Annotated in this window: 213 protein-coding genes and 5 tRNA genes (2 of these 218 only partly in view); 73 read left to right on the top strand and 145 right to left on the bottom strand. The window is 45.0% G+C overall.

What is annotated here, in order from left to right; all coding sequences use genetic code 11:
* The 8 genes from map to P5V12_RS01330 form a co-directional block, all read left to right on the top strand.
* On the top strand, positions 1–190 hold the end of the coding sequence (gene map, locus P5V12_RS01365; protein ID WP_316955442.1) for a type I methionyl aminopeptidase. 581 nt of this gene lie to the left of the window's left edge; 190 of the gene's 771 nt are visible here — the last part of the coding sequence; the start codon falls outside the window, past its left edge; the stop codon is at positions 188–190.
* A gap of 2 nt (positions 191–192) precedes the next feature.
* On the top strand, positions 193–2919 hold the full coding sequence (locus P5V12_RS01360; protein ID WP_316955441.1) for a [protein-PII] uridylyltransferase: 2727 nt from the start codon (positions 193–195) through the stop codon (positions 2917–2919).
* A gap of 10 nt (positions 2920–2929) precedes the next feature.
* A complete protein-coding gene (gene dapC, locus P5V12_RS01355) occupies positions 2930–4129 on the top strand; it encodes a succinyldiaminopimelate transaminase (protein WP_316955440.1) in 1200 nt (399 codons plus the stop codon).
* A gap of 7 nt (positions 4130–4136) precedes the next feature.
* Positions 4137–4805, top strand: a complete 669-nt coding sequence (nth, locus tag P5V12_RS01350) for an endonuclease III (RefSeq protein WP_316955439.1) — start codon at positions 4137–4139, stop codon at positions 4803–4805.
* A 76-nt stretch (positions 4806–4881) separates the two neighbouring features.
* Positions 4882–5223: an arsenate reductase gene (locus tag P5V12_RS01345; protein ID WP_316955438.1), complete on the top strand. Its 342-nt coding sequence runs from the start codon at positions 4882–4884 to the stop codon at positions 5221–5223.
* Between the two features lie 23 nt (positions 5224–5246).
* Positions 5247–6281: a 2,3,4,5-tetrahydropyridine-2,6-dicarboxylate N-succinyltransferase gene (dapD, locus tag P5V12_RS01340; protein ID WP_316955437.1), complete on the top strand. Its 1035-nt coding sequence runs from the start codon at positions 5247–5249 to the stop codon at positions 6279–6281.
* Entirely contained in the window at positions 6281–7417 is a 1137-nt protein-coding gene (gene dapE, locus P5V12_RS01335; protein WP_316955436.1) for a succinyl-diaminopimelate desuccinylase, read from the top strand. Before dapD ends, dapE begins: the two co-directional genes overlap by 1 nt.
* A 26-nt stretch (positions 7418–7443) precedes the next feature.
* Complete coding sequence (locus P5V12_RS01330) at positions 7444–7722, top strand: hypothetical protein (RefSeq protein ID WP_316955435.1); 279 nt, start codon at positions 7444–7446, stop codon at positions 7720–7722.
* Positions 7723–7752: 30 nt separating this feature from the next.
* Here P5V12_RS01330 and P5V12_RS01325 read toward each other — a convergent pair whose 3' ends face one another.
* The 7 genes from P5V12_RS01325 to dapA form a co-directional block, all read right to left on the bottom strand.
* Positions 7753–8559 (bottom strand): class I SAM-dependent methyltransferase, encoded by an 807-nt coding sequence (locus P5V12_RS01325; protein ID WP_316955434.1) that lies wholly within the window; start codon positions 8557–8559, stop codon positions 7753–7755.
* A 211-nt stretch (positions 8560–8770) separates the two neighbouring features.
* The gene (locus P5V12_RS01320) at positions 8771–9421 is read right to left on the bottom strand and encodes an OmpA family protein (RefSeq protein ID WP_316955433.1); all 651 of its coding nucleotides are present in this window, start codon (positions 9419–9421) and stop codon (positions 8771–8773) included.
* Between the two features lie 169 nt (positions 9422–9590).
* Entirely contained in the window at positions 9591–9860 is a 270-nt protein-coding gene (locus tag P5V12_RS01315) for a PilZ domain-containing protein (protein ID WP_316955432.1), read from the bottom strand.
* 487 nt (positions 9861–10347) lie between these two features.
* Positions 10348–11064, bottom strand: a complete 717-nt coding sequence (gene purC / locus P5V12_RS01310) for a phosphoribosylaminoimidazolesuccinocarboxamide synthase (RefSeq protein ID WP_316955431.1) — start codon at positions 11062–11064, stop codon at positions 10348–10350.
* A 75-nt stretch (positions 11065–11139) separates the two neighbouring features.
* Positions 11140–11901 (bottom strand): MBL fold metallo-hydrolase, encoded by a 762-nt coding sequence (locus tag P5V12_RS01305; RefSeq protein ID WP_316955430.1) that lies wholly within the window; start codon positions 11899–11901, stop codon positions 11140–11142.
* A gap of 16 nt (positions 11902–11917) precedes the next feature.
* Positions 11918–13087, bottom strand: coding sequence for an outer membrane protein assembly factor BamC (bamC, locus tag P5V12_RS01300; protein ID WP_316955429.1), 1170 nt, complete (start codon positions 13085–13087; stop codon positions 11918–11920).
* Positions 13088–13121: 34 nt separating this feature from the next.
* A complete protein-coding gene (gene dapA / locus P5V12_RS01295) occupies positions 13122–13973 on the bottom strand; it encodes a 4-hydroxy-tetrahydrodipicolinate synthase (RefSeq protein ID WP_316957397.1) in 852 nt (283 codons plus the stop codon).
* Positions 13974–14216: 243 nt separating this feature from the next.
* Here dapA and P5V12_RS01290 point away from each other — a divergent pair, with 243 nt between their 5' ends.
* Entirely contained in the window at positions 14217–15143 is a 927-nt protein-coding gene (locus P5V12_RS01290) for a lipid A biosynthesis acyltransferase (RefSeq protein WP_316955428.1), read from the top strand.
* On the opposite strand, the gene P5V12_RS01285 is transcribed toward P5V12_RS01290, so the two are convergent.
* Positions 15140–16183, bottom strand: a complete 1044-nt coding sequence (locus P5V12_RS01285; RefSeq protein ID WP_316955427.1) for an NADP(H)-dependent aldo-keto reductase — start codon at positions 16181–16183, stop codon at positions 15140–15142. The two genes, P5V12_RS01290 and P5V12_RS01285, sit on opposite strands and share 4 nt — an antisense overlap.
* A 62-nt stretch (positions 16184–16245) precedes the next feature.
* The gene (gene fabV / locus P5V12_RS01280) at positions 16246–17436 is read right to left on the bottom strand and encodes an enoyl-ACP reductase FabV (RefSeq protein WP_316955426.1); all 1191 of its coding nucleotides are present in this window, start codon (positions 17434–17436) and stop codon (positions 16246–16248) included.
* 171 nt (positions 17437–17607) lie between these two features.
* On the opposite strand from fabV, the gene P5V12_RS01275 reads away from it, so the two are divergent.
* The 4 genes from P5V12_RS01275 to P5V12_RS01260 are packed head-to-tail and all read left to right on the top strand — an operon-like array spanning position 17608 to position 21040.
* Positions 17608–18183, top strand: coding sequence for a tRNA-(ms[2]io[6]A)-hydroxylase (locus P5V12_RS01275; protein ID WP_316955425.1), 576 nt, complete (start codon positions 17608–17610; stop codon positions 18181–18183).
* Between the two features lie 14 nt (positions 18184–18197).
* On the top strand, positions 18198–19430 hold the full coding sequence (locus P5V12_RS01270; RefSeq protein WP_316955424.1) for a hypothetical protein: 1233 nt from the start codon (positions 18198–18200) through the stop codon (positions 19428–19430).
* Positions 19427–20191 carry a sulfite exporter TauE/SafE family protein gene (locus P5V12_RS01265; RefSeq protein ID WP_316955423.1) on the top strand — a complete coding sequence of 255 codons (765 nt, stop codon included), beginning with the start codon at positions 19427–19429 and terminating at the stop codon, positions 20189–20191. Before P5V12_RS01270 ends, P5V12_RS01265 begins: the two co-directional genes overlap by 4 nt.
* 12 nt (positions 20192–20203) lie before the next feature.
* Positions 20204–21040, top strand: coding sequence for a CPBP family intramembrane glutamic endopeptidase (locus P5V12_RS01260; RefSeq protein ID WP_316955422.1), 837 nt, complete (start codon positions 20204–20206; stop codon positions 21038–21040).
* 8 nt (positions 21041–21048) lie between these two features.
* Here P5V12_RS01260 and P5V12_RS01255 read toward each other — a convergent pair whose 3' ends face one another.
* The 3 genes from P5V12_RS01255 to P5V12_RS01245 all read right to left on the bottom strand — a co-directional run bounded on the left by P5V12_RS01255 (position 21049) and on the right by P5V12_RS01245 (position 25411).
* Entirely contained in the window at positions 21049–23211 is a 2163-nt protein-coding gene (locus tag P5V12_RS01255) for an EAL domain-containing protein (protein WP_316955421.1), read from the bottom strand.
* A gap of 428 nt (positions 23212–23639) precedes the next feature.
* Entirely contained in the window at positions 23640–24590 is a 951-nt protein-coding gene (locus P5V12_RS01250) for a DUF5666 domain-containing protein (RefSeq protein WP_316955420.1), read from the bottom strand.
* Positions 24587–25411: a DUF6502 family protein gene (locus P5V12_RS01245; RefSeq protein WP_316955419.1), complete on the bottom strand. Its 825-nt coding sequence runs from the start codon at positions 25409–25411 to the stop codon at positions 24587–24589. Before P5V12_RS01245 ends, P5V12_RS01250 begins: the two co-directional genes overlap by 4 nt.
* A gap of 183 nt (positions 25412–25594) precedes the next feature.
* Here P5V12_RS01245 and P5V12_RS01240 point away from each other — a divergent pair, with 183 nt between their 5' ends.
* Positions 25595–26110 (top strand): hypothetical protein, encoded by a 516-nt coding sequence (locus P5V12_RS01240; RefSeq protein WP_316955418.1) that lies wholly within the window; start codon positions 25595–25597, stop codon positions 26108–26110.
* A gap of 76 nt (positions 26111–26186) precedes the next feature.
* Positions 26187–27026 (top strand): hypothetical protein, encoded by an 840-nt coding sequence (locus tag P5V12_RS01235; protein WP_316955417.1) that lies wholly within the window; start codon positions 26187–26189, stop codon positions 27024–27026.
* A 45-nt stretch (positions 27027–27071) separates the two neighbouring features.
* Here the strand turns inward: P5V12_RS01235 and P5V12_RS01230 are convergent, their stop codons facing one another.
* The gene (locus tag P5V12_RS01230) at positions 27072–28487 is read right to left on the bottom strand and encodes a M12 family metallopeptidase (RefSeq protein ID WP_316955416.1); all 1416 of its coding nucleotides are present in this window, start codon (positions 28485–28487) and stop codon (positions 27072–27074) included.
* Positions 28488–28573: 86 nt separating this feature from the next.
* Complete coding sequence (locus tag P5V12_RS01225) at positions 28574–29950, bottom strand: trypsin-like serine protease (RefSeq protein ID WP_316955415.1); 1377 nt, start codon at positions 29948–29950, stop codon at positions 28574–28576.
* A 616-nt stretch (positions 29951–30566) separates the two neighbouring features.
* Between P5V12_RS01225 and P5V12_RS01220 the strand changes: the two genes are divergently transcribed.
* A complete protein-coding gene (locus tag P5V12_RS01220; RefSeq protein ID WP_316955414.1) occupies positions 30567–31229 on the top strand; it encodes a hypothetical protein in 663 nt (220 codons plus the stop codon).
* Between the two features lie 56 nt (positions 31230–31285).
* Here P5V12_RS01220 and P5V12_RS01215 read toward each other — a convergent pair whose 3' ends face one another.
* From P5V12_RS01215 to P5V12_RS01205, 3 genes are read right to left on the bottom strand one after another with little or no spacing between them, the layout of a single operon-like run.
* Positions 31286–33244: an alpha/beta hydrolase family protein gene (locus P5V12_RS01215; RefSeq protein WP_316955413.1), complete on the bottom strand. Its 1959-nt coding sequence runs from the start codon at positions 33242–33244 to the stop codon at positions 31286–31288.
* Positions 33245–33256: 12 nt separating this feature from the next.
* A complete protein-coding gene (locus P5V12_RS01210) occupies positions 33257–34150 on the bottom strand; it encodes an ROK family protein (protein ID WP_316955412.1) in 894 nt (297 codons plus the stop codon).
* Positions 34151–34204: 54 nt separating this feature from the next.
* Positions 34205–35359, bottom strand: a complete 1155-nt coding sequence (locus tag P5V12_RS01205) for a hypothetical protein (protein WP_316955411.1) — start codon at positions 35357–35359, stop codon at positions 34205–34207.
* Positions 35360–35505: 146 nt separating this feature from the next.
* On the opposite strand from P5V12_RS01205, the gene imuA reads away from it, so the two are divergent.
* The 3 genes from imuA to P5V12_RS01190 are packed head-to-tail and all read left to right on the top strand — an operon-like array spanning position 35506 to position 40980.
* The gene (imuA, locus tag P5V12_RS01200; RefSeq protein ID WP_316955410.1) at positions 35506–36315 is read left to right on the top strand and encodes a translesion DNA synthesis-associated protein ImuA; all 810 of its coding nucleotides are present in this window, start codon (positions 35506–35508) and stop codon (positions 36313–36315) included.
* Positions 36308–37831 carry a DNA polymerase Y family protein gene (locus P5V12_RS01195; RefSeq protein WP_316955409.1) on the top strand — a complete coding sequence of 508 codons (1524 nt, stop codon included), beginning with the start codon at positions 36308–36310 and terminating at the stop codon, positions 37829–37831. Before imuA ends, P5V12_RS01195 begins: the two co-directional genes overlap by 8 nt.
* Positions 37832–37845: 14 nt before the next feature.
* Positions 37846–40980, top strand: a complete 3135-nt coding sequence (locus tag P5V12_RS01190; protein WP_316955408.1) for an error-prone DNA polymerase — start codon at positions 37846–37848, stop codon at positions 40978–40980.
* 20 nt (positions 40981–41000) lie between these two features.
* Here the strand turns inward: P5V12_RS01190 and P5V12_RS01185 are convergent, their stop codons facing one another.
* Positions 41001–41186 (bottom strand): hypothetical protein, encoded by a 186-nt coding sequence (locus P5V12_RS01185; RefSeq protein ID WP_316955407.1) that lies wholly within the window; start codon positions 41184–41186, stop codon positions 41001–41003.
* Between the two features lie 188 nt (positions 41187–41374).
* Between P5V12_RS01185 and P5V12_RS01180 the strand changes: the two genes are divergently transcribed.
* The 4 genes from P5V12_RS01180 to P5V12_RS01165 all read left to right on the top strand — a co-directional run bounded on the left by P5V12_RS01180 (position 41375) and on the right by P5V12_RS01165 (position 45687).
* Complete coding sequence (locus tag P5V12_RS01180; protein ID WP_316955406.1) at positions 41375–42061, top strand: ABC transporter ATP-binding protein; 687 nt, start codon at positions 41375–41377, stop codon at positions 42059–42061.
* A gap of 95 nt (positions 42062–42156) precedes the next feature.
* Complete coding sequence (locus P5V12_RS01175; protein ID WP_316955405.1) at positions 42157–43317, top strand: ABC transporter permease; 1161 nt, start codon at positions 42157–42159, stop codon at positions 43315–43317.
* A gap of 2 nt (positions 43318–43319) precedes the next feature.
* Complete coding sequence (locus tag P5V12_RS01170) at positions 43320–44576, top strand: ABC transporter permease (RefSeq protein ID WP_316955404.1); 1257 nt, start codon at positions 43320–43322, stop codon at positions 44574–44576.
* A 34-nt stretch (positions 44577–44610) separates the two neighbouring features.
* Entirely contained in the window at positions 44611–45687 is a 1077-nt protein-coding gene (locus P5V12_RS01165) for an efflux RND transporter periplasmic adaptor subunit (RefSeq protein ID WP_316955403.1), read from the top strand.
* A 134-nt stretch (positions 45688–45821) separates the two neighbouring features.
* Here P5V12_RS01165 and glk read toward each other — a convergent pair whose 3' ends face one another.
* Complete coding sequence (gene glk / locus P5V12_RS01160; RefSeq protein ID WP_316955402.1) at positions 45822–46799, bottom strand: glucokinase; 978 nt, start codon at positions 46797–46799, stop codon at positions 45822–45824.
* Between the two features lie 183 nt (positions 46800–46982).
* On the opposite strand from glk, the gene pdsR reads away from it, so the two are divergent.
* A complete protein-coding gene (gene pdsR, locus P5V12_RS01155; RefSeq protein ID WP_316955401.1) occupies positions 46983–47684 on the top strand; it encodes a proteobacterial dedicated sortase system response regulator in 702 nt (233 codons plus the stop codon).
* Between the two features lie 9 nt (positions 47685–47693).
* The gene (gene pdsS, locus P5V12_RS01150; RefSeq protein ID WP_316955400.1) at positions 47694–49742 is read left to right on the top strand and encodes a proteobacterial dedicated sortase system histidine kinase; all 2049 of its coding nucleotides are present in this window, start codon (positions 47694–47696) and stop codon (positions 49740–49742) included.
* Positions 49743–49908: 166 nt separating this feature from the next.
* Here pdsS and P5V12_RS01145 read toward each other — a convergent pair whose 3' ends face one another.
* Positions 49909–52758, bottom strand: a complete 2850-nt coding sequence (locus P5V12_RS01145; protein WP_316955399.1) for a TonB-dependent receptor — start codon at positions 52756–52758, stop codon at positions 49909–49911.
* Positions 52759–53048: 290 nt separating this feature from the next.
* Between P5V12_RS01145 and P5V12_RS01140 the strand changes: the two genes are divergently transcribed.
* From P5V12_RS01140 to P5V12_RS01120, 5 genes are all read left to right on the top strand, one after another.
* Positions 53049–54440, top strand: a complete 1392-nt coding sequence (locus P5V12_RS01140; protein WP_316955398.1) for an FGGY family carbohydrate kinase — start codon at positions 53049–53051, stop codon at positions 54438–54440.
* Positions 54437–55162, top strand: coding sequence for a glycerophosphodiester phosphodiesterase family protein (locus P5V12_RS01135; protein WP_316955397.1), 726 nt, complete (start codon positions 54437–54439; stop codon positions 55160–55162). The genes P5V12_RS01140 and P5V12_RS01135 overlap by 4 nt, the downstream gene beginning before the upstream one ends.
* Before the next feature lie 6 nt (positions 55163–55168).
* Positions 55169–56308: an FAD-dependent oxidoreductase gene (locus P5V12_RS01130; protein WP_316955396.1), complete on the top strand. Its 1140-nt coding sequence runs from the start codon at positions 55169–55171 to the stop codon at positions 56306–56308.
* Positions 56309–56389: 81 nt separating this feature from the next.
* Positions 56390–57346: an alpha/beta hydrolase gene (locus P5V12_RS01125; RefSeq protein WP_316955395.1), complete on the top strand. Its 957-nt coding sequence runs from the start codon at positions 56390–56392 to the stop codon at positions 57344–57346.
* Between the two features lie 154 nt (positions 57347–57500).
* Positions 57501–60020, top strand: a complete 2520-nt coding sequence (locus P5V12_RS01120) for a FapA family protein (RefSeq protein WP_316955394.1) — start codon at positions 57501–57503, stop codon at positions 60018–60020.
* 33 nt (positions 60021–60053) lie between these two features.
* Here P5V12_RS01120 and P5V12_RS01115 read toward each other — a convergent pair whose 3' ends face one another.
* Entirely contained in the window at positions 60054–60377 is a 324-nt protein-coding gene (locus tag P5V12_RS01115) for a hypothetical protein (protein WP_316955393.1), read from the bottom strand.
* Between the two features lie 353 nt (positions 60378–60730).
* Between P5V12_RS01115 and P5V12_RS01110 the strand changes: the two genes are divergently transcribed.
* From P5V12_RS01110 to P5V12_RS01100, 3 genes are all read left to right on the top strand, one after another.
* The gene (locus P5V12_RS01110) at positions 60731–61198 is read left to right on the top strand and encodes a carboxypeptidase-like regulatory domain-containing protein (RefSeq protein ID WP_316955392.1); all 468 of its coding nucleotides are present in this window, start codon (positions 60731–60733) and stop codon (positions 61196–61198) included.
* 28 nt (positions 61199–61226) lie between these two features.
* Positions 61227–62414, top strand: a complete 1188-nt coding sequence (locus P5V12_RS01105) for a lipase family protein (protein ID WP_316955391.1) — start codon at positions 61227–61229, stop codon at positions 62412–62414.
* Between the two features lie 193 nt (positions 62415–62607).
* Entirely contained in the window at positions 62608–63420 is an 813-nt protein-coding gene (locus tag P5V12_RS01100) for a flagellin (protein ID WP_316955390.1), read from the top strand.
* A gap of 28 nt (positions 63421–63448) precedes the next feature.
* Here P5V12_RS01100 and P5V12_RS01095 read toward each other — a convergent pair whose 3' ends face one another.
* From P5V12_RS01095 to P5V12_RS01080, 4 genes are all read right to left on the bottom strand, one after another.
* A complete protein-coding gene (locus tag P5V12_RS01095; RefSeq protein WP_316955389.1) occupies positions 63449–64057 on the bottom strand; it encodes a hypothetical protein in 609 nt (202 codons plus the stop codon).
* A gap of 24 nt (positions 64058–64081) precedes the next feature.
* The gene (locus tag P5V12_RS01090) at positions 64082–64291 is read right to left on the bottom strand and encodes a hypothetical protein (protein ID WP_316955388.1); all 210 of its coding nucleotides are present in this window, start codon (positions 64289–64291) and stop codon (positions 64082–64084) included.
* Between the two features lie 108 nt (positions 64292–64399).
* A complete protein-coding gene (locus P5V12_RS01085; protein ID WP_316955387.1) occupies positions 64400–64870 on the bottom strand; it encodes a hypothetical protein in 471 nt (156 codons plus the stop codon).
* A 417-nt stretch (positions 64871–65287) separates the two neighbouring features.
* Positions 65288–68266 carry a methyl-accepting chemotaxis protein gene (locus P5V12_RS01080; RefSeq protein WP_316955386.1) on the bottom strand — a complete coding sequence of 993 codons (2979 nt, stop codon included), beginning with the start codon at positions 68264–68266 and terminating at the stop codon, positions 65288–65290.
* Positions 68267–68971: 705 nt separating this feature from the next.
* On the opposite strand from P5V12_RS01080, the gene P5V12_RS01075 reads away from it, so the two are divergent.
* On the top strand, positions 68972–70669 hold the full coding sequence (locus tag P5V12_RS01075; protein WP_410483317.1) for a glycosyl hydrolase family 18 protein: 1698 nt from the start codon (positions 68972–68974) through the stop codon (positions 70667–70669).
* An 86-nt stretch (positions 70670–70755) separates the two neighbouring features.
* Here P5V12_RS01075 and rapA read toward each other — a convergent pair whose 3' ends face one another.
* The 3 genes from rapA to P5V12_RS01060 all read right to left on the bottom strand — a co-directional run bounded on the left by rapA (position 70756) and on the right by P5V12_RS01060 (position 78118).
* Positions 70756–73701 (bottom strand): RNA polymerase-associated protein RapA, encoded by a 2946-nt coding sequence (rapA, locus tag P5V12_RS01070; RefSeq protein WP_316955385.1) that lies wholly within the window; start codon positions 73699–73701, stop codon positions 70756–70758.
* 459 nt (positions 73702–74160) lie between these two features.
* Positions 74161–75573 (bottom strand): phosphoglucomutase/phosphomannomutase family protein, encoded by a 1413-nt coding sequence (locus P5V12_RS01065; RefSeq protein WP_316955384.1) that lies wholly within the window; start codon positions 75571–75573, stop codon positions 74161–74163.
* Between the two features lie 145 nt (positions 75574–75718).
* Positions 75719–78118 (bottom strand): GH36-type glycosyl hydrolase domain-containing protein, encoded by a 2400-nt coding sequence (locus P5V12_RS01060; RefSeq protein WP_316955383.1) that lies wholly within the window; start codon positions 78116–78118, stop codon positions 75719–75721.
* A 319-nt stretch (positions 78119–78437) separates the two neighbouring features.
* Between P5V12_RS01060 and rpsT the strand changes: the two genes are divergently transcribed.
* On the top strand, positions 78438–78704 hold the full coding sequence (gene rpsT, locus P5V12_RS01055) for a 30S ribosomal protein S20 (protein WP_316955382.1): 267 nt from the start codon (positions 78438–78440) through the stop codon (positions 78702–78704).
* 72 nt (positions 78705–78776) lie between these two features.
* Here rpsT and P5V12_RS01050 read toward each other — a convergent pair whose 3' ends face one another.
* The 5 genes from P5V12_RS01050 to rplU form a co-directional block, all read right to left on the bottom strand.
* The gene (locus P5V12_RS01050; protein WP_316955381.1) at positions 78777–79835 is read right to left on the bottom strand and encodes a histidinol-phosphate transaminase; all 1059 of its coding nucleotides are present in this window, start codon (positions 79833–79835) and stop codon (positions 78777–78779) included.
* Between the two features lie 48 nt (positions 79836–79883).
* Complete coding sequence (gene proB / locus P5V12_RS01045) at positions 79884–81005, bottom strand: glutamate 5-kinase (RefSeq protein ID WP_316955380.1); 1122 nt, start codon at positions 81003–81005, stop codon at positions 79884–79886.
* A 60-nt stretch (positions 81006–81065) separates the two neighbouring features.
* A complete protein-coding gene (cgtA, locus tag P5V12_RS01040) occupies positions 81066–82253 on the bottom strand; it encodes an Obg family GTPase CgtA (RefSeq protein WP_316955379.1) in 1188 nt (395 codons plus the stop codon).
* 243 nt (positions 82254–82496) lie between these two features.
* Positions 82497–82754, bottom strand: coding sequence for a 50S ribosomal protein L27 (gene rpmA / locus P5V12_RS01035; protein WP_316955378.1), 258 nt, complete (start codon positions 82752–82754; stop codon positions 82497–82499).
* Between the two features lie 14 nt (positions 82755–82768).
* Positions 82769–83080, bottom strand: a complete 312-nt coding sequence (gene rplU / locus P5V12_RS01030; protein ID WP_316955377.1) for a 50S ribosomal protein L21 — start codon at positions 83078–83080, stop codon at positions 82769–82771.
* A 272-nt stretch (positions 83081–83352) separates the two neighbouring features.
* On the opposite strand from rplU, the gene P5V12_RS01025 reads away from it, so the two are divergent.
* The 6 genes from P5V12_RS01025 (at position 83353) to P5V12_RS01000 (ending at position 88669) form a co-directional block, all read left to right on the top strand.
* The gene (locus tag P5V12_RS01025) at positions 83353–84315 is read left to right on the top strand and encodes a polyprenyl synthetase family protein (RefSeq protein ID WP_316955376.1); all 963 of its coding nucleotides are present in this window, start codon (positions 83353–83355) and stop codon (positions 84313–84315) included.
* A 72-nt stretch (positions 84316–84387) separates the two neighbouring features.
* Positions 84388–86031, top strand: coding sequence for a glucose-6-phosphate isomerase (pgi, locus tag P5V12_RS01020; RefSeq protein WP_316955375.1), 1644 nt, complete (start codon positions 84388–84390; stop codon positions 86029–86031).
* Positions 86032–86254: 223 nt separating this feature from the next.
* Positions 86255–86521, top strand: a complete 267-nt coding sequence (locus tag P5V12_RS01015) for a DUF2282 domain-containing protein (RefSeq protein ID WP_316955374.1) — start codon at positions 86255–86257, stop codon at positions 86519–86521.
* A gap of 47 nt (positions 86522–86568) precedes the next feature.
* The gene (locus P5V12_RS01010) at positions 86569–87420 is read left to right on the top strand and encodes a DUF692 domain-containing protein (RefSeq protein ID WP_316955373.1); all 852 of its coding nucleotides are present in this window, start codon (positions 86569–86571) and stop codon (positions 87418–87420) included.
* Positions 87417–88205, top strand: coding sequence for a DNA-binding domain-containing protein (locus P5V12_RS01005; RefSeq protein WP_316955372.1), 789 nt, complete (start codon positions 87417–87419; stop codon positions 88203–88205). Before P5V12_RS01010 ends, P5V12_RS01005 begins: the two co-directional genes overlap by 4 nt.
* The gene (locus P5V12_RS01000; RefSeq protein ID WP_316955371.1) at positions 88202–88669 is read left to right on the top strand and encodes a DoxX family protein; all 468 of its coding nucleotides are present in this window, start codon (positions 88202–88204) and stop codon (positions 88667–88669) included. Before P5V12_RS01005 ends, P5V12_RS01000 begins: the two co-directional genes overlap by 4 nt.
* Before the next feature lie 45 nt (positions 88670–88714).
* Here the strand turns inward: P5V12_RS01000 and P5V12_RS00995 are convergent, their stop codons facing one another.
* The 4 genes from P5V12_RS00995 to galU all read right to left on the bottom strand — a co-directional run bounded on the left by P5V12_RS00995 (position 88715) and on the right by galU (position 92040).
* Complete coding sequence (locus P5V12_RS00995) at positions 88715–89149, bottom strand: DUF2846 domain-containing protein (protein WP_316955370.1); 435 nt, start codon at positions 89147–89149, stop codon at positions 88715–88717.
* 149 nt (positions 89150–89298) lie between these two features.
* Positions 89299–89766, bottom strand: a complete 468-nt coding sequence (locus P5V12_RS00990; protein WP_316955369.1) for a cupin domain-containing protein — start codon at positions 89764–89766, stop codon at positions 89299–89301.
* A 71-nt stretch (positions 89767–89837) separates the two neighbouring features.
* Positions 89838–91202 carry a phosphomannomutase gene (locus P5V12_RS00985; RefSeq protein ID WP_316955368.1) on the bottom strand — a complete coding sequence of 455 codons (1365 nt, stop codon included), beginning with the start codon at positions 91200–91202 and terminating at the stop codon, positions 89838–89840.
* 10 nt (positions 91203–91212) lie between these two features.
* The gene (gene galU / locus P5V12_RS00980) at positions 91213–92040 is read right to left on the bottom strand and encodes a UTP--glucose-1-phosphate uridylyltransferase GalU (RefSeq protein ID WP_316955367.1); all 828 of its coding nucleotides are present in this window, start codon (positions 92038–92040) and stop codon (positions 91213–91215) included.
* A 223-nt stretch (positions 92041–92263) separates the two neighbouring features.
* Between galU and fabA the strand changes: the two genes are divergently transcribed.
* Both fabA and fabB read left to right on the top strand, forming a co-directional pair.
* The gene (gene fabA / locus P5V12_RS00975; protein ID WP_316955366.1) at positions 92264–92788 is read left to right on the top strand and encodes a 3-hydroxyacyl-[acyl-carrier-protein] dehydratase FabA; all 525 of its coding nucleotides are present in this window, start codon (positions 92264–92266) and stop codon (positions 92786–92788) included.
* A 123-nt stretch (positions 92789–92911) separates the two neighbouring features.
* Positions 92912–94129, top strand: coding sequence for a beta-ketoacyl-ACP synthase I (gene fabB / locus P5V12_RS00970; protein WP_316955365.1), 1218 nt, complete (start codon positions 92912–92914; stop codon positions 94127–94129).
* A 72-nt stretch (positions 94130–94201) separates the two neighbouring features.
* Here fabB and P5V12_RS00965 read toward each other — a convergent pair whose 3' ends face one another.
* Genes P5V12_RS00965 through P5V12_RS00955 form a run of 3 tightly spaced genes read right to left on the bottom strand, consistent with a single transcriptional unit; the run spans position 94202 to position 97071 of the window.
* Positions 94202–95068 (bottom strand): sugar nucleotide-binding protein, encoded by an 867-nt coding sequence (locus P5V12_RS00965; protein ID WP_316955364.1) that lies wholly within the window; start codon positions 95066–95068, stop codon positions 94202–94204.
* Positions 95069–95112: 44 nt separating this feature from the next.
* Entirely contained in the window at positions 95113–95670 is a 558-nt protein-coding gene (gene ssb / locus P5V12_RS00960) for a single-stranded DNA-binding protein (RefSeq protein WP_316957395.1), read from the bottom strand.
* Positions 95671–95724: 54 nt separating this feature from the next.
* On the bottom strand, positions 95725–97071 hold the full coding sequence (locus tag P5V12_RS00955) for an MFS transporter (RefSeq protein ID WP_410483316.1): 1347 nt from the start codon (positions 97069–97071) through the stop codon (positions 95725–95727).
* Between the two features lie 374 nt (positions 97072–97445).
* Between P5V12_RS00955 and P5V12_RS00950 the strand changes: the two genes are divergently transcribed.
* From P5V12_RS00950 to P5V12_RS00940, 3 genes are all read left to right on the top strand, one after another.
* Positions 97446–98108: a LuxR C-terminal-related transcriptional regulator gene (locus tag P5V12_RS00950; RefSeq protein ID WP_316955363.1), complete on the top strand. Its 663-nt coding sequence runs from the start codon at positions 97446–97448 to the stop codon at positions 98106–98108.
* Positions 98109–98301: 193 nt separating this feature from the next.
* Entirely contained in the window at positions 98302–101133 is a 2832-nt protein-coding gene (gene uvrA / locus P5V12_RS00945; RefSeq protein WP_316955362.1) for an excinuclease ABC subunit UvrA, read from the top strand.
* A gap of 10 nt (positions 101134–101143) precedes the next feature.
* Entirely contained in the window at positions 101144–101833 is a 690-nt protein-coding gene (locus P5V12_RS00940) for a hypothetical protein (protein WP_316955361.1), read from the top strand.
* 15 nt (positions 101834–101848) lie between these two features.
* Here P5V12_RS00940 and P5V12_RS00935 read toward each other — a convergent pair whose 3' ends face one another.
* Positions 101849–102241, bottom strand: coding sequence for a DUF1801 domain-containing protein (locus P5V12_RS00935; protein WP_316955360.1), 393 nt, complete (start codon positions 102239–102241; stop codon positions 101849–101851).
* 311 nt (positions 102242–102552) lie between these two features.
* Between P5V12_RS00935 and P5V12_RS00930 the strand changes: the two genes are divergently transcribed.
* Both P5V12_RS00930 and hemG read left to right on the top strand, forming a co-directional pair.
* Positions 102553–102846: a hypothetical protein gene (locus tag P5V12_RS00930; protein WP_316955359.1), complete on the top strand. Its 294-nt coding sequence runs from the start codon at positions 102553–102555 to the stop codon at positions 102844–102846.
* 109 nt (positions 102847–102955) lie between these two features.
* Positions 102956–103483, top strand: a complete 528-nt coding sequence (gene hemG / locus P5V12_RS00925; RefSeq protein ID WP_316955358.1) for a menaquinone-dependent protoporphyrinogen IX dehydrogenase — start codon at positions 102956–102958, stop codon at positions 103481–103483.
* A 22-nt stretch (positions 103484–103505) separates the two neighbouring features.
* Here the strand turns inward: hemG and P5V12_RS00920 are convergent, their stop codons facing one another.
* The 34 genes from P5V12_RS00920 to rpsJ form a co-directional block, all read right to left on the bottom strand.
* Complete coding sequence (locus P5V12_RS00920; RefSeq protein WP_316955357.1) at positions 103506–105062, bottom strand: glycogen/starch synthase; 1557 nt, start codon at positions 105060–105062, stop codon at positions 103506–103508.
* A 98-nt stretch (positions 105063–105160) separates the two neighbouring features.
* Positions 105161–106432 (bottom strand): glucose-1-phosphate adenylyltransferase, encoded by a 1272-nt coding sequence (glgC, locus tag P5V12_RS00915; protein ID WP_316955356.1) that lies wholly within the window; start codon positions 106430–106432, stop codon positions 105161–105163.
* A 43-nt stretch (positions 106433–106475) separates the two neighbouring features.
* Positions 106476–108932 carry a glycogen/starch/alpha-glucan phosphorylase gene (locus P5V12_RS00910; protein WP_316955355.1) on the bottom strand — a complete coding sequence of 819 codons (2457 nt, stop codon included), beginning with the start codon at positions 108930–108932 and terminating at the stop codon, positions 106476–106478.
* Between the two features lie 31 nt (positions 108933–108963).
* Positions 108964–111102, bottom strand: a complete 2139-nt coding sequence (glgX, locus tag P5V12_RS00905) for a glycogen debranching protein GlgX (protein ID WP_316955354.1) — start codon at positions 111100–111102, stop codon at positions 108964–108966.
* A 17-nt stretch (positions 111103–111119) separates the two neighbouring features.
* The gene (gene glgB / locus P5V12_RS00900; protein WP_316955353.1) at positions 111120–113315 is read right to left on the bottom strand and encodes a 1,4-alpha-glucan branching protein GlgB; all 2196 of its coding nucleotides are present in this window, start codon (positions 113313–113315) and stop codon (positions 111120–111122) included.
* Between the two features lie 38 nt (positions 113316–113353).
* Positions 113354–115456: a 4-alpha-glucanotransferase gene (gene malQ, locus P5V12_RS00895; protein WP_316955352.1), complete on the bottom strand. Its 2103-nt coding sequence runs from the start codon at positions 115454–115456 to the stop codon at positions 113354–113356.
* A 296-nt stretch (positions 115457–115752) separates the two neighbouring features.
* Positions 115753–116154 (bottom strand): 50S ribosomal protein L17, encoded by a 402-nt coding sequence (rplQ, locus tag P5V12_RS00890; RefSeq protein WP_316955351.1) that lies wholly within the window; start codon positions 116152–116154, stop codon positions 115753–115755.
* A gap of 74 nt (positions 116155–116228) precedes the next feature.
* The gene (locus tag P5V12_RS00885; protein WP_316955350.1) at positions 116229–117218 is read right to left on the bottom strand and encodes a DNA-directed RNA polymerase subunit alpha; all 990 of its coding nucleotides are present in this window, start codon (positions 117216–117218) and stop codon (positions 116229–116231) included.
* Between the two features lie 29 nt (positions 117219–117247).
* Positions 117248–117868, bottom strand: a complete 621-nt coding sequence (gene rpsD / locus P5V12_RS00880; RefSeq protein WP_316955349.1) for a 30S ribosomal protein S4 — start codon at positions 117866–117868, stop codon at positions 117248–117250.
* Between the two features lie 12 nt (positions 117869–117880).
* Positions 117881–118276, bottom strand: coding sequence for a 30S ribosomal protein S11 (gene rpsK / locus P5V12_RS00875; protein ID WP_316955348.1), 396 nt, complete (start codon positions 118274–118276; stop codon positions 117881–117883).
* 41 nt (positions 118277–118317) lie between these two features.
* On the bottom strand, positions 118318–118674 hold the full coding sequence (gene rpsM, locus P5V12_RS00870) for a 30S ribosomal protein S13 (RefSeq protein WP_316955347.1): 357 nt from the start codon (positions 118672–118674) through the stop codon (positions 118318–118320).
* Between the two features lie 207 nt (positions 118675–118881).
* Positions 118882–118998, bottom strand: a complete 117-nt coding sequence (gene rpmJ, locus P5V12_RS00865; protein ID WP_316955346.1) for a 50S ribosomal protein L36 — start codon at positions 118996–118998, stop codon at positions 118882–118884.
* A gap of 33 nt (positions 118999–119031) precedes the next feature.
* On the bottom strand, positions 119032–120363 hold the full coding sequence (secY, locus tag P5V12_RS00860) for a preprotein translocase subunit SecY (RefSeq protein ID WP_316955345.1): 1332 nt from the start codon (positions 120361–120363) through the stop codon (positions 119032–119034).
* A gap of 30 nt (positions 120364–120393) precedes the next feature.
* Positions 120394–120834 (bottom strand): 50S ribosomal protein L15, encoded by a 441-nt coding sequence (gene rplO / locus P5V12_RS00855; protein WP_316955344.1) that lies wholly within the window; start codon positions 120832–120834, stop codon positions 120394–120396.
* Between the two features lies 1 nt (position 120835).
* Positions 120836–121021: a 50S ribosomal protein L30 gene (rpmD, locus tag P5V12_RS00850; RefSeq protein ID WP_316955343.1), complete on the bottom strand. Its 186-nt coding sequence runs from the start codon at positions 121019–121021 to the stop codon at positions 120836–120838.
* Positions 121022–121063: 42 nt separating this feature from the next.
* Positions 121064–121579: a 30S ribosomal protein S5 gene (gene rpsE, locus P5V12_RS00845; protein WP_316955342.1), complete on the bottom strand. Its 516-nt coding sequence runs from the start codon at positions 121577–121579 to the stop codon at positions 121064–121066.
* A 10-nt stretch (positions 121580–121589) separates the two neighbouring features.
* Positions 121590–121940, bottom strand: a complete 351-nt coding sequence (gene rplR / locus P5V12_RS00840; protein WP_316955341.1) for a 50S ribosomal protein L18 — start codon at positions 121938–121940, stop codon at positions 121590–121592.
* 53 nt (positions 121941–121993) lie between these two features.
* Positions 121994–122527: a 50S ribosomal protein L6 gene (rplF, locus tag P5V12_RS00835; protein ID WP_316955340.1), complete on the bottom strand. Its 534-nt coding sequence runs from the start codon at positions 122525–122527 to the stop codon at positions 121994–121996.
* Positions 122528–122571: 44 nt separating this feature from the next.
* Positions 122572–122970, bottom strand: a complete 399-nt coding sequence (gene rpsH / locus P5V12_RS00830; RefSeq protein WP_316955339.1) for a 30S ribosomal protein S8 — start codon at positions 122968–122970, stop codon at positions 122572–122574.
* Between the two features lie 24 nt (positions 122971–122994).
* On the bottom strand, positions 122995–123300 hold the full coding sequence (gene rpsN, locus P5V12_RS00825; protein WP_316955338.1) for a 30S ribosomal protein S14: 306 nt from the start codon (positions 123298–123300) through the stop codon (positions 122995–122997).
* A 14-nt stretch (positions 123301–123314) separates the two neighbouring features.
* Complete coding sequence (gene rplE / locus P5V12_RS00820) at positions 123315–123854, bottom strand: 50S ribosomal protein L5 (RefSeq protein WP_316955337.1); 540 nt, start codon at positions 123852–123854, stop codon at positions 123315–123317.
* Positions 123855–123872: 18 nt separating this feature from the next.
* The gene (gene rplX, locus P5V12_RS00815; protein ID WP_316955336.1) at positions 123873–124190 is read right to left on the bottom strand and encodes a 50S ribosomal protein L24; all 318 of its coding nucleotides are present in this window, start codon (positions 124188–124190) and stop codon (positions 123873–123875) included.
* Between the two features lie 28 nt (positions 124191–124218).
* Positions 124219–124587 (bottom strand): 50S ribosomal protein L14, encoded by a 369-nt coding sequence (gene rplN, locus P5V12_RS00810; protein ID WP_316955335.1) that lies wholly within the window; start codon positions 124585–124587, stop codon positions 124219–124221.
* A 13-nt stretch (positions 124588–124600) separates the two neighbouring features.
* Positions 124601–124867 (bottom strand): 30S ribosomal protein S17, encoded by a 267-nt coding sequence (rpsQ, locus tag P5V12_RS00805; RefSeq protein ID WP_316955334.1) that lies wholly within the window; start codon positions 124865–124867, stop codon positions 124601–124603.
* 9 nt (positions 124868–124876) lie between these two features.
* Positions 124877–125077 carry a 50S ribosomal protein L29 gene (gene rpmC, locus P5V12_RS00800; protein WP_316955333.1) on the bottom strand — a complete coding sequence of 67 codons (201 nt, stop codon included), beginning with the start codon at positions 125075–125077 and terminating at the stop codon, positions 124877–124879.
* Complete coding sequence (gene rplP, locus P5V12_RS00795; RefSeq protein ID WP_316955332.1) at positions 125077–125490, bottom strand: 50S ribosomal protein L16; 414 nt, start codon at positions 125488–125490, stop codon at positions 125077–125079. The genes rpmC and rplP overlap by 1 nt, the downstream gene beginning before the upstream one ends.
* Before the next feature lie 38 nt (positions 125491–125528).
* Positions 125529–126209: a 30S ribosomal protein S3 gene (gene rpsC / locus P5V12_RS00790; protein WP_316955331.1), complete on the bottom strand. Its 681-nt coding sequence runs from the start codon at positions 126207–126209 to the stop codon at positions 125529–125531.
* A gap of 12 nt (positions 126210–126221) precedes the next feature.
* Positions 126222–126554 carry a 50S ribosomal protein L22 gene (gene rplV / locus P5V12_RS00785; protein ID WP_316955330.1) on the bottom strand — a complete coding sequence of 111 codons (333 nt, stop codon included), beginning with the start codon at positions 126552–126554 and terminating at the stop codon, positions 126222–126224.
* 20 nt (positions 126555–126574) lie between these two features.
* Positions 126575–126850: a 30S ribosomal protein S19 gene (gene rpsS, locus P5V12_RS00780; RefSeq protein WP_316955329.1), complete on the bottom strand. Its 276-nt coding sequence runs from the start codon at positions 126848–126850 to the stop codon at positions 126575–126577.
* A gap of 52 nt (positions 126851–126902) precedes the next feature.
* Positions 126903–127730 carry a 50S ribosomal protein L2 gene (gene rplB / locus P5V12_RS00775; RefSeq protein ID WP_316955328.1) on the bottom strand — a complete coding sequence of 276 codons (828 nt, stop codon included), beginning with the start codon at positions 127728–127730 and terminating at the stop codon, positions 126903–126905.
* A 13-nt stretch (positions 127731–127743) separates the two neighbouring features.
* Entirely contained in the window at positions 127744–128040 is a 297-nt protein-coding gene (rplW, locus tag P5V12_RS00770) for a 50S ribosomal protein L23 (RefSeq protein WP_316955327.1), read from the bottom strand.
* Positions 128037–128651, bottom strand: a complete 615-nt coding sequence (rplD, locus tag P5V12_RS00765; RefSeq protein ID WP_316955326.1) for a 50S ribosomal protein L4 — start codon at positions 128649–128651, stop codon at positions 128037–128039. The genes rplW and rplD overlap by 4 nt, the downstream gene beginning before the upstream one ends.
* A gap of 20 nt (positions 128652–128671) precedes the next feature.
* Positions 128672–129316 carry a 50S ribosomal protein L3 gene (rplC, locus tag P5V12_RS00760; RefSeq protein WP_316955325.1) on the bottom strand — a complete coding sequence of 215 codons (645 nt, stop codon included), beginning with the start codon at positions 129314–129316 and terminating at the stop codon, positions 128672–128674.
* A gap of 106 nt (positions 129317–129422) precedes the next feature.
* Positions 129423–129734 (bottom strand): 30S ribosomal protein S10, encoded by a 312-nt coding sequence (gene rpsJ, locus P5V12_RS00755; RefSeq protein ID WP_085158858.1) that lies wholly within the window; start codon positions 129732–129734, stop codon positions 129423–129425.
* Between the two features lie 384 nt (positions 129735–130118).
* Between rpsJ and fusA (P5V12_RS00750) the strand changes: the two genes are divergently transcribed.
* Positions 130119–132209 (top strand): elongation factor G, encoded by a 2091-nt coding sequence (gene fusA, locus P5V12_RS00750; protein ID WP_316955324.1) that lies wholly within the window; start codon positions 130119–130121, stop codon positions 132207–132209.
* Between the two features lie 644 nt (positions 132210–132853).
* Here fusA (P5V12_RS00750) and tuf (P5V12_RS00745) read toward each other — a convergent pair.
* From tuf (P5V12_RS00745) to P5V12_RS00625, 25 genes are all read right to left on the bottom strand, one after another.
* Positions 132854–134077, bottom strand: coding sequence for an elongation factor Tu (tuf, locus tag P5V12_RS00745; protein ID WP_316955323.1), 1224 nt, complete (start codon positions 134075–134077; stop codon positions 132854–132856).
* 90 nt (positions 134078–134167) lie between these two features.
* Positions 134168–136279, bottom strand: coding sequence for an elongation factor G (gene fusA / locus P5V12_RS00740; protein WP_316955322.1), 2112 nt, complete (start codon positions 136277–136279; stop codon positions 134168–134170).
* Positions 136280–136434: 155 nt separating this feature from the next.
* Complete coding sequence (gene rpsG / locus P5V12_RS00735) at positions 136435–136905, bottom strand: 30S ribosomal protein S7 (RefSeq protein WP_316955321.1); 471 nt, start codon at positions 136903–136905, stop codon at positions 136435–136437.
* 110 nt (positions 136906–137015) lie between these two features.
* Positions 137016–137387: a 30S ribosomal protein S12 gene (rpsL, locus tag P5V12_RS00730; protein WP_316955320.1), complete on the bottom strand. Its 372-nt coding sequence runs from the start codon at positions 137385–137387 to the stop codon at positions 137016–137018.
* A gap of 144 nt (positions 137388–137531) precedes the next feature.
* Positions 137532–141755: a DNA-directed RNA polymerase subunit beta' gene (rpoC, locus tag P5V12_RS00725; protein ID WP_316955319.1), complete on the bottom strand. Its 4224-nt coding sequence runs from the start codon at positions 141753–141755 to the stop codon at positions 137532–137534.
* A 97-nt stretch (positions 141756–141852) separates the two neighbouring features.
* Positions 141853–145935 (bottom strand): DNA-directed RNA polymerase subunit beta, encoded by a 4083-nt coding sequence (rpoB, locus tag P5V12_RS00720; protein ID WP_316955318.1) that lies wholly within the window; start codon positions 145933–145935, stop codon positions 141853–141855.
* A gap of 334 nt (positions 145936–146269) precedes the next feature.
* On the bottom strand, positions 146270–146644 hold the full coding sequence (gene rplL, locus P5V12_RS00715) for a 50S ribosomal protein L7/L12 (RefSeq protein WP_316955317.1): 375 nt from the start codon (positions 146642–146644) through the stop codon (positions 146270–146272).
* Between the two features lie 87 nt (positions 146645–146731).
* Entirely contained in the window at positions 146732–147226 is a 495-nt protein-coding gene (gene rplJ, locus P5V12_RS00710) for a 50S ribosomal protein L10 (protein WP_316955316.1), read from the bottom strand.
* A gap of 269 nt (positions 147227–147495) precedes the next feature.
* Entirely contained in the window at positions 147496–148191 is a 696-nt protein-coding gene (gene rplA / locus P5V12_RS00705) for a 50S ribosomal protein L1 (protein WP_316955315.1), read from the bottom strand.
* Between the two features lies 1 nt (position 148192).
* Positions 148193–148624, bottom strand: a complete 432-nt coding sequence (gene rplK / locus P5V12_RS00700) for a 50S ribosomal protein L11 (protein ID WP_316955314.1) — start codon at positions 148622–148624, stop codon at positions 148193–148195.
* 192 nt (positions 148625–148816) lie between these two features.
* On the bottom strand, positions 148817–149350 hold the full coding sequence (nusG, locus tag P5V12_RS00695) for a transcription termination/antitermination protein NusG (protein WP_316955313.1): 534 nt from the start codon (positions 149348–149350) through the stop codon (positions 148817–148819).
* A 13-nt stretch (positions 149351–149363) separates the two neighbouring features.
* Positions 149364–149735 carry a preprotein translocase subunit SecE gene (secE, locus tag P5V12_RS00690; protein WP_316955312.1) on the bottom strand — a complete coding sequence of 124 codons (372 nt, stop codon included), beginning with the start codon at positions 149733–149735 and terminating at the stop codon, positions 149364–149366.
* 58 nt (positions 149736–149793) lie between these two features.
* Positions 149794–149869: transfer RNA gene (locus P5V12_RS00685), tRNA-Trp, on the bottom strand.
* A gap of 90 nt (positions 149870–149959) precedes the next feature.
* Entirely contained in the window at positions 149960–151183 is a 1224-nt protein-coding gene (gene tuf, locus P5V12_RS00680) for an elongation factor Tu (RefSeq protein WP_316955311.1), read from the bottom strand.
* Positions 151184–151279: 96 nt separating this feature from the next.
* A tRNA-Thr gene (locus P5V12_RS00675) sits at positions 151280–151355 on the bottom strand.
* Positions 151356–151436: 81 nt separating this feature from the next.
* Positions 151437–151510, bottom strand: a tRNA-Gly gene (locus P5V12_RS00670).
* Between the two features lie 56 nt (positions 151511–151566).
* Positions 151567–151650: transfer RNA gene (locus P5V12_RS00665), tRNA-Tyr, on the bottom strand.
* A 37-nt stretch (positions 151651–151687) separates the two neighbouring features.
* Positions 151688–151763, bottom strand: a tRNA-Thr gene (locus tag P5V12_RS00660).
* Positions 151764–151819: 56 nt separating this feature from the next.
* Positions 151820–152551, bottom strand: a complete 732-nt coding sequence (locus P5V12_RS00655; RefSeq protein WP_316955310.1) for an SPOR domain-containing protein — start codon at positions 152549–152551, stop codon at positions 151820–151822.
* Between the two features lies 1 nt (position 152552).
* The gene (locus tag P5V12_RS00650; RefSeq protein ID WP_316955309.1) at positions 152553–153347 is read right to left on the bottom strand and encodes a type III pantothenate kinase; all 795 of its coding nucleotides are present in this window, start codon (positions 153345–153347) and stop codon (positions 152553–152555) included.
* On the bottom strand, positions 153347–154363 hold the full coding sequence (gene birA, locus P5V12_RS00645; protein ID WP_316955308.1) for a bifunctional biotin--[acetyl-CoA-carboxylase] ligase/biotin operon repressor BirA: 1017 nt from the start codon (positions 154361–154363) through the stop codon (positions 153347–153349). The genes P5V12_RS00650 and birA overlap by 1 nt, the downstream gene beginning before the upstream one ends.
* Entirely contained in the window at positions 154360–155514 is a 1155-nt protein-coding gene (gene alr / locus P5V12_RS00640; RefSeq protein WP_316955307.1) for an alanine racemase, read from the bottom strand. Before alr ends, birA begins: the two co-directional genes overlap by 4 nt.
* 167 nt (positions 155515–155681) lie before the next feature.
* Positions 155682–156428 carry a YebC/PmpR family DNA-binding transcriptional regulator gene (locus P5V12_RS00635; protein WP_316955306.1) on the bottom strand — a complete coding sequence of 249 codons (747 nt, stop codon included), beginning with the start codon at positions 156426–156428 and terminating at the stop codon, positions 155682–155684.
* A gap of 50 nt (positions 156429–156478) precedes the next feature.
* On the bottom strand, positions 156479–158272 hold the full coding sequence (gene aspS, locus P5V12_RS00630) for an aspartate--tRNA ligase (protein WP_316955305.1): 1794 nt from the start codon (positions 158270–158272) through the stop codon (positions 156479–156481).
* A 21-nt stretch (positions 158273–158293) separates the two neighbouring features.
* Positions 158294–158596, bottom strand: coding sequence for a zinc ribbon domain-containing protein (locus tag P5V12_RS00625; protein ID WP_316955304.1), 303 nt, complete (start codon positions 158594–158596; stop codon positions 158294–158296).
* 382 nt (positions 158597–158978) lie between these two features.
* On the opposite strand from P5V12_RS00625, the gene P5V12_RS00620 reads away from it, so the two are divergent.
* The gene (locus P5V12_RS00620; RefSeq protein WP_316957393.1) at positions 158979–159389 is read left to right on the top strand and encodes an HU family DNA-binding protein; all 411 of its coding nucleotides are present in this window, start codon (positions 158979–158981) and stop codon (positions 159387–159389) included.
* A 54-nt stretch (positions 159390–159443) separates the two neighbouring features.
* Here P5V12_RS00620 and P5V12_RS00615 read toward each other — a convergent pair whose 3' ends face one another.
* Together P5V12_RS00615 and P5V12_RS00610 are read right to left on the bottom strand one after the other, a co-directional pair.
* On the bottom strand, positions 159444–160346 hold the full coding sequence (locus P5V12_RS00615) for a hypothetical protein (protein WP_316955303.1): 903 nt from the start codon (positions 160344–160346) through the stop codon (positions 159444–159446).
* Between the two features lie 6 nt (positions 160347–160352).
* The gene (locus P5V12_RS00610) at positions 160353–160820 is read right to left on the bottom strand and encodes an HIT domain-containing protein (protein WP_316955302.1); all 468 of its coding nucleotides are present in this window, start codon (positions 160818–160820) and stop codon (positions 160353–160355) included.
* A 133-nt stretch (positions 160821–160953) separates the two neighbouring features.
* Between P5V12_RS00610 and P5V12_RS00605 the strand changes: the two genes are divergently transcribed.
* From P5V12_RS00605 to P5V12_RS00585, 5 genes are all read left to right on the top strand, one after another.
* Positions 160954–162678, top strand: a complete 1725-nt coding sequence (locus P5V12_RS00605; protein ID WP_316955301.1) for a proline--tRNA ligase — start codon at positions 160954–160956, stop codon at positions 162676–162678.
* Between the two features lie 24 nt (positions 162679–162702).
* The gene (locus tag P5V12_RS00600) at positions 162703–163158 is read left to right on the top strand and encodes a GNAT family N-acetyltransferase (protein WP_316955300.1); all 456 of its coding nucleotides are present in this window, start codon (positions 162703–162705) and stop codon (positions 163156–163158) included.
* Positions 163159–163202: 44 nt separating this feature from the next.
* Positions 163203–163940, top strand: coding sequence for an SIMPL domain-containing protein (locus P5V12_RS00595; protein WP_316955299.1), 738 nt, complete (start codon positions 163203–163205; stop codon positions 163938–163940).
* Positions 163941–164044: 104 nt separating this feature from the next.
* Positions 164045–164749 (top strand): helix-turn-helix transcriptional regulator, encoded by a 705-nt coding sequence (locus P5V12_RS00590; RefSeq protein ID WP_316955298.1) that lies wholly within the window; start codon positions 164045–164047, stop codon positions 164747–164749.
* Positions 164718–165329, top strand: coding sequence for a lytic transglycosylase domain-containing protein (locus tag P5V12_RS00585; RefSeq protein WP_316955297.1), 612 nt, complete (start codon positions 164718–164720; stop codon positions 165327–165329). The genes P5V12_RS00590 and P5V12_RS00585 overlap by 32 nt, the downstream gene beginning before the upstream one ends.
* 42 nt (positions 165330–165371) lie before the next feature.
* Here the strand turns inward: P5V12_RS00585 and P5V12_RS00580 are convergent, their stop codons facing one another.
* The 3 genes from P5V12_RS00580 to P5V12_RS00570 all read right to left on the bottom strand — a co-directional run bounded on the left by P5V12_RS00580 (position 165372) and on the right by P5V12_RS00570 (position 167524).
* Positions 165372–166160, bottom strand: coding sequence for a hypothetical protein (locus P5V12_RS00580; protein WP_316955296.1), 789 nt, complete (start codon positions 166158–166160; stop codon positions 165372–165374).
* Between the two features lie 516 nt (positions 166161–166676).
* Entirely contained in the window at positions 166677–167153 is a 477-nt protein-coding gene (locus tag P5V12_RS00575) for a hypothetical protein (protein ID WP_316955295.1), read from the bottom strand.
* A 14-nt stretch (positions 167154–167167) separates the two neighbouring features.
* Positions 167168–167524: a hypothetical protein gene (locus tag P5V12_RS00570; RefSeq protein WP_316955294.1), complete on the bottom strand. Its 357-nt coding sequence runs from the start codon at positions 167522–167524 to the stop codon at positions 167168–167170.
* A 919-nt stretch (positions 167525–168443) separates the two neighbouring features.
* On the opposite strand from P5V12_RS00570, the gene P5V12_RS00565 reads away from it, so the two are divergent.
* Positions 168444–170318, top strand: coding sequence for a DUF1570 domain-containing protein (locus P5V12_RS00565; RefSeq protein WP_316955293.1), 1875 nt, complete (start codon positions 168444–168446; stop codon positions 170316–170318).
* 79 nt (positions 170319–170397) lie between these two features.
* On the opposite strand, the gene P5V12_RS00560 is transcribed toward P5V12_RS00565, so the two are convergent.
* The 4 genes from P5V12_RS00560 to P5V12_RS00545 all read right to left on the bottom strand — a co-directional run bounded on the left by P5V12_RS00560 (position 170398) and on the right by P5V12_RS00545 (position 175095).
* Positions 170398–171870, bottom strand: coding sequence for a response regulator (locus tag P5V12_RS00560; protein ID WP_316955292.1), 1473 nt, complete (start codon positions 171868–171870; stop codon positions 170398–170400).
* 155 nt (positions 171871–172025) lie between these two features.
* The gene (locus P5V12_RS00555; RefSeq protein ID WP_316955291.1) at positions 172026–173303 is read right to left on the bottom strand and encodes a valine--pyruvate transaminase; all 1278 of its coding nucleotides are present in this window, start codon (positions 173301–173303) and stop codon (positions 172026–172028) included.
* A gap of 76 nt (positions 173304–173379) precedes the next feature.
* A complete protein-coding gene (locus tag P5V12_RS00550; protein WP_316955290.1) occupies positions 173380–173745 on the bottom strand; it encodes a response regulator in 366 nt (121 codons plus the stop codon).
* 111 nt (positions 173746–173856) lie between these two features.
* A complete protein-coding gene (locus tag P5V12_RS00545) occupies positions 173857–175095 on the bottom strand; it encodes a YihY family inner membrane protein (RefSeq protein WP_316955289.1) in 1239 nt (412 codons plus the stop codon).
* A gap of 122 nt (positions 175096–175217) precedes the next feature.
* Between P5V12_RS00545 and arsC the strand changes: the two genes are divergently transcribed.
* Genes arsC through sppA form a run of 4 tightly spaced genes read left to right on the top strand, consistent with a single transcriptional unit; the run spans position 175218 to position 178471 of the window.
* A complete protein-coding gene (gene arsC, locus P5V12_RS00540) occupies positions 175218–175571 on the top strand; it encodes an arsenate reductase (glutaredoxin) (protein WP_316955288.1) in 354 nt (117 codons plus the stop codon).
* A gap of 12 nt (positions 175572–175583) precedes the next feature.
* The gene (gene wrbA / locus P5V12_RS00535) at positions 175584–176186 is read left to right on the top strand and encodes an NAD(P)H:quinone oxidoreductase (RefSeq protein WP_316955287.1); all 603 of its coding nucleotides are present in this window, start codon (positions 175584–175586) and stop codon (positions 176184–176186) included.
* Positions 176179–176583 carry a DUF2069 domain-containing protein gene (locus tag P5V12_RS00530; protein WP_316955286.1) on the top strand — a complete coding sequence of 135 codons (405 nt, stop codon included), beginning with the start codon at positions 176179–176181 and terminating at the stop codon, positions 176581–176583. The genes wrbA and P5V12_RS00530 overlap by 8 nt, the downstream gene beginning before the upstream one ends.
* A gap of 31 nt (positions 176584–176614) precedes the next feature.
* Positions 176615–178471 carry a signal peptide peptidase SppA gene (gene sppA, locus P5V12_RS00525; RefSeq protein ID WP_316955285.1) on the top strand — a complete coding sequence of 619 codons (1857 nt, stop codon included), beginning with the start codon at positions 176615–176617 and terminating at the stop codon, positions 178469–178471.
* A gap of 126 nt (positions 178472–178597) precedes the next feature.
* Here sppA and P5V12_RS00520 read toward each other — a convergent pair whose 3' ends face one another.
* The 3 genes from P5V12_RS00520 to P5V12_RS00510 all read right to left on the bottom strand — a co-directional run bounded on the left by P5V12_RS00520 (position 178598) and on the right by P5V12_RS00510 (position 181622).
* The gene (locus P5V12_RS00520; protein ID WP_316955284.1) at positions 178598–179575 is read right to left on the bottom strand and encodes a hypothetical protein; all 978 of its coding nucleotides are present in this window, start codon (positions 179573–179575) and stop codon (positions 178598–178600) included.
* Positions 179576–179756: 181 nt separating this feature from the next.
* Positions 179757–180470 carry a DnaA regulatory inactivator Hda gene (gene hda, locus P5V12_RS00515; RefSeq protein ID WP_316955283.1) on the bottom strand — a complete coding sequence of 238 codons (714 nt, stop codon included), beginning with the start codon at positions 180468–180470 and terminating at the stop codon, positions 179757–179759.
* Between the two features lie 27 nt (positions 180471–180497).
* Positions 180498–181622 carry a DUF2066 domain-containing protein gene (locus P5V12_RS00510; RefSeq protein ID WP_316955282.1) on the bottom strand — a complete coding sequence of 375 codons (1125 nt, stop codon included), beginning with the start codon at positions 181620–181622 and terminating at the stop codon, positions 180498–180500.
* A gap of 188 nt (positions 181623–181810) precedes the next feature.
* Here P5V12_RS00510 and purM point away from each other — a divergent pair, with 188 nt between their 5' ends.
* The 3 genes from purM to P5V12_RS00495 all read left to right on the top strand — a co-directional run bounded on the left by purM (position 181811) and on the right by P5V12_RS00495 (position 185584).
* On the top strand, positions 181811–182869 hold the full coding sequence (gene purM / locus P5V12_RS00505) for a phosphoribosylformylglycinamidine cyclo-ligase (protein ID WP_316955281.1): 1059 nt from the start codon (positions 181811–181813) through the stop codon (positions 182867–182869).
* A gap of 23 nt (positions 182870–182892) precedes the next feature.
* Positions 182893–183525, top strand: a complete 633-nt coding sequence (purN, locus tag P5V12_RS00500; protein WP_316955280.1) for a phosphoribosylglycinamide formyltransferase — start codon at positions 182893–182895, stop codon at positions 183523–183525.
* 211 nt (positions 183526–183736) lie between these two features.
* On the top strand, positions 183737–185584 hold the full coding sequence (locus P5V12_RS00495) for a putative nucleotidyltransferase substrate binding domain-containing protein (RefSeq protein WP_316955279.1): 1848 nt from the start codon (positions 183737–183739) through the stop codon (positions 185582–185584).
* 17 nt (positions 185585–185601) lie between these two features.
* Here the strand turns inward: P5V12_RS00495 and P5V12_RS00490 are convergent, their stop codons facing one another.
* From P5V12_RS00490 to P5V12_RS00425, 14 genes are all read right to left on the bottom strand, one after another.
* On the bottom strand, positions 185602–185982 hold the full coding sequence (locus P5V12_RS00490) for a hypothetical protein (protein WP_316955278.1): 381 nt from the start codon (positions 185980–185982) through the stop codon (positions 185602–185604).
* A gap of 57 nt (positions 185983–186039) precedes the next feature.
* Entirely contained in the window at positions 186040–186381 is a 342-nt protein-coding gene (locus P5V12_RS00485) for a 4a-hydroxytetrahydrobiopterin dehydratase (protein WP_316955277.1), read from the bottom strand.
* A gap of 25 nt (positions 186382–186406) precedes the next feature.
* Positions 186407–187516: an HD-GYP domain-containing protein gene (locus P5V12_RS00480; RefSeq protein WP_316955276.1), complete on the bottom strand. Its 1110-nt coding sequence runs from the start codon at positions 187514–187516 to the stop codon at positions 186407–186409.
* 448 nt (positions 187517–187964) lie between these two features.
* A complete protein-coding gene (locus tag P5V12_RS00475) occupies positions 187965–189482 on the bottom strand; it encodes a fumarate hydratase (RefSeq protein ID WP_316955275.1) in 1518 nt (505 codons plus the stop codon).
* A 104-nt stretch (positions 189483–189586) separates the two neighbouring features.
* Positions 189587–190327: a hypothetical protein gene (locus P5V12_RS00470; RefSeq protein WP_316955274.1), complete on the bottom strand. Its 741-nt coding sequence runs from the start codon at positions 190325–190327 to the stop codon at positions 189587–189589.
* Positions 190328–190475: 148 nt separating this feature from the next.
* Complete coding sequence (locus P5V12_RS00465) at positions 190476–191756, bottom strand: TRAP transporter large permease subunit (protein WP_316955273.1); 1281 nt, start codon at positions 191754–191756, stop codon at positions 190476–190478.
* Between the two features lie 2 nt (positions 191757–191758).
* Complete coding sequence (locus tag P5V12_RS00460; RefSeq protein ID WP_316955272.1) at positions 191759–192250, bottom strand: TRAP transporter small permease; 492 nt, start codon at positions 192248–192250, stop codon at positions 191759–191761.
* Between the two features lie 18 nt (positions 192251–192268).
* Positions 192269–193270, bottom strand: coding sequence for a TRAP transporter substrate-binding protein DctP (gene dctP / locus P5V12_RS00455; protein ID WP_316955271.1), 1002 nt, complete (start codon positions 193268–193270; stop codon positions 192269–192271).
* A 34-nt stretch (positions 193271–193304) separates the two neighbouring features.
* The gene (locus tag P5V12_RS00450) at positions 193305–194147 is read right to left on the bottom strand and encodes a TRAP transporter TatT component family protein (protein WP_316955270.1); all 843 of its coding nucleotides are present in this window, start codon (positions 194145–194147) and stop codon (positions 193305–193307) included.
* 151 nt (positions 194148–194298) lie between these two features.
* Entirely contained in the window at positions 194299–194880 is a 582-nt protein-coding gene (sodB, locus tag P5V12_RS00445; protein WP_316955269.1) for a superoxide dismutase [Fe], read from the bottom strand.
* A gap of 147 nt (positions 194881–195027) precedes the next feature.
* Positions 195028–196665: a chaperonin GroEL gene (gene groL / locus P5V12_RS00440; protein ID WP_316955268.1), complete on the bottom strand. Its 1638-nt coding sequence runs from the start codon at positions 196663–196665 to the stop codon at positions 195028–195030.
* A gap of 72 nt (positions 196666–196737) precedes the next feature.
* Positions 196738–197028 (bottom strand): co-chaperone GroES, encoded by a 291-nt coding sequence (groES, locus tag P5V12_RS00435; protein ID WP_316955267.1) that lies wholly within the window; start codon positions 197026–197028, stop codon positions 196738–196740.
* A 230-nt stretch (positions 197029–197258) separates the two neighbouring features.
* Positions 197259–197711 (bottom strand): FxsA family protein, encoded by a 453-nt coding sequence (locus P5V12_RS00430; RefSeq protein ID WP_316955266.1) that lies wholly within the window; start codon positions 197709–197711, stop codon positions 197259–197261.
* A 21-nt stretch (positions 197712–197732) separates the two neighbouring features.
* The gene (locus tag P5V12_RS00425) at positions 197733–198800 is read right to left on the bottom strand and encodes a DUF481 domain-containing protein (protein WP_316955265.1); all 1068 of its coding nucleotides are present in this window, start codon (positions 198798–198800) and stop codon (positions 197733–197735) included.
* A gap of 175 nt (positions 198801–198975) precedes the next feature.
* Between P5V12_RS00425 and P5V12_RS00420 the strand changes: the two genes are divergently transcribed.
* Entirely contained in the window at positions 198976–200547 is a 1572-nt protein-coding gene (locus P5V12_RS00420; RefSeq protein WP_316955264.1) for an MFS transporter permease, read from the top strand.
* Here the strand turns inward: P5V12_RS00420 and P5V12_RS00415 are convergent.
* The 4 genes from P5V12_RS00415 to P5V12_RS00400 all read right to left on the bottom strand — a co-directional run bounded on the left by P5V12_RS00415 (position 200544) and on the right by P5V12_RS00400 (position 205534).
* Positions 200544–201287, bottom strand: coding sequence for a ParA family protein (locus tag P5V12_RS00415; protein ID WP_316955263.1), 744 nt, complete (start codon positions 201285–201287; stop codon positions 200544–200546). The genes P5V12_RS00420 and P5V12_RS00415 overlap by 4 nt on opposite strands.
* A 353-nt stretch (positions 201288–201640) precedes the next feature.
* Positions 201641–202486: a regulatory signaling modulator protein AmpE gene (locus tag P5V12_RS00410; protein ID WP_316955262.1), complete on the bottom strand. Its 846-nt coding sequence runs from the start codon at positions 202484–202486 to the stop codon at positions 201641–201643.
* Between the two features lie 10 nt (positions 202487–202496).
* Positions 202497–203045 carry a 1,6-anhydro-N-acetylmuramyl-L-alanine amidase AmpD gene (ampD, locus tag P5V12_RS00405; RefSeq protein WP_316955261.1) on the bottom strand — a complete coding sequence of 183 codons (549 nt, stop codon included), beginning with the start codon at positions 203043–203045 and terminating at the stop codon, positions 202497–202499.
* Positions 203046–203119: 74 nt separating this feature from the next.
* Complete coding sequence (locus P5V12_RS00400) at positions 203120–205534, bottom strand: DUF1631 domain-containing protein (RefSeq protein WP_316955260.1); 2415 nt, start codon at positions 205532–205534, stop codon at positions 203120–203122.
* Between the two features lie 245 nt (positions 205535–205779).
* Between P5V12_RS00400 and P5V12_RS00395 the strand changes: the two genes are divergently transcribed.
* From P5V12_RS00395 to yacG, 9 genes are all read left to right on the top strand, one after another.
* Positions 205780–206304: a TIGR02281 family clan AA aspartic protease gene (locus P5V12_RS00395; protein WP_316955259.1), complete on the top strand. Its 525-nt coding sequence runs from the start codon at positions 205780–205782 to the stop codon at positions 206302–206304.
* A 16-nt stretch (positions 206305–206320) separates the two neighbouring features.
* Positions 206321–207172, top strand: a complete 852-nt coding sequence (nadC, locus tag P5V12_RS00390) for a carboxylating nicotinate-nucleotide diphosphorylase (protein WP_316955258.1) — start codon at positions 206321–206323, stop codon at positions 207170–207172.
* A 163-nt stretch (positions 207173–207335) separates the two neighbouring features.
* Positions 207336–207896, top strand: coding sequence for a pilin (locus tag P5V12_RS00385; protein ID WP_316955257.1), 561 nt, complete (start codon positions 207336–207338; stop codon positions 207894–207896).
* 99 nt (positions 207897–207995) lie between these two features.
* A complete protein-coding gene (locus P5V12_RS00380) occupies positions 207996–208727 on the top strand; it encodes a hypothetical protein (RefSeq protein WP_316955256.1) in 732 nt (243 codons plus the stop codon).
* A gap of 120 nt (positions 208728–208847) precedes the next feature.
* Entirely contained in the window at positions 208848–210563 is a 1716-nt protein-coding gene (gene pilB, locus P5V12_RS00375) for a type IV-A pilus assembly ATPase PilB (RefSeq protein ID WP_316955255.1), read from the top strand.
* Between the two features lie 5 nt (positions 210564–210568).
* Positions 210569–211780 (top strand): type II secretion system F family protein, encoded by a 1212-nt coding sequence (locus P5V12_RS00370; RefSeq protein WP_316955254.1) that lies wholly within the window; start codon positions 210569–210571, stop codon positions 211778–211780.
* A 5-nt stretch (positions 211781–211785) separates the two neighbouring features.
* Positions 211786–212652: an A24 family peptidase gene (locus P5V12_RS00365; RefSeq protein ID WP_316955253.1), complete on the top strand. Its 867-nt coding sequence runs from the start codon at positions 211786–211788 to the stop codon at positions 212650–212652.
* Positions 212653–212654: 2 nt separating this feature from the next.
* Complete coding sequence (gene coaE / locus P5V12_RS00360; protein ID WP_316955252.1) at positions 212655–213272, top strand: dephospho-CoA kinase; 618 nt, start codon at positions 212655–212657, stop codon at positions 213270–213272.
* A gap of 43 nt (positions 213273–213315) precedes the next feature.
* The gene (yacG, locus tag P5V12_RS00355) at positions 213316–213471 is read left to right on the top strand and encodes a DNA gyrase inhibitor YacG (RefSeq protein ID WP_410483315.1); all 156 of its coding nucleotides are present in this window, start codon (positions 213316–213318) and stop codon (positions 213469–213471) included.
* A gap of 13 nt (positions 213472–213484) precedes the next feature.
* On the opposite strand, the gene mutT is transcribed toward yacG, so the two are convergent.
* The 15 genes from mutT to P5V12_RS00280 all read right to left on the bottom strand — a co-directional run.
* Complete coding sequence (gene mutT, locus P5V12_RS00350) at positions 213485–213880, bottom strand: 8-oxo-dGTP diphosphatase MutT (RefSeq protein WP_316955250.1); 396 nt, start codon at positions 213878–213880, stop codon at positions 213485–213487.
* Between the two features lie 3 nt (positions 213881–213883).
* Positions 213884–215104 carry a bifunctional glutamate N-acetyltransferase/amino-acid acetyltransferase ArgJ gene (gene argJ / locus P5V12_RS00345; RefSeq protein WP_316955249.1) on the bottom strand — a complete coding sequence of 407 codons (1221 nt, stop codon included), beginning with the start codon at positions 215102–215104 and terminating at the stop codon, positions 213884–213886.
* Positions 215105–215119: 15 nt separating this feature from the next.
* Positions 215120–217825, bottom strand: a complete 2706-nt coding sequence (gene secA, locus P5V12_RS00340) for a preprotein translocase subunit SecA (protein WP_316955248.1) — start codon at positions 217823–217825, stop codon at positions 215120–215122.
* A gap of 94 nt (positions 217826–217919) precedes the next feature.
* A complete protein-coding gene (locus P5V12_RS00335; RefSeq protein WP_316955247.1) occupies positions 217920–218855 on the bottom strand; it encodes a M23 family metallopeptidase in 936 nt (311 codons plus the stop codon).
* A gap of 286 nt (positions 218856–219141) precedes the next feature.
* Positions 219142–220053, bottom strand: a complete 912-nt coding sequence (gene lpxC / locus P5V12_RS00330) for a UDP-3-O-acyl-N-acetylglucosamine deacetylase (protein WP_316955246.1) — start codon at positions 220051–220053, stop codon at positions 219142–219144.
* A 230-nt stretch (positions 220054–220283) separates the two neighbouring features.
* Positions 220284–221447, bottom strand: a complete 1164-nt coding sequence (gene ftsZ / locus P5V12_RS00325; RefSeq protein ID WP_316955245.1) for a cell division protein FtsZ — start codon at positions 221445–221447, stop codon at positions 220284–220286.
* A 94-nt stretch (positions 221448–221541) separates the two neighbouring features.
* Complete coding sequence (gene ftsA, locus P5V12_RS00320; RefSeq protein WP_316955244.1) at positions 221542–222765, bottom strand: cell division protein FtsA; 1224 nt, start codon at positions 222763–222765, stop codon at positions 221542–221544.
* Positions 222766–222822: 57 nt separating this feature from the next.
* A complete protein-coding gene (locus P5V12_RS00315; protein WP_316955243.1) occupies positions 222823–223560 on the bottom strand; it encodes a cell division protein FtsQ/DivIB in 738 nt (245 codons plus the stop codon).
* 88 nt (positions 223561–223648) lie between these two features.
* Positions 223649–224590: a D-alanine--D-alanine ligase gene (locus P5V12_RS00310; RefSeq protein ID WP_316955242.1), complete on the bottom strand. Its 942-nt coding sequence runs from the start codon at positions 224588–224590 to the stop codon at positions 223649–223651.
* A 13-nt stretch (positions 224591–224603) separates the two neighbouring features.
* Positions 224604–226025: a UDP-N-acetylmuramate--L-alanine ligase gene (murC, locus tag P5V12_RS00305; protein WP_316955241.1), complete on the bottom strand. Its 1422-nt coding sequence runs from the start codon at positions 226023–226025 to the stop codon at positions 224604–224606.
* The gene (gene murG / locus P5V12_RS00300; RefSeq protein ID WP_316955240.1) at positions 226018–227091 is read right to left on the bottom strand and encodes an undecaprenyldiphospho-muramoylpentapeptide beta-N-acetylglucosaminyltransferase; all 1074 of its coding nucleotides are present in this window, start codon (positions 227089–227091) and stop codon (positions 226018–226020) included. Before murG ends, murC begins: the two co-directional genes overlap by 8 nt.
* Entirely contained in the window at positions 227081–228220 is a 1140-nt protein-coding gene (gene ftsW, locus P5V12_RS00295; protein WP_316955239.1) for a putative lipid II flippase FtsW, read from the bottom strand. The genes murG and ftsW overlap by 11 nt, the downstream gene beginning before the upstream one ends.
* Positions 228214–229566 carry a UDP-N-acetylmuramoyl-L-alanine--D-glutamate ligase gene (gene murD / locus P5V12_RS00290; RefSeq protein WP_316955238.1) on the bottom strand — a complete coding sequence of 451 codons (1353 nt, stop codon included), beginning with the start codon at positions 229564–229566 and terminating at the stop codon, positions 228214–228216. The genes ftsW and murD overlap by 7 nt, the downstream gene beginning before the upstream one ends.
* Before the next feature lie 3 nt (positions 229567–229569).
* Positions 229570–230652, bottom strand: a complete 1083-nt coding sequence (gene mraY / locus P5V12_RS00285) for a phospho-N-acetylmuramoyl-pentapeptide-transferase (RefSeq protein ID WP_316955237.1) — start codon at positions 230650–230652, stop codon at positions 229570–229572.
* Positions 230653–230686, bottom strand: partial view of a UDP-N-acetylmuramoyl-tripeptide--D-alanyl-D-alanine ligase gene (locus P5V12_RS00280; RefSeq protein ID WP_316955236.1) — the 3' end only. The gene runs 1328 nt beyond the window's last position; the window shows 34 of its 1362 coding nt (coding positions 1329–1362); its start codon lies beyond the right edge, outside the window; its stop codon occupies positions 230653–230655. It lies immediately after the preceding gene.

Below are 230686 nucleotides of genomic sequence, written 5' to 3'. Positions count from 1 at the left end.
ATTAAAGGAAGGCATGACCTTCACTATTGAACCCATGATCAATGCCGGCAAATATCAGACAAAACTTAAAAACGATGGCTGGACAGTAGAGACACGAGACGGACGCCTCTCCGCTCAATGGGAGCACACGCTCGCAGTAACCGCCAATGGTGTTGAAGTATTGACGGCTCGTAGCGAGGAATCTTTTTAATTATGTCCCTATACGCATCACTGCCGAAGGACGAAATCGCCAAACAACTTCCGGACTACGCACCACAACCTCTGTTTTTTAATCAATCGCAATTTCGCGAAGACCTTTGCCAAAAACCAGTTGTGGGCGTATTCAAAAATGCCATTTCTGGAGTTGACCTGCATTTACGGGATCGTTTTTTTGAAGGCAACAGTGTTCGCCAACTGGTAGCAGAGCGTGCACTATTTACGGACTTGATCCTGCATTACGCCTGGCACCAATTTAATTGGAAGGACGATATTGCACTAATTGCCGTTGGCGGCTATGGCCGTGGTGAGTTACACCCAAAATCCGACCTCGACATTCTTATTTTGCTCGACGATACAGCAGGCGAAAAATACAACGAGAACCTGGAAAAATTCGTTGCATTTCTGTGGGATATCGGCCTTGAAGTTGGCAGCTCCGTTCGCACCATGAGTGAATGCCTGGCTATCGCCAAAGAAGACATTACCGTTGCCACCAATGTACTCGAATGTCGACGACTTGCAGGCAACGACAAACTCCGTGACGAACTTCAAATTCGGACTGACCCCTACCACATGTGGCCAATTTCCGAGTTTTACCAAGCAAAATGGGCCGAACAAAAAGAACGTCATAGAAAAAATAACGATACCGAATACAACCTTGAACCCAATATAAAAAATGCACCGGGTGGGTTGCGCGACCTACAAATGATTACTTGGGTTGCAAAACGTTACTATGCAGTTCAAACGCTTAAGCAACTTGTTGGTAAAGATTTTTTTACTGATCACGAATTCGCGATTTTGCGCAATAGCGAAGAATATTTATGGAAAGTTCGCTTCGGGCTTCACATTATTACCAACCGAGCAGAAGAACGTCTACTGTTTGAATATCAACGAGAACTGGCAAAAATATTTGGCTATGAAGACAATGAAAAAGGCCTCGCGGTTGAGCAGTTCATGCACGATTACTACCGCACAGTCTCGGCACTTGCAGAATTAAATGATGTATTACTGCAATACCTCGATGAATCCATTCACGAAAGGCACAAACGAGAAAAATATCGTAAAATCAACAACCGTTTCCAACTCCGGGATAACTATATCGAAGTAACCCGAAATACCGTATTCGATGAAACCCCAAGCGCATTACTGGAAATATTTTTAATCATGGGTCGCAACCCATCTATTTTTGGTGTGCGTGGCTCAACCATACGTTTAATCCGGGAACGCCGCTGGTTAATTGACGAGAACTTCAGAAAAGACCCGGAAAACAACCGGCTATTTATGGAATTATTTTCTCTGGGTTACGGGCTGGTGAGTCAGCTAACCAGAATGAAACGTTACGGAATACTCAGTCGATACCTACCCGAGTTCGGAAAAATTGTCGGGCAAATGCAGCACGATTTATTTCATCGCTATACAGTAGACGCCCATACTATTTTAGTGATACGTAATATGCGTAGATTTACTTATCCAGAAGAAGAAAAACTTTTTCCTGTTGCTGCGCATATTATGAAACGCCTGCCAAAACCGGAACTATTGTATATCGCGGGTTTATTTCACGATATTGGCAAAGGCAGAGGCGGAGACCACTCGGTTATCGGTGCACAAGAAGTTATTCTATTTTGCGAACAACACGGTCTATCCAACAGAGAGACCCGTTTGATTTCCTGGCTGGTGGAAAAGCACCTCTTAATGTCATACGTATCTCAAAAGCAAGACATTACCGACCCGGAAGTCATTCATAATTTTGCATTGCAAATGGGCGACCAGATGCATTTGGATTATTTATATGCATTAACCGTGGCCGATATGTGTGGCACCAACCCGGAAATATGGAACACCTGGCGCGCAAGCTTAATGCGCCAGCTATACCTGGAAACCAAGCGCGCATTGAGGCGCGGACTGGAAAACACCATCGACAAACAGGAAGTCATATCAGAGACCCAACAGCTTGCTCTGCTCAAACTTCAGGACAAAGGCATCAACGAACAGGAAGCACGCAGTTTGTGGGATGTCATGAGCGACGAGTATTTTATTCGGGAAAACCATATCGATATAGCTTGGCACACCGAAGCCATGGCCACACACAACAGCCCAGACCCACTGATTATTATTAAACAAACATCCAGCCTTGCCTTTAAAGGAGCAACGCAAATATTTATTCGCTGGAAAAACTCACAACACGTTTTTTCGGCCGCCACCAACAATTTGGCGAATCAGGGGTTAATCATCCAGGATGCAAAAATATATTCATCCAACGACGGATACACGCTCGATACATTTTATGTATTAGATGAAAACTATGAACCACTCCCTAACGACCCAACAACCTATAGCAAAATTGCAAAATCGTTAAAAGATGAGCTAATGCTCATAGGTGATTACAGCAATACCATTCGCCGAAGAACACCACGGGAGCTGAAGCAATTTTCTATACCAACCAGTACACGTATTAGTAATGACATAGGCAATAATTACACCGTACTGGAAGTCATCACTCCAGACCGTCCGGGATTACTCGCCAGCATAGCCCGTATTTTTATGGAGTTTAATATTGAAGTACAAAACGCTAAGATATCCACCCTAGGAGAAAGAACGGAAGACATATTCTTCATCACTACCGCAGAAGGCACACCACTTAGCGACCCTGACCTATGTATTGCATTGCAGGAAAAAATTTGCGCTCGACTCGACAGACAAGTTAAAAAAGAGCTACACACCTGAACATAATAATATGAACCCAAATCTTGCACTCTTACAACCCTACCCCTTTGAAAAACTCAACCAACTTAAGGGGCAGGTATCACCACCGGAACAACTGAACCATATCGCATTATCAATCGGCGAACCCAAGCATGAGCCACCGCAATTTGTGCTTGATGAAATGCAATTGCATTTAGGGAAAGTCGCCAATTACGCGGCAACAAAAGGCTTACCCGAACTAAGGCAGGCAATCGCGCTCTGGGCAGAAAAAAGATTTAATTTATCCGCACAATCGCTCGACCCCGAAAAGCATATACTGCCAGTAAACGGCTCTCGGGAAGCACTTTTTGCGTTCACTCAGGCTGTCGTCGATGCAACACAACCTGCAAAAGTGGTCATGCCCAACCCGTTTTATCAAATCTATGAAGGGGCAGCGTTACTTGCTGGAGCAGAGCCCGTTTTTGCCAACTGCACAGGTAGCTCAAATTATCTGGCGGATCTGGACAGTATTAGCGAAGCGATCTGGCAAAAAACTCAGATGATATTTATCTGCACCCCTGGCAACCCCACCGGTGCAGTGATTCCGATGGAGCAACTTAAACAGCTCATCAACCTTTCGGAAAAATATGACTTTATCATCGCCAGCGATGAATGCTATTCCGAACTGTATTTCGACGAACAAACCCCGCCACCAGGGTTGTTGCAAGCCTGCCAGGAACTCGGCAATACATCCTTTGAACGCTGTGTGGTATTTCATAGCTTATCAAAACGTTCAAACCTGCCGGGATTGCGCTCCGGTTTTGTTGCTGGCGACGCAGAAATTATGCAAAAGTTTTTGCTCTATAGAACCTACCACGGCTGTGCTATGCCCTTGCACACCCAACTGGCAAGCATCACCGCGTGGGACGATGAAGAACATGTAATAAAAAACAGAGAAGCGTACCGGCAGAAGTTTGATGCTGTCTTGTCGATTCTAGATGGTCACCTGAGCGTCGAAAAACCGGAAGCGAGTTTTTACCTTTGGCCAGAAACGCCCATTGCCGATACCGATTTTGCTCAACAGCTTTTTGCACAACAAAACGTGACCGTACTTCCTGGTAGCTATCTGGCCAGAGACACCGCACAAGGCAACCCTGGGCAAAATCGCGTTCGCATGGCATTAGTTGCCTCTATACAAGAATGCATCGACGCCGCAAATCGCATTAAAACATTTATGAGCACCCTGGGCTAAGCCAAGCATGACAGCAAAAAACCTGCTTAAACATGAGCGTGTGGCATTTATCCACCAGGAACTCAAGCGGTTGTACCCTAAGCCACCAATTCCTCTGGATCATAAAGACTCCTACACGTTATTGGTGGCGGTATTGTTATCGGCACAATGCACAGACGAGCGTGTCAACCAAGTCACTCCGGGACTGTGGAAATTGGCGGACAACCCGTTTGATATGGCCAAACAGACGGTAGAGGATATAAAAGCAATCATACACCCCTGTGGCTTGTCCCCCCAAAAGTCCAAAGCCATCTACACGCTTTCCAACATCTTGGTGGACAAATACAACGGCGAAGTTCCCGCAGACATGAATGCCTTAGAGGCTCTGCCCGGCGTCGGCCATAAAACGGCCAGCGTGGTCATGGCACAGGCATTTGGCGAGCCCTCATTTCCTGTAGACACCCATATCCATCGACTGGCACAACGCTGGGGGCTGACCTCAGGCAAAAATGTGAGCCAAACGGAGAAAGACCTTAAAAGGCTATTCCCCAAGGAGTCCTGGAACGACCTGCACTTACAGATCATCTACTACGGACGGGAGTACTGTTCCGCGCGAGGCTGCGACGGCACTGTCTGCCCCATTTGCAGAACCTGCTACCCTCAGAGAAAAAAACCAAAAGCCGTAAAAAAAGCCTAGATAGGCCAACTCTGAATGAAGGCAGAATCAGAATTTGATATGATCTGCCTCCGATTTCGAACAACTCTTCACCGATATGACCAAAATTTACGGCATTAAGAATTGCGACACTGTGCGCAAAGCCCTCAAGTGGCTAACCACAAACAATATTGATCATAGCTATCATGACTTTAGAGAAGATGGCCTGACTCAACAGCAGGTTGCGGCCTGGATGACAGAAATGGGGCCAGACAAGCTGGTAAACAAACGCAGCACCAGCTGGAAACAAATTTCCGAAAGCCAACAGCAGGCTTTATTAAACGGCGAAGGTATCGATACCTTGATCGAGATTCCAACCTTGATCAAACGTCCGGTATTGGAAACCCGAGGCAAGATATACCTTGGTTTTAAACCCGCCGAATACGAATCCATTTTTTAATTAAACTCTTTATAGGAATTCACATGACAAAGCTATACAGCTTAGGTTTTGGTATCGGTACCCAAAATAGCAAAAACGAATGGCTGGAAATTTTCTACCCGCAGCCACTACTAAACCCAAGCGAAGCGATTGCTAAAGCCGTGGCTTCTGCACTGGATTACACCTCAGGTAATCAGGCCATTAGCCTGAATGTATCTCAACTTTCCACTATCGCAGACAACCTTGCCCAAGCAGGGGAAGGTCAACTTGCGGAACTAGTAAGCACACTGAAGAGCAGTGAACGCCCTCTGGTAGCAGTGCTGCTTGAAAACGACGAAGCCCCCACTTCGGTGCCTGAGGCTTATTTAAAGCTTCACCTTCTGTCGCACCGTTTGGTTAAGCCTCACGAAACCAACTTGAACGGTGCTTTTGGTGTACTGCCAAACGTTGCCTGGACCAACGAAGGCGCTATCGACATTGAAGAGTTACCAGAACGTCAATTACAGGCTCGCCTGCTTGGCAAAACGCTAACCGTAGAATGTGTCGATAAATTCCCGAAAATGACCAACTACGTTGTACCGAAAGGTGTTCGTATTGCTCATACCGCTCGCGTTCGCCTGGGCGCACATATCGGCGAAGGCACCACGGTTATGCACGAAGGCTTCGTCAACTTTAACGCTGGCACCCTGGGCACGAGTATGATTGAAGGTCGTATATCCGCTGGCGTTGTGGTTGGCGAAGGTTCGGACCTTGGCGGCGGCTGCTCCACCATGGGAACACTGTCCGGTGGCGGCAACATCGTAATTTCTGTCGGCAAGGAAAGCCTGATCGGTGCTAATGCCGGTATTGGTATCCCATTGGGAGACCGCTGTATCGTCGAGTCTGGCCTGTACATAACCGCCGGCACCAAAGTCGCATTACTAGACGATAAAAACCAATTGGTTGAACATATCAAAGCAAGAGACCTTGCAGGCAAAGCAGACCTGTTATTCCGTCGCAATTCATTGACTGGTGCAGTTGAGTGCAAAACCAACAAGTCCGCTATCGCACTGAATGAAGAATTGCACGCGAACAACTAATGACAACTCAATCACCTACTCTCGCACTTACCTGCGATCTTATCCGCCGCGCCTCGGTTACACCCGAGGACGCGGGTTGTCAGGAACAAATGATCAGCCGCCTCGAGGCAATCGGTTTCAAAATCGAACGCTTACGCTTTGAGGACGTCGATAACTTTTGGGCTGTTCGCGGGGAGTCAGGCCCCATCTTCGCCTTTGCCGGTCACACAGATGTTGTGCCTTCGGGAAAACCGGAGCATTGGCAAACACCACCATTTGAGCCCACTGTAATTGACGGCATGCTGTATGGCCGAGGTGCTGCAGACATGAAAGGCAGCCTTGCCTGCATGGTGGTAGCCTGTGAACAGTTTATCGCTCAACACCCTAACCATTCTGGCCGCATCGCTTTCTTAATCACCAGTGATGAAGAAGGTATTGCCGCAAACGGCACGGTTAAGGTAGTGGAATGGCTGGAAAAACAAGGCGAAAAAATTACATGGTGCCTAGTCGGTGAACCCTCAAGCACAAGTAAAGTGGGCGATACCATTAAAAATGGACGTCGAGGCTCACTGGGTGCAGAACTAACAGTAATAGGCAAGCAAGGCCATGTTGCCTATCCACACCTGGCAGAAAATCCGGTACACACCATCGCCCCAGCACTTGCCGAATTAGCAGCAACGGTATGGGATAACGGCAATGATTTTTTTCCTGCGACCAGTTTTCAGGTATCCAACTTTAATAGCGGTACGGGTGCGACCAATGTCATTCCCGGTGAAGCGAATATCGTGTTTAATTTTCGCTTTTCCACAGAAGTCACTGCAGATGAATTAAAAACTCGCGTAGAAAATATATTGGATAAGCACAATATAAAACGCGAGCTGGGCTGGCACTTATCAGGCCAACCGTTTTTAACGGCAAAAGGCGAATTGGTTGACGCTGCGGTAAACGCCATAAAATCTGAAGCGGGAATTAACACTGAGTTGTCGACTGCAGGAGGCACGTCCGATGGTCGTTTTATCGCGCCGACAGGTGCTCAGGTACTTGAACTTGGCCCCGTCAACGCAACGATTCATCAGGTAAACGAATCCGTAAGTGTTGCCGACCTGGAACAACTTACCTGTATTTATCAAAAAATACTGGAAAACCTGCTAACCTGAGAATAAACCGATTAAAGAAAATGAGTATGGAGCGAATAAACTGGCAAGCAATAAAATCAGCGCTCCATATTCACTACTCTGCCCCACTCAAAACAGTATTTATTCAATTCCGTAACGGCGCGATTTATTTTGCTGTCGGCCTCATGACCATATTTATGGCCAATACCCATATGCAACCATCATTAACACAAGAGGTGGTTATGCTGCTTGCTTTGGCATTAATGATTTTTGGTTTTATTTACGCCATGCTCGCCCAAATGCGACTAATTATTGGACGCTTCTATCAGTTTATACGCCGCAAATAAAAAGCAAATATCAACCCGATGTGGTCACCGCTATTTAAATGCTTTTAGCGCATACACATCGAAACGGGAAGACTTGCCAACAAACTGGAAACTGGGTTCCTGATTATTAAGATAGGGAGCAATTTTTGGCCGCTTGACCACCACTCGATACTCAGCAAGATGTAACGCCAGCGGCAACAATCCATCGGCATCTTCATCTTTACCAACAATATCGTGAAAAACCTGCATCTCTTTTTTTACCAGAGCAGACTTGCTTCTCTCAGGGAACATCGGGTCCAAATACACTACCTCAATGCAATCTTCTTCGGAAGAATCCATATTGAGGCTATCAATCTCCGTTAATTCCATCCGCCTTAGAATACTCATTAACTCAGATTCTTCCTCACGGATTTCGGCGTGCTGTTTCGCCCTCAGCAAGCCATCCTGCAATAATAGATGCACAATGGGCGAACGCTCACATAACTGAACGTGGCAACCTAACGAAGCCAGGACAAAGGCATCTTTACCCATACCCGCGGTCATATCCATTACACTGGGTTTAACGCCTTTGTTTAAACCAACCGCTTTGGCAATATCCTGCCCTTTACCACCGCCAAACTTGCGCCTATGCCCCATACTTCCCGCAATAAAGTCCACACGGATTTGAGTTTTGGATTTACCGTCATTGCGCTGTAAATAAATACCATCAAGAGAAAAGCATATTTCATAAGGTGCAGAGGAAGGCTTGCCTAAGGGAGTAACAACATATCCATATTGCTCGGCAAAATGTTTTGCCCGCTCAATTAAAGCTTTATGCAAACAGGTTACGGAAATTAGCGTTGTAAGGGTCTGGTTCATTGGCGCAAAAACACAAAACTGAATAAGTGGCGCACTGGATTATGTCCGCCTCAACGTAGAAGAGCAACACTGTATCAGACCACGAATTATTGATGACGTTATCTGAATAAAAACAACCCCCGTTTTCCGTTGTTAATTGAGAAAACAGGGGTCCGTTTTTTTAACTTCGATCATCGACCATATTATGGACGAACTTTATTTTTAAGAGCGATTACTCTAAAGGCTCAAGCTTCAACTCAACTCGACGGTTTGCCTGACGACCAGCTTCTGACGCATTTGACGCTACAGGGTAACGCTTGCCATAACCAATGGCCTGTACACGACCTGATGCGACACCACGTTGAGTTAAGTATTGCTTCACACTGCTCGCACGCTGCTCACTTAGAGTCTGGTTAAATTCGGCTGAGCCAGTTGAGTCAGTATGACCAGACACATTGATGACAGTTTTCTTAAACTCGGCCAAGACTTCTGCAACAGAATCCAGAACAGGATAAAAACTGGTGCGAATGTAATATCGGCCAGTATCAAATGTAATATTACCTGGCATCACCAAGTAAATGTTATTACCTTCCCGGCGAACCTGAACACCCGTGCCCTGTAATCTCTCACGTAATTTGGCTTCTTGTTTATCCATATAGAAACCAACCCCACCACCGATTGCTGCACCGGCTACTGCACCCGTTAAAATGCCCTTGTCGCGATCCTTATCACTTGATGTTGCGGCTCCAATAACTGCACCGGCAATGGCACCGGCAGCGGCACCTTTTGCCGTATTACTGGTTTTTTGCTCTCCGGTGTATGGGTCTGTAGATACACAAGCAATCAAGCTTATAGAGCAAAGAACAACCAAGAGTTTTTTCATGCAATCCTCCAAATCAGAGCAATAAAATTGAAACGCTGTATAGACAAACCAGCAAGAAATTTGTGTTGTATAGTAAAACGAAACATAACGCGGAGGTAGTCCGCCAGTTATCGCCTAAGTGTATACGAAGAAATGTTTACAGAAACTGAACGAAGTATAAAAATCGAATTTATCTACCGACAAACATAAGTCCAACAGTGTTTTTGGTGGAATGCATCACCTTCATTGCAACAGGCTCTTCATTCACGGGGCCAGCAATTTTCTTAAACTGCACATCCACCAGAGTGCCCACTGGCGGTGACGGATGATTATCAATCGACACCTGCGCTCCACCATCAGAGATATCCCGAGTAAACCCAATAATGGTGCCAAATGCCGGATGGCGTATTTCGACACGAATAGAGGTTGGGGTACGTTCAAATTTACGGCGCTCTTGCACGCTCGACTCTCCTATTATTGTTGTTGCACAGAAAGCGCGAATTCTTCACACCTTCTCCATTTTTATGACTAATCTCTATGAAGGATAGACCGTGAGCCCGAAATCCACCAGTTTCGGAATATGACAATAGATATGCCCTGTTTTTTGAAAAACAGTTCAAGAACAGGCTCAAAAAACGCTTTTCAGTTATCCACATTTTCTGTGGATAACTCTGTGATAAACGACTTAAGTTTTTGCTCTAACCTGCATGAATACTGGCGAGGCCTTTTTCTGACGGCAATTTAGCCAAAGAAAAAAATATCAATAAAATCAATGGGTTAAAAAAATCAACATCTATAATGACTTTTTTGTAAAATTTTTTTGAACGGCTGAAAAAGAGGCAGGGGGCTATGTGGAAAACCGAGAGTAACCACCTTCAAATCTGGGACGATAATGAAAGTGGATACTCACAAACAGTCATAAGAATGACTTCAATATGTCATATTTATTAAGCGTCAAAATCCAACCCTAGGCGACGCCCTACTGATTCGTAGGATTCAACGACATCACCGAGATCCTGACGGAAGCGATCCTTGTCCAATTTCTCGCGAGTTTCAACATCCCACAAACGACAACCATCCGGACTAAACTCATCACCCAATACAAGCTCGCCTTTATACATACCAAATTCGAGCTTGTAATCTACAAGTAGCATCCCACCATCACGGAAAAGTGTTTTCAAGACGTCGTTTACTTTAAAGGTAAGGTCTTTCATTGCTGCGACCTGCTCTTCTGTGGCCCAACCAAATGAGCGAATATGAGATTCATTCACCATTGGGTCACCCAAATCGTCGTTTTTCAAAAAGAATTCAAAAGTAGGTGGCGTCAGGTCCGTTCCTTCTTCGACACCAAGACGACGACAGATAGACCCTGCTGCCACATTTCGTACAACACACTCCAACGGCAGCATATCTAGTTTTTTTACTAAAGATTCTTGGTCAGACAACAATTGTTCGTGATGCGTAGGAATGCCTGCTTGCTCAAGTTTATCCATAATGAAGGCATTAAACTTATTATTCACCATACCTTTACGGTCAAGTTGAGCCAGTTTTTTTCCGTCAAATGCAGACGTATCATTTCTATAAAGCATCACTAATTTATCAGGGTCATCTGTTGTATAAACAGATTTGGCTTTACCTGCGTAGAGTTCTTCACGTTTTTCCATTGCAAGCTACCTTATCGTCATCAATGGTTTTTAATTTACCCTTACGGGGTTGAATTGAATTGCTAACCGGAGCCTTCAGTCTTCCAGCACAACCCATGCAATACCTTCATCTTGGTTTGCGTAATATACCTGCTCTATTTGATCCGTAACTTCTTTTAGAGCAAGCTTCGCGCACTCAATACTGTTGTTCTTTTGACTAATGTGTCCAATAACAACCGTCTGTAGTTCCGGGCACAATAACTGACCAAGTAAGTTAGCGGTTTGGATATTATTCAAGTGCCCCCAATGACTGGCCACCCTCGCTTTGAGCGAAGGAGGATAGGGGCCGCGAGCTAACATATCCAGATCATGATTTGCCTCGACCAGCAAACCATGACACCCACTAAAGGCTTCTACAACATGAGGGGTAACGCTGCCCAGGTCGGTAATCACACCACATTTTTTTTCACCACAGCAAAATGTGTACTGGACTGGCTCCCGCGCATCATGCGGAACAGCCACCGGGGTAATTGATAAATCACCAACGGTAAACGCTTCACCATCACGAATTTTATGCAGCGAGGGAATACGCCCCATATCGCGGCTCAACCAGGTCCCTTCGGTCATGAAAACAGGAAGCTTATATTTTCGAGCAAATGGCCCAACACCTTTTGCGTGATCGGAATGCTCGTGGGTTACCAGTAGCGCGTGGACTTCCAGTGGGTTTACTCCCATCCTGGCCAGACGCTGTTCGGTATCTTTCAAACCAAAACCACAGTCAACAATTACTGTGGTTTTGGCTGAGGCGATTAGTGTGGCATTACCGGAGCTACCGCTACCTAGTGACGCAAGCTTCAAATTTAACTCTTAGAATTTAGATCAAGTTTCTTCGAATCACACGTAGTTGTGCCTTAGCCTGAGCTCTAGGCAGAGGTTGCCCTCTGTGATCTCGAATTTTTACCAGAATTTGTCCATCCTGCAGGGAGGTTATCACCAGATACCCCTGTGCTTTTTTCAAAGGACTGCCATAACCAACTGAAGGAATATGGGCGAAAGCACTTTTTACCTCATTGGTATCTGCCAAATGTTGCGTAATCTCTTTCAGAGTATAGCGAGGCTTTTTCGGTAGTTTTTCATCAGGCCACATCCAACCCCAGAAACCTTCATCTTCAACCGGAGGTAAATAGCCAACATAGTACAAACCTGTCTCTGCATCCTCGCCCCAAAGCGCATAACCTTCTTTTGTCAGGGAATGCGCAACTGTCGCCCGGGCTCGAACCAGAGGCAGACTCAAAGACAAAACAGGCTCAGAACCCTCTACCCGGAAGCCGGCCTTCTCCACACCACCAACATTTTGCCCCATAAGCGATGCGGTGTTGTCGTTAATACTTTCCGCCAAAGCTCCCGCCAATTCGTTAAGTAAAATACTTTCCCGCTCAGGATTATCAGACGCTTCTGGCCAATCGATTGCTTCCGCTTGAAGTTTTTCTTTAACTCGCTGTACCTGAACGACGCGGATTTCGGTCGTTTGTGGATGAATACCTTTTTCGATCAGAACTTTAAATTTTGAATAGTTATCCGGATCATCTTTAAATTTCAACCAGGCCGTTTCAATTAAGCCGCTACGAGCATTGCTTCGCTCGGTTTCCACACCGAACTGTGACAAAAAGCTTTGCGCTCTGGGCCAGACTCGGCTGGTTGGTGCATCAAGGAAGATCCAACGCTTTCCAGCGAGTTTTTGAATTTTAACCCCAATTGATTCTTTATCGCTGGCAATCGCCTCGGGTTGTGGCACTTCGTATTCCAGCAGTTGTACTGGATCACCAAATTCATCGACCGCCTTTACAGCAGGAATATAGTACTCAGACTCAAGTGTGCGGGATGACATGCCTTCCGGCACTTCAACGGGCTTGATATCCCCCGTTCTTAAATAGTCCTTACTACGACCTCTAAAAATGCCATCGTCACCGAAGAAAACCGAACAACCAGCTAACTGAAAAATAGAACTGAGTATTAAAACTCGAAAAACAAATTGAAAATTCATAGATATGGATACTTCGCCTGTTTGAACGTGCCGACTATGCCGGCACGACCTCGATGGATGCAGCTTTCAACGCATCACGCAATGCCTGGTGATACTGCTCAGCCAACGGCGTCAACGGCAGACGAATGGCGTGACCAATCAACCCCATTTCGGCTAACGCCCACTTCACTGGAATTGGGTTTGCTTCCAGGAATAGGTTCTTATGAACCGGAAGAAGCTGCTGATTAATTATTTGCGCTTCTTCGACCTTACCCTGTTGGATCAGTTCACAGATTTTAGCCACAGCAGCCGGAGCAACGTTTGCAGTGACAGAAATGACCCCGTGGCCACCAGCCTGCATGAAATCAAGCGCGGTTTCATCGTCACCGGAAATCAAAACAAACTGATCATCCACCTGCGACTTTATAGCCTGCACTCTGGAAATATCACCCGTTGCTTCTTTAATTCCGACAATATTGTCAATTTTCGCCAGTCTGATCACCGTGTCAGCACTCATATCAACCGCAGTTCTACCCGGCACGTTATAGAGTAACTGCGCGATATCCACCCGCTCGGCGATATATTTATGATGCAGATATAAACCTTCCTGAGACGGCTTGTTGTAGTAAGGGGTAACCAACAAACAGGCATCAGCACCAACGCCCTTTGCCTTTTCAGTTAGCTCCAGAGCCTCGCTGGTTGAATTCGCTCCGGTACCGGCAATAACAGGCACTCGACCTTCTACTTGCTCGACTACCTTCTTCACCACAGCAATATGTTCGTCCACATTGAGGGTTGCAGATTCACCGGTTGTGCCAACAGCAACAATCCCGTGGGTACCTTGTGCAATGTGCCACTCGACCAGTTTGTGCAAAGCGTCCCAATCAACAGAGAGGTCTTCACACATCGGGGTAACAAGCGCAACTAAGCTGCCATGAAGTTTTCTAGTGTCCAAAATTTATCCTGCCAAGCAAAATGTTCAATATATGGGCTTGAAAAGCCAAGGGCGTAATGTTACTGATCTGCCGTTATTGTCTCAAGCGCTAGTTTTGCTTTCCGTTAGATATTACAGTCCTATTTGATCGAATTTAATCCGTACAGCCCTACAAGTTTCCATTAAAATGTCGCGATTCAACGATCAAGGTGCCCAATGGCTTATCAACGCAACTCAGACATTTCCACAGAAAGCTACCGAGATTACCTGTCGCCGAAGTGGTGGCCAACCTGGATGGGGATAGGCGTGATCTTATTCATCGGCTATCTGCCAGCCGCAATACAGATTGCTCTAGGGGACTTTCTCGGCCTGTTAAGCCTGATACAGGGCAAACGCCGGCGCATTGCTGCGAGAAATATCGAACTCACCCACCCACACCTGACCTCCTGGCAAAGGCATAAGCTGTTACTGCGTTCTTTTATCTCAATGGGAAGAGCAATAACCGAAACGGCCCGAGCCTGGACTCCCAGAAAGGCTGACCCAAGCAGGTTGCGCGTTGACGGCCTGGAGTACGTCCAGCAGGCTCACAAAGACGGATATGGGGTCATCCTGATGGGGGCACACTTCTGCCTGATCGATATTTGCGGCACACTACTCCATCAATTAGTCGGTTATTCAGTGGTGCAGCGAAAAAACAATAACCCGCTACTGAATCTGTTTATCACCAAAGCCCGGCTGCGTTATTCCGACCTACTTATTGCCCGCATGGATATCAAAGGCATGCTGAAATCGCTAAAAGCGCCCGAAAGTGTCATGTGGTATGCCCCCGATCAGGACTACGGCGGTAAAGGCAGTGTATTTGTCCCATTTTGCGGCATTCCCACCGCAACCATCACCGCCACATCAAAACTCGCCAAAAGTGGAAACGCCAAGGTAATTCCCATCGACTATGAACGGGACGGTTACAACCGCTACAAGGTGACGATTTTCCCAGCTCTGGATATCCCAGGAGAATCACTGGAAAAAGATGCAGAACAAATCAATCAGTGGATCGAATCAAGAATAAAGGTGCATCCACAGGATTACCTATGGGTGCACCGACGTTTTAAGAGCAGACCAGAAGGAAGCCCTTCCCTGTATTAAGGAGCAGGGTTTGGGTAACGCTGGTGGATCTCGGAAATCCCCGTGAGCACCTCTTCGGACAACCGGATTTCAAAGCTCTCTATGTTTTCCTTTAACTGAGCCAGGCTTGTTGCGCCAATAATGTTAGACGTAACAAATGGTTGTTGATTGATAAAAGCCAAAGCCATTTGCACAGGTGTCAGGCCGTGCTCTTTTGCCAAATCAACATAGGCTTGAACTGCCTCATCAGAATTGACTTTGTCGTAACGCTGAAAGCGCTCATACAATGTCAGTCGTGCACCTTTGGGTTTTTGCCCATTCAGGTATTTACCTGAGAGCTTACCGAATGCCAGTGGAGAATAGGCTAACAGACCAACCTTCTCACGAATGGCCATTTCGGCACTGCCAACTTCAAACGTTCGGTTTAGTAAACTATAGGGGTTTTGAATACTCACGATGCGCGCCTGCTGTTTTGCATTGGCTAAACGCAAATACTCCATCATTCCCCAAGGGGTTTCATTAGACAGTCCAATGTAGCGAACTTTTCCTTGCTCAACCAATTGGTTAAGCGCATCAAGCGTCTCTTCGATAGCAATACCATCGTCATCACCATGCTCATATCCAAGCCGCCCAAAGAAGTTGGCTCCCCTTTCCGGCCAATGAACCTGATACAGATCGATGTAATCAGTTTGCAATCGTTTTAGTGATCCTTCTACTGCCTTGAAGATATGTTCCTTCGATAAGCGAGCGCCGTTGCGAATATGATCCACACCGGAATTATTATTGCTGCGCCCGGTTACCTTGGTTGCAATAACAAGCTCATCCCGACAGCCACGTTCGGCCAACCAATTCCCCATTATTTCTTCTGTCTTACCGTAGGTTTCCGGCCGCGGTGGAACAGGGTACATTTCTGCGACATCAAAGAAATTGATGCCATAGTCCTTCGCCATATCCATTTGAGCAAACCCTTCGTCTTGGGTATTTTGCTCTCCCCAGGTCATACTCCCCAAACAAATAAGACTGACATCTATATCTGTATTACCGAGTTTTCGAAAATGCATAGCGCCTCCAAAGACATAAAAAAACGGCCGGTATTACCGGCCGTTTTTAATCATCGTGCTAGCTATTCTAGGAAATCGACGGTGACCACAGGGTCAACTTCTTTCTCGTAATCAATACCATCGAGACCAAAACCAAATAACTTCATAAACTCAGCGTTGTAGCTTTTGTAATCGGTTAGTTCAAACAGATTTTCCGCTGTCACTTGTGGCCAAAGCACATCGACTTTTGCCTGGGTTTCGGGACGAAGTTCTTTTTCGTCCATACGGAAACGGTTGACATCATCCAATCGAGGCGAGTTCGTGTACAAGCCTTCCGTGAACAAACGATATAACTGCTCTATACACCCTTCGTGGGTATTCTCTTCTTTCATAATTTTGTAAAGAATTGAAATATAGAGCGGCATAATTGGAATTGCCGAACTGGATTGTGTTACCAACGCTTTCAACACAGCAACATTTGCCTGGCCATTTACTGAAGACAATGTCTCATTAATGGCTTTTGCTGCGCGGTCCAGATCCTCTTTCGCTTTACCGATAGTCGCGTGACCGTATATAGGCCAAGTGATCTTTTCGCCGATATACGTGTAAGCAGCTGTTTTGCAATTATCCGCTAAAACACCAGCCTCACTTAACGCATTGATCCAAAGCTCCCAGTCTTCACCACCCATTACTTTAATGGTGTTAGCAATTTCTTCCTCTGATGCTTTTTCAATAGTGACATCAGAAACTTCCATTGTATCGGTATTCAAACTTTTTTCGGTGTAGTCTTTACCGATTGGTTTTAATACCGAGGAATACAAGGTACCCGTTTCCGGATCTTGTCGACGAGGAGAAGCAAGACTGTATACAACCAAGTCCACTTTGCCCAAATCCGCTTTAATGGTATCAATAACTTTTTGCTTCATTTCATTTGAAAAGGCGTCGCCATTGATGCTTTTTGCATACAAACCTGCAGCTTTTGCCTCTTCGTGAAAAGCTGCAGAGTTGTACCAGCCGGCTGAACCTGTACGGCGCTCGGTAGCAGGTTTCTCAAAAAACACACCGAGTGTTTTTGCGCCACAACCAAATGCCGATGTTATTCTGGACGCCAAGCCGTAACCAGTAGAGGCACCGATAACCAAAACATTTTTCGGGCCATCTTCGATGGCGGGTTGCTGTTTGATGTATTCTATTTGCTCACGAACGTTCGCTGCACATCCTTCCGGATGGGCGTTGGTGCAGATGAAACCACGAACTTTTGGAGTAATAATCATATTATTTATCCTGTTTCTGTGTCTCTAGTGGCTTCACAGCACACTAAATTAGGCATCTCTTTTTTTGGAGCTTTCTTGTCCAAAACGCGGCATTATATACCAAGCTTTCGAACAGATATAATGGGAAACTTTTTCTGTTATGTGTAACTCGGCAAATTTAAGAGAAGTACAATGAAATTTTCACTAGGTTTTGATAGCCCCCAAGCATGGCTGGACGCCGTCATGGAGGACTTTGATGCTTTTTTAATCGATCACGCGGCGGCAGAAAAAAAAGCATCCGGCATGGCCATCTCCATGCTCTCTCATTACCCCGACAAACCCGATATTGTTCAAGCAATGATAGACCTGTCCATTGAGGAAATGGTTCATTTTCGCGATGTTATAAAGATATTAACCGAGCGAGGCCTACAACTTGGTGCTGACTCCAAGGACACCTATGTGAATGAATTGCGTAAGCTGATGCGACGCGGCACAGACGTTTATATGATGGACAGATTACTGATTGGCGGAATTATTGAAGCCAGGGGCTGCGAGCGTTTCGGACTGATCGCTAACGCATTGCCAGAAGGCTCACTCAAAAAGTTTTACCGGGCGATTACTGAATCTGAGGCGCGGCATGAAAATCTGTTTATCAACCTGGCCAAAAACTATTTTGCTGAAGCAGACATTCTGGAACGCCTAAATCAATTACTGGACAGCGAAGCAAAGATCGTTGCCTCACTACCAATCACAGCCGCGTTACACTAGACCATTTTCTATTCGTGAGTAACATTGTTCAAAAATACCTGAAACTGTACGCGGAACCCGAAGTACAACTACTAGATGGCTTTCCTCAGGATTTACCGTACCAAAATGTAGTGGTTGTTCCATGCTACCAAGAGTCCGCAGATTTTGTATGGAATTTAACGCAATCACTTACCCCGCACATTCCTGCAAGCACAAAAATACTGGTGATTGTTATTATCAATCAACCGGAAACGGACGATGATGAAACCCCGCAACACACACTGCAGTGTTTTTTTGAACAACGAGGTACACGCCGTTTTAACCGAAATAACCTGAGTTTATATTCCAGTATCAGCGGACTCTCTCCATTTGATTTTTTACTGGTCGATAGATTTCATGGACAAAGAAAGCTACCCGCAAAACAAGGCGTCGGGCTAGCGAGGAAAATCGGTTGCGACATCGCGGTAAAAATGGGAATAGAGAAACACATAACCTCCCACTGGATATACTCTACTGATGGGGATGTTACTCTTCCAGCCAATTATTTCGCTCAACCGCTTTCAAACAATACCGAAAACACCAGTGCACTCGTGTTTAACTTTCATCATCAAGGCAAGAATCAAAGCATTGATCAGGCAACTCAGCTATACGAACAAGCCATAAAATATTTTCGTGATCAATTACAGCAGGCAGGCTCACCCTACGGGTATAACACCTTAGGAAGTACGCTGGCAGTATCCAGGGAACACTACTGCATGGTAAGAGGCTTTCCCAAAAGATCGGCAGCGGAAGATTTTTATTTATTAAATAAGCTGGCAAAGGTCGGGCAAATAAAATCCGTCGACGATATCACCATACTCATACAGAGCCGCCTATCCAACCGGGTTCCATTTGGCACCGGGCCAGCCGTACAAACCATTCAACAGAAAATACAAAACAACATTGATTACACATACTACGCTCCGATGTGTTTTACTCATTTACGAGAACTGCTTTGCATCGTGTCAGAGCTGGAGCCAGACGAATTTTGCCAGGAGTACCAGCACACCCTGTTTACCCCAAAAACGCTGGCAGCATTGAAATCCTTGGGGCTAGAAAAATTTATCCAACATACCGCCACTCAAATAAGCGATAAGCAGAATTTTATAAAAGCTTTCCACGACTGGTTTGATGGATTCAAAACATTGAAATTTATACGCTATTTACAGGAACGCGACTATCCTCCTGTACCGATCCACGAATGCTTAACCTATAACAAACGGCCATGATAGATCCTTTTGAACAAATACTTTTACTGATAGTGGCACTGGTCTCCAATATTCTGTCTGCTATGGCGGGAGGCGGCGCGGGTTTACTGCAATTTCCAGCGCTGATATTTCTGGGGCTTCCCTTTTCTATGGCTCTGGCAACCCACAAAATTGCGACCGTAGCCCTTGGGGTCGGGGCAACAGCAAAACACATCCAAAATAAAAATACACAGTTAGCATTTGCAGCTTTCATGTTAGCAACAGGGTTACCAGGCGTGTATTTGGGTGCAAATGTAATATTAAGTATTCCGGAGAACCTGGCCAAAATAAGCTTGGGGATTCTCACCATTTCCCTCGGGGTATACTCTTACCTTAAAAAAGACCTTGGACAACAACAAAGTCATAAAAACAGAACATCAATGGGGTATCTTCTTGGTGGTCTGGGGTTATTTATACTGGGCTTCCTAAATGGATCGCTCACTTCAGGCACAGGCTTGTTTGTCACGCTGTGGTTAATCTGCTGGTTTGGCTTTGATTACAAACACGCAACAGCATACACCTTGATATTAGTTGGCTTATTCTGGAACGGAACTGGCGCACTGACACTTGCGTTATTGACCCCGGTAAAATGGGAATGGCTCCCCATGTTAATCCTTGGATCACTTGTAGGTGGATATTTTGGTGCTCACCTTGCCGTCAAATACGGCAATCCATTTATTAAGCGGATTTTCGAGGTTATTACTGTCCTTGTCGGGTTATCCTTGATACTTCACACGATTTAGATTTTTAGATTCATGCTTAAATTCTTACACCCAAACAATATATTCCTCGCTTTAGACAAGATTGACTCAGAAGCACCGTCATATACCTTAGATAAAAAGGCTGCGCTAAGACGAGTATTCTGGACCCTGGCTTGTGTGGCAGTCTGCCTACTGCTTATTCACTATCTAAAATTCTACTCCTCAATGATCGCTTTTTTAAACCAGCTATCCATATGGCAGGGCGAGCATCCACACTACTGGAAAAACCAATTCCAACAATCTGGCTGGCTGCTTTTAGCCAGCTACGTGTGGTGGACGTTCTGGCATGTTGTTGGTTATGTAATTCTTCCGTATTTGGTTATTAAGCTTGTATTAAAAGAAAAGTTCCTCGATATGGGATGGAAGCTAAACGACACTCGACAGCATTGGAAAGGCTATTTAATGCTTGTCACCCCCATATTTTTCTTTATCTTTTTAGTCAGTTTTCGCGATGATTTTCTTAACCACTACCCTTTTTACAAACTCACCCATAGAAGCTGGTTCGATTTTATTGCCTGGGAAGTTTTGTACCTAACTCAATTTATCTGTTTGGAATTTTTCTTTCGCGGATTCTTTATTAATTCTCTGCGCCCGGCTATTGGTGCCAACGCCGTTTGGGTCATGTGTGTACCTTATTTAATGATCCATTTTCCCAAGCTTTGGCCAGAAGCCACTGGCGCCATTCTTTTTGGTTTATTCCTAGGAATACTGGCGCTTCAGTCTCGGTCAATCTGGGGAGGGTTTTGTGTACACGCTGGTATCGCGGTAGGAATGGATATCGCATCTATGCTCAGACAGAATAAGTGGCCAACAGTCTTTTGGCCGTTTTAGCGTACGTTTTATTTTATAATTCGATGAACGTTTGACAATGCTGCTTTGCTCGCTCCAGCATGAGTGAGCGAATTCTTAGTGGCATACCCGGCTTCTTTTTCCAAATAATTTTCAAGCTGGGTCATGTTGAGCGGTTTGCCAAACAGATAGCCTTGTGCATATTCGCAACCGCGAGCACAAAGAAAGTCAGCCTGTCTCCTGGTTTCAACACCTTCGGCAACCACAACTAACCCCAGGCTTTTAGCCAGCTGTATAATGGCATCAATGATAGCTTCATTATTGCTATCGTAACCTATATCTTTAACAAAAGACTGGTCTATTTTGAGCACGTCAAAAGGCAGTGTTTTCAAGTAACTGAGTGACGAATATCCTGTCCCAAAATCATCAATAGAGACCCCCACTCCAGAGTCCCTGAATTTTTTTAATGTGGTAGTAGAAATAGAAACATCGTGCATTACGGCAGTTTCGGTTACTTCCACATGGATACTTCCCCGGGGCAGCTTGTATTTATCGATAGAGAAGGCAATTTTGTCAAACAGAGTTGGATCATTGAGCTGGGATGCTGAAACATTCAAGGAAACAGAAAAATCGTTACTTAATACATATTTATCTCGCAATAGAGAAAAGCGTGAACAAACCTCATCGATGCACCAAAGGTCGATTTCATTAATCAAACCCACCTCTTCCGCCAACGGTATAAAAAGGCTGGGATTAACAAATCCTCGATCTCTATCGTACCAACGAATTAATGCCTCCAAGCCGAACAGGGTGTTATCTTTCAAATTAATTTGAGGTTGAAAAAACACATCAAAAAGCTGATCGGCTAAAGCTTCCTTCATTTTATGGATCAGCTTCCGCCTTTGGGCAATGGCTTTTTGCATCTCTTTGGAGTAAAACTCGTAGCAACCTTTCCCCCTTCTTTTAGCCTTATACATCGCAGCATCGGCATTTTTTAATATTTCCTCCGCACTGGCACTATCCTGTGTATTTAGAGCAATACCAATACTGCATTCGACCTCAACAACCTCACCATTCGAGCTGGTAAAGTATTTAATACCCGAAATAATTTTCTCTGCAACTACCGCGGGAGAAAACCCATTGGTTATATTTGAAATCACCAGAGCAAACTCGTCACCACCTATTCGGGAGAAAAGATCATCCTCCCGAATAACATTTTTAACCGATTTACAGACGTACTGCAGCGCCTCATCGCCAACCATGTGTCCATAGCTGTCATTAATGTATTTAAAATTATCCAGATCGATAACCAGAATCGCAAAATTAAATCCATGGCGATTAGATGAAGCGAGCAACTTTTCCATATTGCTCATAAAAAGTGATCTATTTGCAACTCCGGTGAGATGATCATAGTTAGCCATTCGAGCCAACTCGCTTTTTATCATTAAGCGTTCGGTATCATCATGAAAGAATAAAATACCTACCGCCTGTCCATCGTAGAGGATGGTTGATTGAGTATATTGAACAGGAAAACGACTCTCTTTTCTTCGCCAAAAATAGGCTTCATCTTTTTGATGACACTGACCATCTTTAAACACACAAGCAAAATCCGATTTTTGCCATTCATGCAATTCCAGATCAGGAAAAATGTATTCTGATATATGCCGACCAACGATAGTATCAACGCTTTCAGTAAGCAACGTACTCGCAGCTTTGTTAGCAAAAATCACTCGAAAATCGTGGTTAAAAACAACCACACCCTCTCCAACCTGTTCAAGAACTTCTTCTAACCCCCAATCCTTATTGAGGTAATTTTTCTTCTTTGAGCCAGATAAATGACTATTGAGAATATTATTCACCTTCAAGGTTAATTCTTCTTCATTAATCGGCTTGGATAGAAAATCAATTGCACCGCTGGAATAAGCTAGTCGGACATTTTCCTTACTTTTTTTGTTACCACTCACAAACAGGACGGGGAGAGATTGATGTTTTTCGGAGGACCGTATTTTTGTAACACACTCTGGACCATTTATGCCGGGCATATAATAGTCCACAATGGCAGCGGAGTATTCATTGGACTCGCACAGGGCTATAGCCTCCTCTCCTGAAGAAGCCATATCGACAATAACTCCCAAGTCATCAAAAATCATCTTGTAAAGTTCAAGATACTCTTTTGAATCATCGACTACCAAAAGTTTTGCACTAGCTTCCATAGCATAATCTTTATTCAAAATCTGTCATAAATACACTATTGAACAAACTACCGTTTTGATCAAGTAACTGTTCATAACAAGGAGTCATAAAAAGCAGACAAGAAAATCCATTTTCCGTGAATTTTTTTCTGTAAAAATCAACTTACGCAAATCAAAATATTTCACTGTAAAAAATAATTGACAGGATTATCATAAGGAAATAAAGGAAAAACAACTGAGAAAACCATTCAAAGGAATAGGCATATATCGAAAATCAAGGACACGTAAAAAAAAATGATCAAAAACCTTTTTACTCGCAGGGGCATAACGCACGAGGATTATCAGACATTTATGCTCACCCCAGCCGACAAATAAAACAAAAAATAGATGTTGACAACAACACAAAAAACAGCAACCCAAGAAATCCCTTTCAGCTTTAGAGGACTAAATCAACGTTTTCCGTGACGTGATCCAGTGGGGTTTTGTCCTCGAACACCACCGGATCGAACTGGCTGGCGATATTGGCGGCCAACGTTTTTACTCCGCTCACCTTTTGGCATGTCACGAGCATCAAGCCATTTTATTGATCCTTTGACCGGCTGATATTCCCAGATCAAAATCGTGTCTTCTGTATATGCATTCAACCCCTTCGGCATGCTTGCCAATTGTCGGTCATCCAGATAAACCGACGGAGCTCCTTGAATAAGCCAGTTTTTCGCTTGCTCATACGGTAACCGTTGTCGCTCTCGAACAATAACTGACGATAACTTTTGATTTTCAACATTCGCCTGGATAACCATCTGCTCGCTGGCACGATGAACTTGATTTAAAACCTGCTCGTTTACATCAAAAACACTCAAGCTGTCTAAAACCGATTGTTTATTTCCTCTCAACAAGATCCGGTTCGAACTATCAGCAATACGAGTTGCATGAATACGTGATGTTGATAATTCAAACCCCGATACCGCAACAAACTCGCCCACAGCGATGTTATTTATATCCATGCTTTTTGGTGCAATAACCGATTTGCCCAGCACAACTAGTTCTCGACTTTCCGCATTAAAAGCTGAAACCGGGCCAATTAACTCATGACGAATATTAATGGCTTCGGCATGAGTATATGCCTGCTCGCCCGCCAGCACCTCAACCACATCGCCAATATTAAACGCGTAATCTTCTACAGTAGAGCCATTTACTTGTATTAATGAATGTTCGGTTAACTCAATTTCTTTACCGTTGACAAATATCGATCCAAAGCCTGTAATCTGGCCAATAATACCTGTCCCGCCAATGCCATAATCGTCATCTTCCTGGATTACATATAATTGAGCCCCGTTAGGTGAGCATGCACAAAATAGGATAACCAAAAGAGAATAAAAGAGGGGCTTTAGACTTTTCATGACTGGTCGTCCTGTTCAAACCAATAACACCCTAAACGAAAACGGTGCTTCGCATTAGGGTTATTCTGGTCTCGCTCACGCAATACCAATGCTTTTTTATTTATATCAGTAAGTATACTTTCAGCCTGAAGCCGCCCCATCTCCCTTAATTCATTTACCGACTCTTCAGTCAGCTTTCCGTAGTACACACTTCGCTCCAACCAGGGCCCGCCCTGTTGCGCTATGTTATGCGCTGCAGCACCAATATGGTCATGAACGTTATGACCGAAGTAATTACATAGTTTCTCCATATCTTCCGCAGGCACAAACGCCGAGGTATTCAGCACCACCTTATCGTCCATAACCGAAACCATATTTTGCCTCAACAATTCGTCCAGCATTGCCCGGGGGCGAACATCTTTACTGACACTGGCAACCAGCCAATCAAAGCCGGGAGACTCCGAATCGCCATTTCTCTCCAAGGGTCGAGGCAGTCCGCTTTTGTCCAGAAATTTGGCGTTACCCATCCACTGTGCAACTATGGCTCCCCCCAAAGACAGGCCGGCCGGCACATCAACCAACACTTCATTCTCCTGCTCCCTCAACCGTTTTATATCCTTGCGATGCACTCCAGTAAGAATATAAATACGACTGTCTGTTGGCTCCTCACCGTCTTGGGTAATCATGCTTCGAGCAACATCAACATACACCTCTTTAAGCAAATCTCTCAGGCGCGGGAAGGTCAGCTGATACTGAATCATGAGCCTGACAAAAGGGCGCAACAGCAGCTTTGCCGCATTGAGCAACGCATCCTGTGCTTGTTGATGGGGAGACATTTTCATCACAACTTATCCGATAAACGGCACTAACTATAACCCCTTGATTTACAAGGATAAACCGCAATTCAGCGGCTTTTACTTCCTCTCTTACCCAAAGCATAGCTTGACGTGGGAAAAAATACCACATAAATTTATATTGCGAGGGAAAATTTCCCACGCGAACTCACCTACAGGAGGAGAGACACCATGAAACTCTTGATGATACCCACCCTATCAATTAGTGCCTTACTGCTTGCCCCCACCGCGACTTACGCCACGGATACTCAAGCAACCACGTATTCTGCCCCCGTAGAAAGGGTTATGATGCTTGCACAAAATCAGGATCAGGACAGACTGCAAACTCGCGATCGAATCCATGACCCTGCAAGCACACCGGCCCAGGATCAGGATAGATTGCAAACCCGCGACCGGATCCACGACCCTGCAGCCACAACGGTTCAGGACCAGGATCGAGACCGACTTCGCCAACAGGATAAAACCCAAACGCAAGACCGTCAGCAAACACAAGATCGCATTCAGGATCAACAACGTTTACAGCAGGATAATGACCCGCAGGCAAACCAGTCTCAAAATCAACAACGCCAGCAAGGCAAAATGCAAAACCAGACGCAAAGAAAACAAAACCAACAGGTGCGCAGTAAAAATGCAGGGGCGAAATCAAACGGCTCTATGACAGGGAACCGCGCGGGCAGAAACCACTAGATGTGTTACCGCATATGCACATGGAAGTGCCGTACAAGCGTAAAATAAATACATAGAAACAAAAGAGGTTTGAGTTATGCGTTATCCATTTTCTGCCTGTTTACTCAGCATCCCCTTGCTTATTCTCCTGGCACAAAGCAGTCAGGCAAATCAATGGTTATTCGATGCAAACTATGATTTTGAAACAGGGGAGTATGGCTATGAATACGATACAGAAATAACCACCACGTCAATCCAGCTAGGCTACCAGACAACCCATTGGCAATATGCTATTCAAATCCCTTACCTGACAGTAACCGGTGTTGATACCGTCATTCCCAACACCAGCGGTCAGCTTTCCGGCAGAAGACGCGGCGCAAATGGCAACGGAAATAATAGCGATACAGGAACCGGCACAGACACTCAAACCGACACCACGACAGAAACCATTAGCGCACGTAAAGGTATTGGGGATATCCAGACATCAATTTCCCGTGCTTTCTTTACGCAAAAATTTAATGGAACCGCGGAACTTACGGCAACAGCAATTTGGGCAACCGCAGATGAAACAAAGTATTTGGGCAAAGGCGAAAACGATTACATTATTGATGCATACTTATCCACCAAACTTAACCGCTGGCAACCCTGGATGAGTGTGGGCTATCAGTTTACCGGTGAACCCGATAACGAAAAACTCAATGATATATGGTTATTTTCTGCGGGAACACAGATAGATATTTCCCCAAGGTTCGCTTTTGGTTTTCATTATGCCTATGAACAAGCGATCACTGAGGGTGAAGATAATTACGCAACCGCAAATATTAATTTATCTCACCAACTAACCAAGAAAATTAATTTAGGCTTAAGAATGGAAAAAGGGTTAACCGATAGCAGCCCAGACTATGGTTACCAGATTTTTAGCCGTTTTTGGTTTTAAAAAAAAGCCCGATCAATATCGGGCTTTTATGTTTTAAGCTGTTAATTAAAGACAGCTACCGTTATTTGTCCACACTTGCCACTGACCAGAATTCTGCTCTGGGTTTGCGCCTTGGTTCCACCAGTTAGCCGTGTATTTAACACCATTAAGCTGAACACTGTTACCACCAGTGTACACTGCGCTATTGTCCCATACACTCAAACCTGTACAAGCTGCACCACCAGAACTTGACGAAGACGAAGAGCTGGAAGATGAACTGCTCGAACTGGAAGAACTTGAGCTAGAGCTAGAACTGGAACTTGATGAAGACGAGCTGGAAGAAGAACTGCTAGACGTACCACAGGCTCCAGACAGATCCCAGGCGGACTGCCAATACAAACCTTTACCTGGCTCATACGCCCACGCAGAACTGGAAGAACACCAACCACCCACTTTACATCGGTATTCGCTGCCAAGGTTTTGTACATAGCTACCCGTAGAGTAATTGGTACCCGCTACATACTGTGGCGAATTACAGCTACCACCAGAAGAACTCGACGAAGATGAAGAAGAACTTGAGCTGGAAGATGAAGAGTTAGATGAGCTGGATGAACTACTGGAAGAACCTGAACCAGAGCCATATTTAGCCTGCACAGCAGCAACATCTTTTGCGGTCAAGTTATTACGCTGCCCCAAACTACTGGAAGGCACATTTGGATCCAAAGACTCAATGGTTGGCAAGCCATTCTTACTAAATGCACGATAGCTGTAGTGCATGATAGAACGAACATCATAACTACCCACGGTTACCGTCGATGGTCCACGTTTCTGGAAGTTAGACTCCTTACCCGCTTCGATATTTTCAAAATTAATTTTCACATAACTGTCGCGGTCATCACGAGATTGCTCATGATAAAAACCAATTGCATGAAGTAACTCGTGAGCAACAATACCGGCGTAACCACAACCAGATCCAATTGATACATCCTGTTTGCCACCAACGCGACCAACATAAGAGTAACAACCACTGCCTTTGATAATACTGATGTAATCCGTTTGATTCGTGCGAGGCACAAAACTCACACCGGTATTGGCAGAAACCATTTGCATACCCTGCATAATGACATTGGTATCACCTTGCGATGCACTGGTAATGACATATGGCACAACACCGTTAATCCACGTGGTACGACCACCCCATGAAGCCCGCTCACCGGCATCTTTCACTTCAAGGTCGACCACACCATGCTCTTGTGCATGATTGTGTTCAGCAACAACAATATCACCCTCAATTACCGCGTACTGGTCAAGAGTATGATATTCAAAATCCGACGCATCGGGCTGATAAAAAGTACGCTCCACACCGCCTAGTTTGGACGCGTTAATATCCAACTCAGAAGGCGTTTCTGCCAGCGAAGAAATAGAAAAAGGTAAAGCTAGTAAAGCCGTTAAAGGTAGAACTGTCGATTTAAAGTATCGCATTTTTGCTCCTGTTTTTTATTTTTGTACATCAGTGAGGTAGAAAAAAAGCGGTGCCTATACACCGCTTTTATAAAAGAGACTAAAACTTACAAACAGCTTCCGTTATTCGTCCACACTTGCCATTGACCAGAGTTTTGTTCTGGGTTGCTTCCTTGAGTCCACCAGTTTGCTGTGTATTTCACACCGTTATATTGCACGGTATTACCACCAACATACGTCGCCGAAGCACTCCAGGTAGTTAGACCTGTACAAGCAGCACCACCAGAGGAAGAACTACTCGAAGACGATGAACTGCTGCTTGAAGAGCTAGAAGAAGAACTTGAAGACGAGCTGCTTGAAGAGCTGGAGCTACTACTGCTGGACGAAGAACTGCTGGATGTACCGCAAGCTCCTTCCAGATTCCAGGCCGAAGTCCAATATAGGCCTTTACCTGGCTCGTATGCCCATGCCGCATCAGAAGAACACCATCCACCTACACGACAGCTGTATTCACTGCCAAGGTTCTGTACACGCTGACCGGTTGAATAATTCGTTCCCGCAACATACTGTGGCGAAGCACATACACCGCCGCCAGACGAACTGGAGGAAGAACTTGAAGAGCTGGAAGAACTACTGGAAGAAGAGCTCGATGAACTGGATGAACTGCTTCCGGTATCAACGTACTGATTAATCCAATCAACAAAGTATTGTGTTCTGGCATATACACCGTAGTAATTTGGCTGCGCACAACCCGAGCCCCAACTTACAATACCGACGCTATAAGTTCTGCCGTTGTAGTCCGCCACCAAAGGGCCACCGCTGTCGCCCTGACATGAATCTTTGCCCCCTTGAACCAGACCAGCGCAAAGCATAGTGTTATCAATACTGCCAGGGTAGGATTGGCTACATACACTGTTCGATACCACAGGCACATCAACCTCATACAGGTTATCAGGACCAGAACCGCCTTGTGTTAAATATCCCCAACCAGAAACAGTCACCACATCACCTGGTGCTGCCACAGCGTTCATGACAGTCAAGTTTGGCATGCTTAAACGTTCAAGGCTTAAATCAGGTGTTCCGCTGAGTTTTAGCAAAGCAATATCGTGACCAGAGCTGGCGCTGCGGTAATTAGGGTGAATAATGGTTTGAACTGTAGAAAAGCGTTGTCCGCCACTATTCTTCAGATGCGTCCCGGTTAACACGCTTGGCGCGGAACCACTATCAACACAGTGTGCAGCGGTTAGCACCCAATTGTCTGCAATTAAGGCACCGCCACAAAAGTGTCGAGTTCCACTTTGCAAAGACACTTGATAGCTTCTTTCTGCAAAAGTAGAAGGCGAACCGCCGACGATTTTGGGTGTGATTTCGCCAATACCCAAAACACGCTGAGGAACACCCAGGTTCGAATCTTGTGCATAACCCGACATTGCCAAGGTAGCGAGAATAGGTGCTACCAAAGTCTTTAACTTGCCGTTTTTCATTAATCTTCTCCGTTATTCTTTTAATTTTGTTATAAAAATATACCCGCCATATTGCTAAACAGCTCAGACAACGCTGTACTGCCACAACACATAGGACTACCGGCACGTATGAGACGAATGGGCACCAAACTTCCTCACTAGAAGCGGCTTATTCTGTGACAGATTGCTCAATTGAGACTTTCTGTGCCAACAACCGAAATTTAACGAATGAACAGTCTTTTAGGTAATGGTGCGCGTATTCACCGGGCCAGTGGAACATCAAACCAAAAACAGACGTTTAAATTATTATTAAAATATTTTTTCTTTGCAGCTTAGCTCTATTTTTTTAATTTAAAAAAATATTTTACTCAAAGCATGAATTTCGTCTCCATTTGCTATTCGGCATCAAACACATTTCACATTTAGAACAAAAAAAATATTACGCCAAAAAAATTACATCCATCGAAAATTTTTATTACCAAAAGGCCTTTAAAAAATAGGACTTTAATCCATATCAAATTTTATTTTTTCATTTTTGATTTAATTCTCAACCGTAACGTTACGTATACAAAAGTGCACTTATTAACGCGGCGATTTTTTTTCGCACCAACATCATTTAAATCATGGAGTGTGCACAATGAAAAAAACGAATTTACTAACAATATTTACGCTGTTCTTTTTTATCTCATTCACTCAGGCATCGGAGATACAAAACACTCATACATTAAGCCGTAGCGCCAAAAACATTGAAGTGACGTTTTCATACAGCAATCAGGAAAATCAATGCTACGCAAATTTACACAACGGAGACTGGACCCAGGAGTGGATAGCACCAGCAGTTATTACTCAAGATACAATTGGAATTTACAGCGCGAAAACGACTACACCGGATTACGCGCTAAATATAAATAAAGTTTTGATCATTCAATGCGGCGAAACAGTACAAAAACATAAAATACCTCAACCACCAACAATTAATTTAAACACCCTACTAACAAGTAAACACACATTATTATTCGATGCAGAGGCATTTATTGAGAACCATGAAGAAAATGGAAAATGCTGGACAAACAACAATCCGGCTTCATTCGACTTATTGAATCTACAAGAATCAACAGAAGTATATTTTTATAGCAACTATTTTCATCTAACCCAAAGCATTACAGAACCGGTATACAGCATACGCGCAGCCATTTTCTGTCAAAACAGCGGAGGAATTACAACACGAGGTCAAGTGTGGGGAGTTGCACCAGGCGAAAACACCTGGCGCTTATTTGAAGATATAACAAGCTACCAATAACCGTCTTCTATACGCTTAACGCGTCTTAATGGCCGAAATTGATTTTCGGCCTTTTTTTACAGATTATCTCGCAGAAATACTTCCAAGCTTTCCAACACAACTTTTCGGGAAGCCGCTTTATTTAGGTAATGACCGTCATCCTTAATCTTTACATAGGACACGTTTTTATCTCCGCGTTTCAGAGCAGAATGCATTTCTTTTGATTGATCGACATTAACCACTTCATCATCTTCCGCATGAATCAACAACACAGGGATACTTGCTTTATCAGCTAAATTTGCGGGTGAAATCAACTTCAAATCATTTTTTGATACTTTTCCGTTGGAGATTAAATCTTGCCAATATGAGAGAGCCCAATGATACTTTCCATAATCCGCTTTAACTTCATTTAGCATTTTAGGAATGTCACTCAGTCCGTTAATAGAGGCTGCACACTGATAAACGTCTGGTGTTATTGTTGCTCCAGCAAGAGCAGCGTAACCGCCGTAACTTGCGCCAACGATACAGACTCGGGATTTATCGATATACCCTTTACCTGCGAGATAATTAACTGCATCGGTTAAATCATCCTGCATTTTTTTACCCCATTCGCCCTCTCCCGCAACTTCGTGACTTATCCCAAACCCCAGAGAACCTCTAAATTGTGGTTGAATCACCAGATATCCACGGCTGGCAATAAACTGAGCAAGCCAATCAAAACCAATTGCATCATAAGCACGCGGACCACCATGGGGCAGCATAACAGCAGGCAATTTATTCAGCTTTCCATTGGCGCTGGCAGGAATCGTCAGCAATGTGGGAATCGTTAATCCATCCCTGGCCTTGAAAGAAAACTTAGTCACAAATTGGATTTTATCCCCAGGAATTTGTGGTCGCCCGCTCGCCAGATGGGTTGGCGCGGATTTACCCGCAGAATAGACAAAATAGTCTCCCGATGATTGAGGCCCTTCAAGTTTCACAACAATGTGTTTCCAATCAGGAGACCAGCTTTCGATATTCACACGATAACCAGGATTATCCCCAATAATCTTGTCCACTCTGGCCTGTAAGGCTTGATCATAAAAACGATAACTTGGATAAAATCCAGAATAAACAATGCCATATACGATCCGATTGGTGTCCACCAAAAGTCTTTCAATATCTGCATCGTCCCTGGCAAAAACCTTCTCACCGATCTTGCCGGTTTGTAACGACATTTCAAAGTAAGATTTACGTTCTCCTTCCCCCTGAGCCTGCCACACAATCAGAGATTTTCCATCGGGTGTAACACCAGCAGCATTCACTCTTCTTCTTGGCGATTCGTATTCCAGAATGGCTCGCCATTGGCTACCTTCCCGAATCAGTATTTCATGCTTATTGGTGTAATTATTGTAGTCTTCTCGTGCAAGTATATTTCCCTGACCATCAATAAAGTAATCAATCGAACTATCCCTTCCCCGCGAGTGAACTTTAGGTGCCTTATCCTTGGTAAGGTTGATTTTTAAAAGTGAATATTTTGGTGTTTTATCCAAATCGTTGTCTTTAACATATGCCGGCATGTACACATATTTGCCATCATCAGAAACACCAACAACCTCTCCCAACCCGGTTTGTACTGCTATCACCTTGCCTGGCACCAATAACTGACGCACTTTCCCACTTTTTATATCAAATAGATAAGCCGTACTAATATTATGCTCACCAATATAGCCACCAACCCTTCGGCGCTCGGTGCCAACCAGCACAATATTCTTCTCATTTAAAAAATAAGCGGTATCAGCGTTAACCGATGACACATCTAACCCAGCAATAAGTTTATTTTCAGCGAGGGAAACAACAATGTAAGTATCTTTTCCTTCTGCTGTTTTTCGATAAGCAAGCAAGTTACCACTTGGCGATATCGAAACCATTCGAACTTCGGGTAATTTTGCATAAGCATCCACCGGCAAGGATGCAAAAGAAGATGATAAAAAAGAAGACACCCCAAGAAAAACAAATAACGTACTTATCTTTAGTCCTACTGTCCTTAAATTCATTTAAACCCCACTTCACTTAGTATCAACATTATTCTTTAATTTATATTCCGCTAACTTTAGCGCTCCATAGATGCCTGCCTGTTCTTTTAACCCCGGCAACACAATATATTGATCAATCCCCAAAGATAACCGATCGTGTTTAATGTATCCCCCCATATAGGTTAAAAAAGCTTTTCTTACCTGTTCAATAATACCCGGCCGCAGGCTTATACTTCCCCCGAGAACAATCATTTCAGGTGAATAACAAAAGGTATAGTTAATCAACGCCTTAGCGATATAGTCACTTTCTATTTGCCAGGCAATATGGTCGTCCTCCAGATTTTCACCTCGATCATGCCAATGCGCTTCAATAGCTGGCCCAGAGGCCAAGCCTTCAAAACACCGGTCACCGTGAAAAGGACAGCTACCAGAGAAAGTGTCTTGCTCGTGCTTAACAAGAAAAACATGTCCCATTTCAGTATGAACAAGGCCGTGAACAAGCTGGCCATTGACCATGGCTCCGCCACCAATTCCCGTGCCTATGGTGATATAAATAAAATTTTCCACTCCTTGCGCCGCACCAGACGCAAACTCACCAACCGCAGCGGCATTTACGTCGGTATCAAACGCAATCGGCACCTGATATCGCTGTCGAAAAGGACCAACAAAGTCTGTATTGCTCCACCCCGCTTTTGGCGTATCGGTAATATAACCATATGAAGTTGATTCTGAATTTAAATCAACCGGACCAAACGAACCAATACCAATGGCCCTCAAGTCTTTACTGTAGTTATCAAAAAAACCGAAGCATTTGGACAAGGTTTCGCCCGGCGTCGTGGTCGGGAAACAGACAATCGTCAGGTCATTCAAACATGTGCCTACAGCACAAACAAATTTGGTTCCACCGGCTTCGATAGCACCGTACATTCATTCCCCCTAAAGCTAATCACATTAATAATACGAATGTCCGATCTCGAATATTTACTTCTGATATTCAAAGACATATCTCCCTGTACTCAGTCTATCAACACCTTCCAAATGTAGAGGACTTCTCTTCACAACTTCATTTCCTGGATATATAAAAAAATCATCTCCAGACCAAAGCACAGAGTACTTTTGATTCAATTCAAAATAACATAGATTCATATTGGACACCTCATCAGAAAATGCCTTTTCCAATGCATAACTCTTTCCACATTTTGCTTGTTTTCTTATAGTATCCTCGCCAAATACATCTGCAACAACATATGTCACCAAGTCAAAACCTTCCATAATATATTCTTCAACAATATCCTGAGTCCATTCACCCCGATATACTGGCTCATCTAGATAAGCATAGGCAGAACTATTCACCCATTGTTTTTTTTGTCGATGCTCTCGACGAAGTTCAGCTTTTTCTGAGAAGCTGGCATCACGCATACTATGCTTAAACCTTTCCTCTATTCTGGCAAAATCTCTTTCGGTATATTTTTTTGTTCTCTGAACTCGATCAAGTAAACTCCTTGGCGATTGATACTGTATATGAAACATCTCCACTCTAGACGCTCTTCTTTCTCCCTGACCTCTTCGAACAGACTCTTTAGGAATAACGTTAACAGCTGCAACAACATTAATCACATCCAGGTCATTACTAAACATATAATCAAGGTTAATAATAACTCTTTGTAGTTTATCTTTTCGTTGATAATATTTTCGACTATTAATATTTTCCTTTTTATCAATATTTTCAATCCCCTTAATCTCAACGTGTTTTACTTCACGCATTCTCGATTCAAGCGATTCAAAAACCTTTTGCTTAAACTTATCATCTAGCAAAAAATTAAATTCGCTATATGACTTGTAGTAGTCGTACATTACCAAAGGAGCCAAAGGTATACCGATAAGCGCGAGAGAGGTCATACCAACAGGATTCGGAAGTATTATTCGATGCTGTCGAGCAACTCTATCTTCAATAAGAATGGTTGTTAACTCTACATAGGCCTTCCCATTAGAAGATTTCTTCAAGTATTGCTGCTGAACACAACCGGACAGACATAAAATCAGAGCAAGAAAAGTCAATAGCTTAAGAAACATCACATCATCCTTAATAGATTGTTTTTTATACGAAAGACGCAAGATATAGATAATTCTATTCACGCCACTTCAGCGCCAGCGTGGAAACCACCAAAGCCGAAAATTCTATCCCAATGTACCAAAATACCATTTTAGTATAAACATCTACTTGAAATTCCCCTCAACCCAATATACTGTATATAAAAACAGTATAGATTTATTGATGTTGTATGACCTCCCCTCCCTCGTCCTGCCCCCCAAACAGACCTCCAGGCAAAAACCTGGAGGATCTGTTACTCCGCAAAGACATATGGCGGGGTTACAATCAAAAAACCGAGCCTCAGGCTGCGCTCAGCAGTGGCCATGAAGAACTCGATAATGTACTGATTCATGGCGGCTGGCCGGAAGGGTGTTTGATCGAACTCTGCTCCGAAAACGGTTTATGTTCCGCCGAATGGCAATTGCTGACGCCAGCGATCACAACATTACTGGCGCAGGAAAACGGATATATCCTATTACTCAATCCTCCGGCATTGCCTTTTGCCAACAGGCTATTACAACAAGGTATCGATATTAATCGGGTACTCATTGTTACCCCCCAGAACAAACAGGAATTTATTTTTTGTTTTACTGAACTGGCCGCGACAAAAGATTGCCAGCTTTTATTATCCTGGGCACCTAAACAATCATTATCGTATAGCGAACTACGTAAATGTCAGCTCGCTACGGCACGTGCCAATCAATTATTTTTCCTCATTCGGCAGCGACACACTATTAGCCAAAGCTCCCCAGCCAGTTTACGAATCAAAATTCAATTATTGGAGACTCAGATACAATTAAATATTTTGAAACAAAAAGGACAATTACGACAAAAACAAACTAAAATCGCCTTGCCTGATTATTGGCATAAATACTCGGCACACAACCAATTTCAGTCGGTTGATCAAAGCCACTCACCATTTAAAAATGCAATTAAAACAGGTATTCCAACATCAAACGTCTTTCATTTTCCATTAGAACCCCGACAAACTCATGGATAAAGTCAGAACGATCAGAAACAAAATCTGGCTGGCTTTACGTTTTCAGGCTTTACCACTAGAAGCCTTAGCGGTTCACGAAACAGATATCGCCACGGTAGTGGAAAATAAACGAGTGATCTATGCCTCAAATTCAGCGCAGGATTGTGGTGTCAGGCTTAATATACGACAGGGTACTGCCCAGGCGTTAACAGGAGCATTAAGTTATGAACGGGATGCTCAAGCAGAAAAAAGACTGATCGATAACCTGATGGAAAAGCTATATCAGTTCACACCTTATATAGAGCATTATCAAATTCACAATACCATAGATGTCGGAATCATTCTTGAGCTCTCTGGCAGCGTATCACTGTTTGGCGGACTCCTCCCGATAATTAAGCAAATAAAAACCCTATTACTGGATATGGCACTCTCCACCTGTTTCGGGCTGGCTCACACTAAACTTGGAGCCTGGCTGCTAACCTATGATCCCGATTCAACAAGGATTACACAGGAAAATCAGGACATTCAAAGTTTTATCCAGCAACTTGCTCAATTGCCAACAAGCGTATTACGAGAGTACCCCGACACAGTCAATGCATTACAGAAAATTGGTTTTAAATACCTGAACGACATACTGCAACAGGTTGAGCAACAAGGCCTGGCTTGCTTACGTGATCGTTTCGGACATCACTTCAGTCAGTATATTGCTGAGATATTTGGTATCGACAGTCAGATAAAACAAACGGCCTTGTTCGAGACACCGGTTCAGATTTACCATCCCGAAGAATATTTCATAGAGGATATTCAATTCGATTACCCTGTGAGTAATCATAACCAGCTCGAACAACCTATGTTGTTTTTGCTGGAAAGACTCAGTGATTACCTGCAAAAAAGGCAGCATCAGTGCCAGGAAATAACATGGTGCCTGTCTGACATTTATCATAACCAACAGCAAATTACTGTCCGATTCGATCAGAACCACAGTCAATTAAACGTTTTATATGAATTAAGTCGAATAAAACTGGAATCGGTTGCGCTTAATTTTGAAGTAGACACACTGGAATTAATTTGCCAGAAAACACAACCCCAAAAAGGAGATAGTCAGTTACTGGAATTTAAACAGGGGAATGTTTCTCTAACTCATCAGTTTGAAATCACCTTAGCCAAACTAAAAGCCAGAATCGGGGAGGAAAACATACGGCAAGTTCAGCATATCGATTCCCATGTACCGGAACAAAGCAGCATATTGGTTGAATACAGCCAGGTAAAAAAAAACCTCCCTATTCACCCTCAAATTACTGGCGACAAACCCGATTGGTTGTTTGGTTCCCCGTACAAGATCAGCCATCGACATCAAACTCTTTATTGGCAAGGAGAGATTGAGCTGTTACAAGGCCCAGAGAGAATTCAAGGACAATGGTGGGACACACCTATTGCACGGGATTATTTTATTGCCAAAAGATCAGACAATGTACGGCTATGGATATTTAAAGACCTTCACAGCCAAAACTGGTTTGTTCATGGTTTCTTCAGTTGATGGAATAACTTTTTATGCCTTTTGCTCAACTGTTCTGCCTAACCAATTATTCCTTTTTACGAGGCGCCTCCCACGCATCAGAGCTGGTCGAGCGCGCATATGACTTAGGCTATTCTGCTCTGGCCATCACCGATGAATGCTCCCTGGCCGGCGCGGTAAAAGCCTATATTACTGCGAAAGAGTTGGATTTTCCGATTATTATCGGCAGTGAGTTTTATTTATCCAACCATTGCCATATTGTTGTTCTCGCACCGAATAAAACTGCCTATGCAGAACTATCGGGCTTTATCACGCTAGCCAGGCGTCGATCAGAAAAAGGAAAATACGAGGCACACCTGCCAGACCTCCGATTTCGATTACAAAACTGCCTGATTATATGGTTACCCCAAAATCAGATAGACCATACAGGCAAGCTCAACAACGATCAGATTGCCAAATATGCCAAAGAGTTGTCCCTGGGTTTTAAGCATCGATTATGGATCGGTATTCGCCATCAACTGCAGCCTGCCGAATTAAAACACTATGATTATTGGCAGAAATTGGGCAAACAATACAATATTCCTCTTGTGGCATGCCCGGAAATATTAATGCATGATAAAAATCGAAAGCCCCTACAAGACACCTTAACTGCAATCAAAAATAACACCAGCGTTGAACAGCTGGGTCAAACATTATCACTCAATGCAGAGAGCTATTTAAAAAGCCAGGAAGAGTTACTCACGCTCTACCCACTTGAATTACTGGAAGAAACTCAACGCATCGCCGACCTGTGCAGTTTTTCAATGGATGAGTTGCGTTATCACTACCCGGAGGAATTAGTTCCCGAGCATATTACTCCCATCCAACACTTAACCAACCTGGTCAATCAAGGAAAGCAACAGCGCTGGCCAGAAGGTGTACCAGAAAAAATTCAGGCGATTATTGATAAAGAATTACAGCTGATACTGGAAATGCAGTATGAGTATTACTTTCTTACAGTACACGATATTGTCCAGTTCGCCCGAAAGGAAAATATTCTCTGTCAGGGGCGAGGCTCGGCGGCAAATTCAGTTATTTGTTATTGCCTGGATATCACCGAAATACGCCCTGGGCAAATCAATGTGTTATTCGAACGCTTCATTTCGAAAGAAAGAAATGAACCACCCGATATTGACGTGGATTTTGAACACTCGCGCAGAGAAGAAGTCGTTCAGTATATTTACCGGAAATATACCCGAGAGCGTGCCGCGTTAGCGGCTTCCGTAGTGACATACCGGCCCCGCAGTGCTATTCGCGATGTGGGCAAAGCCCTCGGGTTGGACCCTGGGTTAATTGATCACATTGCCAAATCACTTGCCTGGTGGGACAGAAAAGGTGATTTAAAAAAGCGTATTGCAGCAGCGGGATTAAACCCACAACAAAAACTCATGCTGCAGTTTTTCAGCCTGGTTCAGCAGATACAAGGGTTTCCTCGTCATTTATCACAGCACGTCGGTGGTTTTGTTATCACACAGAAAAAAATCTCTGACCTGGTGCCTATGGAAAATGCCAGCATGCCAGAGCGAACCATTATTCAGTGGGACAAAGAAGACCTCGAAGCGGTTGGCTTAATGAAAGTCGATATACTAGCCTTGGGAATGCTGACTGCATTACGCAAAGGTCTGCATTATGTTCACCAGTATGCTCCTCACATAACCGGGCTTAAGGACATCCCCCAGGAAGATAAAGCCACTTACAATATGTTAAGTGCAGGTGACAGTATCGGCGTTTTTCAAGTGGAGTCCCGCGCACAAATGTCGATGTTGCCAAGGCTCAGACCACAATGTTTTTATGATTTGGTTATCGAAATTGCCATTGTTCGCCCCGGACCAATTCAGGGAGACATGGTTCATCCATATTTACGTCGTCGAAATAAAGAAGAGCCCGTCACCTACCATAATGAAGAATTAGAAGACGTTTTATCTTCCACATTGGGTGTCCCTATATTTCAGGAGCAGGCTATTCGTCTGGCAATGGTGGCCGCAGGTTTTTCCGGCGGTGAAGCAGACCAACTTCGTCGGGCCATGGCAAGCTGGGGGAAAAACGGCAACCTGCTTAAATTTGAAGAAAAATTTATTCATGGCATGTTAAAAAAAGGTTACCCGCAGGAATTTGCCGACCGTTTATTTAATCAAATTAAAGGCTTTGGCGGTTATGGGTTTCCCGAATCCCATTCGGCCAGTTTTGCCTTACTTTGCTATGCCTCCTCATGGTTAAAGTGCCATCACCCCGCCGCCTTTTATTGTGCGCTACTCAATAGTCAGCCGATGGGTTTTTACTCGCCATCACAATTAATTCAGGATGCACGACGACACCATGTACAGGTTCTTCCTGTTGAAATAAATCAAAGTGATTATGAAAACAAACTTGAACAGCGCCCAGATACAGAGGGAACACAGGCGCAAGACTGGGCCATTCGACTCGGCTTTGAACGAATTAAAACCTTCAATCAACCAGCCGCATATCGTATTGTGGATAACCGACGCTCGCCCTATCAATCACTGGAAGAATTAGCACATAGGGCCAAACTTAATCATAGCGAAATGCAAATACTCGCATCCGCGGATGCCTTATGTCATTTGTCCGGCAACCGACATCAATCCCGCTGGCGTTCGGCAAATATAAAACCTTACACGCCCTTACTGCATGATGCCGAAGTAAATAATACTGATGAATTATTTACCATGCCGCCCAATCTCCAGGAAAATGTAATTAACGATTACGATATGTTAGGCGTGAGCTTGCGGCCACACCCAATGGCACTCTTAAGGCAGACATACCCGTTTACCCGCTGCCTGAAGCAACAGGATTTGTCTCAATTAGGCAATGGCCGTTTCGCCCGGGTCGCAGGTTTAGTCACCGGAAGACAACGTCCGGGAACGGCGAAGGGCACTGTATTTTTAACTCTGGAGGATGAAACAGGGAACATAAATATTGTGGTATGGAAGAACACACAAGATAAATACAGAAGAGAATTACTGACCAGTCAACTGCTGGTAGTGAAAGGCAGACTGGAAACTCGGGACAATGTCATCCACATCATTGCGGGACAGCTTGAAGATTATTCAGATCGTCTGCAAACTCTGGATAATCAAACCGAGTTTCGTCTTAAATCGCGAGATTTTCATTAATAATCGAAAACGCAAACCGATTAACGTAGCTCAACTTTCTCTTTGCCACATCGACAACATCGATAAATGGTTACCAGACGCCCCTGTTTCACATCAAACTGCTTTTCCCTGTTTACCTCCCATTTGTGAAACCCACTTCGACATAAGGTTTTACCTTTATGAGGGTCTTTTTTCTTGGGGCGTTTAAACTCAACCACTTCACCCATTCTTTACTCCAACACCGGCATACTCAAAACGCAAATTTGAAGGCTGTTTGCGCATGCAATAATATCACACCCCAAACGCCTCCCAAGACCCGAGATCGTACACATTTTGCGTCAAAAATACCCGAACAAGGACACATTCTCGGTGTACAATCAACGGATACGAATGAATAGATAACGAATACATCAGGATGATCAGTCTTAACGATATACACAAAAGTTATGGTAGTGGCGATCAAGAGCTGCATGTACTGAAGGGAATCAATCTGGAAATTGGCGAGGGTGAACTGGTTGCCATTATGGGTTCCTCCGGCTCAGGTAAATCAACACTACTTAATATACTGGGTTTACTCGACACCCATGATCGAGGCAACTACCGCTTAGCCGGTACGCTGATCTCCAACCTGAAAGAAAAACAAGCCGCCAAGCTCCGAAACCAATATCTTGGTTTTGTTTTCCAGTCCTTCAACTTGCTGCCCTTTAAAAACGCAATTGAAAATGTGGCTTTGCCGCTGTATTACCAAAATGTCAGCCGAAAAGAACGCAACAAACGAGCCTGCGAATACCTGGAAAAAGTTGGCCTCGGCGACCGAATGCAGCATATGCCCGGAGAATTGTCCGGTGGACAAAAACAACGCGTAGCCATCGCTCGCGCACTCATCACCAACCCCATGGTCATTCTTGCGGACGAACCGACAGGGGCGCTCGACAGCACCACCACCACAGAAGTAATGGATCTCTTTAAAGAGGTTCACGCTTCAGGCAAAACTATCATCATTATTACCCATGAACAGGAAATCGCGGAACAAACCCAAAGAAGGATCGAATTGAAAGACGGTTTAATCATTCACGATGAAACGGCGCTGACAAGCGGATGATTAACGTCGATTTCATACAAGAAATATATTTTACTGTTAGGCAAAATAAGCTGCGCACATTCCTGACAGCGTTCGGCGTTTTCTGGGGTATTCTCATGCTCATCCTTCTATTGGGGTCCGGTGCAGGACTGCAGCATGGTGTTGAAAAAAGCTACGGTGCGGATGCACGAAATGCAGTTACGGTTATTGCCAGACGAATTGGACAACCATACAAAGGCACGCCTCAAGGTAAAAAAGTCCAGTTTTATGAAAGTGATATTGCGGCGATAAAGGCAAACATTCCCGGTGTGGAATTTATTTCCGGTGAAAACTACACCGGCTCACGCTGGAACCGGGAAGTGTATATAACCCACAAAAATCGCTCTGTACGTTTCGGTGTGTATGGCGTAACAGAAGAATACTTTGAAATAAAACGCTATCAGGATTACGTCGCAGGTCGAAGGCTAAACCGTATAGATAATGATGAAGCGAGAAAAGTGGTGGTCATTGGAACCGCCATTGCCGATGCGCTTTTTCAAACTAGAGAACAGGCGATTGGCGAATACATTGTGATCAATGGTGTTTCTCTCAAAGTGGTTGGCGTCTTCTTCGATAAAGGCTGGAATGGCCGAATGTCCGAAAGATTGTATATCCCCTTTGGAACATTCCAGAACACCTTTGGCGAACACGGTATTATCGATCTGATTGCCGTCACACCGGAAGAAGGCATTGACCCATTCCGATTTGAAGAACAAATTGTCAGCTTATTAAAACGCCGCCATACAATTTCTCCGAACGATGAAAAAGCCATATTCGTTTGGAGTAACGCCCGGCAGGCTTATCAATTTAATCAACTGTTCACGGCGATATCCGCTTTTGTCTGGTTTGTCGGAATAGGAACCTTGATGGCAGGCATTGTTGGTATCAGCAATATCATGATCATTACTGTTAAGGACAGAACACGGGAGATAGGAATTCGCAAGGCCCTTGGCGCAACCCCGGCATCCATCACCTTAATGATCCTCAGTGAATCCGTCATTATTACCACCATTGCCGGTTACCTCGGCCTTGTGCTCGGCGTGTTTTTTTTAGAAAGTGCCAATCAGGCCATCGTTTCCAGCGGCGCACAACTTCCCTACTTTGAACGACCGGAAGTGGATTTCTCCACTGCCATTACCGCACTGGTATTACTCGTTAGCGCGGGAGCCCTGGCTGGCTTGGCACCGGCATTACGGGCAGCACAAATTCTGCCCATTGAAGCCATGAGGGAAGAATAATTATGCAAGTATTCGACCTGGATCTCTGGCAGGAAATTGTCGATACATTAAAGCGGCATAAATTACGTACAGCCTTAACCGCTTTCGGTGTTTTCTGGGGTATATTTATGCTGGTCACTTTAATGGGGGCTGGCAAAGGGCTAAAAAATGGTGCGGTCTCAAACTGGGGCAACCAACTAAATACTATTACGTTCTGGAAAGGCCGAGCGACCACCATTCCCTATATGGGGCTGGATACCGGCAGAGACATTATGCTTAAGCACTCTGACGTAGAATTTTTAGTAAAAAAAATTCCGGAAATTAAATATGTCGCTCCCTATATTGGGGCGGACAATATTTACGTCAGCTACAAAGGCAGAGCAGATTCCTATTCCATCAGCGGCTACCCACCGATAATCAGTAAAATTCAGGGCTTTGAACTGTTACAGGGGCGCTTCCTGAATGCTCTTGATGAAAAAGAAAAACGAAAAGTGGGTATTATTGGCCGTAAAGTTCGCGACACATTATTCCCAAATGGCGAAGACCCGATTGGAAAAGCGATAACCTACCGGGGAATGCAACTGACAGTTGTAGGGGTTTTTCAACCCTCAGCCAAAAACGAATGGCAACAGAGGGATTCATCAAAAATATTTGCGCCCTACGCAACATTAAAACAAGCATTAAATATTGCAGATAGAATCTATTCCCTGACGGTTGTACCTGTCGAAGGCGTTCACGCTTCTGTATTGGAAAAAAAGATCAAAAAAGCATTACTGGAAAAAAACCGGGTTCACCCCGACGACTGGAACACCATTGGTAGTTACAATTCGCAAAAGGATTTGGATCAAGTCAATGCGCTATTTGGTGGTATTCAGGCATTCAGTTGGGTCGTGGCTATAGGCACCATCATCGCAGGTGCCGTTGGTGTCGGCAATATTATGCTCATCGCGGTAAAAGAACGTACAAAAGAAATCGGTTTGCGCAAAGCGATTGGTGCCACACCGATGTCAATCGTCAGTATGATTGTTCAAGAATCCCTACTAATTACCTTTATATCGGGGTACTTCGGGTTATTTCTTGGCGTGATCCTTGTGGAGACTATTGCTAACGTGATGATGGCACAAGGTTCAAACAGCACCACTTTTGCTAACCCGGAGATTGATTTTGTCACAGCACTTACCGCTCTGGGCGTATTACTTTTAGCGGGCATGTTCGCAGCATGGCTTCCGGCACAGAAGGCAGCAAAAATAGACCCGGCAATTGCATTACAAGACCAATAAACGTATTTGATAAAGTATCGGAATTTAAACACCCATGAAAAAAGTCATTCTCAGTTTACTAGGAATAATATGTGTAATACTGTTCATTGGTACGATTGTATTTCTGTACAACAAATCCCAAGAACCGCCGGTGATATATCAAACAGCCTCGCCATTTGAAACCGACATAATCAAAAAGACCATTGCGACAGGCAGCATCACGCCACGAAAAGAAGTCGAAATCAAATCACAAGTATCCGGCATTGTGGAAAAAATCTATGTCGAAGCGGGCAATCCCATTGGCAATGGTGAAGTTATTGCCAAGATACGAATTATTCCTGATATCGAACGCCTGAATAATGCGGAGTCCTTACTGGAAACTGCACGCATTAATTTTGAAGATTCACAGAGAGAGAAAAAACGGCAAGAGCAACTCTTTGGAGAAAAGATCATTTCTGAAGTTGAATACAATAAATATTTGCTGGACTACAAACTCAAACAGGAAGCCCTGACATCTGCGGAAAGTAATCTGGCAATTGTGCGCGAAGGTGCATCAAAAAAATCCGGCAAAACATCCAACCTGGTCAGCGCAACACTGGATGGTTTGATTCTGGATATTCCGGTAAAAGAAGGCACATTCATTACAGAAACCAACAACTTTAACGCTGGCACCACCATTGCTTTTATCGCCAACATGCAGGATATGATTTTTGAAGGTCGGGTGGACGAATCGGAAGTTGGTAAGCTGCATGAAGGAATGCAATTATTACTCAATATTGGTGCAATCGAATCAGAACCGTTTACCGCCGAACTGGAGTATATATCACCAAAAGGCTACGACGACCAGGGCACCATTAAATTTCAAATACGTGCATCGGTGAATTTACAGGAAGGCACATTTATTCGAGCAGGTTTCAGTGCCAATGCCGATATCGTTCTTGATAAACGGGAAAACGTTCTGGCCCTGAATGAAGGACTACTCCAGTTTGATAATGGTCAGCCCTATGTGGAAGTTCAAGTTGGTGAGCAGAAGTTCGAACGCAGAGATATAAAATTGGGCATTTCTGATGGCATAAATATTGAAGTGCTTGATGGTATTACACTGCAGGATAAAATCAAAAAGCCAATGTAAAAAGAGGCCCCGTTAATTTCAACGTAAGAAGCCACCGACTATGCCGGTGGCTTTTTTTTGAGAACGCGATAAAGCGTGCTGAGTATACAACCATACATTGAGCTGAAATCTAGTTTTTTAAAAAAAGATAACTCCTAACTCTGCGTCACTTGTTTTAACCAGCCTGCAGCCCCCACAAAGGCCGTTTGCGGATGACCGATAATCTGCACAGGAATATCCGTCAAATAATCACTCATATTGCCTTTATCAGAAAAGCATTTAACAAAATCACTGGCCTGAACAAAATCCACAAAACGTGGAAGTATTCCTCCAGCAAGGTAAATTCCACCGCTGGCACCGTATGTTAACGCCAAGTTACCGGCAAAATTTCCCAGCCAACTGCAAAACATGGCGAAGGTTTCGTTACATAGCGGGTCTGCAGATTCATCATCCGCAACTGCACTGGACGTTATCTGTGCAGGAGAAATAGGATCAACAGCTACGCCTTTCACTTCCGCCAAGGCCCGATATAAATTCACCAACCCGGGGCCACATAAAAAAGTTTCCGCAGAAACATGACCATATAACGCCATACCCGCTTTAAGAACGTCACACTCCAGAGGCGTTGTTGGAGCAATATTCACATGCCCCCCTTCACAGGGAACCGGTTGCCATAACGCGCCTTGCTTCACTAAACCGGCCACCCCTAACCCGGTTCCCGGCCCCAAAGCCGCTTTCACACCATCAGGACAGGAAACACCCGGTTTGAGCGAAATTAAATCTTCATCAGTAAAACTTGGGCAGGCCATGGCAACGGCAAAAAAATCGTTGATTACCTCAAAAACTTTAAAGCCAAACCGACGACTGAAATCTTGCTTACTAAATCCCCAGTCCAAATTGGTGAATTCAATATAATCTCCCGAAACTGGACCGGCCACAGCAAAACATGCGTGATGAATATCAATCCCTTTTAGTGATTGTAAATAATGCTCAACAACATCTGCGAATGAAGAATAATTGTTGGTACTAAGTGTCTGGGCAGACTCAAAAACAAACCCGTGTTTATTTACGCCTGTAACCAGAGCAAAACGGGCATTCGTTCCGCCAATATCCGCAACTAAAGCAGGAAACACACTCACCCCCTCAAAGATGATAAATAACTGATTTAAAGATACCACAGATTCACCACTTCGGTAGTCGGGCGGAATCACTGGAAATTCATGAATAAGAGAATTACTCTATAGAACCTGTTCACGCTGTCCGAGTCAAACCAGAATGATCAGGCCAAAGCCTCATTAACAACACAAGGTACCCCTATGTCCCGCCAGATTGCTATTGTTGAAGACGAAGAAGCAATTGCACAAAACTACTGCGATGCCCTTCGCAGGCAAGGTTATAAGGTCAATCACTACCGCTCCCGGCCAGAAGCCAGTGAAGCATTTGCGACCAAACTACCGGATCTGGCAATTATTGACGTAGGTTTAGGGGATGAAATTGAGGGTGGATTTGAACTTTGCCGCGAACTGCGCACCCAAGCCCCGGAGCTTCCAATCATATTTTTGACAGCCCGGGACAGTGAATTCGATGTAGTTTCCGGTTTACGACTTGGCGCAGATGACTACCTGACAAAAGACATCAGTCAGCCCCATATGCTGGCAAGAATTACTGCTCTGTTTCGTCGTATTGATGCACTGCAATCACCGTCCACCAAAGAAACCGAGATCTCGCGGGGCAATTTAACCCTGAATATGGATCGGATGAATGCGCGCTGGAAGGAAAATCTAGTCGACCTTACCGTCACAGAACTCTGGATTGTGCATTCCCTGGCACAACATCCCGGCCATGTAAAAAATCGTCAACAACTCATGGACGCCGCCAATGTCGTGCTGGACGATAATACGATTACTTCTCATATAAAACGCATTCGCAAAAAGTTTAAAGAATTGGATGACAGTTTCGACTGTATTCAAACCGCATATGGCATGGGGTACCGATGGGTACTTGATCAGGAAAAATAATTTTCCCCTATGCGCCTGAAAAAGCAGTTGTTATTGGTCAGCCTGGTTACCCTGTCACTTCCCTGGGTAGGCTGCCAATATATTCAGGAAATGGACTCCGCACTGCGCAAAGGCCAAACCGATGCCCTGGTTGCCACCGCCAAAGCCGTGAGCGCCCGTATTGGTAATGACCCGCAACTGATTCAAACCATTGATGCCTATGCCACACCTGGCAGCACCCCCGTAGTCGCACACGCTCTTAATATAAAGCCAATTAAAGATGGTTATGCGGACGAGTGGATAACTGCCAACTACGATTTCCAACCGTTGCAAGAGGATATGGAAATCGTTGCCGGTATTTATCGTAATGAACTCTACTTATTTCTGCGGGTGACCACAGAAAACATTCACTACTACACACCCGCTTTATCTCGTCCAACCCTGGCAGACACGATTCAATTAAATCTGAATTCAAATACCGGGGACCAGCGTGATATTGCACTCTATGCCAGTGGAGAAGGACAGATTCATGCAGCGAGACAACTCTCTGCCAGCAATTTTGCTATAGAACACCAAATAAAAGGTTACTGGCTGGAATGGCAAAACGGTTTTCAAGTGGAATTGTCACTCCCATTATCCTGGGCACAGCAAGCGTTTACGATTCAATACAAACCAAGCCCCAAAAAATCAGCCAATGAGCAAGTTCAAACAGCTTTAGTACCTGCGACGCTAACGCCGTTAATTTATTTTTCTGACCCACTAGCCAAACAGCTGATGATTTTTCAGCGGCAAGGTGTGCGCCTGACACTGACAACACCGGAAAGCTGGATAATTGCTGCCGATGGGGATTTACAGGATCAGGCGACAGAAACTCTATCCAAACAGCATGGATTACTGCGCTGGATCTATAAATTAGCCTTAACCAGCGGCCACTATCCTGAACTCCCCCTGGTTAACAAAACAGGGAAAATAGACACCACAGAGTTCCAGCAAACCGTGCAGGGAGAACATAGCATTGGTTGGTACACCAAAGGCAATAAAGAAAGTGTCCGTGTTTCCTATCCAATCTATGCTGTTAACGAAACACCCAAACGCATCGTTGGAACATTGATAGCCGACCAAGGTTCGGACTCACTCACATCCATGACCAATTCGGCATTTAACCGATTACTGTTTTATTCGGTGATCGCTTCGTTGAGTGTGATTACAATTTTAATTTTCTATGCAAGCTGGCTGTCCTTTCGCATACAAAAACTCAGTGCCGCAGCCACCACAGCAATTTCTGACAGCGGCAAAATCAATGAAAATTTCCCGGTTTATTCCACTCAGGATGAAATTGGCGATTTATCCCGAGGATACGCCCAATTACTTGCCCGCTTGCAGGAATACACCAATTATTTACGAACCTTATCCAGTAAACTCTCGCACGAACTGCGGACACCTTTAGCGATAGTTCGTTCGTCGCTGGACAACCTGGAATACGAAAACATTCCCGACCAAGCCAGAACCTATGCAGAGCGGGCAAAAGAAGGCACCACCCGACTATCCAATATTCTCAATGCGATGAGCGCCGCCAGTCGGGTAGAACAGGCCATTGGTGCGGCTGAACAGGAAAATATTCCCTGCGACCAATTGCTGCAAAATTTAACCGAAGCGTACCGCGATGTGTATCAACACGTTATTTTCAGTTTAAATGTTCGCTCAGAACCGGAGAAACTTGTCGTCTGGGGTTCCGGGGAGTTGCTGGTACAAATGCTGGATAAACTGGTTGATAACGCTGCCGATTTTTGCCCGGAAAAAGGCAAGATTGAATTAGGATTGTATCGCCACAATAACGACGTGGTATTTACCGTTCACAACGAAGGTCCGCCGTTACCTAGCCACATGCATGGTCAGCTGTTTGATTCCATGGTTTCCGTGCGAGACAAAGATATTCCAGACAACGAAGGCCATCACCTGGGGTTGGGTTTATATATCGTAAGACTGATTTCCGATTTTCACCGGGGAGAAGTACAAGGCTATAACGTGCCGGATCATAGTGGCGTTATATTTGAGGTACGTATTCCGGCCAAAAGTTAATCATTAACCTTTTCGAAAAAAATAAGTTAAGAAGCAAAAATGTAATACCAAAGGAAAAAGAGGCCGACACATAATCGTGTGTCGACCCCTATCCACGAAGGATAGGACAAGGGGATTCTAAAAAAAGTTCGATCACATCCGTGTGATCAGGTGAGTTGGGATAAAACTAGAACTTCACGTTTGCACCAATCACAAAACGGCTCCCGTTTTTATACACTTTGGAGAAACGTTCTTCAGATTGATGGTATTTGTTGACCTCTTCATCAAGCAGGTTAACCGCTTCAAAGACCAGTTCAACATGCTCACCAAGGTTCACACTCACGCTGGCATCAAGTTGACCAAAATCATCGGTAAAAACTTCTGAGTTAAACGAACTAATGCCATCGTAATACTCAGAACGATAATTATAAGAAAGACGAGTACTGACAAAACTGTTCTCGTAGTAACCGGTCAGGTTATACATAAAGTTGGAATGACCGATAACCAAGCCAACACCAGAATCCGCCGCTGCGTCTCGTTCTTCGTTGTGATCAACATCAGAGATGGTCGCATTGGCTAACACACCAAAGTCACCAAATGATTGCTGATAACCAATTTCCAAACCTTCCGTTACATAGCCTTTACCATTCACTGGCGCGTTAAAGTCAATCATTACGTACTCGCTGGTTTCAGTATCGTAACGTTGCTCGGAAATAGTACCGTTGGTAGGCGCGCCGGTTATATCCTTATAGAAATAGGTCGCGGTCAAAGCGGAAGTGTCAGTAAAATACCATTCGTAAGAAATATCGAAGTTATTCGAATACGTTGGGTTGAGTTTCGGGTTACCTTTCGCACCGCCCAAAGTATTCACATTAAATGATTCTTGCGAAGCAATGGTAATGTAATCCGGACGGGACATAGTACGCGAAGCAGACAAACGGAAAATGGTGTCATCCGTCAAATCAAAACTGACGTTAACATTTGGCAATATCGAAGTATAAGTGTGATCCGTTGTCACTTGATGTGCAGTTACACGCTCGGCATTTGGATCGGTAGGGAAAGCGAAATCGACAAGCAAGTCGTATTCGCCTTGTAAAGCCAAAGTTGCAGCAAGCGGATCACCTTCGTGTACCCAACCGGTTGAGGCCACATCCGTTTTAACGTAACGCAAGCCCATGTCACCGCGGAAGCCTTCACCTTCAAATTCTGCCTTCAGGAAAAACGCATTGATTTTTTCGTTTACATCCCAGTTGCCAGACAGACGCTTATATGGGCGCACTCCGTAATCGTTCATCACACTGTTGCTAAACATAACCGAATCCATCCGATCGCCTTCCAGCAATGGATAATTATCAATCGTGTTAGTGCCCGTTACGCCATCAAGAAAATTACCTGGCGTGTAATTGCCATTGTGCAAATAACTATAGGTATTAATGAAACCACCGCCAGCTTGTTCCGCGCCAACCGCACCGTACATCCAACGTTCTTCACCAGGCAAAACATCAGTAAAATAGGAACCGCCCGCCGCGTGCTGATCGTCAGTCCACCAGTGGAAGCGGTAATCGTTTTGCGTTTGACCTTTGTCGTGATCGCGGTGATTAAAGCCCATTTTCAAACTGTTAATCGCGCCGAATTCCACATCGAATTCAATATCAGAACCAAAGTAGGTTTCTTCATCGGTCATCAGACGATCGGTTTTTTGCATCCACTCCAAATTACGATTCAAGATATCCTGATTAGTTTGAGCTCGGCCATCCGGCATAATCATGGTTGCCTGGAATGTTTCGCCACGACCATCAAAATCAACACGACTCAAATTTTGATTATATTGAAGGTAATTATCTTTACTGGTGCCACCACTGGCTTCCGTAGTACCCAGTTTGGCATTAATGCGATAGCTATCGCTTTCATAGGTTAAATCAAAATCCAACGCTTCCGTTTCTGTACCGGATTCACGATTAATCACCGCCATTTCTGAAACAAGGTTACAGCTGTTGCTGCCTTCATCACTTAAATTCGCATCGGAGCATGGGAGCATAGTACCCGCAACAACACTGTCACCTTCATATACAGCGGTATCGTGATCCAAAGCACCGTTACGGGTTAGCCAGACAACCAGGTTATGGTTAATGTTGTCAGCCTTTAACTCTGAATTAAGATAATTCAACGTCATATCCAATTTATCGTTTGGACGAAGCTGTAAGCTTAATAAGCCGGTCTCTCTTTCCCTTTCCTGATAAAAATACGCGTTACCCACGCTGCGCGGACGCCAGTAATCTTTACCGTTGATTTCTTCCGTTGTAAAACCTAAGGCTTCAATACCGTCACGAGTTAAGGTTCTATCCTGCTTGGTAAACGAAACCAATACGCCAAACACATCGTTCGGTGTTTTATAGGAATACATAGCTGAAAGCTGTGGATCCCATTCCTCAGACTTATCTGAATACTGACCTTGTGCCTGAATTGAAATAGTATTCGGGTCCAAATCCAGAGGCTTACGTGTACGTAAATATACGGTACCACCTAGTGAACCTTCTTGCACATCGGCTTGTGGACTTTTGTACACTTCCAAAGATGACACCACATTGGAAGGTAATAATGTGTAGTTAAATGCACGGGATGGATTATCCAAAACAAACCAGTCTGCTGAAGCAACTGCTGAACCATTTAGCAAGGTTCGGTTTTGAGATGGATCCGTACCCCTTACGGAAATTTTTTCACCTTCACCGAAGTCACGAGTAATAGAAACACCCGTCACCCGAGAAAGTGATTCGGCCACGTTTTTATCGGGGAATTTTCCGATATCTTCTGAAGTAACCGCATCAACAATTGAACTTGCATTACGTTTGGTATCCAGACTCTGTTGCAAAGAACCTCGAATACCTAAAACAAGAACCTCTTCTTCCAGCCCGCTTAAATCATTTGTATTTTCCTGAGCCACTGCACCAATACTCGCCATTGTCAGCGCGCTCAGAGACCCCGCTATCAACGTCATCCGATTAGCTGCGATAATCGCTTTTTTTAATCTGTTAGACACGTCGCCGTCCTCTTTAAATAGTTTTAAATAATTATATTTCGAGCATTTATTACAAATGCCTCATGTTTTACTACGCAAAGAAAAGGCGACTAACGACACATTTTTTAAAAAAATTAGAATTTTAAAAAAGTTAAATTAAGTGGCGTTTTGACATATACGAATTACTCTTTAACCTCCCGACAAATTTTTGTTTATTTTGCAAAAAACGAATTTTAACCAATCCTAATATAAGAAAAAGCACACCACACAGGAATATGTACATTCCATTCTCCTGACACTACACTTTATTTATGAAATCAAAAATACTCGCTATCGATATCGGCACCCACTCCGTTCGTTCGGCCATACTCTGCACCTCGGGCAAAGTACTAAACCTTGCCGGTCAATCAATAAAAGTGAACAACCTCGACAATGAAAGAATCGAACAGAATGGGGAGGAGATTCTAAACGCAGTAAACCATACCCTTTCAGCTGTTTTGACCGAGCCAATCCATACCCCCCAGATTGACCATGCAGCCATAGCAATACAACGCTCAACAGTGATTGCCTGGCACCCAGAAAATGGTAAAACGCTTTCACCAGCAATCAGTTGGCAGGACACACGCGGCCGCCAACAAGTAAACAGCCTTAAACACTGCGAAACAGAAATACATCGCCTATCCGGGCTGGTTTTATCCCCGCACTATGGCGCCAGTAAAATTCATTGGTTAAGGCAGCAACTTGCCGATCAGAAAAAGCTGTGTATTGGCCCTCTGATTAGCTACCTGCTTTTTCATCTACTGGAAAATGCTCCCTATCTATGCGATGAAAGTAATGCATCCCGAACCCAACTCTGGGATATACAGCAACGGCGTTGGAGTAAAACATTATGCGAATACTTTTCACTGTCGACCGAGGCGTTACCTTCGGTGTTGCCCACACATAGTCACTATGGTCAACTAAAAAACGGAAACATTCCTCTCAAGCTTGTGTGCGGTGATCAAAACGCTGCTTTTCTTGGGCTGACGAACTCTCGCCGCCCAATTGTTATTAACGCCGGCACTGGCGCATTTGTTCTCAGCAACCAACCCGCACCGCCAGGCACTGGCATACTCACCACCATCGCCCAGAGCACAAATGAATCCGTTGATTATTTAAGTGAAGCCTGCATTAATGGTTGCGCAGCGGCCATTACCTATTTTTGTCAACAATATGATCTGACACAGGATGAATTTTTTAACCACATTCCCTCTACACCCGACAATAAAAAACAGCTACCTATTTTTATAAACTGTGTTGGCGGGCTGGCATCACCCTGGTGGAAGGGCGCACACAAGAGCTTTTTTATTGATTCCGATTCAGACTCCATCCAGGAAAGATGTATCGCGGTTATTGAAAGCATCGCCTTTCTTATTAGTAAGAATATTCAATTTATTGAAACCGGTAACAAAGAGGGCAATTGGGATATTATTATCGGCGGCGGTGTCAGCCAGTCAAATTATCTCTGCCAAACAATTGCCAACCTGACTCAAAAAAAAGTTTATCGAACCGATGCAGTGGAGGCGACACTCATTGGTTTGGCCAAAGCCAGCGACAACGAAGATTTGCCACCAACCGCAAAGACTTTCTTCCGGCCATACACTAATATTGAATTACAATCCCGATATCACCAAGCAATCACAGTATACGAGACACTGACATGACACTATTGATTGTCGGACATAGAGGCTGGCCAGAGTATTACCCGGAAAATTCCTTACAAGGTATTCAACAAGCGATCGACTCAGGTATTGAAGCCGTCGAAATAGATGTGCAATTTTCTATTGATGCCATTCCAGTCGTTATTCACGACCCGAACCTGAAACGTACAGCAGAACAAGATGTGGGCGTGGCAACACTTACGTCAGAACAGTTGAAACTTTATAGTGCACATGAACCTGACCGCTTCCAACAAAAGTTTTATCCTACGCCGATTATCAGCCTGGAGTTTTTGCTCTCTAACCTTAAAGTAAATTCATCGTTTACACTTTTTATTGAAATTAAACAGGAGATTTTTGAACGCTTTACCTATTCAAAAGTCGTCGAAACTTTACGCCCACTACTGGAAAAAGTGCACTTTAATGCGACGCTCATCTCCTATGACGAAGTATTTCTCACTTACTGTAAGCAGCATTTAAACACCTTACCTTTGGGCTGGGTGTTAACACGCTATGATGATTCATCTCGAGATATAGCCGGACGGCTTATTCCCGACTGGCTGATTTGCAATGCAAATAAATGCATCCATTTACCCGCCCCACTCTGGTCAGGCAGCTGGCGCTGGATGATCTATGATATTACAGACCAGGCATTGGCCGGTCGCTGCCTGGAAAAAGGAACCAGTGCATTAGAATCCTGGGATTTCCAAACCCTAACAAACCAATAGCCACCTATGCCGAACAACTCGTCACATCAAGTTTACGACCTGGTCATCATTGGTGCCGGCATTCACGGCGCAGGAGTGGCGTTAGAAGCAAGTAAACAGGGCAAGACGGTTTTAGTGTTAGAGCAATATGGCAGCGCCGGAAATGGGACATCCAGCAAAAGCTCTAAGCTGATTCACGGAGGTTTAAGGTACCTTGAATCTGGACAAATCGGTTTAGTACGGGAATGCTTACAGGCACGAAGAAAACTACTGCAAGAGCATTCTGACCTCGTCAAAATGGTTCCGTTTTTTATTCCGGTTTATACCAACTCACATCGCCGTTCCTGGTGGATACATTCTGGGTTACTGGTGTACTCACTGCTAAGTAGTGTTGGCTTTTCACGTTTGGCGAAAAACAAATGGCATGAGCTTTCCGGCTTGCGTACTGAGCAACTGCAAACAGTGTTCTGCTACTACGATGCACAAACGGATGACAAAGCCCTTACGCAACGTATTATCCAACAAGCCCAAAGCCTTGGAGCAAAAATAGAATTCAATAATCAGTTAACCCGCGCCAAACAGGAAGATAACATCTGGTTGATTGAAAGCCTGCAAGCGGATGATCAAGTACGCTATTTTCAAGGAAGAATTCTTGTTAACGCCGCTGGGCCCTGGATTAATCAGACAGTCCAGAAAATTTGGCCAAAACCCGATGCCATTGATATTGAATTGGTACAGGGAACACATCTGGTATTAAATCGACAGGCTGACCCACATTGCTTTTATCTGGAATCCCCTATTGATGGTCGCGGTGTATTTTTACTTCCCTGGAAAGGACATACCCTTCTAGGTACAACAGAAGAACCGGTTTCCTGCACACCGGAAAACAGTCGGGCAACGGATAAAGAAATTCATTATTTACTGCAAACCTATAATCACTACTTTCCTCAAACTCCAATCGACAATTCGGATATTCTCGCCAACTTCTCCGGTTTACGGGTGTTGCCCCATACAGAGGGAACAGCCCACCACAGAACACGGGAAACACTGTTGCTTAGCCAGGCCTTCGCACCCGGCTGCGGTTATATTGGAATCTATGGTGGCAAGCTAACAAGCTTTGCAATAGAAGCCAAAAAGGTCATCAAACTTATTCAAAAATTAAGCTAGTACCTGTTCATACTCTTTTCATCCATAACGCAGCAAGCAACGTATTCACTCGACAAACACAATGATTGAGTCGGTGACACGGTGAAAAAGTTTCTCTTATGCATGTTTTTTATAATGCTTGGCTTAGTGAATATAAGCTGTTCACCGCAACTTTCCTTCAGGGACAATGGTTTCTTTTATTATCCAAGCAAACAAATATTTCCTGCGCCTCACACCACTGCCAACATTCAATGGCTCACGCTGTATTCAACCTCTGGCAACAAACTGGCAGCGCAGTACTGGCAACAACCCGAAGGCTTGGCAAAAGGGTTAGTTGTTCACTTTCACGGCAATGCCGGTAATTTGTCGGACACACGGGAGAAGGTTGACTGGCTGGTAGACGAAGGCTGGGAACTTCTGCTGTTTGACTATTCAGGTTACGGCCTGTCAGAAGGAAGACCGTCACCGTTGGCATTACGCGAAGACGGTATTACTGCGCTGCGCAAAGCAACCGAACTGGTCAAAGTACAAAGACGCTCTCACCCGGAGTATCAGTATGTCGCTATAGGCACTTCGATGGGCGGAGCAGTACTGACCGATACGCTGGCCCACACCCAAGGCAAAACGCTTACGCCTCAACTGCTGGTGATTGATTCCTCCTTCGCCAGCTATCTGGAGATCTCTCGCCACGTGGTCACGCAAACCCGCTTGGGCCGGGCTTTTCAATGGTTAATCTCCAGTTTTATCAGCGATAAAACAGCCCCTATCCACGCTATTGCACACCTGGACCAGGTACCAAAACTCTATGTTCACTGCCAGGAGGATCAACTTATTCCCGAACACATGTCTCGCGCCCTCTATCAGAGGGCAGGTGGAGCGAAAAATTACTGGTCGCTACCAGACTGCGGGCACGCACGGAGCTTCACTCGGGACTTTCCACATTACCAACAAGCCCTGAAACAGGTTATACAGGCCCCTTCGATAGTCGGCACAGAACTGGCCTCATCCCCACTGTTGCTAAATGGCCCGCTTGCCTTAAACCAGCTCTCTTCCCAGTGAGCCGATCCTCTGGTCGCGATGAATGCCCCCCAGCCCGGACTATATAACCTGCAGTTACACTTGTACGCTATTCTTTGAACCAGCGTCTATACTGATAGTACTTGCATGATTGGAGCCATGCGTTGACCACAAAGAGAGCATTCCCACCTCAAATATGGCCAAATATACTCAAGTCACTTTCAGGATCGATGAAGAATCGGGCATATTAAACGCCATACTTTCGAGTTCCGATACGGATCAGGGTATCGACCTTAACTGGTTGCTCAACCAGGTTAAAATCAACGATTATCAGGAATATCGCGTCCAGACCTCAGATCTGCAAGACGTGCTCAAACGTGTTCAAAGCCATGAACACGGCACCATTCCAATTGGCACCAAACCTGAGTTTACCAATGTAAAACTGGAATACGACAGCAACCGAAGAACGCTGGATGCATTGCTGATTCCCTCAAGCAGTAAAATCATTCTGGATAGCCAGATTCTGCACAAGATGATTCGTGACTCCGGTTACTCGGAATTCATTCTTGCCGAAGATGCCATCGAGAACTTATTAAAAAAATTCCTGAACAATGAGAAAGGGCGTTTTCTCATTGGTCGAAAACCCAGCTTCCTGCAACTGTCTTTTCAAGTGGACGATGAAACTGGCGGCTTACATGCGCAGTTTACGGAAACCGAGGAGAAAATCAGCTACACCCGGGAAGCGATTGCAGAATTACTCAAGCAACCGGAATATGAAAACTTTGTTGTTGATGGCGACAACATAAAGAAAATACTCGATCAGATTGACAACGGTATCCCCGCCGAATTTCCGGTAGCGAACAAGCCCACCTTTACTCAGGTAGAAATTGATTACGACCCAAACACGCGAAAAGTCGAAGCCAGACTGACACCATCCGAAATAAAGCATGAAATCAATGTCAGCACATTACAGGATGAGTTGAGAGAAAAAGGCTTCGACAGCTTTGGAATAAAACTGTCAGCACTATCGGACATTGCCACCAAAGCCATTCAGCATAAACACGGTACATACATACTGGGTGAACGACCGGTTTATACCGAAATCACCTTAGACTTCGACCCGGATACCGGCTTACTCAACGCAAACCTCAACCCAACCGATGACGAAGTCCATCACAGCCTGGTATCGCTACAGGAGCTGATAAGAGAAAACCAGTTCGACGACTTTCACTTTGAAGACCGCATTCTTGAAAAACTGGTTACCTACGCGGCCAAAAAAGAATATGGCACCATCGCCATCGCCAAGAAAAAAGATGCCGAAGTCATCATTGAACTCGTTAATGAAGAAATGGAAGCCCTGCTCACCACAACGCGCGCCTATGGTGGCGAGCCGCTGGATAAAACCACACTGGAAGCAAAAATACTGGCCGCCGGAATTAAGCTGGAATATTGCGACCAGAAAATATTGGAACAAGCTCTGCAAAACGAAGAAGTGTCAAAACTGACTTTTGCCAAGGGCGTTGAACCGCAGGATGGAGAGGACGCACAATTTGAAGCCCTGGTAGAAGAAACCATTCAACGACAGCATAAGGAAGATAAAACCGGCCGGGTTAACATGAAGGAAGTGCTGGATTTCACCTTCGTCACGGAAGGTACACCACTTATGCGGCGCATACCGGCTTCCAAAGGCGTCAACGGATACAACGTTCGCGGTGAAGTGGTTACAGCCATTGATGGCGACGATACCCCTTTTGATTCGGATCTAGACGGCGTAGCCGTTAGCCCCGATGACGAAAACCTGTTAATTGCAGAAACCAAAGGCCACCCCCTGATAAAAGCTGAGGGCGTTGCCGTAGACAAAACACTGGTTGTGGAAAACGTCGGCATGGCCACCGGCAATATTGTTTTTGATGGCTCCGTATTGGTACGAGGCGAAGTCATGGCCGGCATGAAGATCAGCGTCACCGGGGATATTATCGTGAATGGTGTCGTCACCAATTCTGTTCTGAAAGCGGGCAATGATATTTCCGTTGGTGCAGGTGTTCTCGGAGCAGATCACCCGGACGGAGATGACACGGTTTTTTCCTGCAAGTTAATTGCAGGAGGTAATATCACGGCAAATTATGTCAACCTCACCGATATACGTGCAGGCAGAAATATTAATGTAAAAGAGTACCTCAGCCATTGTCACATTGAAGCGCACGATCAGGTTCTCGCTGGGCAAGGTGGTGGCAAGGGAAGAATTTTTGGTGGTGAATGCTTTGCCAAAAATCAGGTAATCGTCAACACACTGGGTTCTGAAGGTGGAGTGCGAACCAAAATTATTGTCGGCACCAAGAAAAACTACAATAAAGATTTGGAAAAAGTCCGTATAGCACAAGCAGCAAAACTGCATGAAATTGAACGGATAAAAAAGCTGGAGAAAAACCTGGCCGCTCAGATTAAACAAGACCCGAACAACATTGAGTTAATTAGAAAATTTAAAATTGCGGATCAGGCCGTTAAAAAACTCAATGACAGCCTAACTCATATTTCTGAAGTCATTTCAAAAATTCAGAAAATGAAAAAAACCACTCAGGCGGCATCCATTGTTATTATGAAAAACACCTATCCGATTGTTGACATTATGGTTAACGGTGCCGAGTTTATTATTCGACAAAACAGTAAAGGCGGCACCTTTACCAAAGAAGGCGACGATATTCGCTGGTCAAACTAAGACTGCTCACACGAACGAAACAGACCTTAATTGCTATTCCGCAATTTTTTTCCAATCAGAAATTTTCTCATTAAATACTTTTGAAGAAAGGTATAAGAAATCGCTGGTGGTAGACAGATTATCGAACGCCATATTGTAGGCCTCCTGCAATTCTTCATCCAACACCCCGATATACCAGGCTTCGTATTCGTTTTCGCCCAACTGAATATTGGATCGCCAGTCTTCTTCCAGATAGCGGTACAACCAGTGCTGAGAACAGGACGGACACATTTTCATAACAAAATCGTCGCTATTCGACTGATAGATTTCCCTCACGGTGATAAGACGATCCACTTCACAACAGAGGTTTAACTTCATAATTCGGCCCCAGCCCAGGCAATTGCATACAGAAAACAGTCTCTTATTCAGAAACCCACTCAACGGTACAAATAATAAATACATTAACCTGGAGACAGCTTGATGGAAGATAAAAAGCACGAAGAAACAGGCAATGAAGCTATCGCTTCTTCTTGTGATTAAGTTGGCATTCTCCTGCTTGAGTTTTATGACGCAGCTATGCAATCCTAGTCTTAAACGGTCGTTTGGAATCGCATGACACCTATTTCCTCCCTAATGGATACGGACTGGCGACAAAGCCAACAAAAATGATAAAAAAGAAGCTCTTACACTGTTTACTTGCCACGACACTACTACTTTCCGGGGGAACAGCCGTGTCAGAAAACCAAAGCGGAATACTGTGCCTATTCTCAGCAATATCCGGCCAGATCACACTCAACGGCAAACCGGTGGAGCAAGCTAAAGTTACCCGCCTGAGTCGTAAAGCCTACGCACAGAAAGAGCTGACCGACGAAACTCAAACAGACGATAACGGCTATTTCACCCTGCCCGCCCTGTTCGACAAAAGCCACGTTGGTAAGGTGTTACCCATGGAGTTTTCTGTGCCCCAAGTAATGTACGTTCACTATCAGGGAACAGAATACAAAATATGGAGCGGGGTAAAACGCAACCCGGCAGAAAACGCCGAATCCCGCGGCAAACCTTTGGTCGTTCAATGTGAGTTAACAGATGAAACCAGACTCATTGAAGTCAACGGCGGCCCTATTTTTTCGATGTGCACCTGGGACGTAGAGCCCGACAGCCCTTTCATTATTCCTCCACCGGACGATGACGAGACCTGACACATTTTTCTTACCTAAGGAGTGAGATATGCCCCGCCTAGCTCCCGCATTAGCGGCAAACCTGGCAAGTAGTATTTACGCGCTCGTTGATTTTCACACCCTCGATGAAGCCGTTACCGCCTTAAAAACCAAGTACGGCAGTATTTTAGATATCAACCCGCAAAATATGGTGTCCGGCAGAACCGGCGGGCCTAGCGTCCTAAAATCCCGCTCCGGCTTTGGCTTTGTCTGCCTTGGAAAGGATACTTACAAAGGCCATGCCTTCCTCATATTCCGCGGGACCAAATTTCTTGCCGACTGGCTGACCAATTTCAATATGGGGGTTTCCAGCTCGGCCTTTGGCCAACCCATGCACGACGGTTTTAACCAAGCCTTCCATTCCATGCTGCCTCAGCTGAGCCCATTTATCAGCCAGTTGAAAATCCAGGGAGTACATTCCATTCACTGCATCGGACACAGCCTTGGCGGCGCTCTGGCGACCCGTTGCGCAGAGCAAATAAAGTCGTCCACCGCCACAGCGCCCTACCTGTATACATTTGGCGCCCCCCGAGTTGGCTTAAGGCCATTTGCCGATACGCTCACCTCGAACTTGAGCGCCGAGAAAATGTTCCGTGTTTACCACAGAACAGACATTGTGCCATGTATCCCCTTCTGGCCCTTTATTCACGCGCCGACAACACTCGGTGAACACTATGATTACTACCAACCAAGCCCCGGAGAATTCCCCGGTGCCCAGTGGCATAGTATGCAAGGCTATATCAATACCGTGGGCAATCAGGGCTGGGCCGCGCTGCGCAATCGCAAGGCAAAACTCAACGACCCTGCCAGTATTGAAGGCTGGATTAATCGCACCAGCCCCATATCCTTTAACCTGACCAATCTCGAATGGTTGGATAAAGCCATCAATTACGTGCTGAACAAATGCTTTAACTTTGTTGGAAGTTTTATTACGTCGATTGGTTCTGGCACGTTTACCTTAATGGATCGTTTGGCTTACATTTTGAGCCAGGGTATTAACCTTGCAAAAAACCTGTCCAGCCTGGTGTTGGCTTTGATCCGAAAAATCATGTCTTTACTCGGTATGAAACCGGTTCTCGATAAAGTGGATGCGACCTATGCGTTTATTCGGGGAATATTCCAGCGCTTATCACATAGGCTCAGCATGCAATGCCAACAAGTGCTGGACAGTGTGTTAATCAACGGTCATACCGTATAGCGGATTGTTCTTGATGTTATTCGGCAATCACATTCAAATATTTTACGGATGTGGTTGCCCACCAAAGACCCAAACTTTCTTACTTCTTCTATTGTTATACCGATAAAGTCATTCAGTTTCCTTCCACCATACGCTAGGCTAAGGTGATTGATCAGCAGACAACAGTGTTATGCGTGTCGCGCTGGAGGTCACCATGAAAATCCCTGGCTCTTCGCTTTCCAATCACATTCAATCCGCAACACAAACGGTATACAACGCAGCAAAACAAATCGCTTCGGGGAAACGGATTAATTCCGCCGGTGACGATCCGGCAGGCCAGGCAATAAGCCAACGTATGGGTGCGAACATTCGTGGTTTTACCCAATCCATTCGCAATGCCAATGACGGTATATCCTTCCTGCAAGCGCAAGATGCGGGCATAAGCGGCCTGTCCGAAAGCATTCAGCGCATCCGCGAGCTTGCGATACAGTCAGGCAACGGGACACTCAGTGACAACGACCGACAACTCATTAACAAGGAAGCCAGCCAATTACTGGATGAAGTCAATCGCACCCTGGAAAACAGCAGCTTTAACAATCAACCGCTTTATGCGCAACAAACACCACTGCAACTGCAAATCGGCGCTAAGGAAAATCAAACCCTGACACTAGAAGCAAATAACCTGCAACAGTCTTTCGCGGATATTGGCTTTGCAAATATAGACCTGAGTAATAGTGAGTCTGCCAACGCGTCACTGGCGATACTGGATCAGGCGCAAGGCCAACTTAATCAGCAAAGTGCAACACTAGGTGCGGGTTTAAATAGGCTGTCGAGCAGTATGAACTCTCTCTATGAAAGCATTGTGCAAACCGAAGATGCACAATCCAGAATTGAAGATGCAGATATCGCGAAAGCCGCATCGGAGCTCACTGCAGGGCAAATTCGAACGGAAGTTGGCATTGCATTGCAAGCTCAGGCAAACCAACGACCATCGCTGGTATTGCAATTACTGCAAGGAAATGGGTAAGCAGTTTCAAAGGCATTAAAAACTTTCGTTAGAGTTGAACGATTGCGCGTTCAAGGTTTAGCTTCGCTGCCTGCTCATATTTTTCCCTAAAGTAGGTTAGATAATAAATCGAATCCCTCGATAAAAAAGACTTAAGTATTTCCTTGCGCTTTTTCCGGAAAATAATTGACGGGACCTGCTGGTACTCCTTCCGAACGTTCTGTTCAAATTGATCGTAAATATCCGCTGGCGCACCCAAAATACTCAGGTCAATATCGACCAAAAGTTGTTCATCCCGCGTAACAACATCACAATGATGCCGCGTAGCCATAATTAAGTTGTAGACCCGATCAATGCCACTTTTATTAAAACCATTATCAGACAAGAACTGATGCGCCCATTTAGCGCTATCCAGTTCATTGGTCGATGAGAAAGGTCGATATACCGCGTCGTGAAACCAGATAGCTAACTCAACCTCAGCCGGATGCTCCGCCAATTCAGCAACAGTATCCATATGTCGCAGCATGGACTCTATGTGGCGCGGGGTGTGGTAATGTCGGTGATTTTCAGCGTATGCCGACGAAAGTAAATCAAAGCATTCGTCAGACGGCGGTAGAGCCAGCACCGCCATCAACTCCTGCCACCGTTCCCGGTTCACACCGTTTTTCCGACCGATAAAAAGCTACTCCTGAATACCTGCAAGCGCGAGAGCCTGCATTCTGATTTTATACGCGTGCTCCATACCGGCCTTAAACTTTTCCTCGGCCTTTTCTATTTCAGCATTATCCCCATTCGCCATAAGAATGCTGTTAGAAAAACCATCATACATGCTTTTAATCTGAGCTTTATATGCGGAGTTGATAGCGTCAAAAACAAACTTTTTATTACCCACGATTTACCCTTTCTACAAAAACCTGGAAACACTTAGACAATAGCTATGATTACGGATCCAGGTCAGCCTACCCCGCAATACAGCTTCTACCAACACGTATTCTAATAGTTAATCGGAATTATTTTCGATATATTTGTTGACCATTTCCTCGGTAAGGATGGTCTTTTCACGTCTATTTGATTTAGAAACCCAATCCACGCCACTACATTGACTTATTACATTGTCGATCCCAAACCGGCCTTTCCTGAGAATCGCCACGATGTATTCTCTATTTGGATAAAATCCGACTTTACAGCTGTCTAGCAGCTCAATGAGCTTCGGTTTACGCTCAGCCCCCCAAAAACGGCGGACAACCTGATATCCCACTTCCAGACCGGGGTAGGATCGCTCTCCATCAGAGTATTCCCCCAGTTGAAGCGATTCAACTTTGATCAAAATAACATCGGTGCTTTCTGCTATTTTTGCTTCATCGATCAATGTGCCACATCGACAGGCAAGTGCTTTACAGGAAAAGACAAGCAGAACAAGAAATAAACATGTATTCGCCAAGGATTTCCTTTCTGATACTTTATATCCCATATAATTCACTTCCAGAGCAGATTTATACAATTACTCGTATTCGTAACCACAAAAATAACATTTTTTGTATGCGGAAAGTGTAAGTTGAGACTGATCTAAAGATATCGCTTTAGCTAAGACCGGCTTATTACAATGCGGACATTTCAACGAGCCGACTTTCGTATAATAAATTGCTTGAATGACACTCAAAAGAATAAAAAGAATTATCCCTAAAAATATTTTTATCCCTACGGATGACAGAATAAGTAGAGGAACAAAAAGAGCGATACACGCTAGACATGCCAGAATTGAAACGATCTTGTATCTCAGAATCTTTCTATTCATTGTAAAACAATTAATTAATTCACTTATTTTATTTAACTCAAAACCAGACAGAATGTCTATATTTAGTGGAGTTAAAACCAGCGTTGACTTAAATTAACTCACTTTAAAAAACGCAATCATCTGACTCATACTTTTAGCCTGCTCGGCCATAGATTCACTCGCTGCCGTTGCTTCTTCCACCAGAGCCGCATTTTGCTGTGTCATGTGGTCCATTTGCGTTACCGCAGTATTTACTTGCTCAATCCCTGTTGCCTGTTCCCGGGCCGCCTCGGAAATATCACGCATCATAAGGGTAACTTTTTCCACCGCCTCCACTATTTCTACCAACGTCTCGCCGGATTCATTCACCAAGGTTGCACCGTCTTCAACACGGGCCACACTATCGCGAATTAAATCTTTGATTTCTTTTGCTGCGGAGGCAGAACGCTGAGCCAAATTTCGCACCTCACTTGCCACTACGGCAAACCCTCTACCTTGCTCTCCTGCTCGGGCGGCTTCAACTGCTGCATTCAATGCAAGTAAATTAGTCTGAAAGGCAATTTCATCAATGACGCTAATAATGTCGGCGATTTTTTTACTGGCGGTATTAATCATATCCATAGCACTTACAGCACGGTTTACCACCTCACCACCACACCGGGCTCTGTCTTGCGCTTTCACCGCTAAATCACAGGCCTCATTGGCGTTGCTTGCACTTTGCTTAACGGTTTCCGTCATCTCAACCATACTTGCTGCTGTCTCTTCCAAAGAGGAAGCTTGTTCTTCTGTGCGCTGGCTTAGGTCGGCATTACCATCCGCCAACTCATTCGAGGACGAAGTAATCACAGAAGCACTTTGACGAATATTATTTATGACTTCTGTGAGTTTATCTGCTGTCGCATTGGCATCACGTTTAAGTTCGCCAAAGGCACCTTCATAATCCCTCTCAATACGTAAGGTCAGATCACCTTTTGCCAAAGCAGAGAGCATAGCCAATATATCTTCAAGCGCGATATTAATCGTACTGACCAAACGATTTAATCCACCACTTAAACTTTTAAAGAAGCCGGTTTTATTATTCAAGTCAATCTGATTACCAAAATCACCTTTTACGGCGAAGTCCACCATTGCATCAATTTCCTTTTCAATGGCCACTTCTTCCGTTCTATCCAGCCATTCGACCACCGTACCAATGCGCTCGCCATCAACCGAGACGGGGTTTGCTGTAAGCGCATAAATGTGATGGCCGATTTTCACTTCGCTAGTATAAGTATCAGTCAAGGTATGAATAATTTGCTGCTGATGCTCAGGGTTACGATGAAACATATCAACATTCTTGCCCAATAATCCTTTCGAATTAAAATCGGGAATTTCAGTACGGATATCACCTTCTGCGGATGAGAACATTTCTTCCACAGCCCGGTTGGTATAAATCAAGTTCATGTCGTTGTCAGCAATCATGACACTACTGGATACAGCATCCAATGCTTGTCTTACCCTTGCATTTTCATTTGCAATACGTTTTTCTTCCCGTTCTTTGGCTAATCGATCAGTTTTATCATCCCACTCTATTACCGTACCCAGGCGCTCCTTTGAATCAGACCACACTGGCGTGGCGATCAATTCAAAGGTTAAGTTCTGCATCACAATATCCTTTTGCTCGGGGTTAGTCAGTTCCTGTATAGATTGTGAAGCTGAAGGTACACCAACATAAAAATTGGCAGCATCAAAACCGATTAACTCGTCAAGGGCGAAACCCGGAATACATTTTTCCAACGTTGCTTTTCGACGGCATAGAGTACTCACCATGGCATTGTTGGTGTAAATAATACTGGATTCAGCATCGGCTACCATAACGGGAGTATTGCTTGCATCCAGTGCTTGTTTGATCCGCGCATTTTCATCCGCTTGTTTTTTCTCAGCAATTTGTTTGGCCAACCTTTCAGTTTTATCATCCCACTCAATAACGGTGCCTAACCGTTTTCCATCATCCGTTAAAATCGGGGTGGAAACGATGCCAAACGTGAGACGCTGTACATTCATATCGTATTTTTGAATCCGGTCTTGATTCAAGGTCTGCTGACTTATTCCTAACTGATTAGCATGACCATTCATTATTTTATCTACGACAAAAGAGGAAATCCCTTTTTTGAATTCATCTTGCCTTTTTTTAAACATATTCAATGCAGCGTGATTGGCATAAATGATTTCTGACGATGTATCAGCGACCAATACTGAGGTATCGCATACATCCAGAGCTTGTCTTATACGGCGGTTTTCCGCGGAGGCTATCGCATCCGCCTCAATCCGGCTCTTTAAGTCCTGCTTCATATTGGTTAACAGTACAGCAAGCTGCGCCAATTCATGCTCACCGGCCACAGAAAAAACCGTATTAAAATCACCGGCCTGTAATCTTTTAACCCCTGCGGAGAGATGAGCAATAGGCGAAATAACCTGTCGATTCAATATTTTGAGTAAAACCAGAACAATACCAATCAAAACAAAAAATAAAACAACATAAATACCGTTTAACGTTAAGGCTGATGAGCTTTCAACAGCATGGCTTTCGGCCACCACACGCTCTTCTATCTGTTGAGAAAGCTGTATAAGGAGTTTACTTGGCTCTCGGTCAATACCAGACACCACTTTATCTGCCACCTGAGCATCAAACCCCGAAGCCATGTACTCCTTGTAACCTTGCTCGTATTTCCCTTCCAACTTGGCATGTTCGCGTTTAAACGTCTCAAGAGTTTCTTTCACTTTCGGATCAATAACACTCTTCAATAAAACGTCGACATCCTGTTTAATTTCCGCATCATTTTTAAGAAAACTTCCCCAGTACTTTTCTCGTTTCTTATCATCTTTTCCGCGTAGCAGCACATTTTTCCACTCTTGAACCTGGGTCTTGAATTTACTATTAATCAATAGTATTTGCGCTCTATGCTCACTTGAGCCATGCAGAAGATTATTAAAATGAGAAATATTATTACCAATACGGGTTAATGAAATTAGCAAAACGAATGCGAGAAAACACATACATCCGAGAACAATGGCGATAACCTGGTTTTTGAGACTAGCGTTGTACCAGCTCATGGAAGACTCCTTAACCTCGTTTCCACGATATAGGGATAGGGCATGCGTTTTAGCGGTTGTTTCTGCTTTATGGCAGGATATAAAGCCAACAAAAGGTATTGAATGCCAAAACTGACCAAAAACCACACATAAAGATTAGTCTATTTGTCATAAAAATGTCATGAAAATATCTGTTCTTTAGGCGACCGGGAAACATTTTATAAATAGGAGCACCCTCTTCAACTTTGAGAAGCGCCGGAGTGACATCCCCAAAAGCAAAAGTCTTATTTGAATAGCAAGGCGATATTATGATTCACAACAAATTATCCTAATAACATCCACAGGCAAATCCCCCTATTTCATTTATTGTTTTTTTGACATAGCCATTTCAAATATAAAAACAATATGGATATTAAAATTTCTTTTTAGACAAAGAAAAAAGCGACATTTTTTCACAGAGATATCAAAAAAACTTTTCCAATCAAAGATCACTGCTAAGGTTTACAAAGTCCTTATCCGATTAAAAATATAACAATAATTTTTTCTCATAAATCATCTGACTTTTTCTGGGTAAAAATGCAAACAAGTGTTCCACCCAGTAAAAACCAACTCGAAAAAATACAGCCTTATTTTTCGGGATTTAAACTCCGGCAAGAATGATTTACCTCTTTCCGATTTTTTTGGCATAAACGCCTCATAAAATAATAGTGTCTAGAGGAATTAACTATGACTACAAGAATGACCCAATATTTAATTACGCTTGGGCTGATGATGTGCACGGCATGGCTTTCCAAAGCTTATGCTTACGACTGCAGCAACCTGCCGAATTACGCTGACGGAAGTACTTATAGCACCGGGGATATGGTGCAAAATACCGACCACGCCTATCAATGTACGGTGGGTGGATGGTGCTCGCTGGGCGGGGCTTATGCGCCGGGCACTGGTTGGGCATGGCAGTACGCCTGGGCAGATATAGGCGCATGCGACGGAGGAGGCTCAAGCAGTAGCTCATCGTCTTCCAGCAGCAATAGCTCAACCGGGTCCACCACTTCCGGCTCATCTTCTGGTGGTTCAACATCCTGTAGCGGTATACCCGCCTGGGTCGCTTCCGATGTTTATAACGGCGGCGATATGGTGCAACACCAGGGGGCAAAGTATACCGCGAAATGGTGGACTCAAGGCGATGACCCATCTCAATCTGGCGAATGGGGCGTGTGGGAAAACAATGGCAGCTGCACAGGTGGCGGCTCGACCTCGTCCAGCTCCAGTAGCAGCTCCACATCAAGCTCATCGTCGTCCAGCGGTGGCACATCCAGTTCCGGCGGTACAAAATTGCTTGGTTATTTTGTGCAATGGGGTATTTACCAACGCGGCTACCACGTGAAAAATATTCACACCAGCGGCTCTGCGTCCAAGCTCACCCATATTCTTTACGCTTTCGGTAACGTAACTAACGGACAATGTGTATTGGGCGATAGCTACGCCGACTACGACCGTTTTTACGGCGCAAGCGAAAGTGTGGACGGAGTTGCTGATACCTGGGATACCGGCGCAATTCGCGGTAACTTCAACCAACTTCGAAAACTGAAAGCCATGTACCCCCACTTGAAAGTGCTGTTCTCTTTCGGTGGTTGGACCTGGTCTGGAGGTTTTGGCCAGGCCGCGGCGAATCCGACTGCGTTTGCGGAATCATGCTACAACCTGCTCCATGACCCACGCTGGGACGGTGTCTTCGATGGGATCGATATGGACTGGGAATATCCGAACGAATGTGGTTTAACCTGTGATAGCAGCGGCCCAAATGCGTTTACCAATTTAATGCAGGCACTGCGTAATCGTTTTGGTAGCGAATTACTTACTGCAGCAGTTTCTGCCGGCTCCGCCAAAATTAATGCCGCTGATTATACCGGTGCAGCAGCAGTCAGTGATTTCTTTAACGTCATGACCTACGACTTCTTTGGTGCCTGGGATAATAATGGCCCAACAGCGCCACACTCACCTCTAACCAGTTACAGCGGCATTCCAATTTCCGACTTTTACAGTGACGCGGCGATACAGCTTTATAAAGCCAAGGGTATCCCCGCCAGCAAACTGTTATTGGGTATTGGGTTTTATGGTCGAGGCTGGACCGGTGTGACGCAAAGTGCTCCCGGTGGCAGCGCAACCGGCCCCGCACCGGGAACCTATGAGCAAGGCATAGAGGATTACCACGTACTGAAAAGTTCTTGCCCATCGAATGGCACTGTGGGTGGCACAGCATACGCGCACTGTGGCAATAACTGGTATAGCTATGACACCCCCGCAACGATTTCCAGCAAAATGAATTACGCTAAACAACAGGGACTTGGCGGCGCATTTTTCTGGGAGCTAAGCGGTGATACCAGCAATGGTGAACTGATTAGCGCAATGCGTGCTGGTTTATAACAAAGATAAAACCAGTTGCTTAGGAAAGACAAGAGCCGCATAAATGCGGCTCTTTTTCATATATGTGTTTTGAATTTAGAACGGATCTAATTCACTGAAACAATAACACGAAGAGAATCCAGCTTTATTTGTGTTTCGTCCAGATAATGCAGTAGGGCTTCAGTTTCCTGCTTCAATAAATCAATTTCTGCTGCACGAATATTTGGGTTAACTTTTGCCAGTTCCTGTAATCGATTAATCTCGATATTTTGTTTTTCCAGCATATTTTCCCGCGCGGCATTCACTAAAGCAATTTTCTTTTGCTCTACATTGTCTGTTGCCATTTTTATCTGCTTCTCAATGACTTCACGACTATGCTGAACAACTTGTTGTGCGGTGTGACGTTGAACGGGAGCCAATAAACTTTCAAGCCGGTCGGCGGCCAGGACTTCGGTTAGATCCCGACCATTAGGATCCAAAATAGTACGCACAACGGTTATGGGCAAATAGCGAAATAACTGCAACGCCTTGGGGGCTGGACAATGGGTTACGTGTAACGTTTCCAGTAATATTGTTCCCGGTTTTAACGAAGGCAGTTTTATTGTTGCCACCGCGGTATTACCAAATTCGCTGTGGGCAATCATATCCATAACCCCAGTCACCATCGGGTGCTCCCAACTGAGGAAGATCATATCCTCACGGCTCAACGCCGTTTCACGGTGAAAGGTGGCGGTAATTCCTGCTTCGGGCAAACCGGGGAAATGATGGCAAAGCATATGATCACCAGGGTGCAAGACCACGCTGGTCGCGCTGTGGGAATCCTGATCCACACCGAACTCGTCGAACACTTTCCCCATGTAACCTGAAAGAGTATGGCGACGCTCAGATTCAAAAAGTAAATCGATTATTTCATTCGCCTGGGTGATATTGCATGAATTCACCTCAAGTAGCTGATCCCTTCCCGCCTGCAATTCCTGTTCAAGAACTGACGCAGTAGTTTGGGTTTGTTCGATTAATGCTTGCGCAAGTTCAGGCTGATCCGCACGCTGCAGGCATTCAAGCAGTTTTTCACCAAATTTTTCGTAGAGCGTTCTGCCTGTTGCACAGGTTTTTTCAAAACCATTCAGCCCCTGGTGATACCAATTTAATAACGAAGCTTGCGCAGTCTCCCTGTAATACGGCACATGAATGTTGACCTGATGTCGCTGACCGATTCGGTCAAGACGACCAATTCGCTGTTCAAGCAAATCAGGATTTAATGGTATATCGAATAAAACAAGGTTATGTGCAAATTGGAAGTTTCGACCTTCGCTGCCAATTTCAGAACAGACAAGTATTTGCGCACCCTCTTCATCGGCAAAATAAGCGGCCGCCCTATCACGCTCAATAAGGTTCAACCCTTCATGAAAAACACTTGAAGCTACGCCACTAAATGAAATGGCACTTTCCAGTTGGATGGCTGTTTTCGCTTCAGCGCAAATGAGTAATACCTTTCGCTGACGATCGTCGCGTAAAAACTGCATTAGCCACTGAACCCGATCATCCTGCTCCGGCCAGTTTTTATCAATATATTTGCTGATTAACTTTTCTGGCTTCAACTGAATATCAAGGTCATTTTCTTGTTGAATGTGATCGTGTAATTTTCCGTTCAGGTCAAACGGATAGGTATGCAATTTTCTGGCGGGAAAGCCGGATACATTCATCCGTGTATTACGAAATAAAACCCGTCCGGTGCCATGTCGATCCATCAATTCTCGTGTAGCCTGTTCCACCGCCTGCTGAATCTGACCATCACTCAGTAATTGCGTGACTTGCGTATGGGATGACTCACTCAAATAGTGCTTAAGCGACTCAACAACCTCAGCAGTTTCCGTGTCGTTTTCCTGTTGATCGATTAAGGACAATAAACGCTGCACCAGTTCATTTACCGGCTGGTATTGTTTTTCTTCATCAATAAAGGCTGCCAAATCAAAATAACGATCCGGGTCCAGCAGTTTTAAACGGGCAAAATGACTTTCAATACCGAGCTGTTCTGGAGTGGCAGTAAGCAATAACAAACCGGATGCAGAAGACGATAATGCTTCTACACACTGGTACTCTTCACTTACTTCCTGTTCTGACCACTTCAGATGATGTGCTTCATCAACCAGGAGCAAATCCCAACCGGCTTGCACCGCTTGTTGTCGATACTCGGGAAATTTCACCAAAAACGATAATGGGCTTAAAATCAGTTGTGCAGATTCAAATGGGTTGCCACTGTTTTCTGCATCCGCACTCATACGACTTTCGTCGTCTATATCCATAAATGTGTCATCGCTAACCTCTACAGAAGGAAAGCTTTTTTCATCAATAATGGTGAAATGCAAATTAAAACGGCGGATCATTTCCACCAACCATTGATGCACAAGACTATCGGGTACAACGATCAGCGCCCGCTCTGCACGCCCACTGATAAGCTGCTGATGCAAGATCAACCCGGCTTCAATGGTTTTCCCCAATCCAACCTCATCAGCCAATAGCACTCTTGGTGCATGCCGATGAGCGGCTGTGTGCGCAATGTACATTTGGTGAGGTAACGGCTGCACTCTGGCACCAAGCAAGCCGGTAACCGGTGATTCCTGGTGAGCGCGTAAATGCTTCAGTGTTTCACTGCGCAAGGAAAAATGCGTGTGCTTATCAATTTGGCCAGAAAATAAACGCGCTTGCGGTGCACTGAAAGAAACAAAGCTATCCAGTTCCAACTCAGGCACAACCACTTCATTGCCTTTTTCTTCGCCGGATAAGCTTTCACCAAAGTATATGTAACAATGATTGTGTTCCTGTATATCAGAAACACAAACCTGTTCACCGTCATGGGTTCGGATGGTATCACCAACCTGAAAGCGCACTCGACTCAGCGGTGCATTATCGGCGGCGTAAACGCGTGTCTCCGCCGCAGCGGGAAAACTGATCGTGACTCGTCGGTTTGCAATTTCAGCGATAATACCCAAACCTAAACTGGCTTCTGTATCACTAATCCAACGCTGACCAACAAAAAACTGTGTTGCTGACATACTACTCTACAAATAATTTAGTCCAGTCAAAAGTGCAGCAACTATACAACAATGACTACGCGGCTTATATAACTTCGGGCAAGAAAATAGCGCCCAATGCATCGAACCTCAGCTCATAAGTCTAACTTGCCGTCGTTTTAGCGAACATCGCCTTCAGCTACAAACTCACATAAATGCACTTTGCTGAGTATTAATAGGCAATCAAAGGACAATCTATCACTTGAGCACGTATTGCATACATTAAAACGCTATGCCCCTTCCCCATCATGCTTTTCGACCGACGTCTTTCCGTTACCTCGCTCGGAGTCGCGCAGAATATCAAAGGCTATTAACCCATGAATGATGATTAGAATGCCGCGAAAGATCTTGCCCGATTTTTATCAAATATAAATAGGTATTTATAGCAGACATAAAAAACGGGGCATTAAGCCCCGCTTCAATATTAATAAATAGCCTGGTCTACAGAGACAAAAAGTCTTTCACCTTCTGTACCAACGCATTCGCTTCGTCCAATGTGCTGGCTTCAGCAAAGATTCGTAGCAACGGCTCTGTACCAGAGAAACGCGCAATCACCCAGGAACCATCTTTGAAATAAACCTTGGCACCATCGGCGTAGCTGACCTTATCAATTTCTTTGTTGAACTCAGGCAGTTTTTTCTCTTCGTAAATCATGTTCCACAATGACTCACGCTGATTTGCCTTATAAGTACAGTCACCTTCCGCTGTAACAAAGGTACCGTACTTGCCATAAATTTCGTCAAGTATTTCGCTGAGTTTTTTGCCAGTAACGGAAATTAACTCAACCAGAAGAGAACCGGCAAAAATACCGTCTTTCCCTTTAATATGACCGCGAATGGTTAGACCACCAGAGCTTTCACCACCGATAAGTGAATCATTCTCATCCATACCGGCAGAAATATGTTTAAAGCCAACAGGGACTTCAATACATTTTTCGCCGTGGTCTTCTGCAATTTTATCTAACAAATGTGTGGTGGCGATGTTACGCACAACACTGCCTTTTTGTCCTTTGTAACGAAGCAAGTAGTAATACAACAACACCAGGATTTCATTTGGATGAACAAAGCGACCTTGCTCGTCAATAATTCCCAAACGGTCTGCGTCACCATCGGTACCGATACCGATATCGTAACCACGCTCAGGTACCAAGTGACTCAAATTGTAGAGCGTGTGCGCACTGGGTGAAGGCAAACGACCACCAAACGTTGTATCGTGACGGTCATTGATTACGTCAACGTCACAGCGCGCTGAAATCAATACGGTCTGCAGCGATGTTTTTGCTACACCGAACATTGGGTCAAGCAAGACTCGTAGATTGGCCTTCTTAATTGATTCAACATCAATTGCGCCAATAACAGAATCAACGAACTGGTTAATTGGACGAATAATTTCGATACTGCCATCGGCAATAGCGTCTTCATATTCCTTTCTTAACACATCGCTAACTGAAAGCTTGGAAATATATTCTTCCACGGTATCGGTCATGGTTTCAGTGGCATCACGACCTCCTTCAGTAAAGAATTTAATACCGTTGTAATCTGCAGGATTGTGCGAAGCGGTTATACAAGCACCGTAGGGTAGCTTTTGATCTTTCACGCAAAACATAACAATCGGCGTTGGCACAGCTTTGTTAATTAGCTCTACTTTAATACCATTGCCCGCAAGCACTTCTGCCATCCAACGGGCAGCCTTATCAGAAAGAAAACGACGGTCATAACCAATAACAAATGGTGAATCTGCCACGTTTTTTTCTTTCATCAGGTTTGCAATTGCTTGAGAAACCAAGCGTACGTTTTCTGCGGTGAATTCCTCACCAATAAATGCTCGCCAACCACCAGTGCCAAACTTAATCATGACTGCCTCTTTAATTTTGCCGCGTTTTTATAGTGTAATTTTTCACGCGCTTCTGTGTGTTAAACATAAATAGGGGAGTAACCGTGACCGGCTACTCCCCCATACTTACAACATGGAATATGCAGCAATGAGCGCCGCACACCAATTACCCCATTACCACAACGACTTCATTGTCAGAACCTTCAGCCTGAACCGGAACAGGGCCATCAATAGCTTCACCGTTAAGTGTAATAGATTTAACGCCTTTGCTAACATGATCTGGATTCTGAACTTTGATATTAAATGTCGCACCGCGCCATTCACGTTTCACTTCAAAGCCATCCCAGTCACTTGGTACACATGGGTCAATCACTAGCCCATCAAAGGACAACTGAATACCTAACATATAGCCTGTACAAGCGACATATGCCCAACCAGCAGTACCCGTTAACCATGGGTGGTTAGCACGACCATGGTCTTGATGGTCTCTACCCATAATGAACTGAACATAGGAGTATGGTTCAGCAACACGAGTTTCAATTTGATCATTTTGGTTATATGGAAGAAGCGCATCATAGAACTTCATTGCCAAATCACCACGACCCACTTTTGTTGCCGCTACCCATGCCCATGGGTTTGGATGAGAGAAGATCGCACCGTTTTCTTTCACACCGGCGTATACACGAGTTACAAAACCGATGTCGTCATTTGGTGTAGCAAAAGAAGGCGCATTCAGGTGCAAGCCGTATGGCGAGTACAAGTACTCATCCAACGCTTTAACCGCTTTCTCAGCACGCTCACCTTCAGCACAACCGGAAAGAACCGCCAAGGTGTTAGATTCCATATGAACCTTACCTTCGGTGTCAGTAGAAGTACCGATTTTCTCACCGTTTTTAGTGATCCCACGGATGTACCAATCACCGTCCCAAAGCGCTTCGTCACAAACTTTTTTAAGGTCAGCAGCACGAGTTGCATAGGTTTCAGCGTCGGCATCTTTACCTAAGTATTTCGCTGCATCAACAAACTCATTCAGAGCCCAGTAGTAAAGGAAAGTGGTCATCGCAGACTCACCACCCCCCAGGTTCAAACAGTCATTCCAGTCCGCACGCAAACCTTTACAGATACCTGTTTGACCAACGTACTCAGCAGAGAAGTCGAGAGCTTTAGTCATGTGCTCGTACACAGTACCTTCGCCACCATCTGCATAGGTAACCACTTGGTTAAAGAAGTCTGTTTCACCGGTTTCCATCACATAGCGACAAATAGTTGGAACTAGCCATAGGTGGTCATCAGAACAGGTATCTTCGATACCGTGAATCTTGTCTTCATCACTTGGCGTTGGCACAACGGTTGGTGACTTGGATGGCTTAACATCAGCTTTATCTGGATCGAACCAATCTGGATCGAACAAGTGCAAACCGTAACCCGCTTTTACTTGACCACGTAGAAGGTCAACAATACGCTTCTTGGTCATCGCTGGGTGAGTGTGTGGACACGCCATTGCATCTTGAGCAGTATCGCGATATCCCAAACCAGTACGGCCACCTACTTCAATGAAGGATGCAAAACGAGACCAAACAACACAGGTCTCTGCTTGGTATAGCGTCCAAGCATTGATCATAGTGTCCAAACCCTTGTTTGGAGACGTTACTTGGAACTTGGAGCAACGCTCATCCCAGTGAGCTTTGATTTCAGCTAGAGCAGCATCAACGTTAGCCATGTCCTGGTATTTCTTACGAAGACGTGGGCCGTTTTCTTTGCCAATGCCTAGAACAACTGAGAAACGTACTTCTTCGCCAGGCTGCAAAGTGAACTGCTTGTGCAAAGAACCGCAATGGTTGTAACAGGTCTGCGCAGTGTTAGAACATTTGCCATTTTCAACCGCGATTGGGTTAGCTTCATCACGGTACATACCAAGGAAGCTGTCACGCTGGCTGTCGTAGGAATCTGGATCGAAAGAAGAAGCCAGGTAGTAGAAACCTTCGAAGTCACTGGTGTTGTAGTACAAGTCGTACAAAAGCACACCGTCATTGTAGGAGGTACCCGCAGAGTACAGGCTCATCTGATGGTTTTGGTTATCAGACTGAATGTGGCTGTAGGAGAACTCTACATAAGAGAAAGCACTGATAGTACGAGGCTTGTCGCTGTCGTTTTTGATGCGAACATCCCAAAGCTCAGCGTCTTCCCCTTTAGGAATCAGGATAGTCTTCTCAGCTTTGATGCCGTTGTAGTCACAGGAAAACTTGGAGTAAGAAAGGCCGTGACGTACTTCGTATTTGGCTTCGTCCAGGCTCTTGGCAACGGGCTGCCAGGAAACAGACCAATAATCGGCAGTTTCGTCATCACGCAAATAGATGTAGTGACCTGGACGATCCTGAGTAAAGTTCGGGCGAAACTTGGTTACACGGTTATACTCTGGCGAGTTATAAAACGAGTACCCACCTGCGTTGTGGGAGATGACCGTAGCGAACTTCTCAGTACCGAGGTAATTTGTCCAAGGTGCTGGCACGTCTGGGCGAGTAATCACATACTCGCGATTATCATTGTCGAAGTAACCGTATTGCATGATAGGGTCTCTTTTACCTTTGTATATTTGATATATCGGTGGGATTTATTTTGGGGCGCATTATAAAGTAGGGCGAGTGAGCACGCCAGCAAGGCCACACGGTTCCTTCGTCCAAATCAAATCAATTCCGGCGAAAAGTACCCCTTTCCAACAATAACCAACCAATTTTAGCCCGCAAATGTTGACATCAGATAGGAAACCGGGATAATACCGCGTCCTTAATTTGCCCACTAAGGGCAATAAAAGCAGATTTTACGGCTTCTTATTAATTGGCCGTCAAACCTAGAAGTTATTTCATTTTATATATAGGAGCAAAGCGGTGGCAAACTCACCTCAAGCAAAGAAACGTGCCCGTCAGAACGACCAGGCTCGCCGTCACAATGCTAGCCTGCGCTCCATGGTTCGCACTTATCTTAAACGAGTGGATGCGGCGATTGAAGCAGGTGATGTTGAAGCAGCGAAAGCCGCTTACGCGAGTGCAGTACCCGTTCTAGACCGTATCACCGACAAAGGTATCTTCCATAAGAATAAAGCAGCTCGTCATAAGAGCCGCTTGAATGCCAGAATTAAAGCAATGGCAGCCTAATCAGAAGAAGTAACCTGATACGAAAAAGCCGACTCTATGTCGGCTTTTTTATGGGTAAAAATCAGTAGAAAACTAGCCAGGAAGCAAAGCGCCAAGCACTGAAATCAATCGCTCCGTTTGTTCAAGCGTACCAATAGTAATACGCAACCCCATCCGCCCTTTTTCATCTGCTTTTGGTCGCACCAAAATACCGGCTTTTCTCAACCCCTCTTCAACCTGCGCAGCATCCTCAGGGAACATCCATATAAAATTTGCCCCACTACGCCAATAAGGTATCGCCACCCGATCCAGAAAACCTTCCAACATAGGCTTGGCCTCATCCATCACTTCTGTGACGTAAGCCTCCACCGAAGTAGTGTCATCCAGCACCGCATTGGCAGCCACAATCGCCAGCTGGTTTACATCGTATGGGCCCCGCACATTTAGCAACGCCTTAATGTTTGCCGGCGCAGATACAACATACCCCAAACGCAAAGAAGGGATACCCCAGGTTTTGGAGAAGGTTCGGGTAATCACAATGTTAGGATACTGAGCAACCAGATCCGATACCGTGGTTTTCGAATACTCAAAATAACATTCATCTACCAGTATCGCAGCTTCTGGAGCAGCCTTAGCCAAAGCCAGGACCTCACTGCGTGAAACCAATGTGCCACACGGGTTGTTCGGGTTGGAAACCACAATTAAACGTGTTTTATCGGTGATAGCAACCATCACATCTTTAACCGGATAGCCACCTTCTTTCGTGTAAAAAGGCGAGATTATTTCTTGCCCTTCCACCTTTGCAATCTGCTCATAAATTGCAAAGCTCGGTTGCGGAATAATTACCTCATCTCCCGGCGCACAAGTCGCCCGAAACACAAGGTCAATTCCCTGATCCGAACCATTAGTGATCATTACTTGCTCTGCGGGCACCTTGGCATAAGCCGCAATACGCTCAACAATGTCGCCATATGAAGGATACATCTGCAGACGACCGGCATTGATGTACGCAATGAGAGCTTCTCGCACAGCATCGCCCACCGGCAATGTGCGTTCATTAAAGTCCAACAGAAGATAAGAGTGAGGGTCACGCCCTTCAAGAGGGGGCTTGTACGCCCCCATATCGTATAGATGAGATTTGAAAATGGTCATACAGAACTCATAAAAACTGCCGCCAAGAGACGACCGAACACGAACAACCTATGAAAGAACCAGGTTATCCCTATGGATGAGCTCATCATAATCTTTATAGCCAATTAAGGCAGTAATTTTTGTGCTTGGCTGACCCACAATCCTACGCGAGTCATCGCTATTGTAGTTCACCAGCCCGCGAGCAATTTCGTTACCTTTCTGATCACGACAAACGACCATATCACCACGGCTAAAGTGCCCCAACACACCTTTGACACCCACAGGCAATAAACTCTTACCCTCTTCCCGCAGCACCTTCACTGCACCATCATCAATAACCAATACGCCCCTCGACTGCAAGTGCCCAGCCAGCCAACGTTTACGCGCAGCAATCGGCTGCTGCCCCGCGTACAGAAGCGTTCCAAGTAATTCACCCGCTGCAACACGATTGATTACATCGTATATTCGACCACCAACAATAATGGTATTACCACCAGAGCGAGCAGCAATTCGCGCAGCTTTAACCTTACTGATCATGCCACCACGCCCCAACGAACCACCACCACTAGCCATAGCGTCAAGAGACTCATCCGATGCGGGCCGCTCAAAAATAATTTGAGCCAAAGCATTCTGACGCGGGTCACTTTCATACATCCCCTTCTGGTCAGTCAGAATGCACAACGTGTCCGCCTCAATCAGATTGGTAACTAACGCTCCCAAAGTGTCGTTATCACCAAAGCGGATCTCCTCAGTCACCACCGTGTCGTTTTCGTTCACGATAGGAATGACACCAAGCTTATTTAGCGTTCGCAAAGTTGAGCGAGCGTTGAGGTAACGTTGACGATTGGTTAGATCATCGTGATCCAACAGAATTTGGGCGGTCTTAATACTGTATTTATTAAATTCCTGCTCATAGGCCTGAACCAAACTGGTTTGCCCTACCGCAGCCGCAGCCTGCTGCTCATGAATATTTTTAGGTCGCTCTTTCCAACCAAGGCGAGTCATTCCCGCGGCAACAGCACCGGAGGAAACAATAACTATTTCATAGCCTCGCTTTTTTAGCCCTGCAACTTGCTGTACCCATGTTGCAATAGCTTCTTTATCCAAGCCCCGACCATCATCAGTTAGCAAAGCACTCCCGATTTTGATTACCCAACGTCGACTTTGCTTAACCTGCTGCCTTCTATTCATTACTCCCCCATCAACTGCGTAGCCTCTGCCAGCTCATTCTAACCGAGCATTGACTGCGATTTACTGAACATATTCGATTTCAACGTCAAAATCGTCATCATCTTGATCATCATCATCTTTCTGCTTTTTAGCCTTATGAGCGGCCCGTAAGGCCTCAATTTTCTCTCGAGCCTCTTTTTGCATTTGCTTTTGTATTGCCAGCTCCTGCTCTGCCAACTCGGGGTCTTCCTTTTCAGCATCCCAGACAGATTCCAAGTGAGTAAGTATACGCTCACACAACTGATCCGTACCTGTTTTTGCCAGAGCAGATACCGCTAAAACCTCACCCCTCCAATCAAGTGCATCAATAATCGCCTGCTTTCGCTCTGCCAGTTCATCCTCGGAAATCAAGTCCGCTTTATTTAAAACCAACCATCTTTCACGCCCCGCCAAGGTCGGACTAAACCGCTCCAACTCGCGAACAATAGACAACGCGTTCTCAGCCGGATCAGAACCGTCGATAGGACTGACATCAACCAAATGAACCAAAATTCGACAACGGGTTAAATGCTTAAGAAAACGAATTCCCAGACCAGCACCTTCAGCCGCCCCTTCAATCAACCCAGGGATATCAGCAATAACAAAACTGCGATGACGCTGAACCTTTACCACCCCCAAACTTGGAATCAAGGTAGTAAATGGATAATCCGCCACTTTTGGCTGAGCAGCAGATACCGCACGAATAAAAGTGGACTTACCCGCATTAGGCAAGCCGAGCATCCCAACGTCTGCCAACACCTTCATTTCCAGCTTGATGCTTTTATATTCGCCCTCACTCCCCGGACTGGTTTGACGCGGAGCACGGTTGATACTCGATTTGTAACGCGTGTTACCCAATCCATGAAAACCACCCTGAGCAACCAACAGGGTTTGCCCAACCTCGGTTAAATCACCAATTTGCTCATCTGTTTCCAGATCAATGACAGACGTTCCGACTGGCACCTTGAGATACAAATCTTCACCCTTTTTACCAGTACAGTTCCTGCTGCGCCCAGACTCACCACTTTCTGCCCGATATTTACGCTGATAACGGTAGTCGATCAGTGTATTTATACTCTCATCAGCGAGTAAGTACACACTACCACCATCGCCACCATCGCCACCATCCGGGCCGCCTTTCGCAATAAACTTCTCTCGCCGAAAGCTCATGCAGCCATTGCCGCCTTTACCCGCGTACACCTCGATGGGCGCCTCATCCACAAATTTCATTTCACTATCTCGCGTATTTTCGAATAAGGAAGAATCCAGGATTCAACCAGCAGGACACAACTCCAGGACACTTAACACTTTCCAACTATAGAGAAGACACAGACATCAATCGCCGCTTAGCCCGTTATTCAGAGCATAGACTGACCAACCACTACCACCTGCGAAACACAAAAAATTGCGTCCAATACAAAAAAAGCCCTGTTACCGAAGCAACAGGGCTTTTAGATTCAGTTCAAAACCGAATTAAGCTTGCACAATGCTTACGAATTTACGATTGCGCTCACCCTTCACTTCAAACTTAACTAGACCTGTTGCTTTTGCAAATAAAGTGTGATCTTTACCTACACCAACATTGTCACCAGCATGAATTCGTGTGCCACGCTGACGAACCAAGATACTGCCCGCGTTTACTAGTTGGCCGCCAAAACGTTTAACACCTAAGCGTTTACTTTCGGAATCGCGACCGTTACGGGTACTACCACCTGCCTTTTTATGAGCCATGATTTACTCCTCGATTAACCTTTGATTCCAGTGATTTTCACTTCGGTGTACCACTGGCGATGACCTTGACGCTTCATAGAGTGCTTACGACGACGGAACTTGATGATTTTCACCTTATCCGCACGACCATGGCTCAATACCTCAGCAGTTACTTTAGCGCCATCTACAACAGGAGCGCCGATTTTTACGTCGTCGCCGTTTGCTACAAGCAATACTTGGTCGAAATCGACATTCTCGCCTGTTGCAACTTCAATTTTTTCAAGACGAAGAACTTCGCCTTCTTCTACGCGGTGCTGTTTACCGCCAGCAGCAATAACTGCGTACATAATATGCTCCAAAAAACATACACTGGACGACACGAAGTAGCGTTTACACTAGCTAAAACGCTTTCAAGCCCCCGCCACTATTAGCGAAAAACCTCAAAACTTGCGTCGTATACCTATAAGGGTCGCGAATTCTAAGCGATATGGCCACCCGAAGCAAGATTCCAGCCGGTATAAATGCAAACTATTACCAGTGTTATCTTTTGAAAACTTGACACTTTATTATGAGCACCATAGCATCCGCCTTCTTATCCAGGCGGCGCAGATTTGCTTAGATGCTATCTTTCCAAAAAATAATCCAGACAGACTTTGAAGCCATGAACCAGTTGATCCTTGATCAACTGCATTCAGACGTGGACCTTGTAGAAAACATTGGCCGCTACATTATTGACGCTGGAGGGAAGCGTCTGCGCCCCATGCTGGTACTGCTGATGGCGAATTGCCTCGGCTATCAGGGAAAACAACATATCAACCTGGCCACTATCATCGAGTTTATTCACACAGCGACACTACTGCACGATGACGTAGTTGACGTATCCAGCTTGCGCCGTGGGCGTCCAACGGCAAATGCCAAGTATGGCAACGCCCCCAGTGTGTTGGTTGGTGACTTTCTGTACTCGCGCGCATTCCAGATGATGGTTGCCATCGGACACATTGAAATAATGGATATTTTGTCCAACACCACCAATGTGATTTCTGAAGGCGAAGTCCAGCAGCTAGTTAACGCCAAAAACCCTCAAGTGACTGAGCAGGATTACTACACGGTCATCCACAAAAAAACTGCCGCACTGTTTGAAGCAGCATGCGAGATAGGTGCAGTGATTGCAGAAACCGACAAAGAAACGGCGCAACAAGCCAAAGCTTTTGGTTATCACCTCGGATTAGCATTTCAGTTAGTTGATGATGCGCTGGATTATGAGGGGGATGCAGAGGCTCTGGGGAAAAACCTCGGCGACGATCTCGCAGAAGGCAAGCCAACTTTACCTCTTATCCATTCAATCCAGCATGGCTCAACTGAAGAGGCTGTGCTAGTACAAAATGCGATAAAAAACGGCGAAGTTGATAAGCTGCAACAAATTGTGGATATAGTAAATAAATGCGGAGGCTTGGACTACACTAAGACCTGCGCCCAGAAACATGCTAATAATGCGCAAGAAATATTAACTAACTTCCCAGAAAGTGACTTCAAGTCAGCCTTGAGCGACCTTGCGGCATTTTCCGTAGAACGCTCCTACTAACCCCGACATCTGACACTTACTGGGTTTATTAGGAAAGCATAATTCACACTTCATCGAGTAGAGAGTCTACTTATGCCAACAAAACGTCTACCAGATTATTACAACAACTGGAGCAAGCTCGAAGAACTTGCTAACGGTTGGAAAAGCAAAACATTGAAACAAGCTTTCGAAGAAGACAACAACCGAGCTGACAGATACTCCATCTCTGCAGCAGGCCTCCACTACGACTTCTCAAAAAACCACATCGATGAAGAAACACTGCAGCAATTAACCGCTGTGGCCGAACAAGCCAATCTCAAAAATGCCATTAAGAAGCTATATCGCGGTGACCACGTAAACAATACAGAAGACCGACCCGCCCTGCATACAGCGCTGCGCTTTAATGGCGAGCCGCAAACAGAAGAGCAGCAAGCTGTTTCCGCCACACTGGAAAAGATGGGCCACCTGATTGATTCAGTACACTCTGGAGAATGGAAAGGTTACAAAGGCGATAGGATCACCGACGTAGTCAATATTGGTATTGGCGGCTCTGACCTGGGCCCCCGAATGGTTACCAAGGCACTTACCCCCTTCCACACGGGGCATGTAAAAGTGCATTTTGTTGCCAACATCGACGGTGCAGAAATCCACGATGTCATGTCATCGCTTAACGCCGAAACCACGCTATTCCTTGTTGCATCGAAATCCTTTTCCACGCTGGAAACACTGGAAAACTCCCTTACGGCACGCCGCTGGGTATTAGAATCCGGCGCACAGGAATCCGACTTGGCCAAGCACTTTGTCGCCATCTCCTCGAAGGTAGACAAAGCCGTTGAGTTCGGCATTGATGCCGATAACGTCTACCCAATTTGGGACTGGGTTGGTGGCCGCTACTCTCTTTGGTCCGCGATTGGCATGCCTATCGCCTTTGCCGTCGGCATAGAAAACTTTAACAAGCTTCGTGCTGGCGCCGCCGCAATGGATGCACACTTTGCAGAAGCCCCCATCGAACGCAACATTCCCGCCCTGATGGGATTGCTCATGTTCTGGTATAGCAACCTGATGGGAACGGACACTCAAGCGATCCTACCCTACGCTTATCACATGCAAATGCTGCCTGCATACTTACAGCAACTGGAAATGGAAAGTAACGGAAAAAGCGTTACCCGAGATGGCGAACTGCTGGATTACCAAACCGGTTCTATTGTATGGGGAACAGAAGGCACCAATGGACAGCACTCTTTCCACCAGCTACTGCATCAGGGTACAACAGTCGTCCCCATTGACTTCATTGCCACACTGAAAGCTCATCATCCATACGACCATCAGCACAAGTTCCTGTTTGCCAACTGTCTGGCACAGAGCCAAGCCCTTCTAACAGGGAGAGACCTGGCAACAGCAGAAACCGAGCTGAGAGCACAAGGGGCGAGTGAAGAAGAAGTTGCTCGCCTGGCAACTCATAAAGTTCACCCTGGCAACCGTCCGAGCTCAACGATTGTTATGGATACATTGAAGCCAGAAACTCTCGGCGCACTGATTGCAGCATACGAGCACAAGGTATACACCCTTGGCGTATTGTGGAATATAAATTCCTATGACCAATGGGGTGTTGAACTGGGCAAACTGCTTGGCACTCACGTAACCACAGCTATCGACACAACGGACGTCCCTAAAGATTGGGATTCATCCACCCAAAACCTGATCAAACGATTTACTGAAGCCAATAAAAAGCTCTAGTGTTTGATAGGCAAAAACGAACAAAAGGCGCTACATGCGCCTTTTTATTTGCCTGGAACATATCGGATAATGGCTACCGGGATAGTGCTTGAGGTTCGCAAGAATCGAAACAAAATATAAAACCATTTTTGAACTTGCATTCAAAAACTCAGTCATACCTGTACACACAAAACAATTGAAGCTTTCAAAATAATAGAAAGCCCTTTACCCTCAGGAGATAACCATGAAGAAAATGACAAAAAACGTTGCCATTTCCAGCGCAATTGCTGCCGGCATTATGATGGCTGCATCCACCGACGTACTTGCAGAAAAAAAGATGGAAAAATGCTATGGCGCGGTTAAAGCAGGCAAAAATGACTGCGCAATCAAAAGCCAGGGTACGTCCTGCGCTGGTGAAGCCAAAAAAGATTCTATTGGCGATGCCTGGATATACGTCCCCAAAGGCACTTGCGATAAAATTGTTGGTGCCAGCACCGAACCCAAAGCGTAATATCATTTACCGCCGGCCACTCCTGGCCGGCTCTACTATTTAAAAATATGCATAACCTCCCAGATAAATCCGGTATAAGCCTCAAACCCAAGCACTATCAGGAAATCATCGACACTCACCCGAAAATCAGTTGGTTTGAGATTCACCCCGAAAATTATATGAGTGCGGGAGGGTTAAACCATAAATTTCTTCAACGGATTCGCGATCAGTATCCCATAACTATGCACGGTGTAGGCATGTCTCTTGGGTCAGCGGATGGCCTAAACAAAGAGCACCTGAATGAACTAAAAAAGTTGGTCGACTTATACCAACCCGCTCTTGTTTCTGAACATTTAGCCTGGAGTCATTGGAAACAAAACTATTTCAACGACCTTTTACCTTTTCCTTATACCGAAGAAAGCCTGCGGATAACCGCGAATAACATTCATCAGGTTCAGGATTACTTAGGCCGAAACATTCTTATAGAAAACCCCAGCGTCTATTTAGCCTTTGGCAACAACGATTATTCCGAGCCGGATTTTATTTCCGAACTCATAAAAAAAACCGAGTGTAAGCTACTACTCGACGTCAACAACATTTTTGTCTCTGCCAAAAACACAGGCTTTAGTACAGAAGAATATATCAATGACATACCTCTTCAGCATGTAAAAGAAATCCATCTGGCCGGCCATTCAGTCATGCCGTTGACAGAAGAGAAAAATATTCACATTGATAATCACGGGTCGAAAGTATCGGAAGAAGTTTGGCAACTATTCAGATACACCATACAACAAGCAAGACGAAAGATCCCCACGCTAATAGAATGGGACACAGACATTCCAAGCCTGTCGACGCTATTACAGGAAGCGCTCAAAGCGGAACACGCCATGAAAGAAAGCCTGAGCGAGGCGGGGCCATGAAGCTTAGCGAGCTACAACGGAAATTTTATAAAAACGTTTTTATGCATGAAGAAGAAAGCCTTCTTCAATTGAAACAGGCATTCCCAAATTACTCAGAAGAAGAATTAAAGGCCAGAATATCGATATATAAAAACAATACTTTTTTATCGCTCATTGATGTTCTTGCAGAGACCTTCCCTAACACTCAAAAAACTGTTGGTATAGATTTTTTCACACTGTTAGCGAAAGACTATATACGTCATCACCCTCCAAAAACAGCATCATTAATCTCGTACGGGGATCACCTACCAAGCTTTATACTCCAACACGAAAAAACGGAACATCTTCCCTATTTGGGTGATTTGGCACAACTGGAGTTTGACCGGCATATAGCTTATTACACTGAAGACACCCCCCCCCTGACACAAGAAGACTTCACCCGCATTGATGTAGAGCGACTAGCTGATTGCAGGATAACTGTATTAAGTAGCGTGCGCTTGCTGGCTTCGAACTACGCCGTTGTCAGCCTATGGCGTTTTAACAACGATGACAATAAAGATGATGAACAAATCATTATAGATCACCCTGAATTCTGCATTACATTCAAAGACAATGACGAAGTCATCAGCTACAAACTTGAACCAGCCTTGTATACATTTCTAAAACAAATAGTCGAACAACACTCAATTGGCGCAAGCCTTGATGAGACTTTAGAACAACACCCTGACTTTAATGCAACAGAGGCAGTCCAGTTTTTGGTTCAAAGCCACATCGGAGAAAGAATTATCAAAGGAGACAACGAATGACATTCCTGAAAAAAATCGATTCATTTGCACGACACTTAGGAGGACTTTGTCCCGAATGGGTCATATCCATCACATTCAGGATTTCTTTATTTTTGGTTTTCTGGCAGTCAGCTCAAAAGAAAATATCTGGTATAGAATTTTTGGGGCAAGATTGGGCATTTTGGAATGTAACGGATCGAACCATTGCCTTATTTCAGTATTCCTACAACATACCGCTTATCCCACCGGAGATAACAGCTTATATTGCTACATTTGCAGAATTCTTTTTATCGATAACCATTCTATTGGGTTTCATGACCCGCATGAGTGCTTTATGTTTACTAATTATGTTGGCCATAATTCAATTTGTCGTACTGTTCCCGAACGGAGACTGGCAAACACACTTATTATGGGCGGGAATGATGGTATATTTGCTTAAAAATGGATCGGGAAGCTTAAGTTTAGACAACTTGATCAGATCCTAAAAAGAAAAAGAGTGTTGGATAGCACCCAACACTCATCTTGCAGCACTAAGGCTTTGAACCATCCTTACAACAAGCTTGCAACTCTGCCAGAGCCTCTTCTTCGAATACTCGACTTAAATACCATGTTCCTACCCACATTCCCTGTCTCATACCCGTTCTTACGTAATACACTTTACCGGCCTCAACATCGAACTCAACTTCTTTATCGATAGCGGCGGTATCTGTATGAAATTTATGCAAGCCAGGCTCAACAACATAACGAAGGTATTGTCCGTTTTGAATTTTGGCAAACTGCTTACCGTTATCAACCAACGCCAAAGCCACCGCACTGCCGGCAAACATTTTAGGTCGATAAAAATAAACTACACCTTTATCCAAAGGTGCCGATTCAACACCGGAAAACTTTACCCCTGTCGCAGCACACCCAGACAAGACCGACATCACCAGCGCAAGAACAAAAGAAAACTTAAAAAGCTTCATGAACAACTCCAAATTATTAAAATAGTTACATTCCTAATCAAAAAGCGCTAATAAACTTAGCGGCAAAACAATACCTTTTTTTGGATAAAGATGTAAATATTTTTCACTGTTTTCGTGTAATCACGCCTTCAACGTTTATTCTTCAACCACTAAATTTTTATATATTTTTCGAGCTTAGAGCTTATCTCACCAAGAGCCTTAGAGATAGCAAGCTCATTATCTGCATACTCAAAGCCGGGAGAAACCGCCTCGCTGATCAAACCGAATTCCCCTTCACACAATTCAGAAGCTTTCCAGAAACCTCCTTTCACCAACAACTGAGGTTCTTGCCCCAGAGAAACATCAGGGCCTAGAATTTTTTCATCCAGTTCACCAGAGGGTGAAACAATCAGATATTTAATCGGTGAGCCAGCGTGATAGAAGTGAAGAATATCGGACTTATTTCGGTGCAGATAACCAATGGGACTATCCTCCGTTAGCATATAGTAAATAGATGTGAGAAGTTTACGTTCTCCATTACCAACAGAGCGACTCGATTCATAGGTTCGCTTGAAATACCCGCCTTCCAGAGGATGCAACTCAAGATTAAGCCGTTGTATATAATCATTTTTCGTCATGCAATTAACCAAACACAGGATAAAAAAAATCCCGCACCAGGCGGGACTTTTTTATACAGTAAAACCAAACTTTAAACGTCGTATTTTTTTACTAACCCAAGAAGCTCTTCTGTTTTTGCTTCCATTAAAGCAATATCGCCATTGGATTCAATATTCAACCGCATTACCGGTTCAGTACTGGAGGAACGAATATTAAATCGCCAACCATCCATCGTCATCGACAGGCCATCCACTTTTTCTATCGCTTTTGCATCGGGACTGTAGAACTCTTCGATTTTACCAATAATAGCCTTGGCATCACCTACGGTATTATTTCGTTCACCACTACAAGGAAAGCGAGCAACGCGATCCGCAACCAGTTCGGAGAGTTTTGCATTACGTTTACTCATTAGCTCAACAACAAGCAGCCACGGAATGTTGCCGTTATCACAATAGGCAAAGTCTCTAAAGTAATGGTGTGCACTCATCTCACCGCCATAAACGGCATCTTCCAAGCGCATACGCTCTTTTATAAATGCATGACCGGTTTTACTTTCGATTGCCTGACCACCGGCTTTTTCTGCAATATCAATCGTATTCCACTTCAACCGAGGGTCATGTACTACCTTGGCTCCAGGATTTTTAATCAAAAACGCCTCGGCCAACAAACCAACAACATAATAACCTTCGATAAATTCGCCATTCTCGTCAAAGAAGAAACAGCGGTCAAAATCACCATCCCAGGCTATTCCTAAATCTGCATTATTGGCTTTTACTGCATCAATGGTTGCCTGACGTTTTTCAGGCAAAATTGGGTTAGGAATACCGTTAGGAAAATTCCCGTCTGGCTCATGGTGCACTTTGATAAACTCAACAGGCAGATGCGATTCCAAACCATCAATAATTGCACCAGCACCACCATTTCCCGAATTCACAACCACTTTAAGCGGTTTAATATCGGATGGGGTAACGTAGCCCAGTAAATGCTCAATATAGTCAGGACGGATATTTTTATGTTCAACCGTCCCTTTGCTGGCCGCTTCGACAAAATTCCCTTTTTCAGCCATAGCGCGAATGTCATTTAGCCCAGAATCTCCAGAAATAGGCTCTGAACCTTTTTTCACCAATTTCATTCCGTTGTAATCCATTGGGTTGTGGCTGGCAGTTACGCAAATCCCACCATCCACACCTAAGTGAAACGTACCAAAATACACCTCTTCAGTACCACACTGGCCGATATGAATGACATTTGCGCCAGCATCGGTTAAACCTTCAACAAGCGCATTGGTTAATTGCTCACTGGTTAAACGAACATCATGCCCAACAACAACCGTTTTTGCGCCTAAAAATTCTACATAGGCACGCCCAACTCGATAGGCAACATCATCATTTAACTGGCTAGGTACTTGGCCTCGAATGTCGTAGGCCTTGAAACAGGTAATTTCGATTGGCTGCATTTTTTATTTCCTATTCTTCAAAGTAAACGTTCTTGTAAACAAAGTTAGTCGCTTCTACGAATCCTGCAACACTTCCGCAATCAAAACGTGTACCTTTGAATTTATAGGCTAAAACACAACCTTTTTGTGCCTGCGTCATAAGCGCATCGGTGATTTGAACCTCACCACCTTTACCCGGAGGTGTCTGCTCAATAATATCAAAAATATCTGGCGTTAAAATATAACGTCCAATAATCGCAAGATTACTTGGTGCATCTTCCGGCGCTGGTTTTTCAACCATTTGATTCACTTGGAAAATGCCGTCTTTTATTTGTTCGCCGGCGATCACACCAAATTTACTGATATCTTTTTCCGGTACTTCCTGCACAGCAACAATACTGCAACGAAACTGTTTATACAGAGCAACCATCTGCGATAACACACCTTCATTTTCTGTCACACATAAATCGTCGGACAGAACCACAGCAAAAGGCTCGTCACCAATTAATCGCTTACCGTTGAGAATGGCGTCGCCCAAACCTTTCATTTCTCCCTGGCGAGTGAACGAAAATTGTCCTTTTGCCATCACCCCACGAATCGAACTCAAGTATTTTTCTTTGCTTGTTCCCGCTATCTGGTGTTCCAGTTCATAACTAACATCAAAATGATCCGCTATTGCGCGCTTGCCGCGGCCGGTAACGAAGCCTATTTCGTTTAAACCTGCTTCTATAGCTTCTTCAACACCATATTGCACCAACGGTTTATTTACGACAGGTAACATTTCCTTGGGCATTGATTTGGTAGCAGGCAAAAATCGTGTTCCGTATCCTGCAACTGGAAAAAGACATTTTTTGATCATGAACTAAACCCTTACTCGTCTCTCTATAATTTGTAGAACTAACCACTCTAGCGTTTTTAAAAACTCGCCGAATATACCACATCACCAAGGAAGTATTTGCCATTACTGCCAAGAATGCCGCGAATTAGCCACTTGATATAGCTGGACATGTGCAATTCTCAAGGTAGAATGGCGCCTTCGTCCTTTGTGACGGTTTTTCGTTCAAAACAAGGCCCATCTAAGAATGCACAATTTCGAGCAAAAATCTTCTTACGATAAAGATGAACTTCTAACCTGTGGTAATGGCCAAATGTTTGGTCCTGGCAATGCCCAGCTACCTGTCCCCAACATGCTCATGCTGGACAGAATTACCCATATCTGCCAATCAGGCGGCGAGTACGGCAAGGGAGAAATCATTGCAGAGCTCGACATCCATAAAGACCTATGGTTTTTCGACTGCCATTTCCCCGGTGACCCGGTTATGCCTGGCTGCTTGGGGCTAGATGCAATGTGGCAACTTGTTGGTTTCTTTCTGGCCTGGAAAGGTAACCCAGGACGAGGTAGAGCGCTTGGCTCTGGCGAGGTGAAGTTTACCGGTCAGATACTCCCTACAGCAGAAAAAGTGAGTTATCACATCCATTTAAAGCGCGTTATCGAGCGCAAACTGGTAATGGGCATAGCCGATGGCAGAGTGGCTGTCGACGGCAAAGAAATCTACTTTGCCAAAGATCTTCGAGTGGGACTATTTACCAACACGAATGATTTTTAACCCTGCTTTGGGGCAGATCGATCCTGTGCGATAATCAGCCCCGCAGTTGGATTGGGTGATCCTTGGAACCTTCTAAGAATTACACAACCCAATAAGCAATATTTTATTTTTATGAGGCACTCTATGAAACGCGTTGTGGTAACAGGCATGGGCATTGTTTCCTGCCTAGGCAATGATACAGACACAGTACTTTCCGCACTGCGAGCAGGTAAATCAGGCATTAAATATAACGAATCCTATGCTGAACACGGCTTTCGCAGCCAGGTTGCAGGATCCATCGATATTGATTTTAACGACCACATTGACCGGAAAGTAAAACGGTTTATGGGCGACGCAGCAGGCTTTTCCTATGTTGCGATGAATGCTGCAATTAAAGATGCTGGATTAACCGAAAGCGAAGTCTCCAATGAAAGAACCGGCATTATCATTGGTTCCGGCGGCGCTTCCACAGAGAGTGTTGTTGAGTCCGCAGACATTATCCGCTCTCGCGGTGTTAAACGTGCAGGCCCATACCGCGTAACTCAAACCATGGGCAGCACCACATCGGCCTGTCTGGCTACACCATTCAAAATCAAGGGCGTGAATTACTCCATCAGCTCTGCCTGTGCAACCAGTGCACACTGCGTGGGTAACGCAATGGAACTGATCCAGCTCGGCAAGCAAGACGTTGTCTTTGCTGGCGGCGGCGAAGAAGAGCACTGGACCCTTACCGGGCTGTTCGATGCCATGGGCGCACTATCAACCAAATACAATGACACGCCCGAACAGGCTTCCCGCCCTTATGACGCGACCCGTGACGGCTTTGTTATTGCCGGCGGTGCCGGAGTATTGGTTATTGAGTCGCTTGACCACGCCTTGGCTCGCGGTGCAAAAATCTATGGAGAACTGGTTGGTTACGGTGCAACCTCTGATGGTTACGATATGGTAGCGCCATCTGGCGAGGGTGCAGCTCGCTGTATGCGTCAGGCAATGCAAGGCATCGGTGATAGCAAAATCGACTACATCAACGCTCACGGCACCAGCACACCAGTCGGTGATATGGCTGAACTTCAAGCAGTTAAGCAGGTTTTTGGTGGCGATGTTCCAGCAATCAGCTCAACCAAGTCATTAACTGGCCACTCACTTGGGGCAACCGGTGTACAAGAAGCTATTTACACTCTGCTAATGATGAAGCACGGCTTTATTGCCGGCTCAGCCAATATCTCAACTCTGGATCCAGAAGCAGAAGGCTTACCGATTATTCGTGAAGCAAAAGACGCTAGTATCGATATAGCAATGTCGAACAGTTTTGGCTTTGGCGGCACTAATGCCACATTGATTTTCAAGCAATACAAAGCCTAACTGAAAGACGTATCAAGAAAAAAAGCCGCTAATAAGCGGCTTTTTTTATGTCCTGAAACCCGTTATCAACACTTACCCCTCGTCCGGCAAACTTTCCAAATAGTGTTTTACCACCAACGAAAACCCAGAACGCCAGGAAACCTGCTGAATACCAAAGTTTTTGGTAAGACGTTTACCACGTAAATTCCCAGTACCCGCGATGCGATGAGTAAAGTCATCCACTGAGCATTCTGAGATTTCGCACGACTCACGCTCGTACTCACGCAGAGTATCAGCCAGTTTGTTTACAAACTCGTATTCACTGCAACTATCCGAACTAGACAGATGAAACACCCCCCAATTTTCAGCGCCACACAAAACCTGCTGCATAATTGCAATTAAGGCATTGGTGGTGGTTTTGATCGTTACAGGCGAAAGCTCATGTTTACTGGAGGCTTTAAAAGGTGTCTTGCCATGAAGCAGCTTTGGCGCAAAGCGGTCAACGAGAGAGGTAGAATCCCCATCGATAAACCAACTGGAGCGAAGCAGAATATGATCCTTTATTTTGGCCACTTCTCGCTCATAATCCAGCCACAGTGAAGCATCTTTATCATCTGGGGTAGGATTCGGCTCTTCCTCTTCACGCAACCCGGACTCATTAAATTGATCACCAAACACACGATGGGAAGAAAGAGCGATTAACGGAGTACTTCTTTGCTCATAGGCCAGTTGAAGTCCCTTCAAAGCTGTCTCGGCTGCCTGATATCCCTGTTCATTATTAGGGTCTACCAACAACAGCGTTATGCTTGGTCGAGCCGCAACAATCTGGGATGCAAGCTCTTCCGGTGACATTCCTTCCAGCTCGGGCAGCTGTACCGAGTAGGGCATTTCTTCCAAGGTGTTCAGTAATGACACCCTCAAACAGGACTTTGCGCCAAGAACAAGAAGTTTAAATGCCACCTAGAACCTACGCTTGCTGAGTACGTGTTAACTAATTATGTCTGCTAGAACGGAATATCGTCTTCGAAGCTGTCCATTGCAGGAGGTTGCTGCATCGGAGGTACATTCTGCTGAGGAGGTTGTTGAGGATGAGATTGCGGTGGCATCTGCTGCTGACCATAACCACCCTGCTGTTGCGGTGCAGACTGAGGCATGGCCTGAGGTTGAGCTTGCGGTTGTGGAGCGTAGCCACCTTGCTGGGGAGCATAACCACCTTCGCCAGCACGAGAGTCAAGCATTTGCATCTCACTGGCAACAATCTCTGTGGTGTAACGATCCTGACCACTTTGATCCTGCCATTTACGTGTTCTTAAAGAGCCTTCAACGTAAACTTTGCCGCCTTTGCGCAGATATTCGCCGGCAATTTCCGCCAAGCGATTAAAGAAAACCACACGATGCCACTCAGTACGCTCTTGCGGCTGACCGGTTTGTTTGTCCTTCCAGGTTTCAGAGGTAGCAACGCTGATATTCGTTACTGCACCGCCGCTAGGCATATATTTTGTCTCAGGATCCTGGCCACAATTGCCCACCAAGATAACTTTGTTTACGCCTCTAGCCACGATACTCTCCTCTACCCTATACATTTACAAAAAAACTAACGGCACATTCTAGCGCTTTTAGTGAGGGGCTGTTAACACATTTTCAAGCTGTTGCTCGTTAAAAAGCTGTTTATCTACCTTCAGATAAAGTAGCGATTCTTCCACCACTACTAAGGCTTCTTCCACCCCAACCAAGGACTTCACGTCCCCTGCCCCGGCAAAACCTTCCGGGATGCTATAGCACAAACTACTCAAATACTTGGGTTTGGCCATCGTCCAGGCTAAAGCCCCCCAGAGCGCTACCAGGGTTGCGCAACAGAAAAATAAAAACTCCCCGCTAGATTGGTAACTCATCAACGCGCCGCCTATAGCTCCGCCGCAGAAGGCCCCCAGAAACTGGCTTGTCGAGTAAATTCCCATCGCCGTGCCCTTGGAGCCAACGGGAGCAATCTTACTCACTAATGAAGGAAGCGTTGCCTCCAAAAGGTTAAACGCTACAAAAAAGACAAAAACCAAAAACACCAGCCAGTATCCGTTACCGGAAAACACACCCATGCCAAACAGGCACGCAGCCATTGCAAATATCGCCCCAAGAAAAACACCCTTAACCTGGCGTTTACGTTCCGCCAGGAGCATAAAAGGTAACATTGCCACAAAGCTCAACAACAAAACCGGCAGATATACTCGCCAATGCTGGGCTTTATCCAAACCTAGCTCAGCCTGGAGCAACCCGGGAAGCACAACAAAACTGGCCATTAAAACGCAGTGAAGACTAAAAATCCCCCAGTTCAAGCGAAACAACTCACCATTTTTAATGGTGGCAAGAATTAGCGACGGTATAGCGCCTGTATCACGGTGAGACTTATGAAAACGGGGCGGAGTGGGAAGCAAAAATAATACGATAAGAATCCCAACTACAGACAACACCGCAGAGAGGATAAACACTCCTTCTAAACCCGCAATAGCAGCCAGGCTGGGGCCAACCACCATGGCCAAAGTAAACGATAGACCGATAGACGCACCGATTGCCGCCATCGCTTTCGTTCGGTTTTGCTCTGAAGTCAGGTCTGCAACGGTCGCCATAATGGCACTCGCAATAGCACCACTGCCCTGCAAAGCCCGTCCAATAATTAAACCTTCAACTGTCGTTGAAAAAGCTGCCACCAAACTCCCGGCAGCAAAAATTACCAAGCCCGAAATAATAATCAGCTTACGACCAAAGATATCCGACATGAGCCCCAAAGGAATTTGAAACACCGCTTGAGTAAGGCCATACACGCCTAACGCCAACCCCAAAGTAAAAGGTGTCGCGCCAAGGTAGCCTTTTCCGTATAGAACAAGGATGGGCAGCACCATGAACAGGCCCAGCATTCGAAAGGCATACAGCATAGCCAATGACGTAACGGATCTAACCTCAGTAGACAATGTGAACTCCTGCTCGTAAGTTTAGTGGGCGCGATTCTAACAGCAGCTGCCAGGTTAAGCAGTAAAAGGTGAGTACAAATACTCAGATTTGCTATTTGCTTACGAAACAAACAGAAAAAATATACATAGGTATACATATATCAGGCAAAATGCGTTTTACTATGAAATTCGTGCTTTAGCATTAGTAATTGGGTTACAATCCCAACGTTGTGCCGTCAGTGGTGGCGCAAGAATATGACAATAAAATATTCAGGGAGGATACTTGCAGGGCTTTGTTGCTACACTATAGTGGGCAAGACCTGCGGGGAAATCGAAGTCATTGATCATTCGAGATTAAAAATTAGGCAGTTTACTTCTTCACACTAGGTATTAATGTGTCGCAACCAGAACATCAAAATATATTTTCAAACAAACGGATTGCGCTGTTTTCATACAATGGTAGCTTGCAGACAGGCTTACTGGCGAACCTGATCGCCGCAGAGCTTGGCGTCAAGTGTCAGCAGTACAGTTCAGTCTCTCAAGTACCTGAAGAAACGGACTTACTCCTCATCGACTGTCACGGGCAAGATATGCAAGTGCTGAACGACCTTGCCCATGAAGTTAATGATCTACCCAATATCACCGCAGCGCTACTTAATGCGGAGCAGGAATCAGAGCACGAAAACCTCTTGGACTGGCCTTGTGTCTCCGGCCTTTTCTACGCCGATACAGACCAAGACCAACTTATACGAGGTTTAACCCAGTTGCTCGAAGGTGATTTCTGGGTACCACGTCGTCTTCTTCACCATTTTTTGAACAAAAACAGAAAAGCGCCTTCATCGGTCAAACGACCTGATGTGAAATTAACCAAGCGCGAGCGCCAGATTCTTCAACTCATCAAAGACGGAGCAACTAATGCGGATATTGCTGAAGCACTTTCCGTTAGTGAGCACACCGTCAAAAGTCATTTGTACAATGTGTACAAAAAAATTGGCGTAAGAAATCGTTTAGAAGCCAGTAATTGGGTTCGTGATCTAGACGATCTGGACAATCTGTAAGCAATCCATCCAGCTCAAGCTTTACGCACACTGACATACTCCTGACAGCTTCTGTCAGGAGTACTATCCGATACTCTCCCTTCTCAATTCACCCAAAATGCTCGATACATCGTATAGAGTTGTCTAGCTCGATTCCCGTATACTAGCGGGCTTCGTTTTACGCCAACCTATCAGATAAGACTGGAACTCATCCGTGGATAAAATTGTTGTTCGTGGCGCACGCACACATAACTTAAAAAACGTCAATCTGGAAATCCCCCGAGACAAACTGGTAGTGATTACCGGTTTATCCGGTTCGGGAAAATCATCCCTTGCCTTCGACACTCTTTATGCCGAAGGACAAAGACGCTACGTTGAATCCTTATCCACCTACGCCAGACAGTTTTTATCCATGATGGAAAAACCGGACGTTGACCATATTGAAGGTCTGAGCCCGGCAATATCTATTGAGCAGAAGTCCACATCGCACAATCCCCGCTCTACTGTGGGTACTATCACCGAGATTTACGACTACCTGCGCCTGCTTTTCGCTCGGGTGGGAGAGCCTCGCTGTCCTATTCACGGAGAGCCACTCTCCGCACAAACCGTTTCACAAATGGTCGATCAGGTTTTACGCATGCCAGAAGGCAGCAAAACCATGCTACTCGCTCCCATTATTCGCGATCGAAAAGGTGAGCATCTGCATGTATTTGATAGCCTGCAAAGAGACGGTTTTATTCGCGCCCGGATTGATGGCATCGTATGTGACCTTGACGACACGCCGAAATTAGATAAGCGGAAAAAACACACCATAGAAGTGATTGTCGATCGATTTAAAGTTCGGGAAGATATTCAGGTTCGCCTGGCGGAATCCTTCGAAACCGCTCTTCACCTATCCGACGGCATCGCCATAGTCGCAGATATGGACGGCAAAAAAAGCGATCAAGTATTCTCGGCCAAGCATTCGTGCCCAGTATGTGATTACGCGTTATCCGAGCTGGAACCCCGACTATTTTCCTTTAACAACCCTGCCGGCGCTTGCCCATCCTGCGATGGTTTAGGCGTTAAACAGTTTTTTTCTGAAGATAAAATCGTTCATTACCCGGAAGCCTCTCTGTCAGAAGGCGCGATTCGCAGTTGGGATAAACGCAACCTGTATTATTTCCATATGCTGACATCGCTGGCGGAACATTACGGCTTCGATATTGAAAAACCCTGGAACAAACTCGCCAAAAAATATCGCAATATCATTTTGTACGGTTCAGCCGAAGAGGTGATCGACTTCACCTACGAAAATGATCGCGGCGATACTTTCCACCGCACACATGCTTTTGAAGGTGTAATACCGAATTTGGAAAGACGCTATCGTGATACGGATTCTTCCTCTGTCAGGGAAGAGTTGGCGAAATTACTCTCTACCATGCGCTGTCCCGACTGTGGTGGTGCACGTCTTAACAAAGATGCCCGTAATGTTTTTGTCGATAATAAAACGCTGCCGGAAATCACTGAACTGCCTGTTGGTGACGCTCACCAGTATTTTCTTCAGCTTGAATTCAGTGGTTCAAAACAAGAAATCGCCGATAAAATCCTAAAAGAACTGAGAGACAGATTCCGTTTTTTAGTGGATGTCGGGTTGAATTATCTAACCCTCAACCGGAGCGCAGAAACACTGTCCGGTGGTGAAGCTCAACGAATTCGACTCGCCAGCCAAATAGGTGCCGGCCTGGTTGGCGTTATGTACATTTTAGATGAGCCTTCGATTGGCTTACACCAAAGGGACAACGACCGCCTGTTAAAAACGCTCACTCATTTACGTGATCTTGGCAATACCGTTATTGTTGTCGAACATGATGAAGATGCCATTCGAACCGCAGATTATATTATTGATGTCGGCCCTGGAGCAGGTGTTCACGGCGGCGAAATTATTGCGCAAGGCGGCTACCAACAAATTATAAAATCCAAAAAATCTGTCACTGGCCAATACCTTTGCGGAAAAAAAGCCATTGCGGTACCACAGATCCGTAATTCTAATAAACAGGATCAAAAACTCGTGTTATCCGGTGCAACAGGGAATAACCTGAAATCCGTTACTCTGGAAATTCCCATAGGCTTAATGACATGTGTGACAGGTGTTTCCGGCTCAGGCAAATCAACCCTGATTAACAGCACCCTGTACCCGTTAGCAGCAACGACACTTAATGGTGCAACCACACTGACACCAGCGGCCTACGAAAGCATTGACGGCTTTCAGTATTTGGATAAATGTGTCGACATCGATCAAAGCCCCATAGGACGCACACCACGCTCAAATCCCGCAACCTACACGGGAATATTCACACCGATCAGGGATATCTTTGCAGGCACTCAGGAAGCCCGTTCACGGGGTTACAAAGCAGGCCGGTTTAGCTTTAATGTGAAGGGTGGGCGTTGCGAAGCCTGCCAAGGCGATGGTGTTGTCAAAGTGGAAATGCACTTTTTACCTGACGTCTATGTACCCTGCGACCAATGCCACGGTAAACGCTATAACCGTGAAACGCTGGAAATCAAATACAAAGGTAAAAATATCCACGAATGTCTGGATATGACGGTTGAAGATGCTCGCGAATTTTTCGATGCTATCCCCGCTGTGGCGAAAAAGCTGCAAACGCTGATTGATGTCGGCTTGTCCTATATTCGTTTGGGACAAGCTGCCACCACGCTGTCTGGTGGTGAAGCGCAACGGGTAAAACTGGCGAAAGAGCTTTCCAAGCGAGACACGGGAAAAACACTGTATATTCTGGATGAACCCACCACAGGCTTACACTTCCACGACATTCAGCAATTGCTTAATGTATTGCATCGTCTGAGAGATCACGGCAACACCATTGTGGTGATTGAGCATAATTTGGATGTAGTCAAAACTGCCGATTGGATTGTTGATCTTGGCCCAGAAGGCGGAAGCGGCGGTGGAGAAATTATTGCAACGGGAACACCGGAAGCCATTTGCAAAGTTAAGAAATCCCACACAGGGAAATTTCTCAAGCCTTTACTGAGTGCAAAAAAGTAAACCCTCGCTTGTGAAGAAACATGCAATTTACAGTCTTTTACTAGCGACACTCGCTTCCTGCACCGGGCCTCAAGCGCCCAGTGCAGGCACAGATATTCTACTCTTCTTACGGCCCAATCATCCTCCTCTCTACGCTGTTCAATTGCCGGACTCTATTCGACAAGAGCAGCTTATTGACAACGACGGCAATGCCTACGTCACCTCATGGAGAGTATCAAATGAAAATACCGAAAATTTTTTCGATGCACAGAAAAAATGCCAGGAAGACATTTATAAAAAGCAATTTATTCTACGAGCAGCACCGCTTCATAAAATACCGGAGCATTTAATTACACCAAACTTATACAAAGAGCATACAACCTGTATAAAAGGCCACAACCTGGAACTAGTCGATTCCGAAGGCTATTTTCCTGAAAATTTTGTACTTAATGCCTATCGCAGTCACTCAGCCACCGTTAGACAACAATACATGCCTGTAGGTGGAAAAATAATTCTGACCAAACCCGGCACGTCATTCAAACAAGTGTATCAAGATGTAAAGCAATGCGATGTTCGTGCGAGCCAGTATGGAGAAAATGGTGTAGAAGAAAGCTACCCTGGAAACTTTATTCATGTCAGTATCGAAAAATATTACTACACTCTTGCAAAATGCCTTGAAGAGCTAAGCTACCAAGTCGAACATCTTTCAGATAAAAAATAGACTCTGCCCCTTGAATTACAGGAAATAACAAAAAGCCAAACGAATACACTCCCGAAGCGGTTCGTACGACAAGGGTTTATTTATTGGTATCACAACAGCTCGATTCCCTTCAAACGTTAATACGTCAGAAAAAAGAACACGATACTTATCAACTAGTGAAGTCTTACAATTTACAAATAAATAGATATTTTCCGGCGTCTTACTTTTCCAGGCTATTCTGACAGCGGTGCCAATCCGAGGGTTTATAGGCCGATAACTGGGCTCTCCCCACTTAAGGCTTTCCTCCAACATTTTCACGCCTTCATCTTTCGCCACTTCGTAAATTATATTACGTAAATCAAGCAAACATTTTCTTGCTTCTTTTGGATAGCCTGAAAATATTTTATCAACCGGTTTTGGTATTTTCACCCTCATTTCCTTCATACCTTTTTCCGAGCGAGAAATTCATCAAAAAACATAAAACGCCAGAAAATAAAAAAAACAACCCAAATCAAATATACAATCATTTTATTATTGAGAATTGAAATAAAATCACTGATATAATCGCGCCCTGAAACGTCCACCCAGAATACAATAAAAATCACGAAATAATGAGAATAATTACGACAAGCTTTGCACAGTTTGAAATTCATCAGTTTTTAATAATCGTTAGAATAAATGAAGGGGTAGACTTAAATAAAAGTTATTTAAACGAAATAATCCGGATTTTGAAGCTAAATATGATTCACCCCTTCGGCTGGATATCCGACAAGATCAATAGCTACTCTGTAGACCCATCCATATTCAATCGTTTAATACGTGAAGTCAGCAATTTTATGTGTTTTTGTAATGTTGTTTATGGTGATGAGCGAAAAGACCTGACCACCGTAGGAAGGGCGTTTTGTCCAGATAATTTTCCCATGGCGGCATTTCACACACTAGAGGATGCCAAAACCTGGGTTAATCACACCATTCACAGTCGACCTCATATTCCCGCCAACCAGGCATACCGCAGTTATATCCAGCGCTTATAAGCGCTGCATGACAGAATTCCTATAAACAGGCACCAAATTTGTCCTAGCTTAAGGAAGAAGCTTACTCAACTCAGTATATTCCGCCTTGTATTTAATTTGAGCATAAACAATGGGTAAGTATCTTCTTCTTTACTCAACTACAGATGGCCAAACCAAGAAAATATGTGAGCGGATTCAGTTGGACCTGAAACGCCTGGGGAACTATGCCCTCTGTAAACCACTTACAGAGGCCAGCAAACAGGAACTAAAAGAGCACGAAAAAATCATTATCGGCGCGAGTATTCGTTATGGCAAACATAACCCAAGTGTCTATCAGTTTATTGATGATAACCTGGCGCTATTAGAAGAAAAACCCAGTGCGTTTTTTTCCGTGAATGTCGTTGCCCGAAAGCCAGAGAAAAACCAGCCAACAACCAACCCTTATGTGAAGAAGTTTTTTTCTGAAATTACCTGGCAACCGAACTTGATAGGCGTTTTCGCCGGTAGACTAAACTATCAGCGGTATTCATTTTGGGACAGATTGATCATTCGTTTTATTATGGTATTAACCAAGGGGCCTACCGACCCCCGTACAAACGTCGAATACACTGACTGGAATAAAGTACACGATTTTACGCTTAAAGCTCACCGGCTTTAAGCATCTATCGCATAATTATTTTTTAATAGATGCGTTCCAAATAAGCCTTAACACTTTCCTCCCAGGTAAAACGTGCTTTTGCTGCTGCCTTACATAAGCTCGCATAAATAACGTTATTGTTTTGGTAGAGATTTAGTGCTTCATCAAAAATACCGACCAGATTTTCCGCCTGCTCAAATATATTATTACCACTAAAGGCAAATCCATTCTTAGTGTGGGTAACCGTATCTTTTAATCCACCAACCTGATTCACCAAGCAAGGCTGGCCCGCACGCATAGCTAGCATTTGAGAGATACCACAAGGCTCGAACGAACTGGGCATAAGAAAGAGATCACCAAACTTATACAACTCCTGAGACAAAGCGTCCGAGTATCCGTTTAGGAAAATAAAGTTATCGTGTACCGCACTCATTTTGGTAAAGAATGATTCCAATTTTGAATCACCGTTACCGAGCATAATATATGTTCCTTCATCACCTAACCGATTGAGAATAACTTCCAATGCTGTGCGCCCACGGGAGACTTTAGTCTGCAAAATACGGGATTTCTGTTCGGTAACTCGACCAATGGAAAGCATGGTAAAACCAGCATTTTTTTTCGCCAGCCAATCTTTAGTACGCCGCTCAGCAATCCAGTGCGCACTGGCTAAATGCGTTGATTCAGCAGCCCATTTCAATAACGCAGTATCAATCATCTCACCAATTTTTTTGCGCGATGGTTTGGTGTACTTTGCCCCCTTGGGATATTCGCAGCCATTTAAAATACCCACTAAATCACCGTTCTGCGCACGAATACTCAATTCATGCTGCAGGCCTTCGCCACCATAAATACCTTGGCTGTATTGACTCGGATGTTGAATTTCTTCGGCGTAGGTCGGAGATACTGTATGCACTTTATCCGCAAGAAGTATTCCTGCCCTCATGGGGTTTACGCAATCTTTAAAACGCGCATCGCAAATCATTTCCGCATCGTATGCCAACTCAGGGAACCATTGAGCAAATGATGACTCATCACCTTTTAAAGGTCGTACCCCCTGCATGGCCAGATTATGAATGGTATATACGGTATGAATTCCCAGCAGATCTTTATACTGTGCGGCATATTTTAACAAAATCAACAAAAACGCCGCGTGCCAATCATGGCAGTGAATCACATCTGGCCGGGCAATTGCCCCGATCTTCAACCCTTGAGCAACAGCAGCACAAAATAATGCAAATTTGGTTGCATCTGTTGCAAAGGGCTGCCAATCGGGGTCGTTACAATAAACCTTCTCGCCTTTAGGAGCGAACTCAGGATGGTGCAGAATAATATTATTAACTTTCGACCCTTTTTCCTGATAGTGGAGCAATGATATTTCATATATTTTGCCACCAAAGATTACTGCATAGCTGGTAATTAATACTGCCCCCTCCAGCCTTGCGAGAAAACCATATGAAGGCAAAACCACATCCACTTCACACCCTTGCTTGATTAAAGCTTTAGGTGCGTCACGGATAACATCGCCAACGCCACCAACTTTTGCTCTAGGCAACGCATCGTTTTCGGCAGCAACCATAAGAATCTTTTTATTATTTTGCATAGAAATTCTATTTAACAGAGGTTGATTTGAGGACAACAGTGTAAAGTGATGGGCAGTGGGAAAACAAGGCTTGCTCTAATCGAGCAAGCCTCTTAGAGCTACTTGTTACCGCTATCCAGTTTCTCCAGCATTTCTCTTGTTACCAGAGTTATGCCTTTCTGGGTTACTCTGAAACCGCGAGCCTTGTCGTGCTCGTGGTCGTGGCCGATGATCATACCTTCAGGGATCACACATGCCGAATCGATAATCGCGCGCTTAACCTTAGCCCGGCGATGAATTGTGACCTCCGGCAATAATACAGACTCCTCAATTTCGCTATAGGAATGAACCCGAACATCCGAGAATACAACAGAGCCGGTTATTTTACCTCCGGAGATAATACAGCCACCGGAAACCATAGAGTCAACTGCATAGCCTCGGCGGTCATCGTCGTCAAACACAAATTTGGCAGGAGGTAGTTGTGTCTGATAAGTCCAGATAGGCCAATGGCGGTTATATAAATTTAAGGAAGGGCTCGGTTCTACCAATTCCATATTGGCCTGCCAGAATGAATCCAAAGTCCCCACGTCACGCCAATATGATGTGTCGCCGGTATCAGGGTCCCGGAACCGATAAGCCTGAATAGTAAACTCTTCAATTAAAGACGGAATAATGTTTTTACCAAAATCATGTTCCGACGAATCATCCTCGGCATCACGCTGCAAATGGTCAAAGAGAAACTCCGTATTAAAAACATAGTTTCCCATTGAGGCCAATGTGTAGCCAGGCTTGTCTTTTAACTCTGTTGGGTTAGCAGGTTTTTCATCGAAACGATATATTCGATTGTTTTCATCAACCGACATCACACCAAACGCACCAGCCGCTTCCTCAATAGGCACTTCCATGCAGGATACGGTTAAGTCTGCGCCAGATTCAACGTGATGGGCCAACATCGCACCATAATCCATTTGATAAACATGGTCGCCAGAAAGCACCAATAAATATTTTGGTGCCTCGGCTTGAATAATATCCATATTCTGGAAGATGGCGTCGGCAGTTCCTTGATACCAATTAGGTGAATACCGTTGGGATGCAGGCAACACTTCGACAAATTCACCATGTTCTTTTTTAAAGTGACTCCAACCTCGGATAATATGGCGGATTAAAGAGTGCGCTTTATACTGCGTTAATATCCCAATTCGCCGGATACCCGAATTAATACAGTTCGATAAGGGGAAATCGATAATTCGAAACTTTCCCCCAAAATGCAATGCTGGCTTAGCACGCCAGTCTGTTAATTCGTGTAAACGGCTGCCTCGCCCCCCGGCAAGGACCAGTGCCATGGTATCCCGAGTTAAACGGCTAACATAGCGAGAATTAGGATCGAGCATTTGGCTTCTCCGTGTTTTTTATTTTCGGCAATCTATACATTATTCATCGTTTTTTAATTCCCCAAATATCTTTCGCATATTCGGAGATTGTTCTATCACTTGAAAAGTGGCCGCTGGCGGCGGTATTGAGAATGCTGGATTTTATCCATTCTTGTTTATTCTGATAATAATCCGCAGCTTTGTTTTGCGCCTGCACATATGCCCGAAAATCCGCCGCCACCATCCACGGATCATAAGCATTGCGAATTGAATGAATAATGGGATCAAATATTCCAGGCTCAAACAAACTAAAGTGGCCGCACTCTAAAAGATTCATAACACGATTTAAGTCTGTGTCATTACTGATTATAGTACTTGGATCATTTCTAGCACGGTAATCGGCAATTTCCTCTTCTTTTAATCCGAACAGGAAGAAATGATCTTCACCAACCGCATCTAAAATTTCAATATTGGCACCATCGTAAGTACCAATAGTTAACGCACCGTTCATCATAAACTTCATGTTACCGGTACCAGATGCTTCCTTACCTGCGGTGGAAATCTGCTCGGATAGATCAGTACCCGGACAAATAACTTCCATTGCCGATACTCTATAGTTCGGCAAAAAGACCAGTTTTAATCTTTCTGATACTTTTTTATCCGAATTAATGACCTGAGCAACATTACTTGTTAATTTAATAATCAATTTAGCTAAAGCATAACCAGGAGCGGCTTTACCACCCAGCAACACACATCTCGGATGAACACTGTCCTCTTCCCCCCGAATTATTCGGTCATAAAGATGGATAACATGCAGGAGGTTCATCAATTGTCTTTTGTACTCATGAATACGTTTAACCTGGACGTCAAACATAAAACTGGTATCAAAATCCACATTGCATTTATCTTTAACCAGTTGTGCAAGTGCTTTTTTATTGTCCTGTTTAACCTCAAACCATTTTTCACGAAACGAAGCGTCTCCGGCGTACTCGCCAATATTTTTAATATCGCTGAAGTTCGTTACCCAGCTATCACCTATTGCATCTGAAACTAAATTACCTAAACGGGGATTACAATGAGACAACCAACGACGAGGTGTTACCCCATTTGTTTTATTATTAAATTTCTCCGGCCATAACTCGTAAAAGTCTTTAAATAAACCCGAGGTTAATAATTGTGAGTGAAGCGCAGCCACACCATTGACCGAAAAACTGCCGGCAATAGCCAGGTAGGCCATTCGCACATTGGGTTCATGGCCTTCTTCGATAATAGACATGCGTCTTTGACGATCCACGTCTCCTGGCCATCGATGAGCAACAACGGCCATGAAGCGCGCATTGATTTCGTAAATAATATCCAACAGTCTTGGCAGAAGCTCGCCAACCAAACGTACTGACCACTTTTCCAAGGCTTCCGGCAATAGCGTGTGGTTGGTATAGGCCATCGTTTTAGTGGTAATTTCCCAAGCCTCATCCCAATCGAGGATATATTCATCAACGAGAATACGCATCAATTCAGCAACAGCCAAAGTAGGATGCGTGTCGTTTAACTGAAAACAGTGGTAGTTGGCAAACTCGGAAAAATCTTCTCCGTTTCGCTTCACCCAATCAGAAATTACATCCTGTAAGCTTGCAGAGGCCAGAAAGTATTGCTGCCTTAAACGCAGCTCTTTACCACTCTCACTCGTATCGTTTGGATAGAGCACCATGGTGATCTGTTCGGCCAGATTTTTCTGGGCAACTGCATCGGAATAGTCGCCTTCGTTAAATTCCTGCAAATTAAATTCATCTGTTGCAGCCGCTTTCCACAACCTTAAGGTATTGACGACATCGTTATTGTAACCAGGGATTGGCATATCATAAGGGATGGCAAGAACATCCTGAGTATCTACCCAACGCGCAAATATTTTGCCTTTGGCATTATGTAAAAATTCAGTACGCCCGTAGAATTTAATGCGGCGTGTTCGACCAAGCCGTTCGATCTCCCAAGGGTTTCCTTCAACCAACCAGTGATCAGGTTGCTCCACTTGCCGTCCTTCACAAAGACTTTGATGGAACATACCGTATTCATAGCGAATGCCATAACCACGCACAGGCAAATTAAGGGTTGCGCAGCTATCCATAAAACACGCGGCGAGTCGACCTAAACCACCATTACCCAAACCGGCATCCCGCTCTTCGCTTTCAATATCTTCCAGGCGACAGCCAAAATCCGCGAGCGCCTGTCGCACGGACTCTTCAACATCCAGGTTTAAGATAGCGTTATGTAAACTTCGACCAAGCAAGAACTCTAGAGAAAGATAGAAAACGCGTTTAGGCTTGTCTTGAATCTCTGCTTCACGGGTTAATCGCCAACGCTCCATCAAACGATCTCGAACAGTTAGCGACAGAGCCGTTAACATATACCCTTGTTGCTCATCGGTATTGAAACGACCTAAGGTGTAGTTAAAATGGCGATGTAAATCACTGGTAACCTGTTCGGCATCGTTACTTAATACAGGGCCTGGTAGATCTGCGTTCATAAGCTTCCCCAGTTAAAACAAAAAATGAGTATTACATTTCAAACTTCGCCGCAAATAGTTGCATGGTCTTAGCATTCAGTTCCACTGAACTTACGGCGGAAAAACTGGTATTCCTTGGCAAGCCATCAGAAAAATAGGTATCTAATAGACAGTGCCATTCTTTAATATTGGGATCTCTCGGCAGTGTAAAGACAACACTATCCGAACTGGCATTAAATAAAATTAAAAGTCTTTCCGGCTCGATATCTGCATCTTTATCAAGCGGCTTGGCATCCAGAATCCAACCTAAACTTTGGGTAAATTGTTCCGTCCACTGACGCTCCTGCATCTCCTCGCCCGACTCTGAAATCCAGCGAACACACTGCACAACACCTTCTGTTTGCTCATCGGGTAGATGGATATATTTGGGTGCAGTGAACATAGGATATCGACGGCGTAACGAAATCAGGTAGCGGGTAAATAACTGTAAATCCCTGCCGTCGTTATCGATGCATTGCCAGTCCAACCAATTAATTTCGTTGTCCTGACAATAGGCATTGTTGTTGCCTTTTTGTGAGCGCCCTAATTCGTCCCCGGCCAGCAGCATAGGGGTCCCTTGTGACAAAAATAAGGTGGCCAGAAAATTTCTTTTTTGTCGACCACGTAACGTCACCACCTTTAGGTCATCGCTATCACCTTCCACACCGTAGTTATCACTAAAGTTTGCGTGATGACCATCTTTGTTTTGTTCTTTATTCGCTTCGTTATGCCGTTCTTTGTATGTAACTAAGTCCGTTAACGTAAAGCCATCGTGACTGGCGATAAAATTGATACAGGATGAAGGCCCACGACCATTGTGCTCAAAGAGTTCGCTTGAACCATGAATACGAGTGGCAAATTCGGGCAGCATACCGGGATCCCCCCGCCAGAATTTCCGGCAAGTATCTCGATAACGGTCATTCCATTCGGCCCAACCAGATGGATAGTTTCCTAACTGGTAACCCCCTGGGCCAATATCCCAAGGCTCAGCGATAAGCTTGCACTGTCCCAACGTGGGGTCCTGACGGATTGCATCGAAGAAGCCACTACCAGGATCGAAGCCATGCGCTTCCCTACCAAGTACCGTAGCCAAATCAAAACGAAAACCATCAACCCCCATCTCATCAGCCCAGTACCGCAAACTGTCCATAACCATTTGCAGTACACGAGGGTGTTTCACATTTAACGTGTTACCACAACCGGTATCATTTGCATAAAAACGCGCATCGTGACTTTGCAGTACATAATATGAAGCGTTGTCGATTCCACGAAAAGAAAGGGTTGGCCCCAGATGGTTACCCTCAGCGGTATGGTTGTAGACAACATCAAGAATTATTTCTAAACCTTCTGCGTGGAAGGCATCCACCATTTCTCGAAATTCTTTTCGAGAGCCACCGCTGATATAACCGTGGTGAGGAGAGAAAAAGTGCAGCGTGTTGTAGCCCCAATAATTGGAAAGGCCTTGCGACACCAAAAAATGCTCGTCAATAAATCCGTGAATCGGTAATAGCTCGACGGATGTCACACCCAACTGTTTTAGGTATTTAATAACATTCGGGTGGGATAACCCGGCAAACGTACCTCGCTGATTTGCCGGAACCTCCAGATTAAGCTGAGTAAAACCCCGGACATGGGTTTCATAAATAACCGTTTCCCGCCAGGGTACTTTCGGTTTAGGAGGTCTTGGTGAATCTGAATGAAACTCATCTTGCGCGACAACAACACACTTAGGCATTTCCCTGCTGTTGTCACGGTCATCAAGAATAAGATCCTGTTGTGGGTGCTCGGCATTGTAACCGTACATAATACTGGCCCAATGAAAAACCCCGTCAATTTTTTTCGCGTAAGGGTCAAGCAATAATTTATTGCTGTTAAATCTATGACCCCGTTGAGGTTCATAGGGACCATGTACCCGATAACCATATAAGGCACCAGGTTCGAGCCCTTCAACATATACATGCCAAACTTGGTCCGTACAATATTTTAAATCGATCCTCGCAATTTCGTTCTGCCCGATCTCATCAAATAAACATAGCTGTACGGATTCCGCATGAGCTGAGAAGAGCGCGAAGTTAACCCCTCCGTCTTCGCTGGTAGCACCGAGTGGATACGGTGAACCTTCTCGAGTTTTATATATTTTTTTGTCGTTCATTACTCAATGCGTTTTGTCTATTGCAATTCAAAAATGATGGATGCAAGTGGCGGAATAGTGACATTAATTGAGTGTTTTCGATAATGCCAGGAAACCTCTTCCGACATCACGCCACCACCATTGCCTTTGTTACCTCCTCCATAAATATCGCTATCGGTATTAAGAAGCTCGACATAATAGCCGGGCTCATTCACACCAACTCGATAATCCTCCCTTAATACCGGCGTAAAATTGGAAATAAATAGTAGCGAGCGCCCGGTTTCTTCCGACTTACGGATAAAAATAAATACAGAGTTATGACGGTCATCCGCCTCTACCCACTCAAAACCTTTTTCTTCGCTGTCGTTGTGATACAAAGCTTCGCGAGACATATAGATATTGTTTAGGTCCCGCACCAGATTTTGAATACCTCGATGCTCCTTAATACCCAATTGGTGCCACTCTAAGCCAGTGTTATGGTTCCATTCCGGACCTTGCCCAAACTCGCTTCCCATAAATAACAATTTCTTGCCTGGGTGCCCCCACATAAACGAATAGTAAGCACGCAAGTTGGCAAATTGCTGCCAGGCGTCTCCTGGCATACGGGATAAAATAGAGCCTTTACCGTGAACAACTTCATCATGACTCAACGGTAAAATAAAATTCTCACTGAACGCGTAATACAGACTGAATGTCATATCGTGATGATGATATTGCCTGTGAATAGGTTCTTTCGACATAAACTCCAGACTGTCATTCATCCATCCCATATTCCACTTAAAGCCGAAACCCAGTCCACCATAATGCACAGGTTTAGATACGCCTGGCCATGCTGTCGACTCTTCAGCAACCATCATTGTGTCAGGAAAGTTTTGATAGACTCGCGCATTAACATTCCGAATAAAATCTATGGCTTCAAGATTTTCCCGCCCACCATAAATATTGGGAATCCACTCTCCTTCATTACGGCTGTAGTCCAGATACAACATGGAGGCCACAGCATCCACACGCAGGCCGTCGATATGGAATTCCGATAACCAATAAAGCGCGTTAGCCATAAGATAGTTAGCCACTTCCTTACGACCGTAATTAAAAATATAGGTATTCCAGTCCGGGTGAAAACCCTGACGTGCATCGGCATGCTCATATAATGGTGTGCCATCAAAACGCCCAAGCCCGTGCCCATCGGTTGGGAAATGCCCGGGAACCCAATCAATTAACACAGCGATGCCGGATTGGTGGCAACAGTCAACAAAATATTTAAAGTCATCGGGGGAACCAAAGCGGCTAGTCGGTGCATACAAACCAACAGGCTGATATCCCCAAGAACCATCGAAAGGGAATTCGCTCACTGGCATTAATTGCAAATGCGTAAACCCCATATCCTTAACATAAGGAATAAGCTCTTCCGCCAATTCGCGATACGTCAGGTAACGATTACCTTCTTCCGTTTTACGCTTCCATGAACCAAGATGAACTTCGTAAATTGCGATAGGGCCGGCACGATGCGTTCTCCAATGTCGTTCACCTTTCCAGCCTTCGTCTTGCCACTCATAGCTTTTATCATCGACAACAACCGAAGCCTGGTCAGGGGGAAGTTGCGCACCAAAGCCATATGGATCTGCTTTATGAGGTAAAAGGTGTCCGTCGGCCCCCCGAACTTCGTATTTATATAAATCTCCTGCCTTTATTCCTGGTATAAAGACTTCCCATATTCCGCTGGGTATATGTTTGCGCATCATATGCTTGCGCCCATCCCAGAAATTGAAATCCCCCACTACAGAAACACGACGGGCGTTAGGTGCCCACACGCAAAAACGACAACCTTCAACACCATCAATGGAAATCAAATGAGCGCCCATAAACTGGTAAACGGCTTCATGAGTGCCTTCACCAAATAAATATAAATCCTGCTCACCGATAGTTGACCCAAATCGATAGGGATCTTCAAAAATCAAGTCTTCGCTATTTACATAGGATGCTTTAATTAAATAGCGATCAAAAAAGTCTTGCTCTAGTACCGCAACATAAATGCCCGCTTCATGGATACGTTCCAATCGGGCTACTACGCTCTTAGTGTTATAATCAAGGATTTCCACGCTTGTCGCGTTAGGAAGAAAGGTTCTGATGGCAATTTTATTTGCATCAACTTTATGCTGCCCCAAGTAAGCAAAGATATCTTCACAATCTGCATTCACAATGGACTGAATTATGTCATTAGACAGAACATCCATAACCTGAATTCACCTTATCTAGTTTTCGATTTTTACCGTTACGATTTTCTTATTTCTGAAATATCTCGCAACAATGCGTCAATGTTTTTATCTTCAAAAATTGTTTTTATATTGACAGATATTTTTCTCTGCCAGTTATCATACTCTTTAAATGTGCCGGGGACATTTACTGGATCTTCCATCAACAATAAATCTTCCAGCTGTATAACAAAGAACTTCGATGCAACCTTTGATGAAAGCTTCAGTATCGCGAATACCAGAGCCTGATCGGCCTCTTCTTTTAGATCACGCTCCTGCCAATGCTGCGGACATAGACCGTGATGTTTTAACATATTAATTATCTGGCATTTGTCTTCATAGCGCTCTTTCATCAGCTGTTCATAGCTTATTCCCTCTTCGAGCAAATTGAGCTGGTCACGTAAAGCCAAATCGCTGCCTACCCACCAACTGGCTAAGGTAGGAACATCGTGGTTATCAACCATCGCCAGTGCATGGCTTTCATAATTTTCAGGCTGTTTAAACCAGTTTCCCTGCTTTTCGAAATACACAACTTTATTCGTAAAAATTTTGGCCCGGCATATCGCATCACGAAACTCGCTTGGAACCACACCCAAATCTTCACCGATAATAGCGCATTGATTTAAGTAACTCTCCAGCAACAACAACCCCAACATTTCTTCGAACGAGTAATAAACGTATGCACCGTGATCCGCAGTTTGTCCAGGAGGACACCACCACAAACGCATTAGACTCATAGCGTGGTCGATACGTAATGCACCACAATGTTGCATATTTTCTCGCAACAGACTTATATAGTGTGCGTAACCCGTTTCCCTAAGATGCATAGGATCCATTGGTGGCAGTCCCCAGTTTTGCCCTTGTTGAGCAAAAGGATCCGGCGGCGCACCTACTGCGGCTGCTTCGCAAAAAAGATTCGGGTTACTGGTTACTTCCGCGCCACCGGCATCGGCTCCCACTGCCAGGTCGCGGATCAAACCAACTTGCATTCCCAACTTCAACGCATGCTGCTGACAAAATTCAAGCTGACGCTCAGCTAACCACTGAAGATAACAATGAAATACCACTTGCCGATCAAAGTCATGATCGGTTAAAAATGGATTATTTTTCGCTTCCCAAACAGCGTAATTTTGCAACGGCTCACCTTCTTCCTGAAGGTAATCAAAAAATTCTTTTGCTCGAGCTGAACGTGCCTTTATATGTTGATCGTCGAAGATAGTAAAGAGAAGTTCGAAAGCACTGTATTTAATTTTTTTAACTTCTTCATAATTGACTTTATCAGTCAATCTTAGCTCTTCAGCTTTTTTCTGAAGCGCTGCAAAATGGCCGGCACTCGCAGACTCACCAGACACGAGGGTACGGCTTTCTTCAACAAATTCTGGATCAATATATAAAGGGTTAATAAAGCGTCGATCAGAAGGACTATAAGGGCTGCAGTTATGGGAAACATCCGGCAACAACGCATGCAAAGGGTTGAGCCCGATACATCCCGCACCTTTAGCGGCGGTTTTTTCAATTAACAGTTTCAAATCGGAGAAATCACCAATCCCCCAGTTTCTATCCGACCTTAGGGTATATAACTGGATAATTGTGCCCCATATCCTCTCCCCTCTCTCAGACCACTCGGGTTGGTATGCTTTCTTTGGCACATAAGCCAGGGTTGACGTCTGACTTTTCCCCTCAGCGGTAATCGTCAGCGAATAATAGTTTGGCGATAAATCTGTAATAACGTGAAAATGACGGGAATATCGCTCTCCCTGGTATAGATAATCGCCCACTTCGTCCAGCTCAACTGGAGTGAAGCTGCCTTTTTTGACCACTTTCCCCTCAAGACTAACCTCCCACTGAAATAATGTCTTTAACTCTGCGGGCGATACATTCAGGTAAAAACCTTGTCGGCCAAAACTGGGAGAAACAATGATAGATGGCATCCACTTCGTCCATGGAGCAACATCAAGATCGTATGCTTGTTTGTCGATTGTTTTTTGATCGGAAAGATCGGCACCCATCGCTTTTAACAAGTTAACCCGGTATTCGTGAGGAACCTTTACGTATTCTCCCCGGTAATTATGGTAACTGTCGGCTATTCCACGCCAATAAAACAGCTGATCCAAAGAGCTCATAGCTTTTCGCCTATAAAAATGAACTGCGTTACAAGTGGGCAGTTTTCTCTTGTTTTCTGCCCGTGCCATTGGAGGTATCTTTGACGCATTGTTGTAATGTTGAAGGTGCCTTTTGGCATGAGATCAATTATTTTGCGAACAAATTGATATTAGCAGAGAAAATTTGATTTTGCGCCGAATCGGCGAGTTTTTAAGAGGTTTGATGGACAGTTTGCGAAGAATTTTCGATGCCAGATTTCAGGCAAAAAAAAGCCGGCTATTAAACCGGCATTTTGACATTTTTTTAAGCTTTACGACTATTCAGCTGCGGCAGCTTCTGTTTCCGCTTCGCCCGCTCCAGCTGGTCGACCAACCAACTCAACGTAAGCCATAGGCGCTTTGTCACCGGCACGGTAACCGCACTTCAAGATGCGAAGATAACCGCCTGGACGCCCTTCGTAACGTGGGCCAAGCTCGTTAAACAATTTGCCTACCGCAGTTTTGCTACGCAAGCGGTCAAAAGCCAAACGACGATTAGCTACAGAGTCACTTTTAGCCAAAGTAATAATTGGCTCAGCATGACGGCGTAGTTCCTTCGCCTTAGGCAACGTAGTCTTAATAAGCTCATGCTCAACCAAAGAAGCAACCATGTTGCGGAACATTGCTTTTCTGTGTGAGCTATTTCTGTTTAATTGACGTCCACTTTGACGATGACGCATGACGATAACCCTTTAACCTATTGCTATCTCAGCAATTTAAATGAATGGGTCAGGCAAAACCCGACCCAATACTATTAGTCTCCAGTCTTCAAACTTGCAGGCGGCCAGTTTTCTAGACGCATGCCAAGTGATAGACCTCTCGATGCCAAAACGTCTTTAATCTCAGTAAGAGATTTTTTACCCAGATTTGGCGTTTTAAGTAATTCTACTTCAGTGCGCTGAATAAGATCACCAATGTAGTAGATATTTTCAGCTTTCAAACAGTTTGCTGAACGAACGGTAAGTTCAAGATCATCAACTGGACGAAGCAAGATAGGATCAATTTGATCTTCTTTTTGCTCTGGCTCAGCTTCTTTCTCACCTTCCAGATCAACAAATACAGCTAATTGCTGCTGTAGGATCGTAGCGGCGCGACGGATAGCCTCTTCTGGATCCAATGTACCGTTTGTTTCCAAATCCAGTACCAATTTATCCAGGTCAGTTCGTTGCTCCACACGAGCACTCTCAACTGTATATGCCAATCGCACTACGGGGCTAAACGAAGCGTCGAGGCGGAGACGGCCAATTGCCCGACTTTCCTCTTCGTCCGTTTCACGAGCATCCGCAGGCTGGTAACCCCGACCGCGATTAATACCCAACTTCATGTTTAAAGCCACATCTGCAGTGATGTTAGCGAGTATCAAATCTGGATTAAGGATTTCCACATCGTGATCCAGCTGAATATCTGCAGCAGTAACCACACCAGGACCTTGTTTACTTAGGCTCAGCGTTGCTGAATCTTTACCATGCATAACAACTGCAAGGTTTTTAAGATTCAAAAGGATTTCGATTACATCCTCTTGAACCCCTTCGATTGCACTGTATTCGTGTTGAACACCTTCGATTTCGACATCGGTTACGGCGCAACCTGGCATCGACGAAAGTAGGATTCGACGCAACGCGTTACCCAGAGTGTGGCCAAATCCACGCTCCAGAGGCTCCAATACAACCTTAGCTCTAGTTGGAGCTATTTCAGTTACATCGATATGACGCGGCGTCAAAAATTCATTCACAGCACTCTGCATAAACACACCTGTTTTAGGTTGATATTTCCTTACTTCGAGTAAAGCTCTACGATAAGGTTTTCGTTGATTTCTGCGGGTAGATCTTCACGATCTGGGACACGCTTAAAGGTGCCTTCTTTTTTGTCAGAATTGACATCAACCCAATCAACATCGCCGCGTTGAGCTGCGATACCTAGAGCGTTTTGAATACGAAGTTGGTTCTTTGACTTCTCACGAACGGCAACAACATCGCCTTCAGCTACTTGGAAGGAAGGAATGTTAACAACTTGGCCGTTTACCGTAATAGACTTGTGGGATACAAGCTGACGAGACTCTGAACGAGTAGCACCAAAGCCCATACGATACACAACATTGTCTAAACGGCATTCTAGAAGCTTAAGCAGGTTTTCACCTGTTGCGCCTTTACGACGTGCAGCTTCTTTATAGTAGCCACGGAATTGTTTTTCCAGTACGCAGTAAATACGACGTACTTTTTGCTTCTCACGAAGCTGAACACCATAGTCAGATAAACGACCGCGGCGCTGACCGTGCTGGCCTGGACCAGTTTCGGCTTTACATTTTGACTCAAGAGGACGAGCGCCACTCTTAAGGAACAAATCTGTGCCTTCACGGCGAGATAATTTACAGGTAGGACCTAGATAACGAGCCATGATTCTCCCTCCTTACACTCGACGTTTTTTAGGTGGACGACAACCGTTGTGAGGGATTGGCGTAACATCAGTAATATTGTTGATTTTAAATCCAACATTATTAAGTGAACGTACTGCCGACTCACGACCGGGCCCTGGACCTTTAACTTCAACGTCAAGGTTCTTTACACCATATTCTTGTGCGGCAACGCCTGCACGCTCTGCAGCTACCTGAGCAGCAAAAGGTGTACTTTTACGAGAACCACGGAAACCTGAACCACCAGCCGTTGCCCATGAAAGTGCATTACCCTGGCGATCTGTAATAGTTACGATAGTGTTGTTGAACGAAGCGTGGATATGAGCAACGCCATCAACAACGGTCTTTTTGACCTTTTTCTTTGTTGCGGATTTACCACTTGGCTTAGCCATAGCAATATTTTCCTAACCTAATTCTGTTAATGATTATCCAATTACTTTTTAATTGGCTTGCGAGGACCTTTACGAGTACGAGCGTTAGTTTTTGAACGCTGACCACGTACTGGCAAGTTTCTGCGGTGACGGATACCGCGATAGCATCCCAAGTCCATCAAACGCTTGATGTTCATGGAGATTTCTCTACGCAAATCACCTTCAACAGCTAACTTAGCAACTTCGGTACGGATAGAATCCATTTCGGCTTCATCTAGTTCGCCGATTTTCTTGGACTCTGGTACGCCTGTCGCTGCAAGAATCTGCTTTGCAGTCGTTTTTCCTACACCATAAACATAGGTTAGGGAAATCACGGCATGTTTATTATCTGGTATGTTGACACCAGCTATACGAGCCATTCAATTTACTCCGATATAGATACGATATTCAGTGTTAACAGCAGCTTAAGCCACTCCGCACCCTAAAAAGCGCGCAAGAATAGCGATTAAGTCACCAAATTGCAATAGTTAAGGAGTTTCCTCACCCAACGACAGTTAACACCTCCAATTTATCAACGCTTGAAACGTTGAAAGGTCTGGCCGGGCGGCCAGACCTGAATGCCTTAATTAGCCTTGTCTTTGCTTATGACGAGGCTCTGCAGAGCAGATTACACGCAAAGAACCTTTGCGACGAATCACTTTGCAGTTACGACACATTTTTTTTACTGAAGCACGAACCTTCATGACATTACCTCAATAGTGAAAACTTTTTTACGCCTACCGGCCACGCCCATAACTTTGTAAGTTTGCCTTCTTCAATACTGAGTCGTACTGATGAGACATTAAGTGCGATTGAACCTGAGACATAAAATCCATAACCACAACAACAGCGATCAACAGAGACGTACCACCCAAATAGAAGGGGATATTAGCTGAGGCTGTTAAAAACTGCGGTAATAATGCCACCGCAGAGATGTATATTGACCCAACCACAGTAAGACGAGTCAAAACACTATCAATATACTTTGCTGATTGCTCCCCTGGACGAATCCCCGGGATATATGCACCACCCTTTTTCAAGTTGTCTGCAACTTCTTTTGGGTTGTACATCATTGCTGTATATATAAAGCAAAAAGCAATAATTAAGGTACCAAACAGGACAAAGTTAAGCGGCTGTCCTGGGCCAATAGCTAATGCAATCTCTTGTAGAATCTCTGCAGTCTTACCTTCACTTGAAGAACCGAACCACTGAAGAATAGTGGTAGGGAAAAGCAGGATACTACTGGCAAAAATCACAGGGATAACACCAGCCATATTAATTTTTAATGGCAGATGGCTAGTCTGCGCAGCATAAGCCTGACGCCCTTGTTGGCGACGAGCGTACTGGATAGTAATCCGACGCTGGCCTCGCTCCATCAACACGATAAATGCTGTTACAGCAACAAGTAAACCGGTCAAGATAAGCAGTACAATCAGGTGTAGATCACCCTGTCTCGCGCTTTCGAACGCTTGACCAATAGCTCCTGGCAAACCAGCAACAATACCTGCGAAGATAATCATCGAGATACCGTTACCAATTCCTCTTTCTGTTACCTGTTCGCCCAACCACATAAGGAAAACCGATCCAGTAACTAAAGAAGAAACCGCAACCACATATAAGCTCAGCATGCTCATACCTGGATAGGCATTGCCTTTCATACTTGAAACAAAAACAAACGCCTGAACAGTCGCTAACGCAACCGTCAAATAACGTGTGTATTGGCTTATTTTTCTTCTACCAGCATCGCCCTCTTTCTTTAGCTGTTCTAAAGAAGGGGTCACAGCGGTCATCATCTGCATGATAATCGACGCAGAGATATAAGGCATAATCCCCAGAGCAAGTATACTCATCCTTTCAAAAGCACCACCGGAGAACATGTTAAACATCCCCAAAATGGTACCCTGATTCTGGTTTAGCAACTGTGCCACTCGCTCAGGATCCATTCCCGGAACCGGGATATGAGTTCCTACACGATAAACGACTATCGCTAAGAATAAAAACTTAAGGCGAGCCCAAAGCTCGCCTAAACCTTTCTGATTTCCTAGTGGCAAATTACCTGGCGTTGCCATTTAACCCTCGCTATTTGCGATGGCAGGCTCTTATGCCTGCTCTTCTACTTTACCGCCAGCTGCTTCAATGGCAGCTTTAGCACCTTTAGTTACCGCTAAGCCTTTTACTGTAACTGCCTTCTTAAGCTCACCGGATAGGAAGACTTTAACACGTTTTGTGTTTTCACCGATAACATCAGCGGCTTTTAACGCTGCAATATCGACTAGTTCACCTTCCACTTTATTTAGCTCAGCTAAACGTACTTCTTCGGTAACACGTCCAATACGACTGCTAAAACCGTATTTTGGTAGACGCTTTTGAAGTGGCATCTGACCACCTTCGAAACCTGGTTTAACTGTACCACCGGAACGGGACTTAAGACCTTTATGACCACGTCCACATGTTTTACCCAGTCCACTACCAATACCGCGACCAACGCGCTTCTTGCTGGTAGTACTTCCAGGAGCAGGACTCAAAGTATTTAAACGCATCTTACTCTCCTTCCACCTGCACCATGTAATTGACTTTGTTGATCATACCGCGAACAGATGGAGTATCTTCCACTTCTACGGTGTGACCGATTCTACGTAAACCAAGACCGCTAATACATGCTTGGTGCGCCTTTAAACGCCCAGCAACGCTTTTGGTTTGAGTAACTTTTACCGTCTTTTTAGCCATGACTTCAATCGCTCAACAAATTGCCACCGAAAGAGTGGGGCATTAATTCAAAATTTCTTCGATGTTTTTTCCACGCTTAGCAGCAACACTTTCCGGTGATGCCATAGCTCTCAGCGCTTCGAATGTCGCACGAACAACGTTAACAGGGTTCGTCGAACCGTAACATTTTGCCAATACGTTTTGTACGCCGGCAATTTCAAGAACGGCACGCATAGCACCACCAGCAATAACTCCAGTACCCTGAGAGGCTGGTTGCATGAATACTTTAGACGCTCCATGACGACCTTTAGTTGGATACTGAATGGTGTCACCATTTAGCTCAACCTGAATCATATTTCTGCGAGCTGCTTCCATCGCTTTTTGAATGGCGATAGGCACTTCACGAGCCTTACCACGACCAAAACCAACTTTACCATTTCCATCGCCAACAACGGTCAGAGCTGTAAAACCGAAGATACGACCACCTTTTACAGTTTTAGCAACGCGGTTTACTTGAACAAGCTTCTCTTGCAAGCCTTCTTGCGCTGCTACGTTGTTGTCTTTTTCATTTGTAGACATAACTCAACCTTTAGAATTCCAGACCAGCTTCACGGGCAGCATCAGCCAATGCTTTAACCCGACCATGGTATTTAAACCCGCTTCGATCAAAAGCAACACCAGTAACGCCTGCTGCTTTAGCTCGCTCAGCAATCAGCTTTCCAACTTTTGCTGCAGCTTCGATATTGCCAGTTTTCTCACCACGTAAATCTTTTTCAACTGTAGAAGCAGAAGCTAGAACTTTATCCCCTTCAGCGTTGATAATTTGCGCATATATATGGCGTGGAGTGCGGTTTACGCACAATCGAGTTGCACGTAGTTCACGGATTTTCACACGTGAACGACGAGCTCTACGAATTCTTGACTGTTTCTTTACGTTCATACTTTATAAAACCTTCCAGATAGGTTTCTGCTCTCTAAGCTTCAAAAAGTTAATTATTTCTTCTTAGCTTCTTTACGACGTACATACTCATCGGAATAACGAACGCCTTTACCTTTATAAGGCTCTGGTGGACGGAAACCACGAATTTCTGCAGCCGCCTGACCAAGCAATTGCTTGTCAGCACTTTTAAGAACCACTTCAGTTTGGGTTGGCGTTTCTGCTGTTACGCCTTCAGGAAGCGTGTAATCAACAGGGTGTGAAAAACCTAAAGTAAGGTTCAATGTGTTACCAGATGCTTTCGCACGATAACCCACACCGTTTAGCTCAAGTTTCTTTTCAAAACCTTGAGATACACCGATAACCATATTGTTAACCAGCGCGCGCATAGTACCTGACAGTGCACGAGAAGTTTTCGCACCATCACGAGCAGCGAACAACAATGTTTTATCTTCTTCTTTTACTTCGACGCTATCGTGGATACGAAGCTCGAGAGTACCCATACCGCCTTTAACGGTTAGGTCTTGCCCTTTAAAAGTAACGTCCACACCTGCGGGCAATTCAACCGGACTATTTGCAACACGTGACATATCAAATACCTGTCAAAATCTTTTCAACTTGCCAAAAAGACAACTTAGAAAACTGTACAGAGAACTTCACCACCGACACCAGCTGCACGTGCTGCGCGGTCAGTCATAACACCTTTACTCGTGGAAACAATAGCAATGCCAAGTCCACCACGAACAGAAGGAAGTTCAGTTTTACCTGCGTAAGCTCTCAGGCCCGGACGACTATATCGAGACAACTCAGCAATTACTGGCTTACCTTCAAAATACTTAAGTTCGATATTCAGAACCGGTTTTGCAGGGTTAGTTTCGTCAACTGCGTAATCAGCGATATAACCCTCATCTTTCAAAACCTGCGCAACGTTACGCTTAAGCTTTGAACAAGGCATAGCAACGGAAGCCTTACCTACTTGTTGAGAGTTTCTGATGCGAGTTAGCATATCTGCTAACGGGTCTTGCATACTCATAAATTTGCTCCTATCTCCCCTGGATTACCAGCTAGCTTTAACTAGACCAGGGACGTCGCCGCGCATGGCAGCTTCACGCAATTTGTTACGACAAAGTCCAAACTTTCTGTAAACAGCGTGTGGACGACCAGTCACTCGACAACGACGCTGTTGGCGAGCAGGGCTTGCGTCACGAGGTAATTTCTGTAGCTTCAAAGTCGCTTCCCAAACTTGATCCTCTGAGGATGCTGGGCTGCTAATAATCGCTTTAAGCTCGGCACGCTTAGCCGCATGTTTTGTTACTGCTTTTGCGCGCTTAACTTCGCGAGCAATCATAGATTTTTTTGCCATTGCTCTCTAAGCTCCTAGCCTTTAAACGGGAAGTTGAATGCTTTTAACAACGCTCGACCTTCATCGTTGGTACGTGCTGTTGTGGAGATACAAATATCCAACCCGCGCAACTTGTCGATCTTGTCGTAGTCAATCTCAGGGAAAATGATTTGCTCATTCACACCCATAGAGAAGTTTCCACGACCATCAAACTGCTTACCGCTAATGCCACGGAAGTCACGAATACGCGGAATAGAGATGTTGATCAAACGATCAAGGAACTCATACATTCTGTCTTGACGTAGAGTTACTTTACAACCAACAGGCCAACCTTCACGAACCTTAAAGCCCGCGATAGATTTACGCGCTTTAGTGATTACAGGTTTTTGACCAGCAATTTTCTCTAGATCGCTTACTGCGCTCTCTAAAACTTTCTTATCGCCGATAGCTTCGCCAACACCCATATTAAGGGTGATTTTAGTAATACGTGGAATTTCCATCGCATTAGCAAGACCTAGCTCTTCTTTAAGCTTTGCAGCGATTTCGTTTTTGTAAATTTCTTTCAACCTAGCCATGATATAAACTCAATCCGCCTACGCGTCTACAGCTTCACCGTTGGATTTGAAAACACGAATCTTGTTTCCATCTTCCAACACTTTGAATCCAACTCGATCGGCTTTCTGCGTGCTCGGGTTGTAGATTGCAACGTTTGACACCTGAATAGGTGATTCTTTTTCTACGATACCGCCTGCAACACCCATTTGAGGGTTTGGCTTCTGGTGCTTTTTAATCATTTGCACACCAGACACAATCAAGCGATTGTCAGGAAGCACGCGATTTACTTTGCCGCGCTTACCTTTGTCTTTGCCAGCGATAACGATAACTTCATCGTTTCGTTTAATCTTACGCATTTGCTTTTCCTCTAAACCTTGTCGCCGACTAAAGTACTTCAGGCGCCAAAGAGACGATCTTCATAAACTTTTCACCACGAAGCTCGCGGGTTACTGGGCCAAAAATACGAGTCCCAACCGGTGCATCCTGGTTATTCAGTAGAACTGCCGCGTTATCGTCAAAACGAATTAGCGAACCGTCTGGACGACGAACACCTTTCTTCGTTCTTACAACAACGGCCTTCATCACCTGGCCTTTTTTTACTTTACCGCGAGGAATTGCTTCTTTAACGGTAACTTTAATAATGTCTCCAACGCGAGCGTAGCGACGATGTGAGCCGCCCAACACTTTGATACACATAACGCGGCGGGCACCACTGTTATCAGCAACGTCAAGATAACTTTCTGTCTGGATCATCGTCTATCTCCAACTAGATCTTAGTCGCGCGTTCGTCGATTGAAACCAGAGTCCAAGACTTGGTTTTAGACAACGGACGACACTCAGCGATAGTAACTAAATCACCGATGTTACATTCGTTTTTCTCGTCGTGAGCCTTCAACTTAGAAGATTTACTGACGTACTTTCCGTAAATCGGATGCTTAACACGGCGCTCGATTAACACAGTAACCGACTTATCCATTTTATCGCTAACTACTTTCCCGCTAAGGGTACGAGCTTCTTTTTTAACTTCAGACATATCTCTACCTTACGCCTCGCTTGCAGCGTTCTTTTGAGCGAGAACGGTTTTGATACGCGCGATATCGCGACGTGTTTGTTTTAACAAATGTGTTTGGTTCAATTGACCAGTCGACTTTTGCATGCGGAGTTTAAACTGAGATTCCAATTGAGAAATCAACTCTGCGTTCAACTCTTCAACTGATTTATCTTTAAGATCTGCAGCTTTCATTACATCACCGTACGCTTAACAAAAGTTGTTTTAACTGGCAACTTAGCTGCCGCTAACGCGAAAGCTTCGCGTGCTAGCTCTTCAGATACGCCTTCCATTTCATATAAAACGCGACCAGGCTGAAGTTGGCATACCCAGTATTCAACGTTACCCTTACCTTTACCTTGACGAACTTCCAAAGGCTTTTCAGTAATTGGCTTGTCTGGGAAAACACGAATCCAGATTTTACCGCCACGTTTTACGTGACGAGTCATTGCACGACGAGCAGCCTCAATTTGACGAGCAGTTAAACGACCACGCTCAAGACACTTTAAGCCGAACTCGCCAAAGCTAACCTTAGAGCCACGGTGGGCCAATCCACGGTTACGCCCTTTTTGTTGCTTGCGAAATTTTGTACGTTTTGGTTGCAGCATTTGCTTAACCCTTACCTAAATCTCTAACACCAGAACAATTAATTGTTCTTAGCACCTTTTTTCTTTTGAGTTGGCTCAGCTTCTTCTAAGCCGCCGATAACTTCGCCTTTGAAGATCCAAACTTTGACACCGATGATGCCATAAGTTGTAGAAGCTTCGGCGGTAGCGTAATCAATATCTGCACGAAGTGTGTGAAGAGGTACTCGACCTTCTCGATACCATTCAGTACGAGCAATTTCTGCACCGCCCAAACGACCACCCACCTGTACTTTTACGCCTTTTGCACCTTGGCGCATTGCGTTTTGTACCGCACGTTTCATAGCACGACGGAACATAACACGGCGCTCAAGTTGCGAAGCAACGCTTTGAGCAGCAAGAGCAGCATCCAAATCTGGTTTACGAATTTCTTCGATATTGATTTGAACAGGAACGTTCATCATCTTGCTAACTTCGGCGCGAAGCTTTTCAACATCCTCGCCTTTTTTACCAATTACAACACCAGGGCGAGCAGTGTGAATCGTTACTCTTGCAGTATTCGCCGGACGCTCAATATCAATTCGGCTAACCGATGCATGAGCTAACGACTTTTGAATAAGATCTCGAACCTGCAAGTCCTCGTTCAACTTATCTGCGTACTCTAACTTGTTCGCATACCAAGTTGATGTATGCTTTTTAACAATACCAAGTCGAATACCAGTTGGATGTACTTTTTGACCCATAAGTCCGCTCTCTTATTGATCCGCTACTTTCACGGTAATATGGCAAGTGCGCTTAAGAATGCGGTCTGCACGACCTTTCGCACGCGGCCTAATACGCTTCATAGTTAAACCTTCGTCCACAAAAATAGTGGACACCCTTAGCTCGTCGACGTCAGCGCCTTCGTTGTGCTCTGCGTTTGCAATTGCAGACTCCAGTACCTTTTTAACGATATGTGCACCTTTCTTTGTGCTAAACGTTAGAAGGTCTAGAGCTTCCTCAACGGATTTGCCACGAATTTGATCGGCAACCAAGCGAGCTTTTTGTGCTGACATGCCAGCACCTTTTAATTTTGCTGCTACTTCCATCGTTCTACCCCGCCAAGCTACTAGCGCTTCGCTTTTTTGTCTGCTGCGTGACCCTTATAGGTACGAGTCGCCGCAAATTCACCTAGTTTATGACCAACCATTTCTTCGTTAACCAACACAGGTACGTGTTGACGGCCGTTATGTACAGCAATGGTCAGACCCACCATATTTGGAAGAATCATTGAACGACGTGACCAAGTTTTAATTGGACGACGATCATTCTTTTCTACTGCTGTCTCCACTTTAGCCAACAAGTGGTGATCAATAAAAGGACCTTTCTTCAGTGAACGTGGCACTGTAACTTCCTCTCTTTTAAACCCGGCTGAGCCAGAGCTCAGCCCTTAAAAATTACTTTTTATTTCGGTGACGTACAATCAGCTTATCAGTACGCTTATTGCTACGAGTCTTATAACCCTTAGTAGGCACACCCCAAGGCGTCACAGGATGACGACCACCGGAAGTACGACCTTCACCACCACCATGCGGGTGATCTACCGGGTTCATAGCAACACCACGAACAGTTGGACGAACACCACGCCAACGAGTAGCACCAGCCTTACCAAGAGAGCGCAAGTTGTGCTCACCATTGGATACTTCACCTAGTGTTGCACGACAATCAACAGGAACCTTACGCATTTCACCACTACGTAAACGTAGAGATGCATGCTGACCTTCTCTTGCAACAAGCTGAACGGAAGTACCAGCAGATCGCGCTAACTGAGCACCTTTACCTGGCTTCAATTCCACACAGTGAATAATTGAACCAACAGGAATGTTGCGAATAGGAAGTGTATTCCCCAATTTAATCGCTGCAGCATCACCGGATTCAATCTGCTGACCAACCTCTAAACCTTTAGGAGCGATAATGTATCGACGCTCACCATCGGCATAGCAAACTAGAGCAATGTTTGCGCTGCGATTTGGATCGTATTCGAGACGTTCAACCTTCGCAGGAATTGCATCTTTATTACGCTTAAAGTCGATAACGCGGTAATGCTGTTTATGACCACCACCTACGTGACGAGTAGTGATTCGACCATCATTATTACGGCCACCAGACTTGCTCTTTTTCTCAAGCAAAGGCGCATAAGGCTTACCTTTATGCAAATCCGGATTAACAACACTTACTACGAAGCGGCGACCGGCTGACGTGGGTTTACGTTTTACAATCGGCATGTGTACCCGCTCCTTATTCCGCTATCGCAAAGTCGATTTCTTGACCTTGCTCTAAACGCACATAAGCTTTTTTCCAATCCGAACGCTTCCCCATACCGTGGCGCGTACGCTTGGTTTTACCTTTTACGTTTAAAACCCGGACGTCTTCAACTTTGACATCAAATAATTTTTCTACCGCTGCACTGATTTCTTGCTTGGTAGCATTCTTAAGCACTTTAAACACAACCTGATTTGAATCTTCTGCAACGATCGCAGATTTTTCAGAAATCACAGGTCCTAGCAAGACTTTGTATAGCTTTTCCTGACTCATGCTAATGCCTCCTCTAGCTTCTTAAGAGCAGACACAGTCACAACAACTTTCTCAAAACGAATCAAGCTCACTGGATCAACACCAGCAACATCACGAACTTCAACTTTGTGCAAGTTACGTGCTGCCAAATATAAGTTTTCACTCACTTCATCTGACACGATCAACACGTCTGACAAGTCATACTGAGCCAGCTTGTGCACCAAACCTTTTGTTTTCGGCGCCTCTACATCAAACTCTTCAACCACAACCAAACGAGACTGACGATTCAACTCAGAAAGAATGCAGCGCAATGCAGCGCGGTACATTTTCTTGTTGAGCTTCTGCTCAAAGTTGCGATTTTCTGCAGCAAACGTTACACCACCTGAACGCCACAACGGACTACGAATTGTCCCCGCACGCGCCCGGCCGGTACCTTTCTGACGGAAAGGCTTTCTACCACCACCAGAAACCGCAGAACGATTTTTTTGACCTTTTGTACCCTGACGAGCCGCTGCTGTATAAGCAACAACCGCCTGATGCACTAGATCTTCATTAAACTCTTTACCAAAAGCCACCTCAGATACTGAAACCGTACCCTTAGCACCTTCAGGCGTAGCAATACTTAATTCCATGGTCGACTCCCCCAGGATACTTAACCGTTGTTACGCAACTTAACAGCAGGACGAACAATGATGTCGCCACCTGGAGCTCCAGGCACTGCCCCTTTTATAAGAAGCAAGTTACGCTCAACATCGACCTTAACGATCTCAAGGTTTTGAGTCGTTGTACGCTCAGCACCCATGTGACCAGCCATTTTTTTACCTTTAAAAACGCGACCTGGAGTTTGGCACTGACCAATAGAACCAGGAGCACGGTGCGATAATGAGTTACCGTGAGTTGCGTCTTGCATACGGAAGTTCCAACGCTTTACGCCGCCTTGAAACCCTTTACCTTTTGATGTGCCCGTTACGTCAACTTTCTGTCCAGCTTCAAAAGCTTCAACAGTAATTTGACCACCAACTTCAAACTCACCGCCAAGATCATTACGCAATTCGAATAGTCTACGACCTGCTTCGCTTTGCGCCTTAGCGTAGTGACCAGAAACTGGCTTATTAACACGGGAGGCTCGACGAGACCCTACAGCTACCTGCACAGCAGAATAACCATCGGTTTCTACGTTCTTAACCTGAGTGATGCGGTTAGGCTCTACCTCAACCACAGTGACAGGAACAGAATTACCTTCTTCTGTAAATATACGAGTCATACCGCTTTTGCGGCCGACAATACCAATCGTCATCTCTTAAACCTCTCAGTGTACGGGGCTTTAACCCGCTATGGCCGCCCATTTCAGAGCGTTACACCACCTTTTGAGCATTATTGCCAAAAAGCAAAAAGTGGAGTTATTAGCCCAGACTGATTTGAACCTCAACACCAGCCGCAAGATCTAATTTCATCAATGCGTCTACTGTTTTCTCTGTAGGTTCCACTATATCCAGCAACCTTTTATAGGTGCGAATTTCATACTGATCTCGCGCGTCTTTGTTTACGTGCGGCGAAATCAAAACAGTAAAACGCTCTTTGCGAGTAGGAAGAGGAATTGGACCTCTAACCTGAGCACCGGTGCGCTTTGCTGTATCAACAATCTCTTGTGTGGAAGCGTCAATCAACTTGTGATCGAAAGCTTTCAAACGAATTCGAATGCGCTGATTCTGCATCTGAACCAAACTCCAGTTTTTTTAAAGAACAATCGCCGCACCCCAGACAGCCCGGAGCCGTGCGAAATGAGCGCGCATTCTAGAGACTGAGAAAAGGAGTGTCAAGGACAATATATTAAAAAAAGCGTAAAAAACGCTCGCAAAACAGGCCGAGCACAACGATATCCAGCCAAGCTCAGCTCGCAACAGGAATGACAATCTTGCTTCTTTATATATAGCCAACCACCCTGCCGCAACCATTCCCCCTAAAAACCAGAAAAAATCAACCTTAAGCGCTTCTTTTGCAGGACTTCAGCCACATTTACCTGAAATTCTATTCAAAACCACCCTGAACATCCTGTATACTTCCGCGCGATTTTTGAACCCTGACTATCGAGTAAAGCAATGGCTGACTTATCCTTATATCGAAACATTGGTATTTTCGCGCACGTTGACGCGGGAAAAACCACCTCCACTGAGCGTATTCTTAAGCTCACAGGTAAAATTCATAAGACCGGTGAAGTTCACGATGGTGAATCTACTACAGACTTCATGGAACAGGAAGCTGAGCGTGGTATTACGATTCAGTCCGCCGCTACAACCTGTTTCTGGAAAGGCCATCGCCTAAACGTCATCGACACCCCAGGGCACGTTGACTTTACTGTCGAAGTTTACCGTTCCCTTAAAGTTCTTGATGGTGGTATTGGCGTATTCTGTGGCTCCGGCGGCGTTGAACCACAATCCGAAACAAACTGGCGCTACGCAAACGAATCAGAAGTTTCCCGACTTATCTTTGTTAACAAACTGGATCGCCTAGGCGCAGACTTCTACCGAGTTGTTGAGCAAGTTAAAAAAGTGCTCGGCGCTACGCCACTTGTTATGACCCTGCCAATTGGCACCGAAGATGATTTTGTGGGTGTTGTAGACGTCCTAACCAAGAAAGCTTACATCTGGGACGACACAGGCCTACCAGAAAACTTCGAAATCACCGATGTCCCAGAAGACATGGTGGAAAAAACTAATGAGTACCACGAGCAGCTCATCGAAACAGCTGTTGAGATGGACGACGAGCTAATGATGGCATACATGGAAGGCGAAGAACCTTCTATAGATGACCTTAAGCGCTGCATCCGCGAAGGCACACGCACTCTTGCGTTCTTCCCAACCTTCTGCGGCTCCGCCTTTAAAAACAAAGGTATGCAACTAATACTGGATGCGGTAGTTGATTACTTACCCTCACCTACCGAGGTTGATCCTCAGCCGCTTACCGACGAAAAAGGTGAGCCAACAGGTGATGTAGCAATAGTTAGCGCCGACGAGCCTCTTCGTGCACTTGCATTTAAGATTATGGACGACCGCTTCGGCGCTCTAACCTTCATCCGTATTTACTCGGGCAAAATGCAAAAAGGCGATACCGTACTCAACAGCTACACAGGTAAAACTGAGCGTATCGGCCGAATGGTAGAGATGCACGCTGATCAACGTACAGAAATCAGTTCCGCACAAGCTGGCGATATCATCGCAGTAGTAGGCATGAAGAACGTTCAGACCGGTCACACACTGTGCGATCCAAACAAGCCATGTACACTTGAGCCAATGATCTTCCCTGAACCAGTGATCTCTATCGCTGTTTCGCCAAAGGATAAAGGCTCGACAGAAAAAATGGGTATTGCTATCGGCAAGCTTGTTTCTGAAGACCCTTCCTTTGTTGTTGAAACTGACGAAGACTCCGGTGAGACCATCCTTAAAGGTATGGGTGAGCTTCACTTAGATATTAAAGTGGACATTCTTAAGCGCACATACGGCGTTGAACTAAACGTAGGTCAACCTCAAGTTGCATACCGAGAAACCATTACTCAATCAGTTGAAGACAGCTACACCCACAAGAAGCAATCTGGTGGTTCCGGTCAGTACGGTAAGATTGACTACCGCATTCGTCCAAATGAACCTGGTACTGGCTTCACATTCGAATCCACCGTTGTGGGCGGTAATGTTCCTAAGGAATTCTTCCCTGCCATTGAGAAAGGCTTCAATAGCATGATGCAAGAAGGCCCACTTGCCGGCTTCCCAATGCTGGATGTTCACGTAGAGCTATATGATGGTTCATACCACGCAGTTGACTCCTCGGCGATTGCTTTTGAAATTGCAGCTAAAGGCGCATACCGTCAGTCCATGCCTAAGGCTGGCCCACAACTGATCGAACCAATCATGAAAGTTGACGTGTTTACACCAGAAGATCACGTTGGTGATGTTATTGGTGACTTAAACCGTCGTCGCGGCATGATCAAGGATCAAGAAGCTGGTGTAACGGGTGTTCGCATTAAAGCTGACGTTCCTCTAGCAGAAATGTTCGGCTACATTGGTCACCTACGTACTATGACTTCTGGTCGTGGTCAGTTCTCTATGGAATTCTCTCATTACCTACCATGCCCTGCTCAGGTAGCTGAAGAAGTTATTGCCAAAGAGAAAGAAAAGAAAGAAGCAGCCAAAAAGTAAATCTCTCGATTTTTCTGCTGCAAAGCAGTCCTTTGAAAAGCACCCTTTATGGGTGCTTTTTTATTACCTCTCAACCCCATACAGCTAAGCGACCTATCTTCCTGCCTCCATTCAAAATCAATCCAAACCACCCTTAACTACAGTCTGTTCACACGCAAAAAAAGCCGGATATAGCGACCTTTTTAATCAAAACAAATAAATGACAGCTCAAGATTTTTTCAACGCACGCTTACCAAGCCGCGATATTTTTGAACACCAAAACGGATAGAGCCTATTACACAAGCATGAAAAAAGGCTGCACAAGGCAGCCTTTTTTATTAAAGATCAGTGATTATTCAATGATCTTAACAACAACACCCGCACCCACTGTACGACCTGTTACTCCGGGCATGCTGCCCTACACCCTACGGGAGAACCTGCGGCTCTTCAACAACTTTGCAGGGAACAAAGTTGCATTGCGAAGCAACCCTTGTGGTGAATACCATGGATGGTATTCATGAATTTGCTCCGGGCACTTTTGTCACGGCACCCAAAGCACTCGCTTTGCTCGTGGGGCATGCTAATGTCGATCCATTCAGACGGTCGCACAACAGACACAAAAAAAGCCGCAAAAGCGGCTTTTTTTGTGTAGTTCAAATCAACGATTATTCGATGATCTTAGCAACAACACCTGCACCCACTGTACGACCGCCTTCACGGATCGCAAAGCGTAGACCTTCGTCCATCGCAATTGGGCAGATCAAGGTTACTGACATTTGAATGTTGTCACCTGGCATTACCATTTCCACGCCTTCAGGTAGCTCACAAGCACCTGTTACGTCAGTTGTACGGAAGTAGAACTGTGGACGGTAGCCTTTGAAGAATGGCGTGTGACGACCACCTTCATCTTTAGATAGTACGTAAACCTCAGCTTCGAACTTAGTGTGAGGAGTGATCGAACCTGGCTTAGCCAATACTTGACCACGCTCCACTTCATCACGCTTGGTACCACGAAGAAGAACACCAACGTTCTCACCTGCACGGCCTTCGTCTAGAAGCTTACGGAACATTTCCACGCCGGTTACTGTTGTAGTTGTGGTCTCTTTAACACCGATAATCTCAACTTCTTCACCAACTTTAACAATACCGCGCTCAACACGACCTGTTACAACCGTACCACGACCTTGAATTGAGAATACGTCTTCGATTGGCATAATGAAGTCACCATCGATAGCACGCTCTGGCTCAGGAATGTACTCATCTAGAGTCTCAACCAATTTCTTAACCGCTGAAGTACCTAGTCCGTTATCGTCTTCACCGTTAAGTGCCATCAAAGCAGAACCAGCAATGATTGGTGTGTCGTCACCTGGGAATTCGTAAGTGTCTAGCAACTCACGTAGTTCCATTTCTACTAGCTCAAGCATCTCTGCGTATTCTTCTGAATCAACACCACCACAGTCTTCTGCAAGAAGGTCAGCTTTGTTCAAGAATACAACGATGTAAGGTACACCTACCTGACGAGAAAGAAGGATGTGCTCACGAGTTTGTGGCATTGGACCGTCAGTTGCACCACATACCAAAATAGCACCGTCCATTTGCGCAGCACCAGTGATCATGTTTTTAACATAGTCGGCGTGCCCTGGGCAGTCTACGTGCGCGTAGTGGCGAGTTGGCGAGTCGTATTCAACGTGAGACGTCGCAATAGTAATACCACGCTCTCTTTCTTCTGGCGCATTATCAATACCATCAAATGCTACAGCTGTTCCACCCCACACTTCTGCACATACGCGCGTCAGTGCCGCTGTCAAAGTCGTTTTACCGTGGTCAACGTGACCAATAGTACCTACGTTTACGTGGGGTTTATTACGTTCAAATTTTTCTTTAGCCACTTTCTGTGCCCTCTATTGTGAATTGCTGCCGGCAAGACTTCCTCAACAGAGGACAACGATAAAGCTTTGCAGGCAGGTTTAAGTTAAAAATTATTCGCCAGTTCTATTTTTAGCGATGATCTCATCTGCAACATTATTTGGCGCTTCAGCATAACGCTCAAACTCCATGGTGAATGTTGCACGCCCCTGAGTTGCCGAACGCAAATCAGTTGCGTAACCAAACATCTCAGCCAGAGGTACTTCTGCATTTACCACCTTACCAGATGGATTTTCATCCATACCTTGAATCAAACCACGACGACGATTCAAGTCACCGACAACATCCCCCATATTCTCTTCCGGGGTGACGACTTCAACTTTCATCATTGGCTCAAGCAACACGGCGCCACCTTCCTGGGCAAGCCTTTTTGTTGCCATAGAGGCGGCAATTTTAAATGCCATCTCGCTAGAGTCAACATCATGGTAAGAACCATCGTAAAGTGTTGCTTTTAATCCTAGCAACGGATAGCCCGCAAGAATACCATTCTGCATCTGCTCGGAAATACCTTTTTCCACAGCAGGGATATATTCTTTAGGCACAACACCACCGACAATTTCGTTTACAAACTCAAGACCTTCGGCATTAGTATCTTCCGCAGGCTCAAATTTAATCCAAACATGTCCAAACTGACCACGACCACCAGATTGACGGACAAATTTGCCTTCAATGTCACTGGTGCGCGTAATACGCTCGCGGTACGCCACTTGAGGCTTACCGATATTCGCTTCGACGCTAAATTCGCGCCTCATACGGTCAACAATAATATCCAGGTGAAGCTCACCCATACCGGAAATAATAGTTTGACCGGTTTCCTCATCGGTTTTTACTCGGAAGGACGGGTCTTCCTGAGCCAATTTACCCAAGGCTACACCCATCTTTTCCTGATCCGCCTTGGACCGAGGCTCTACTGCGACGGAGATAACGGGCTCTGGAAACTCCATACGCTCCAGGATAATCTTTGCATTTTCTGCACAAAGCGTATCGCCTGTAGTCACATCTTTTAGGCCAATTGCTGCGGCAATGTCACCGGCCAAAACCTCTTTAATTTCTTCGCGACTGTTGGAATGCATTTGCACCATACGGCCAACACGCTCTTTTTTACTCTTAACAGAGTTATATACTGCTGTCCCACTCTCCAATTTACCGGAATAAACACGGAAGAAAGTCAGCGTACCCACAAACGGGTCTGTCGCGATTTTAAACGCGAGTGCCGAGAAAGGCGCATTATCGTCCGCTTCACGCGTTTCGATAGTTTCTCCATCCTCTAGCGTACCTTCAATTGCCTTAACTTCAGTTGGCGCAGGTAAGTACTCAATAACCGCATCCAGCATTGCTTGAACACCCTTGTTCTTAAATGCTGAGCCACCGATTACAGGAACAATCTCATTTGCCAAGCAACGGGCACGAATACCCTGCTTAATTTCATCTTCTGAAAGCTCTCCCTCTTCCAGATATTTTTCCATCAATTCTTCTGAGGCTTCAGCTGCAGACTCGATTAAATACTCACGCATTTCTTCACACTCAGACACAAGGTCTGCTGGAATATCTGCGTAATCAAAAGTCATCCCCATGTCTTCTTCGTTCCACAGGATGGCTTTCATTTTGATCAGGTCAACAACGCCCTTAAATTCATCTTCAGCACCAATGGTCATTTGCAAAGGAACCGGGTTTGCTCCCAGGCGACTTTTTAACTGACTGACAACACTACGGAAGTCAGCACCGGCACGATCCATCTTATTAACGAACACCATGCGCGGTACATGGTATTTATTGGCTTGACGCCATACTGTTTCCGTTTGAGGCTGAACACCGGAAGAGCCACACAACACAACAACCGCACCATCCAACACCCTAAGAGAACGCTCAACTTCAATAGTGAAGTCCACGTGCCCCGGGGTATCAATGATATTGATTCGGTGCTGGTCGAATTGCTGTTGCATGCCAGCCCAAAAACACGTCGTTGCCGCAGAAGTGATTGTGATACCACGCTCCTGCTCTTGCTCCATCCAGTCCATAGTCGCGGCACCGTCATGCACCTCACCAATTTTGTGAGACAGACCCGTATAGAACAATACACGCTCAGTGGTAGTAGTCTTACCAGCATCCACGTGAGCACAAATTCCGATATTACGATAACGTGCAATAGGAGTTTTACGCGCCACGACTTTTATCCCCAATTAGATAACTTGAATAACACATCAAAGCCATCGAGACAGCTTCGACTAAAATCTGGACGTTTACACTCAATTTCAGTCGATATATAAACGTCAAAAAGGCAGCGAATAGTGCTGCCTTTTTTTGCGCCTTTAAATTCCGATTAGAAGCGGAAATGCGAGAAGGCTTTGTTGGCTTCCGCCATACGGTGGACATCTTCTCTTTTCTTAACGGCGGCCCCTTTGTTTTGTGAGGCATCAATTAGCTCACCAGCCAAACGTTGAGGCATGGATTTTTCACCACGGTTACGTGAGTACTCCACCAACCAACGCATTGCCAATGCAGTACGTCGAGCAGGACGAACTTCTACAGGCACCTGGTAAGTTGCACCACCAACACGGCGAGACTTAACCTCAACCAAGGGTGCAATGTTTTCCAAAGCTTCTTCAAACACCTCTAATGGGTCTTTGTTTAGCTTTTCTTTAACTGTGTCTAGAGCACCATACACGATGCGCTCAGCCACAGATTTTTTACCACTGATCATTACGTGGTTCATAAATTTTGCTAGCGTCACATTGCCAAATTTAGGATCTGGCAATACTTCACGCTTAGCAACAACTCTTCTTCTAGGCATGACTTCTACTCTGTTTAATTCAGGACTGTCCGAAACTCGCTTATGCTCAAATCACAAAAAACGCGGCTCGGCCTTACTGGTTTTTAAGCTTTAACGCAAAACTAAACGACTTACTTAGGACGTTTAGTACCATATTTAGAACGACCTTGTTTACGGTCATTCACACCTGAAGTATCCAGCGCACCACGTACAGTGTGATAACGCACACCTGGCAAGTCTTTTACACGACCGCCACGGATCAAGACAACACTATGCTCTTGCAAGTTATGTCCTTCACCACCGATGTATGAAGATACCTCAAAGCCGTTAGTCAAACGCACACGACAAACTTTACGTAGCGCAGAGTTTGGCTTCTTAGGTGTAGTGGTATATACACGAGTACATACACCACGACGCTGAGGACATGCTTGCAATGCACGTACGTCACTCGGCTGAACTTTGCGTTTTCTCGGCTTACGAACCAACTGGTTGATCGTTGCCATGAAAATTACTCCAAAAAATAAAAAACGTCCCTCCCCAATTGGCATTAGGGTGGACTCTTCTAGTTTAACAAAGGGTCTGTTACGACCCGCACCTATAACGGTGGGTGGCGAATTGTAAAGACACCACCCAGTCCCGTCAACTTTTTACGAAGCGCTAGACTTCAACGCCTCGGTTAGCGCTGCTTCGATCTCTTCTGCGCTAACGTGATCTGCCGTCACTTCAGTGTCCGCACGTCGGCGACGACGTTCACTGTGATATGCCAGACCAGTACCCGCTGGGATCAATCGTCCCACGACCACATTCTCTTTCAAACCGCGCAAGTTATCGATCTTACCAGTCACTGCCGCTTCAGTAAGAACGCGGGTAGTTTCCTGGAACGATGCTGCAGAAATAAACGACTCCGTCGCCAAAGACGCTTTGGTGATACCCAGCAACTGACGCTCGTAACGCGCAGGCTGTCTGGATTCAGCACGCAACTTCTCGTTCACTTCCAACACATTGTTGTATTCAACTTGCTCACCTTTGATGAACTCAGAATCTCCCATAGAGGAAATTTCTGCTTTACGTAACATCTGACGAACAATAACTTCAATGTGCTTATCGTTGATCTTCACACCTTGCAGACGGTATACATCCTGGATTTCGTTAGTAATATAACGAGCCAGGGCCTCAACACCTTTCAAGCGAAGAATATCGTGAGGGTTGCTAGGACCGTCAGATACAACTTCACCCTTGGTTACATTTTCACCTTCAAACACAGTTAATTGACGGTGTTTAGGAATCAGCACTTCGTAGTGAGTTGAACCATCGTCCAATACCTCACCATTTGGCGGAGTAATCACCAAACGACGCTTACCTTTAGTCTCTTTACCAAAGGAAACCGTACCGGAGATTTCTGCCAAAATTGAAGGCTCTTTCGGCTTACGCGCTTCAAACAAGTCAGCAACACGAGGTAGACCACCCGTAATATCGCGAGTCTTCGAACCTTCTTGCGGAATACGAGCAATAATGTCACCAATACTTACTGTATCGCCATTCGCCAGACTCAAAATAGACTTGGCAGGAAGCATGTAGTGAGCAGGCTGATTCGAGTTAGCCAACTTCACTTCATTACCTTGATCGTCTACTAGCGTTACCGCTGGCTTAAGATCTTTACCTGCTGATGGACGCTCTGCCGGATCCATAACCTCAATCGAGGAAAGACCGGTTAGCTCATCCGTTTGCTTACGGATAGATAGCCCATCTTCCATACCAGTAAGTACTACCTTACCTGTAACCTCAGCAACCATAGGGTGAGTATGCGGATCCCACTTGGCTACAATTGCGCCACCATCCACTTTGTCACCATCTTTAGCAGAGATAACCGCACCGTATGGAATTTTATAACGCTCGCGCTCACGACCTGCGTCATCCGCAACAGCAATTTCACCGGAACGAGAAACCGCAACCAGATTACCGTCTTCACGAGTAACAGTTTTAATATTGTGAAGGCGGATAGTACCTTCTTGCTTAACTTCTACACTGTCTGCCGCAGACGCTCGAGATGCCGCTCCACCGATGTGGAAGGTACGCATCGTAAGCTGTGTACCCGGCTCACCGATCGACTGAGCAGCGATAACGCCCACTGCCTCACCCACATTGGCACGGTGACCACGAGCCAAGTCACGACCATAACATTGAGAACAGATACCGAACTTGGTTTCACAGGTAATCGGTGAACGCACCATTACCTCGTCGATACCCATGGCCTCAACACGCTCTACCCAAGCTTCGTCAATCATAGTGCCAGCAGGAACTAGGATCTCATCGCTACCAGGGCGCATAACGTCACGCGCAACAACACGACCCAGGATACGGTCACCCAAGGATTCGATAACATCGCCACCCTCGATAACCGGCGCCATGGTTAAACCTTCGTCTGTGCCACAATCAATTTTGGTGATCACAACGTCTTGTGCTACGTCCACCAAACGACGGGTCAAGTAACCGGAGTTTGCTGTTTTCAGTGCGGTATCCGCCAAACCTTTACGCGCACCGTGGGTTGAGATGAAGTACTGAAGTACGTTCAAACCTTCACGGAAGTTTGCAGTAATAGGCGTTTCGATAATCGAACCGTCTGGACGAGCCATCAAACCACGCATACCCGCCAACTGACGAATCTGAGCGGGCGAACCCCGTGCACCGGAATCGGCATACATATAAACCGAGTTAAAGGAATCTTGCTCGTCGTCCTCGCCATTTTTGTTAATGACGGATTCTTTAGAAATACCTTCCATCATGGATTTTGCAACAAGGTCGTTGGCACGAGACCAGATATCGATCACCTTGTTGTATTTCTCACCATGAGTCACAAGACCGGAGGCGTACTGACTTTCAATTTCCTTCACTTCAGCTTCGGCACTTTCGATAATGCCGTATTTGCTTTCTGGGATCTCAAAGTCGTTTACACCGATGGATGAACCTGACTTGGTACTGAAGTCATAGCCCATGTACATCAATTGGTCGGCGAAAATAACGGTCGCTTTCAAGCCCACCACGCGGTAACAGAAATTGATCAAAGCCGAAATCGACTTTTTCACCATGGGCTTATTCACCATTTCAAATGGCATACCTTCCGGCACAATTTCCCAAAGAAGAACACGACCCACGGTGGTTTCTGCTAGATAGTTCGACTCTACTTTCTCACCATCTTCACGAAGAACGATATCGCGGATACGAACTTTAATGCGCGCTTGCAAACCTACTTGCTTCGCGTAAAACGCTCGGGACACTTCTTTATGGTCAGAGAAGACCATGCCTTCACCCTTGTCGTTTACACGCTCACGGGTCATCCAGTACAAACCCAGAACCACGTCCTGAGAAGGCACGATGATCGGCTCACCAGATGCAGGAGATAGAATGTTATTGGTCGACATCATCAACGCACGCGCTTCAAGCTGTGCTTCGATTGTCAAAGGTACGTGCACTGCCATTTGGTCACCGTCGAAGTCAGCGTTATACGCCGCACAAACGAGAGGGTGAAGTTGCAATGCTTTACCTTCAATCAGAACCGGTTCGAACGCCTGGATACCCAGTCTGTGCAGCGTTGGTGCACGGTTAAGTAACACAGGGTGTTCGCGAATCACTTCGTCCAGGATATCCCACACGATAGGCTCTTCTCGCTCAACCATCTTCTTCGCAGCTTTAATCGTAGTAGCAAGACCACGTAGCTCTAGCTTAGAGAAGATGAATGGCTTAAATAGCTCAAGTGCCATTTTCTTCGGCAGACCACATTGGTGAAGACGCAACGTTGGACCAGATACGATTACCGTACGACCAGAGTAGTCAACACGCTTACCCAATAGGTTCTGACGAAAACGACCTTGCTTACCTTTGATCATGTCAGCAAGCGACTTCAATGGACGCTTGTTAGAACCGGTGATGGCACGACCACGACGACCGTTATCTAGCAATGCATCAACAGACTCCTGAAGCATACGTTTTTCGTTACGCACAATAATATCTGGCGCATTCAAGTCCAATAGACGCTTCAAACGGTTATTACGGTTGATCACACGACGATAAAGGTCATTCAAATCAGACGTAGCAAAACGACCACCATCTAGAGGTACCAACGGACGAAGATCAGGTGGAAGAACAGGAAGCGCTTCCATCACCATCCACTCTGGCTTGTTACCAGATTGGATAAACGCCTCAAGCAACTTCAAACGCTTGGAAAGCTTTTTAATTTTTGTTTCAGAATTCGTGTTAGGAATCTCATCGCGAATTTCTTGGGCTTCACGCTCAAGGTCGATGTCCATCATCAATTTCTGAATAGCTTCAGCACCCATCAACGCTTCGAATTCGTCGCCAAACTCTTCCATCGATTCAAAGTACTGCTCATCTGTTAGCAACTGGCCACGCTCAAGCGTGGTCATGCCTGGCTCTGTTACAACGTAGGATTCGAAGTAAAGCACACGCTCGATGCTACGCAAAGTCATGTCTAGCAACAAACCAATACGGCTTGGTAGAGACTTCAGGAACCAGATGTGGGCAACCGGACAGGCCAATTCAATATGACCCATGCGCTCACGACGCACTTTTGCCAAAGTCACTTCAACACCGCACTTCTCACAGATGATACCGCGGTGCTTCATACGCTTGTACTTACCGCACAAACATTCATAGTCTTTTACTGGACCAAAAATTTTGGCGCAGAACAAACCTTCGCGCTCAGGCTTGAAGGTTCGATAGTTAATTGTCTCTGGCTTCTTTACTTCACCGAATGACCACGATCGGATCACTTCTGGTGAGGCCAAGCCGATGCGAATTCCGTCGAACTCGTCAGATTCACCCTGGTTTTTCAATAAATTCAGTAAGTCTTTCAAGGCTTTTCCTCCAGTGGGTGCTTAAGCACAGTGGGCTACCCCTTTTAAAGTGGTGCCCACCACCGTTAATTTTGCTCTAAGTTTGGCGCGCGACCGATTAAGAGTCCTGCTCCAGCTCAATGTTAATACCCAGTGAGCGAATCTCTTTAACCAATACGTTAAAGGATTCAGGCATTCCAGGCTCCATACGATGATCGCCATCCACGATGTTTTTATACATCTTGGTACGACCCGCCACGTCATCCGACTTAACGGTAAGCATTTCTTGCAGAGTATAGGCTGCACCGTATGCTTCCAGTGCCCACACCTCCATCTCACCGAAGCGCTGACCACCAAACTGTGCTTTACCACCAAGAGGCTGCTGGGTAACAAGAGAGTACGAACCGGTTGAACGGGCGTGCATCTTGTCATCCACCAAGTGGTTCAACTTCAGCATGTACATATAACCCACAGTCACCGGGCGCATAAATGCATCACCAGTACGACCGTCAAACAATGTCATCTGACCAGACTCAGGCATATCGGCAAGATTCAGCAATTGCTTGATTTCTTTTTCCTTCGCACCATCAAACGCACGAGTTGCCATAGGCACACCGCCACGCAAATTGTTCGCCAGGTCAATAATTTCCTTATCAGAGAAGCTTTCCAAATCTTCCTTGGTATATGACTCACCAATTTCGTTATAAATGGTGTTCAAGAACGCTCTCAGGTCTGACACTTGACGCTGCTCTTTGATCATTTGATCAATCTTGCGACCAAGGCCTTTCGACGCCAAGCCCAAGTGCGTCTCAAGAATCTGCCCAACGTTCATACGAGACGGTACACCCAGCGGGTTAAGCACGATATCAATCGGCTCGCCATTCTCGTCATAAGGCATATCTTCGACTGGCATGATCACCGAGATAACACCCTTGTTACCGTGACGACCCGCCATTTTGTCACCAGGCTGGATACGACGCTTAATTGCCAGGTAAACCTTAACAATCTTAAGTACACCAGGCGCCAAATCATCGCCAGTTTCGAGCTTACGTTTTTTATCTTCGAAACGGTCATCAAGGTCTTTACGACGTTCGGCTAACTGTTCTTCAGCCTTGTCCAACTGCTCGTTAAGGGCATCCTCAACCATGCGGATTTTGAACCAATCTTCTTTGGCCAACTCATCCAACAACTCGTCAGTAACGTCTGCACCTTTCTTAACGCCTTTACCACTTGCGATGGTTTGACCAACCAATACTGAACGCAGACGAGCGTAGGTTGCACCTTCAACAATTCGATACTCTTCGTTAAGGTCTTTACGAACTTGATCAAGCTGAAGCTTTTCAATTTCCAAAGAGCGCTGATCTTTTTCAAGACCGTCGCGAGTAAATACCTGAACGTCAATAACTGTACCTTTTACAGAAGAAGGTACACGCAAGGAGGTATCTTTAACGTCGGAGGCTTTCTCACCGAAAATCGCACGAAGCAGTTTTTCTTCTGGAGTTAATTGGGTTTCACCTTTTGGCGTTACCTTACCAACGAGAATATCGCCCGCAGCAACTTCTGCACCCACATAAACGATACCGGACTCATCCAACTTGGATAGAGCACCTTCACCTACGTTTGGAATATCCGCTGTAATCTCTTCACTACCCAGCTTGGTATCACGAGCAATACAGGTTAGCTCTTGAATGTGGATAGTGGTGAAACGGTCTTCTTTCACAACGTTTTCAGATACCAAGATGGAATCCTCAAAGTTGTAACCATTCCAGGTCATAAATGCGATACGCATGTTTTGACCCAGCGCCAGCTCACCCAAGTCCACTGAAGGACCATCAGCAAGAATGTCACCACGTGTAATTGCATCACCAACACTTACAATTGGGCGCTGGTTAATACAAGTATTTTGGTTAGAACGGGTGTATTTAGTTAGGTTGTAGATATCCACACCTGCATCACCCGCTTCGGTTTCGTCATCGGAAACACGAACAACGATTCGAGCCGCATCAACACGCTCAATGGTTCCACCACGCTTGGCAACAACACATACACCAGAGTCAGACGCAACATTGCGCTCCATACCTGTTCCAACTACAGGCTTTTCAGCACGTAGTGTTGGCACAGCCTGACGTTGCATGTTCGACCCCATCAATGCACGGTTCGCATCATCGTGCTCTAGGAATGGAATCAAAGATGCTGCAACCGACACAACCTGACGGGGCGATACGTCCATATACTGAACTTCGCTCGCATCTTTCAAACTAAATTCGTTTTGGTAACGAACAGAAACCAAGTCTTCTGTCAGACGACCTTCTGCGTCAACTTCTGCAGACGCCTGTGCGATAACGTATTTAGATTCGTTAATCGCAGATAGGTATTCGATTTCGTCGGTAACTTTACCGTCAACAACTTTACGGTGCGGGCTTTCAATAAAGCCGTAGTTGTTAGTACGGGCATAAGTTGCCAAAGAGTTAATCAAACCAATGTTTGGACCTTCTGGCGTTTCAATTGGACATACACGACCATAGTGAGTCGGGTGTACGTCACGCACCTCAAAGCCTGCGCGTTCACGAGTCAAACCACCTGGGCCCAATGCTGAAACACGACGCTTGTGCGTAACTTCTGAAAGCGGGTTGTTTTGGTCCATAAACTGAGACAGCTGAGAAGAACCAAAGAATTCTTTCACAGCGGCAGCAACTGGCTTGGCATTAATCAAGTCCTGCGGCATCAAGCCTTCACTCTCGGCCATGGACAAACGTTCTTTCACCGCACGCTCAACACGAACCAAACCAACACGGAATTGGTTCTCTGCCATTTCACCCACAGAACGCACACGACGGTTACCCAAGTGGTCGATATCGTCCACTTCGCCTTTACCGTTGCGAATGTCAATAAGGGTTCTAAGAACATCAACGATGTCTTCGCGAGAAAGCGTACCTTCACCCGTTTCTTCACCGCGACCAAGTCGACGGTTGAACTTCATACGACCTACTGCAGAAAGGTCATAACGCTCCTGACTGAAAAACAGATTCTGGAACAAACCTTCCGCCGATTCTTTTGTTGGTGGCTCACCAGGACGCATCATGCGATAAATTTCAACCAAGGCTTCCAACTCAGATGTCGCAGGGTCGCTGCGCAACGTATCCGAAACGAATGGTCCGCAATCTAATTCGTTAGTGTAAAGCGTTTCAAATTCGTTAATACCCGCTTTCAACAATGCAGCAATAACGTCTTCGGTAATCTCGGTATTGGATTCAAACAGCAACTCACCTGTAGTTGTGTCGATAATATCTTTTGCTATAGCACGACCTAACAAATAATCTTGCGGTACGTTTAGCTCGGAAACACCGGATTTTTCCATTTGACGGATGTGACGGGCGGTAATACGACGACCTTCCTCAACAATCACATTGCCATCAGCATCTTTAATTTCAAACGTGGTTACATCACCACGCAAACGAGAAGGAACAAGTTCAAACTTAAGACCTTCTTCACTTAGGAAAAATTTACTGGTTTCAAAGAACATGCCCAGCATTTCTTCCGTACTGTATCCAAGCGCACGAAGAAGAATCGTTGCCGGCAATTTACGACGACGGTCAATACGAACGTACACAAGGTCTTTGGGGTCGAACTCAAAATCCAACCATGAGCCACGGTAAGGAATCACTCGAGCAGAGTAGAGTAATTTACCGGAAGAGTGTGTTTTACCTTTATCGTGTTCAAAGAACACACCTGGAGAACGGTGAAGCTGAGATACGATAACACGCTCGGTACCGTTAATAACGAAGGTACCGTTGTCAGTCATCAATGGGATTTCACCCATATAAACTTCTTGTTCTTTGATATCTTTAATCGCTTTAGTCGATGACTCTTTATCGTAAATAATCAAACGAACTTTTACGCGCAATGGCACAGCGTAAGTTGCACCACGCAACACACACTCTGAGACATCAAAACTTGGCTTACCCAAGCTGTAACTAACATATTCAAGCGCTGCATTACCGGAGTAACTCACTATGGGAAATACAGACTTAAACGCAGCATGCAAACCAATATCAATACGACTGTCTACAGGCTTGTCTACTTGGGTGAATTTTCTGTAGGAATCTAGCTGAGTAGCCAGCAGATAAGGCACATCCATTACAAGTGGCAGCTTGCCAAAATCCTTACGTATACGTTTCTTCTCAGTATATGAGTAAGCCATTAGTGTTCCTCAGTGTTCACGGGGCAAATTCTGGTAACAATTGTGCGCTAAATTGGCATCAAACTGTTTGTGTAACCGTGTTAACTACAACCAATCAAAGCATTCATCCTCTACTTTGATCAGCACATACAGCCGGCGGTTAACCGAGCCGCATTCGTACATAAAACTAAATTGCCTAAGTCCTTTAGTTAATTTAGCCAACTATAAAAAACTTCTTCAGTACAAGAGGGCTTTTATAGTTAGCCAGTTTTCTTCTGTTTATAAACAGGAAGAGGCCGGTGAGCATAATGCCCACCAGCCTTTCTTTTTTACTTCAGCTTGAAAGCCAAACAACTTACTTAAGCTCGACAGTTGCGCCTGCTTCTTCAAGTTGCTTCTTGATTTCTTCAGCTTCGCCTTTCTCAACGCCTTCTTTAACAGGGCTTGGTGCACCGTCAACAAGGGCTTTCGCTTCTTTAAGACCAAGACCAGTGATAGCACGAACAGCCTTGATAACGTTAACTTTCTTGTCACCACCAGAAGCAAGAATAACGTCGAAGTCAGTTTTCTCTTCAGCACCGCCACCAGCAGCATCGCCACCAGCAACAACAACTGCTGCTGCCGCTGCAGTAACACCGAACTTCTCTTCCATTGCTTCGATTAATTCAACAACGTCTTTTACTGACATTTCAGCAACTGCGTTGATAATATCTTCTTTAGTCAGAGACATAACTCAATTCCTAAACAGTGAGAGCACTTACGATATTTTTATCCGGCTCAATTAAATTTGGTAAATAAAAGCTGAACCCCAGAAAGGTTATGCAGCCTCTTGTTCTTTTTGGTCGCGAATGGCCGCAATAGTGCGAACCAACTTGCCTGCAGAAGCTTCTTTCAACACGCTCATAAGTTTCGAGATTGCCTCGTCGTAAGTCGGCAAGTTTGCCAACATAGACAAATCAACCACTTCACCTTCGAAGGCAGCCGCTTTAACTTCAAATTTTTGATTTTCTTTCGCGAAGTTTTTGAAAATTCGCGCACCAGCACCAGGGTGCTCGTTAGAAAATGCGATTAAAGTTGGGCCAACAAAAGTGTCTTTTAGACACTCATATTCAGTACCTTCAACTGCGCGACGAGCCAACGTGTTACGAACGATTTTTACCCAAACACCGTTCTCACGTGCCTCTTTGCGAAGAGCAGTCATATCACCCACGGTTACACCACGAGAGTCTGCAACTACTGCAGATAGAGCGCTCTTAGCAGCTTCTTGGACATCAGCGACAATCGCTTTTTTGTCTTCGAGTCCTATTGCCACGAGTTTTCTCCTAAGAATAGGTTTAACATAAAACAAATTGCGTTTTATGTGGTTGCTCAACACCTCCTGAAGGAAATATTGAGTGTATATTCGGTGATTACCTCCAACCTAAAGTTGGAGCGGGTCACACCGTCTGCGTAGGTAGAAAAAATAAAAATCTTTTCAATTAAGCTGCAGTTACAGCGCCTACGGTCTTTGACGGCCCATGCTTTTTTTCAAATACAGAAAACCAGCACAGACCCCAAAGTCTGTTACATCAAACGAACAAATTAGATGTCGAGCGATGAAAGGTCGATAGCAAGACCTGGCCCCATAGTAGTACTCAAAGAAATTTTCTTTAAGTACACGCCTTTGGCTGACGCAGGTTTTGCTTTTTTCAAATCAGCAACGAGCGCTTCCAAGTTTTCTTTAATCGCATTTGGCTCAAAAGAAATCTTGCCGATACCGCCGTGGATAATACCGCCCTTGTCTGCACGGTAACGAACCTGACCGGCTTTAGCATTTTGTACTGCTTCAACAACGTTAGGCGTTACGGTTCCAGTTTTTGGGTTAGGCATAAGGCCACGAGGACCAAGCACTTGACCAAGTTGACCAACAACACGCATAGCTGCAGGATCTGCGATAACAACATCAAAGTCCATCATGCCGCCCTTGATTTGATCAGCAAGATCTTCCATACCGACAAATTCAGCACCTGCTTCTTTTGCAGCGTCAGCATTTGCACCTTGAGTAAATACAGCAACACGTACGTCTTTACCCGTACCGTGAGGAAGGCTGGTCGCACCACGAACACCCTGGTCAGATTTACGAGGATCAATACCCAGGTTTACAGCTGCATCAACAGTCTCGCCAAACTTAACAGTTGAAAGCTCTTTTAATAGCGCAACTGCCTCGTTTATGCCGTACTGTTTTGTTGAATCAACTTTTTCTTGAATTAGTTTTTGACGTTTTGATAACTTCGCCATGTTACACGCCCTCCACTTCGATACCGGCACTACGCGCACTACCTGCAATAGTACGAACAGCTGCATCCATATCGGAGGCAGTCAAATCAGGCATTTTTAACGTTGCAATTTCTTCCAACTGCTCACGCGTCACCTTACCAACTTTATTGGTATTTGGTGTACCACTGCCTTTTTTGATCTTCGCTGCTTTACGCAATAAGAAAGCAGCAGGAGGAGTTTTCATGGTGAAGGTAAAGCTACGATCACTATAAACGCTAATCACTACAGGGACTGGAGAACCTGGCTCCATACCTTGAGTTTGCGCGTTAAACGCTTTACAGAATTCCATGATGTTCACACCATGCTGACCCAACGCTGGACCAACGGGTGGACTTGGATTAGCTTGACCGGCTGCTACTTGCAGCTTAATGTAAGCTTCAATTTTTTTTGCCATACTCTATTACTCCCGTTATTGGGTTGTAACGCCTCGGGAAAGCGGCAAACTTTCCGTCTCTGGCTCCCCTGTCTTTGTAACGATGTCGCATTTACAAAGACGCGAAAAGCCCTCTTCCGCATAAACGAAAGAGAGCAAAGAAATGAGTTTTACTAGCTTATTCTGTAGCTAGATTTCAATTTAGTTGGCCGGCTAGGCTTTTTCAACCTGACTAAACTCCAACTCAACTGGGGTTGAGCGACCGAATATGAGTACCGCGACTTGCAAACGGTTTTTCTCATAATTTACCACTTCAACCACACCATTAAAGTCATTGAACGGACCGTCAATAACTCGAACCATCTCACCTGGCTCAAACAATGTTTTAGGCTTGGGTTTCTCGGCAGAGTCATCTACACGCTGAAGAATCAGCTCCGCCTCTTTATCTGTAATTGGCGCTGGACGATCCGCTTTGCCACCAATAAACCCCATAACTCTAGGCGTTTCCTTCACCAAGTGCCATGCGTCATCTGTTAGTTCCATTTGAACTAACACATAGCCAGGGAAAAATTTACGCTCGGACTTACGTTTCTGACCACCACGCATTTCGACAACTTCTTCGGTGGGAACAAGTACTTCACCGAACATGTCTTGCATATTGTTTAATTCAATACGCTCTTTAATCGCAGCGGCTACTTTCTTTTCATAACCGGAGTATGCGTGTACAACGTACCAACGCTTTGCCATGCGCAATTAACCTTTAACCAATAATAAGTGATGCAATGTAACCAAGCCCCATATCCAGGAGCCAAAGAATTATAGCCATAACAATGATTACAGCCACCACTATCAAAGTCGTCTGCACAGTCTCTTGACGAGATGGCCAAACAACTTTACGAACCTCCAACTGAGAAGCCTTTAAGAGAGAAACTAAAGCGCTGCCTTTTTCTGTGTTTATCACAACAAACACAGCCATAGCACCAACAACAACAAGCGCCAACACTCTATACAGCAGCGCAACCTGGCTACCATAATATGCGTTAGCAAATGCTCCGCCCAACACCAAAACAGCCACTAACAACCATTTCAGTGGATCTAACCGGAACTCTGCTGCTTCTACTTTAGCGTTCATTTTTTTTCTCTAATCAGCTATAACTAATGCCTCTCAGCAATGAGGACACCCTCAAATATGGCAGGCCAGGAGGGACTTGAACCCCCAACTTTCGGTTTTGGAGACCGACGCTCTACCAATTGAACTACTGGCCTGTAATTCCACCCAAAGGCGGATTATAAAAACCCTCTACACAAGAAGGGCCGACATCTTAACAGACTCGGCCTTCAAACTGTGCAAAAAGATTATTCAATGATCTTAGCAACAACACCCGCACCCACTGTACGACCACCTTCGCGGATCGCAAAGCGTAGACCTTCGTCCATCGCAATTGGGCAGATCAAGGTTACTGACATTTGAATGTTGTCACCTGGCATTACCATTTCTACGCCTTCAGGTAGCTCACAAGCACCCGTTACGTCAGTTGTACGGAAGTAGAACTGTGGACGGTAGCCTTTGAAGAATGGCGTGTGACGACCACCTTCATCTTTAGATAGTACGTAAACCTCAGCTTCGAACTTAGTGTGAGGAGTGATCGAACCTGGCTTAGCCAATACTTGACCACGCTCCACTTCATCACGCTTGGTACCACGAAGAAGAACACCAACGTTCTCACCTGCACGGCCTTCGTCTAGAAGCTTACGGAACATTTCAACGCCGGTTACTGTTGTAGTTGTGGTCTCTTTAACACCAATAATCTCAACTTCTTCACCCACTTTAACGATACCGCGCTCAACACGACCTGTTACAACCGTACCACGACCTTGAATTGAGAATACGTCTTCGATTGGCATGATGAAGTCACCATCGATAGCACGCTCTGGCTCAGGAATGTACTCGTCTAGCGTTTCAACCAATTTCTTAACCGCGGAAGTACCTAGTTCGTTATCGTCTTCACCGTTAAGCGCCATCAATGCAGAACCCGCAATGATTGGTGTGTCGTCACCAGGAAATTCGTAAGTGTCTAGCAACTCACGCAGTTCCATTTCTACTAGCTCAAGCATCTCTGCGTATTCTTCTGAATCAACACCACCACAGTCTTCTGCAAGAAGGTCAGCTTTGTTCAAGAATACAACGATGTAAGGTACACCTACCTGACGAGAAAGAAGGATGTGCTCACGAGTTTGTGGCATTGGACCGTCAGTTGCACCACATACCAAAATAGCACCGTCCATCTGAGCAGCACCAGTGATCATGTTTTTAACATAGTCGGCGTGCCCTGGGCAGTCTACGTGCGCGTAGTGGCGAGTTGGCGAGTCGTATTCAACGTGAGACGTCGCAATAGTAATACCACGCTCTCTTTCTTCTGGCGCATTATCAATACCATCAAATGCTACAGCTGTTCCACCCCACACTTCTGCACATACGCGCGTCAGTGCCGCTGTCAAAGTCGTTTTACCGTGGTCAACGTGACCAATAGTACCTACGTTTACGTGGGGTTTATTACGTTCAAATTTTTCCTTTGCCATAGCGAGCGTCTCCTCGATTGGGACCTTTCTAAAGTGTTACTTTTACAATACCTAAGTTCAAATAAACCAAAGAAAAACTCTTCAGCCAAAAAATAGTGGAGCTCATAACCGGATTTGAACCGGTGACCTCTTCCTTACCAAGGAAGTGCTCTACCGACTGAGCTATATGAGCACTATCCAACTTAGCATCAAGACCAAGTTAAAAATAAACTCTACTCCAGGTGTATTTTTATTGTTGCCTGGATAAAAAAAATGGAGCGGGCGGCGGGAATCGAACCCGCATCATCAGCTTGGAAGGCTGAGGTTCTACCACTAAACTACGCCCGCAAACTATCGCGTTTGCGACACTTAAAAAAAAGATGCGGAACGCATCTTTTAAAATATGGTGCAGGGGGGTGGATTCGAACCACCGAAGCTTGCGCGTCAGATTTACAGTCTGATCCCTTTGGCCACTCGGGAACCCCTGCGCTAAAGCAGCTTATTGAAAGCTACTTTAAGAAAAAATGGAGCTGGTGATAGGAGTCGAACCTACGACCTGCTGATTACAAGTCAGCTGCTCTACCAACTGAGCTACACCAGCCCTTAGCCACTTCAAAAGACATTTCTAAGCTCGTCTCTCAATGTGGAGGCGGGATTCTAGTGAAAGTTGTCCTGCGAAGCAACATCTAAACAAAAATTTTGTCTCCGTTGGAGCGATTTTTCTTCTCCAATCACTCTTTCCCATGACAAATTGCTCATTTTTAAGCCTTCCCCATGCTTTAGCATCACCCAAAACTCCCGTTGCGTCCTTTCAATGGTTTTAAATTTGGGCTCCAACCCAAGCGCTTTCATCTTCTTAAAACGGTCTTGAGCAAGCGATTCTTTACTGTACACCCCCAGAGATATCCCATTCTCCAACTCCCCCTTGGGGATCACATAACTATCAACACCTCGAGCTTGAATTTCGCTCAAACGACGATACGCCTCTTTGCGAGTTGCTTCAGGCTCGAGATACACCCAATACCCCTCGCCAACAGGTAAATCCAGCTCCTTCAGTTCGGACTGCACATCATAGGCTCTTAATCGCTCAACAAAATTATCCGCCTGCTCACGCCCAGGAAAAGCCCCGACAATTTCACAAATAGGCTTTGAGGGCTTCTCAATTACTTCAGGACCAGAGAGCTCAGACAATTCATCAGCAGCCATATCTACCGGTGCCGCCGGGATATCCACTTCGGACAACAGTTTAATTTCATCGATATTGGGAAACGGATCTCTTTTGGCTAATTTTCTGGCCGGCTGACTAGCATGCTCATCAGAATCGAAAACCATTCCCCAAGCGAATACCGCCAGATTGGCAACCATCAAGCTGATAAAAATCCACCGCATGCTACACCTTAACTTTGGCCTCAAGGCCTTTTTGTTTATAAACAACCAGAGCCTGAAGCCCTTTAATCACCAAAAGATCGTCATGAACACAACGCATACCGGCGGACTCCAACCAGGACAATATTTTCATAGCATCCCCACCAGCAACAAAGACCGTTTTTATCCCCAAGTCGTGACCTTCCTGCGCAATTTGTGCAGCAAACCCCTGCAACATCGCTGCAACACCATTTTCAACACAGGGCAAGGTATCGCAACCCAGCTCCCAGATCTGCGGCACCTTTAACGAAACTGGCTTTACCTGCCGAGTATTATCAAACAATGAGGACATCATCAGTGCTACACCCGGCGCAATCACCCCGCCCATATGCTCACCATCGGAAGAAATAAAGTCAGCCGTTACTGCGGTCCCCACACTCAACACACAACAGGAACCATCTCGCTGCTCGTATGCGGAAAGCATAGCAAGCCATCGATCGACCCCAAGATTTGCCAGCACTTTATAGGCCGGCTTGACCAAACCGGAAATTGACTCCACCTCAGCCACAAAGAGAGGGGCATCCGCGTGCTCCTGACACCAGCTTTCGACAGCGTCCCTGATTTCCACCCCAGCCACATTGGACAGCGCTACCGACCGGAAACGCTCCACACTGCACTGAGCCAACACCAACTTCAGCTCGTCACCAACTTTATCAACAGACGTGGGAAACGCTCCTGCATAGCTTTCGCCAACAGCACCGAAAGACTCCACCGCACGCCATTTAATTCTTGTATTCCCCGCATCAATGAGCAAATGCACTACACCACTCCTCTCAAACTCACTTCCCCACCGATAAAAACTTTTTCACCCTGCTCTGTAGAAAGACGCAACCCCCCTGTATCCGTCACCCCCAAGGCCAAGCCATCCACTTCTCCTGAAGGCGTTATCAGCTTCACCGGCGCGGCGCGGTAGGCATGTCGCGATTCCCAGGCATCACGATAAGCGACAAAACCAGCAGACTCATAACTGTCCAACAACGGCAGCAACCGGTTTAACAACAAAGACACCACTCTTCCCCGTAGCCCCCGGCCTCGTGCAGCAAGACCCTGTTCACAAATGATGGTGTCGAGATCGACCCAAGGCTGGTCGATTTGCAGCGCTTGGTCATCTGTCATTTTTACATTCAATCCCACACCCACCACAACATAGCACTCACCACTGGCATCTCCCGACATTTCCAACAAGATACCAGCCAGCTTTTTATTGTGATACAGAACATCGTTGGGCCATTTAAGCGCGACACCATCAACACCCAAGGCCTCCAAAGCCTCACATATCGCCACACCCACCGCCAGACTCAACCCTTCCAGCGCAGCCACACCTTGCTGAAACCGCCAACCAAGGGACATATAAATATTGCTGGCGTAAGGACTTTGCCATACTCGTCCGCGTCTTCCACGCCCACTACTTTGATATTCGGCGATACACAGCTTCCCTTTTTCCGGCTTATTGGACGCAATAAAATCCATTAAATAGCTATTCGTCGAATCCAACACGGGCTCGATGACACTACCTTCAAGCAACACCTGATATTCAGGATCAATGTCCGCCAGCACCGCCGACATATCAATAAGATCCAAACCACCCTCAATTCTGTAACCCAAGCCTTTATGACTTTGAACGGAGATACCAAAATCAGCAAGCGCTTGCAGGTTTTTCCAGACGGCAGCACGACTGACTGACAAAGCCGCCCCCAAACCTTCTCCCGAATGGTACTCTCCATCCGCAAGAATATTCAGCAACGCAATTTGAGAAGAATTTATTTTGGTGCTCACACATCACCACCTTCAGACAGGTAGGTACGCTTATATCTGGCACCCAATGAAGTTAAAACTTCGTAACTAATCGTATTGGCAGATTCGGCCAAATCATCCACACCGTGTTGCTTCCCGAGTATTTCAATGCTATCGCCAACCGCAACAGAAGCCTGGTTAGCAACTTCAGTGACATCAAAAATGCTGCTGTCCATCGACACCCGCCCCACAAGAGGAACACGCACAGGCAAGCCTTGCACATACATTACGCCCACCGCTTTATTACTTAAAGAACGAAAAAGGCCATCCGCATAACCTCCAGCCACAACAGCCAACACTCTATCCGAACTTAAAATCGCGGTTGCACCATAACCGATATTCGCCCCCTTAGGCGCATACCTGACCTGAAGAACAGGCAAACTTAAATTCACGACCGAACGCATTGGATTGGCCTTTCCTGGAATGGGGTTACCACCGTATAAAGAGACCCCAGGACGCACAATATCCCAGTGAGGTTTCTGCGCTAAATAAATACCAGAAGAATTCGCCAGGCTCGCCCTAAGATCAGGAATTCTTTTTTTCAGTATTTCGACCGCTTTAGCAAATTGCGCTATCTGAACTGTATTTAGCTCATGCCCAACTTCGTCGGCACAAGCAAAGTGGCTCAACAACACTCGAATATTGCCACCCTCCAATAAAGCTTGAGACTCATCCGAAGAAGCAAGCAGAGCTTCTAACTCGTCAAGATCCAGCCCAAGACGTGTCATACCGGTATTTATCTTTAACGCTGCTTCTGGCAACAAGGTATTTGAGCTTTGACGACACACTGCAGACCAACGCTGCAACATCTCCATCGAAATAATTACCGGACTGACACCTTGCTCGACAAACAAAAGCTCATCACCAGAGGCACAGCCGGACAGCACAAAAACACGGATATCATCCGCACTGAGAATGCATTTAAGCTCAATCGCTTCTTGTATATTTGCAACAAAGAAAGTGCGACAGCCTGAGCGATACAACACCCTGGAAACCTGAGAAACTCCCAAGCCATAAGCGTTCGCCTTTACCACTGCACCGCATTCAGCAGGACCAACATATGACTTCAACTGCAACCAATTTGCTGCAACTGCATCAAGATCAACGGTTAACGTACCAACGAAACTACCCATACCACCTAATCAACAAAAATGTGTCAAAAAAGCGTAACAGCTAACATTCAGCTTGGCGAGAAAATAACTCGTAAGGAAAACGAGCAGAAAAGACAAAAAGCCAATCAAGATATCGGCCATACCGGCGCTTAAAACAAGGCCCCGCTACGCAGGGCCCATATTACAAACTATTCGAACTCTGCCAATATCGACTCATCGATATCCGCATTGGTATAAACGTTCTGAACATCATCAAGGTCTTCCAGCATATCCACCAATGCCATGGTCTTTTCAGCATCCTCTTTAGTGGTAATTGGAACCATGATTGACGGAACCATTGTGATCTCTGAAGACGCGGGCTCCAAACCACTAGCCATCATCGAATCCTTAACACTGAGATATTCTTCAAACTCAGTGAACACATCGACTGAACCGTCATCATTGGTAACGATGTCTTCCGCTCCGGCCTCCAGCGCCGCCTCCATAATTTGCTCTTCATCGGCACCTTCTGCAAAACTAATTTGCCCTTTACGGGAAAACAGATAAGCAACAGAACCGTCGGTTCCCAAATTACCACCACGCTTGGAAAACGCATGACGCACTTCCGACACGGTTCGATTGCGGTTATCCGTCAAGCACTCAACAATCACAGCAACGCCACCAACACCATAACCTTCGTAGGTAATCTCATCGTAATTACCATCGTCACCACCACCTGCACCACGAGCTACTGCTTTATCGATGGTGTCGCGCTTCATGTTCGCACCCAACGCCTTATCAATAGTTGCCCGCAACTTGGGGTTATCATCCGGGTTGCCGCCTGATTTTGCAGCAACCGTTAATTCCCGGATAATTTTGGTAAAAATTTTTGCGCGCTTTGCATCTTGCGCAGCTTTACGATGTTTGGTGTTTGCCCATTTACTGTGGCCTGCCATCGTGCCTCCTCAACAAAAACCTTTTTCGTTTTGTCTGATTTTTTAAAGCTTTATTCAGACTTTTCCGCGCCCGCAGCAACTTGAGGCTTGGCTTTTTTTCGTATGTGCAATTCATCCAACTGAACTTTATCCACTTCACCGGGTGCATCCGTCATAACACAGGCTGCAGTTTGTGTTTTGGGGAACGCAATCACGTCACGAATAGAACTCGCTCCAGTCATAAGCATGATCAAGCGGTCCAAACCAAACGCCAAACCACCGTGAGGCGGCGCACCGTATTTCAATGCATCCAACAGGAAGCCAAATTTCTCTCGCTGCTCTTCTTCAGCTATGCCAAGCACTTCAAATACCGCTTGCTGCATAGACTGATCGTGAATACGAACAGAACCACCACCCAACTCAGTGCCATTCAACACCATATCGTAAGCAATGGAGTTTGCTTGTGCCGGGTTTGATTTTAATTCTTCTGGTGAACAAGCTGGTGCCGTGAACGGATGGTGCAACGAAGTTAGCGCACCATTATCTGTTTCTTCAAACATTGGGAAATCAACCACCCAAAGCGGCGCCCACTCACAGGTGTATAAGTTGAGGTCTTCACCCAACTTACAACGCAACGCACCCAAGGCTTCAGAAACCACTTTATGACTATCGGCACCAAAGAAGATAAGGTCACCATTTTCAGCACCAACACGATCCAGAATTGCTTTACAAACATCCGGCCCCAAATGCTTAACGATTGGGGACTGCAATCCCTCTTCAAGATCAGATTTATCATTAACCTTAATGTAAGCCAGACCTTTCGCCCCATAAATACTGACAAACTTGGTGTAGGCGTCGATAGTACGGCGAGGAATTTCACCGCCTTTTGGCACTAGCATAGCGGTTACGCGACCTTTGGGATCCTTAGCTGGACCGGCAAATACTTTGAATTCGACACCGGCCATCAGATCTTTAACTTCAACCATTTCCAATGGAATACGCAGATCCGGCTTATCCGAGCCGTATTTTTCCATGGCTTCGGCATAAGGCATGCGCGGGAATTCACCCAAGTCCACACCTTTTAGATCCTTGAATACTTTACGAATCATGCCTTCAGTTACAGACATGATTTCCTCGTCATTCATAAACGAGGTTTCAATATCGATTTGGGTAAACTCTGGCTGACGATCCGCCCGCAAATCTTCATCACGAAAACACTTGGCGATTTGGTAATAACGGTCAAACCCGGAAACCATCAACAATTGTTTAAACAACTGTGGTGACTGCGGTAAGGCAAAAAACTTGCCTTCATGAGTACGGGAAGGTACTAAATAATCGCGCGCACCTTCTGGGGTAGCACGAGTCAGGATTGGTGTTTCGATATCCAGAAAGCCATTGTCGTCCAGATAGTTACGAATCGCATTTGTTACCTTGGAACGGAAACGCAGGTTTTGCTGCATCTCACCACGACGAAGATCCAGATAACGGTAGGTAAGACGAACGTCTTCACCCACATTAGTATGCGAATCCAACTGAAAGGGAGGCGTTTCAGAACTATTCAGGATTTCCAAGGCTGTCCCGTACACTTCAATTTCACCGGTTGCCATGTTCGAGTTTACTGTCGCTTCGGAGCGGGCGCGAACCTTACCAGTTACCTTAAGCACATATTCAGGGCGAACCTTATCAGCTAAGGCAAAGTTGTCCTGGCCATCTGGGTCAAACACCACCTGAACAATCCCTTCACGATCACGAAGGTCGACAAATATCACCCCACCGTGATCCCGACGACGGTCAACCCAGCCGCAAAGAGTAACTTCTTGATCAATATTAGAGGCGTTTAACACACCACAGTAGACACTACGCATGGTCTTGTTCCTGTAAAACTATTAACTAGGGGAGCCAGATGAGGGCTGAGCAGCACCGGACTGACTGTCTTTTTTTGATGGTGTAGAAGCTGACTTGGAAGAAGAATCTTTATCTCCCGCCAGGTTCTTTTTCTTATCCCCAGACTTTTTAAAGTCTGTCTCATACCATCCGCCGCCTTTCAATCGAAATGCGGCCGCTGAAATCTTTTTCTTTAATTCGGGCTTTTCACACACAGGGCAATCGACCAATGGTCCATCACTCATTTTTTGCAATGCCTCCAACTCATGCTCACAAGCATCGCAACGGTACTCATAAATTGGCATAAGTCATACCACCTTAATTCTGTCAAAATGGAGTTAACACAGTAAAAAACCGCCTTTTTTGGCGACATGCCGTAAAAAAAGGCGGGGCATTATACCCTCTCTGCTACACTCTTGACAGACCGGTTGTTTTAGAAGTCGGTTTAGAACAACTGATGTAATTTTGTTCGACCAATACATGAGACTGACGAAAAAACCGGCAGATCGCAAAAAAGTGCGGTTTTCACGCATTTTTATGTTGCTGCTAAAAGCTGATTCATCTATATATAAGCCAAGCGCATCCAGGGCAGCTAAAAACAGCTTTTGCTTCGTCGCAAAAGCAATAAAACAACTGCCTGCGCCTGTTCAAACACTCTATAAAGACAAAGATACAATCGAGGTTTATATGGCCGCTAGAAAAACCACTGCGAAGAAAGCTCCTGCAAAGAAAGCTCCTGCAAAAAAAGCTGCTGCTAAAGCTGCAGCACCAGCAAATAAAATCAAAGCAATCTCTGAGCGTTATTCCAAAACTCAAATCGTAACCCAAATCGCCGAGAACACAGAGCTATCTCGCAAGCAAGTTCAAGCAGTATTTGATGAGCTTAGCGACATCATCGAAGGCCATATCAAAAAACGCGCCTGTGGTGAGTTCGTTCTTCCTGGCCTAATGAAAGTTGTCACTGTGAAAAAACCTGCTCGTAAAGCACGTAAAGGTATCAACCCATTCACTGGTGAAGAAACCACATTTGCAGCTAAACCAGCCAGCATTCAAGTTAAAATTCGCCCATTGAAAAAACTTAAAGAAATGGCCGAGTAAGACCTCTATGCGAGGCGGCCAGCCTGAGTCGCCTCCTTCTCTTCCCCTCCTTTTTTACCGAATCAACTCATCCTCGCTCGCATCATATTGAATCCAGTACCTTGGGTTATGTGTATCGGTATCTGCGGGAAGAAACGGATTTTTCAGTTCCAGATATCGTGCATGAATCCAGCTATCCAGTGGAAACAGGTGTTTTGTCACGTCGCTTGTGCGCATGTAATACTCAAAGGAGCCATCATCAATGGCTAGCTCCAGGCCACGTCTAACCACATCGATTAAAGCATCATTATGCTTATTAACAAAAAAATACATTGGGAATGGGTAGTGAATTATGAGCGATTTATTCAGCTTTAAATTTGGATAACGCTGAATAACAGCGGAATATTCTGCCTCCACCTCATGAATTCCCCTGGGGAAAAAATGGCAGCGCATAATACTCACCTGCTCGTACATTCCTTTCAAACTGGGGTTACGAATAACCCTGAACCCCGAATGCTCAAGAATATCTGAATCCGGCCAATCCGCCCCCTGACATGGTTTTAGACGGTAAAAAGCCTTGGCATTATTAATACTCTGGTAATGCCCCTCGACACTCTTATGCATTATGGCAACGCGAAAACCCAGCAACCCCTTGAGTAAAGGAACGCGGATTGCGTGCAACGCTTTTTCGCGTTTAATTGAAGTGCCAGCCCAATAGATATCAATCTTATTTTCCAGCTGAATTTGACGTAGCATTCGCGCCTGGGACATATTATTTGAACTGACCGTGGACAGATGCCACTCGGAGCCTGCACCTTTCGCCAGAGCAAGTTGCAAAAGACCGGTAAAATAATTGTAACTGGCGTCCAGCGTTTGCTCTTGCGGAGCAGGCACCCGCACAATAAGCGGATCATGCGACTGCCCCCACCCGTTTGCAGCCAGCAGGGCAATCAACAACAGCAGATAGCGAATGCTCATTACATATCAGGGAGTAAAACCTGGGTTTACGGTGTCTTCGTCACTGACACCACAATGAGCCTCAAATCCCTCGCCAACTAAAGAGTCATGCAAACGACTTAACCGCTCTTCCATCACTTCCGGCTCATAGGGTTTTGGATCAGCGTAACCCCAGATAGCTTTCGGCCATGCTGCGTCGTTTTCGTAGCGTGCCACATGATGAACATGTAACTGAGGGACAATATTGCCTAACTCCGCAATATTCATCGTTGTAGGAGCAAAAATAGACGTCATCACTTCGGACAGATGACAGGACTCTCGAATCAGGGATATCTGGTCTTCTTCGGATAAATGATGAATTTCCCGCACATTGGCGCGCTTGGGAACCAAAATACACCAGGGGTAGTTAGCATCCTTATGCAGAAGGATAAGCGACAACTTAAACTGGCCCACAGTGACCGTATCTTTTCTTAATTGCGGATGCAGTTCAAACATAGCTATTCCTCTCTATTGTTGGAAACCTTAGAATACCCGGCAAAACGCTCAAGGCATACGGGCTAAGACATCCGATCAACGTCTCTCGTTCCTTAAGTATAATCTGCCGTTTGTTCATTGTTTAAGGTAAATCATGCGCGCTAGCAAATTTCTCATCGCCACCCAGAAAGAAACACCTGCCGATGCGGTCGTCGTCAGCCACCAACTCATGCTTAGAGCGGGCTTGATCCGCAAGCTTGCATCCGGCTTATACAATTGGTTACCGCTGGGTTTGCGCGTTTTGCGTAAAGTGGAAAACATTGTCCGCGAGGAAATGAATAAATCCGGCGCCCAGGAAGTCCTTATGCCTGTTGTTCAACCCGCCGAATTGTGGGAAGAATCAGGACGTTGGCAGCAATACGGACCGGAGCTTTTGCGTATCAACGATAGACATTCCAATTCTTTCTGCCTCGGGCCAACCCACGAGGAAGTTATCACTGACCTGATTCGCACCGAAATCAGCAGCTACAAACAATTGCCTGCAAACTTTTATCAAATTCAAACCAAGTTTCGCGACGAAGTTCGACCACGCTTTGGCGTTATGCGCTCACGCGAATTCATTATGAAAGACGCGTACTCTTTCCATATTTCCCAGGAAAGCCTGCAAGAAACCTATGACGTTATGCATCAAACCTACTGCAATATTTTTGATCGCATCGGCTTGGAGTATCGCCCGGTACTGGCTGACACCGGCTCGATCGGTGGTTCCGGCTCACATGAGTTCCATGTGCTCGCCGCCAGTGGCGAAGACGATATTGCCTTCAGCACCGAAAGTGACTTCGCTGCCAACGTGGAATTAGCAGAAGCACTAGCACCAGAGAAACAAACAGCACAACTCGCTGAGCAAGCAGAAGTCGCAACACCCAATGAAAAAACCATTGACGAAGTATGCCAAGCATTAAGCGTTGACGCTTCGCAAACAGTAAAAACACTTGTGGTACTCGGTGCAACAGAAGAGGAAGGCCAAAAAGCACCGCTTATTGCGCTGGTTCTACGTGGCGATCACGAACTCAATGAAATCAAGGCAGAAAAACTGCCTGAGATTGCAGAGCCGTTGCAGTTTGCTGATGAAGAACGCATTAAAAACGAACTGGGAGCAGGTGTCGGTTCACTTGGCCCTATCGGCTTGAGTATCCCAACGATTATCGACCGCTCTGCTGCCGCACTGGTAAATTTTGTCTGCGGTGCCAATAATGATGGTTTCCACCTTACCAATGCAAACTGGGAAGAAAAAGACAACACGCGTATCGAAGATATTCGCAACGTGGTCGTCGGTGATCCAAGCCCATGCGGCAAAGGCACCATTGAAATAAAACGCGGTATTGAAGTTGGCCATATATTCCAACTGGGTACCAAGTACTCTGAAGCCATGAACGCAACAGTACTCAATGAAAGCGGCAAACAACAAACCATGATTATGGGATGTTACGGTATTGGTGTAACACGAATTGTTGCAGCAGCCATTGAGCAAAACCACGACGACAACGGCATTATCTGGCCAGACAGCATCGCGCCATTTCAAATTGCTCTTATCCCGATCAACAAACACAAATCGGAAGCGGTTGCTAACGAATGTGAAGCTCTTTACACACAGCTTACTGAAGCCGGTTATGACGTTCTGTATATGGATGAAAACAAAGCCCGTCTGGGGGTGATGCTTGCCGATACAGAACTGATGGGCATTCCACACCGCATTGTTGTTGGTGATCGAGGCCTGGAAGCCGGCAACCTGGAATATAAAGGTCGCCGGGACGAAAACAGCCAGGACATCGCCAAAGACCAATTAATGGAATTCCTGAAAGGTAAAATTCAAAGCTAATGTAAAGAAACGGGAGGCCATAAGATGCTCATCCGAGAAGCAAGCAACAAGGATTCCCCCTTGATTAAACAACTTGTTTTCGGTGTGCTGAATGAATATGGCCTCCAACCTTCTCCACAAAGTACCGATAAAGATCTGGACGATATTGAACAACACTATTTTTCCCGTGGTGGTTATTTTGGTGTTGCGGAAGAGAACGGTCAGATTATTGCCAGCTTTGGCTTATATAAAATCACCCACACAACCTGTGAACTAAGAAAAATGTATTCCCTAGCCAACCAACGTGGTAAAGGCCTGGGAAAACAGCTCATGCACTATTCCTTAAAAAAAGCCAAGGAACTTGGTTTTTCACACGTCATATTAGAAACCGCCGCCCCACTTGTGGAAGCGATTGGTTTATACAAAAAATTTGGCTTTCAGAAATACAAACCTGAACATTTATCTTCTCGCTGCGACCAGGCATTCGAGTTATGGTTATAAATGTATCGAGCCCAAGAATAAGCTGACTTAAGGAATAAAACACAATGAAGAATAGTATCCTGCTTTGCCTGATTAACCTCCTTGCCGCAACGGCTATTGCCAGCCCGCTGCCACAACAACCCCATATTTATGTGGAAGGCAGTGCACAAGTTGAAGTAGAACCAGACACCATTACCTTTTCTGTCGAACTGGAGAAAACCTTGCCCGAACTGGAAGCCGCAAAAAAAGATGTGGACCTGCGCTCAATAAAGCTTATTCAAACCTGTAAGGAATTAGCCATTCCCACTGCAAACATTTCCACAACTGCGTTGCGAATTTATCCCTCCTTCACCTATCGTAATGGCGAACAAATACCTAACGGCACCAGCGTATCGCGCAGAGTTGATATTAAATTGCAAGACTTAAGCCGCTACGGCGAAGTAATGAAAGCCTTAGTGGACGCCCAGATTTCTAAAACCGTATCGACACAACTATCTGTATCAAAGGAAAAAGAAAGCACCGACAAAGCACTTGAAGCAGCCCAGGAAGATGCCAAACAACGTGCACGTATGATTGCACGTTCACAGGGTAAACGTTTGGCAGATGTGTACTCAATATCTGAATTCATGGATAGACGGGAAGAGGTTTACCAATTAACACCGGCAAGAAGCATCGCCGGCCAGTCGTCTTCCGAACTCAAAGCAGAAATGTCCAGTCTTATGCGAGTCGGCGGCACCGAACCATTTGAACCCGGTAGAATGGTGGCCACGGCCAAAGTCTATGTGGTGTATTTACTTAAATAGTTGATTTCATCCGCCAATGGCGTGTCATTGGCGGATGAGTGTCGTGATAATAATGGTTAGCCTTGCCGTAATATACCTGCAAAAACCAAGCACGGACTAACACCATGACCATATGCAGAGAAAAGCTATTACAACTTCGTAAAGAAAGAGGTTGGTCGCAGGAAAAACTAGCGACGATAAGCGGAATAAGCGAGCGCACTATCCAACGTATAGAGCGAGACGGAACCTGTTCCCTCGAATCGCAACTTGCACTAGCATCAACTTTTGATATATCCCCAACAGAACTGGCCCCCATATCCAAGCCAACCGAAATTACCTACAGCATAAATTGGGGAGGGATATTTGGCCTGCTACTGTTAGGTTTAGCGATAGGCCCGACGGCAATCGTGACCATGGAGAATCGACAATGGGAAGTAATTAGCTGCCTTAGCGTCACCTTCATTCCTATCGTCATATCCTGCATGACCCACGGTATTTCTCCTACAATAAAGTTCGTGGACAGTTCCTCCTGGTTGGTTAAAACACCCTCCTACGCTCCCCAGCTAAATCAATACATACAACACAGTAAAGCATTCATTGCCAACACCTATATTGTTGGAGCCTTGATGAGTGGCATAGCAGCGATCACATTATTTATTCATGCCCCGGACGTTGCCGCCGACACACCAAGTTTTATTGCAATTATCGTAAAACCTATGATTTACTCCGTCCTGTTCAATGAGCTCTATAACCGTCTGCATAAACGCAGGCTTGAGATTATGCTGGCCAAACAACTTGATGACGAAGCAAACAACACACCCAAATCATAATTTTTACTCAACCGGAATACACTGGGCAGGGATAGTTCTCTGTTGCATTCTGGGCTTCGTCTTCAGCCAAACAACCGCAGCCAAACCGGAAGTAGATCCCGCACTAAGAGAAACACTTAAAGCCACAATAAGCCAGGCCGACAGTTTTGAAGACCGGTTTGATGCCGAGGTGTGGTTGGTGCAAAAATCCGGTGTATTACAACGTTTTATCAAAGACCCGGAAGAGCGCTTACATATACTGAAAGAAATCCACAAAGCCTCCACCCGCGCACAACTCCCCCCGGAATATGTGCTTGCCGTTATTCATGTAGAAAGCGCGTTTGATCAATTCGCCATATCACAGGTTGGCGCACAGGGCATGATGCAGATAATGCCTTTTTGGAAAAAAGAAATTGGCCGGGATAACGATAACCTTATGGATATTCCCACCAATTTAAAATATGGCTGCACCATACTGAAATATTATTTGGAAGTAGCCAAAGGTGATTGGCGGGAAGCATTAGCACGCTATAACGGCAGCTACGGCAAACACAAATACCCCAACAAAGTGATTGTTGCTTGGCAGAGGTATTGGAAATAAGACCGCAGATGCGGCCTTTCACAAAAAACCTGCCACACAAAACTACATTGGAATGATTATCGGGAGGATTTTTTCTTCTTTAATAACAAGGTCTTGATTGGTGGTATTCAACAGGTTGGCCTTGTCATGGGAACACGCGCCCAACCCCGCTTTAAAATTCTTAATATTTCTGTCAAGAAGAATACCATTCAACACCGTATTGCCACACCGGAAGGATACACCAGGTTCATTATAGGACGACTGCCCGAGAATAAAATCCCCTTCCAAACCTAGGCAAAGATCCTCACTGGGAACTTTCAATTTCAATGCCGCCCCCTGTAACTCTAATTCCCACTGCTGCTCCGTATCACCTGCCACACAATATCGGAAAGCCACCTCGGTATTTATCATATCTTCCACGGTGTCCGAAACCGTGTAGTTTGTAGGCAAACCGCTCGAAGTACAGCTATTAGATGTCGATAGCACATCAATTTGATCCTGCCATGTGCCCAACCGGGTTAAACACAACCCATCTGAAGATTTTAAATTACCAGATTCAAAAGAAAAGTATTGTGCCTCGACAAGTGTATTGCAGGTACCAACTTTAACCTTAGGCACCGGGTCTGGATTACTAAAACCAAACAACCCCGACATAAAAGCCGGCAAAGTCACATTCGCCCGGGAATCGTATTGCATACAATAAACGGAGACAGGAACAATATCTCCTGCATTATTTCGGATCTGACCATCCGGCACATGAAAGCGAATACCTGCGGCTTGAGTTAAGCCACCGGCAAAACACGGTAAGCCGCCAAACAGGGTAACCAGAAAACAAAAAATACTTTTTTTCATAAACAACTTCCTTATATTTTGAGGACAAATGGAGTGAAAGGTAAATCTAATTAGGGAATTGCAGCCCGACAGCACTAACGATACATCAAGACTTCAGAGTATCAATACTACTACAACTTAAGAAGTAGAAACGAGTAAGCAGGAGTTATTGGCGCGAAATCTAACACCAGACATATATAGAAAAATGGCCACACGAATATGTGGCCACCACAAGAGCAGGAAAAACTTAATTAGAAAAACTGAGTATTTTTATAGACTAAACACCGTTACTAGCACCCAACAGACAGGATCACAAGGAAAGGCATCTTCCGTGGTTTAATTAGCCGCTATCATCAATAACGCTATACACATAAAGTGGCTCAACGTCTACCCACTTCAACTAGCATGCTCAACATTCATACACTGGTTTATCCCCTTCAACAAGGTAAAACGGACAACTTTAAAAGTACAAGCTATCCCATCATAGTGCAGACCCAACCAGCAGAGAGACGGCAAGCAACGGTTAGCTAATCCACACTACGGAACTGGAAGTAATGCTGTACGACAAACATTTCGCTCCACCAAATCAAGAGTGCTTAATTTAATATCAAACTTAATTTCAACAACATCTCTACGCCACTTTTCGTTCTTTTTATAAAACTCACCATAAGGTACGCAAATAACAAAAAAAGATTCTGAATACGAAGTTTTTTCCTCAATAACATCATCAAAATCAGGCCCTACAAGTATACTAACCGCATTCAAATCGGGAGCAGAGTAACCCTCAAATAATTTATCCTTTAAAACAAACAGCCTTTCTTTATTACTGACTCGAATCTCCCCAATTCTTTTATTTTTCCCTAACTTAACTAGAACCCCATACAAATCACTATCATTAAGATAAAAGAACCTTTCTATCTGATCATATCTCGGCTCGTACTCCTCAAAACCGAAACATCCTGACGAGACAAATATAAAGGTAGCTATAACAAAAATATATTTAGAAAATATCATACCTGCAACTCATCTTAAAAATCATTGAACAGCATCCAGGACTTACTACTATCATCATACACTTGATAATAACCCCTATTATTCGGCTCAACACCAAGCTTACCACCGTCAACCCACTGAGAAACGGCTTCGTTATAGTCAACACCACGAAACTTATAGATTCCATTATCACTTACTAAATATTCATTTCCTCTATTTATGGTTTGGTGCAAATATCGATCGGGAGAACTAAATGCACTAGCGGTCTGATGAGTATGCACATGCCTCGCGGGAGTAGCATGATTTTTGAAAAAGGTTGCAACACGGGAAAATTTAAACCGGCCATCTGCACTAAGAGATGGAGCAAGATCAGCACTCACTTCAAAATCCATTCTAGGGGCATCACCTTGATTAGCTACAGGAAAAATGTTTTCCTTGAACCAGTTTATAGCCTCAATGTTATTTTCGTATTGCTGTTTAAGGAGTTATCTCTACAGTCTTCTAAAATTCCTTTTTTCTATTTACTAAAATGCTCTTTTCCTAGCTTACCATCCGCATAAAAATCGCGGCTTGCTAACTTTCACCCAGTCATTCTCACTAAAGCACTAAAAACACCTGTGCAATTCCGTATACTTAAACCAAAACCATTTCCCCCAAAATCACATAACGCTAGAATAGTATAAGCCCATACCTCCTCCAGCGCCTTTTTAATTGGACGTTATCCGCGTAACTGACATGTATAAGTTTTTAAACTAATAAAAAGCTAAGATGCACTCTTTAAAAGAGCACAGAGAATATTGATAAAATAAGAAAAGCTGGAAGAGATTACAATTTCGCCTCCATGTTTGCTCGATGTTATCAGCATATTGTACGCCACACAAATACTAATTCTAAGATCACTATCTAAAAATAATAACGATTATCTTTTACTTTTCCTAAGCTATTAAAAAGCCAACATAATGACTATTTACACTCCATAAATCGTGGCGAGATACTATTTTTAAAATAAAAACATGCATAGGACGAAACAAATAGGCTCCTCCAAAAGACACTGCAAATAGGACAAAACCCGCACAGTTACGTCATGTAAAATACGATCATATCCTACGCCCCCTAAATTTAAAGAAAAAATCATCAACTGAGATATTTTTCCCGGCACACCAAACTCGGCAATGATAATTATTATCACTCACCTAATAGCTATGCTGCCACTTTCCAATAAGAGCCCCACAAACCAATCCTGTTTATCGATTATTGTTTGATCATAAAATAGGTTATCATTATCATTTACAATACAAAAAAGACGGAACTATGAAGCAGTTACTTATATATACATTTTTTCTTCTCAGCTTAAACAGTTACGCGGACAATCGCTTTTCTTTTTTAGACGAAGAGTGGGTTGAAGTTCAATCAGCTAACTTCCACATTATTACCGACTATAATGAAAAAACTGCATTGGAGATTGCACAAAAACTAGAACGTTTTCGCTACTATATTCCTGCCTTCACCAAGATAAGACATCCAGATTACTCTCTACCAGTAAAACTTTTCCTATTTAAGAAGAGATATGATTTTAAACAGTTAACCCAAACGGAACTTGCGGGATATTACTTTAACGGATCAAAAGGTTCTTATGGTGTTGCCGATCTTGATTTGTACAAGAAGGGAACGGACACGTCTGTGGGAAATCAAACATTGTTTCATGAGTATACCCACCACATGTTTGAGTATCACAAAGATAGAGTGTTTTACCCGATGTGGTACGAGGAAGGTGTTGCCGAATATTTTTCCACATTCGAATCCACCGATAACCGGATGATTTTTGGTCGAGCTGCTGCAAACAATTTCAATAGCTACTATTACACTCAAACTGACGTGAGAAAGCGGTATCTTGAAAGAATGCTGAAAGATAATAGTAATTTTAGAAACGAAAGAGCATGGGAATACTATAATGTAGCGTATATATTCATTTATTATAGCAACCTGAACGAGAAACGAAAAAAACAATTAGATGGATTTTTGAACGACCTAGAAAAAGGTTTTGATGTCGACAAAGCATGGAATAATAATTACAAAATATCGTTCCGAAAAATGGACGACAACTTATTCGAATTTGTGAGGAAGAACAAATTTAGCTACAAAGATATTAAACTAGAAAAATCTTTTGAGCATAAAAAATACTTAACAACAAAGCTTACACCATACCAAACACAATTAGCATTTGCAGACTTACTTATTCAGCATGGAGAAGAACACTACGAAGGTGCTGAACGAATTCTGATGATGGCAATCAAAGAGAACGCCAAAGACGAAGCCGCACTCATTCAGTTAGCAAAACTCTACACAATACAAGGAAGAAACGATGACGCAGATATGATAATAAAAAAAGTAAAAAATAAAGATTCTTTTGACTATCTGGAAACTAAGGGCATCAAATTACACGCGCTAGCGAATAAAACTAAAAACCCAAAAGAGAAAGGTAAGTTTTTCTCGCAAGCAAGAGATTATTATCGACAAGCAATAAAGTTGGACAACCTTGCCCTACAGGTATATTTTCATCTTGGCCGTTTATACTCTGATTGGTTTGAACAGGACTCAAGTATCAATCCCGAAGAAGGAATACTTAGCCTCAACGAAGCTCTATATTTTGTCGACATACCCCATTATCAATTTAGACTAGCCCGCATGTATCAACTTAAAGGCGACACCAACAAAGCATATCAACACTATGCATTTTCGCAGAAAACCAAACTGAACGAGGACGGAAATCCGATAGGAAAAACTAAAGGAGATTTTTTTTCAGATATTGCTCTGGAATACAAGAAGCTTAATTACCCAAAGGAACAATACGCATACATGTTAAAAGCTGTTGATACAGAGCCGGAGAATGCCATTCTTATAAATGACCTAGCCTGGCTGCAAATCACATCCAAACAGGAAAACATCTTTGCCCCCCAAAAAGGTTTACAAGGCGCAATAAAGGCAGCAGAACTCAGCAAATACGAACATGCTTATTTATTAGACACCCTTGCTGCAGCACACGCAATAAACGGAAATATGGAGGATGCTGTAAAGTGGCAGTCTCTAGCCATAAGCAAACTGAATGATGAGCAAAAAGATATTAAGAAGGAATTTAAAAAGCGCCTAAAGGAATATAAGGAAGGTATCGTCAACTTAACACCTTGATCTTGCTCTTAACCTTCAATTTCAGGCCAACTAGAAAGCGATCAAATAACAATTTCTGGTTGGCCTTAAAATAAATATATTACGCCTGAACAAACGTCAAAGAAATACGACTATTCATTTGCGCAGCTTTATTCCATTCTTCAGCCGTAGCGCTTGTTTTATCTCTTGGGTATTCTTTCACTTGCGACTCAAAACCCAGTGGCAGTACTTCCAGTTCTATTTCACCGCGAACGATAGGTTCTGCTGTTTGTTCCAGATTCACAAAAGAGACACTTAGGTAATCTGATGGAGCGGTTTCGTTAAAAATATCTTCATAAAAAACACATTCACTTACTGGCATATTGGGTTCAGCCAGTGCGTACCCACCCTGAGGTGTTCTTTCCAAACACCAATTACCGTAGTTAACGTTTAATGTAATCACTCCACGAAATTGTGCTCGATACAGTTGTGCAACCAATGTTGCCACAGTACGGGTCTGCGTTTCACCTAATGGGATTTCGTTGTAACCGAAAGTGATGGAGTTACTTAACGCCCAGGACAAAGTATCCAACAATGGAAACTTTCCATCGTTTAACAATTCCTGCTCTTGCTGAGAACGAAATACATTTTCTGCTATCACGTTGACCAAATCACTCTCCATAGTTTTGGTGTTGGCCAGAGCTTCATATTTTTTATCAATATTTTGTATTTCCGTTTCCAGGTTCCACTGCTGGAATGCCATGATCCCCAAGCCAAGAAGAATAAGCAGTAATAAACTATTGGAAACCAAACCAATGCGAGAGCGTTCAGCGTCCGCTTCCGCTTTCACTACCGATAATGGAACATCATCAACGGTAACTTCTTTGTTGAACGCTTTATCAATCTCTTCGCTGAGCTGCTTAACGGTGTATTTGGTATTTTGTGTAATTTGGCTACGCACGTCTGCGATATGAATTTCAAATAAACGAGCGATTTGTGCCTGAACCTGATATAGCCCCTCCCGGTCCAAACCGCCGGAACGAGAACGTATTTCAATGGTTTCATCTTTGATGGAGGGGATCTCCTGTGTATCGGATTCCGCTTTCATTTCTACTGAAGACTGAATGGCTTCAGCAACCTCCTCGACCGCTACAGCCGGTTCAACCTTGGCTTTCTCTTCAGCGGTAACCTGCGGATCTTCACTTTCATCTTCATCCCCATTTACCAAACTCAGGGTGCGCAGTACTCTTTCCAGATTGGAGGGTTTGAATATCTCTTTCGACAGAATATCCAGCGCCCCAAGTGCGCGCGCCTGGCCGACGTACACATCTCCTTTCTGTGCTGTATACATGATCACTGGGATCATGGCGGTATTCGGGTTTGCTTTGATAATTTTCAGGGCTTCGAAGCCATCCATGCCTTCCATATGGTGATCCATAAAGATCACGGCAGGGTTTCTGTAGCTCAACATACCTAAGGCCTCTTCCGCAGAAAAGGCGATGTCGACTTCCAAGCCAAACCGACTCAACATCTTTTTCAACCGCACCTGAGCGGTTTTTGAGTCGTCTACTATTAATGCTCTGCGAGTAGTCATTGTTATTCTCGTTGTCACTCGTTCTCGTTGAATATACCCCAGATGCCTACTGGCGCATAGATCATTTCTCGAAGCGTCTGAATACACCTCTAAGCAACCACGCTCACAGCTCTGCCAATACTAGCGTGATTACCTATAAAGCTTAGCAAATATGGCTAACCCAATTCGTAGACCGACTTCAATTCTTGGCCAAGTAGGCGTATAGCTTGCTCAATCACGGGTTCACTCTGGCAGTACGTCAGGCGAATGCATTCATAAGCATGACGATTTTTGTCCGACAGACCAAAAAAGAAGTGCTCACCATCCATGATCAACACCCCTTTTTGCTTCATCCGCTCATACAGTTCAGCAGACGAAATCGGCATACCCTCAAACCACAACCAAAGGAAAAACGCACCTTCCGGCTTATGAACACGATAGGGAACACCCTGCATATGCTTTTCGATCTGCTTAAGCGCAAAATCTCTACGACGACGATAAAAGGGTAACAGCACCTCATCACACAAACCGGGCAGCTCATTGGCGTTTAATAAAGAGGTCAACAGGCTCGGGCCGAGATTGCCGCATGCAAGGTTCATAATGGTGTTCACGCGGGTGATTTGTTCTATGTAATCTTCTTTTGCCACCACAATGCCGGTTCGCACTCCTGGCAAACCAAGCTTGGATAGACTCATCACAAAGATACTGTTCTCGTTCCATGAACTTTCCACCTGTTCATACACCACTCCGGGAAACGGGTTGCCATAGGCGCAGTCAACAATTAAGGGAATCCCCTTACGTTGAGCAAGCAAGGTAAGCTGCTCAACTTCTTCACCGGAGATTACGTTTCCCGAGGGATTGGTTGGACGAGAAATACAGATCGCGGCCGTTTCTTCGTCAACAGCCAGAGAGGAAAAATCAATGTGGTATTTGAACTGGTTTTTATCCAGTAGCTCAACACGAGGCAGGTTACCAAGCATGGTTCCATGGTCAATGCCTTGATCCGAGTAACCCAGGTACTCCGGCATAATGGGAAAACAGATTTTCTTCTGCGCCTCTTCACCACCACCATTTTGTGCCAACATGTTAATCAGAAGAAAAAACGCCGACTGACTACCACTGGTGATAGCGATATTTTTTTCCGAAACAGACCAACCACACTGTTTGCGAAAATACTTAACCAGAGCCTGAATGCATTCCTCAGAGCCTTGGGGGGACTGGTAGATACCGATGAGCTTATTTAAAGTTTCCGGGTTGCGCGCAATTTGCTGTAGATGGATTGCGATTCTGTCTTCAAAACCCCGGATTCGCGCGGGGTTACCACCGCCCATAAACAAAAGATCAGGGTTTACATTAAGCGCCTGCCCCAAATCTTCCATCAGACTGACGATGCCACTATCAGAAGTAAAACGTTGGGAAAAACGGGTTTGGTTTTCAGGAAACTTCTTGCTCACAATAGATCTGCCGGTTGCTACAAGGGTCTAGCATACCACGCGCATAAGTATCATGAATAACGGTTAAGGTAAGAGGTCAGATCAACCCGTAGGTTTCTAACACATTTTGCAGTTTTTCTTTATTGATCGGTTTTTTAATGAAGTCCAAAGCGCCCAGCAATCGCACCCTCTCCCGAGCTTCCGGTTGGATATCGCCGGAGATAACAATCACAACAGCCTTTAAGCCTTCGTTCTTCACCACTTCCAGAACACCATAGCCATCCAACTCAGGCATAGTCAGATCAAGAAAGACCATCTCTCCACGGCCCTCACGGATAGCATCCAGCCCCTCTATACCATTTGCAGCAAAGGTAATATCAACGTCCCAGTTATCGGGTAAAGCGCGCGCGACCTGCTTACGCGCCATAGCGGAGTCGTCACAAATTAAAAGAGGTGTGGCCATATACAGCTAATAAGCCCTATTTTTTTTCAAGGAAGTCATCGTTTATTAGAGCAGTTCTGATTAATCAACCTCGTTCTAATAGACCAATAGACTGAGAATAGCAGAGAATAATTAACTTTGCCGGGACGAATGAGAAGCCTTCTCATACAGCGATTCTAAAGTAATGTTATATGCAGTCTCAGCCCCCTGGTGAAGAGGCGTTTGCATTTTTCTGAACTCACTCAGCCAGGGGTACGATTCCGCATAACGCAATTCCGTTAACTCGGCCACAGGCGTTTTTATCAGGCAGATCAGTTGCCACAGCGTTGTCTGACTCAAGCTCCGACACAATACATAGTCACCTGAGTCTGTCACCGCCAACCAATGATGCTTGGCCAGAAGCTCACGTAATGCCTGCCAATGCACCAAACCAATACCCTTTCCCACACAGTCAGCATCATTAACAACCTGCCCCTGTTTGGATTTCTCGTAAAATACATGGAGGCATTTCAACAACGCTAAGGTGTCACTGAGCTTATCTTGATTACCTTCATAGCCACGCTCCGCCAGGGTACGCACAAAAACCGCCCCCCCCAAAATAATCATCCACAAAAAGTTTATCCACAACAGAAACAACGGCACGATAGCAAAGGCGCCATAAATCAACTGAAAACTGGAGTTGGCAACAAAATAACCAAAAGCGGCTTTCAATAATTCAAAGCAGACCGCAGTAACCGCACCACCGATTAAAGCGAAACGGATCGGCACCTTGCAATTTGGAACGGCAGCAAATAACAACGTAAATGCGGCGCTGGTCATTAGCCATTGAGCAAGACGGATAAGCGGCGCCAGCATGCCGAGCTGAGTCAACTCGTGGACAACTAACTTCATCGACAGCAAGTAAGTACTTACAACGAGCCCTGCCCCCAATAGAAAAGGGCCAATACTTAGCACCGCCCAATAAAGCAAGAAGCCCATCAAGCCTCTGCGAGCCTGCTTCACCCCCCAGATGGTGTTAAAGGTTTTCTCAATGTTGGTCAGCATTAAATAAGACGTGACCGCCAGCATGCCGATACCAAACCCTGTCAGGTTTCTCGCTTGAGAAGAAAAGTCCGATAGATACGACTGCACTTCCTGCCCGGTTTGCGGCACAAAGCTTGAAAAGATCCAGGTTTGTAACTGTTCCGCCAGGCCATCGGATTGAGGAATGATCAGAAACACGGAATAGGTCACAGTCATCAGGGGGACCAAGGCAAAAAGCGTCATATAGGTGAGCGCCGCCGCACTGCGCTGGCAGCCCTTATCCACAAACTCGCTGGCCAAACCCCGAATAAAATGCCAGATAGGCAGTACAACGCTTTTTATATTCATCTTCCGATTACCATCAAAGGGTTGAATAAATACAGCTTAACGCTATATCTAAGCCAATGTCATGTAGAATGCCGTAACACGCCCACCTAATAAGAAAGCGTTTTTTACTATTTGGAGAATTTATGTCGAATACATTGCGTATTTATCACAACCCTCGTTGTTCAAAATCCCGTCAGACTTTAGCGCTTATAGAAGAAGCCGGCATACAACCCGAGGTTGTCCTCTATTTGGAAACGCCACCAACAGAACAAGAATTAAAAACCATTATTCAAAAACTTGGAATCACCCCGAGAGAATTACTGCGCAAAGGGGAAGACGCATACAAGTCGCTCAATCTGGCCGATCAGGAAAAAACCGATGAACAATTGATTGCAGCAATGGTCAGTAACCCCAAATTAATTGAACGCCCTATTGTTATCAAGGGTGAACAAGCGGTATTGGGACGTCCGCCAGAAAATGTGAACGCACTGATATAACAGGGCCAGGTAATGACTCCAGCCACACCCTATGTCCTGGTACTGTATTACAGCACCCATGGCGCAACAAAAGCGCTTGCCAAGGTTATCGCATCCGGTGTTGAAGAAGCCGGATGTGAAGCCCGCATAAGAACCGTACCCAAGGTATCAACTGTATGCCAGGCGGTAGAGGAAGATATTCCAGCGGAAGGTGATCTGTATTGCTCGGAAGAAGATTTACAGGGCTGCGCAGGTCTAGTATTGGGCAGCCCCACACGTTTTGGCAATATGGCAGCCGCCATGAAATACTTTATTGATTCAACCCTAAACACTTGGGTCAATGGCGACCTGATTGGCAAACCTGCCGGCGTATTCACTTCGACCGGCTCATTACACGGCGGACAGGAATCCACATTACTTAGCATGATGCTGCCATTACTTCACCACGGCATGCTCATCGCTGGCGTTCCCTACTCAGAAAAAAGCCTGCACACCACGCTAAGTGGCGGTACGCCCTATGGCCCATCCCACTATGCAGGCGGAAACAATAATCAACCTCTCACAGCCAACGAACAGGATATCGCTAAAAGCTTCGGACTTCGTGTTGCCCGCTTAGCCCAAAAACTCTATGACTAAAGAAATAAAACCCATTAAAAACCTGATGCAAAAGCGGCTCTGGGGGAAACGAATTACCCTGACACTTTTTGGTGCCCTGATTAGTCTGTTTGTACTATGGAAGACAGAAAACCCCAATATCACTCTTTCATCTGCAATTATGGTGTTTGCAGCGCAAACCCTTCCCCTTTGGGCGTTACTCCCAGGGCTGATACGAAACCACTATCGCTCTTATAGTTGGCTATGCTTCGCTTTGCTTTTTTACTTTATTTTCGCCGTAGAACGCAGCTTTGTTTCTACGGCTAACATCTATGACTACCTGTTCCTCATGCTAACGGTGCTATTGTTTATTGCAACAATGATGACAGGGCGCTGGCAACAACGCGTACATATTCAAAATCCAAATCACCCCAATTAACGCCCTCACACCGAGACAAAAGGATAGATCCATGAAAGCGGTATTTTGGTTATTCAAAAAAATCTGGCAGAGTATTACTTTGCTGAGAAACCTTATTCTCAATATATTCGTACTGCTGCTCGTCGTTGCGATTATTTCCTCCATCCTGTCTCAACCAGAACTCAAGCAAGCTGATAAAGAAGGCGCGTTAGTACTTGCCCCTACCGGATATCTTGTCGACCAAAAAAGCTATCAGGCATCACCAATGGAATTATTGGGCGAACGCGAAAACATGGAAATAGAAACATCGGTCACAGAATTAATTGAGTTAATTCAAGCCGCAAAAAACAACCAAAAAGTGAAAGGAATCGTTTTAAACCTGAATTATCTATATGGCGGCGGATTGAGCAAGCTTGAAGAAATCGGTCAGGCTATTGAATCCTTCAAACAAACCGGCAAACCGGTTATTGCAGTTTCAGGTAATTATTCTCAGCAGCAGTATTACTTGGCAAGTTACGCCGACGAAATTTATTTAAATGAATTGGGCACCGTATTTTTAACCGGCTATGGCACCTATAGAAATTATTTAAAAGATGCCGCGGACAAGCTTTCAATTGACGTGAATGTTTTTCGTGTAGGCCAATACAAGGACGCCATCGAACCATTTATTCGTAATGACATGTCCGAAGCATCGCGCGAACATAACCAACTTTGGGTTTCACAGCTTTGGCAAAGGTACACCAAAAAAGTTGAAAGCCTTCGCGGGCTAAATGATGGCGATCTAGATCAATATATTATCGACATGCCCGCAAGTATTGAATCAGCCAAACTCAGCGCAGCACAATACGCGCTTGAGAAAAAACTGGTGGACATGGTGGCCACACAAAGAGAAGTCGGCAATAAACTGATCGAAAAATTTGGCACAAGCAAACACTCAGACAGTTTTGCTTACGTCAGTGCAGCAGAAATACAACAGCACGTTAAATTATCAAAACAACTAAGCAGCGACCCCAAAGTCGGTTTAATCGTGGCCCAGGGCGCGATATACGACGGCTACCACGGTGACGATGTTATCGGTTCAGACAGTTTTTCCGAACTACTTGAAATAGCCCGCAATGATGACGAATTAAGTGCTCTGGTCATTCGGGTCGACAGCCCGGGAGGCAGCGCATTCGCCTCGGAAGTGATACGTCAGGATATTCTCGAATTACGGGAGCGCGGACTACCAGTTTATATTTCAATGGGCAGTGTTGCCGCTTCCGGCGGATATTGGATGGCCACCGCTGGTGATGAAATCTGGGCCACACCCTCAACCATCACCGGCTCTATCGGTGTATTTGGCATAATGCCTAACTTTACCCGTGCATTTAGCAAACTGGGAATATCTACCGACGGTGTCGGCACAACCCCTCTTTCTGACGCATTTCGCCCAGACAGAACGCTATCACCGGAAGCAAAATCCATTTTGCAAAGTGGTGTGGAAAACATCTACAGCAAATTTTTATCCATTGTTGCCGAGTCACGAAATCAGTCACCAGAGCATATTCATCAAATTGCTCAAGGGCGGGTCTGGTCCGGCGAAAATGCTTTGGAGTTAGGGCTTATTGATAACCTTGGTTCACTGCAGGATGTATTAGCCCACGCCGCATCAGAGCAAGGCCTAAACACATTTACCGTAAAAACTATTCGACGACCACTAACCCCTTCAGAACAATTTATGATGGCGCTTATGCAGGAGGCCCAGACAGCCACAACAAAATTGTTCGACAGCTCGATACAGATTTCCAATATCCCTGGCCTGCAAAGATTAAATGAAAGCGCAGAATTAACCATACTCCGGGAAAACTCAAAAAAAGCACAAGCAGGCTTGCAAGTTTATGCCCAGTGTATTGAATGTGTAACACCCTAAACAGCCAAACAACAGGTAGCTTACTGTTTTTCGTGAGTAAGCTACCTATATTCCCACCCAATAAAACCAAACACTTTTTGACATTAAATTATTAATACGAAAATTAATACGGATTTCAAAAAAACACTAATAAAAACGCAAAATTTCTCTCATTGCCTGAGTTTTATTGTCATTTTCATGTGGTGTTAAATTCGGGTTATGCAGGAAAACAACACTTACGGGTCCAACAGCAGCATCAGGCGTAATGTTTGGATAAAACTTATTCAACAATTTAATATGTTTTTTACTGCCAATTACTTTTTTAAACCCAGCCTGCATTCTTCTGACGATATCTTCCCTATAGCCGGTCACAACAAGACTTAAATTCATTGGATAAAAAATATAGAAATTGGGCGCAATAGTCATGTCAGGATATTCCACCTGAGCGTCTTTCAACGTTCCCTCAATTTCCAACACGCTAAGCGGAATACATTCAAACCGGCCATGCATTAACATCGGAAATAATGCCTGATAACCTTTCGCCTCATATAATTCGATATGTTCACCACGATAGACATCGTTATCCGGCCACCCCACCCCTTGGCCAATACGAATTTTTTTAAACTCATCCAATGTTGTAATAGTGTCGAAAAACTCGAGATCATTTTTTCGAATCAAACACTTACGCAGCCCAAGCAAACCGTTGGTATAAGGGTAAATAATCTGCTCTACCTGCTCCGCCCCTTTATGCCAACTATTGGAAAACTGCAAATTCAACCTACCGTCTTTTTCCATTTCCCTCATTGAACGCAGAGAACTTAACTGCGGATGATTGGTATCCAAACGATAGGGGCCATACTCAGCCTCTGTGGCGATAAGCGCCTGACGTATCAACTCAGTAAGGTAAGGACGAATACCTGGCGACAACCCTTCAGCCCAATATTTAACCACCATAACATCGGCTGTATTACCATCATCAATATTTTCTGCTTTGAGAGAGTTACTGGACACCAACAACAAGAGGGTACATACCCAACAACCTGCCGCACGAAAAATGACGCACAAATAACAGGTTTTACACATTTGTATATACGCAGGCATGCGAAATAATTCGACCTCAACCATATTGTCAGCTCGGATCTTACGGGCAAATGAAAGGGTAACCGTGCCATAACCAAGGGCAGACCCAGTTTATAAAATATAGCTGAAAACGTTTGTAGGCTGCCAAAGATTGTCCAGGCAACTGATAATAAAAATAGGTAAAAGCGGGAGAAACTAGATCAATATCATCTAAATGAGAAAGCCGCTAAAGATTCAGAATTTCCTTAACGAAAGGGATGGTAAGCTTTCGCTGATGCTGGAGGGATGCATCATCCAGGCGATGCAAAAAGTTAAACAATTCATTTGTGTCCCGTGACGCCCGGCTTAATATAAAACGGGCAACCTCAGCCGGCATCTCCATTCCTCTGGCCGAAGCCCGCAATACCAACGCTTCCTCTTTACCAGAGTCATTCAGACTTTCAATGTGATAGATCACGCAGCCAAGCAGACGCGATTTCAAATCCGCCAATAGGATTGGCAGTGAAGGCGGGCTGGTGTGGGACGATATTAGAATTTTATGGCCTGCGTCTTTTATTCGGTTAAACAAATGAAACAGCGCCAATTCCCATTCCCGATTCCCGCAGATATATTCAATTCCATCAACACACACAATCTCGACGCCATCCAGGCCTTCACATATATCTTCGGCTGAATAACCAATCATATGGCGCATGGGAATATATTGGATGGTGATATTGTTTTCCGAGGCATCGTGGCAGACAGACTGCAACAGGTGAGTTAAACCGCAACCTCGAGCCCCCCAGATCATCAGGCAGTTTTCTCCCTCCCCCCGGGCAAACATCTCCAATGCCTGGCGAGCTTGAGCATTCGTTTCACCTGAGGCATAAAAGTTTTCAAATGTCGCCTCGTCATTTAAAGACACATGCAAACTAAGTTGTACAGGTGATGAATTACTCATTGAAGTCTCAGCCTTCTCTACTTCACATTAATTAACCGACCAAACATAATCCAGCGGGTTTTCTTCAGTTCCTGGCGCTCTACGCTGCCATAACAAACGCTCTTCAGGAAGCTGCTCGCGTGGACGAATTTTATTATCTAACTGTAGCGTATTAATAAACTTTTCTGCGTTCGCCGTCGTCGTCAGGCGCAGTAGCAAAGTATCGTGCCTTACCGCGTCAACTGCAACATCAGAAATCATGGGTAAGCCCTCAAGGTAATCCAGAGACTTACGATAATCCCGAAAAGTTTCAACACCAGAAAGCTGCATGATCATTCCCGGTACATCACTATATTGCGGAATGTGACTGTAACGGGCAGACAAATACTCAACCAAAGGGACAACCCCTTCTGTACCAATCACCGCCACGTCGTCGGTGCGGCTATCGTAAACCTGGGTATCACCTTTGTGGAAAAACTGCCAGGTAATTAAATATTGACCTTGAGACGTGGTGGAAAAACGACCAACCAAAATAACATCAGCATTATAGCGAGCAGAAGCATCAACAATAGCCTGCTCATCGAGCTGCCATACCTGATCAACCGATAGATTCATCTGGTCTTGAAGGTCCAGTAATGGAAATTGAATTGGCAACCCACGGTGTTTTGCTGCCGCTTTGACGCTATCAATAATGTCGTGGGGAGTGGATGAATTCAGTAGAAGCTTTCCCTCCTGTAGACTGTCTTCAGCCAGCCATACCAGAGTTGAGGGCCGGTTCACTGGCCAATATGGCTGCTTCGATTCTGAAAGGAGACTTTCCAGCAAGGTGGAAGAGAAGGTTAAATTAATAAACTCCTCCAAGCCCCGATCCAAAAGATCCTGATCCGTAATGGGGCGATATTGAAACTGCTCAACATACCGTAACGCCTGACCAACCGCCTGTTGGATCTGCTCATCGCGCAACACCTGCTCACTGCCAGACAAGCGAACCAGAACTTCTTGCATGCCTTTTTGCGCTGCATACTGCCGTTCTTTCGTATCCTGAGAACGCACCGGGATATCCGCGCTAAAATAAGGGTCTACGGGTTGAGCAGCACAGTCGATAGCCAAGCCGACAAGGGCGAGCAGGAAAATGATGGCCAGACCAATATTAGCTAAGCGAGCCTGATTCATGTCGTTATTTTTCTCCAAGTGTTAGCGCGGCTATTGTAGCAAGTTCTGACCAAGCATGAATTGCTGTTTTTCTCCATTTGACTTGAGCCTTGATAATGACGAAAGGCCTTAGAGTCTGTAAAATTGCGCCTTTTCTGACCAAAGCCCCTTTGAGTTGCTATATTGCTCGAATAAGTGAAATTGATTCTATGACTGATTCCTCATCTTCAAACCCGCAATCCCTAAGTTACAAAGACGCCGGTGTCGACATTGACGCAGGTAATGAACTCGTTGACCGAATTAAGACCGTGGCCAAACGCACTCGCAGACCAGAGGTTCTCGCTGGGCTGGGTGGTTTCGGTGCCCTATTCGAATTACCCAAGGGTTACGAGGAACCGGTTTTAGTTTCTGGCACGGACGGTGTCGGCACCAAGCTCAAACTGGCAATGGATATGAACAAACACGATACCATTGGTATCGATCTGGTTGCCATGTGTGTCAACGACTTGATCGTCGGCGGCGCAGAACCATTGTTCTTCCTTGACTACTATGCAACGGGCAAGCTTTCTGTTGATGTGGCAGCACAGGTAGTAGATGGTATTGGCAAAGGTTGCGAGCTTTCTGGCTGTTCTCTGGTTGGCGGCGAAACAGCCGAGATGCCTGGTATGTACGAAGGCGAAGACTACGATCTCGCTGGTTTTTGCGTGGGTATCGTTGAAAAGTCAAAAATCCTGGATGGCAGCGCAGTCAATATTGGCGACACCTTATTGGGTATTAACAGTAGTGGCCCCCACTCCAACGGCTACTCACTTGTTCGAAAAATTATAGAGGTATCGAAAGCCGACCTGGCTATGCCGATGGCTGGCCGCACTCTTGGTGAAGCCCTATTGGAACCTACCCGCATCTATGTGAAACCGCTATTGGAACTCATGAAGCAGTCTCCAGTTAACGCGCTTTCTCATATTACCGGTGGCGGTTTATTAGAGAACATTCCTCGCGTATTACCCGGCAACGCCAAAGCGGTGATTGACTGCAACAGTTGGGAGCTTCCTGAAGTGTTCCAATGGCTACAAAGTGCAGGTAATGTCGTAGACCGGGAAATGTACCGAACCTTTAACTGTGGTGTCGGTATGGTCGTTGCCGTACCACAAGAAACCGCCGACAAAGCAATAGAAATCCTCCGTGCACAAGGCGAAGAAGCTTTTGTCATCGGTCACATTGCTGAGTTACAAGATGGTGAAGAACAAGTAGAGCTGGTTAACCTGTAACCCGGAGAGGAAAACAAATACTCATGAGCGACCAACAACTTAGAGTCGTGGTGCTTATTTCCGGAAGCGGGAGTAACCTGCAAGCGATTATCGATGAAAAGGAAGCGGGCACATTGCCGATTGAGATCTGCGCAGTTATCAGCAACAAGGAAGATGTGCGAGGCCTGGAACGCGCCTCGCATCATGGAATCCCAACCAAGGTACTCGACCATAAACATTTCAATAGCCGGGAAGAGTTTGACCAGGAACTGATGTTGGTAATCGACAGCTTCTGTCCCGACTTGGTGGTACTCGCGGGTTTCATGCGAATTCTAACCCCGGAGTTCACCAATCACTATTTGGGAAGAATGCTGAATATTCACCCATCTTTACTCCCCAAATATCAAGGTTTACATACACATAAAAGAGCGCTGGAAGCCGGAGACAAAGAACACGGTGTTACCGTTCATTTTGTAACGGCGGAATTGGATGGCGGACCAGCAGTAATTCAAGCCCGTGTACCGGTACTTGATGGCGATACAGAAAGCATGCTGGCGGCGAGAGTACTCGAACAGGAACACGTGATCTACCCCAGAGCCATTTTATGGTTCGCAGAAGGACGCTTAAGAATGTGTAACGGACAAGCACTTCTGGATGATCAAATAATTCACGTATAACCTACCCTCCCACAAGCCTTACACTACAAGGCTTGTGGCTTTATCCATTTTGCGAAAAACATTCAAACCATTTCCTTCAGTTTAAGTAAAATTTATAACTAAATAAAATAGGCAATTGTCCCGCTGGTTTGACCCGGCACAAGATCATTGAAAACCAAGCTGTAACAATAAATATGCCGCAGGTGTAACAGGCGAATTTATAAGGTTGTCAATGTCCAATCAAGTTTCTGAACAGGTTCTCGACTTTCTACAAGTTACAGCGCCCTTTAATCTTTTAACGATTGAAGCGCTGGATAAGCTCTGCAAAAACATAAGCGTTATTTACGTTACCCAACAGAATGCCAACAAATTAATTGACCTCCACCGACCAGGAGTATTCCTGATTCGTAGCGGAGAGTTTCTGTTAACAGAACATGATTTCCACACTCCTCTTTCAGAAAAAGACTTGTTTGGTTATCGAGAGGTTATTTCTGGCAAGCGTAAATCGCTGACAATCAAAACGGAAAAAGAAGGCTTAATTTATTGTATTCACCGAGAGCGCTTTGAACAACTTTGCCAGGAAAACCAACCGTTCTATGCCTACTTCTCCAAATTGATACATGAACGTTTACACGAATACAGCGAGCACTCTCTCGGCAGAAGCTGGCTACACAGAAAGGTAAGTCATGTATGCCAACGGCCCCCAGTGAGTTGCGAGAAGAATATCAGTATCGCTCAGGCTGCCACCATAATGGCAGAACAAGACGTATCCTCTCTACTGGTAACCGACGAGCAAAGAATCACAGGTATTTTAACCGACAAAGATTTACGATCCAGAGTTCTAGCTCAACGCTTGAATTTAGACAACCCTGTTTGCATGGTTATGACACCGTCACCGACAACGCTGAGTGAACACAAAAGCATAATGGAAGCTTTGGTGTTAATGGGGAAAGAAAATATTCATCATCTACCCATAGTCAGCAAACACGATATGAAACCCATTGGAATCATATCCGCCACGGACTTGTTTCGGTTGCAAAAAAACAATCTGTTATATTTCATGGGCGAGATCAACAAGGCGCGAAACGTTGAAGACCTGATAAAAACCTGCAAGAAGATACCGTCGTACCTCTCTCACTATGCAAAAAAATTAGGTGATTTTGATATCGCCAGCCATTTTTTATCTCAAGTCAGCGATCACGTCAGTCATACACTGTTTGACTTTTTTACAGCGCAATACGGCGCTCCGTCAATGCGTTTCGCTTGGATATCCTTTGGTTCCTTCGCTAGAAACGAAGCACTACTGGATTCAGTACAAAGCAATGCTTTGCTAATCGAAAGAACACCCTCAGAAGCAGAAGAGCATTATTTTAATAAACTCACCCAATTTATATGCGAATCGCTAAATCAATGTGGATTTCGATATTGTTCACAGAAAGTTGTGGCCAGCAATAAAGCCTTTCAGTTTACACCCAACTCACTAAAAGAACTCTACCGAAGTTGGATTTCCAAACCCAAAGGCAATGGTTTAGTGATTGCCAGAACCATTCTTGACTCACGCTTTATTTTTGGTGATGAAGCCCTATTTTCAGAAAGTCAGAAAGCGAGGGCGACGCTTATCAACAATCTCAGCTTCCTGACTAAACTGGCAAAATCAACAAGAAAGCATAAGATACCGCTAGGGTTATTTAACAACTTCATACTCAAGAAAACACCTAATTATAAAGACGGAATAAATATTAAATTAGGCGGCATCACTATCCTAAACAATATTGCCAGAGTTATTTCACTTGAGAATCATTGCAGCGGTCAATCGACAACTGAACGCTTACTATTGCAAAATAAGGCGTCTTTATTTATTGATCTCGACCGGGAAAGTCTCGCAGAAATGTGGCGTTTTTTAAATCGCTTGCGCTGGCGTAATCAACTTGGCGAGTACAACAATTCAGACATCATCTCGCTCGCGACACTCTCACCTATCGAGCAACAACAATTAAAAAACTGTCTGAAAGCCATTCAGCAAGCACATGAATACATTACCACGAAATTAAAGCAGGAACGCCTGGAAGTCTTACTATAAAAACTCAAACCAACACGTTACCACTGGACCACTTCGTCGTTATCAAAAACCCGACCTGAGCTGACCAGTTTTTGCGTAATAAGAATATTATTGCGGGCAACATCAGTGTGCAAAGCAATACTGTCTGCTAAAGATTCCATCATTGTGTCAATCACATTTTTCCGATGAAAGTCAGGAATCAATATTTCAATCATGACAGGGTGGTTGCTCAACGGTTGTATTAGCGGCGTTTTTCCACCCTTGGCATAATGCCCTGGCAAAAAAAACTCCCAGCTGACATGAATGTGCTCAGCATCAACCTGTGTAGATAAAGACAAAGATTCAGTAATGTGGCTTAAAACATAAGGGATATCGACTTCACCATCAAAAGGCAAAGATTTTATTGTTATTACGGGCATATACATTCCTTATATACGGGGGGAATTAACCCCGAATATCTATACCCTAAGTTTAGCCTAAACCGTATACAGGTCGTCGGTTTTAGCGGCCATTATCGCATCATTCTTATGCAATCCTTTTATCTTGTGGGTCCACCATCTCACCTCAGTTTTTCCCCATTCAACGAGAATAGCCGGGTGGTGCCCCGCATCTTCAGCTAACTCCGCCACACGATGGGTAAATTCCATTGCTTGCTTAAAATCCGAAAAGGTAAAAACGCGTCGCAGTTGTGGCACACCCTCAACTTCAATAATCTGCCAATCAGCAATTTCGTTTTTTAATTCTCCCAATTCCTCTGCCGTGAGTTTGGGAGCATCAATACGACATGCTTCGCAAGACTGATTTTTTAATGATGCCATAATTGTCTTCCTCGCTTATTAACAGCTACACATTGCCGTACTGTAACTCTTTACGGATCATATGATTAAAGCACTGCACCCACATCCCTTCAAATTGCGTATCAACTCGGGCGTTAATGGTAGATACCGCTCGCACGGTAGAATGTCTGGCACTGCTATCGACACGCCCTTTCGTTAAAAGAAAAAATGCATCGAGGATGGCAAGGATCTTGGCTCCAGGATGAATTTCGTTGCCCTTCAAACCGTTTGGATAACCACTGCCATCAACACACTCACGATGATGATGCACCATTGTTGCAGCCTCTTCCCATCCCGGAATTCGAACCAAGAGGTTATACCCCCAGTCGGGATGGTTTTTGACAAACTCTAGCTCGTGTGGACTAAAATCGAGTTTCCCCTCCCAATACTTCCGAGGTAATAACGCCAAACCCAAATCATGTACATAGGTTGCCGCCGCGAGTTGCTCTGCATCGACTAAATTGCCAGACAATAAATTCATTTTCATTGCCCAGTCAAACATCTGAATACTTCGCCCTTCCCAACCTTCGATTTTCAAATCCAATTGCAGAGCAAGTTCCTGGAAGAAAAAAAGATCATGTAATTTTTTCTCTTCCTGCTGTTCTTCGGGCAACGATTCGATTGAAAAAGGGTGGTAACTTTCTGGAACAGGCAAGTAGCCACCGTCGATTTGTGCAATTCCCGCCCCCATTACGTTCAACGCTTGCAAAGCAATATCATTGACTTCATGGCTTTTAGCAACAGCCATTTTTTGGAAGAGAATTTTCAATTCATCTATGCGCAGGTAATCAAATTTCTTGCCATACAATTCCTGCTGATGAAGATCATGTAATCTATCCAGAGCCAACAACATAGTTTCACATACCGCATCGGTAAGCGCATATTTGCCTTGTCGCAAACCGCCAGCAACTTCTTCAATTTCATGGGTGAAGTCGACAATACGGGTCAAGCCCAACATGCTGGCATTGCCCTTGATATTATGGATGGCACGAAACAACCTGTTAATCCCTTCCTGACAGGGCTCTTTAACCAAGACTAAAAGTGTATGTTCGATCTCGTCCCGCAAATCCCAGAAGGCATCCATTAGATCCTTACTGCTATCTTTATCCAGCTCCATACCTCAACAGCCTTATTTATCTACCCGTTAATTATCAGCGTAGAAGTACGTGATTCATGGCTCAAGAAGATTATGCGAATACAGATAATTTTGACGCCAAAAATTAAACAAAAATGGCAATGTTAAAAACACGTAAATCACTTATAGCCCGGCATATACTTTCACGGCTTTTTTAAGCATTTTAGTGTTATAGCGTTTTAATGATTGTCAATGAACGGGAATAAATGAAATTAAGGATTAAATGACACAAGGTCTGAGACAAAAAAGTTTGTCAGCAAACATACCTGATAATAAATACCCGTATTGAGTAACCTGAGGAAGGGGTAATAGAAGAATTTAATCCAGAAGGGATCCTGACAATTTACATCCCCCAGAAAAATTTGCCTCAAAAAAAACGCCAGCATTAACTGGCGCTTTTCTGATAGGACAGTAGCAGGTTAAGGCCAACTTAACCTTCGATATTTTGGGTACGAATTTTTTCTGCCCAGACTTTTGGACCAGTCTGGTGAACAGACTCACCAGTGGTATCCACGGCGACAGTCACAGGCATATCTTTTACTTCAAACTCGTAGATCGCTTCCATTCCCAAATCTGCGAACGCCAGGGTTTTCGAACCCACAATCGCTTTGGAAACCAGATAAGCAGCACCACCAACAGCCATGAGATAAACGGCTTTATTGTCTTTAATGGCTTCGATTGCAGCCGGGCCACGCTCGGATTTACCGACCATACCAATGAGTCCGGTTTTCTCCAGCACAGTGCGGGTAAACTTATCCATTCTGGTTGCGGTAGTCGGGCCGGCAGGGCCAACCACTTCGTCACGAACAGGGTCAACTGGACCAACGTAGTAGATAAAGCGATTGGTAAAGTCGACGGGCAGCTCTTCACCCTTTTCAATCATATCCACCAAACGTTTGTGAGCTGCATCCCGGCCAGTCAATAACTTACCGGAAAGTAATACGGTATCCCCCGGCTTTAAGTCCACCAACTCATCTTTGGTAATGGTGTCCAGGTTGATACGTTTAACAGAATCACTGGCTTCGCGCGTAACTTCGGGCCAATCGTCCAGGTTTGGCGGCGTTTGCAACGCTGGGCCAGAACCATCGAGAGTAAAGTGCGCATGTCGCGTTGCTGCACAGTTAGGGATAATTGCGATTGCCTTATTTGCCGCATGGGTTGGATAGTCTTTGATTTTCACATCCAACACGGTGGTCAAACCACCAAGCCCCTGAGCACCAATACCCAAAGCGTTCACTTTTTCCATCAGTTCCAGGCGCAGTTCTTCCGCACGGTTCTCAGCACCTTTTTCGCGTAACTCATGGATATCAATTGGATCCAACAAGGCTTCTTTGGCGAGCAACATCGCCTTTTCAGCTGTACCGCCAATACCAATACCCAGCATACCAGGAGGACACCAACCCGCACCCATTTGCGGAACCATGTTAAGAACCCACTCAACAACGTTGTCGGAAGGGTTAAGCATGGCAAATTTGGACTTCGCTTCAGAGCCGCCACCTTTTGCCGCGACATGAATATCAATTTTATTGCCAGGTACAACTTTGTAGTGAATAACTGCGGGCGTGTTGTCGCCAGTATTTTTACGTGCTCCGTCAGGGTCAGCCAAAATTGATGCACGAAGCACATTGTCTGGGTGGTTATAGGCACGACGAACGCCTTCGTTAATCATATCGTCCAGGCTCATATCACCTTCGACTTTGACATCCATACCAATATTGACAAAAGCCGTCACAATACCGGTGTCCTGACAGATTGGACGCTTACCTTCGGCACACATTCTAGAGTTGATCAAGATTTGAGCCATGGCGTCTTTAGCCGCCGGGTTGGCCTCTTTCAGATAGGCTTCGTGTACCGCCTGGATGAAATCTTTTGGATGGTAATAAGAAATAAACTGCAGAGCGTCGGCAACGCTGTCGATTAAGTCCTGCTGACGGACAATTGTAGTCATAACTAGCCCCAGTTATATGATTAAAAACGAGGGGTATTCTACACCCCTCGACGAAAGAAAATTTGATTAAGCTGAAACAAACGAGGTATACCGAAAGAGTTTAGCTAAGGTGTGCCGCCGGGGCTTTGCAATTCCAAAATCTGCCGATTTACCGAGCGTCGGAAGGAATCAATGGCTTTAATCGCCTGCTCATTTTCAGCAATTCGCTTCTCCAGGCCTGACTCCAAATCCTCCAGCTGGGTTAAACGATCGGTAAGCATTTGCATTTGAGTTTGCTGCTGTTGACTGCGGTTGGCCACTGATTCAAGCCGGGACTGCATACCATCGACACCCGCGGTCGCCTTCTTCACAGCGTCCTTTACCTTGCCGTCCAGCGAAGCAGCCTGTTTTTTAACCGACTTAAGTATTTCTGTGTTTTCCGCAATGGCTTTACGATTTTTGTCATAGGAAACCCCCCATAACTTACGTATCTCCGAATCCGCCCACTTGAGCTTAGCCTGTACGGCTGTGAGCGAAGCCGAAGATTCATCGTCAGTCAGCTCCAGCTTTTTCTCCAAATCGGCAATACGCTGCTCTGCCGACATCAAACTGCTCTGGGCCTGCATAAGCTGCCAATAAGCAAAGCCCGCTAACCCAAGCCCGGTAATCGCTAACAAAAAAGCCACAGGCACAAGAGGCGAAGTACGTACTTTTACCGGACGTTGTGCATAGGTAGGTTGAGGGCGGGACGCCGCAGGTGCAGGCTTGCCACCTCCTGTGCGAGGAGCAGCCCCTTTTGACTGGTGGCGTTGTGCATCTTCGGCATCCGGTTTGAGCGTGGATATGGTCGGTTCGCGTCTTTCCATCTTAATATTGGCCTGTTAACACTTAATGGAACTGCTATAAACCGGAGAAACGAATAGCTCACCCGGTCAGCAGGTTTTGGACTTTATACCAGCGATTGTTCGCCAGAGCAAAATTCCATTTAACATTTTTCACCAGACGTTCTGGCCGCTATTTACCTATGAGAAATAGCGACAGGGTCGGAATATAAGTGATGGCAAAAAGCACCATGAGCAACACAGCCATAAACGGCAGAGTCGCGATGTATAGTTCGTGAATTGAACGCTTGAACCGATAGCTGGCAATAAACAGATTCATACCAACAGGAGGCGTAAAGTAACCAATTTGCATGTTGGCCACAAAAATAATTCCCAGATGAACCGGGTCAATTCCGTAACTCATCGCTACCGGCAAGATCAGCGGCACCATAATTACCAGCGCCGCAAAAATATCGAGTAATGCGCCCAACAGCAAAAGCACAATATTTAATAGTATGAGAAATGTATATTTGTTCTCGATGTGTTTCTGAATAAAGTCGAATAAGGTTTCGGGAACCTGAGCATCAACCAAAAAGTTTGTGAATGCCATTGCCACGCCGAGAATCAAAATAATCCCGCCGACCATGACCATGGTTTCTTTCATCACCTTCGGCAGCCGTGAAATAGATACTTCGCGATACACAAACACTTCAATAATCAGCACATACAAGGCGGTTACTGCAGCCGCATCGGAAATGACCAGAACACCACTGAAGACCCCACCGAGAATCACAACCGGGATAGCAAGCTCCCATTTAGCATCATTCAGAGCAGAGAAAAATTCTTTCCGATCAAATTTAACCAAAGGGATTTTGACATCTCGATTAGCCCACAACCCATAGCCATATAAAGCAAGGATCATCAGAAAGGCAGGCACAAGGCCAGCAACAAACAAGTCAGAAATGGACACATCGGCAATATCCATTTGTTGCGCAATAATGCCGTATAAAATCAATGGAATCGCTGGCGGTAATAGCAAACCCAAGCTTCCAGAAGTGGTGATGAGACCAATACTGAACTTATCTTTGTAACCAGACTTTAACAATGAAGGATGAAGCAAAGCACCTAATGCAACAATGGTGACACCGGAACCACCCGTTAACATGGTAAAAAATGCGCAGGTCAGTAGCGCGATAATAATCATCCCGCCCGGCATCCAGCCCAGAGCAGCCTGAGACAAACGAACTAATCGATCTGCGGTTTTACTTTCACTTAATAAAAAACCGGCCAATGCAAACATTGGCAAAGCCATCAACACCTGTGACTCAGTAATACGGTACAACTCGATGGGCAATACCATCAAATCAATTTCAGCGAACGAAAACCCCAGAGCTGCCGCTGCAAGAATGACTATAAAAATTGGTACGCCGATAAGCGCCGCAATAACGAGCAAACCGGAAAGTAATGAGCCCATGCTTATCGTTCTCCTTCCAGTCGTAAAGTCGGTACTTTAAAAACCTGAATAAAAAAACGTAAACACATAACGGCAAAAGCAATTGGGATAATGGCTTGAAATGGCCAGGACGGAATATCTGCATACATCGTGCTTTCATAAGCGCGTTCTTCGATTACGTATCGAATACTGTGATAGGCCATCAGGCCACATATTGCACTGGAAAACAATGCAATAACTCGATAAACAATACTTAATAGTGGCTTACTCAGATAGTGGGAACTGATATCGATACAGATGTGTTCGTAGTGCCGTGTTGCAATCATTGCGCCTAACAAACCGATCCATAACACCGTAATTCGGACGATAGGGTCAATCCATGGAAGACTGGATTCAAAGAAATTCCTCAAAAATATTTGAAGAACGGAGAGAACAACTGCAACGATGGGAATCACCACCAACAGGCCAATTTCAACCTGATGGAAGCCATTCCCGATTTTTTTAAAAAAAGACATTACACACTATTTTATTTTTTAGGGAGTCTCTAGGACTTTGATAAATTGATCGTAGGCTGACTGAGAAAATTCGCCGTCTTTGATCAATACATTAATAGCTTTGTCAGATGTCGCTTTGATTGACGCTTTTTCGTCAACGGAAAGCTTTAACATTTCCAAGCCCTGAGATTGCAACGCAGTAAACGCGCTCAGGTTGTCCTTTCGGTTTTGTCCATCAATTGCAGTACTGACTTTGCCTAGCTCTTCTTCCACAATTGCCTGATCAGCCGGGCTCATTTTCTTAAAGTGTTTCGCTGACAAAGCGATAGCCGAATAAGTGTACATAAATGGCATATCCGTAACGGTGTTGACCTTGGTAAACCACTGTAAGGTTAATGCCGCAACAGGCGGCGCAATAATGGTATCAACCGCTCCGGTTTGCAACGCCGTTAACACATCACCAATCCCCAGGAATATGGCTGAAACACCGTAGGCATTCGAGATTTTTTCAGAGATAGGGTCATTTGCGGGAAGCCACAATTTAGAAGATTTCAAATCCTCAATGGAAAGAATTTTTTTGCTGGACATCACATAAGCAAAACCACTTTCGATTACGCCAAAGGTTTTCCAGCCGTTGTCTTCATAACCTTTAACAATATTGGCATCCAGCTTTTTGCGGACCTTGTCAACATCATCAAAGTTGTTAAACGCGAGTGGAGTGTTGTACACCTGTGCATCTTTATAGAAAGGCGCTAGCGCACCACCATTGGCTTGAAAACCGTGTAACTGACCAATACGGATTTTACTCATTACCGTCTTATCGTCACCCATCACACCGCCAGGATATATCTTAATTTTTACCCGTCCCTCTGTACGTTCGGCAATGGCTTTTGAAGCAGCTTTGAGCTGTGTTACCGAATAAGTGCCATCGGGCAATAGTGTGGATATTTTATACACTTTCGCATTCGCAGTTATTGCCACAAAACCGATTAAGGCGATTGCAATCACGGATGTTTTTTTGATCAGGTTTACCAAATTCATTTTCAAAATACCTATCCAATTCTATGGTGAGCTGTTACTCAAAATACTCTTGAGATTCCTCCAATAACGTCTTCGCCAAAGATTGAGCGTAGACATTTTGCAGAGTAAGCAACTCTTGATGTGGGTCAGCCGCGAGCACATCCTGTAATAGTTGATCATGCAATTGCTGATCAAAGGTAAGCCGTGCATATTGTTGAGCGAAATAAACCTTAATAATCAGATTTTTTCCATCTGAGACGGTAATCGCTTTTTCAAAGTGCTGTTTGGCGACTTCCGGTTTACCCCCCAAGCTCTGAGGCAATAAACTATTTAGCACGCCCAAATATAACCAGGGCATGCCATTCTCGAACTCAGGATTCAACGTAACAATATGCTGCATCAGCGCCTGAACTTTTGTTAATTCAGCAATGGCATTCCAATCACTGCTGTTAAGCTGAATATACGCAGCCCAAGCTGAACCAAGGCTGTATAAAGGCGCCAGATCCTTTTTTCTATCCATAGAAGCCAATAAGCTTTTATAGGTTTCAAAAGGCATCTTTCGGATATTGCAGGCCTTTTTGTTATGCACGCATAGCGCATTTTGAGCAAGACCAAGCGATTTGTCTGTTAGTTTTTGTTTCCGCTCCAGGTCATCGACAAAAACTCCCGCATAAGCACCATTCAGTGCAGAAGCGGTAACCAATATGGACTTGTCATCCGGGTAATTTTCCAACAGTCCATCAACAATCAACAAGTAAGTCGGCAACCCCTCGCCCACCATTTGTAAATCATCGTTGTTTAGTATGCCCCGGCTAATAGAGTCGGGCAGAGATAGTACCGAGCAACCGCTCGATAAAGAAACACAGCATATTAAAAGAGATAAACGAAATATATTCATATTTATGTATTTTTCCATCTACAAATACAACCGTCCGTGCAAAAAATCACCCCTCCGAAAACGAAAACGGCCAACTGCAGGTTAATCCCCCACAAAATCGGCCGTTACTCTACTTAGGTTACTGAGCCATTACAATAGACCCAGATCTAAGTTAGGCGAAACACTCGTTTACGAAGTCCCAGTTCACCAAGTTCCAGAAGGCTTCCATATACTTAGGACGCGCATTACGGTAGTCAATGTAGTACGCGTGCTCCCAAAGGTCGACGGTCAACACAGGAGTGAGACCATCATCAGTCAAAGGAGTTGCAGCGTTGGATGTATTAATAATTGCCACGCTACCGTCAGCTTTCTTAACTAACCAGGTCCAGCTTGAGCCAAAGTTGTTAATCGCTGAATTTGTGAACTCTTCTTTAAATTTCTCAAATGAACCAAATTCTGCATTGATCGCATCGGCAATAGCGCCAGCAGCTTCACCACCACCATTTGGACTTAGACAGTTCCAGTAAAATGAATGGTTCCAAATTTGTGCCGCATTGTTAAACACACCGCCTTCAGATGATTTAACGATATCTTCAAGAGACTTGCCTTCAAACTCAGTGCCAGGAATCAAACCATTCAACTTATCCACGTAAGTTTGGTGATGCTTGCCGTAATGGAACTCAAGCGTTTCTTCTGAGATATGAGGAGCAAGCGCATCTTTTGCATAAGGTAGAGCAGGAAGTTCGATAGCCATAACGTATGTTCCTATTTGTTTTGTGTTGGCGGGTAGTAATACGTAGCCATACTGCTACATACCCTTATATTTTTGGGGTTATACACCCTTCATAAAAAAACGGCCCACTATTATGGGCCGCTATTGTTATCACTTTATGAGCGAAGCTTACATCATGCCGCCCATACCACCCATGCCGCCCATAGCACTCATATCTGGGCCAGACTTATCACTAGGCTTGTCAGCAACCATCGCTTCAGTAGTGATCATCAAACCAGCAATAGAGCCGGCAGCCTGCAGTGCTGTACGAGTTACTTTGGCTGGATCAAGGATACCCATTTCGATCATATCGCCGTATACACCAGTTCCAGCGTTGTAACCGTAGTTACCGTCTTTAGCCTTGATGTTTTCAAGTACAACAGAAGGTTCGTCACCAGCGTTTGCAACGATTTGACGAAGAGGCATTTGCATTGCGCGCAACGCAGCTTTAATACCGTGAGTCTGGTCTTCGTTGTCACCTTCAAGCTCAGCAAGTGCAACACCTGCACGAACCAAAGCAACACCACCACCAGGCACAACACCTTCTTCAACAGCTGCACGAGTTGCATGAAGCGCGTCTTCAACACGAGCTTTTTTCTCTTTCATTTCAACTTCAGTTGCAGCGCCCACTTTAATTACAGCAACACCACCAGCAAGTTTGGCAACACGCTCTTGAAGTTTTTCACGATCGTAGTCTGAAGTGGTTTCTTCGATTTGCGCACGGATTTGGTTTACACGCGCTTCGATGTCAGAAGCCTGACCAGCACCGTCAACGATCACACTGTTTTCTTTAGACATTGTGAAACGCTTAGCTTGACCAAGGTGCTCAAGTGTTGCGCTCTCAAGATCCAAACCAACCTCTTCAGAAATAACCGTCGCACCAGTCAAGATAGCAATATCTTGCAACATGGCTTTACGACGATCACCGAAACCAGGGGCCTTACATGCAGCAACTTTCACAATACCGCGCATGTTGTTCACAACTAGCGTAGCAAGTGCTTCACCTTCTACATCTTCAGCAACGATAACAAGTGGCTTGCCCGCTTTAGCAACGGCTTCCAAAACAGGAAGAAGCTCACGAATGTTAGAGATTTTCTTGTCTACCAACAGGATATATGGGCTTTCGTGCTCAACGCTCATATTGTCCTGATTGGTAATGAAGTATGGAGAAAGGTAACCACGATCGAATTGCATACCTTCAACCACGTCCAACTCGTTCTCAAGACCACTGCCTTCTTCAACAGTAATCACGCCTTCTTTACCCACTTTTTCCATTGCATTGGCAATGATTTCGCCAATAGACGTGTCAGAGTTTGCGGAGATAGTGCCAACCTGGGCAATTGCTTTGCTGTCTTCACAAGGAGAAGCAAGACCTTTCACGTATTCAACAGCCGCGATAACCGCTTTGTCGATACCGCGCTTAAGGTCCATAGGATTCATACCCGCAGCAACAGACTTCAAGCCTTCGTTTACAATTGCTTGAGCCAAAACCGTTGCAGTTGTTGTACCGTCACCAGCGTCATCAGAAGCTTTGGAAGCAACTTCTTTGACCATTTGCGCGCCCATGTTTTCGAACTTGTCTTCAAGCTCGATTTCTTTCGCTACAGACACACCGTCTTTAGTCACGGTTGGTGCACCGAAAGATTTGTCCAAAACAACATTACGACCTTTAGGGCCCAAGGTAGTTTTTACCGCGTCAGCCAAAATGTTTACACCCGCAAGCATTCTTTGACGAGCGTCATCACCGAATAAAACGTCTTTAGCCATTTTTAATTCCTTAAACCTTTATATGTAAATTCAGAAAATTCTTTGTGTTTGTATGTCTAATCAGTCAACAGCTTATTCAATAACTGCTTTGATATCGCTTTCGCTCAGGATTACCAGCTCTTCACCATCAACTTCGATAGTGTCGCTACCTGCATACTTACCAAAAACGACAAGGTCACCCTCTTTTACATCAACAGGGCGAGTTTCACCGCTGTCTAAAACTCGGCCATTGCCTACAGCGACTACCACACCTTGATTAGGCTTCTCTTTAGCAGATCCAGGTAGAACAATGCCACCAGCGGTTTTTTCTTCCTCTTCTTTGCGGCGAACTACAACACGATCATGTAAAGGACGAATTTTCATCGACTATATCTCCAATTAGCGTATCAACACTTAATATGAGTGCTCTATTGAGAGCAGTTTGATAAAAGTTAGATATCTGCCTAACTCTTAGGCAAACACCTGTAACAACCATCTATAACAGCTTGTGAACCGAAAATGGGTACAGAATTTGGTATTTCAACAGTTAAGAAGAAGAAAATTCGCTTATTTTGGTTTTTTCTTCAGAAATGAGGAGGAAAAGTCGCCGAAAATCAGTCTTCCCGGCGGAACTCACCTTCGATAGTACTCCCTGGAGCACTTTTTTGGCTTGAGGTATGAGTATGACGAAATTGGACAGAACCATTTGCAATCAGATGCTTCATCACCCAACCAAGCAAAACCTTCCTAAGGCCGGGAATCAAGCAACTAAAACCGATCACATCGGTGATAAAGCCAGGAGTGAGTAGCAATGCACCACCAACAGCCAAGAATATGCCTGCCACTATCTCTTCCAGCGGAATATTACCCTGCTGCATTTTTAACTGCGCCTGAGATACCGTCGCCAACCCCTGCTGACGCAGTAAAGCAGCACCAATTGCCGCGGTAAGCACTACAAGGGCAATGGTAGGCACAGCACCAATGAACCCGCCCACTCGAATAAGCACCCAGATTTCAAGTATGGGTAAAATAACAAATAAAACAAAAAGTACGCGCAAATCAATCACCTAGCTTTGCTTGGTTAATTATCACCACAGGTAGCCTAAACCAAAGCGCAACCGCGTGTCTTCCTTACTGTTCGCATCCTGTGGTGAGTTATCGTAGTCATATTCCCAGCTAACATCCGCAGTCACCCCCTTAGCGATGGGGATGCTCAGCCCGGTATCGGACTCAACTTCCCAGTCAGTGGGTTCCCCCTCATCTGGCCGGTTAAAAGACCGCCGGACTTTACTGTGATTAAACAAAGACAGCTTACCAAATACCAGGTAACGAAAATCTGAGGCTAGCTGCCAGGAACCATAGTCATTACTGCTTTCGTCAAGAGTTTCACCGTTGAGTTCCGCCTCAACGTAATCCTCCTCTTCAAATCGGTAAGCTTCATTGATGTACACGCCACCGGTCTTTACCGAGAATGCGGTTTTTTCGGATTCCCAAAACTGATAACCCAAACCGGAACCAAATGTGTATTTTTCCTGCACGTCTTTTGCGTCGTCCGAAGAGGCAGCGATATCCAGATACCAGTATGTTTGCGGGGTAAAAAACCAATCAAAGCCGTATAAGGCTTCATACTCTTCATCAAGCGGTTCACCATCCACCGCCTCGCCAACATATTTAATACGGTATTCATGACGATAATCCGTATAGCGGTGAACAATCGCTGCACTTGCCAGCCAATCCTGCCGCTCTTTATTTCCGGTGGTTTGCGCCCCGACTACCGATACCTTACCAGAATAGAAGCCTGTGGTTTCTTCATAGTTTTCATAGAGCACAACCTCTTTCAATGTCAAAAGCGGAACCGCTTTAATCCGACCAGAACAGTTAAAGTAGGTACTTGTCCCGTTAATGCTTTCCAGCAAACACGCTTTGGGCTCTCCGCGTAATTTCAGCTGGGAACCGGTCTCAATGGAATAAACAAAGCCTTTAGAAATCTCAACCTCACCGACCAACTCCGAAACCCATATAAGAGTCTTTGGCAAAATTGCTTTCAACTCGCCACGTAATTGATCACCATTGTTGAGAATTAGAATGCCAGAATATGCAGGTTGGACAAAAAACGATAATACGATCGCAAAAACCACTGCGAACAGTTTTTTCATTTACTACTCCGGAAAAGGAAAACACAGAAAATGCAAATCACACTCAATGCCCTATACTGGCAAAGTTATCTGGGAAATGGATATTCATTCTCATAAATTTAAATCTAGTGATATATTGTAGCTAAAAATACGTCAAAACTGGCTAACTTTTTCGCCAATTAGAGGCTCTTAGTCGTTGAACTACTACACAAATCGGCGAGTAATCGCTGTATTTCTTCTCGGAATTTCCAGCGGTTTTCCCTGGGTAATTATTGGATCAGCCCTTACACTCTGGTTAAAAGAAGCAGGACTCAGCCGAGCAGATATCGGCTATGCGGCACTTATTTTTTCGGTATACGCAATCAACTTCCTCTGGTCTCCATTAGTCGACCGTATTGGCTTTACTCGTATGACGGCTTTTGTTTCAAAAATCGGCATCCAACTGGATTCCAGACGAGTTTGGGTTGCGATTTGCCAGCTTGCCATAGCGATTGGCTGCATACTCATGAGCATGCACTCGCCGGAGATAAACGCCAAGTCATTGGTACTCATTGGATTATTTGTCGCAACCGCCTCAGCCACTCAAGATATAGCTGTTGATGCTTATCGAGTCGACAGCTTCGACCGATCTGAACCCCAATTGATTTCCGCCGCTGCCGGAGCGGCCACAGCGGGTTGGTGGAGCGGCTATGCAGGGCTAGGCTTTTTACCTCTGTTTCTTTCCGATCAAAATTGGTCCTGGCCTCAACTTTATATTGCCATGGCAGGCATAGTGGCTCTGTTATTTTCACTGACAATTTTTTTACCGGTAGTCCGTTTTACCGGCACCCAAGAGCAGGGAAAAATATTTGATGAATTCAAAACGTCGGTACTAAGCACACATGCCAGGCATAAATATCTTCTTTTAACTCTCGCTTCTCTGCCTTTTGTGGTTGTGATATGGAGTCTTGCAGGCGCTCCCGGTATCCCCCAATCCATTCAGCAACACTCAGCATTCATACCAATATTAATCGTTTGCGTCTTAACACTACTCGCGCTTACTACTTGGCGCTGCCAAAACCTGCTCACAAACCAAACACAATCCAACTACCCTTCTCGACTTGATACCCCTCTGGCTTGGTTTTTAACTGCAGTAGCAGGTCCTTTGCGCGATTTTTTCCAACGTAACGGCTATCGATTTGCTATTTCCATGCTGTGCTTTATTTTTATTTTCAAGATCGGCGAAGCATTCCTTGGACGTATGTCCATCGTTTTTTATAAGGAAATTGGTTACAGCAATACAGAGATTGCAACCTACTCCAAAATGCTCACTTGGTGGCTGACAATTATTTTTGCCATTACTGGGGGGTGGATTAACGGTAAGTTTGGACTTTATCGCGGGCTTTTTGTGAGCGGCATTGCCATGGCGGCCAGCAACCTGATGTTTTCCTGGATCGCAGAAGTCGGCCCAAGTATTCCACTGTATATCGCGGCTATTGTCGTAGACGGATTTGCTCAGGCATGGTCAACTGTCGCGTTCGTCTCCTTGGTTTCTCTCATGTGCAACCATTCGTTTTCAGCGACCCAGTACGCACTTATGGCCTCGTTAGGAAATTTTGGTCGAACAACGCTCTCTGCAACGAGCGGCCAGGTGGTCGACTGGTTAAACGGCAACTGGTCCCTGTTTTTTATCATCACTAGCCTGATGGTTATCCCTGGGCTAACTATCCTTTGGCGACTAAAAGCTCCAATTGAGAATTTGTTAAAACAGCAGCCAACTCAAACTTAAGAAGTAAGAATCTGACCAATTTCTTTCCACATGGCTCGATAAGCGATTGCCGCACGACCTCGCCTGGCATAGCTGGTCAGAGGAGCCCTTTTTTGCGCCATTAACTCCGCGGCGCTATCCATGGGAATAACGGTATTCATTACCGGAACCGGAAAGTACTTTGCCCCTTCCAATGTTTGCTGATGCAGTTTCCGCCTGCTATCCACCATATTAAAGAATCCGTATATCCTTTTCGGCGCACGCTTACGGCTTTCAAAGAACTCTGAAACCTGGGTCATAGCCCGGAGAGAAAGCGGACTTGGAATCAGAGGCACCAATACCAGGTCGACGGACGACAACACAAATTCAATGCTTGGAGAAATAGTCGGAGGGCAATCAAAAACCAGAATTGAGGTGCTTTCACTCAGGGGCGATACCATCTTCTGAATTAGCTTTCTTGCCTGATCAACACCAGCCAATGCCATATCGGCTTTTCTCAGACTGAGGTCAGCAGGCACAACCGTGAGATTCGGGAACGGTGAAGCCACCTCCAACTTCCCCACCGGCATACCTCGGCTCATGAGCTTAATTGCTTTTTTGTTCAGCTCATCAACACCTAAATACCAACTTGCCGCTCCCTGAGGATCCCAATCCCATAAAACCGTTGAACGTTTTGCCTCGGAAGCAAGATAGGCCAGATTGACCGCCGATGTTGTTTTACCCACCCCACCCTTTAAGTTGTATAACGCGATCGTGATCATCCCGAGCCCTGTCGTGGTTGATTTGCAGGAAAGCTGAAAAAAGCCGCCAGAGTATATACGATTTTGTTTTGCTCTATGGCAGGGACTAGGAATTAAAAACTATAAAGGCGCAGAAATGAAAAGAAAGGCACTTGATGGCTACGGTACAACTTCTTCAGTCTCAAGGGTTAGGTGCTACTTCACATCCATGCGCAAGGAGGAGAACTGTATTTTTATACAGGTAGCCATCAAGCTTCTCCACTATAGGTCTATATGAGATAGAGGTCAACAGGAAAATATAAATAAAAGAATTGTAGTTATATCTCCCCTTTATATTAAGCCCTCTCGCTGAGAGTGTGCGCTCACAAACAAGATTAGATTAATAAAACACCCAGTGCAGCAAAAGCAAGCCAGAACCACAACGTTCGAGTATAAAGCCTAACCAATAAACCCAATTCTTTGGTCGTTACTTCACAAGTCTGTTCCAACTCATCATCCACCGACAATGCCCCCAAGACAGATAAGCCCAGCACAGATTTCGTATTGCGACGCAAACAAAATACGCACTCTTGCCAACGCCGGTAACAACCAACAAAGTTTCCCGTAAAAGCAAAGGACAACCCCAATACTCTCACCGCAGGCCATTCGATAATCCAGAGTAAACGTGCGGTAAGCTCATGATTTTGCGGGTCATCATCAAGGTAAAGCCGGGTAAGACGATACATCAAGGCGCCCACCGGCCCCAACACCAAAAACCAGAAGAGCACAGCAAACATTCTTTCAAAGCCCCTGTAACTGGCTTCGTCCAAAAAATGCTGATGCAATGTGGACCAATCACCGTGCTCCACATCCTCAACCGTGACGCCAAGGTGCTGAGCTCTTGCTATGGCTTCCTGCCAATCATCCTGCCGGCAGGCCAATGTGTACTCATGAACCAAATCATTAAACTCACCGCGGCCGAAGCTGTATAGGAGCACAACGACTCCCAAAGGTAAAAGCAACCAGAAGGAAATGTTGTACACAAGAACCCCAAGCATAACCACAGCAATCAACGGCCCACCCAAAACGATGAACAATTGCCACGTGGAGGACTTAGGCACAGACTCATGACCCTTTACAAAAGCAACCCAGTTTTTAAACCATTGATCCTTATGTAGGGGATTCTCTGCTCCCCAAACCTGCAGAAAACTTATCGCGAGGATGACAATAAACAGCTGCATGATCTTCTCTCTAAACGGTCTCAAGCATTGTTTGATATTTATGCCAGTCAAAGGCTGGCCCAGGATCAGTTTTTCGACCTGGAGCAACATCTGAATGGCCCGCAATTCGATTCGGTGTTATTTCTGGGTAACACTTAAATAGCACCTTGGTTAACTCTACCAACGTATTGTACTGCTGTTCCGTATACGGAATGTTATCAGCCCCTTCCAACTCAACACCAATCGAATAATCGTTACATTCACTTACACCATCATAAACAGAACGGCCAGCATGCCATGCTCTATCATCAAAAGAAACGAATTGAATAATCCCACCAAACCGGTCAATAAGGCAGTGAGAAGAAACGGTCAGCGTATGGATAGTCTGAAAGTAGGGATGTATTTCAGGGTTCAACTTATTGAGAAAAAAATCTTCGATATAGCCTCCACCAAACTGTTCCGGTGGCAAACTGATATTATGAATCAACAAAAGGCTTACCCGACAGCCTTCGGGGCGCTGATTATAGTTTGGCGAAGGGAGGTGGCGGGCAGAGTTCAGCCAACCATTCATTATCTGCATAGTTACCCTCGTTGCTGATCAGGCATCATATAGGGTAAAACATGCTGTGAACAGGTTTTCGCTGAGGCAGAAAATCAGGTTTTTTTCCGCAGACTGGTAACAACCGTTTCCAAGGCCCGGTCAAACAACATACTGTTATCCAAGGCTCTCAAAGCATCCGCTTTTAATGCAATAGCCAACTCTGTTTGTGACTTTTCGGCGACTTTCATCCCATTTCGGTTTACAAAGATGTATTTGCCTGTAGGCTTGATAAAGGCGGCGAGACGGCAACGAATGTTGGCACCACTACCATCTTTCATTTCAAACCAGGCTCCCTGATTAAAATTTGCCACCATTTTCATGTGTGCATCATCTTCAGGAAGTTCTTCAATTTCTCCGGCAGGCGCAGGCTTCACATCATTTGAAGCTTCGGACACTGGCGTATTAACAGTTGGCGCACTCTGCAATTTACCCGTGGAAGTTTTGGATACACCGAATATAGAAGGCCCAGAGTGGATCTCAATTTCCTCTATTTGATCGTCCGTCTTAGATGATGTTTCAGCTTTAGGCACAACATCAGAATCACTTTCTTCAATGATAGGACTTTCAACCGGAGCCCCGGGCTGTTTAACAGGTTCAACCCCCGCAGGAGCAATTTGAGACTGAGCAATGGCTGGCTTGGCTTCGACAGGCTTAGATTCCGGAGCTCGACCTCGAATACATGAAAGGTGCACATTCTCCAAGGATTTTAGCAAGGTGGACATTTCGAATGGATTGTAGGAAATCGTATCCAGCCCGGCTCGCAAGCGTTTTAGCAGGCTAGGCACAAGCTGGATCAGCTTCTTCCGCTGCTCGTCGGTACGTGGCACACGCACACTCCAAACCAAGTGTTCCAGTGTTGTCAGCGTATCGTTCCACTCTTTGGAGTCATAGCCATACTTCAAGCCGGTAACAAACATCACGTTGCTCCAGGCTTCATTAATCAGCTTTAACACCACCTCCGGCATAGCAACTTCATTAATGGTTCGCAGCTCGATTTCAACAGCAACCAGATTCCGTGCCACTTCAGCCTTAGCTTTACCATCTTCGGCATCCAGTGTACGACGCTCTAGTACAGCAATACGTCGCTTTTCCTTGTCAACAAAGGAGGTAAATTCAGCAAGCAATTCGTTGAAAATAGTCACATCACTATCAAAGTCATCTAACAAACTGCGAACGATCTCGTCCATTTTGCGATATAAAGGATCTTTACGCCCGTTATCACCATCTTTATCACCCTGCCAACCAACAGCCGCATTGGACATTTCATTCAACAAACGTCTTGCAGGATGGCCCCCTTTGGTAAAGAAGGTTTTATCAACCAGGGCAACCTTGATAATGGGAATTTGCAAGCGAGTGATAAGCGCTTTCATTGGCGGCGCTAAATCGCGGTCTTCCAGGATAAAATCAAACAGCATGGTGACCAGATTGATCACCTCGTCATCCATTTTGCCAATTGAAGCGCTTACGCCCCGACGTTTTTGAATATCACCCAGAAGCTCTCGAACACTCATGCCTTCTGATGCGGCAATCGGAGAGACGGGCAACCGTTGAGCAAAAGATAAAAGATTTAACAGCTCACTCCCCTCCAGCGCCTGGACGGGTTGCGGAGCAACATGATTCATTATCTGGTCGCCAAACATTCCTCGCAGAGCGTTCAGCACTTCAGGAGAGACTTGGCCAGCCGCATCAGAGGAAAGCGGTGCAGCAGAAGAGGCGGTAGACGCAACAGAAACAGGGCGAGTTGAAGCTGTCGCTCCGGACGAAAGATTGGGCAGAACGTTGTGGTCAACCAGAACCTGATTCACCACTTTATAGGTGTCCCCCAAACGGGCTACCACGGCCTTATCAAATAATTTGAACAAAACCAACTTGGCTTTGATGTCGATATCCAGCTTTTTGGCCTGATCCATAAATGCGGAGCACAATACATCGGGCCCCAAAGGATTATTCTTTTGATAGACCTTCACCGGGACAAGGCTATCCAAACGCAGGGAAAGGTGTTGGATCAGTTCACCAAACTGGGCATTCGCACGTGAAATGGAAGAGTCCACCGCAACCATCTCTTCCAGATCATCGTTTTGCACCAAAGACAATGCTTCGACAGCAATATTGTCATCCGGTGTATCACGGGATTCGTTTGACGGTGAAACTAAATTGGCGAATGCCTCATCAATGGACGAGGAGAACTGTTTTTCGATATTGCGGCGTTGTACCCGCACTTCTCTCATCGAATCAAAAAAGAGATTTTGTTCCTGGTTTGACTGAGCTTTATCAGCCAACTCAAAAAGAGAATCATCCGCGTGATCAAAAAACTGTTTTAACAGATTAAGAACGTTCTGCTTGCCTTTTTCGTGCACGGCATGAACCGCCGCAGGCAATCTGGCGAGGCGAGCGCGAATAAATCTCAAATTTTCAGGTTCCAAATGCACTACCTTTGAACGATTATCCAACTTTACGCTTCTAGGCACCTGCCGACTCCCAACCACGCTTCACGGAAATTTGAAATACGGGATAGTGAACCCCACTAATATGAGTATACTCAATGACTCGAAAGTCATTTTAGGCAAATTGCGCTGTTATCGAAATTTATCACAAGCAATTTGCGAAACCGTGACGGGTTTAATGTTTTGACGACGAAATAACCGAATACGTTATAAGCGATTGATTAGCATCACTTTTTTTTAATTACTCAATAAACGATACACACCCAATTATGACCGATCACGCACCTCCGGGAAAAGGTATTGGTAAATCCATGCTTGTCGTTGCATGGGCCATTATTCTCATAGGTCTCACACTTGCCTTTGGCTCATGGGAGGAGAATCAATACAACCCCAATCAAAGTATAGAGAGCCTTGAGTCGGCCACCCAAAGACAAGTTACGCTCGAAAGAAACCGACAACATCATTATGTGGCCACTGGTAAAATAAATAATACAAATGTCGTGTTTATGCTAGATACTGGAGCGACAGATGTTGTCGTACCTCAAAGGCTGGCGCGAAAGCTAGGATTACAATCCGGGGCCAAGGGCATCGCGATAACAGCGAATGGTCCTGTCGAAGTCTACTCGACAAATATTGAACAATTGGAACTGGGCTCAATCGTACTCAACAATGTTCGAGCATCGATCAACCCGGCCATGAAACACCAGGAAATCCTACTCGGCATGAGTGCGTTAAAAGACCTGGATTTTTCTCAGTCAGGTGACACCTTAACCCTGACTCAATATGTACGTTAAACAATCACGGAGTCCCATGAACATACGCCTTGCAGATCTTCGCCAAGACATTATCAACTCAGTTAAAGCAGCACTGCTGGAAGATATTGGTGAGGGTGATATTACGGCCAAACTTATTCCTGCAGACCATCGAAGCACCGCAGAGGTTATTACACGCGAAGACTGCATTCTGTGCGGCAAGGCTTGGTTTGAAGAGGTTTTTGACCAATTGGGCGGCGTAAACTCATTGGTTTGGCATGTTCGGGAAGGTGAACAGGTTAAAGCGGACACCAAGCTAGTTACCCTCGAAGGTAATTCACGCTCACTCCTCACAGGGGAGAGAACTGCGCTCGATTTCCTTCAACTGCTATCCGGTATTGCAACCAAGTCTCACAACTATCAGCAATTAGTCGAAGGTACCACTATTAAGATCCTCGACACGCGAAAAACCTTGCCCGGTCTGCGCACAGCTCAGAAATATGCCGTAAACGTTGGTGGCTGCCATAACCACAGGATAGGCCTGTTTGATGCGTTTTTAATCAAGGAAAACCATATCGCTGCCTGTGGTGGAATTAGCCAAGCTATTGAAACCGCTCACAAAATCGCCCCAGGAAAAACCGTGGAAGTAGAAGTGGAAAGCCTGGACGAACTGCAAGAAGCCCTGAAAGCCAAAGCGGACGTGGTTATGCTCGACAACTTTGACGAAAGCATGTTGCAGCAACTGCGCAACTTCGACAAAGGCCATACAAAATACGAAGTATCCGGCAATATGACCGAAAGCACTGTACGCGATGTCACCCAGTACCCAATCGACCACATATCTGTTGGCGCATTGACCAAAAACTGTCGAGCGGTGGATTTATCGATGAGACTAGTTGACAAGAATTGATGACAAGATTTGTCTTCTGCTAACGAAAAACGTCACCCTAAAAACGCCCCCAAGATAAAGGAAAGCCGAAAACCCAACAAAATCAATGAGATAAAAAACTGGCATAAAGGGTGCTTCGGTAGAATCGAATCTGAAACGAACCCCATCTGGGAGAAGCACTCTTATGAAAACTATGCAAAAAGGTTTTACTCTTATTGAATTGATGATCGTAGTAGCGATCATTGGTATTTTGGCGGCTGTTGCTTTACCGGCTTACCAAGACTATCAAATCCGATCACGCGTAACGGAAGGTTTTAACCTTGCTGGCGGAGCAAAAGCCATCATTGTTGACAGCGCTGCGACTGAAGCCGAGGTTGAAGCAGCAGCTACCGCATACAATGCCCAAGCAAATGGCCTCGGAGCCCGAAGTAAATATGTTGCCAGCGTTCAAATTGGCGCTGCAGCCGGTACAGCCTTGGGAGAAATTACAGTTACCTTTAATGAAGCAAACCTGGGTAACGTGGGCGTGACTGCACCAACAATCTTGCTTGCTCCTTATATTGATACTGGTGTGGCAAAAGTGCGATTAGGCGATAACTTTGCAGCTACTCCTCCTGCGCAAGGCAGCATCGACTGGGCTTGTTCATCAACAACAAACTCTGTTTCAACCAGCACAGCCAGAGGTTTCGCTAACGTAGGTCTTGGTACTCTTCCAGCTCAATTTGCTCCATCTGAATGTCGTTAATCATTATTTAACTGTCATTTTTCAAAGAAAAGCCCCAAATGGGGCTTTTTTTTTACTAAAATCTTAGACAAAAGAAAAAATATATACCTTGAGAGACCTATGGTACTGCCGAAAACCCGTTATTTAGCCTTTTCTTATCATCTATTTCTTAGCCTGTTTTTTTTTCTTGTCATATTTAGCACCATGTATATTTTTTGGTTCCCTGGCGCATTGTTTCAGGCCTCAGGCGGCTGGGAAGGAATCAAAATTATCGCTGCCGTAGACATAGTTCTAGGCCCTGCAATTACATTGATTGTCTATAACACTCGCAAACCTCAAAAAGAGCTGATTAGAGACCTGTTTATCATACTTGTGATTCAACTATCCTGCTTAGCCTATGGGGTACATGTGGTCCACCAGTCCAGGCCTATAGCGGCCGTATTGGTCTTTGACACCTTCTATACATTTAAAAAACAAGACTACCTCGACCAAGGTATCTCACAAGAAAAAGTAAAGGATCTTACAACCCTAACCACAAAACTGTTTTATGTTGAGACTTCAACAGATACTGACACATTCCTAATGGAACACGTAAAGTCACTATTGGGAGGAACACCGCTGGAAAGGGATATAACCCGCTATAAGGTTATAAAAGCTACGGATATAGAAAAAAACTCCGAAGGAGTCTTTGATAACAACCATAGCTGCTACCTTTACGACATCGAAACCGTTTACAACACAGGCCGGATCTGCTTTTCACCAAAAACACAGAGGTTCGTTTACTTCAAAACAGAGAATAACCTCATAGAAACAGAAGCTACTCCGAGTGCACACGGAGACACAAAAAAATAATGCTGAACAATATCTCCATTTCACACTAAAATGTTAAAGATTACATAGAGTTATTAGCTTTTTTTCGTAATCATGTTAACTTGGCGATGAAATAGCATTTTTGTAGAAAGTGTGGAATCTATGGTACTTAGCGGATTAGCCCGAAGACTAGTAAGAGACGAGTTCCTTGATGAGGATACAGCCCATCAAGCCATATCCCAGGCGGAAAAACAAAAAACGCCACTTCCTGTTTTTCTTGTTGAAAATAGCTCAATCAGCCCGTTGGACATTGCCAATGCTGCTGCGGACGAGTTTGGTACTCCTCTCATAGATCTGTCCGCCCTGGCAAAAGACATTACTCCCAAAGGATTAATTGACCCTAAACTTGTCCATAAACACTACGCATTCCCTCTTTTCAAAAGAGGTAACCGACTTTTTGTTGCTGTTTCCGACCCCACTAACCTTCATGCATTAGATGAGATCAAGTTCAATACAGGCTTGGCAACCGAAGGGCTGTTGGTTGAAGCGGATAAATTGCAAACTGCTATTGAAGCTTATCTGAAAGCAGAAGAGGAAAGCATTGGCGATGCGTTAGGAAATCTGGACGAAGATTCTCTGGACGACCTCGATATTCAAGCAGTTGACGAGGATGCCTCACCATCAGATGAATCATCGGAAGCCGATGAAGCTCCCATCGTTCGCTTTGTAAACAAAGTATTACTCGACGCGATAAAAACCGGTGCTTCGGATATTCACTTTGAACCTTACGAAAAATCCTATCGCGTAAGACTGCGCACAGACGGCATATTGAACGAAGTCGCCAAACCGCCACAAAACCTTGCAGGCAGACTTGCCGCCCGCCTCAAAGTAATGTCACAAATGGATATTTCAGAGAGACGCGTCCCCCAGGACGGTCGTATTAAGATGAAAATATCCAAAACCCGGGCAATCGACTTTCGAGTAAACAGCCTACCAACACTTTTTGGCGAAAAAATTGTACTGCGTATTCTCGACCCATCCAGTGCCAAGCTGGGTATTGATGCCCTAGGCTACGAAGATGAGCAGAAAAAGCTTTATATGGATGCGCTGGCCCAGCCCCAAGGCATGATTTTGGTAACCGGGCCGACAGGCTCAGGTAAGACAGTCTCTTTGTACACAGGTTTAAACATACTCAACACGCCAGAACGGAATATATCCACTGCGGAAGACCCCGTAGAAATCAACCTCGAAGGAATCAACCAGGTTAACGTAAATACCAAGGTAGGGCTCACCTTTGCAGAGGCTTTACGATCATTTCTGCGACAAGACCCCGACATCGTCATGGTTGGGGAGATCCGTGACCTTGAAACAGCCGAGATTGGCATTAAGGCGGCACAAACCGGTCACTTGGTATTATCGACCCTTCATACTAATAGTGCTCCCGAAACCCTCACCCGCTTGCTTAACATGGGCGTACCGGCTTTTAACGTCGCAACGACAGTAAGCCTGATTATTGCTCAACGTCTAGCAAGAAGGCTGTGCAGTAACTGTAAGAAACCTGCAGATGACATACCGGATCAGGTTCTCAAAGAGGAAGGCTTTTACGAAGGAATTGGGATAGAGAAGGAAGATTTCACCATATTTCACCCTGTGGGCTGCAACCAGTGTAACAATGGCTACAAAGGGCGGGTCGGGGTTTACGAAGTGGTAAAAATCACAGACTCAATTTCAAGAATAATTATGGAAGGCGGAAACGCTATTCAGATCGCAGACGCGGCTAGAAAAGAAGGGTTTAATAACCTCCGCACTTCCGCTTTGCGTAAGGTCGCAACGGGCATTACCAGCCTAGAAGAAGCAAACAGAGTGACTAAGGATTAATTCCAATGGCAGCATCAGTCGAAGTCTTCACCTATAAGGGGGTAGACAAAAAAGGTAATAAGGTTGAGGGCGAAATCAAAAGCGCGAGCTCCTCCTTGGCCAAAGCTCAGCTTATAAAACAGGGCGTTAGGACCAAAACCATACGCAAAAAGCCCAAACCCCTGTTCGGCGGAGGCAAGAAAAAAGTTACTCCCATGGACATTGCCTTATTTACCCGGCAAATGGCTACTATGATGAAGGCCGGTGTTCCACTTGTTCAGAGCTTTGATATTGTTGCCGGTGGTACCGACAACACGGGCTTGAGAGACTTAATCAAGGATATTAAAGAGGATGTTGCTGCTGGCGGCGGTTTTGCCAATGCGTTGCGTAAAAAGCCTAAATACTTTGACGACCTATTTTGCAACTTAGTTGAATCTGGTGAACAATCTGGTGCGCTGGAAACCATGCTCGACCGAATTGCGACCTATAAAGAAAAGACGGAGCAACTTAAAGCCAAAATCAAAAAAGCACTAACCTATCCTATAGCGGTGATTATAGTCGCCATTGTTGTAACCGGAATCCTATTGGTAAAAGTCGTACCTCAATTCGCAGAGACATTTAAAGGCTTTGGCGCAGACCTACCGGCCTTTACTTTAATGGTGCTAAATCTATCAAACTTCGCACAAGAATACTGGTTTATCGGCCTGATATCATTGATAGCGTTTTTCGTTGCCTATGGGCAGTTAAAGGAAAAAAGCCCGCAATTTCGTGCTTTTGTCGATAGAACCTCTCTAAAAGTTCCCATTGTCGGAGATATCATCTATCAATCGATAGTTGCCCGCTTTGCCCGAACTCTATCAACTACTTTTGCTGCAGGTGTACCATTAATTGATGCTCTCACCTCCGTGGCCGGAGCGACAGGAAACATCGGCTACGAAAAAGCAGTATTACGTGTCCGAGAAGAGGTCTCTACCGGTACTCAACTGAACGTTGCCATGACCAATACCGGCCTATTTCCCTCCATGCTATTGCAAATGACCACCATCGGTGAGGAATCTGGCGCCTTGGATGATATGCTGGATAAATCCGCCAATTACTACGAAGAGGCTGTAGATAACCTGGTGGACAGCCTTACATCACTGCTAGAACCAATGATTATGTCCGTGCTGGGTATATTAGTAGGTGGATTGATGATCGCCATGTACTTACCCATATTCCAGATGGGTCAAGCGATATAAGGTCTATGACAATAGAGATACTGTTTTCATCATACGCATTATTAATTGGATTAATCGTAGGCAGCTTTCTGAATGTCATCATTCTGCGCCTGCCAATAATGCTAAAAAAAGAATGGAAGCAGAATTGCCAAGAGGTTCTGAATGAGATTGCAGAGGAGGAAGCCAACATCCCTCTGCCAGAGGGAAGGTTTAATATTGCCTACCCTCGCTCCCATTGCCCCAAGTGTAAAAAACAGGTTTCTGCGCTAGAGAATATCCCCGTACTCAGCTACCTGTTTTTGAAAGGCCAATGCTCCGGCTGTCATACCAAGATTTCTCCTCGTTACCCCATTGTCGAACTGATAACAGGCCTCCTTACCGGCTACTGCATTTACACACTTGGCGCAAATGTACAAGGGTATCTCGCCGTAGTGCTCAGCTGGGCCCTCGTAGTACTAACCCTTATTGATGCAGACACCCATTACCTCCCGGATGATATAACTCTTCCTCTACTCTGGATCGGTCTTCTGGCAAATACTTTTGGAGTCTTTGTTGATTTACAAAGCGCAGTAATTGGCGCAGCAGCAGGCTACCTAAGCTTGTGGAGTGTCTACTGGGTTTTTAAATTTCTGACCAAAAAAGAAGGGATGGGATACGGCGATTTCAAATTGCTGGCCGCATTGGGTGCCTGGATGGGCTGGCAGATGCTGCCATTTATTATTATTGCCTCAGCGTTCGTTGGTGCAGCGATAGGTATTGCCGGCATTATTTTTTATGGCAAAGACAAGGATATGAAAATCCCATACGGTCCATACTTGGCTACAGCAGGATGGATAGCCTTCTTCTGGGGTAACGACATAACACAAGCCTACCTGCAATACATGGGAAGCTAACCGTGCTGGTTATAGGGCTCACTGGCGGGATTGGCTCAGGCAAATCAACAGTTAGTAATATCTTTACCGAATTCGGCGTTCCGATTATTGATGCAGATATTGTTGCCAGACAAGTCGTCCAACCCGGCACAAATTGCCTACAACAGATTGCTCAACACTTCGGAAACACCATACTCCTAGAAAATGGTGACCTAGATCGTAAAGCCCTGCGGAAAATTATATTTAACGATGAAAATGAAAAAAAATGGTTGGAAGCGTTGATGCATCCGGTAATTCGGCAGGAAATAAAGCACCAGCTTGGAAGCCAGTCCGCAGACTACTGTATTTTATCGTCGCCGCTGCTTATCGAAACCCATCAACAGGAGCTTACTCATCGAATTCTCGTTGTTGACGTTGACGAAAAAACACAAATTGACCGCACCAGTAACAGAGATAGCGTGCCTAGAGAACACGTTAAAGCCATACAAGCCAGTCAGCTTTCAAGAAAGGAAAGGCTCAGCTACGCCAATGACCTGATTGACAATTCCGTTTCACTGCAGGAAACTCACGCACAAGTCGAACGTCTACACCAAAAATACTTATCACTTTCAGCCGAATATGACTCAACCAAACAACGTTAAAACACTCTCTGTTCAGTGCCCTACCTGCAAAACCGAAGTCCTTATGACAAAAGAGTTTCCACACAGACCATTTTGCAGTGATCGATGTAAAAATATCGACTTTGGTGATTGGGCTCTTGAAAACCACAAAATTGAAGGTCCGTCGCAGGGAGTTGAAGGTTTGGAAGAAGACCTTTGGTCTGGCGAACTAACAGAATAATCTGGAAGGCTAATCAGGATACAACGGCCCGGTAAGCAGACATAATTTCAGTATTCGCGGGAGGGAAAGGGTAATCATCAAACCGCTCGACAGGCATCCAGTCAATCTCCTGTCCTTCTTTGCCAGTTGCAATACCACTAAACTCTTTTACAACCCGAACCCGAAGATACACCGTTTTTTCTGGGTATTCGTACTCCAAGTCCAGCAACGGAGCACTGACACCAATTTCGATACCAACCTCTTCAAACAACTCCCTTGCAAGAGCCTGGTGAACACTTTCATTTTTTTCAATTTTTCCACCAGGGAATTCCCATAAACCTTCTAGATGCTGCCCTTCTTGCCGCTTGCTGATTAATAACTCTCCATGCTTATTCACAACCAGACCAACCGCAACATCAATTATTTCCAAGGCTCAACTCCGGTATTCAGCATTAATTCTTATATATTCATGGGATAAATCCGTCGTCCATAACACTTCGTCAAAATTCCCTCGGGCAAGATCCACTTGAATTTGATATCGCTCTTTACTGACGACAGTCTGCCCGGCCTCTTCAGTATATGACGACGCTCGGCCCCCCTTCTCCACCAGCAAAACATCATCGAGCCAAACACGCACGCCCTCAACATTCAAGTCCTGAATACCTGCATAGCCAATTGCAGCGACAATGCGCCCCCAGTTAGGATCCGAAGCAAACATAGCAGTTTTTACTAACGGAGAATGCGCGATGGCATAAGCCACATCAAGGGATTCCTGAGCCGAGGCTCCACCACGAACATAGACTTCAACACATTTGGTTGCGCCTTCCCCGTCTTCAACAATTTGTAATGCGAGAGACTGGTACACGTCCAGAATGGCTTCCTTGATTGCTAAATATTCTTCTGAATGACTGTCTGTTATTTTGCTGCTCGCTTTCGCTCCTGTAGCAATCAAAATACAAGAATCATTGGTCGATGTATCGCCATCAATAGTGATGCGATTAAAAGATTTCTGAGCACACTCCAACGAGATTTTTTCCAATACATCCTGCGCAATCGCAGCATCCGTTGCCACATAGCCAAGCATGGTCCCCATATTGGGGTTAATCATACCCGCACCTTTTGCAATCCCCGTAATAGAAATTATGTCTCCACCAACTTCAACCTGCCTACTCGCACCTTTCGGTCGAGTATCTGTGGTCATAATCGCCTTAGCTGCGGTCAGCCAATTATCTTCCCGACAGGCACCCAATGCCGCAGGCAAAGCATTAATAAGTTTATCTGCCGGAAGCAGTTCACCAATAACGCCGGTGGAGAAAGGTAATACAGACTCCGGCGTAACCCGCTTAAGTTCTGCTGCGGCCAGGCAGGTTTTTATCGCCGCCTCATACCCTGCTGCACCGGTACACGCATTAGCATTGCCCGAGTTGATAACAAGCAATCGAGTATTCGATTGTTTTAAATGCGCTCGAGCAACCTTTACTGGTTCCGCACAAAATGCATTTTGAGTAAAGACGCCCGCAACAGTAGCACCGTCACAGATATCAATGACAACCGTATCGTATCGGTCGGGATATTTTATCCCTGCAGCAGCAACGCCAAGAGACACGCCAGCTACAGGAAAAACTTCGGGCCAAGATTCTTTACCAACAGCCATGAACAATTCTCTGAATTAATTTAGTTTTCCATGACAGGCTTTAAATTTTTTGCCTGAACCACAAGGGCAAGGATCATTTCGACCCACTTTTTTGCCTTCACGTACAAACGGCTTTTCTGCTGTTGGTTGAGGCTCATCCGAATCCTGCAAAGCATTAACCTGTTGATGTTGAAGGTCCATTTTTTGACGTTCAGCCTGCTCTCTGCGACGCTGTTCTATTGCATCAACCTCTTCCCTGGTCATGGGTTCGATACGGAATAGAATTCGAGTTAGATCGTGTTTCAAATTCTCTAGCAATCGCTGGAATAACTCAAACGATTCGCGCTTATATTCCTGCTTAGGGTTTCGTTGTGCATATGCACGTAAACCAATACCCTGCCGCATATGATCCATATTTTGCAGGTGTTCTTTCCATAAAGAATCAAGCACTTGTAGCATTACTTGTTTTTCGATCACACGAATCACATCACCAATGCGATCAGCTTTAGTTTGATAAGCTTCATTCATAGCCGCCATGATTTTTTCACGCAGAGGCTCTTCGTATAGTCGTTCGTCTTCTTCCAACCATTTCGTTACCGGAATTTCCAGACCAAACTCGTTTTGTAGCGCTTTTTCCAAGCCATCGGTATTCCATTGCTCAGCAACACTTTGAGGTGGAATATAGCCATCAATAACATTACTGATTACGTCTTCACGAATACCAGCAACGGCTTCATCAATAGTTTCAGCTTCAAGTAATTCATTTCTTTGAGCATAAATAACTCGACGCTGGTCGTTTGCCACATCATCGTATTCGAGAATCTGCTTACGATAATCGAAGTTTCTACCTTCAACTTTTCGCTGTGCTTTTTCAATAGCATTGGTCACCATTCGGTGCTCAATTGCTTCACCTTTTTCCATGCCCATTGCTTGCATGAAATTACGCACTCTGTCCGAAGCAAAAATACGCATCAGATTATCTTCCAGAGAAAGATAAAAACGAGAAAGCCCTGGGTCACCTTGACGACCTGCACGACCTCTTAACTGATTGTCAATTCGGCGGGACTCGTGACGCTCGGTACCAATGATATGTAAACCACCCGCCTCAATAACGAGATCGTGGCGTTTTTGCCACTCTTCTTTAATTTTCGCAATTTGTTCGTCTGTTGGGTTTTCCAGCTCAGCAATTTCCGATTCCCATTTCCCCCCCAAGACAATATCGGTTCCTCGACCGGCCATATTCGTTGCGATGGTTACCGCTCCAGGGCGGCCAGCCTGGGCAATAATGTCCGCTTCACGTTCGTGATACTTCGCATTCAAAACTTCATGTTTAATGCCCGCTTTTTTCAAGCGTTTAGACATTTCTTCTGAAGTTTCTACGGATGCGGTGCCCACGAGTACAGGCGCATTTTTCCCTCGGAACTCATTAATATCCCGAATAATTGCCTCGTACTTTTCTTCAACCGTCATGAAGATAAGGTCGTTTAAATCCAATCGAGCAGTAGGCTTGTTAGTAGGAATAACAACCACATCCAAACCATAAATATGGTTAAATTCAAACGCCTCAGTATCCGCCGTACCTGTCATACCGGCCAGCTTCGGAAATAAGCGGAAATAGTTCTGGAAAGTCGTAGATGCGAGAGTTTGACTCTCAGATTGAATAACAACGCCTTCTTTTGCTTCCAATGCCTGATGCAAGCCTTCAGACAAACGGCGTCCAGGCATAGTTCGTCCGGTGTGTTCATCGATCAGTACAACCTGATCGTTTTGCACGATGTACTCAACATTTTTATTAAATAAGTTGTATGCCTTCAGCGCTGAATGGATATGGTGTAGAAGAGAAAGTTTTTCGGCACCGTAAAGACTGTCATTTTCACCTAACAACCCTTCTTTCGTTAACAGTTCCTCAATTAACTGGTGTCCATCTTCTGTTAGTTCGACTTGGCGAGTTTTTTCATCGACAGTGAAATGCCCTCCAGCTTCACCCTCTTCCTCTTGCTTCTTGAGCTTGGGCACCAACTTATTCATCACCCGATACATTTCAGAGCTATCTTCTGCTGCACCGGAAATGATAAGCGGCGTTCTCGCTTCATCGATAAGAATCGAGTCGACCTCATCCACAATGGCAAAATTTAATGGTCGCTGAGAACGATCCTCTTTACGCAACACCATATTGTCACGTAAGTAGTCGAAACCAAATTCGTTGTTGGTTCCATAAGTAATGTCTGCTAGATATGCGGCTTTTTTCTCATCTGGATCTTGCATTGAAACAACCGATCCAACGGTCATCCCCAAAGCTTCATACAAAGGCTTCATCCAGTTGGCATCGCGCCGAGCCAGATAATCGTTCACCGTGACCACATGAACGCCTTTTCCTGACAATGCATTTAAATATGCAGCCAGTGTTGCCACTAGAGTTTTACCCTCACCAGTGCGCATTTCGGCGATCCTGCCTTCATGCAAGGTCATCCCACCAATAAGCTGGACATCAAAATGCCGCATGTTCATAACGCGCTTACTGGCCTCTCGAACCAAAGCAAACGCCTCAGGCAGGATATGATCTAATGTTTCACCTTGTTCAATTCGTGTTTTGAAAGATTGTGTTTTTTCTTTGATATCACTATCACTGAGTTTTTCATACTCTTCTTCAAACGTATTAACCTTGGCGACAACCTTATACATGCGCTTAAGTTCACGATCATTCTTTGTCCCAAAAATGGACTTCAATATTTTGCTAAACATAAAAACACCGAGTGTAATGAGCCTGAGGGCTCACGAAATTTTATTTTTTATATTGGGTTAAAAACTGACAGTTAAAGCAAGAAGGGGGAAGAACTCACCGCGCGGCGCGATGAATATAGGTAGATGGGTCGACAGGACGACCATGTTTGTATACTTCAAAGTGTACGTGAGGGCCGGTAGAACGACCACTTGACCCCATTAGCGCAACAATTTGGCCTTTTTTGACCACATCGCCAACTTTAACAAGGTTTTCTTTACAGTGGGCATAACGCGTGGAAAAACCGTTACCGTGGTTTACTTCGACAAGGTTACCGTATCCATATCTCTCGTCGGACCAAGTGACCACACCGGCGGCAACAGCAACAATCTCTGCTCCGTCCTTACCGGCAAAATCAACACCACTATGCCAGGCAATTTTCCCGGTAAATGGGTCGTTTCGGCGGCCGTAACGGGAAGACATCCAACCCTTTTTAATTGGCCGGCCAGCAATGAAAACATCGTTTTGTAATTTCCGGTTAGCCAGAAGCGCTTCAAGCGTATCCAATTGTTGCTGCCGGTCTTCAATTTGCTCTGTCAGCTGCTCAAGCATTTGAGCAAGCTCCGGTGATTTAACAGATTCGCCATCAATACGAAATTCAGGGCCACCGAGCGCAGGGAGTGTGCCGAAATCGAACTCACCATTGTCCAGTTTAGCCATAGTGGTTAGGCGCTCACCAAGAGCATCCAAACGAACAAGTCTGGCCTGTAATTCAGCGACACGAAGAGTTAATGCGGCGAGTTTTTGTTCTGCTTCGCGGCGGGCGTTACCAACCTGCTCTTCTTGAGCGCTAAGCGCCTTTTCCCAAGCATGAGTAACTTCTGGTTTGAGCAGTCCGCTAGAGTCTCCCCCACCAGCGAGGTAAATAGCCATAGCAGCACTAAGCCCTACAGGCAGACCGACAACACAAGCGGAAAGAAACACGCGTGTCCAGCCACCTAGCGTAAAGCTACGAGTATTACCATGACGTTTACTTACAACGATTATCTTCATCGTTTGGAGACTTGCTGCGTCCAGTTACCTCACGTAGTAGAGAAAGCCCAAGGAACCTAATTAAAAGACTTTCTCCGCCCGTTAGTATAATAATTATACAGAGTTGACCTACTGGCAAGTTGCCAAATTAGACGTAGGTCACAAGCGGCAAAACTATGGCATATGTAATCATAAAATACCAACACTAATTCTGCCGAGAATCAAATACGGCGCATACTTGTGATTCTCTGCAGGAAAAGGGAAGATAACTCCCTTTTCCGCAGGAATAATTTGCGGGGGTAGATCGTTAAACCGCCAATAATGGCTTGATATAGGATATTGGTGCGCTGGTTTCGTCCTCAAATGTGACAAATTCCCACGCATCTTCTTTCTTTATTAGCTCTCTTAACGACTTATTGTTTAATCCGTGACCAGATTTATAGGCTTTAAACTCGCCAATAAGGCTAGTACCAAGAAGGTACAGATCCCCAATTGCATCCAGAACCTTATGCTTCACGAATTCGTCTTCATAGCGTAAGCCATCTTCATTTAGAACTCGGTATTTATCGATAACGATCGCGTTATCGACACTTCCCCCTTTAGCCAGACCTTTGGAACGCAAATATTCAATTTCATGCATAAAACCAAAGGTACGAGCTCTTGAGACCTCTTTTACAAAAGAGGTGCTCGAAAAATCTACGGTCGCATTTAACGTGCGATCTTTAAATACAGGGTGATCGAAATCGATACCAAAAGACACCTTGAAGCCATCAAATGGTAAAAAGGTTGCCTCTTTATCACCGTCTCTAACAGTAACTTTCTTTTTAATACGGATGAATTTTTTTGCCGCATTTTGCTCCTGGATACCAGCAGACTGGATAAGGAACACAAAAGGGCCTGCGCTACCGTCCATAATCGGGACTTCATCGGCACTCACTTCGACAATCGCATTATCAATACCTAAACCGGCCATTGCAGAAAGCAAGTGTTCAACCGTTGATATGCGCACATCCCCAGATACCAAGCTGGTGGACAACGTCGTATCGCCAACATTCTCAGCAAGCGCTTTGATCTCCACTACCGGGGTCAAATCTACCCGACGGAATACGATGCCCGAGTCCACTGGAGCAGGACGAAGCGTAAGATAAATCTTCTGTCCGGTATGCAAACCAATTCCGGTTGCTCGAATCTCGTTTTTTAGTGTTCTTTGTTTAATCATGGACTCTGCTCTCTAGGGTGCGCTCAAAGCGGCGCGCATAGTACCAGAAAAGGAAGGTACGAACCAACTTTAGGCTGAGAATTGTACAATTATCCTCCCCCCAATTCCTTATTTCAATGTTTCGACTTAACAAATTAGGTTAAGTTCAACGACAAACAGCCAGGAAAGGGGACCTGGCCGCCATCGTTGATAGCAACTCGAACAGCCTTTAGCTGTTATTCGTACGCTTTTTAGTCAGCTTGTTTTCGAAGAAAAGCTGGAATATCGAGATATTCTAAATCCCTTTCCGGCGTATCAATAGAGGATGCCGGTTTCGTCGCAGCTTTATTCGCACGCATTATCGTTGGCTTATCCAAAGCAGAATAATTTGGTTTGCCATCTACTTTATTGCGCGTATTGTCTACAATCACTTTAGCTTCTGGTCGTTCAAGAGATCTGGCTTCCCCTAAACCTGTAGCAACAACGGTTACCCGTAGCTCATCATTCATTTCAGGGTCAATAACAGTCCCCACAACCACAGTGGCATCGTTACTGGCAAACTCTTCAACCGTATCCCCAACCTCGGAGAACTCACCCAAAGATAGGTCCATTCCAGCGGTGATATTCACTAGAATACCTCGAGCGCCTTGAAGATTAATATCTTCTAGTAATGGACTGCGAATAGCCGATTCAGCCGCTTCACGTGCACGGTTTTCACCTGTTGCGGTGCCGCTACCCATCATAGCCATACCCATTTCAGACATAACGGTTCTCACGTCGGCAAAGTCGACGTTGATCATGCCTGGACGAATAATTAAATCAGCGATACCTTGAACAGCACCTAACAAAACATTATTCGCCGATTTAAACGCATCGAGAAGACTGGTCGTTTTACCCAGTACCGCCAAAAGTTTTTCGTTGGGAATCGTAATTAGCGAATCAACACGATCCTGCAATTGCTTAATTCCCTCTTCGGCAAGCGCCATACGCTTACGACCTTCGAATGGGAAAGGCTTAGTCACTATAGCGACTGTCAAAATTCCCATTTCTCTCGCGATTTCGGCAACGACAGGCGCACCACCCGTACCGGTACCGCCCCCCATACCAGCGGTGATAAAAACCATATCCGCACCAGATAAAACTTCAGCAATACGATCACGATCTTCCATCGCAGCTTGACGACCGATTTCAGGATTCGCTCCCGCCCCCAAGCCTTTAGTGATATTGTGACCCAACTGCAAAACAGTTCGTGCATCAATATCCTTAATGGCCTGCGCATCGGTGTTTGCACAGATAAATTCAACCCCTTCTACAGCGTTAGCAATCATATGCTTAACAGCATTACCGCCGCCGCCGCCAACGCCAATGACTTTAATTACCGCGTTTTGCGGAATGTTATCAACTAATTCAAACATAGTTTTCCCCTTTTTTACCCTTGAGACTTTTCAGTCTTCAGTGTTTTCCACAAAAAGCTTTGTCACTTAAGCTTTTTGTCAGAAATTTGCTTAATTAAAAATTTCGTTGAAACCAGGTTTTAAGTTTGCCCCAACCGCTATCTCCTCGATCATCAGAGTAACTGCCTGGACCTTGCTTCATTCCATACATTAATAACCCAACCCCAGTTGAATAAATTGGATTATTGACAATATCTTTTAAACCATTGATGTTTTGCGGTGATCCTAAACGAACTGGCATATGGAAAATTTCCTCCGCCAAATCGACCACACCTTCCATCTTTGAAGTTCCGCCGGTCAATACAATTCCCGCAGCAACCATGTCTTCAAAACCACTGCGACGTAATTCCGCCTGAACCAAAGTAAATAATTCATCGTAACGAGGCTCGACCACTTCAGCCAATGCCTGCCTCGATAAATCCCTTGCTGGCCGATCACCAACGCTCGGCACTTTAATTGTTTCCTCTGCTCCGGTTAATTTAGCCAAAGCACAGGCATAACGAATTTTTATTTCTTCTGCATGTTGCGTCGGTGTTCTTAGTGCCATTGCAATATCGTTGGTCACTTGATCTCCGGCGATAGGGATCACGCCCGTGTGGCGAATGGAACCTTCAGTAAAAATAGCAATATCGGTTGTACCACCACCGATATCCACCAGACACACACCCAATTCTTTTTCGTCATCCGTCAATACCGAATAACTGGATGCCAGTTGCTCCAAAATAATATCTTCAACATCCAGGCCGCAACGACGAATACACTTTTCAATATTTTGCGCTGCATTGACCGCACAGGTAACCAAGTGGACTTTGGCTTCCAAACGAACCCCTGACATTCCCAAAGGTTCTTTAACACCTTCCTGCTCATCAATTAAATATTCCTGCGGCAAGATATGCAGAATCCTCTGGTCTGCAGGAATTGCAACAGCCTGTGCAGCGTCAATAACACGGTCAAGGTCCTGCGATAAAACTTCACGGTCTTTAATGGCGACAATACCGTGTGAGTTCAAACTGCGTATGTGACTCCCAGCGATACCAACATAAACCGAGTGAATTTGGCAGCCAGCCATTAATTCCGCTTCTTCAATTGCTCGCTGTATGGATTGCACAGTCGATTCAATATTAACAACCACGCCTTTTTTCAGGCCAACCGATTTATGGGAGCCTATTCCAACAATGGAAAGTCTTCCTTCCGGCGAGAGCTCTCCTACAATCGCAACGACTTTGGATGTACCTATATCCAAACCTACGATCATCCGACCGTCATTTGAATGAGCCATTGCTTCCCCCTAGAAGAGTATTTTCTCTGCATTTTAAATTCATAAAGTTTGTTCTTTCTAATTAGCAACAACCAAGTTTGTATTACCCTGCTTCCATTTAACTGCGACGCCTTTTTCATATCTCACATCCACGTACGCAATTTTCTCCCCCAATCCATATAGCTGGCTGTCATATACCACTAAAAAATTTTTCATTTTATCCAGCGTATTTCCCTTACCCAAATCAATCGTATAAAAGCCATCCAATCTTACCTTCCATGCATTTGCGTCATTCACTTCAATCTCGGCAATTTTAATTTCCCGTTCAGCAAGAAGCCGGGTCAACATGACATAGATCTGTACTATTTCTTCAGAACGGGATTCGTCGCCCTTTAGCATCGGCAAATATGCCAAATTAGAATTATCTCCCACTTCAATATAGTTACCATAAACGGTAATTACACCATCGTTATTCCAGCGAGCAATAGGCTTGTATTCCTCAACCTGAACGTCCAGCTTATCCGGCCAACGGCGCTTTATATTCACGCTTTCCACCCAAGCGAGAGATTCAATCCGGGTTTTAAGTGTTTTCAGCTCCTGTTTTAGAAACCCGTCTTCAATACCTGACGCAATAATGTTTTGCACATCCTGCTTGGATAAAAATGTAAATTCACCCACCACATTCACTTCAGCAATTGGTTTTTTTGCTTTATCCGCCATTGTTTTTGGAATCGATTCCAACGGCAATTTCATTCCGATATAAATCACACCCAACAAAAGCGAAAGTGCGCACAAAACTTTAATCAACGCTCGCAAACTGATTAACTTCCTTTTTTTGGGACGAGCGACCTTCCTGGTAGCCCCAGTGTATTTTTTTGCTTGTGTTGCCTTTTTTTCTCTAACCTTAGCCACCAACACTACCCGTTAGTATTTCAAGAACCAAATCCTCGAAATCCAAGCCAACATTTTTCGCAGCCATAGGCACCAAGCTATGGCTTGTCATACCCGGAACTGTGTTTGCTTCCAGCAAGTAGAACTGTTCGTCTTGGTCCTGCATAAAATCGATACGTCCCCAACCTTTACAACCGAGCGCATGGAAGGCACGCAACGCAATAGATTGCAGCTCTTCAACTTTTTCTTTTGTTAAGCCACATGGGCATAAATACTGCGTATCTTCCGAGATATATTTCGCGTCATAATCGTAAAAAACGTGATCCGTTTTTAACTGGATAGGCGGTAATGCCTGACCATTTAACACACTGACAGTAAACTCTTTCCCCTCCACGCGCTGTTCAGCAATGACCGTATGATCATGCTCAGCCGCTTTTTTGTATGCAGCCTCCAACTCATCGGTACGATTGACAAAACTCATACCCAAACTAGAACCTTCATTAACAGGTTTAACAAAAACCTGATACTGAAGTGAATCCATAACTGCCGACCAATCAGATTCTGCCGTTAACACCTGATACTTAGGTGTAGGCAAACCAACAGCCGTCCAGATTTGTTTGGTTCGTAACTTATTCATTGCCAACGAAGACGAAGCATGATCACTCCCGGTATAGGGGATACCGAGCCAATCGAGCATTCCTTGAACTTTTCCGTCTTCACCACCCACACCATGCAATGCAATAAAAACTCTGTCTGGATTAATTTCCTGCAATCGGGAAATAATATTTTTATCCACATCCACACCGATCGCGTGAACACTTTTTGCTTGCAGCGCTTGCAATACCGCATTACCGCTTTGCAACGAAATATCGCGCTCCGCAGACAAACCGCCGTACAGTACGGCAACTGTTCCAAAAGCGTCACTTTCAATACTCGGCACTTTTTTATAGGTCATCTCTCATCCAGGCCTATTTCATCTTTCTTTTTGCCAGCTCTTTAGCAAGAGCACCAACATTACCCGCTCCCTGAGTAATCACAATATCACCAGCCTGAACAATGTCTTTTATAACGGCAGGCACGGCTTCGATTCCTTCAACAAATATCGGATCAACCACACCGCGGGTTCGAATACTTCGACTCAAGTGTCGACCATCCGCACCTTGAATTTTTTCCTCTCCTGCGGAATACACTTCCAACAGAATTAATTGATCGACGGTGGATAACACATCGACGAAGTCTTCATACAGATCTCGTGTTCGAGTGTATCTATGCGGTTGATATACCATCACCAAGCGGCGATCCGGCCAGCCTTCTCTCACCGCAGAAATGGTTGCCGCCACTTCTGTTGGATGGTGCCCGTAATCATCAACGAGCATGACATCGCCATCATCAAGATCATAAGTGCCATAGTCCTGAAAACGTCGACCAACTCCAGAAAACTCAGCCAGGCCTTGTTTGATTGCTTCATCACTCACCCCTTCATCCAGGGCCACGGCCACTGCGGCAGTTGCATTCAGTGCATTATGAACACCGGGTAAGTTCACAACCAACTCCAGGTCTGGTACGGAACCTGGACGCTCAACTTTAAACTCGGTTTTGCGTGCGTTCTGTTTTACATCATAAATTCGGTAATCACAGTCTTCCGAAAAACCATAGGTCACAATAGCTCTGGAAACCTGCGGCATAATTTCTTTCACTACCGGATCGTCGCCACACATCACCGCTAACCCGTAAAACGGAAGGTTATGTAAGAATTCAATAAATGTTCTTTTTAACGTTTCAAAATCGCCGCCATAGGTTTCCATATGATCGGCATCGATATTAGTGACAACAGACACCATTGGTTGCAAGTGAAGAAAAGAGGCATCGCTCTCGTCCGCTTCTGCGACTAAATACTCACTCTCACCTAATCGTGCATTACAACCTGCGCTATTGAGCAAACCACCAATCACAAACGTTGGGTCTTTCCCCCCAGCAGCAAGAATGGAGGCAATTAAACTGGTTGTTGTTGTTTTACCATGAGTACCGGCAACCGCAATTCCGTGGCGATAACGCATTAACTCGCCCAACATTTCCGCACGACGGACGATGGGGATACGTTGCTCTTTTGCCTCAACCAACTCGGGATTACCACTTGTTACCGCGCTGGAACTCACCACCACATGAACGTCTTGAATATTCTCTCCATGATGACCGATATACACTTTTGCACCCATCGCAGATAAACGCTTGGTCACATCAGACTCTTTTAGATCAGACCCGGAAATTTGATATCCCTGATTCAGTAACACTTCAGCAATACCACTCATCCCAGCACCGCCAATGCCGACAAAATGAATTCGTTTTATACGTCGCATTTCAGGAACGCGATAAATATCTGGATTAGGCATTGATCAGGGCCTCACATATTGAAACAATTTTTTTATCTGCATTGGGTATTGCAGTCTTTCTTGCATTAATTGCCATTTCCGTCAGGCGTGTCCTATCCAGAAAGTTTTCACGAATACACTGCGCCAAGGTTTCTGCTGTTACTTCTGCTTGTTGCATAATCACACCAGCGCCGACACTTTCCAGTTGAACTGCATTTTTTGTTTGATGATCATCAATGGCGTAAGGGAAAGGGATAAACAATCCCGGCAATCCCACACAGGCCACTTCTGAAACAGTTAAGGCTCCAGACCGACAAATAATAAAATCCGCCCAGGAAAACGCCTCTGCCATATCATCAATATATTCACTCGCTATACAGCGCAACTCATGCTCATCATAGGCTTGCTGTATATCTGCACTCACACCCTTTCCCGTCTGATGCTTGATAGATAATTCTGTTTCATTCTTGAGCTTTGCCAAGGCCTCAGGAACAAACTGATTAAGTGCCCTAGCACCCAAACTACCGCCAATCACTAAAACGTTTAATGTGTTTCCTCGATTCGCCAACCGGATTTCTGGTGAATCAATAGCAACAATTTCTTTTCTTACCGGGTTACCAACACACTCCGCATCAGGGATTGTTTTGGGAAAAGCTTCAACAACTTTATTGGCAAAATTTGCCAGTAATTTATTTGTTGTTCCCGCGACCGCATTTTGCTCATGAATAACCAGAGGAATACCCATTAAATAAGCTGCCACACCACCCGGTCCGGACGCATAACCACCGAAACCAACAACACACTCGGGTTGAATATCTCGCAATACTTTTCTTGCCTGCAAGACGGCACTAAATACCCAAAACGGCGACATCAACTTGGTCACAAGCCCTTTTCCACGAATACCTTTTACCTTAATGGTTTTCAACTCGATATCATTTTCAGGTACCAACCTGGCTTCAATCCCAGTATTGGTTCCCAACCAAAACGGGCGATAGCCCCGTTCCATAAATTTTTTTGCAACCGCCAGACCTGGATATACATGTCCCCCGGTGCCACCTGCCATGATCAATACGTGCTTACTTGGCATTTTTTAACTCCCAGTGCACACGAAAAACCAAAGCGATCAAGCCAAACGTTATCAGCAAACTACTCCCGCCATAACTAATGAAAGGCAAAGTCAGCCCTTTAGTTGGCAGCAATCCACTGGCGACACCCATATTAAAAAAGCTTTGAATGGCCAACATAAGGCCAATACCAAACGCCAAATATGCGCTAAACAGTCGATTTTGTTCACCAGCCTGTTTAGCGATATGTAATATTTTGTACACAAAATAGATGTATAACCCAATCAGGCATAACACACCTAACAGACCAAATTCTTCTGCCAATATGGCGAAAATAAAATCCGTATGCGCTTCCGGCAAAAAAAACAATTTTTGTAAACTATTTCCCAGGCCAACGCCGAGCCATTCACCTCGACCAAAAGCAATAAGCGACTGTACCAGCTGATAACCACTATCAAACTGTCGAGCCCACGGATCCATAAAAGCCACTAGCCTTTCCCATCGGTAAGGCGACGACCAAATCATGGCAACAAAACCGCCGCCTCCTACCGCCGCCAAAGTCATGAAGCGAAATAACGGCACACCAGCTAGAAACATCATGCCGGCCAACGTCGTAGCAATAACCACCGAGCTACCAAAATCCGGTTCCAGTAATAGCAGCAATACCACCATACCCAAAATAAAAATCAGTTTGATAAAGCCAAACCACTGATGCCGAACCTCATCGGACTTTCTCGACAGGTAACTTGCGAAATAAATAATTAAGCAAAATTTTGCTATCTCCGAGGCCTGCATAGTTAAAAAACCAAGATTTAACCAACGACGGCTCCCATTAACGGTTTTGCCAATTCCCGGTACCAGAACAACCGCCAACAGCAGTAAAGCAAGCAATAGCAACGCACTCGCATACTTCTCCCAAATTCTCATAGGAACAGAAGCGATGAACAAAGCCCCAACCAGCCCCATGCACATATAAACCGATTGTTTTTTTACAAAGATCCATGGGTCGCCGTAGTTCGCAGCGGCAAAATCCAGTGAGCTGGTCGCAACAGCAATCAAACCAATACTCAACAATGCTGCTGTTGCAGCAAGCAACGCATAGTTAAGGCTCTGCACATTCATGCTTTGTACTGCTTCTCTATGCCCTAACACGATGCCACCAGTTCACTTACACAGCGTTTAAAATCCTGACCACGCTGCTCGTAGCCTGAATACATATCAAAGGACGCACATGCGGGAGACAGCAACACCACTCCCTGCCCACTGGTTAGCGAATACGCTTTTTCAACAGCTTCCTTCATTGTTAATGCGGAAACTTTATTGATACCACCCGATACCGTTTCACCAATAATTGCGGCATCACGTCCAATCAGGATTAAGTTTTCGACATCTTGGGAAACACATTTACCAAAATCGTCAAAACTCACACCCTTGCCATCACCACCGGCGATCAGGGTTATCTTTTTCCCTAATTGTTTAAAACTGTTAATGGCCGCAACTGCCGCACCGATATTGGTTGCTTTGGAATCGTTAATAAAATCAATATCATTTTTTGATGCAACATATTCACAACGATGCGCTAAGCCTTTAAATTCTTTGAGTACGCGAACAACCGCCTCCATTGGGATATTGAGCGCGTCACATATCGCGATTACAGCAAGGCTGTTTTCGATATTGTGTAAACCCTTGGTTGCCAATTCGCTTTCATGTAACACAGGTACTTTTGCCACCAGCAACTGCCCTGAATCACGATCAAATACGAACTGCTGCTCGCCTTCTTCCGTTATTTTCCGGCTGGCGAAGCCTCGGCGCACCACGCCATCAATTACCGGCGGCTGAGTCAAAGGGTCTAAGAGGTTATAAACAACATTTTTTGCCCCAAAGAAAATCCTTTGCTTTGCCGCAACATATTGAGGATAAGTCGCGTACCGATCCATATGGTCGGGAGACAGATTTAAATTACACGCTACCGTCAACCCACCTTTTTTAGTCGTTTCCAATTGAAAACTGGAAAGCTCCAAAACATATAAATCCGCATTTTGCTCAAACAAATCCAATGCAGGGACACCAATATTGCCCCCCACCGCCACATTGATTCCGGCCGCTTCGGCACACAATCCCATCAACGTGGTAACGGAAGTTTTCCCATTGGAACCAGTAATTCCAACTACGGGCTTGGAAACTTCTCGCAAAAATAATTCAACGTCCCCAATTACGGACACGCCAGCTTTCGCAGCACAATCAATATACGGTTCTTTGATTGATATCCCAGGGCTAACGACCAGCTCATAAAAATGATCCAACGCACCTTCAGGAATGTCACCACAATGCAATTCATTCTGAGGAAACGCTGCTCGATACTCAGAAAAGCTAGGGTGATCCGTTCGGGTATCAAACGCACAAAATGCCATACCACGCCGAGACAAATAGCGCGCAACGGACATCCCGGTAATACCGAGTCCGACTATCGCAATTTTTTTATCTGACGTAATAAGCATAAATTATCGAATCTTTAAGGTCGCCAAACCAAACAAAACCAGAATTACGGTAATAATCCAGAAACGCACAATCACACGGGGCTCTGGCCAGCCCTTTAACTCAAAATGATGATGTAGCGGCGCCATTCTAAATATTCGCCTTCCCGTTAGCTGGAAAGAAGCAACTTGTAGAATGACCGATACAGTTTCCATGACAAAAATGCCCGACATAATCAGGAAAACAACTTCATGGCGTACAATGACAGCAATAACGCCTAAAGCTGCACCTAATGCCAGGGCACCCACATCGCCCATAAAAACCTGTGCGGGGTAAGTGTTAAACCACAAAAATCCCAAACCAGCTCCCGCTAAAGCCCCACAAAAAATCACCAATTCCCCTGTACCCGGCACATATGGAATATGCAGGTACGCAGAAAAATTCGCGTGCCCAACCAGATAGGCAATAATGCCCAATGCGGACCCCACCATTACCGTTGGCATGATCGCCAATCCATCCAAGCCATCGGTTAAGTTAACCGCGTTGGAAAAGCCGACAATCATGAAATAGGTCAACAATATATATACCGGCCCCAGCTCAATCATGACTTCTTTAAAAAACGGAATATACAGGGAAGTCTCCGCAGGGCTTTTAGCCGTATAAAACAACGACACCGCAACCGTTAAGCCCAACAACGATTGCCAAAAATATTTCCATTTTGCGGGCAAACCTTTGGAGTTTTTCTCCACCACTTTTCGATAATCGTCAACCCAGCCAATTAAGCCGTACCCGCATGTAACAAACAGAACCGCCAACACAAAACGGTTCGATAAATCCGCCCACAAAACAGTTGCAACAACAATCGCAAATAAAATCAAGGCACCGCCCATGGTTGGCGTACCCGATTTACTCAAGTGGGATTGCGGACCGTCATCGCGAATTGCCTGACCAATTTGCAGTTGGTTTAATTTTTTAATCATCCACGGCCCTAGGAACATACTGATTCCCAACGCCGTTAACACACCCAAAATGCCACGAAAGGTGAGATAGCGAAACACACCAAACCCACCAATATATTCCTGTAAGTATTCAGCTAACCAGAGAAGCATTTAACACCTCCTTTCTCGCAAACTACTGACAACA

This window comes from Teredinibacter sp. KSP-S5-2 (genome assembly GCF_032773895.1).
GTDB lineage: Bacteria > Pseudomonadota > Gammaproteobacteria > Pseudomonadales > Cellvibrionaceae.
This window is presented reverse-complemented; position numbering and strand designations above follow the sequence as displayed.

What these genes read in the sequence shown, in the direction of transcription:
- P5V12_RS01360 (WP_316955441.1), top strand. Translation starts at nt 193, where the DNA reads ATGTCCCTATACGCATCACTGCCGAAGGACGAAATCGCCAAACAACTT.
- dapC (WP_316955440.1), top strand. Translation starts at nt 2,930, where the DNA reads ATGAACCCAAATCTTGCACTCTTACAACCCTACCCCTTTGAAAAACTC.
- nth (WP_316955439.1), top strand. Translation starts at nt 4,137, where the DNA reads ATGACAGCAAAAAACCTGCTTAAACATGAGCGTGTGGCATTTATCCAC.
- P5V12_RS01345 (WP_316955438.1), top strand. Translation starts at nt 4,882, where the DNA reads ATGACCAAAATTTACGGCATTAAGAATTGCGACACTGTGCGCAAAGCC.
- dapD (WP_316955437.1), top strand. Translation starts at nt 5,247, where the DNA reads ATGACAAAGCTATACAGCTTAGGTTTTGGTATCGGTACCCAAAATAGC.
- dapE (WP_316955436.1), top strand. Translation starts at nt 6,281, where the DNA reads ATGACAACTCAATCACCTACTCTCGCACTTACCTGCGATCTTATCCGC.
- P5V12_RS01330 (WP_316955435.1), top strand. Translation starts at nt 7,444, where the DNA reads ATGGAGCGAATAAACTGGCAAGCAATAAAATCAGCGCTCCATATTCAC.
- P5V12_RS01325 (WP_316955434.1), bottom strand. Translation starts at nt 8,559, where the DNA reads ATGAACCAGACCCTTACAACGCTAATTTCCGTAACCTGTTTGCATAAA.
- P5V12_RS01320 (WP_316955433.1), bottom strand. Translation starts at nt 9,421, where the DNA reads ATGAAAAAACTCTTGGTTGTTCTTTGCTCTATAAGCTTGATTGCTTGT.
- purC (WP_316955431.1), bottom strand. Translation starts at nt 11,064, where the DNA reads ATGGAAAAACGTGAAGAACTCTACGCAGGTAAAGCCAAATCTGTTTAT.
- bamC (WP_316955429.1), bottom strand. Translation starts at nt 13,087, where the DNA reads ATGAATTTTCAATTTGTTTTTCGAGTTTTAATACTCAGTTCTATTTTT.
- dapA (WP_316957397.1), bottom strand. Translation starts at nt 13,973, where the DNA reads ATGTGTGAAGACCTCTCTGTTGATTGGGACGCTTTGCACAAACTGGTC.
- P5V12_RS01290 (WP_316955428.1), top strand. Translation starts at nt 14,217, where the DNA reads ATGGCTTATCAACGCAACTCAGACATTTCCACAGAAAGCTACCGAGAT.
- P5V12_RS01285 (WP_316955427.1), bottom strand. Translation starts at nt 16,183, where the DNA reads ATGCATTTTCGAAAACTCGGTAATACAGATATAGATGTCAGTCTTATT.
- fabV (WP_316955426.1), bottom strand. Translation starts at nt 17,436, where the DNA reads ATGATTATTACTCCAAAAGTTCGTGGTTTCATCTGCACCAACGCCCAT.
- P5V12_RS01275 (WP_316955425.1), top strand. Translation starts at nt 17,608, where the DNA reads ATGAAATTTTCACTAGGTTTTGATAGCCCCCAAGCATGGCTGGACGCC.
- P5V12_RS01265 (WP_316955423.1), top strand. Translation starts at nt 19,427, where the DNA reads ATGATAGATCCTTTTGAACAAATACTTTTACTGATAGTGGCACTGGTC.
- P5V12_RS01260 (WP_316955422.1), top strand. Translation starts at nt 20,204, where the DNA reads ATGCTTAAATTCTTACACCCAAACAATATATTCCTCGCTTTAGACAAG.
- P5V12_RS01255 (WP_316955421.1), bottom strand. Translation starts at nt 23,211, where the DNA reads ATGGAAGCTAGTGCAAAACTTTTGGTAGTCGATGATTCAAAAGAGTAT.
- P5V12_RS01250 (WP_316955420.1), bottom strand. Translation starts at nt 24,590, where the DNA reads ATGAAAAGTCTAAAGCCCCTCTTTTATTCTCTTTTGGTTATCCTATTT.
- P5V12_RS01245 (WP_316955419.1), bottom strand. Translation starts at nt 25,411, where the DNA reads ATGAAAATGTCTCCCCATCAACAAGCACAGGATGCGTTGCTCAATGCG.
- P5V12_RS01240 (WP_316955418.1), top strand. Translation starts at nt 25,595, where the DNA reads ATGAAACTCTTGATGATACCCACCCTATCAATTAGTGCCTTACTGCTT.
- P5V12_RS01235 (WP_316955417.1), top strand. Translation starts at nt 26,187, where the DNA reads ATGCGTTATCCATTTTCTGCCTGTTTACTCAGCATCCCCTTGCTTATT.
- P5V12_RS01230 (WP_316955416.1), bottom strand. Translation starts at nt 28,487, where the DNA reads ATGCGATACTTTAAATCGACAGTTCTACCTTTAACGGCTTTACTAGCT.
- P5V12_RS01225 (WP_316955415.1), bottom strand. Translation starts at nt 29,950, where the DNA reads ATGAAAAACGGCAAGTTAAAGACTTTGGTAGCACCTATTCTCGCTACC.
- P5V12_RS01220 (WP_316955414.1), top strand. Translation starts at nt 30,567, where the DNA reads ATGAAAAAAACGAATTTACTAACAATATTTACGCTGTTCTTTTTTATC.
- P5V12_RS01215 (WP_316955413.1), bottom strand. Translation starts at nt 33,244, where the DNA reads ATGAATTTAAGGACAGTAGGACTAAAGATAAGTACGTTATTTGTTTTT.
- P5V12_RS01210 (WP_316955412.1), bottom strand. Translation starts at nt 34,150, where the DNA reads ATGTACGGTGCTATCGAAGCCGGTGGAACCAAATTTGTTTGTGCTGTA.
- imuA (WP_316955410.1), top strand. Translation starts at nt 35,506, where the DNA reads ATGACCTCCCCTCCCTCGTCCTGCCCCCCAAACAGACCTCCAGGCAAA.
- P5V12_RS01195 (WP_316955409.1), top strand. Translation starts at nt 36,308, where the DNA reads ATGGATAAAGTCAGAACGATCAGAAACAAAATCTGGCTGGCTTTACGT.
- P5V12_RS01190 (WP_316955408.1), top strand. Translation starts at nt 37,846, where the DNA reads ATGCCTTTTGCTCAACTGTTCTGCCTAACCAATTATTCCTTTTTACGA.
- P5V12_RS01185 (WP_316955407.1), bottom strand. Translation starts at nt 41,186, where the DNA reads ATGGGTGAAGTGGTTGAGTTTAAACGCCCCAAGAAAAAAGACCCTCAT.
- P5V12_RS01180 (WP_316955406.1), top strand. Translation starts at nt 41,375, where the DNA reads ATGATCAGTCTTAACGATATACACAAAAGTTATGGTAGTGGCGATCAA.
- P5V12_RS01175 (WP_316955405.1), top strand. Translation starts at nt 42,157, where the DNA reads ATGCTCATCCTTCTATTGGGGTCCGGTGCAGGACTGCAGCATGGTGTT.
- P5V12_RS01170 (WP_316955404.1), top strand. Translation starts at nt 43,320, where the DNA reads ATGCAAGTATTCGACCTGGATCTCTGGCAGGAAATTGTCGATACATTA.
- P5V12_RS01165 (WP_316955403.1), top strand. Translation starts at nt 44,611, where the DNA reads ATGAAAAAAGTCATTCTCAGTTTACTAGGAATAATATGTGTAATACTG.
- pdsR (WP_316955401.1), top strand. Translation starts at nt 46,983, where the DNA reads ATGTCCCGCCAGATTGCTATTGTTGAAGACGAAGAAGCAATTGCACAA.
- pdsS (WP_316955400.1), top strand. Translation starts at nt 47,694, where the DNA reads ATGCGCCTGAAAAAGCAGTTGTTATTGGTCAGCCTGGTTACCCTGTCA.
- P5V12_RS01140 (WP_316955398.1), top strand. Translation starts at nt 53,049, where the DNA reads ATGAAATCAAAAATACTCGCTATCGATATCGGCACCCACTCCGTTCGT.
- P5V12_RS01135 (WP_316955397.1), top strand. Translation starts at nt 54,437, where the DNA reads ATGACACTATTGATTGTCGGACATAGAGGCTGGCCAGAGTATTACCCG.
- P5V12_RS01130 (WP_316955396.1), top strand. Translation starts at nt 55,169, where the DNA reads ATGCCGAACAACTCGTCACATCAAGTTTACGACCTGGTCATCATTGGT.
- P5V12_RS01120 (WP_316955394.1), top strand. Translation starts at nt 57,501, where the DNA reads ATGGCCAAATATACTCAAGTCACTTTCAGGATCGATGAAGAATCGGGC.
- P5V12_RS01115 (WP_316955393.1), bottom strand. Translation starts at nt 60,377, where the DNA reads ATGAAGTTAAACCTCTGTTGTGAAGTGGATCGTCTTATCACCGTGAGG.
- P5V12_RS01105 (WP_316955391.1), top strand. Translation starts at nt 61,227, where the DNA reads ATGCCCCGCCTAGCTCCCGCATTAGCGGCAAACCTGGCAAGTAGTATT.
- P5V12_RS01100 (WP_316955390.1), top strand. Translation starts at nt 62,608, where the DNA reads ATGAAAATCCCTGGCTCTTCGCTTTCCAATCACATTCAATCCGCAACA.
- P5V12_RS01085 (WP_316955387.1), bottom strand. Translation starts at nt 64,870, where the DNA reads ATGGGATATAAAGTATCAGAAAGGAAATCCTTGGCGAATACATGTTTA.
- P5V12_RS01080 (WP_316955386.1), bottom strand. Translation starts at nt 68,266, where the DNA reads ATGAGCTGGTACAACGCTAGTCTCAAAAACCAGGTTATCGCCATTGTT.
- P5V12_RS01075 (WP_410483317.1), top strand. Translation starts at nt 68,972, where the DNA reads ATGACTACAAGAATGACCCAATATTTAATTACGCTTGGGCTGATGATG.
- rapA (WP_316955385.1), bottom strand. Translation starts at nt 73,701, where the DNA reads ATGTCAGCAACACAGTTTTTTGTTGGTCAGCGTTGGATTAGTGATACA.
- P5V12_RS01065 (WP_316955384.1), bottom strand. Translation starts at nt 75,573, where the DNA reads ATGATTAAGTTTGGCACTGGTGGTTGGCGAGCATTTATTGGTGAGGAA.
- P5V12_RS01060 (WP_316955383.1), bottom strand. Translation starts at nt 78,118, where the DNA reads ATGCAATACGGTTACTTCGACAATGATAATCGCGAGTATGTGATTACT.
- P5V12_RS01050 (WP_316955381.1), bottom strand. Translation starts at nt 79,835, where the DNA reads ATGACCATTTTCAAATCTCATCTATACGATATGGGGGCGTACAAGCCC.
- proB (WP_316955380.1), bottom strand. Translation starts at nt 81,005, where the DNA reads ATGAATAGAAGGCAGCAGGTTAAGCAAAGTCGACGTTGGGTAATCAAA.
- cgtA (WP_316955379.1), bottom strand. Translation starts at nt 82,253, where the DNA reads ATGAAATTTGTGGATGAGGCGCCCATCGAGGTGTACGCGGGTAAAGGC.
- rpmA (WP_316955378.1), bottom strand. Translation starts at nt 82,754, where the DNA reads ATGGCTCATAAAAAGGCAGGTGGTAGTACCCGTAACGGTCGCGATTCC.
- rplU (WP_316955377.1), bottom strand. Translation starts at nt 83,080, where the DNA reads ATGTACGCAGTTATTGCTGCTGGCGGTAAACAGCACCGCGTAGAAGAA.
- P5V12_RS01025 (WP_316955376.1), top strand. Translation starts at nt 83,353, where the DNA reads ATGCTATCTTTCCAAAAAATAATCCAGACAGACTTTGAAGCCATGAAC.
- pgi (WP_316955375.1), top strand. Translation starts at nt 84,388, where the DNA reads ATGCCAACAAAACGTCTACCAGATTATTACAACAACTGGAGCAAGCTC.
- P5V12_RS01015 (WP_316955374.1), top strand. Translation starts at nt 86,255, where the DNA reads ATGAAGAAAATGACAAAAAACGTTGCCATTTCCAGCGCAATTGCTGCC.
- P5V12_RS01010 (WP_316955373.1), top strand. Translation starts at nt 86,569, where the DNA reads ATGCATAACCTCCCAGATAAATCCGGTATAAGCCTCAAACCCAAGCAC.
- P5V12_RS01005 (WP_316955372.1), top strand. Translation starts at nt 87,417, where the DNA reads ATGAAGCTTAGCGAGCTACAACGGAAATTTTATAAAAACGTTTTTATG.
- P5V12_RS01000 (WP_316955371.1), top strand. Translation starts at nt 88,202, where the DNA reads ATGACATTCCTGAAAAAAATCGATTCATTTGCACGACACTTAGGAGGA.
- P5V12_RS00995 (WP_316955370.1), bottom strand. Translation starts at nt 89,149, where the DNA reads ATGAAGCTTTTTAAGTTTTCTTTTGTTCTTGCGCTGGTGATGTCGGTC.
- P5V12_RS00990 (WP_316955369.1), bottom strand. Translation starts at nt 89,766, where the DNA reads ATGACGAAAAATGATTATATACAACGGCTTAATCTTGAGTTGCATCCT.
- P5V12_RS00985 (WP_316955368.1), bottom strand. Translation starts at nt 91,202, where the DNA reads ATGCAGCCAATCGAAATTACCTGTTTCAAGGCCTACGACATTCGAGGC.
- galU (WP_316955367.1), bottom strand. Translation starts at nt 92,040, where the DNA reads ATGATCAAAAAATGTCTTTTTCCAGTTGCAGGATACGGAACACGATTT.
- fabA (WP_316955366.1), top strand. Translation starts at nt 92,264, where the DNA reads ATGCACAATTTCGAGCAAAAATCTTCTTACGATAAAGATGAACTTCTA.
- fabB (WP_316955365.1), top strand. Translation starts at nt 92,912, where the DNA reads ATGAAACGCGTTGTGGTAACAGGCATGGGCATTGTTTCCTGCCTAGGC.
- P5V12_RS00930 (WP_316955359.1), top strand. Translation starts at nt 102,553, where the DNA reads ATGATTCACCCCTTCGGCTGGATATCCGACAAGATCAATAGCTACTCT.
- hemG (WP_316955358.1), top strand. Translation starts at nt 102,956, where the DNA reads ATGGGTAAGTATCTTCTTCTTTACTCAACTACAGATGGCCAAACCAAG.
- P5V12_RS00920 (WP_316955357.1), bottom strand. Translation starts at nt 105,062, where the DNA reads ATGCAAAATAATAAAAAGATTCTTATGGTTGCTGCCGAAAACGATGCG.
- glgC (WP_316955356.1), bottom strand. Translation starts at nt 106,432, where the DNA reads ATGCTCGATCCTAATTCTCGCTATGTTAGCCGTTTAACTCGGGATACC.
- P5V12_RS00910 (WP_316955355.1), bottom strand. Translation starts at nt 108,932, where the DNA reads ATGAACGCAGATCTACCAGGCCCTGTATTAAGTAACGATGCCGAACAG.
- glgX (WP_316955354.1), bottom strand. Translation starts at nt 111,102, where the DNA reads ATGAACGACAAAAAAATATATAAAACTCGAGAAGGTTCACCGTATCCA.
- glgB (WP_316955353.1), bottom strand. Translation starts at nt 113,315, where the DNA reads ATGGATGTTCTGTCTAATGACATAATTCAGTCCATTGTGAATGCAGAT.
- malQ (WP_316955352.1), bottom strand. Translation starts at nt 115,456, where the DNA reads ATGAGCTCTTTGGATCAGCTGTTTTATTGGCGTGGAATAGCCGACAGT.
- rplQ (WP_316955351.1), bottom strand. Translation starts at nt 116,154, where the DNA reads ATGCGTCATCGTCAAAGTGGACGTCAATTAAACAGAAATAGCTCACAC.
- P5V12_RS00885 (WP_316955350.1), bottom strand. Translation starts at nt 117,218, where the DNA reads ATGCAGAGTGCTGTGAATGAATTTTTGACGCCGCGTCATATCGATGTA.
- rpsD (WP_316955349.1), bottom strand. Translation starts at nt 117,868, where the DNA reads ATGGCTCGTTATCTAGGTCCTACCTGTAAATTATCTCGCCGTGAAGGC.
- rpsK (WP_316955348.1), bottom strand. Translation starts at nt 118,276, where the DNA reads ATGGCTAAGCCAAGTGGTAAATCCGCAACAAAGAAAAAGGTCAAAAAG.
- rpsM (WP_316955347.1), bottom strand. Translation starts at nt 118,674, where the DNA reads ATGGCTCGTATAGCTGGTGTCAACATACCAGATAATAAACATGCCGTG.
- rpmJ (WP_316955346.1), bottom strand. Translation starts at nt 118,998, where the DNA reads ATGAAGGTTCGTGCTTCAGTAAAAAAAATGTGTCGTAACTGCAAAGTG.
- secY (WP_316955345.1), bottom strand. Translation starts at nt 120,363, where the DNA reads ATGGCAACGCCAGGTAATTTGCCACTAGGAAATCAGAAAGGTTTAGGC.
- rplO (WP_316955344.1), bottom strand. Translation starts at nt 120,834, where the DNA reads ATGCGTTTAAATACTTTGAGTCCTGCTCCTGGAAGTACTACCAGCAAG.
- rpmD (WP_316955343.1), bottom strand. Translation starts at nt 121,021, where the DNA reads ATGGCTAAAAAGACGGTAAAAGTTACTCAAACCAAAAGCGTTGCTGGG.
- rpsE (WP_316955342.1), bottom strand. Translation starts at nt 121,579, where the DNA reads ATGTCTACAAATGAAAAAGACAACAACGTAGCAGCGCAAGAAGGCTTG.
- rplR (WP_316955341.1), bottom strand. Translation starts at nt 121,940, where the DNA reads ATGAACGTAAAGAAACAGTCAAGAATTCGTAGAGCTCGTCGTTCACGT.
- rplF (WP_316955340.1), bottom strand. Translation starts at nt 122,527, where the DNA reads ATGTCACGTGTTGCAAATAGTCCGGTTGAATTGCCCGCAGGTGTGGAC.
- rpsH (WP_316955339.1), bottom strand. Translation starts at nt 122,970, where the DNA reads ATGAGTATGCAAGACCCGTTAGCAGATATGCTAACTCGCATCAGAAAC.
- rpsN (WP_316955338.1), bottom strand. Translation starts at nt 123,300, where the DNA reads ATGGCAAAAAAATCTATGATTGCTCGCGAAGTTAAGCGCGCAAAAGCA.
- rplE (WP_316955337.1), bottom strand. Translation starts at nt 123,854, where the DNA reads ATGGCTAGGTTGAAAGAAATTTACAAAAACGAAATCGCTGCAAAGCTT.
- rplX (WP_316955336.1), bottom strand. Translation starts at nt 124,190, where the DNA reads ATGCGTAAGATTAAACGAAACGATGAAGTTATCGTTATCGCTGGCAAA.
- rplN (WP_316955335.1), bottom strand. Translation starts at nt 124,587, where the DNA reads ATGATCCAGACAGAAAGTTATCTTGACGTTGCTGATAACAGTGGTGCC.
- rpsQ (WP_316955334.1), bottom strand. Translation starts at nt 124,867, where the DNA reads ATGTCTGAAGTTAAAAAAGAAGCTCGTACCCTTAGCGGGAAAGTAGTT.
- rpmC (WP_316955333.1), bottom strand. Translation starts at nt 125,077, where the DNA reads ATGAAAGCTGCAGATCTTAAAGATAAATCAGTTGAAGAGTTGAACGCA.
- rplP (WP_316955332.1), bottom strand. Translation starts at nt 125,490, where the DNA reads ATGCTGCAACCAAAACGTACAAAATTTCGCAAGCAACAAAAAGGGCGT.
- rpsC (WP_316955331.1), bottom strand. Translation starts at nt 126,209, where the DNA reads ATGGGTCAAAAAGTACATCCAACTGGTATTCGACTTGGTATTGTTAAA.
- rplV (WP_316955330.1), bottom strand. Translation starts at nt 126,554, where the DNA reads ATGGAAGTAGCAGCAAAATTAAAAGGTGCTGGCATGTCAGCACAAAAA.
- rplB (WP_316955328.1), bottom strand. Translation starts at nt 127,730, where the DNA reads ATGCCGATTGTAAAACGTAAACCCACGTCAGCCGGTCGCCGCTTCGTA.
- rplW (WP_316955327.1), bottom strand. Translation starts at nt 128,040, where the DNA reads ATGAGTCAGGAAAAGCTATACAAAGTCTTGCTAGGACCTGTGATTTCT.
- rplD (WP_316955326.1), bottom strand. Translation starts at nt 128,651, where the DNA reads ATGGAATTAAGTATTGCTACGCCTGAAGGTGCTAAGGGTACGGTTTCA.
- rplC (WP_316955325.1), bottom strand. Translation starts at nt 129,316, where the DNA reads ATGACGATTGGTATTGTCGGCCGCAAAAGCGGTATGACTCGTATATTT.
- rpsJ (WP_085158858.1), bottom strand. Translation starts at nt 129,734, where the DNA reads ATGCAGAATCAGCGCATTCGAATTCGTTTGAAAGCTTTCGATCACAAG.
- fusA (WP_316955324.1), top strand. Translation starts at nt 130,119, where the DNA reads ATGGCTGACTTATCCTTATATCGAAACATTGGTATTTTCGCGCACGTT.
- rpsG (WP_316955321.1), bottom strand. Translation starts at nt 136,905, where the DNA reads ATGCCTAGAAGAAGAGTTGTTGCTAAGCGTGAAGTATTGCCAGATCCT.
- rpsL (WP_316955320.1), bottom strand. Translation starts at nt 137,387, where the DNA reads ATGGCAACGATCAACCAGTTGGTTCGTAAGCCGAGAAAACGCAAAGTT.
- rpoB (WP_316955318.1), bottom strand. Translation starts at nt 145,935, where the DNA reads ATGGCTTACTCATATACTGAGAAGAAACGTATACGTAAGGATTTTGGC.
- rplL (WP_316955317.1), bottom strand. Translation starts at nt 146,644, where the DNA reads ATGTCTCTGACTAAAGAAGATATTATCAACGCAGTTGCTGAAATGTCA.
- rplA (WP_316955315.1), bottom strand. Translation starts at nt 148,191, where the DNA reads ATGGCGAAGTTATCAAAACGTCAAAAACTAATTCAAGAAAAAGTTGAT.
- rplK (WP_316955314.1), bottom strand. Translation starts at nt 148,624, where the DNA reads ATGGCAAAAAAAATTGAAGCTTACATTAAGCTGCAAGTAGCAGCCGGT.
- nusG (WP_316955313.1), bottom strand. Translation starts at nt 149,350, where the DNA reads ATGGCAAAGCGTTGGTACGTTGTACACGCATACTCCGGTTATGAAAAG.
- secE (WP_316955312.1), bottom strand. Translation starts at nt 149,735, where the DNA reads ATGAACGCTAAAGTAGAAGCAGCAGAGTTCCGGTTAGATCCACTGAAA.
- tuf (WP_316955311.1), bottom strand. Translation starts at nt 151,183, where the DNA reads ATGGCAAAGGAAAAATTTGAACGTAATAAACCCCACGTAAACGTAGGT.
- P5V12_RS00655 (WP_316955310.1), bottom strand. Translation starts at nt 152,551, where the DNA reads ATGCGGTGGATTTTTATCAGCTTGATGGTTGCCAATCTGGCGGTATTC.
- alr (WP_316955307.1), bottom strand. Translation starts at nt 155,514, where the DNA reads ATGGGTAGTTTCGTTGGTACGTTAACCGTTGATCTTGATGCAGTTGCA.
- P5V12_RS00635 (WP_316955306.1), bottom strand. Translation starts at nt 156,428, where the DNA reads ATGGCAGGCCACAGTAAATGGGCAAACACCAAACATCGTAAAGCTGCG.
- aspS (WP_316955305.1), bottom strand. Translation starts at nt 158,272, where the DNA reads ATGCGTAGTGTCTACTGTGGTGTGTTAAACGCCTCTAATATTGATCAA.
- P5V12_RS00625 (WP_316955304.1), bottom strand. Translation starts at nt 158,596, where the DNA reads ATGCCAATTTATGAGTACCGTTGCGATGCTTGTGAGCATGAGTTGGAG.
- P5V12_RS00620 (WP_316957393.1), top strand. Translation starts at nt 158,979, where the DNA reads ATGGCCGCTAGAAAAACCACTGCGAAGAAAGCTCCTGCAAAGAAAGCT.
- P5V12_RS00615 (WP_316955303.1), bottom strand. Translation starts at nt 160,346, where the DNA reads ATGAGCATTCGCTATCTGCTGTTGTTGATTGCCCTGCTGGCTGCAAAC.
- P5V12_RS00610 (WP_316955302.1), bottom strand. Translation starts at nt 160,820, where the DNA reads ATGTTTGAACTGCATCCGCAATTAAGAAAAGATACGGTCACTGTGGGC.
- P5V12_RS00605 (WP_316955301.1), top strand. Translation starts at nt 160,954, where the DNA reads ATGCGCGCTAGCAAATTTCTCATCGCCACCCAGAAAGAAACACCTGCC.
- P5V12_RS00600 (WP_316955300.1), top strand. Translation starts at nt 162,703, where the DNA reads ATGCTCATCCGAGAAGCAAGCAACAAGGATTCCCCCTTGATTAAACAA.
- P5V12_RS00595 (WP_316955299.1), top strand. Translation starts at nt 163,203, where the DNA reads ATGAAGAATAGTATCCTGCTTTGCCTGATTAACCTCCTTGCCGCAACG.
- P5V12_RS00590 (WP_316955298.1), top strand. Translation starts at nt 164,045, where the DNA reads ATGACCATATGCAGAGAAAAGCTATTACAACTTCGTAAAGAAAGAGGT.
- P5V12_RS00585 (WP_316955297.1), top strand. Translation starts at nt 164,718, where the DNA reads ATGACGAAGCAAACAACACACCCAAATCATAATTTTTACTCAACCGGA.
- P5V12_RS00580 (WP_316955296.1), bottom strand. Translation starts at nt 166,160, where the DNA reads ATGAAAAAAAGTATTTTTTGTTTTCTGGTTACCCTGTTTGGCGGCTTA.
- P5V12_RS00575 (WP_316955295.1), bottom strand. Translation starts at nt 167,153, where the DNA reads ATGATATTTTCTAAATATATTTTTGTTATAGCTACCTTTATATTTGTC.
- P5V12_RS00570 (WP_316955294.1), bottom strand. Translation starts at nt 167,524, where the DNA reads ATGGATTTTGAAGTGAGTGCTGATCTTGCTCCATCTCTTAGTGCAGAT.
- P5V12_RS00565 (WP_316955293.1), top strand. Translation starts at nt 168,444, where the DNA reads ATGAAGCAGTTACTTATATATACATTTTTTCTTCTCAGCTTAAACAGT.
- P5V12_RS00560 (WP_316955292.1), bottom strand. Translation starts at nt 171,870, where the DNA reads ATGACTACTCGCAGAGCATTAATAGTAGACGACTCAAAAACCGCTCAG.
- P5V12_RS00550 (WP_316955290.1), bottom strand. Translation starts at nt 173,745, where the DNA reads ATGGCCACACCTCTTTTAATTTGTGACGACTCCGCTATGGCGCGTAAG.
- P5V12_RS00545 (WP_316955289.1), bottom strand. Translation starts at nt 175,095, where the DNA reads ATGAATATAAAAAGCGTTGTACTGCCTATCTGGCATTTTATTCGGGGT.
- arsC (WP_316955288.1), top strand. Translation starts at nt 175,218, where the DNA reads ATGTCGAATACATTGCGTATTTATCACAACCCTCGTTGTTCAAAATCC.
- wrbA (WP_316955287.1), top strand. Translation starts at nt 175,584, where the DNA reads ATGACTCCAGCCACACCCTATGTCCTGGTACTGTATTACAGCACCCAT.
- P5V12_RS00530 (WP_316955286.1), top strand. Translation starts at nt 176,179, where the DNA reads ATGACTAAAGAAATAAAACCCATTAAAAACCTGATGCAAAAGCGGCTC.
- sppA (WP_316955285.1), top strand. Translation starts at nt 176,615, where the DNA reads ATGAAAGCGGTATTTTGGTTATTCAAAAAAATCTGGCAGAGTATTACT.
- P5V12_RS00520 (WP_316955284.1), bottom strand. Translation starts at nt 179,575, where the DNA reads ATGGTTGAGGTCGAATTATTTCGCATGCCTGCGTATATACAAATGTGT.
- hda (WP_316955283.1), bottom strand. Translation starts at nt 180,470, where the DNA reads ATGAGTAATTCATCACCTGTACAACTTAGTTTGCATGTGTCTTTAAAT.
- P5V12_RS00510 (WP_316955282.1), bottom strand. Translation starts at nt 181,622, where the DNA reads ATGAATCAGGCTCGCTTAGCTAATATTGGTCTGGCCATCATTTTCCTG.
- purM (WP_316955281.1), top strand. Translation starts at nt 181,811, where the DNA reads ATGACTGATTCCTCATCTTCAAACCCGCAATCCCTAAGTTACAAAGAC.
- purN (WP_316955280.1), top strand. Translation starts at nt 182,893, where the DNA reads ATGAGCGACCAACAACTTAGAGTCGTGGTGCTTATTTCCGGAAGCGGG.
- P5V12_RS00495 (WP_316955279.1), top strand. Translation starts at nt 183,737, where the DNA reads ATGTCCAATCAAGTTTCTGAACAGGTTCTCGACTTTCTACAAGTTACA.
- P5V12_RS00490 (WP_316955278.1), bottom strand. Translation starts at nt 185,982, where the DNA reads ATGCCCGTAATAACAATAAAATCTTTGCCTTTTGATGGTGAAGTCGAT.
- P5V12_RS00485 (WP_316955277.1), bottom strand. Translation starts at nt 186,381, where the DNA reads ATGGCATCATTAAAAAATCAGTCTTGCGAAGCATGTCGTATTGATGCT.
- P5V12_RS00480 (WP_316955276.1), bottom strand. Translation starts at nt 187,516, where the DNA reads ATGGAGCTGGATAAAGATAGCAGTAAGGATCTAATGGATGCCTTCTGG.
- P5V12_RS00475 (WP_316955275.1), bottom strand. Translation starts at nt 189,482, where the DNA reads ATGACTACAATTGTCCGTCAGCAGGACTTAATCGACAGCGTTGCCGAC.
- P5V12_RS00470 (WP_316955274.1), bottom strand. Translation starts at nt 190,327, where the DNA reads ATGGAAAGACGCGAACCGACCATATCCACGCTCAAACCGGATGCCGAA.
- P5V12_RS00465 (WP_316955273.1), bottom strand. Translation starts at nt 191,756, where the DNA reads ATGGGCTCATTACTTTCCGGTTTGCTCGTTATTGCGGCGCTTATCGGC.
- P5V12_RS00460 (WP_316955272.1), bottom strand. Translation starts at nt 192,250, where the DNA reads ATGTCTTTTTTTAAAAAAATCGGGAATGGCTTCCATCAGGTTGAAATT.
- dctP (WP_316955271.1), bottom strand. Translation starts at nt 193,270, where the DNA reads ATGAATTTGGTAAACCTGATCAAAAAAACATCCGTGATTGCAATCGCC.
- P5V12_RS00450 (WP_316955270.1), bottom strand. Translation starts at nt 194,147, where the DNA reads ATGAATATATTTCGTTTATCTCTTTTAATATGCTGTGTTTCTTTATCG.
- sodB (WP_316955269.1), bottom strand. Translation starts at nt 194,880, where the DNA reads ATGGCTATCGAACTTCCTGCTCTACCTTATGCAAAAGATGCGCTTGCT.
- groL (WP_316955268.1), bottom strand. Translation starts at nt 196,665, where the DNA reads ATGGCTAAAGACGTTTTATTCGGTGATGACGCTCGTCAAAGAATGCTT.
- groES (WP_316955267.1), bottom strand. Translation starts at nt 197,028, where the DNA reads ATGAAAATTCGTCCTTTACATGATCGTGTTGTAGTTCGCCGCAAAGAA.
- P5V12_RS00425 (WP_316955265.1), bottom strand. Translation starts at nt 198,800, where the DNA reads ATGAAAAAACTGTTCGCAGTGGTTTTTGCGATCGTATTATCGTTTTTT.
- P5V12_RS00415 (WP_316955263.1), bottom strand. Translation starts at nt 201,287, where the DNA reads ATGATCACGATCGCGTTATACAACTTAAAGGGTGGGGTGGGTAAAACA.
- P5V12_RS00410 (WP_316955262.1), bottom strand. Translation starts at nt 202,486, where the DNA reads ATGCAGCTGTTTATTGTCATCCTCGCGATAAGTTTTCTGCAGGTTTGG.
- ampD (WP_316955261.1), bottom strand. Translation starts at nt 203,045, where the DNA reads ATGCAGATAATGAATGGTTGGCTGAACTCTGCCCGCCACCTCCCTTCG.
- P5V12_RS00395 (WP_316955259.1), top strand. Translation starts at nt 205,780, where the DNA reads ATGACCGATCACGCACCTCCGGGAAAAGGTATTGGTAAATCCATGCTT.
- nadC (WP_316955258.1), top strand. Translation starts at nt 206,321, where the DNA reads ATGAACATACGCCTTGCAGATCTTCGCCAAGACATTATCAACTCAGTT.
- P5V12_RS00385 (WP_316955257.1), top strand. Translation starts at nt 207,336, where the DNA reads ATGAAAACTATGCAAAAAGGTTTTACTCTTATTGAATTGATGATCGTA.
- P5V12_RS00380 (WP_316955256.1), top strand. Translation starts at nt 207,996, where the DNA reads ATGGTACTGCCGAAAACCCGTTATTTAGCCTTTTCTTATCATCTATTT.
- pilB (WP_316955255.1), top strand. Translation starts at nt 208,848, where the DNA reads ATGGTACTTAGCGGATTAGCCCGAAGACTAGTAAGAGACGAGTTCCTT.
- P5V12_RS00370 (WP_316955254.1), top strand. Translation starts at nt 210,569, where the DNA reads ATGGCAGCATCAGTCGAAGTCTTCACCTATAAGGGGGTAGACAAAAAA.
- P5V12_RS00365 (WP_316955253.1), top strand. Translation starts at nt 211,786, where the DNA reads ATGACAATAGAGATACTGTTTTCATCATACGCATTATTAATTGGATTA.
- yacG (WP_410483315.1), top strand. Translation starts at nt 213,316, where the DNA reads ATGACAAAAGAGTTTCCACACAGACCATTTTGCAGTGATCGATGTAAA.
- argJ (WP_316955249.1), bottom strand. Translation starts at nt 215,104, where the DNA reads ATGGCTGTTGGTAAAGAATCTTGGCCCGAAGTTTTTCCTGTAGCTGGC.
- secA (WP_316955248.1), bottom strand. Translation starts at nt 217,825, where the DNA reads ATGTTTAGCAAAATATTGAAGTCCATTTTTGGGACAAAGAATGATCGT.
- P5V12_RS00335 (WP_316955247.1), bottom strand. Translation starts at nt 218,855, where the DNA reads ATGAAGATAATCGTTGTAAGTAAACGTCATGGTAATACTCGTAGCTTT.
- lpxC (WP_316955246.1), bottom strand. Translation starts at nt 220,053, where the DNA reads ATGATTAAACAAAGAACACTAAAAAACGAGATTCGAGCAACCGGAATT.
- ftsZ (WP_316955245.1), bottom strand. Translation starts at nt 221,447, where the DNA reads ATGTTTGAATTAGTTGATAACATTCCGCAAAACGCGGTAATTAAAGTC.
- ftsA (WP_316955244.1), bottom strand. Translation starts at nt 222,765, where the DNA reads ATGGCTCATTCAAATGACGGTCGGATGATCGTAGGTTTGGATATAGGT.
- P5V12_RS00310 (WP_316955242.1), bottom strand. Translation starts at nt 224,590, where the DNA reads ATGACCTATAAAAAAGTGCCGAGTATTGAAAGTGACGCTTTTGGAACA.
- murC (WP_316955241.1), bottom strand. Translation starts at nt 226,025, where the DNA reads ATGCCTAATCCAGATATTTATCGCGTTCCTGAAATGCGACGTATAAAA.
- murG (WP_316955240.1), bottom strand. Translation starts at nt 227,091, where the DNA reads ATGCCAAGTAAGCACGTATTGATCATGGCAGGTGGCACCGGGGGACAT.
- murD (WP_316955238.1), bottom strand. Translation starts at nt 229,566, where the DNA reads ATGCTTATTACGTCAGATAAAAAAATTGCGATAGTCGGACTCGGTATT.
- mraY (WP_316955237.1), bottom strand. Translation starts at nt 230,652, where the DNA reads ATGCTTCTCTGGTTAGCTGAATACTTACAGGAATATATTGGTGGGTTT.